At 66.9% G+C, this 230,686-nt stretch carries 194 protein-coding genes, 2 tRNA genes and 2 pseudogenes (2 of these 198 only partly in view); 104 read left to right on the top strand and 94 right to left on the bottom strand.

Features of this window, described 5'->3' with window-relative positions:
• Positions 1-155, top strand: partial view of a TIGR03862 family flavoprotein gene (locus ACFOPO_RS04295; RefSeq protein ID WP_386701183.1) — the end only. It extends 1,087 nt beyond the left edge of the window; only the last 155 of its 1,242 coding nucleotides appear in the window; the start codon falls outside the window, past its left edge; it ends in the stop codon at positions 153-155.
• A 5-nt stretch (positions 156-160) separates the two neighbouring features.
• Here the strand turns inward: ACFOPO_RS04295 and ACFOPO_RS04290 are convergent, their stop codons facing one another.
• From ACFOPO_RS04290 to soxR, 7 genes are all read right to left on the bottom strand, one after another.
• The gene (locus tag ACFOPO_RS04290) at positions 161-754 is read right to left on the bottom strand and encodes a hypothetical protein (protein ID WP_386701180.1); all 594 of its coding nucleotides are present in this window, start codon (positions 752-754) and stop codon (positions 161-163) included.
• 112 nt (positions 755-866) lie between these two features.
• A complete protein-coding gene (locus tag ACFOPO_RS04285) occupies positions 867-1,619 on the bottom strand; it encodes a sulfurtransferase (RefSeq protein ID WP_386701285.1) in 753 nt (250 codons plus the stop codon).
• Positions 1,620-1,675: 56 nt separating this feature from the next.
• Positions 1,676-2,332, bottom strand: coding sequence for a DUF998 domain-containing protein (locus ACFOPO_RS04280; protein WP_386701178.1), 657 nt, complete (start codon positions 2,330-2,332; stop codon positions 1,676-1,678).
• A gap of 35 nt (positions 2,333-2,367) precedes the next feature.
• Entirely contained in the window at positions 2,368-2,877 is a 510-nt protein-coding gene (locus tag ACFOPO_RS04275) for a DUF1993 family protein (protein ID WP_386701176.1), read from the bottom strand.
• A gap of 89 nt (positions 2,878-2,966) precedes the next feature.
• Positions 2,967-6,911 carry a YadA-like family protein gene (locus ACFOPO_RS04270; protein WP_386701174.1) on the bottom strand — a complete coding sequence of 1,315 codons (3,945 nt, stop codon included), beginning with the start codon at positions 6,909-6,911 and terminating at the stop codon, positions 2,967-2,969.
• A 195-nt stretch (positions 6,912-7,106) separates the two neighbouring features.
• Positions 7,107-8,297 (bottom strand): glycosyltransferase, encoded by a 1,191-nt coding sequence (locus ACFOPO_RS04265; protein WP_386701172.1) that lies wholly within the window; start codon positions 8,295-8,297, stop codon positions 7,107-7,109.
• A gap of 98 nt (positions 8,298-8,395) precedes the next feature.
• Entirely contained in the window at positions 8,396-8,848 is a 453-nt protein-coding gene (soxR, locus tag ACFOPO_RS04260; RefSeq protein WP_386701170.1) for a redox-sensitive transcriptional activator SoxR, read from the bottom strand.
• A 75-nt stretch (positions 8,849-8,923) separates the two neighbouring features.
• On the opposite strand from soxR, the gene ACFOPO_RS04255 reads away from it, so the two are divergent.
• Complete coding sequence (locus ACFOPO_RS04255) at positions 8,924-9,922, top strand: NADP-dependent oxidoreductase (RefSeq protein WP_386701167.1); 999 nt, start codon at positions 8,924-8,926, stop codon at positions 9,920-9,922.
• Positions 9,919-11,307: an MFS transporter gene (locus tag ACFOPO_RS04250; protein ID WP_386701165.1), complete on the top strand. Its 1,389-nt coding sequence runs from the start codon at positions 9,919-9,921 to the stop codon at positions 11,305-11,307. Before ACFOPO_RS04255 ends, ACFOPO_RS04250 begins: the two co-directional genes overlap by 4 nt.
• On the opposite strand, the gene ACFOPO_RS04245 is transcribed toward ACFOPO_RS04250, so the two are convergent.
• The 12 genes from ACFOPO_RS04245 to ACFOPO_RS04190 all read right to left on the bottom strand — a co-directional run bounded on the left by ACFOPO_RS04245 (position 11,291) and on the right by ACFOPO_RS04190 (position 20,892).
• On the bottom strand, positions 11,291-11,902 hold the full coding sequence (locus ACFOPO_RS04245) for a hypothetical protein (RefSeq protein WP_386701163.1): 612 nt from the start codon (positions 11,900-11,902) through the stop codon (positions 11,291-11,293). The genes ACFOPO_RS04250 and ACFOPO_RS04245 overlap by 17 nt on opposite strands.
• 48 nt (positions 11,903-11,950) lie before the next feature.
• A complete protein-coding gene (locus ACFOPO_RS04240; RefSeq protein ID WP_386701161.1) occupies positions 11,951-12,499 on the bottom strand; it encodes an NADPH-dependent FMN reductase in 549 nt (182 codons plus the stop codon).
• A gap of 89 nt (positions 12,500-12,588) precedes the next feature.
• A complete protein-coding gene (locus ACFOPO_RS04235) occupies positions 12,589-12,930 on the bottom strand; it encodes a zinc ribbon domain-containing protein YjdM (protein ID WP_386701159.1) in 342 nt (113 codons plus the stop codon).
• A gap of 26 nt (positions 12,931-12,956) precedes the next feature.
• Complete coding sequence (locus ACFOPO_RS04230) at positions 12,957-13,325, bottom strand: DUF1622 domain-containing protein (RefSeq protein ID WP_386701156.1); 369 nt, start codon at positions 13,323-13,325, stop codon at positions 12,957-12,959.
• A gap of 27 nt (positions 13,326-13,352) precedes the next feature.
• A complete protein-coding gene (locus tag ACFOPO_RS04225; protein ID WP_386701154.1) occupies positions 13,353-14,342 on the bottom strand; it encodes a formylglycine-generating enzyme family protein in 990 nt (329 codons plus the stop codon).
• Positions 14,339-15,256: an HAD family hydrolase gene (locus ACFOPO_RS04220; protein WP_386701152.1), complete on the bottom strand. Its 918-nt coding sequence runs from the start codon at positions 15,254-15,256 to the stop codon at positions 14,339-14,341. Before ACFOPO_RS04220 ends, ACFOPO_RS04225 begins: the two co-directional genes overlap by 4 nt.
• A gap of 76 nt (positions 15,257-15,332) precedes the next feature.
• Positions 15,333-16,934, bottom strand: a complete 1,602-nt coding sequence (locus ACFOPO_RS04215; RefSeq protein ID WP_386701150.1) for an arylsulfatase — start codon at positions 16,932-16,934, stop codon at positions 15,333-15,335.
• 97 nt (positions 16,935-17,031) lie between these two features.
• Entirely contained in the window at positions 17,032-17,544 is a 513-nt protein-coding gene (locus ACFOPO_RS04210) for a YidH family protein (protein ID WP_386701148.1), read from the bottom strand.
• A 2-nt stretch (positions 17,545-17,546) separates the two neighbouring features.
• Positions 17,547-17,957 (bottom strand): hypothetical protein, encoded by a 411-nt coding sequence (locus ACFOPO_RS04205; RefSeq protein WP_386701146.1) that lies wholly within the window; start codon positions 17,955-17,957, stop codon positions 17,547-17,549.
• Between the two features lie 294 nt (positions 17,958-18,251).
• A complete protein-coding gene (locus ACFOPO_RS04200; RefSeq protein ID WP_386701144.1) occupies positions 18,252-19,658 on the bottom strand; it encodes a M20/M25/M40 family metallo-hydrolase in 1,407 nt (468 codons plus the stop codon).
• Between the two features lie 81 nt (positions 19,659-19,739).
• Positions 19,740-20,513 (bottom strand): DNA alkylation repair protein, encoded by a 774-nt coding sequence (locus tag ACFOPO_RS04195; protein ID WP_386701142.1) that lies wholly within the window; start codon positions 20,511-20,513, stop codon positions 19,740-19,742.
• Positions 20,514-20,523: 10 nt separating this feature from the next.
• Entirely contained in the window at positions 20,524-20,892 is a 369-nt protein-coding gene (locus tag ACFOPO_RS04190) for a VOC family protein (RefSeq protein ID WP_386701140.1), read from the bottom strand.
• Positions 20,893-21,078: 186 nt separating this feature from the next.
• Between ACFOPO_RS04190 and ACFOPO_RS04185 the strand changes: the two genes are divergently transcribed.
• Positions 21,079-21,579, top strand: a complete 501-nt coding sequence (locus ACFOPO_RS04185) for a VOC family protein (protein WP_386701138.1) — start codon at positions 21,079-21,081, stop codon at positions 21,577-21,579.
• On the opposite strand, the gene ACFOPO_RS04180 is transcribed toward ACFOPO_RS04185, so the two are convergent.
• The gene (locus tag ACFOPO_RS04180; protein ID WP_386701136.1) at positions 21,576-22,685 is read right to left on the bottom strand and encodes a serine hydrolase domain-containing protein; all 1,110 of its coding nucleotides are present in this window, start codon (positions 22,683-22,685) and stop codon (positions 21,576-21,578) included. The two genes, ACFOPO_RS04185 and ACFOPO_RS04180, sit on opposite strands and share 4 nt — an antisense overlap.
• A gap of 176 nt (positions 22,686-22,861) precedes the next feature.
• A complete protein-coding gene (locus tag ACFOPO_RS04175; protein ID WP_386701134.1) occupies positions 22,862-23,341 on the bottom strand; it encodes a hypothetical protein in 480 nt (159 codons plus the stop codon).
• 180 nt (positions 23,342-23,521) lie between these two features.
• On the opposite strand from ACFOPO_RS04175, the gene ACFOPO_RS04170 reads away from it, so the two are divergent.
• The 5 genes from ACFOPO_RS04170 (at position 23,522) to ACFOPO_RS04150 (ending at position 28,660) form a co-directional block, all read left to right on the top strand.
• Positions 23,522-23,911, top strand: a complete 390-nt coding sequence (locus tag ACFOPO_RS04170) for a BlaI/MecI/CopY family transcriptional regulator (RefSeq protein ID WP_386701132.1) — start codon at positions 23,522-23,524, stop codon at positions 23,909-23,911.
• Positions 23,904-25,784: a M56 family metallopeptidase gene (locus tag ACFOPO_RS04165; RefSeq protein WP_386701130.1), complete on the top strand. Its 1,881-nt coding sequence runs from the start codon at positions 23,904-23,906 to the stop codon at positions 25,782-25,784. Before ACFOPO_RS04170 ends, ACFOPO_RS04165 begins: the two co-directional genes overlap by 8 nt.
• 197 nt (positions 25,785-25,981) lie before the next feature.
• On the top strand, positions 25,982-27,652 hold the full coding sequence (locus ACFOPO_RS04160) for a GMC family oxidoreductase (RefSeq protein WP_386701128.1): 1,671 nt from the start codon (positions 25,982-25,984) through the stop codon (positions 27,650-27,652).
• A gap of 54 nt (positions 27,653-27,706) precedes the next feature.
• A complete protein-coding gene (locus ACFOPO_RS04155; protein ID WP_386701125.1) occupies positions 27,707-28,186 on the top strand; it encodes a GNAT family N-acetyltransferase in 480 nt (159 codons plus the stop codon).
• A gap of 105 nt (positions 28,187-28,291) precedes the next feature.
• The gene (locus ACFOPO_RS04150; protein WP_386701123.1) at positions 28,292-28,660 is read left to right on the top strand and encodes a VOC family protein; all 369 of its coding nucleotides are present in this window, start codon (positions 28,292-28,294) and stop codon (positions 28,658-28,660) included.
• A 7-nt stretch (positions 28,661-28,667) separates the two neighbouring features.
• On the opposite strand, the gene ACFOPO_RS04145 is transcribed toward ACFOPO_RS04150, so the two are convergent.
• Positions 28,668-28,934, bottom strand: a complete 267-nt coding sequence (locus tag ACFOPO_RS04145; protein ID WP_200605624.1) for a DksA/TraR family C4-type zinc finger protein — start codon at positions 28,932-28,934, stop codon at positions 28,668-28,670.
• Between the two features lie 85 nt (positions 28,935-29,019).
• Here ACFOPO_RS04145 and ACFOPO_RS04140 point away from each other — a divergent pair, with 85 nt between their 5' ends.
• The 5 genes from ACFOPO_RS04140 (at position 29,020) to ACFOPO_RS04120 (ending at position 33,222) form a co-directional block, all read left to right on the top strand.
• Entirely contained in the window at positions 29,020-29,454 is a 435-nt protein-coding gene (locus ACFOPO_RS04140) for an SET domain-containing protein-lysine N-methyltransferase (RefSeq protein ID WP_386701121.1), read from the top strand.
• Between the two features lie 121 nt (positions 29,455-29,575).
• The gene (locus ACFOPO_RS04135) at positions 29,576-30,646 is read left to right on the top strand and encodes a tetratricopeptide repeat protein (RefSeq protein ID WP_386701119.1); all 1,071 of its coding nucleotides are present in this window, start codon (positions 29,576-29,578) and stop codon (positions 30,644-30,646) included.
• A 110-nt stretch (positions 30,647-30,756) separates the two neighbouring features.
• A complete protein-coding gene (locus ACFOPO_RS04130) occupies positions 30,757-31,566 on the top strand; it encodes a TIGR04325 family methyltransferase (RefSeq protein ID WP_386701117.1) in 810 nt (269 codons plus the stop codon).
• Between the two features lie 99 nt (positions 31,567-31,665).
• Positions 31,666-32,325, top strand: a complete 660-nt coding sequence (locus tag ACFOPO_RS04125; protein WP_386701115.1) for a glutathione S-transferase family protein — start codon at positions 31,666-31,668, stop codon at positions 32,323-32,325.
• 6 nt (positions 32,326-32,331) lie between these two features.
• The gene (locus tag ACFOPO_RS04120; protein ID WP_386701113.1) at positions 32,332-33,222 is read left to right on the top strand and encodes a hypothetical protein; all 891 of its coding nucleotides are present in this window, start codon (positions 32,332-32,334) and stop codon (positions 33,220-33,222) included.
• Between the two features lie 3 nt (positions 33,223-33,225).
• Here the strand turns inward: ACFOPO_RS04120 and ACFOPO_RS04115 are convergent, their stop codons facing one another.
• Positions 33,226-33,531, bottom strand: coding sequence for a hypothetical protein (locus tag ACFOPO_RS04115; RefSeq protein ID WP_386701111.1), 306 nt, complete (start codon positions 33,529-33,531; stop codon positions 33,226-33,228).
• 135 nt (positions 33,532-33,666) lie between these two features.
• On the opposite strand from ACFOPO_RS04115, the gene ACFOPO_RS04110 reads away from it, so the two are divergent.
• On the top strand, positions 33,667-34,392 hold the full coding sequence (locus tag ACFOPO_RS04110) for an rRNA pseudouridine synthase (protein WP_386701109.1): 726 nt from the start codon (positions 33,667-33,669) through the stop codon (positions 34,390-34,392).
• Positions 34,393-34,646: 254 nt separating this feature from the next.
• Here ACFOPO_RS04110 and ACFOPO_RS04105 read toward each other — a convergent pair whose 3' ends face one another.
• From ACFOPO_RS04105 to ACFOPO_RS04085, 5 genes are all read right to left on the bottom strand, one after another.
• Positions 34,647-35,117 (bottom strand): DUF1456 family protein, encoded by a 471-nt coding sequence (locus ACFOPO_RS04105; RefSeq protein WP_386701106.1) that lies wholly within the window; start codon positions 35,115-35,117, stop codon positions 34,647-34,649.
• 10 nt (positions 35,118-35,127) lie between these two features.
• Positions 35,128-35,985: a PA4780 family RIO1-like protein kinase gene (locus tag ACFOPO_RS04100; RefSeq protein ID WP_386701104.1), complete on the bottom strand. Its 858-nt coding sequence runs from the start codon at positions 35,983-35,985 to the stop codon at positions 35,128-35,130.
• Between the two features lie 120 nt (positions 35,986-36,105).
• Complete coding sequence (locus tag ACFOPO_RS04095; protein ID WP_386701101.1) at positions 36,106-36,534, bottom strand: GFA family protein; 429 nt, start codon at positions 36,532-36,534, stop codon at positions 36,106-36,108.
• 68 nt (positions 36,535-36,602) lie between these two features.
• Positions 36,603-39,140 carry an alpha/beta hydrolase family protein gene (locus tag ACFOPO_RS04090; protein ID WP_386701099.1) on the bottom strand — a complete coding sequence of 846 codons (2,538 nt, stop codon included), beginning with the start codon at positions 39,138-39,140 and terminating at the stop codon, positions 36,603-36,605.
• A gap of 84 nt (positions 39,141-39,224) precedes the next feature.
• Positions 39,225-40,151 carry a M14 family metallocarboxypeptidase gene (locus ACFOPO_RS04085; RefSeq protein ID WP_386701097.1) on the bottom strand — a complete coding sequence of 309 codons (927 nt, stop codon included), beginning with the start codon at positions 40,149-40,151 and terminating at the stop codon, positions 39,225-39,227.
• A 265-nt stretch (positions 40,152-40,416) separates the two neighbouring features.
• On the opposite strand from ACFOPO_RS04085, the gene ACFOPO_RS04080 reads away from it, so the two are divergent.
• Positions 40,417-41,211 (top strand): OmpA family protein, encoded by a 795-nt coding sequence (locus ACFOPO_RS04080; protein ID WP_386701095.1) that lies wholly within the window; start codon positions 40,417-40,419, stop codon positions 41,209-41,211.
• A 236-nt stretch (positions 41,212-41,447) separates the two neighbouring features.
• The gene (locus tag ACFOPO_RS04075; protein WP_386701093.1) at positions 41,448-41,921 is read left to right on the top strand and encodes a VOC family protein; all 474 of its coding nucleotides are present in this window, start codon (positions 41,448-41,450) and stop codon (positions 41,919-41,921) included.
• Between the two features lie 76 nt (positions 41,922-41,997).
• On the opposite strand, the gene ACFOPO_RS04070 is transcribed toward ACFOPO_RS04075, so the two are convergent.
• The 5 genes from ACFOPO_RS04070 to ACFOPO_RS04050 all read right to left on the bottom strand — a co-directional run bounded on the left by ACFOPO_RS04070 (position 41,998) and on the right by ACFOPO_RS04050 (position 48,292).
• Positions 41,998-42,600, bottom strand: coding sequence for a hypothetical protein (locus ACFOPO_RS04070; RefSeq protein ID WP_386701091.1), 603 nt, complete (start codon positions 42,598-42,600; stop codon positions 41,998-42,000).
• A gap of 59 nt (positions 42,601-42,659) precedes the next feature.
• Positions 42,660-43,364 (bottom strand): hypothetical protein, encoded by a 705-nt coding sequence (locus ACFOPO_RS04065; RefSeq protein ID WP_386701089.1) that lies wholly within the window; start codon positions 43,362-43,364, stop codon positions 42,660-42,662.
• Complete coding sequence (locus ACFOPO_RS04060) at positions 43,357-43,845, bottom strand: hypothetical protein (RefSeq protein ID WP_386701087.1); 489 nt, start codon at positions 43,843-43,845, stop codon at positions 43,357-43,359. The genes ACFOPO_RS04065 and ACFOPO_RS04060 overlap by 8 nt, the downstream gene beginning before the upstream one ends.
• A complete protein-coding gene (locus ACFOPO_RS04055) occupies positions 43,842-44,714 on the bottom strand; it encodes a ParA family protein (RefSeq protein WP_386701085.1) in 873 nt (290 codons plus the stop codon). Before ACFOPO_RS04055 ends, ACFOPO_RS04060 begins: the two co-directional genes overlap by 4 nt.
• Before the next feature lie 89 nt (positions 44,715-44,803).
• A complete protein-coding gene (locus tag ACFOPO_RS04050) occupies positions 44,804-48,292 on the bottom strand; it encodes a methylmalonyl-CoA mutase family protein (RefSeq protein ID WP_386701083.1) in 3,489 nt (1,162 codons plus the stop codon).
• Between the two features lie 139 nt (positions 48,293-48,431).
• Between ACFOPO_RS04050 and ACFOPO_RS04045 the strand changes: the two genes are divergently transcribed.
• The 3 genes from ACFOPO_RS04045 (at position 48,432) to ACFOPO_RS04035 (ending at position 52,302) form a co-directional block, all read left to right on the top strand.
• On the top strand, positions 48,432-49,697 hold the full coding sequence (locus ACFOPO_RS04045; protein ID WP_386701081.1) for a 2OG-Fe(II) oxygenase: 1,266 nt from the start codon (positions 48,432-48,434) through the stop codon (positions 49,695-49,697).
• 212 nt (positions 49,698-49,909) lie between these two features.
• Positions 49,910-51,013, top strand: a complete 1,104-nt coding sequence (locus ACFOPO_RS04040) for a Glu/Leu/Phe/Val dehydrogenase dimerization domain-containing protein (RefSeq protein WP_386701079.1) — start codon at positions 49,910-49,912, stop codon at positions 51,011-51,013.
• 131 nt (positions 51,014-51,144) lie between these two features.
• Positions 51,145-52,302, top strand: coding sequence for an isovaleryl-CoA dehydrogenase (locus ACFOPO_RS04035; protein ID WP_386701077.1), 1,158 nt, complete (start codon positions 51,145-51,147; stop codon positions 52,300-52,302).
• Between the two features lie 34 nt (positions 52,303-52,336).
• On the opposite strand, the gene ACFOPO_RS04030 is transcribed toward ACFOPO_RS04035, so the two are convergent.
• Positions 52,337-55,156 (bottom strand): S8 family serine peptidase, encoded by a 2,820-nt coding sequence (locus ACFOPO_RS04030; RefSeq protein WP_386701075.1) that lies wholly within the window; start codon positions 55,154-55,156, stop codon positions 52,337-52,339.
• A 207-nt stretch (positions 55,157-55,363) separates the two neighbouring features.
• On the opposite strand from ACFOPO_RS04030, the gene ACFOPO_RS04025 reads away from it, so the two are divergent.
• The 6 genes from ACFOPO_RS04025 (at position 55,364) to ACFOPO_RS04000 (ending at position 60,529) form a co-directional block, all read left to right on the top strand.
• Positions 55,364-56,539, top strand: coding sequence for a thiolase family protein (locus tag ACFOPO_RS04025; protein ID WP_386701073.1), 1,176 nt, complete (start codon positions 55,364-55,366; stop codon positions 56,537-56,539).
• Between the two features lie 122 nt (positions 56,540-56,661).
• Positions 56,662-57,030, top strand: a complete 369-nt coding sequence (locus ACFOPO_RS04020) for a hypothetical protein (RefSeq protein WP_158731427.1) — start codon at positions 56,662-56,664, stop codon at positions 57,028-57,030.
• Positions 57,031-57,293: 263 nt separating this feature from the next.
• Positions 57,294-57,650, top strand: a complete 357-nt coding sequence (locus ACFOPO_RS04015) for a hypothetical protein (RefSeq protein WP_386701071.1) — start codon at positions 57,294-57,296, stop codon at positions 57,648-57,650.
• Positions 57,651-57,779: 129 nt separating this feature from the next.
• The gene (locus ACFOPO_RS04010) at positions 57,780-59,390 is read left to right on the top strand and encodes a carboxyl transferase domain-containing protein (RefSeq protein WP_386701069.1); all 1,611 of its coding nucleotides are present in this window, start codon (positions 57,780-57,782) and stop codon (positions 59,388-59,390) included.
• Positions 59,391-59,582: 192 nt separating this feature from the next.
• On the top strand, positions 59,583-60,161 hold the full coding sequence (locus tag ACFOPO_RS04005) for a polymer-forming cytoskeletal protein (protein ID WP_386701067.1): 579 nt from the start codon (positions 59,583-59,585) through the stop codon (positions 60,159-60,161).
• The gene (locus ACFOPO_RS04000) at positions 60,158-60,529 is read left to right on the top strand and encodes a zinc-ribbon domain-containing protein (RefSeq protein ID WP_200605677.1); all 372 of its coding nucleotides are present in this window, start codon (positions 60,158-60,160) and stop codon (positions 60,527-60,529) included. Before ACFOPO_RS04005 ends, ACFOPO_RS04000 begins: the two co-directional genes overlap by 4 nt.
• A 165-nt stretch (positions 60,530-60,694) precedes the next feature.
• Here the strand turns inward: ACFOPO_RS04000 and ACFOPO_RS03995 are convergent, their stop codons facing one another.
• The 3 genes from ACFOPO_RS03995 to ACFOPO_RS03985 are packed head-to-tail and all read right to left on the bottom strand — an operon-like array spanning position 60,695 to position 63,116.
• The gene (locus ACFOPO_RS03995) at positions 60,695-60,952 is read right to left on the bottom strand and encodes a DUF6587 family protein (protein WP_386701064.1); all 258 of its coding nucleotides are present in this window, start codon (positions 60,950-60,952) and stop codon (positions 60,695-60,697) included.
• A gap of 2 nt (positions 60,953-60,954) precedes the next feature.
• On the bottom strand, positions 60,955-62,826 hold the full coding sequence (gene feoB / locus ACFOPO_RS03990) for a ferrous iron transport protein B (protein ID WP_386701062.1): 1,872 nt from the start codon (positions 62,824-62,826) through the stop codon (positions 60,955-60,957).
• Positions 62,823-63,116, bottom strand: a complete 294-nt coding sequence (locus tag ACFOPO_RS03985) for a ferrous iron transport protein A (protein ID WP_386701060.1) — start codon at positions 63,114-63,116, stop codon at positions 62,823-62,825. Before ACFOPO_RS03985 ends, feoB begins: the two co-directional genes overlap by 4 nt.
• A 143-nt stretch (positions 63,117-63,259) precedes the next feature.
• On the opposite strand from ACFOPO_RS03985, the gene ACFOPO_RS03980 reads away from it, so the two are divergent.
• From ACFOPO_RS03980 to yeiP, 6 genes are all read left to right on the top strand, one after another.
• On the top strand, positions 63,260-64,048 hold the full coding sequence (locus ACFOPO_RS03980) for an enoyl-CoA hydratase-related protein (protein ID WP_386701058.1): 789 nt from the start codon (positions 63,260-63,262) through the stop codon (positions 64,046-64,048).
• Between the two features lie 102 nt (positions 64,049-64,150).
• Entirely contained in the window at positions 64,151-66,199 is a 2,049-nt protein-coding gene (locus tag ACFOPO_RS03975; protein WP_386701056.1) for an acetyl-CoA carboxylase biotin carboxylase subunit, read from the top strand.
• A complete protein-coding gene (locus tag ACFOPO_RS03970; RefSeq protein WP_386701054.1) occupies positions 66,196-67,089 on the top strand; it encodes a hydroxymethylglutaryl-CoA lyase in 894 nt (297 codons plus the stop codon). The genes ACFOPO_RS03975 and ACFOPO_RS03970 overlap by 4 nt, the downstream gene beginning before the upstream one ends.
• Positions 67,086-69,665, top strand: a complete 2,580-nt coding sequence (locus tag ACFOPO_RS03965) for an EAL domain-containing protein (RefSeq protein WP_386701052.1) — start codon at positions 67,086-67,088, stop codon at positions 69,663-69,665. Before ACFOPO_RS03970 ends, ACFOPO_RS03965 begins: the two co-directional genes overlap by 4 nt.
• 100 nt (positions 69,666-69,765) lie before the next feature.
• Positions 69,766-70,536, top strand: coding sequence for an SDR family NAD(P)-dependent oxidoreductase (locus ACFOPO_RS03960; RefSeq protein ID WP_386701050.1), 771 nt, complete (start codon positions 69,766-69,768; stop codon positions 70,534-70,536).
• A gap of 18 nt (positions 70,537-70,554) precedes the next feature.
• The gene (gene yeiP, locus ACFOPO_RS03955) at positions 70,555-71,121 is read left to right on the top strand and encodes an elongation factor P-like protein YeiP (protein WP_386701048.1); all 567 of its coding nucleotides are present in this window, start codon (positions 70,555-70,557) and stop codon (positions 71,119-71,121) included.
• A 194-nt stretch (positions 71,122-71,315) separates the two neighbouring features.
• Here the strand turns inward: yeiP and ACFOPO_RS03950 are convergent, their stop codons facing one another.
• The 3 genes from ACFOPO_RS03950 to ACFOPO_RS03940 form a co-directional block, all read right to left on the bottom strand.
• Positions 71,316-73,112, bottom strand: coding sequence for a DUF4105 domain-containing protein (locus tag ACFOPO_RS03950; protein WP_386701046.1), 1,797 nt, complete (start codon positions 73,110-73,112; stop codon positions 71,316-71,318).
• 50 nt (positions 73,113-73,162) lie between these two features.
• Positions 73,163-73,465, bottom strand: coding sequence for a DUF2388 domain-containing protein (locus tag ACFOPO_RS03945; protein ID WP_386701044.1), 303 nt, complete (start codon positions 73,463-73,465; stop codon positions 73,163-73,165).
• Positions 73,466-73,598: 133 nt separating this feature from the next.
• Positions 73,599-74,984 (bottom strand): FAD-binding oxidoreductase, encoded by a 1,386-nt coding sequence (locus ACFOPO_RS03940; RefSeq protein ID WP_386701042.1) that lies wholly within the window; start codon positions 74,982-74,984, stop codon positions 73,599-73,601.
• A gap of 129 nt (positions 74,985-75,113) precedes the next feature.
• Between ACFOPO_RS03940 and serA the strand changes: the two genes are divergently transcribed.
• Positions 75,114-76,352 carry a phosphoglycerate dehydrogenase gene (serA, locus tag ACFOPO_RS03935; protein ID WP_386701040.1) on the top strand — a complete coding sequence of 413 codons (1,239 nt, stop codon included), beginning with the start codon at positions 75,114-75,116 and terminating at the stop codon, positions 76,350-76,352.
• Between the two features lie 17 nt (positions 76,353-76,369).
• On the opposite strand, the gene ACFOPO_RS03930 is transcribed toward serA, so the two are convergent.
• Positions 76,370-76,909, bottom strand: coding sequence for an NUDIX hydrolase (locus ACFOPO_RS03930; RefSeq protein WP_386701283.1), 540 nt, complete (start codon positions 76,907-76,909; stop codon positions 76,370-76,372).
• Positions 76,910-77,093: 184 nt separating this feature from the next.
• Here ACFOPO_RS03930 and ACFOPO_RS03925 point away from each other — a divergent pair, with 184 nt between their 5' ends.
• From ACFOPO_RS03925 to ACFOPO_RS03915, 3 genes are all read left to right on the top strand, one after another.
• Positions 77,094-78,083 carry a hypothetical protein gene (locus ACFOPO_RS03925; RefSeq protein ID WP_386701037.1) on the top strand — a complete coding sequence of 330 codons (990 nt, stop codon included), beginning with the start codon at positions 77,094-77,096 and terminating at the stop codon, positions 78,081-78,083.
• 186 nt (positions 78,084-78,269) lie between these two features.
• Positions 78,270-79,742: an amino acid permease gene (locus ACFOPO_RS03920; RefSeq protein WP_386701035.1), complete on the top strand. Its 1,473-nt coding sequence runs from the start codon at positions 78,270-78,272 to the stop codon at positions 79,740-79,742.
• A 101-nt stretch (positions 79,743-79,843) separates the two neighbouring features.
• Entirely contained in the window at positions 79,844-81,271 is a 1,428-nt protein-coding gene (locus tag ACFOPO_RS03915) for an amino acid permease (RefSeq protein WP_386701033.1), read from the top strand.
• 56 nt (positions 81,272-81,327) lie between these two features.
• Here the strand turns inward: ACFOPO_RS03915 and ACFOPO_RS03910 are convergent, their stop codons facing one another.
• Positions 81,328-81,714, bottom strand: coding sequence for an RNA-binding S4 domain-containing protein (locus ACFOPO_RS03910; protein ID WP_386701281.1), 387 nt, complete (start codon positions 81,712-81,714; stop codon positions 81,328-81,330).
• A gap of 160 nt (positions 81,715-81,874) precedes the next feature.
• On the opposite strand from ACFOPO_RS03910, the gene ACFOPO_RS03905 reads away from it, so the two are divergent.
• Positions 81,875-83,374: an MATE family efflux transporter gene (locus ACFOPO_RS03905; RefSeq protein ID WP_386701031.1), complete on the top strand. Its 1,500-nt coding sequence runs from the start codon at positions 81,875-81,877 to the stop codon at positions 83,372-83,374.
• Between the two features lie 78 nt (positions 83,375-83,452).
• On the opposite strand, the gene ACFOPO_RS03900 is transcribed toward ACFOPO_RS03905, so the two are convergent.
• The 6 genes from ACFOPO_RS03900 to ffh all read right to left on the bottom strand — a co-directional run bounded on the left by ACFOPO_RS03900 (position 83,453) and on the right by ffh (position 87,930).
• Positions 83,453-84,205 carry a Mut7-C RNAse domain-containing protein gene (locus ACFOPO_RS03900; RefSeq protein ID WP_386701029.1) on the bottom strand — a complete coding sequence of 251 codons (753 nt, stop codon included), beginning with the start codon at positions 84,203-84,205 and terminating at the stop codon, positions 83,453-83,455.
• A 141-nt stretch (positions 84,206-84,346) separates the two neighbouring features.
• On the bottom strand, positions 84,347-84,727 hold the full coding sequence (gene rplS, locus ACFOPO_RS03895) for a 50S ribosomal protein L19 (RefSeq protein WP_386701027.1): 381 nt from the start codon (positions 84,725-84,727) through the stop codon (positions 84,347-84,349).
• 133 nt (positions 84,728-84,860) lie between these two features.
• On the bottom strand, positions 84,861-85,607 hold the full coding sequence (gene trmD, locus ACFOPO_RS03890) for a tRNA (guanosine(37)-N1)-methyltransferase TrmD (protein WP_386701025.1): 747 nt from the start codon (positions 85,605-85,607) through the stop codon (positions 84,861-84,863).
• A 3-nt stretch (positions 85,608-85,610) separates the two neighbouring features.
• On the bottom strand, positions 85,611-86,141 hold the full coding sequence (gene rimM, locus ACFOPO_RS03885) for a ribosome maturation factor RimM (protein WP_386701023.1): 531 nt from the start codon (positions 86,139-86,141) through the stop codon (positions 85,611-85,613).
• A gap of 46 nt (positions 86,142-86,187) precedes the next feature.
• The gene (gene rpsP, locus ACFOPO_RS03880) at positions 86,188-86,445 is read right to left on the bottom strand and encodes a 30S ribosomal protein S16 (RefSeq protein WP_158731452.1); all 258 of its coding nucleotides are present in this window, start codon (positions 86,443-86,445) and stop codon (positions 86,188-86,190) included.
• Between the two features lie 117 nt (positions 86,446-86,562).
• Positions 86,563-87,930, bottom strand: coding sequence for a signal recognition particle protein (gene ffh / locus ACFOPO_RS03875; protein ID WP_386701020.1), 1,368 nt, complete (start codon positions 87,928-87,930; stop codon positions 86,563-86,565).
• Positions 87,931-88,052: 122 nt separating this feature from the next.
• Here ffh and ACFOPO_RS03870 point away from each other — a divergent pair, with 122 nt between their 5' ends.
• From ACFOPO_RS03870 to purU, 6 genes are all read left to right on the top strand, one after another.
• A complete protein-coding gene (locus ACFOPO_RS03870; protein WP_386701018.1) occupies positions 88,053-88,844 on the top strand; it encodes an inner membrane protein YpjD in 792 nt (263 codons plus the stop codon).
• An 89-nt stretch (positions 88,845-88,933) separates the two neighbouring features.
• Positions 88,934-89,389 carry a MarR family winged helix-turn-helix transcriptional regulator gene (locus tag ACFOPO_RS03865; RefSeq protein WP_386701016.1) on the top strand — a complete coding sequence of 152 codons (456 nt, stop codon included), beginning with the start codon at positions 88,934-88,936 and terminating at the stop codon, positions 89,387-89,389.
• 2 nt (positions 89,390-89,391) lie between these two features.
• Complete coding sequence (locus ACFOPO_RS03860) at positions 89,392-90,912, top strand: efflux transporter outer membrane subunit (protein ID WP_386701014.1); 1,521 nt, start codon at positions 89,392-89,394, stop codon at positions 90,910-90,912.
• Positions 90,909-92,102 carry an efflux RND transporter periplasmic adaptor subunit gene (locus ACFOPO_RS03855; protein ID WP_386701012.1) on the top strand — a complete coding sequence of 398 codons (1,194 nt, stop codon included), beginning with the start codon at positions 90,909-90,911 and terminating at the stop codon, positions 92,100-92,102. The genes ACFOPO_RS03860 and ACFOPO_RS03855 overlap by 4 nt, the downstream gene beginning before the upstream one ends.
• Positions 92,103-92,118: 16 nt before the next feature.
• The gene (locus ACFOPO_RS03850) at positions 92,119-93,717 is read left to right on the top strand and encodes a DHA2 family efflux MFS transporter permease subunit (RefSeq protein WP_386701010.1); all 1,599 of its coding nucleotides are present in this window, start codon (positions 92,119-92,121) and stop codon (positions 93,715-93,717) included.
• 76 nt (positions 93,718-93,793) lie between these two features.
• Positions 93,794-94,648, top strand: a complete 855-nt coding sequence (purU, locus tag ACFOPO_RS03845) for a formyltetrahydrofolate deformylase (protein WP_386701008.1) — start codon at positions 93,794-93,796, stop codon at positions 94,646-94,648.
• A gap of 92 nt (positions 94,649-94,740) precedes the next feature.
• On the opposite strand, the gene radA is transcribed toward purU, so the two are convergent.
• From radA to murJ, 14 genes are all read right to left on the bottom strand, one after another.
• Positions 94,741-96,147, bottom strand: coding sequence for a DNA repair protein RadA (gene radA, locus ACFOPO_RS03840; protein ID WP_386701006.1), 1,407 nt, complete (start codon positions 96,145-96,147; stop codon positions 94,741-94,743).
• 109 nt (positions 96,148-96,256) lie between these two features.
• Positions 96,257-96,544: a hypothetical protein gene (locus ACFOPO_RS03835; protein WP_386701005.1), complete on the bottom strand. Its 288-nt coding sequence runs from the start codon at positions 96,542-96,544 to the stop codon at positions 96,257-96,259.
• 101 nt (positions 96,545-96,645) lie between these two features.
• Entirely contained in the window at positions 96,646-98,508 is a 1,863-nt protein-coding gene (locus ACFOPO_RS03830; RefSeq protein WP_386701003.1) for a DUF885 domain-containing protein, read from the bottom strand.
• 11 nt (positions 98,509-98,519) lie between these two features.
• Complete coding sequence (locus ACFOPO_RS03825) at positions 98,520-99,179, bottom strand: glutathione S-transferase family protein (RefSeq protein ID WP_386701000.1); 660 nt, start codon at positions 99,177-99,179, stop codon at positions 98,520-98,522.
• 130 nt (positions 99,180-99,309) lie between these two features.
• Entirely contained in the window at positions 99,310-101,418 is a 2,109-nt protein-coding gene (locus tag ACFOPO_RS03820) for a gluconolaconase (protein WP_386700998.1), read from the bottom strand.
• 108 nt (positions 101,419-101,526) lie between these two features.
• The gene (gene paoC / locus ACFOPO_RS03815; RefSeq protein WP_386700995.1) at positions 101,527-103,725 is read right to left on the bottom strand and encodes an aldehyde oxidoreductase molybdenum-binding subunit PaoC; all 2,199 of its coding nucleotides are present in this window, start codon (positions 103,723-103,725) and stop codon (positions 101,527-101,529) included.
• Between the two features lie 4 nt (positions 103,726-103,729).
• The gene (locus tag ACFOPO_RS03810) at positions 103,730-104,680 is read right to left on the bottom strand and encodes an FAD binding domain-containing protein (RefSeq protein WP_386700993.1); all 951 of its coding nucleotides are present in this window, start codon (positions 104,678-104,680) and stop codon (positions 103,730-103,732) included.
• Positions 104,677-105,309 (bottom strand): aldehyde dehydrogenase iron-sulfur subunit PaoA, encoded by a 633-nt coding sequence (gene paoA, locus ACFOPO_RS03805; RefSeq protein WP_386701279.1) that lies wholly within the window; start codon positions 105,307-105,309, stop codon positions 104,677-104,679. Before paoA ends, ACFOPO_RS03810 begins: the two co-directional genes overlap by 4 nt.
• A 206-nt stretch (positions 105,310-105,515) precedes the next feature.
• Positions 105,516-105,591: transfer RNA gene (locus tag ACFOPO_RS03800), tRNA-Thr, on the bottom strand.
• 104 nt (positions 105,592-105,695) lie between these two features.
• On the bottom strand, positions 105,696-106,646 hold the full coding sequence (gene ispH, locus ACFOPO_RS03795; RefSeq protein ID WP_386700991.1) for a 4-hydroxy-3-methylbut-2-enyl diphosphate reductase: 951 nt from the start codon (positions 106,644-106,646) through the stop codon (positions 105,696-105,698).
• A gap of 28 nt (positions 106,647-106,674) precedes the next feature.
• Entirely contained in the window at positions 106,675-107,178 is a 504-nt protein-coding gene (lspA, locus tag ACFOPO_RS03790) for a signal peptidase II (protein ID WP_386700989.1), read from the bottom strand.
• On the bottom strand, positions 107,178-109,991 hold the full coding sequence (gene ileS / locus ACFOPO_RS03785; protein ID WP_386701277.1) for an isoleucine--tRNA ligase: 2,814 nt from the start codon (positions 109,989-109,991) through the stop codon (positions 107,178-107,180). Before ileS ends, lspA begins: the two co-directional genes overlap by 1 nt.
• A 72-nt stretch (positions 109,992-110,063) precedes the next feature.
• Positions 110,064-111,005 (bottom strand): bifunctional riboflavin kinase/FAD synthetase, encoded by a 942-nt coding sequence (locus ACFOPO_RS03780; protein WP_386700987.1) that lies wholly within the window; start codon positions 111,003-111,005, stop codon positions 110,064-110,066.
• Positions 111,006-111,058: 53 nt separating this feature from the next.
• Complete coding sequence (gene murJ / locus ACFOPO_RS03775; RefSeq protein WP_386701275.1) at positions 111,059-112,648, bottom strand: murein biosynthesis integral membrane protein MurJ; 1,590 nt, start codon at positions 112,646-112,648, stop codon at positions 111,059-111,061.
• A gap of 152 nt (positions 112,649-112,800) precedes the next feature.
• Between murJ and rpsT the strand changes: the two genes are divergently transcribed.
• The gene (gene rpsT, locus ACFOPO_RS03770) at positions 112,801-113,070 is read left to right on the top strand and encodes a 30S ribosomal protein S20 (RefSeq protein WP_137833401.1); all 270 of its coding nucleotides are present in this window, start codon (positions 112,801-112,803) and stop codon (positions 113,068-113,070) included.
• Positions 113,071-113,200: 130 nt separating this feature from the next.
• Here the strand turns inward: rpsT and obgE are convergent, their stop codons facing one another.
• The 3 genes from obgE to rplU form a co-directional block, all read right to left on the bottom strand.
• Complete coding sequence (gene obgE / locus ACFOPO_RS03765; RefSeq protein ID WP_386700984.1) at positions 113,201-114,280, bottom strand: GTPase ObgE; 1,080 nt, start codon at positions 114,278-114,280, stop codon at positions 113,201-113,203.
• A gap of 107 nt (positions 114,281-114,387) precedes the next feature.
• Positions 114,388-114,645, bottom strand: coding sequence for a 50S ribosomal protein L27 (rpmA, locus tag ACFOPO_RS03760; protein WP_200605762.1), 258 nt, complete (start codon positions 114,643-114,645; stop codon positions 114,388-114,390).
• A gap of 15 nt (positions 114,646-114,660) precedes the next feature.
• Positions 114,661-114,969, bottom strand: a complete 309-nt coding sequence (gene rplU, locus ACFOPO_RS03755; RefSeq protein ID WP_158731474.1) for a 50S ribosomal protein L21 — start codon at positions 114,967-114,969, stop codon at positions 114,661-114,663.
• A gap of 233 nt (positions 114,970-115,202) precedes the next feature.
• Here rplU and ACFOPO_RS03750 point away from each other — a divergent pair, with 233 nt between their 5' ends.
• From ACFOPO_RS03750 to ACFOPO_RS03730, 5 genes and pseudogenes are all read left to right on the top strand, one after another.
• Positions 115,203-116,282, top strand: a complete 1,080-nt coding sequence (locus ACFOPO_RS03750) for an OmpA family protein (protein WP_386700981.1) — start codon at positions 115,203-115,205, stop codon at positions 116,280-116,282.
• A gap of 507 nt (positions 116,283-116,789) precedes the next feature.
• Positions 116,790-118,868: a S8 family peptidase gene (locus tag ACFOPO_RS03745; RefSeq protein ID WP_386700978.1), complete on the top strand. Its 2,079-nt coding sequence runs from the start codon at positions 116,790-116,792 to the stop codon at positions 118,866-118,868.
• An 89-nt stretch (positions 118,869-118,957) separates the two neighbouring features.
• Positions 118,958-119,830 carry an OmpA family protein gene (locus tag ACFOPO_RS03740; protein ID WP_386700975.1) on the top strand — a complete coding sequence of 291 codons (873 nt, stop codon included), beginning with the start codon at positions 118,958-118,960 and terminating at the stop codon, positions 119,828-119,830.
• Positions 119,831-120,288: 458 nt separating this feature from the next.
• Positions 120,289-123,127, top strand: a pseudogene (gene uvrA / locus ACFOPO_RS03735) (excinuclease ABC subunit UvrA); the annotation flags it as partial.
• 238 nt (positions 123,128-123,365) lie between these two features.
• Positions 123,366-123,743, top strand: coding sequence for an acyl-CoA thioesterase (locus ACFOPO_RS03730; RefSeq protein ID WP_386701273.1), 378 nt, complete (start codon positions 123,366-123,368; stop codon positions 123,741-123,743).
• A 46-nt stretch (positions 123,744-123,789) separates the two neighbouring features.
• On the opposite strand, the gene ACFOPO_RS03725 is transcribed toward ACFOPO_RS03730, so the two are convergent.
• Both ACFOPO_RS03725 and speC read right to left on the bottom strand, forming a co-directional pair.
• Entirely contained in the window at positions 123,790-126,138 is a 2,349-nt protein-coding gene (locus ACFOPO_RS03725; RefSeq protein WP_386700973.1) for an Orn/Lys/Arg decarboxylase N-terminal domain-containing protein, read from the bottom strand.
• 42 nt (positions 126,139-126,180) lie between these two features.
• A complete protein-coding gene (gene speC / locus ACFOPO_RS03720; protein ID WP_386700971.1) occupies positions 126,181-128,430 on the bottom strand; it encodes an ornithine decarboxylase in 2,250 nt (749 codons plus the stop codon).
• 391 nt (positions 128,431-128,821) lie between these two features.
• Between speC and potE the strand changes: the two genes are divergently transcribed.
• On the top strand, positions 128,822-130,180 hold the full coding sequence (potE, locus tag ACFOPO_RS03715) for a putrescine-ornithine antiporter (protein WP_386700969.1): 1,359 nt from the start codon (positions 128,822-128,824) through the stop codon (positions 130,178-130,180).
• 295 nt (positions 130,181-130,475) lie between these two features.
• On the opposite strand, the gene ACFOPO_RS03710 is transcribed toward potE, so the two are convergent.
• The 5 genes from ACFOPO_RS03710 to ACFOPO_RS03690 form a co-directional block, all read right to left on the bottom strand.
• Positions 130,476-131,798 (bottom strand): amino acid permease, encoded by a 1,323-nt coding sequence (locus ACFOPO_RS03710; protein WP_386700967.1) that lies wholly within the window; start codon positions 131,796-131,798, stop codon positions 130,476-130,478.
• 10 nt (positions 131,799-131,808) lie between these two features.
• Positions 131,809-134,115, bottom strand: coding sequence for an Orn/Lys/Arg decarboxylase N-terminal domain-containing protein (locus ACFOPO_RS03705; protein ID WP_386700965.1), 2,307 nt, complete (start codon positions 134,113-134,115; stop codon positions 131,809-131,811).
• 101 nt (positions 134,116-134,216) lie between these two features.
• Entirely contained in the window at positions 134,217-135,551 is a 1,335-nt protein-coding gene (locus ACFOPO_RS03700; RefSeq protein WP_386700963.1) for a DcaP family trimeric outer membrane transporter, read from the bottom strand.
• 247 nt (positions 135,552-135,798) lie between these two features.
• Positions 135,799-136,701 (bottom strand): cation diffusion facilitator family transporter, encoded by a 903-nt coding sequence (locus ACFOPO_RS03695; protein WP_386700960.1) that lies wholly within the window; start codon positions 136,699-136,701, stop codon positions 135,799-135,801.
• A 109-nt stretch (positions 136,702-136,810) separates the two neighbouring features.
• Entirely contained in the window at positions 136,811-137,254 is a 444-nt protein-coding gene (locus ACFOPO_RS03690; RefSeq protein ID WP_386700958.1) for a copper chaperone PCu(A)C, read from the bottom strand.
• A gap of 38 nt (positions 137,255-137,292) precedes the next feature.
• Here ACFOPO_RS03690 and ACFOPO_RS03685 point away from each other — a divergent pair, with 38 nt between their 5' ends.
• On the top strand, positions 137,293-138,858 hold the full coding sequence (locus ACFOPO_RS03685; RefSeq protein WP_386700956.1) for a DUF4139 domain-containing protein: 1,566 nt from the start codon (positions 137,293-137,295) through the stop codon (positions 138,856-138,858).
• A 46-nt stretch (positions 138,859-138,904) separates the two neighbouring features.
• Positions 138,905-139,672, top strand: a complete 768-nt coding sequence (locus ACFOPO_RS03680) for an enoyl-CoA hydratase/isomerase family protein (RefSeq protein ID WP_386701271.1) — start codon at positions 138,905-138,907, stop codon at positions 139,670-139,672.
• Positions 139,673-139,680: 8 nt separating this feature from the next.
• Here ACFOPO_RS03680 and ACFOPO_RS03675 read toward each other — a convergent pair whose 3' ends face one another.
• The 4 genes and pseudogenes from ACFOPO_RS03675 to ACFOPO_RS03660 all read right to left on the bottom strand — a co-directional run bounded on the left by ACFOPO_RS03675 (position 139,681) and on the right by ACFOPO_RS03660 (position 143,686).
• Positions 139,681-140,970 (bottom strand): substrate-binding domain-containing protein, encoded by a 1,290-nt coding sequence (locus ACFOPO_RS03675; protein ID WP_386700954.1) that lies wholly within the window; start codon positions 140,968-140,970, stop codon positions 139,681-139,683.
• Between the two features lie 141 nt (positions 140,971-141,111).
• The gene (locus tag ACFOPO_RS03670) at positions 141,112-141,978 is read right to left on the bottom strand and encodes a sulfurtransferase (RefSeq protein WP_386700952.1); all 867 of its coding nucleotides are present in this window, start codon (positions 141,976-141,978) and stop codon (positions 141,112-141,114) included.
• Positions 141,975-142,792 (bottom strand): annotated as a pseudogene (locus tag ACFOPO_RS03665) (DUF1289 domain-containing protein). The gene ACFOPO_RS03670 and the pseudogene ACFOPO_RS03665 overlap by 4 nt, the downstream one beginning before the upstream one ends.
• A 207-nt stretch (positions 142,793-142,999) precedes the next feature.
• Positions 143,000-143,686, bottom strand: coding sequence for an FKBP-type peptidyl-prolyl cis-trans isomerase N-terminal domain-containing protein (locus ACFOPO_RS03660; protein WP_386700950.1), 687 nt, complete (start codon positions 143,684-143,686; stop codon positions 143,000-143,002).
• Positions 143,687-143,921: 235 nt separating this feature from the next.
• Between ACFOPO_RS03660 and ACFOPO_RS03655 the strand changes: the two genes are divergently transcribed.
• From ACFOPO_RS03655 to rnt, 16 genes are all read left to right on the top strand, one after another.
• Positions 143,922-144,704, top strand: a complete 783-nt coding sequence (locus ACFOPO_RS03655) for an enoyl-CoA hydratase/isomerase family protein (RefSeq protein ID WP_386700948.1) — start codon at positions 143,922-143,924, stop codon at positions 144,702-144,704.
• Complete coding sequence (locus ACFOPO_RS03650) at positions 144,704-145,126, top strand: hypothetical protein (protein WP_386700946.1); 423 nt, start codon at positions 144,704-144,706, stop codon at positions 145,124-145,126. The genes ACFOPO_RS03655 and ACFOPO_RS03650 overlap by 1 nt, the downstream gene beginning before the upstream one ends.
• An 8-nt stretch (positions 145,127-145,134) precedes the next feature.
• The gene (gene nth / locus ACFOPO_RS03645) at positions 145,135-145,896 is read left to right on the top strand and encodes an endonuclease III (protein ID WP_386700943.1); all 762 of its coding nucleotides are present in this window, start codon (positions 145,135-145,137) and stop codon (positions 145,894-145,896) included.
• Between the two features lie 156 nt (positions 145,897-146,052).
• Positions 146,053-147,336 carry an OprO/OprP family phosphate-selective porin gene (locus ACFOPO_RS03640; RefSeq protein ID WP_386700941.1) on the top strand — a complete coding sequence of 428 codons (1,284 nt, stop codon included), beginning with the start codon at positions 146,053-146,055 and terminating at the stop codon, positions 147,334-147,336.
• A 306-nt stretch (positions 147,337-147,642) separates the two neighbouring features.
• Positions 147,643-148,662 carry a phosphate ABC transporter substrate-binding protein PstS gene (gene pstS, locus ACFOPO_RS03635; protein ID WP_386700939.1) on the top strand — a complete coding sequence of 340 codons (1,020 nt, stop codon included), beginning with the start codon at positions 147,643-147,645 and terminating at the stop codon, positions 148,660-148,662.
• A 311-nt stretch (positions 148,663-148,973) separates the two neighbouring features.
• Complete coding sequence (pstS, locus tag ACFOPO_RS03630) at positions 148,974-150,062, top strand: phosphate ABC transporter substrate-binding protein PstS (protein WP_386700936.1); 1,089 nt, start codon at positions 148,974-148,976, stop codon at positions 150,060-150,062.
• An 11-nt stretch (positions 150,063-150,073) separates the two neighbouring features.
• Positions 150,074-151,042, top strand: coding sequence for a phosphate ABC transporter permease subunit PstC (gene pstC, locus ACFOPO_RS03625; protein WP_386700934.1), 969 nt, complete (start codon positions 150,074-150,076; stop codon positions 151,040-151,042).
• Positions 151,043-151,948: a phosphate ABC transporter permease PstA gene (pstA, locus tag ACFOPO_RS03620; RefSeq protein ID WP_386700932.1), complete on the top strand. Its 906-nt coding sequence runs from the start codon at positions 151,043-151,045 to the stop codon at positions 151,946-151,948.
• A gap of 34 nt (positions 151,949-151,982) precedes the next feature.
• Positions 151,983-152,792 carry a phosphate ABC transporter ATP-binding protein PstB gene (gene pstB, locus ACFOPO_RS03615; protein ID WP_386700930.1) on the top strand — a complete coding sequence of 270 codons (810 nt, stop codon included), beginning with the start codon at positions 151,983-151,985 and terminating at the stop codon, positions 152,790-152,792.
• A 22-nt stretch (positions 152,793-152,814) separates the two neighbouring features.
• Entirely contained in the window at positions 152,815-153,525 is a 711-nt protein-coding gene (gene phoU / locus ACFOPO_RS03610) for a phosphate signaling complex protein PhoU (protein WP_386700928.1), read from the top strand.
• 284 nt (positions 153,526-153,809) lie between these two features.
• Entirely contained in the window at positions 153,810-154,325 is a 516-nt protein-coding gene (locus tag ACFOPO_RS03605) for an RNA polymerase sigma factor (RefSeq protein WP_386700926.1), read from the top strand.
• A 113-nt stretch (positions 154,326-154,438) separates the two neighbouring features.
• Positions 154,439-154,828 (top strand): hypothetical protein, encoded by a 390-nt coding sequence (locus ACFOPO_RS03600; protein WP_386700924.1) that lies wholly within the window; start codon positions 154,439-154,441, stop codon positions 154,826-154,828.
• 3 nt (positions 154,829-154,831) lie between these two features.
• Positions 154,832-155,710 (top strand): DUF692 domain-containing protein, encoded by an 879-nt coding sequence (locus tag ACFOPO_RS03595; protein ID WP_386700922.1) that lies wholly within the window; start codon positions 154,832-154,834, stop codon positions 155,708-155,710.
• On the top strand, positions 155,703-156,485 hold the full coding sequence (locus ACFOPO_RS03590) for a DUF2063 domain-containing protein (RefSeq protein ID WP_386700920.1): 783 nt from the start codon (positions 155,703-155,705) through the stop codon (positions 156,483-156,485). Before ACFOPO_RS03595 ends, ACFOPO_RS03590 begins: the two co-directional genes overlap by 8 nt.
• Before the next feature lie 58 nt (positions 156,486-156,543).
• Complete coding sequence (locus tag ACFOPO_RS03585) at positions 156,544-157,191, top strand: DoxX family protein (protein ID WP_386700918.1); 648 nt, start codon at positions 156,544-156,546, stop codon at positions 157,189-157,191.
• Between the two features lie 42 nt (positions 157,192-157,233).
• Positions 157,234-157,914 (top strand): ribonuclease T, encoded by a 681-nt coding sequence (gene rnt / locus ACFOPO_RS03580; protein ID WP_386700916.1) that lies wholly within the window; start codon positions 157,234-157,236, stop codon positions 157,912-157,914.
• A 3-nt stretch (positions 157,915-157,917) separates the two neighbouring features.
• Here the strand turns inward: rnt and sugE are convergent, their stop codons facing one another.
• From sugE to rnr, 3 genes are all read right to left on the bottom strand, one after another.
• Entirely contained in the window at positions 157,918-158,235 is a 318-nt protein-coding gene (gene sugE / locus ACFOPO_RS03575; RefSeq protein WP_386700914.1) for a quaternary ammonium compound efflux SMR transporter SugE, read from the bottom strand.
• A 142-nt stretch (positions 158,236-158,377) separates the two neighbouring features.
• On the bottom strand, positions 158,378-159,139 hold the full coding sequence (rlmB, locus tag ACFOPO_RS03570; protein WP_158731509.1) for a 23S rRNA (guanosine(2251)-2'-O)-methyltransferase RlmB: 762 nt from the start codon (positions 159,137-159,139) through the stop codon (positions 158,378-158,380).
• 48 nt (positions 159,140-159,187) lie between these two features.
• Positions 159,188-161,608, bottom strand: coding sequence for a ribonuclease R (rnr, locus tag ACFOPO_RS03565; RefSeq protein WP_386700912.1), 2,421 nt, complete (start codon positions 161,606-161,608; stop codon positions 159,188-159,190).
• Positions 161,609-161,777: 169 nt separating this feature from the next.
• On the opposite strand from rnr, the gene ACFOPO_RS03560 reads away from it, so the two are divergent.
• A complete protein-coding gene (locus ACFOPO_RS03560; RefSeq protein ID WP_386700910.1) occupies positions 161,778-163,073 on the top strand; it encodes a hypothetical protein in 1,296 nt (431 codons plus the stop codon).
• 96 nt (positions 163,074-163,169) lie between these two features.
• Here the strand turns inward: ACFOPO_RS03560 and ACFOPO_RS03555 are convergent.
• Positions 163,170-163,254, bottom strand: a tRNA-Leu gene (locus tag ACFOPO_RS03555).
• A gap of 283 nt (positions 163,255-163,537) precedes the next feature.
• Between ACFOPO_RS03555 and rnk the strand changes: the two genes are divergently transcribed.
• The 15 genes from rnk (at position 163,538) to ACFOPO_RS03480 (ending at position 179,782) form a co-directional block, all read left to right on the top strand.
• Positions 163,538-163,954 (top strand): nucleoside diphosphate kinase regulator, encoded by a 417-nt coding sequence (gene rnk / locus ACFOPO_RS03550; RefSeq protein ID WP_386700908.1) that lies wholly within the window; start codon positions 163,538-163,540, stop codon positions 163,952-163,954.
• A gap of 61 nt (positions 163,955-164,015) precedes the next feature.
• Positions 164,016-166,259, top strand: coding sequence for a DNA topoisomerase IV subunit A (gene parC, locus ACFOPO_RS03545; RefSeq protein ID WP_386700906.1), 2,244 nt, complete (start codon positions 164,016-164,018; stop codon positions 166,257-166,259).
• On the top strand, positions 166,259-166,921 hold the full coding sequence (locus ACFOPO_RS03540; RefSeq protein WP_386700904.1) for a thiopurine S-methyltransferase: 663 nt from the start codon (positions 166,259-166,261) through the stop codon (positions 166,919-166,921). Before parC ends, ACFOPO_RS03540 begins: the two co-directional genes overlap by 1 nt.
• 44 nt (positions 166,922-166,965) lie before the next feature.
• Positions 166,966-168,381, top strand: coding sequence for an oxygen-independent coproporphyrinogen III oxidase (gene hemN / locus ACFOPO_RS03535; protein WP_386700902.1), 1,416 nt, complete (start codon positions 166,966-166,968; stop codon positions 168,379-168,381).
• A 19-nt stretch (positions 168,382-168,400) separates the two neighbouring features.
• Positions 168,401-169,156, top strand: coding sequence for a helix-turn-helix domain-containing protein (locus ACFOPO_RS03530; protein ID WP_386700900.1), 756 nt, complete (start codon positions 168,401-168,403; stop codon positions 169,154-169,156).
• A gap of 139 nt (positions 169,157-169,295) precedes the next feature.
• Positions 169,296-171,569: a nitric-oxide reductase large subunit gene (locus ACFOPO_RS03525; RefSeq protein ID WP_386700897.1), complete on the top strand. Its 2,274-nt coding sequence runs from the start codon at positions 169,296-169,298 to the stop codon at positions 171,567-171,569.
• A gap of 72 nt (positions 171,570-171,641) precedes the next feature.
• A complete protein-coding gene (locus ACFOPO_RS03520) occupies positions 171,642-172,922 on the top strand; it encodes an NnrS family protein (RefSeq protein ID WP_386700895.1) in 1,281 nt (426 codons plus the stop codon).
• A gap of 20 nt (positions 172,923-172,942) precedes the next feature.
• Positions 172,943-173,344, top strand: a complete 402-nt coding sequence (locus tag ACFOPO_RS03515; RefSeq protein WP_386700893.1) for a SirB2 family protein — start codon at positions 172,943-172,945, stop codon at positions 173,342-173,344.
• Between the two features lie 271 nt (positions 173,345-173,615).
• Positions 173,616-174,131, top strand: coding sequence for a 3-hydroxyacyl-[acyl-carrier-protein] dehydratase FabA (gene fabA, locus ACFOPO_RS03510; RefSeq protein WP_386700891.1), 516 nt, complete (start codon positions 173,616-173,618; stop codon positions 174,129-174,131).
• The gene (gene fabB, locus ACFOPO_RS03505) at positions 174,132-175,355 is read left to right on the top strand and encodes a beta-ketoacyl-ACP synthase I (protein WP_386700889.1); all 1,224 of its coding nucleotides are present in this window, start codon (positions 174,132-174,134) and stop codon (positions 175,353-175,355) included.
• A 304-nt stretch (positions 175,356-175,659) separates the two neighbouring features.
• Complete coding sequence (nirK, locus tag ACFOPO_RS03500; protein ID WP_386700886.1) at positions 175,660-176,736, top strand: copper-containing nitrite reductase; 1,077 nt, start codon at positions 175,660-175,662, stop codon at positions 176,734-176,736.
• A gap of 20 nt (positions 176,737-176,756) precedes the next feature.
• Positions 176,757-177,518, top strand: coding sequence for a formylglycine-generating enzyme family protein (locus tag ACFOPO_RS03495; RefSeq protein WP_386700884.1), 762 nt, complete (start codon positions 176,757-176,759; stop codon positions 177,516-177,518).
• On the top strand, positions 177,515-178,102 hold the full coding sequence (locus ACFOPO_RS03490) for an SCO family protein (protein WP_386700882.1): 588 nt from the start codon (positions 177,515-177,517) through the stop codon (positions 178,100-178,102). Before ACFOPO_RS03495 ends, ACFOPO_RS03490 begins: the two co-directional genes overlap by 4 nt.
• A 42-nt stretch (positions 178,103-178,144) precedes the next feature.
• Positions 178,145-178,603, top strand: a complete 459-nt coding sequence (azu, locus tag ACFOPO_RS03485; RefSeq protein WP_386700880.1) for an azurin — start codon at positions 178,145-178,147, stop codon at positions 178,601-178,603.
• Between the two features lie 69 nt (positions 178,604-178,672).
• On the top strand, positions 178,673-179,782 hold the full coding sequence (locus ACFOPO_RS03480) for a PLP-dependent cysteine synthase family protein (protein ID WP_386700878.1): 1,110 nt from the start codon (positions 178,673-178,675) through the stop codon (positions 179,780-179,782).
• Positions 179,783-179,786: 4 nt separating this feature from the next.
• On the opposite strand, the gene asnB is transcribed toward ACFOPO_RS03480, so the two are convergent.
• Positions 179,787-181,487, bottom strand: coding sequence for an asparagine synthase B (gene asnB / locus ACFOPO_RS03475; protein WP_386700876.1), 1,701 nt, complete (start codon positions 181,485-181,487; stop codon positions 179,787-179,789).
• A 348-nt stretch (positions 181,488-181,835) separates the two neighbouring features.
• Here asnB and ACFOPO_RS03470 point away from each other — a divergent pair, with 348 nt between their 5' ends.
• Entirely contained in the window at positions 181,836-184,178 is a 2,343-nt protein-coding gene (locus ACFOPO_RS03470; RefSeq protein ID WP_386700874.1) for a penicillin acylase family protein, read from the top strand.
• A gap of 105 nt (positions 184,179-184,283) precedes the next feature.
• Here the strand turns inward: ACFOPO_RS03470 and dapE are convergent, their stop codons facing one another.
• From dapE to map, 5 genes are all read right to left on the bottom strand, one after another.
• Positions 184,284-185,414 carry a succinyl-diaminopimelate desuccinylase gene (dapE, locus tag ACFOPO_RS03465; RefSeq protein WP_386700872.1) on the bottom strand — a complete coding sequence of 377 codons (1,131 nt, stop codon included), beginning with the start codon at positions 185,412-185,414 and terminating at the stop codon, positions 184,284-184,286.
• A gap of 16 nt (positions 185,415-185,430) precedes the next feature.
• Entirely contained in the window at positions 185,431-185,796 is a 366-nt protein-coding gene (locus ACFOPO_RS03460) for a Spx/MgsR family RNA polymerase-binding regulatory protein (RefSeq protein ID WP_386700870.1), read from the bottom strand.
• 103 nt (positions 185,797-185,899) lie between these two features.
• Positions 185,900-186,808, bottom strand: coding sequence for a 2,3,4,5-tetrahydropyridine-2,6-dicarboxylate N-succinyltransferase (gene dapD, locus ACFOPO_RS03455; protein WP_386700868.1), 909 nt, complete (start codon positions 186,806-186,808; stop codon positions 185,900-185,902).
• A complete protein-coding gene (gene glnD / locus ACFOPO_RS03450) occupies positions 186,808-189,456 on the bottom strand; it encodes a [protein-PII] uridylyltransferase (RefSeq protein ID WP_386700866.1) in 2,649 nt (882 codons plus the stop codon). Before glnD ends, dapD begins: the two co-directional genes overlap by 1 nt.
• Positions 189,453-190,229 (bottom strand): type I methionyl aminopeptidase, encoded by a 777-nt coding sequence (gene map / locus ACFOPO_RS03445; RefSeq protein WP_386700864.1) that lies wholly within the window; start codon positions 190,227-190,229, stop codon positions 189,453-189,455. The genes glnD and map overlap by 4 nt, the downstream gene beginning before the upstream one ends.
• Before the next feature lie 338 nt (positions 190,230-190,567).
• On the opposite strand from map, the gene rpsB reads away from it, so the two are divergent.
• The gene (gene rpsB / locus ACFOPO_RS03440; RefSeq protein WP_158731534.1) at positions 190,568-191,392 is read left to right on the top strand and encodes a 30S ribosomal protein S2; all 825 of its coding nucleotides are present in this window, start codon (positions 190,568-190,570) and stop codon (positions 191,390-191,392) included.
• 165 nt (positions 191,393-191,557) lie between these two features.
• Positions 191,558-192,439 carry a translation elongation factor Ts gene (gene tsf / locus ACFOPO_RS03435; RefSeq protein ID WP_386700861.1) on the top strand — a complete coding sequence of 294 codons (882 nt, stop codon included), beginning with the start codon at positions 191,558-191,560 and terminating at the stop codon, positions 192,437-192,439.
• A gap of 86 nt (positions 192,440-192,525) precedes the next feature.
• Here the strand turns inward: tsf and ACFOPO_RS03430 are convergent, their stop codons facing one another.
• From ACFOPO_RS03430 to ACFOPO_RS03410, 5 genes are all read right to left on the bottom strand, one after another.
• Positions 192,526-195,669: an autotransporter domain-containing protein gene (locus ACFOPO_RS03430; RefSeq protein WP_386700859.1), complete on the bottom strand. Its 3,144-nt coding sequence runs from the start codon at positions 195,667-195,669 to the stop codon at positions 192,526-192,528.
• A 994-nt stretch (positions 195,670-196,663) separates the two neighbouring features.
• Positions 196,664-199,516 carry a TonB-dependent receptor domain-containing protein gene (locus tag ACFOPO_RS03425; RefSeq protein WP_386700857.1) on the bottom strand — a complete coding sequence of 951 codons (2,853 nt, stop codon included), beginning with the start codon at positions 199,514-199,516 and terminating at the stop codon, positions 196,664-196,666.
• 87 nt (positions 199,517-199,603) lie between these two features.
• A complete protein-coding gene (locus tag ACFOPO_RS03420) occupies positions 199,604-200,632 on the bottom strand; it encodes a FecR family protein (RefSeq protein ID WP_386700855.1) in 1,029 nt (342 codons plus the stop codon).
• The gene (locus ACFOPO_RS03415) at positions 200,629-201,216 is read right to left on the bottom strand and encodes an RNA polymerase sigma factor (RefSeq protein ID WP_386700853.1); all 588 of its coding nucleotides are present in this window, start codon (positions 201,214-201,216) and stop codon (positions 200,629-200,631) included. Before ACFOPO_RS03415 ends, ACFOPO_RS03420 begins: the two co-directional genes overlap by 4 nt.
• Before the next feature lie 403 nt (positions 201,217-201,619).
• Positions 201,620-204,622 carry a TonB-dependent receptor domain-containing protein gene (locus ACFOPO_RS03410; protein WP_386700851.1) on the bottom strand — a complete coding sequence of 1,001 codons (3,003 nt, stop codon included), beginning with the start codon at positions 204,620-204,622 and terminating at the stop codon, positions 201,620-201,622.
• Positions 204,623-205,287: 665 nt separating this feature from the next.
• On the opposite strand from ACFOPO_RS03410, the gene pyrH reads away from it, so the two are divergent.
• The 13 genes from pyrH to ACFOPO_RS03345 all read left to right on the top strand — a co-directional run bounded on the left by pyrH (position 205,288) and on the right by ACFOPO_RS03345 (position 218,967).
• Positions 205,288-206,013: a UMP kinase gene (pyrH, locus tag ACFOPO_RS03405; protein ID WP_386700849.1), complete on the top strand. Its 726-nt coding sequence runs from the start codon at positions 205,288-205,290 to the stop codon at positions 206,011-206,013.
• 65 nt (positions 206,014-206,078) lie between these two features.
• A complete protein-coding gene (locus ACFOPO_RS03400) occupies positions 206,079-207,044 on the top strand; it encodes a cation diffusion facilitator family transporter (protein WP_386700847.1) in 966 nt (321 codons plus the stop codon).
• Positions 207,045-207,156: 112 nt separating this feature from the next.
• Positions 207,157-207,714: a ribosome recycling factor gene (gene frr / locus ACFOPO_RS03395; RefSeq protein ID WP_200605948.1), complete on the top strand. Its 558-nt coding sequence runs from the start codon at positions 207,157-207,159 to the stop codon at positions 207,712-207,714.
• A gap of 19 nt (positions 207,715-207,733) precedes the next feature.
• A complete protein-coding gene (gene uppS, locus ACFOPO_RS03390; RefSeq protein ID WP_386700845.1) occupies positions 207,734-208,516 on the top strand; it encodes a polyprenyl diphosphate synthase in 783 nt (260 codons plus the stop codon).
• Complete coding sequence (locus tag ACFOPO_RS03385; RefSeq protein WP_386700843.1) at positions 208,513-209,364, top strand: phosphatidate cytidylyltransferase; 852 nt, start codon at positions 208,513-208,515, stop codon at positions 209,362-209,364. Before uppS ends, ACFOPO_RS03385 begins: the two co-directional genes overlap by 4 nt.
• Complete coding sequence (locus ACFOPO_RS03380; RefSeq protein ID WP_386701269.1) at positions 209,364-210,560, top strand: 1-deoxy-D-xylulose-5-phosphate reductoisomerase; 1,197 nt, start codon at positions 209,364-209,366, stop codon at positions 210,558-210,560. The genes ACFOPO_RS03385 and ACFOPO_RS03380 overlap by 1 nt, the downstream gene beginning before the upstream one ends.
• Before the next feature lie 51 nt (positions 210,561-210,611).
• Positions 210,612-211,976, top strand: coding sequence for an RIP metalloprotease RseP (gene rseP / locus ACFOPO_RS03375; RefSeq protein WP_386700841.1), 1,365 nt, complete (start codon positions 210,612-210,614; stop codon positions 211,974-211,976).
• Between the two features lie 74 nt (positions 211,977-212,050).
• Positions 212,051-214,525, top strand: coding sequence for an outer membrane protein assembly factor BamA (bamA, locus tag ACFOPO_RS03370; protein WP_386700839.1), 2,475 nt, complete (start codon positions 212,051-212,053; stop codon positions 214,523-214,525).
• 21 nt (positions 214,526-214,546) lie between these two features.
• Positions 214,547-215,563 (top strand): UDP-3-O-(3-hydroxymyristoyl)glucosamine N-acyltransferase, encoded by a 1,017-nt coding sequence (gene lpxD / locus ACFOPO_RS03365; RefSeq protein ID WP_386700837.1) that lies wholly within the window; start codon positions 214,547-214,549, stop codon positions 215,561-215,563.
• A 138-nt stretch (positions 215,564-215,701) separates the two neighbouring features.
• Positions 215,702-216,157 carry a 3-hydroxyacyl-ACP dehydratase FabZ gene (fabZ, locus tag ACFOPO_RS03360; protein WP_241918891.1) on the top strand — a complete coding sequence of 152 codons (456 nt, stop codon included), beginning with the start codon at positions 215,702-215,704 and terminating at the stop codon, positions 216,155-216,157.
• Positions 216,158-216,160: 3 nt separating this feature from the next.
• Positions 216,161-216,964 carry an acyl-ACP--UDP-N-acetylglucosamine O-acyltransferase gene (gene lpxA / locus ACFOPO_RS03355; RefSeq protein ID WP_386700834.1) on the top strand — a complete coding sequence of 268 codons (804 nt, stop codon included), beginning with the start codon at positions 216,161-216,163 and terminating at the stop codon, positions 216,962-216,964.
• Positions 216,965-217,034: 70 nt separating this feature from the next.
• Positions 217,035-218,312: a lipid-A-disaccharide synthase gene (gene lpxB, locus ACFOPO_RS03350; protein WP_386700832.1), complete on the top strand. Its 1,278-nt coding sequence runs from the start codon at positions 217,035-217,037 to the stop codon at positions 218,310-218,312.
• A gap of 40 nt (positions 218,313-218,352) precedes the next feature.
• Positions 218,353-218,967, top strand: a complete 615-nt coding sequence (locus ACFOPO_RS03345; RefSeq protein WP_386701267.1) for a ribonuclease HII — start codon at positions 218,353-218,355, stop codon at positions 218,965-218,967.
• A gap of 49 nt (positions 218,968-219,016) precedes the next feature.
• Here ACFOPO_RS03345 and ACFOPO_RS03340 read toward each other — a convergent pair whose 3' ends face one another.
• Both ACFOPO_RS03340 and ACFOPO_RS03335 read right to left on the bottom strand, forming a co-directional pair.
• A complete protein-coding gene (locus ACFOPO_RS03340) occupies positions 219,017-219,442 on the bottom strand; it encodes a hypothetical protein (RefSeq protein ID WP_386700830.1) in 426 nt (141 codons plus the stop codon).
• Between the two features lie 60 nt (positions 219,443-219,502).
• The gene (locus ACFOPO_RS03335; protein ID WP_386700827.1) at positions 219,503-221,827 is read right to left on the bottom strand and encodes a tetratricopeptide repeat protein; all 2,325 of its coding nucleotides are present in this window, start codon (positions 221,825-221,827) and stop codon (positions 219,503-219,505) included.
• 141 nt (positions 221,828-221,968) lie between these two features.
• Between ACFOPO_RS03335 and ACFOPO_RS03330 the strand changes: the two genes are divergently transcribed.
• The 3 genes from ACFOPO_RS03330 (at position 221,969) to dnaE (ending at position 227,083) form a co-directional block, all read left to right on the top strand.
• On the top strand, positions 221,969-222,625 hold the full coding sequence (locus tag ACFOPO_RS03330; RefSeq protein WP_386700825.1) for a hypothetical protein: 657 nt from the start codon (positions 221,969-221,971) through the stop codon (positions 222,623-222,625).
• Between the two features lie 125 nt (positions 222,626-222,750).
• Positions 222,751-223,383 (top strand): hypothetical protein, encoded by a 633-nt coding sequence (locus ACFOPO_RS03325; RefSeq protein WP_386700823.1) that lies wholly within the window; start codon positions 222,751-222,753, stop codon positions 223,381-223,383.
• Between the two features lie 172 nt (positions 223,384-223,555).
• Entirely contained in the window at positions 223,556-227,083 is a 3,528-nt protein-coding gene (dnaE, locus tag ACFOPO_RS03320; protein WP_386700821.1) for a DNA polymerase III subunit alpha, read from the top strand.
• Positions 227,084-227,215: 132 nt separating this feature from the next.
• Here the strand turns inward: dnaE and ACFOPO_RS03315 are convergent, their stop codons facing one another.
• Positions 227,216-229,675 (bottom strand): TIM-barrel domain-containing protein, encoded by a 2,460-nt coding sequence (locus ACFOPO_RS03315; RefSeq protein WP_386700819.1) that lies wholly within the window; start codon positions 229,673-229,675, stop codon positions 227,216-227,218.
• Between the two features lie 225 nt (positions 229,676-229,900).
• Here ACFOPO_RS03315 and ACFOPO_RS03310 point away from each other — a divergent pair, with 225 nt between their 5' ends.
• Positions 229,901-230,686 carry the 5' portion of an acetyl-CoA carboxylase carboxyltransferase subunit alpha gene (locus ACFOPO_RS03310; RefSeq protein ID WP_386700817.1) on the top strand. The gene runs 174 nt beyond the window's last position, so 786 of the gene's 960 nt are visible here — the first part of the coding sequence; the start codon lies at positions 229,901-229,903; the stop codon falls past the right edge of the window.

Below are 230,686 nucleotides of genomic sequence, written 5' to 3'. Positions count from 1 at the left end.
TGGATGATGCGCTGATGATCCGCGCGTTGCCCGGCGTGTTCTGCGCCGGCGAGATGCTCGATTGGGAAGCGCCGACGGGCGGTTACCTGCTGACCGCGTGCTTCGCCAGCGGCCTGCGCGCCGGGCGCGGCGCGGTCGACTGGCTGACGCGCTAAGCGGATCAGCCCTTAGCCGGCGCAGTCACCGGAAGGTACATCGTGCTCGCGCACAGTTCGATGCCCTTGGCGCTCGCCGCCGGCATGTCGCTGCCTTTCAGGCCGATGACCTTGACCATGTCGCCGCCGGCCTCCGTCACCTTGGCCAGGGCGATGAAGCCGGTCTGGCTGCCGCCGCACATGGCGTTCGCCGGCATCTGCGTCGGCGGCGTCTGCTCGAGCACGCGACGCAGTTCGATTTCCTGGTCGGCCGCCACCATCATCGCCTGGGCATAGGTGTTGCCGGGCGAGTACTGGTCGGCGCCGTTGACGATTGCAACGCGCTCGGTGGTGAAGCTGGCGCCGTTGTCGCCGCGCATCGAGTTGTCGTCGATGGTGAGCTTGCCCGTGACCGCCGTCGCCACCGGATTGCCCGGCTCGAACTCGCCCATCGCCACGGCCTTCACCATCGGCGGCGCCGCGCGCTCGACCGGCTCGGCGTTGACGTCCGGCTGCGGATTGGCGGCCGGTGCTGGAGCCGTGATCTCTTCCGGCGGGGCGCTGTTGACCGGCGCCTGCTTGTCACACGCTGCAAGCAGCAACGTGGCTGCGGCCACCATGGACAGGGCCCTGCTCGTACCCATCGCTCGTGCTGATGCCATCAGTGTCCTCGCTAGTCTTGATCCGCGGCGCTGGCATCCCGGCAAACGTGCTGCACCGCGTTCGCTGCCCTCAGGCAGCGTCGTCGATCGCCGGGTCGACCAGGGGTTGCAGTTCGGGGTCGAGCGCCACGCGCTCGTCGAACACGAAGCAGCGACCGTCGTAATGGCGTCCGCCAACGCGTTCAAAGTAACCCAGAATGCCGCCATCGAGCTGCAATACGTTGCTCATGCCCTCGGCCTGCATCCACAACGCCGCCTTCTCGCAACGGATGCCACCGGTGCAGAAGCTCACCACCGTGGCGTCACCGAGCGCATCGCGATGCGGCTCCAGTGCCTGCGGCAGGTCGGTGAAATTGTCGATCGGCAGCGTCAACGCGTCGTTGAACGTGCCGTAGCCGAACTCCTCGCGGTTGCGCGTATCGAGCATCACCACGCGCTTGCCGTCGTCGTCGTGGCCCTGGTCGAGCCAGCGCGCCAGCGTTTCGGGCATCACGGCCGGTGCACGTCCCACCAGCGGCGAGGCGTTGTCACGGCGGAAGCTGATGATCTCCGGCTTGACCTTCACCTTCAGCCGCGCGAACGGCTGGCGCCGGCTGCGGCTGAACTTCACGATCAGGTCGGCAAAGCTCGCCTGCGCGCGCAGCGCGTCGAGGAAGCTTTGGATGCCCGCTTCGGTGCCGGCCAGGAACAGGTTGATGCCCTCGCCCGCCACCAGCATGGAGCCGCGCAGGCCCAGCTCCTCGGCGCGCGATCGCAATTGCGCGGCAAGGTCCTCGGGATTCTGGATGGGGGTGAAGTGGTAGGCGGCGATATTGAGCAGCATGGTGCGCATTGTAAGCGCCACCGGGCGAGCCTTAGCCCTGGCACCCAAGTCATTGATTAATCTGGATTCATCAGCGACTGCTGGCGGAGCCATCCGGCGGCCAGGGAGAGCCAGGCCAGGATCGCCAGCACCACCAGCTTCTGGCTCAGTCCCCGCGGCAGCTCACGCCACAGCGCGAGCACCCATAGCGCCGCAAAGCAGAACAGGGCGAGGCAGAAAGCGACGGCGAAGCAGCTGCGCCAGTGCGGGTCGGTGCGGAAGCGCCACGACTGCCAGAGCATGCCCAGGGCCGTGAACAGGAACGCCAGCGGCGCGGAGATGGCGTGGACGACCGCACCGGTGGTCAACGCGCGGCCGCCGCCGAGGTCGGTCTCGGCCTGGGCAGTGATCGCCAGCGCCATCGAGCCGAGCATGAACAGCACCAGCACCGCCTGCCTTCCCGGCCCTGCGACCGTGACGCGGTAGTAGCCGATCGCCATCACCGCGATGGCAGTGGCCAGGGACACGTAGGCGAACTGCAGCCACGGCCCGTAGGGGCCGATCAGGTAGAAGCTGAGCGGCACCCGGATCCAGTCGAGGTCTTCGCGCAACACCTGCACGGCGACCGCGGTAGCGAGGAACCAGGCGATGGCCACCAGCGCGACGGTGCCCAGGGTGCGGGCCAGCGCCCGCTCCCTGTGGTTGATGCCAACGGAGACATCGACTCCCGACATCGCCTCGACCTCGATGGATTCGCTTTAGTTGGTGATCAGCGCACGCCCATGAAATCCAGCTTGCCGACCGCGACGCCGTTGTGGCGCAGCAGCGCATATGCGGTTGTAACGTGGAAGTAGAACTGCGGCAGGCCATAGTGCAGCAGGTAGGCCGTACCGGTGAAGCGGCGCTCCTTCGGCGTCCCCGGGCGCAGCACGATCTCGCGCTCGTGGCTGCCTTCGAACAGCAGCGGGTCGAGGCCGTCGATGAAGGCCAGCGTGCGCGAAATGCGCGCATGCAGCTCGGCGAAATCCTGCTCGGTGTCGTCGTAGGCCGGGACCTCGACATCGGCCAGGCGCGCCGGGACGCTCTTGGCGAAATCGCAGGCGATCTGCACCTGGCGCACCAGCGGGAACATGTCCGGGAACAGGCGCGACTGCAGCAGCACGCTGCCATCGATCTTCTTCTCGACGGCGTAGGCCTCGGCCTTCTCCAGCAGGCCGGCCATGGCGCCGAGCATCTGCCTGAACACCGGAACGGATGCGTCGTACATCGAAATGGTCATGCCTTGCCTCGCGTGGGTTGACGTAGCCGGGCATGGTACATGGCGCCGGCGTCCGCCTTGTCGCTGCATTGCGCAACATAGCGTCCCGATCACCAGCCGATGCCGATACCGACGCCTGCCGACTGCTCGCTGCCACTGAACGCCGCACCCACCGACAGCGAGACATTGCGCTTGACCAGCCGCTGGTAGCCGACTGCCAGTGCTTCCTCACCTTCCGCGTAGCCGGCGCCGACCGAGACGCGGTTGAGGGTCTGGATGTTGGCCGCGCTGCTGGCCATGTGCACCATCGCCGCGGTCATCGCGCCCTGGCGGTTGATGCGCTGGTCGGTGGCGCGGAACTCGTCGTTGACCTCGCCGCGCAGGTCCTCGATCGCCTGCATCGGCAGGGCCACGATCTGGCTGACCTGCTGGTCGGTGTAGGCGTTGGCCTGGTTCAGGGTCGCCACCGACTGGTTCGACAGCTGCTGCACGTTGACCGCATCGGTCGCCGCGGTTCCCTCGGCGACATTGACCACCTGGCGCGCATTGCCGGCGGAGCCGACCGAAACGGTGTTGTCGCGGTCGGCCACCGAGTTCGCGCCGACGGCGACGCTGTTGGCTGCAGTCGCGCTGGCACCGCCACCGGCGGCCACGCTGTTGCTGCCGATGGCGGACGCAGTGGCCGCGCCGCCGTTGGCGGTGAAGCGCAGGTCGCGACCGGCGCCCACTCCGCCACCGCCGCCATTGGCCTCGATGCTGGTGACCCGACCGTCGAGGTTGGCCAGCGCATTACCGACATCGTTGAACACGTTGCCACCGATCGTGTAGCTGGGCGGGGTGATCACGCCACCCGGGCCGACCGCCGCACCGCCACCGAACATGGCAACCACTTGCTGGCTCATCGTCGCCAGCTGACCGACATTGACCGCATCGGTGACGGCACTGCCGGCGGCGACGTGGGTCACCTGGCGCTCCGCCCCGGCACTGCCCACCGAGACCTCGCCGAACGAGTTCTGCGGGGCAGTCAGCGCAAACGCGGTGTAACCGGTCTGCGCGCCGACCGCCGTCTGCGATGCCGAACCCAGCGCCACGCTCAGGGCGTGGTTCGCGGTCGCGCCCGCACCCAGCGCCACGCCCTGCCCGGCGTTGACCTGGGCCTGGCTGCCCATCGCGATGCCGGAAGCGAGCAGCACCTGCGCGTCGCGACCAATCGCAATCGCCCCGGGAGCGGTTGAGCCCACCACGGCACCATTGCCAATGCCAATGCCGTTGTCGCCGTTGACCACGGTGGTTGGACCGACCGCGATCGAGTCAGTCCCGACCGCGAGCGAATCGGCGAGCACGGAGTTGGCGTGGAAGTAGGCCGTGCTGGTCGTCGTGACGGCGTTCAACGCACCCTGCAACTGCCGCAGCGTCACCGCGTCCTGTGCTTCAGTACCGTCGGCGACATGGATGATCTGGCGATAGGACGTGCCCGAGCCGACCGAGACCGCGCCCAGCAGCACGGCATCGGTGGTGTCGATGGGAATCGCGGTCGAACCGGCGGGGATCGAACCCGTTGTCGGTGCGAGCGCGCGGTCGGAGACCGACGCGGACCCCAGCGCGACCGCGCCACTGACGGACGCCACAGTTCCGAAGCCCAGTGCCGTGCCCTGCGCTGCCGTCACGCTGCTGGTTGCGCCCAGTGCGGAGGCCTGCGTCGCGCCGGTGGCGATGATTGCCCCAGCGCCAACCGCCGTGCCCTGGTCGGCCTCGACCCGGGCGTTGTTGCCGAGCGTTGTGTCTTCGGGTCCGGCCGCGAAACTGGTGCGGCCAATGGCGATGCTGCCCACGCCACCGGCGATGCTCGCCTGTCCGACCGCGATCGCGCTGTCGGCCTGCGCCCACGCGTCCGCGCCGACCGCCACCGAGTTGATGCCGTCAGCTTCGCTGAACTGCCCCAGCGCCGACGACGCCGTGCCGACGGCGCGGGCCGAGCGTCCCAGTGCCGTGGCGAACGCGGCAGTCGCCTGTGCTCCGCTGCCGACCGCGGTGGTGTTCTGCTGATTGGCGACGGCGCCAGCGCCAGCCGCAACCGATGCCGCGCCGGTCGCCTGCGCATCATCGCTGCCGTCGTTGAGTCCATCGGCCTTGAAGTAGCGCAGGCCGCCAATGGCCGTGCTGAGCTGGCTGACATTGACCGCATCCGTCGGCGCCATGCCGGCGGCGACGTTGACGATCTTGCGTTCGCCACCGACGGTGCCGACGGACACCGTGTTGGCCTGGTCGGCGACCGAGGCGTTGCCGATCGCGACCGCATTCACTGCGGTCACGCGGCTGCCGAATCCGAGCGCGGTACCCTGGGAAACGGTGACATTGCTGGTGGCACCAAAGGCCGACGACTGCAGCGCGCCGACGGCGATGACGCTGTCGGCGCCCACCGCCGTGCTCTGGTCAGCCAGTACCTGCGCGCCGCTGCCGATGGCGGTGTCGTCAGGTCCGGCGGCCCGGCTGGCCGAACCGAGCGCGGTACTGCCAGCACCCACTGCGGCACTGCCACGACCGCCGGAGAAGGCATCGACCGCCGAAGCGATCGAGTCCGCACCCAGTGCCAGTGCACCGGTCTGCGAGGCATTGGCAGAACGCCCCAGCGACGTCGCGTTGGACGCAGTCGCCTGCGCGTTGTTGCCGACCGCCAGCGCTTCGCTTGCCGTGGCATCAGCGGACTGCCCGAGCGAAACGCTGAGCGAACCAGTCGCGGTGGCGTTCTGGCCCAGCGCGGTGCTGACGTTGCCCTGCGCCAGCGCCGAGGTACCCAGTGCCACGGAATTGCTGCCGATCGCACGCGCCCCTTGGCCGATGGCGCTGGCCTGCGGCCCCTGCGCATTCGACGCCGTGCCGAAGGCGACGCTGTTCTGGCCATTGGCAATCGCATTGGCGCCCACCGCGGTGGCGTCGGAGTTGTTGGCGCGGCTGTTGTTGCCGATCGCGATGCCGCGGCTGACCGGCGTCCCGCTCGGGTCGTTCGCTGCCACTATCGCGTTGGTGCCCAGCGCGAGGCCATCGACCGAATTGACCTGGCTGGTGTTGCCGATCGCGATGCCGTTGGCGCCGATCGCGCTGGACTGGAAGCCGATGCCGATGGTGTTGCCGCCGCTGGCCACCGCCAGCGTACCGATGGCCGCGCTCTGGATGCCCGTCGCCGCGGCGCCGGCGCCCAACGCCAGGCTCGCGGTCGTGGTCGCACGTGACTGGTAGCCCAGCGCGGCACTGCCCAGGCCCGAAGCCTCCGCATCGGTGCCGATCGCGGTACTGGCGTCGATCAATGCACGACTGCTGGAACCGACGGCGATCGAACCAAACCCGTTCGATTGCGCCGCACTGCCCACGGCAACGCTGCCTGCACCTGTCGCTTGAGTGACCTCTCCGGCCTCCACCAATCCGTTGCCGTTGACGTCGTTCCAGCTGCCGATGGCGATGCCGAGCGTGCTGGTGGCCACGCTCCGGTAACCGATCGCCATCGAGCTGAGGCCACTGGCCAGCGAATTGGCACCGCTGGCGATCGAACGCGATCCCGTCGCCTGCGCATCGTCGCTGCCATCGCCCAGGCCCTCGGCCTGGAAGTAGCGGATGCCCTCGGTGGCCTGGACCACGGCGTCGAGCTGGCTCATGTTGACGCCATCGGTCGGCGCGGTGCCGGCAGCGAGATTGACGATCCTGCGCTGCGCCGCGGCCGTGCCGACGGACACGGTATCGGCCTGGTCGGCGACGGAACCCGTACCCAGCGCGACGGAGTTGGTGGCGGACGCTGTCGAGGAGAACCCCACCGCGGTCGCATCCGCCGCGCTGGCGATGGCCTCGGTTCCCAGTGCGGTCGCATTGCCGCCGGTAGCGCTGGCGTTGCTGCCGCATGCGAAAGAACCTGCGCCGGTCACCGTCTGGGCGAACGCGCCGGTGCACGATGCCTGCGCCAACGCCAGCGGCGATGCACCGGCAAGCACCAGCGCCACTGCAATGCGCAGCACCTGTGACGGGCGACGACGGTTGTTCCCAGACACGCCATGGATGGTGTTCACGATGACTCCTCATGCGAGCAGCGAGTGTGTGTAGCAATCACATGCTTGCCGGAGGCTCACGCCTTGGACGTGGAGTTGCCGTGAAAGAATTCACACATGCCGGGCGAGGTGCGCGGCATGGTTCTTGCTCGCGATCGGGTCGCAATGGCGATGCATTGCATGTTGCGAGGCCGCACAACGCGTGCCTTGCAGCGGTCAGGTCGCCGGTACCAGCGCGTGACCCTCCGCCAGGCGCGCATACAACGCCTCGAGCCTGCGACCCATGCCTTCCGAGCCCCAGGCACGGGCATCGTCGGGACCGGCGGCCGCCAGTTGCGCGCGCAATTCAGGCGAACGCAGCAAGCGCGCGACATGGCGTGCGAAATCCTCGACATCCGGCTCAGCCACCAGCGCGCTGCGCGCATCACGCAATACGGTCGCCGTGCCCATGACCGCGGTGGACACGATCGGCACGCCCAGCGCCATCGCTTCTATCAGCACCAGGCCCTGTGTTTCGGTGGGCGAAGCGAACACGAACGCATCGCCCGCGCGGTAGGCATCGAGCAGCGTGGTGCGACGGTCGAGGTTGCCGAAGAAGCGCACGTGACCCTGCAGGCCCAGCTCCTGCACCAGTCGGCGCAGGCGTGGTTCGTCGGGGCCTTCGCCGGCGATCAGGAACAGCAGGTCCGGGAACGCCGCGACCAGCTTGCGCACGACCTGCAACAGGAAGCCGATGTTCTTTTCCAGCGAGAGGCGACTGACCGTCACCAGCGTCGGCCGCTCCGGCGAGATGCCATGCGCGGCGCGGAAGCGGGCGCCATCGCCGTTGCGGAACTGATCGAGGTCGATGCCGGTGGGGATCACCGTCGACGGCGTGGTCACGCCGTAGCGGTCCAGTACGTCCACCATCTGCTGGCTCGGCACGATCAGTTCGTCCACGCCGTGGCACAGGTGGCGCGAAGCGCGCCGTGCCAGCAGGCGGGTCAACGCACTCGGCAGCCATGGCAGGTAATGGCCGACGTACTCCTCGAAATAGGTGTGGTAGGTCTCCACCGTCGGCCAGGCGCCATGGCGCGCCAGCCGCACGCCGAGCGAATGCGCGCGGAACGGGGTGTGGATGTGGATCACGTCCCACTCGCGCTCGCGAAGTGCCGCCTCGGCACGGGCAAGGTCGCGGGCCTTGATCAGGCGGTCTTCGGGATCGAAGAAGATCTCGCGCGACGGCAGCCGCTGGATCTCGAATCCTTCGTTGCCGTCATCCACGGCCTGCTGGTCGGTGCCGTAGTCGGGGGCGACCAGGGTGACCGCGTGCCCCATCCGGGTCAGTCCCTGGGCGAAGGTGCGGATCGAGGTGGAGACGCCATTGATGCGCGGGAAGTACACGTCGGACAACATCAGGATGTTCATGCCGGTCTCGCCTGGGCCCGTGCCCGCGCAACGACGATTCCACAGGCTGAACGTTACCGTTTTGTCACAAAGACGCGGTTCGATGCCGTTCCGGCCGATCAGGGCTCCTGGACGTCCGTCCAGCGCTGCGGTCCGGCCCCGTGTTCGCCCAGCACGTCGCCCGGATTGGCCAGGCGGCAGCGCTCCAGTGACAGGCAACCGCAGCCAATGCAGTCGTCCAGCGTGTCGCGCATCTGGATCAGCTGCTGGATGCGGGCATCGAGTTCCTCGCGCCACATCGCCGACAACCGGGACCAGTCGCGACGCGTCGGCGTTCGCGCCTCCGGCAGGCTGGCCAGTGCGTCGCGGATGCTGGCCAGCGGCATGCCCACGCGCTGGGCGGCGCGGATGATGGCGATCCGACGCAGCATGTCCCGCGAATAGCGGCGCTGGTTACCTGCCGTGCGCTGGCTGTGGATCAGGCCCTTGGCTTCGTAGAAGTGGAGTGCGGACACCGTCGTCCCGCTGCGTTGCGCCACTTCGCCGACGGTGAGCTCGTCGTGGGATGCCATTGCCCTTGACCTCAACTTAACTTGATGTTCTATCCTGCTCGCCGTGTTCAATTCCGGTCAAGTCCTGCTCACTTCATGGATACCCGCAACGCGCGCGACGGTTACGACACCCGATCCGTTCCGGCCGCAGCCACCATGCAGGCCGTCGTCTTCGACCGCTACGGGCCTGCCGACGTGCTGCGCCTGGCGCAGCTGCCCCTGCCGCACCCTGCCCGCGGCGAGGTCCGCGTGCGCGTGCGCGCCGCCGGCGTGCAGCCTGCCGACTGCTCGACGCGCAGCGGCTGGTTCGCGCAACGCGGCATCGGCCAGGCGCCGTTCCCGCGCCAGCTCGGCAATGAGTTCGCCGGAGTGGTCGAGCAGGTGGGCGCCGACGTCGACGGCCTTGTTGCCGGCGACGAAGTGCTGGGCTGGACGACGGCCAATGCTTACGCCGAGGCGGTCGTGGTGCCCGCGGACCAGCTCGTCGCCAAGCCGGCGATGATGACCTGGGCCGTGGCGGGATCGCTGTCCGCCTCCGGGCAAACCGCGCACACGGCCGTGCAGGCGCTGGCCATCGCTACAGGCGACACCGTGCTGGTGCACGGCGCGGCCGGCGGCGTCGGCACCATTGCCGTGCAACTGGCACGGCTGCGCGGTGCGCGCGTCATAGGCACTGCCAGCCGCGAGAACCACGACTACCTGCGCCACCTCGGCGCAGAGCCGGTGCTGTACGGACCGGGCCTGGCCGCGCGCGTGCGCGAACTTGCGCCGGAGGGCGTGCAGGCCGCGCTCGACGGCGCCGGGCGCGGGGCGCTGGACGCGTCGATCGCGCTCGGCATCGAACCTTCGCGCATCGCCACGCTGGTTGCCTTCGAAGACGTGCAACGCCTGGGCGTGCGCGGTGTGCGCAGCGACCGCAACCGGGCGCGCCTGCAGGAGCTGGTCGACCTGCATGACGGCGGACGGCTGCGCGTGCACGTGCGCGACATCCATCCGTTGTCGCATGCCGCGGTGGCCCATCGCGATGTCGAGAACGGGCACGGGCGCGGCAAGGTCGTGCTGATGGTCTACAGCACCTTCGGGCATGCGCTGTGAATGGTGATACCGCGGCACCGGCTTCGTACGACAACGAGGACGGCGGCCTGCTCGACCGCCGCTATCGCGGTGTCACGCTCGGCGCGGTGGCGCTGGTCGCGTTGTACGCCTTCGAGGCGCTCGCCGTCGCCACCGCGATGCCGACGGTGGCCCAGGCGCTCGACGGCCTGCCGCTGTACGCCCTCGCCTTCGGCGGCACCCTCGCCGCCTCGGTCGTCGGCATGGTCGTGGCCGGGCGCTGGGGCGACCGGCGCGGGCCGGCACCGCCGCTGCGACAGGGCATCGCATGGTTCAGCGTCGGCCTGCTGATCGCCGGCCTGGCGCCGTCGATGTGGGTGCTGATCCTCGGACGCATCGTCCAAGGCTACGGCGGTGGCTTGATGTCGGTGGCGTTGTACATCGCGGTCGGGCGCGTGTATCCGCCCCAGTTGCATCCGCGCATCTTCGCTTCGTTTGCTGCGGCCTGGGTGTTGCCGGCGGTGATCGGCCCGGCGATCAGCGGCCTGCTGGTCGAGCACCTGGGTTGGCGCTGGGTCTTCCTGTCGGTGCCGCTGATCGCGCTGGTCGCGGCATGGTTCGTGCTGCCGGCGCTGCGCGGGCTTGGCGCGCCGGAAGGCGGTGGTCATGACGCGGCCGCCGAACAGCCGCATCGCATTGCCTGGGCGGTCGGCGCCGCCGCCAGCGCGCTGGTGTTGCACTACGCCGGCCAGCAGCACCATGCCGGCGCCTTGCCGCTGCTCGCGGTGGCGGTGGCAGGCGTGGTCATCTGCGCCTGGCAGTTGCTGCCGCGCGGCACGCTGCGCATGGCGCGTGGCCTGCCGACGGTGATCGCGATGCGCGGCATCGCCTCGTCCGCGTTCTTCGGCACCGAGGTCTTCGTGCCCTTGCTGTTGTCGCGCGAACGCGGACTGTCGCCGACCGCGGCCGGCGCCGTGCTCACCGCAGGGGCGATCGGCTGGTCGCTGGGCTCGTGGTGCCGCAGCCGCCCGTCGCAGCCGTTCACGCCACCGCAGCTGTTGCGCATCGGCATGGGCTTGATCCTGGTCGGCGTCAGCGGCGTGGCGATGTCGATCGCGCCGTCGGTGCCGGTTGCCGTCGGCGCAGTCGACTGGATTGCCGCCGGCTTCGGCATGGGCGCGCTGTTCCCCACCCTGTCGGTGCTGACGCTGCAACTGTCGCCGCCGACGCAGCAGGGATTGAATGCGTCGGCGCTGCAGCTGTGCGATTCGCTGTTCACCGCCACCGTGCTGGCGGTGGGTGGTTCGATCTTCGCCGCCCTGCTGGTGCGCGCGCCTTCCCTGGCCTATCTGTCCGGGTTCGCGTTGTCGGCGCTGCTGGCCCTGCTTGGCGCGGCGCTGGCGCCACGCATCAGCGCTTCTCGGTGACCGCGCGGCGCAGGTTGCGTCGCGCCTGCGTGTCGAAACGCTGGTGGAAGTAGTCGCTTAGATAGATACGCGGGCGTGCCAGCAGCGCCTTGAGGAAGCGTCGCCGGTTGAGCTTGAACAGCCACGCCGGCACATGGCCACGGTATTCAGCGGTGATGCCACGGTCGTAGGCATCGAACAGCGCCGGCTCCGCACCGAGGATGGCCATGTCGCAATCGAGGAACAGCGCAGCCTCGTCGTCGACGTCGGCCGGCTGCAGGCTGCCATGGCGCGCGGTCAGTTCGATCAGGTCCATCACGCGCCTGGCATCGATGCCGGCCGTCGGCCACCAGCGTGCGATGTGGGCCACCGCCATTTCGGCCGAGCGGGTTTCGTTGTCGCGTCGCCCGGCCTCATAGATCGCATCGTGGTACAGCACCGCCAGCCCGACCTCCGCCGGTTGCCGCCAGCCCGGGCCCGCTGCGACCTCGTGGTAGTGCCGCAACACTTCCTGCACGTGCTGGAAGTTGTGGTACGAGCGCGGTGGCGAGGCATAGGCTGCCTCGAGCGCGTCGAGCTGTTCGGGCGGCAGGTCCAGTGGAAGCGCGACGGTCATCGGCACGGGTCTTGGTTCGCTATGGCCCGGACATTGTGACCCAGACCGCTACGAGTGCGACTTCACCCATTCGACGTAACGGTCCATCCAGGCCTGCAGGAACTTGCGGCTGCCCTCGCCGATCTGGCCGTCGTCATCGAACAGCCCTTCCTTGGCGTGGATGAACACCTCCGGCTGGCCCATCGTCGGCATGTCGAGGTAGGCCAACGTGTTGCGCAGGTGCTGCTGCGCCATGGCGCTGCCGATCGAACCGATCGAGGCACCGATCACGCCGGCCGGCTTGCCGGCGAAGGCGCTTTGCCCATAGGGCCGCGAGGCATGGTCAATCGCGTTCTTCAGCACGCCCGGCACGGAGCGGTTGTACTCCGGGGTGACGAACATCACGCCCTTCGCGCCGGATATCTCCTGCTTGAGCCGCTTCACCGGCGCCGCCTGGTGGCTATCGTCGTCCTGGTTGTACAGCGGCAGGTCGTCGATGCGGCACTCATGGAACTCGAAGTCCGGCGGTCCCAGCTTGAACAGGCCGTGGGCAAGCTGGCGGTTGATCGACTCACGACGAAGGCTGCCGATCAACACGGCAATGCGGTAATGGCTCATCACGGGCTCCACGGTGCGTTGTCCGACCCGTACTTTTGGAGCGGCGACGTGACCAGCCCGTGACGGCGCCGTTTCGGCAGACCTTGCGATCAGGCCTTGCGCAGGAAGATGGTCTTCAGCACCAGCCCCTTGATCTTGTCCGAGTTGCCTTCGATGTGCTCGGCGTCGTCTTCGACCAGGCGGATGTTCTTGATCACCGTGCCCTGCTTGAGCGGGATCGAGGACCCTTTCACCTTCAGGTCCTTGATCACCACCACCGTGTCGCCATTGGCGAGGGCGTTGCCGTTGCTGTCGCGCACGACCGTGCCGGAGTCGGCACCGCTGTCGCCGGAAGCGGACCATTCGAAGCCGCAATCGGCACAGACGAAGTTGCCGCCGTCGACGTAGGTGTTCTCAAGCGTGCATTGCGGACAGGCGGGAGTGTTGGGCATCGGAGTGGGTTCTGGCAGGGGGCCGGCTATTTTACGCCAGCCCGCTCGCGGGCCTCCTGCTCGCGCTTGCGCATCTCCTCGACATCGCGCTCGAGGAAGTAGTTGAGGAAGGTGCGGATCACCGCCACTGCCGCCAATCGCCCGATCCCGTCCCAGTCGGGTGTGATCGATGACTCCAGGATGTCCGCCGCCAACTGGAAGGTCAGCCCGGCAACCAGCCAGCGCGAAAAGTCCATCCAGATCTGGCGACGCGCATGATTGTCATGGTCGTGGCGCCAGAGCATCCGGATCACGCCGACCAGAGCCTGCAGCGTGCCGACGAGCACCACCAGCAGCGCGATGATGTCGATCATCACCACCACCGGTTCGGTGATCGAAACCAGCCACTCCTTCATGGCGCCCTCCTGGTTACGGTGACCGGGTTACTCGCGCACGACGCAGCGGAAACCCAGATGGCAGGTCGAGGTGTCGATCGGCTGCGCCATCCGCGCCGCCGGACGATAGCGCCGGCAGTAGTTCGGCGCGCACAGGTGCGAGCCGCCCTTCATCACCCGGCGCGGGATCTTCACTTGTGGCTGGCGCGGATCGAAGCTGGCATCGCGCTCGCCCCCGCGCGGATTCTCCAGCGTGCAGCACGAATGCTGCTGGATGCGGTTGTGCTCCTGGTACCAGTCGGTGGTCCATTCCCAGACGTTGCCGGCCATGTCGTGCAGGCCGTAACCGTTGGCCGCGTACGAACCTACCGGCGCGGTCCACAGGTGACCGTCCTGCTGCAGGTTCTGCCAGGGGAACTCGCCTTGCCAGGTGTTGGCCATGTACTTGCCGTCGGGCGTGAACTCCTCGCCCCAGGTGAATTCTGCGGCCTCGAGACCGCCGCGTGCGGCGAACTCCCACTCCGCTTCGGTCGGCAGCGACTTGCCCGCCCAGTCGGCATAGGCCTGCGCGTCCTCGAAGGCGACGTGCACGACCGGATGGTCACCCAGCTCCGCGATCGAAGACTCCGGCCCGCGCGGGTGCCGCCAGTTCGCGCCGGCGATGTAGGCCCACCAGTTGTAGTGGTTGCGCAGGTCCACCGGCCCCTGCGCCGGAATGAACACCACCGACGAGGGCACCAGCAGCGCCGGGTCGGCCCCCGGGTAGTCGGCAGGATCGGCCGGTCGCTCGGCGAGCGTGACGTAGCCGGTCGCCTCGACGAAGCGCGCGAACTGAGTGTTGGTGACCGCCGTGCGATCGATCCGGAATGCCGGCACCGACACCTTGTGCGCCGGCGCTTCCTCGGGGTAGTGGTGATCTGACCCCATCAGGAAGGTTCCACCGGGGATGTGCACCATGTCGTCGAATGTGCTGCCGTCCGAACCCATCGATCCCTCGTCTGCCGCGAATGCTGGCCCCAGCTTAGCGTGAATGTTCATGTTGCAAAGACCTGGTTCCAGTCGTTCTTCATGCTGACCAGGCCGATGCCGTACTCCTCGGCGTGGTCGAGCCCGTCCTTGAGCGCACTGAGTTTGAAGTCGCGGTCGTAGGCGAATTCGCGCTCGGCGTCGTCGTGGTGCAGGTACCAGGCCATGCGCGGACCGTCGCCGGCCAGCGTGTAGCGGATCATCGCCAGGTCACCGTCGGAGTTGCCGAACGCGAACATCGGCCGCCGCCCGAGATGCAGGCCGATGTTCACCACCTTCTCCTCACGGTCGTCGAAGCTTCCCAGCTCCGGCAGCTTGCGCAGCACCGGTGCTCCTTCGACGGTTTCGACCTTCATCCGCATGCTCGAACCGATGATCTGCTCCGGCGGAATCCCGTACAACTTCTCGGCCACCACGCGCACGAACTCGATGCCGCCGCCGGTGACGATGTAGGTCTTGAAACCATTTGCCCGCAGGTAGTCCAGCAGTTCACGTTGCGGCACGTAGGCACCCTGGGTGAACAGCTGCATCAGCGTCGGGTGCTTTGCCTCGGCCAGCCATTCGGAGGCATTGGCGCGGAACTCGTCGACGGTCATGCCGGCGTGCGTGGCGAAGGCCGGTTCGAAGGCCTCCTTCTTCGGCAGTGCCGCCAACGCGTGCAGGTCGCAGTCCAGCATCGCCCTGAACGCGGGCTTCTCCAGCAGCTTCGGGTCCTGCCTTGCGAGCAGCTTCACCTGCGCCAGGGCGAAGAACACCTGCACCTGCAGGGGATACTCGCACCACAGCGTGCCGTCGTTGTCGAACACGGCGATGCGGTCGCTGACGGGAACGAAGTCAGGGCCACCTTGCGTGGTCACGCGCTCCACGAAGGACTTGATCGCGGCCTTGTTGGCGCCTTCGTTCCAGGAGGGCAATGGGTCGTTCATGGGATTCCTCAGCTCTGTGGCCCTCACCCCAACCCCTCTCCCGCTCGCGGGAGAGGGGCTCAGTACCTGTTGCGCGTCAGCTGGCGCCGGACGGAACTTCGGCCATCTTCGACAGGGCGTCATCGATGGTGAAGCTGCCCGGCTTCTGCGCCGGCGGGAAATCCTTGAACGTGGCGGCGAACTGCGCGGCCGCCGCCTGTGCCGCGTACAGGAAGTACATGTTGTTCAGACACCAGTCGTAGTAGGTATTCGACGTGACGTCTGCCCGTTCGTACGGATCCATTCGAAGGTTGAAGAGCTTGGGCAATCGCAGCTTGGTGAACGGCTCCGCCCATATCTGCAGCGTGCCCTTGCAGCGCTGCTCGATGAAAACGAGCTTCCAGTGGTCGTATCGCACCGCCAGCACGTCGCCGTCATCGCTGAAGTAGAAGAAGAACTTGCGGGGTCCTTCCTTGGCCTCGCCCTTCAGGTACGGCAGGAAGCTGTAGCCGTCGATGTGGTTCTTGAACTTCTTGCCGTTGACGGTCGTGCCCTTCTTCAGGCGATCGGCCGCACCGGTATCACCGGCCGCTTCCAGGAACGTCGGCAGCCAGTCGTGGTGCTGGACGATCTCATTGGAGACCGAACCGGCCTTGATGTGGCCCGGCCAGCGCACCAGCAGCGGCACGCGGAAGGCGCCTTCCCAGTTGGTGTTCTTCTCGCTGCGGAACGGCGTCATGCCTCCATCCGGCCACGTGTTCATGTGCGGACCGTTGTCGGACGAATACATCACGATCGTGTCGTCGGCGATGCCGAGTTCGTCGAGCAGGTCGAGCATCTGGCCGACGTTCCGGTCGTGGTCGATCATCGTGTCGTGGTATGGCGACTGCCAGCGGCCGGCCTGCCCCAGGCTTTCCTTCTTGGTATGCGTGAACAGGTGCATGTGGGTGGTGTTGAGCCACACGAAGAACGGCTTGTCGGCCTTGTGCTGGCGCTTGATGAAGTCGGTGGCGGCCTCGACGAACTCGTCGTCGCAGGTTTCCATGCGCTTCTTGGTGAGCGGGCCGGTGTCCTTGATCTTCTGCTTGCCGACCTTGCCCCAGCGCTCCTGCACCGTGGTGTCGTCCTTGTCGGTGGCCCAGCAATGCAGCACGCCGCGCGGTCCGAAGTGCTCGCGGAAGCGCGGGTCCTTCGGGTAGTTGGCCATCTCCGGCTCTTCCTCGGCATTGAGGTGGTAAAGGTTGCCGAAGAACTCGTCGAAACCATGCACCGTGGGCAGGAACTTGTTGAGGTCGCCCAGGTGGTTCTTGCCGAACTGGCCGGTGGCATAGCCGCGGTCCTTGAGCAGGTCGGCGGTGGTCACCGTCTCCGGCTGCAGCCCTTGCGGCGCAGCGGGAATGCCGACCTTGGACAGGCCGGTACGGTACACGCTCTGGCCGGTGATGAACGACGAGCGGCCTGCGGTGCAGGACTGCTCGCCATAGGAATCGGTGAAGAGCATGCCTTCGCTGGCGATGCGATCGATGTTCGGCGTCTGGTAGCCCATCAGGCCGCGCGTGTAGCAGCTCAGGTTGGCAATGCCGATGTCATCGCCCCAGATCACGAGGATGTTCGGCGGCTTCTTGCCGCTGGCCTTGGCCGTGGACGTCGCTGCCGGTTTTGCCGCAGCCTTGCTCGCGGCCTTCTTTGCTGTTGCCATTGCTACACCTCCAGTAACCCGTGGGGACATCGCGTCGCAGCAACACGCCACCTGCAGTCGACGTCAAGCTGGATTCTTGATCGCCGGGCGAGCCAGCTCAGCCCAGCAATGGAACGTTGAAGGCCATGCTGGCCGCCGCCAGCAGTCCGAGCAGCCACAGCAGGCCGGCGGTGATCAGGGTCAGCGACACCGGGTACTTGCTCTCGCCGTGGACCAGGCCCTGCTGGATCATGCGCACACGCTCGGCACGCAGTTCACGCATGTAGTTGATGTGGTAGACGATGCCGAGCGTCAGCATCACCATGCCCAGCACGACCAGGGCGATGCCGAAGTTGCGGGGCTCGCGCCCGCTGCCCTCGAGGATCTTCGACTCCTGCATCTTCTGGAACACCTGGAAGATGGTGAAGCCGAAGCTGATCAGTGACAGCGCCGTACGGATGATCGACATCAGCGTGCGGTCGGCACTCATCCGCGTGCGCTGGAAGGACATCCCGGTGCGGCGCGAGGACAGCTCGACGGATTTCTCGTCGGTCGTGTCGTACGGCGGCTTTGGCAGGTTGGCCGACAGCGGCAGTTCGGGGTTGCCTTCTTCGGGAAGGATGGGGGTCATGGTCAGAGGGCTCCGGCCTTGCGCTTCAACCACCAGTGCGCGATCCGGTCCGCCGGGCCGCGCATCAGGAAATAGGGAATGAAGCCGAGGATCAGCGCGACGTTCAGCGCCTCGAGCACGTGGAAGGTGCCGAACACCTTGTACTGGTAGATCGTGTCCATCACCAGGCCGAGGATCAGGATCCGCGCGGTCGCCCTGAAGCCCTCATGGAGCGACGCTTCGCGTCGCACCGGGTCATGCATGATGGTCCAGAAATACGGATGGCGACCGATCCTGGCGTCCTTGAATCCGTCGCGGAACGCCAGCAGCAGCGCCATGCCGGGCTGCAGGAACAACCGGAACGTCATCGGCCCCTGCGTGCGTCCGATCAGGTCGGTGTAGAAGCGCACCACGTCGTTCAAGAACCCGTCCATCCCGCTCCCTGTGTAGCAACAGAGGGCTGCTCGCGCTCGCTGCGCGCAACAGGCAAACCGGGACGCCGCCGAACCTCCGGCGCAACGTTGAATGGGGACGCGTCCACGGAAACAACGCGGTCGATGTTCGTGTCAGCGAAGTGAATGACCCGTGATGGCTGGCGGGCATTCGCGTGACTTGACGCGATCTGGCGCTTCGTCGCGGCAGTGCAGCAGGTCGATCTCGTACTGCTGGAATGCGCGTGCCCAGCGCGTCAGTCGCGTCTGGGCACGTGTTTGGTCAGACGATGCGGATCAGCGGCCGAGCTCGGTCAGCAGCGTGTGCCAATGATCGAGATCGCCGTCGAGCGCCGACACCGGCACGCGCTCGTTGAGGCCATGCGCGAAGTCATCGGTCGGCCGCATGTAGAGGCCCGACACGCCGTAGGACGGGATGCCCTCGGCGCGGAAGTGCAGGCTGTCGGTCGCACCCGGCGACATCTGCGGCACGATCTGCAGGCCCGGCTGGCGACGGTCGACCGCCTTGCGCACCGCTGCCATCACATCGTCGCGCAGCGGCGAGGCCGGGCTCTGCGTCGGCTCGCCGATGATCTCCACCTTCGCCGGATACTTGGCCGCCGGATCGATCACCACGTCCGCGATCTGCCGACGCACGTCCTCGACCGCGACGCCCGGGAAGATGCGGCAGTTGACCGTCGCCGTCGCCCGCTGCGGCAGCGCGTTCTCGGCATGTCCACCCGACAGCATCGTCGCCACGCAGGTGGTGCGGATCATGCCGACGTATTCGGGATCGGCCGCAATGACCTTGATCGCCTCGGCATCCTTCGGGTCCTCGGCAAAGCGCAGCATCGCCTGGCCAAGCGCACCGGACGCCTGCTTGCCGGTGGCGCGGAAGAACGCACGCGTCAGCTCATCGGACTGGGCCGGAAACTGGAACGCCGCCAGCTTGTCCAGCGCCTTGGCCAGGTCGTAGATGGCGTTCTCGGCGTGCGGACGGCTGCTGTGGCCACCGGGATTGGTCACCTCGATGGTGACCGTGCCGTAGGTCTTTTCAGCGGCCTGCAGGTTGTAGGCCACCGGCTTGTCGTTCGCCGACAGCGTGCCGCCGCCGGCGTCGCCGTTGAGCAGCAGCTCGGCATCCGGGAACTGCTTGCTCAGCGCGCGCGTGGTCACCATCGCGGTTTCCTCGTCGCCGGACAGCGCCAGGACGATGTCGCGCGACGGCTTGAAGCCTTCGGCCTTCAGCCGCAGCAGCGTGGCGACGATCACCGAGACATCGAACTTGTTGTCGAGCACGCCGCGGCCGTAGAAGTAGCCGCCTTCGGTCACCAGCTTGAACGGATCGCGGGTCCAGTCGGCCGGCTTGGCCTCCACCACGTCCATGTGCGCCGACAGCAGCATCGGCTTCTTGCCGCCGGTGCCGCGATAGCGCGCGACCAGCGCCGCGGTCTCGCCGTAGCTCTGCACCTGCACGTCGTCGGCAGCGAAGCCACCGGCCTTGAGCTGATCGGCAAGGTACTGCGCGTAGGCCGGCACCTGGCCCTGCCCCATCACCGTGCGGAAGCCGACACCCTTGCCGAGCAGTTCGACGGCCTTGTCGTGTGTCTTCGCATCGACTTTGGGCGTCGCCGCGTCGGCGGGCATGGCATGGCCGTAGAGGCCGGACAGCACGATCAGGGTAGCTGCAGCGCGAAGCTTCATCAGGCGGGTCCCGGCGGTAGGTTCGGCCGAGTGTAGTCGGGCCGCAGGCGCGCCAGCAAAGGCCGGGAGGCACGGTTCCGGCTATTTCTTCCGGCCAGGCTTGGCCAGCTTCTGCACCACGGCCGGTTTGAGCAGATCACGCAAAGTGTCCTTGCCCAGCCAGCGTTCGCTGGCCACCTCCGATGCCGCCAGACGCCTGGCCAGTGTGATTGCTTTCGCGTGCAGGCCGGCATTGCGCCGGCCGATCGAACGCAGCGCCCAGCTTGCGCCCTTGATCACGAAATTGCGGTCGTCGCTGGCTGCGCGTTCGATCAGGCCCAGGCCTTCCACGGCGTCCACATCGTCCAGCCTGCCGTGCAGGGCGAGGCTCGCCAGCAATGCGAATGCCGCGCGCCTGCCGAGTTCGTCGCGGCGGCCGGACCACTGCACGACCTTGCCCCAGGCATGCGGCGAGCGGTCGAACAGCACGAAGCAGACGGTGTCGACGATGGCCCAGTTGTCGAAGTCACGGCACCAGCGGTCCATCTGCGCCGCCGTCACTCGTGCCGGATCGTCGACATAGGCCGCCAGCGTGCGCGCCTCGTAGACGCCGGTGCCCCACAACGCCAGGGCCAGTTCGCGGTCGTGGCCAAGCGCCTTGGCCACGGCCTGGATGTCCTTCATCGCCACGCCGATGGCGTGGTCGGAAGGAATGGCGTAGCGGGCCATGCCCTCGAGCGTGGCTTTCGTCGCGCGCCGGCGCAGTTGCTGCATCGCCTCGTCCAGGCGCGACTCCAGCGTTGCGGGTGGCGCGGCCGCCGCCACTGTCGCCTTGCGCGGCCGCGTGCGTGCAGGTGTGTCTACCGTCTGTCGCATCGCCGTGCGCTCAGGCAGCCTTGAGCTGGTGCAACAGGATCGAGTTGCCTTCGCTGTCCAGGCACACGGCCATGCGACACACCGGGCTGTGGATCATGTCGCCGCGAAAGGTCACGCCGCGTCCCTTGAGGTCGGCGACCAGCTTGTCGAGGTCCTCGACTTCGAAGGCGATCGTGCCGCCGGCCGATTCGCTGGGCGCGTCGGCGATGAAATTGGTCAGGGCGAAGCAGCCACCGCCCGGCAGGTCGTACTCGACCCAGTACTTGTCACCCTGGTTGCCCACGGAGCCGGCCTTGAGACCGAGTGCGTTCTCGTAGAACTCCCGCGCACGCGCCACGTCGGCGACGGGATACATGGTGTAGGCGACCTTCTTGAGCATGACCGGCTCTCCCTGTCTGGGGGTGGGACTGCACACGAACGCCCGGTGATACGCCCCGCCCTGCCCCGAGTCAATGCCCTGAACCGGCATGAATCCGTGATGTCGATTTCACGGTCACCCAATCGTCGACTCAGGAGACTGGCGATCACGTCGCCCGTCCGTCCACTGCCCCGACAGGAGCCGATCATGACCAAGCGTTTCCAGCGAATCACCCCGTTCCTCTGGTTCGACTCTCAGGCCGAAGAGGCCGCCAACTACTACGCGTCGATCTTCCCCGATTCATCGGTCGGCAAGATCCTGCGCTACGACGAAGCGTCCTCGCAGGGCTCCGGCCGGCCGGTCGGCTCGGTGCTGACCGTCGATTTCAAACTCGATGGCTGCGACATGGTGGCCCTCAACGGCGGTCCGCACTTCAAGTTCAACGAAGCCGTATCGCTGATGGTCAACTGCGAGTCGCAGGACGAGGTCGAGCATTACTGGAAGCACCTCACCGCAGGCGGCGACCCGGCCGCGCAGCAGTGCGGCTGGCTGAAGGACAAGTACGGCGTGTCCTGGCAGGTGGTGCCGGTGGAGATGCTCGACCTGATCTCCGACCCGGACCCGGTTCGCGCCGGCAAGGCAATGAAAGCGATGATGCAGATGAAGAAGCTGGACGTGAACGAGATGCGCAGGGCGATGGATGCCTAGCGCCGCGCCGCCGGAACCGCGACGTAGCGCTTGCCGATCGCAGCAACAAACTCGTCGAGATCGGTGGTGCCCGTGTTGCTGAGGATCACCACCGTCAGGTCGGCATCGAGGAAGCGGTACAGCTGCGCCTGCGCGCCCATGATCTGCCCGGGCCGCTTGACCACGCGGTACGGCTTGCCGTCCACCTTGGTCGTATACGACCACACGCCGTAGCCGTAATCGTCCAGCCCCGGGGCGAACATCTTGGCGAGTGTCGCCTGCTTGAGCAGGCGACCGGCGAACAGCGCGTCGGAGAACCTGAGCACGTCGTCGACGGTGGAATACATCCCGCCGGCGGCGTACCAGTTCTCCGGATACACCGGCAGGTCGTTGGCCAGGCGCTTGAGGTCGTCGCGCATGAAATAGGTGCTGGCCAGGCCCTTGACGATGTCGGACTGGCGCAGCATCCCGCTGTCGGCCATGCCCAGCGGCTTGAGGATGCGCTCGTCGAGCACCTCGTCGAAGGGCTTGCCGCGCAACCGCTCGACGATCTTGCCGAGGATGACGTAATCGCCATTGTTGTAGTCGAACACCTTGCCCGGCTCATGCACCAGCGGCCCGCTGGAGAAGCGCGACAGGAGCTGGTCGCTGGTCCACGGATGCTGGTACGCCGGAATGCCCTCGGTGATGGCCTGCTCGGCGCTGGTCACCTTGTCCATGTTGTCGATGCCGGAGGTGTGGTTGAGCAGCTGGTGCACCGTCACCCGCTGCGCCGCCGGCCCGGCGTAGTCCGGCAGATAGGTGGCGATGGTGCGGCCGGGATCCAGCTTCTCTTCTTCGTACAGCTGCATCACCAGCGTGGCGGTGAAGAGCTTGGTGATGGACGCGATGCGGTAGCGGGTCTGCCGCGTATTGGGCACCCCGAGCGCGATGTTGGCCTCGCCGAAGCTGTGTGAATAGACCACTTCACCGCGCCGCTTCACCAACACGGTGCCGTTGAAATCGTGCTTTGCCGCGTAGTCGGCAACGAAGGCTTCCGGATCCAGCGTGCTGACCGGTGCCTGCGCTATGGCTACAGGCGACAGGAACAGCACGGAGAGCAGCAACACACGCAGGGACATCTTCATCTCGCACTCCCGTGGCGGCGGCGAGCAGCCGCCCATCGGCTTACAGGGAGACATCCAGGCGGACGATGGTTGCAGAGCAACGTCCATGGATTCCCGCCTTCGCGGGAATGACGGGTTGCCCAGGCCGAAGACCCGGCGACGAACTGCCGGAGGGGCGTCCGCCGCAGACGAAAACCTTAGCCCCGCGCCAAAGCCCGCCTGGCAAACAGCACACAAACCACGCCAAACACCATGTGCGCGACCAGGCTGGCAGTGATCGTGTCCAGATGCTCGAACGAAGGCGAGCGCCCCACCCTCGAAAGCGGCATCACCACGAAATTCATCACCACATACAACACCACGCCATACGCCGCACCGAGCGCGAGCGGATGGCGCAGCAAAGCAGGCGCCCGCCGCGCCACCAACGTATAGATCACCACGAACGACGTCGCCATCAGCACATGCAACCCCGCCCCCAACAGCGCCGACTGCAACCCGCCGTCATAGCTCGCCTTCCCCAGAACCCCCACCGCGATCGTCTGGAAAACCTTTTCGATCCCGGCTGCATCCCACGAGAACCAGACCGTGATCGCGAAGCAGATATCGCCGATGGCGATGATCAACCCACCCAACACCACCTGCAGCCAATCAACCGGGCGTTGCATATGCAAGGACATCGCAGAACTCCCCATGCGTGAAGGTTCAAAGCCCGCCAGATCGTAGGCCCAAACCGGCACCCCCGGGCCCCACCCCGACGACCGGCACCATGACTTATGACCTAGACAAAACTGTCTAGACAAACCGGTCTAGTTGGAATAACGTCCCTCCCAGCCGAACCCAGACGACCCCGCGAACCCATGACGCGCAAGCCCGCCAAGCCGCCCAAACCCACCGCCGCCGAACTCGACCTGCTGCGGTCGGTCTGGCGCCTGGGCCCGTCGACCGTGAAGGACATCCACCAGGAGCGCCTGGCCGAACGCCCCGACCTCACCTATGCCACCGTCCTGCGCCTGATGCAGATCATGCACGGCAAAGGCCTGCTGACCCGCGACGAAAGCCAGCGCTCGCACGTCTACGCCGCCGCGCATGCACGCGACGCGCTGCAGACCAACCTGCTCAAGGACCTCATCCAGAAGGCCTTCGCCGGCTCCGGCAAGGACCTCGTGCTGGCCGCACTCAGCGACCACGTCAGCGACAAGGAGCGCGAGGAGATCAAGCGCTTCCTCAAGGAGAACCCCGATGGCTGATCCCACCCTCCTCGTGCCGCTGCTCGGACGCGCACTGCTGCACTTCATCTGGCAGGGCGCCCTGATCGGCCTGGCTGCAGCGCTGGCGCTGCAACTGATGCACGCCGCGCGCCCGCAAGCGCGATATGCGGTGGCCTGCCTGGCCCTGCTCGCCTGCGTGCTGGTGCCGGCCATCCACCTGGCGATGATGCTGGCCGCAGTCGATGCCAGCGCGCCGCTGGCCGCCATCGGCGCATCGGTGTACCTGGCTGCCGTCGACGTTTCCACCACCACACTGATGTCTTGGCCGCAGCGGATCGAAGCGGCGATGCCCTGGATCGTGCTGGTCTGGTCGGCCGGTGCCTGCACCTTGTCGCTGCGCATGGCCACGGGCCTGCTGTGGATCCAGCGCCTGCGCAGCCTGCCGCAAAGCGGCGCACAGGCTGCATGGCAGGCACGACTCGACGCCCTCGCCGCGCGATTCGGCCTGCGCACACCGGTGGCATTGCGCCTGGTCGATTCGCTCGACTCACCCGCCTCGGCCGGCTGGCTGCGCCCGGTCGTGCTGCTGCCATCGGCCCTGCTGACGCGCATGCCCGTCGACCTGGTCGAAGCATTGCTGGCGCACGAACTGGCGCACATCCGCCGCCACGACTACCTGGTCAACCTGCTGCAGGGCGTGATCGAAGCGCTGCTGTTCTACCACCCGGTGACCTGGTGGCTGTCACGTCGCATCCGCATCGAGCGCGAGCACATCGCCGACCAGCTCGCCGCCGACGTCACCGGCGCGCCACGCCGCCTCGCCCTCGCCCTGTCCGAGCTGTCCGACCTCTCCCGACTCGACCGTGCGCACTGCGCACACCCGCACCTTGCCCAAGCCGCCCATGGAGGCCAGCTGATGTCCCGCATCGAACAACTCGTCCGTCCCGGCCGTCGCGCCGCCAGCGGCCGCGTCGCCTTCCCCCTGATCGGCCTGGCCGCTGCGTGCCTGGCGTTCTATGCGCACGCCCAGATCAAGAGTGAAGCCCCGGCCAAGCCCGCGGCATCGCAGCGCGCCGCTGCGCCTGCACCTGCATCGGCACCGGCACTTGCATCCAAGCCTGCGCCGACACTCTCCGGCGGCGGCCACACCCTGCAGCTGCACACCGGCAAGACCCGCGATGCCTATGCGCTGATCAGCAAGGACCGCGACGGCGTGACCATGTCCGGCTCGACCGACGACCTGCCGCGGATCGAAGCAGCCAGGCACAGCCTGCAGGGCGATTTCGTCTGGTTCCGTCGCAGCGGCAAGGCCTACGTGATCGTCGATGCGGCCACGGTGGCCAGGGCGAACGAGGCATGGCGCGACAGCGCCAAGCTGGGCGCACAGATGGAAGCCCTGGGCGACCAGATGGAAGTGCACGGCAACAAGATGGAGGCCATCGGCGCGCAGATGGAGAAGCTGAGCGAGCGCAACACGCCGAGCCCGGCGATGGATGCGGCGACGCGGAAAATGGAAGCCCTTGCCGAGCAGCAGTCCAACCTCGGTGACCGCCAGTCCAGTCTCGCCGACGACATGCACGGTGCCAGCGATGCCGAAATGGACAGGCTCTCGGCCAAGATGGACGCCCTATCGCAACAGCAGGATGCATTGGCGCGACAGATGGAAGAACAATCCAAGGTCGTGGACGCCGAGGCACGCCGCTTGGACGCCAACCAGGGACCGATGGAAGCCCTGAGCCGCCAGATGGAAGAGGCCGGCAAGCCGATGGAAGCGCTGGGTGCGCAGATGGACGTGCTCGGCAAGCAGCACGAAAAGCTCGTCGCCAAGGCCGAAGCCGAGACGCAGAAGCTGATCAGCGAAGCCATCAGCAAGGGCCTGGCCCTGCCGGCACCTGCTTACAGCGCGCAGTAACCAATGCCCAAGGGGCGGGCGACACTGCCCGCCCCTGACCGGCTTGCCGCGACACATAACGCTTTGGCATGAGCGACGCGGCCGCCAGCCCGCCGCAAACTGTCCCCTCCCCGCCCCGCGCTGCGTTGTTCATCTACAGCAGGCCGGGGGCAAGCGAGTCGTCTTGTGCCGGCATCAATCCGCACAAGGGGCTCCAGTTGATCTTCGATTACAGGAAAGCTTCGTCGCCCGCCGACGTTGAGGCCGACATCTGCATAGTCGGCGCCGGCGCGGCCGGCCTCGCCATCGCCTGGGCGTTCCTGGGCACGCGCGTGAATGTCTGCATCGTCGAAGGCGGTGGTCTCGATGCCGACGAGCGCAACCAGGCGCTGTTCGAAGGCTCCTCCGTGGGCGTGCCTGAGTTCGATCCGGGCGCGTCGCGACTTCGCGCCTTTGGCGGCACCTGCAATCTCTGGGGCCGCGGCTGCATACCGCTGGCCAACCTGGAAGCGCGCGACTGGGTGCCCGACAGCGGCTGGCCGATCGGATTCGCCGACCTGGAACCGCACTACCTCAAGGCCCGCACCTTCTGCGGCCTGGAGTCGCATGAACTCGGCGAAGACACCTTCCTCACCCCGTCGTCGCGAAAGACGCTTGCCTTCGATACCGATTCGCTGGTGCACAAGACCTTCGCCAGCAGCCCGATGATCTTCGGCGAGGCCTATCGCAGCGAGTTCGAGCGCGCCCGCAACATCACCGTGCTGCTGCACGCCAACCTGCTCGAGCTGGAGGCGCTGCCCTCCGCCGCGGCGGTCCGGCAGGCGCGCATCGGCACGCTCGACGGCCATCGCGGCGTCGTCCGCGCCCGTCACTTCGTGCTGGCCTGCGGCGGCATCGAGAACGCGCGCCTGCTGCTGTCGTCCAACTCGGTCCGGCCCGAAGGGCTGGGCAACGACCACGATCTGGTCGGCCGCTATTTCATGGACCACCCCAGCGGCAAGCTCGGCGCGCTGTACACGCGCGACCCGGAAGCGGTGATCCGTCCTTACGACCGCAACGTGCCCAAGGGCAAACCGCAGGCACATCCGGAAATCTGCCTGTCGGACGAAGCGCAGCGCCAGCACCGCATCCTCAGCGGACGCGTGCGGCCGTTCGCGTTCGAAGAACCCGTGCCCGAAGGCCTGCAGGCACTGCGTGACCTGCGCGCGATCATGCGCGCGCGCAGGCGCCACGAGAACTGGGAGATCAAGGCGCGCGTGTGCGGCCGCAAGAATGGCGAGCCCGATTACATCGCCAAGTCGCGCCCCTCCGACGACGACATCGCGTCCCTGACGCTGCGCGCCGGCCTCGGTGCCGCCGATATCGCCATGGCCTTCGGCCGCAAGCTCACCCGCAAACCCACGGTGAAGACCGAACGCGTCGACCTGGTCGGCTACTTCGAGCAGGTTCCCAACCGCGACAGCCGGATCACCCTGGGCGAAGAGCGCGACGCGCTCGGGCTGCGCAAGGTCAGCGTCGACTGGCGCCTGACCGAACTGGACCGCCACACCTATCGCACCGCCGCCAGGTTGTTCGGCACCGAAATGGCGCGCGTGAGCAACGGCGAGTTCCGGCCGGAACCGTGGCTGGACGAAGAGAACGGCGTGCCACAGGTGTTCGGCACGTCGCATCACATGGGCACCACGCGCATGGCCGATGCACCCGAGCTGGGCGTGGTCGATCGCAACTGCCAGGTGCACGGCATCGGCAACCTGCACATCGCCGGAAGCTCGGTGTTCCCGACCGGCAGCTGGGCGTTCCCGACTTTCACCATCATCGCCCTGAGCCTGCGCCTGGCCGAACAGCTGCGACAACGCCTGGAACAGGCCGCGCCGCTACTGGGGGGCTGAAACCCGATCCACTGTTCTTGTCCGGCTCGCGGCGCCGGTGTTAGCGTCGGCCCAATGGAAGGACTGACGCTCACTCAGGTGCGTGGCCCCGAACTGGTGGCGACCGCACGCGAGCTGTTCCGCGAGTACGCCGAAGCCATCGGGACCGACCTGGAGTACCAGGGATTCTCGTCCGAGCTGGCGGCGCTGCCTGCACCCTATGCGCCACCTGGCGGCGCGCTGCTGGTCGCGCGCATCGGCGATGACGTCGCCGGCTGCGTCGCATTGCGACCGCTGGATGCGACAACGGGCGAGATGAAGCGGCTCTACGTGCGTCCGGCCTTCCAGGGCATCGGGCTTGGCAGGCGCCTGGTCGAAGCCGTGATCGACGCAGCGCGCGAGGCCGGTTATCGCGAACTCCGGCTCGACACACTGGCCAGCATGGAATCGGCCCAGGCCCTGTATCGCCAACTCGGCTTCGTCGAGATCGCGCCGTACAACACCACGCACATTGCCGGCACGCGCTTTTTTTCGCTCGCGCTCGACGCTGCCTGATATGCCACCGAGACGTCCATGGCCGTGATCCCGTGCTGGCGCTGGGTTCACACCAGCCTACGAAACGCCGCCCCAGAATCCCCGCACCACGGCGGAGACAACACCATGAGCAATCCGGTTGGCTGGTTCGAGATCTATGTGCAGGACATGCCCCGCGCCCGCGCGTTCTACGAGACGGTGCTGGGGCGAAAACTGGAGCGACTGGAAAGCCCCGGCATCGAAATGTGGGCCTTCACGATGGCGCCCGACCAGCCGGGCGCCGCTGGCTCGCTGGTGCACATGGACGGCTTTCCATCCGGCGGCAACAGCACGCTGGTGTATTTCATCAGCGACGACTGCGCGGTCGAAGGCGCGCGCGTGGCTGCTGCCGGCGGCAAGGTGTTCAAGGAGAAGTTCTCGATCGGCCAGTACGGCTCCATCGTCCTGGCCCTCGACACCGAGGGCAACATGTTCGGACTTCATTCGATGAAGTGAGGCGCGCTCAACGCAGCTGGCTGTCCTTGCTGCCGCGACGGTTGTAACCGCTGTGGGCGGACTGGTCTTCGTCGTGCGCCTGCTGGCAGTCGACGCACAGGCGAACACCCGGCACCGCCTTGCGCCGCGCCTCGGGGATCTTCTTTCCGCACTCTTCGCAGTGCACCAGGCCGGGGCCCTGCGGAAGCTGGCTGCGGGCGCGCTCGATGGCGTCCTTGATGGTCGCGTCGATCTGGTCCTGAACGGCGCCGTCGCCTGCCCAACCAGTGGCCATGGGATCGTCTCCTGTGGATCGAGGGGGCGAGCATATCCCCCTCGACCTGAATTCCCGGAAACAACCCACCTGCTGCGGAGGAGCCATGGCCATCGACGAAATCGACCTGCTGGCGACACGCCTGCTCGGCGGTGCGCCCTGCCTGCCGACCGTGGCGGACGCGGTCGTCGGCGCCAGCGCCGTCCACGGCCGCGGCCTGTTCTCCACCCGTGCGCGGGACATCGGCGAAGTGCTGTGCGTGCTCGATGGCCAGGTCGTCGACGTGGCGGCATTCCCCGGCGTGATCGATGCACTGGAATGGAACGCGCTGGATCCGACCCGGCTGCTCGTGCGTGGCATCCGCACCAGCTATGGCTACATCAACCACAGTGCCGCGCCCAACGTTGCCATCGACGACGACGGGCGGACGATGCGCACCTGCGCGGCGGTCGCCGCCGGGGAAGAGTTCACGATGGACTACCTGGCCCAACCGGTCCCGGCCGGGTACCGCGACAGCGGTGAGGGGCGCCGGCTGCGCTGAGGGGCGCCCACAAGCGGAATGTGCCGATCCGAGCATGACGTTGTGCACTCACGCCAACCTGCCCCGGCAGGACTAAACTCACCCCAGCCCATCTGGCGCCTCCGGCGCGAAGGGTCTGGCCATGTTCACCTGGGTCATCGCCGCGACGCTGGCACTCGCCGCACCGGCACCCACAGTCGCCGACGCAACGCCGCCGGCACAGATCATGGCGCTGCCCGCGGAACTCAAGTCGCGCTACCAGGCGGAAGTCCTCGACGGCCACCGCACGCAGCAGGCACGGCTGGATCGCACCGTCGAATTCCTCTTCGGTGAGCAGGGCCTGGGCATGACCTACCGCGAGAGCGCGACCACGACCGTCGCCGAGGCTTATGCCACGCGGGAAGCGAACTGCCTGACCTTCACCCTGCTGTTCCTCGCGCTGGCCCACGAAGCCGGCCTCGATGCGGCGCCGCAGGAGATGGTGCAGACACTGGCCTGGCGCCAGGCGGAAGGCACGCTCTACCGAAGCAACCACGTCAACGCCGTCGTGCGGATTTCCGGACGCCAGTACAGCGTCGACGTGGCCCGCGATGCCGTGATGGGTTTCCCGCCCCAGCCGATCAGCCAGGCGCGCCTGTATGGGCACTTCTACAACAACCTCGGCATCGCCGCGATGGAACGGATGGACCTGGTCGCCGCCAAACGCGACATCGACCAGGCCATCGCGCTGGACCCCGGCTACGCCAACCACTGGAGCAACGCGGGCGTGATCGCAGTGCGCAACGGTGACACCGAAGCGGCCGACGGCTATTACGTGAAGGCGCTGTCGCTCGACCCCCACAACACCAATGCGCTGTTCAACATGGCAGGGCTGGCGCACCGCCGCGGCGACGCCAAGGGGGAAGCCGACTATCGCCGCCGGCTCGCCCGCATCCAGGAGAAGGACCCGTTCCACCACTTCCTGCTGGCGATGAACCACGAGCGTGCCGGCGAGTTCGACCTGGCCATCCGCCATTACCGCAAGGCGATCCGGCTGTTCGGCGAAGAACCCCGCTTCTACTCGGCATTGGCGCGCGCCTACGTGGGCGCTGGCGATACCCGGCGTGCCGCCAAGGCCCTGGCCCGCGCCCAGTCCCTGCGGGACGGCGACACCCGTGCCGCCAACCGGGCCAAGCTCGACAACCTGAGGCAGCTCGACAGCCTGCGGCAATAATCGCGCCGGCCCATATCCCCAACACGCGTCCCCTTCCCCACGCCCTTTGCGTTTGCCTTGTCTAACGGGGACTCAGTGTGGGGAAGACAATGGCGCATGAACTGGCATGGATGAAGAACAAGCTTCGCAGGATCGCCAACGAGAGCGCGGAGCTGCCCGGTCTGCGTGCCCTGGCCAAGCCCCTCTACCGGCGGATGTTCAGCCGCCCCTACCGTGACGGCAACGCCTACTTCGGCGTGTTCGACTCGCGCGCAGATGCGCTCGCCGCCGCTCCCTCGCTGCCAACCACCTACGACCAGCCCGGCGCCGGCGATATGTACCTCGATCGCCACAGCACCATCCGTGTCAGCGACTACCCGGTGGTGCACTGGCTGTCGCGATTGTTTGCCGACGGTCGGCACCGCATCTTCGACCTGGGCGGCCACATCGGCGTGAGCTACTACGGCTTCCGCCGCTACCTGAGCTATCCGCAGACACTGCAGTGGTGCGTCCACGACGTGCCGGCCGTGGTCGACGCCGGCCGCGCCTGGGCGGAACAGTACGACCCGGAAGGCCAGCTCCAGTTTGCCGACGCGCCCGACGCCGCCAGCGGCCACGACGTGCTGATCAGCAGCGGCGCGCTGCAGTACCTGGACTACACGCTGCCCGAGCTGCTCGCGCGACTGGAGAGCCCGCCGCCGCATGTGCTGGTCAACCTGACCCCGCTGCACCCCAATCAGGGTTACATCACCTTGCAGAACATCGGCAAGGCAGTGCTGCCGTACCGGGTGATGGCCAAGCCCGAGCTGATCGAGTCGATGGCGAAGCTGGGCTATGTCGTCGCTGACCAGTGGCAGTCGCGGGAGCGCTTCCTGAAGGTGCCGTTCGAACCCGCCTGCACGATCGATCACTACAGCGGGTTCTATTTCAAGCGGGCGTGATTTGAAGGGGCGTGATCTGAGGTGGGTGTGCGATCGTGTGTCGAATCGGGCCCCGCCCGTTCGTCGCACCATCAACACCCTGCCCCAGGAACCCGCCAGATGGCCCTGCAGCTTTACGCCCACCCGTTCTCGTCGTACTGCCAGAAGGCCCTGACCGCGCTCTACGAGAACGGCACGCCGTTCGAGTTCCGCCTGCTCGACGATCCCGAAGGCCCGGCGATGCGCGAGCTCACGCGGCTATGGCCGATGCGCCGTTTCCCCGTGCTGGTCGACGGCGACCGCTCGGTCATCGAAGCCAGTTGCATCATCGAGCACCTGGCGCTGTACCACCCCGGCCCGGTGCAGCTGGTTCCCGACGATCCCCGCGAGGCGCTGGAAGTGCGCCTGATGGACCGCTTCTTCGACAACTACGTCTCCACGCCGCAGCAGAAGATCGTCTTCGACGCGATCCGCCAGCCGCAGGATCGCGACCCCTACGGCGTTGCCGAAGCCCGCGCGATGCTCGAAACCTCCTACGCGTGGCTTGAAGACCGGATGCAGGGCCGGCAATGGGCTGCTGGCGAGCACTTCAGCCTGGCCGATTGCGGCGCGGCGCCGTTCCTGTTCTACGCCGACTGGACGCATGCGATCAGCGATGCATTTCCCACCGTTCACGCCTACCGCCGACGCCTGCTGGCACGGCCGTCGTTCGCGCGCGCAGTCGACGAGGCCCGGCCCTATCGGTCGTTCTTCCCGCTCGGTGCGCCGGATCGCGACTAAGACCCCATGTCAGTCATCGTCGTCGCAGTCGCACTCGTCCTGCTGGTCGGCCCCCTGGTGCTTGCATCGATGGGCCTGTTGCGATCACCACGCGGGGAACCTTCAACGGTTCCCGCCTGGGACCGGTCGCTGACCATCCACTCGACACTGCTCTACACCCTCGCCTTCAACCTCACCTTCTTCATCCAGGAGCTGCTCCTGGTGCTCCCGAAGGCGCTGACACCCGGACTGCAGCCGACGCTGTTCCACAACAACCACAAGTGGGTTGGCGACAACCCGCTGGCCAGCCTGTTCCAGGGCACCGGCGCACTGGCGACGGTGCTGGCAGCGTTGGTTTGCATGGGGCTGCTGCGGCATGCGCGCGGCACGACGCTGCGCCTGTTCCTGGTGTGGATGGCGTACTGCGGACTGTTCATGGCGTTGCCGCAGGTCGTCATCGGCGCGCTCAGTGGCGGCAGCGATGTCGGCATGGCGATGGACTACCTGCAGCTGGCGCCGTGGGTGAAGACGGTATCGGCGCTGGCTGCACTGCTCGCGATGCCGCTGGCGGCCATGTGGCTCGCGCGTCCGTTGCTCGGCCTTGCCGACCCACCGTCGCGCATCGCCACGCCGCGATCGCGCACCCGCTTCATGTTCCAGGTGGCGACGCTGCCGGCGATCCTGGGCACGGTGCTGGTGATCCCGTTCCGGGTACCACGCGAAGCGCTCGAGGTCGTGCTGCTGCCGGTGCTGGTTGCGTGGATTGGCGTGGCCTGGATGCAGGCCGGCGCGTGGCGCCTGGACGCCATCGAGACTCGCGGCATGGGCACGGGATCGACGCGCTGGCTGCTGTTGGCCGTCGTCGGGTTGCTGCTCGTGTTCCAGCTGCTGCTGCGGCCCGGCATTGCGTTCTACTGACCCTCAGACGGGCGGCACCGTGCGCTCTTCCCGCACGACGACGGTGCCATCGGGGCGCACATCGCGGTACACCACCCTGTCCACCGTTTCCGACGGCCGTGGCAGACGCGACTGCGCGAGCAGGTCGATGTTCTGCTGTTCGATCACCTCCAGGCTGCGCGCGATGCGGCGCAACAAACCCTTGATGCCGAACACCGCGAACGGCACCAGGATCCACAGGACGGACAGGATCAGGGCGAATATGAACACGCACGCCCACAAAAACGTGCTGCCGGTGTAGGCGGCATTGGTAACGGCACTGGGCTCCATGGCGCGACTCCAATCGGTACTGGATGAACGCGCAGTCTTGGAAGGTCGGCGTGATCCCGGCGTGGATGTATGAACGCTCGCCCCCGGCCGGCGTCATAGTCCCTACACTACGCACCCGTCCCGCCTGGCCCTCCCGTGTCCGAACCCGTCCGCCTCTCCCGCCGCGTCGCCGAACTGGCTGGCTGCTCGCGCGCCGATGCCGAGAGCTACATCGAAGGCGGCTGGGTGCTGGTCAACGGCGTGGTGATCGAGGCCCCGCAGCACATGGTGTCGGATGAGACCGTGGAGCTCGACCCCGAGGCGGTGCTCGAGCCCCCGCAACCGGCCACGATCCTGTTCCACAAACCCGTCGGCGTGGATGCGATCAGCGGTCGCACGGAAGCCGCGGGAATGGTGACGCCGGCCACGCGCTGGGCCGACGACCCGACCGGCGTGCGCCTGCTGCAACGGCACTTCATCCGGCTGACGCCGCTGGTGCCGCTCGACCGAGACGCCAGTGGCCTGATGGTGCTCACCCAGGACGGCCGCGTGTGGCGACGGCTCACCGAGGACGCCGACCAGATCGAGCACGAGTACGTCGTCGAGGTATCCGGCGAGATCGCGCCCTATGGACTGCACCGCCTCAACAACGGCGGACTGCGTTTCCAGGGCCGCGAACTGGCGCCGTGCAAGGTCAGCTGGCAGAACGAGATCCGCCTGCGTTTCGCGATCAAGGCCGCGCGCCCCGGGCAGTTGCAGGACATGTGCGCGCAGGTCGGGCTGGATGTCGTGGCGATCCGCCGCATCCGCATCGGCAAGATCCCGCTGGCGAAGATGCCGGTGGGCGCATGGCGCTACTTGCCGGTCGGCGAGAAGTTCTAGCCCTCACCGTCATCCCCGCAGCACCGTCATCCCCCCAGCACCGTCATCCCCCCAGCACCGTCATCCCCCCAGCACCGTCATCCCCCCAGCGCCGTCATCCCCCCAGCGCCGTCATCCCGGCGAACGCCGGGATCCAGGCCCGTACCCTTTCCAGCCAAAAGCAACGTCCCTGGATTCCCGCCTTCGCGGGAATGACGTCATGAAACTGACACCTTGTCGGCCTGGATCCCGGCATTCGCCGGGATGACGGCATGTCAGCCGCCGCGCACGCGCAGCGTCAGTCCCTTGAGGAAATTGCGCAGCATCTGGTCGCCGCACAGGCGGAAGTTCTTGTGCGTGCTCTGCCGGAACAGCGCCGTCAGTTCCGGCTTCGACACCGGGAATCCTGCCGCCGCAAACGTCTCGTGCATGTCGGTGTCCTTCATCTCGAAGGCCACGCGCAGCTTCTTGAGCACCACGTTGTTGTTCACCCGCTTTTCGACCGGGCGCGGCGGAAGGCTCTCGTCGCGGCCGCGCTGGTAGATCACCAGGCCGTCGAGGAAATGCGCGAGCACCTTGCCGCTGCACTCCACGTACTCCGGATCATCCTCGCGCCGCAGGAACGCCAGCACGTCGGCCTTCTCGATCGGGAACTCCGGATCGGCCAGTTTGGTGATCTCCACGACCTTGATGTCGCTCAGGTCGAGCATGTAACGGATGCTGCGCAGTACGTCGTTGTTGATCATGGTCGGGCCCTCAGTCGGCCATCTCAGCGGCTTCGCGGCCCTGCTGGCGGATCAGCGCCTCGTCGCGGGCCTCGTTGATCGCGTCGCGGACGCTGTCGAGGTCGACGCGGCGCTCGTCATACGTGAACTTGCCGGTCAGTGCGGAGTCGGTATGCAGGTCACCGGCCTCGAACAGCGCCCACATTTCCTCGCCATACCAGGTGTCGAACAACTCCGGCGCCCAGCGCCCCAGGTAGGCGGTGAGGTTGTTGACGTCGCGCAACAGCATCTGCCGGGCGGCGTTGTTGCCGGCGGCGCTGACCACCTGCGGGAAGTCGATCACCACCGGGCCTTCCGGACCGACCAGGACGTTGTACGGCGACAGGTCGCCGTGGATGAGGCCGCAGCACAGCATCAGCACCACCTGGCGCACCAGCACCGCGTGGAACTCGCGTGCCTGTTCCGGGCTCAGCTCGACCTCGCCCAGGCGCGGTGCCGAAAACCCTTCCGCATCGGTGACCAGTTCCATCACCAGCACGCCATGGAAATAGCCATGCGGCTCGGGCACGCGCACGCCCGCCTCGCGCAGCTGGTACAGCGCGTCCACCTCGGTGTTCTTCCAGGCGGTTTCCTGCTGCTTGCGGCCGTACTTGCTGGCCTTGCCAATCGCACGCGCCTCGCGGCTGCCGCGCACCTTGCGGCCTTCCTGGTACTGCACGCGCTGCTGGAAGCTACGCTGCGCCATGTCCTTGTAGACCTTCGCGCAGCGCACGTCGTCGCCGCTGCGGACCACGAACACCGCCGCTTCCTTGCCGCTCTTGAGCGGACGCAGAACCTCGTCGATCACGCCGTCGTCAATCAGCGCCTGCAGCGCGGTAGGGGTCTTCATGGAATCCGGGGAGTTGCCGCAGGTGGGGGTAGGCGCGGTGGGCCGGCATTCTCGCACGCGCGGCCCCCTCGGGCGCCCCGGGGCTGCCCGCTGGCCCTGCCCCGTTCATCCGGCAAGGTCCTATTCCGGTAACATTTCCCCGGAACCCCCCAGCTCGGACGGGAAATCCTTCAGTTTCGGTAGCCCGTCCTTCATCGGCAGCACGGTCTCGCCGTAGTTCACGTGCACCGCCGGCACGAAGGCCAGGGTGGGGATGGTCGCGGCGTAGACGTCGGTCAGGTCGAACGGCGGGTGGTGGGTCATCAGGTGGCCGCCGCAGCGGCTGCAGAACTGGCGATCGCTGGTCGGTGTCTTGGCGTAGTGGCCGATCAGTTCGGCGCCGCGGGTGACTTTGACGTTGCCCGGCTTCCACAGGGTGAAGGCGTTGACCGGCCCGGCCGACCAGCTGCGGCAGGACGAGCAGTGGCAATACCCCATCGCCTCCGGCGCCCCGCTCACCTCGATGCCGACCGCACCGCAGAAGCAGGTGCCGCTGTATGTGTCGCTCATGGCGCCTCCGGCCCGTACCCGCACACCCTCGCCAACGCGGTGCACGGGCCGGCACGGACAGGCCGTGGTTACTTGCCGCCGCCCTGCCCCGACGCCGTGGCCGCAGGCGCTACCACCACCGGCGCCGCCTTGGCCTTCGCCTCGGCTTCGGCAATGGCCGGCGTGCTGCCCAGGTTCTGCTGCAGGAAGCCGGCGATGCCGGTCCAGGCGATGTCGATGGCGACGCGATCGGAGAATCCGTGGCCCATGTCCGGGAACGCCAGCAGCACCGGCGGATGCTGCTCGAGGTTGAACATTCGCACCAGGCGACGGGTGTGCTCGAAGTCCACGCGCACATCCTCGCGGCCGTGCAGCAGCATCACCGGCAGGGTCAGTTCGTGGAAGTGGTACAGCGGCGAGGTGGCCTGCATCTCGGCCATGTCGGTGCGCGGATCGCCCATGATGCGTTCCAGCATCGGCCGCGCCTGCGCCGATCGCGCGCCGTCGCTGGCGGTGAAGAACAAGGCGCGGTCGCTCAGGCCCGACAGCGAGATCGCGCAGCGAAAGCGGCCCGGCCAGCGCACCGCCGACACCATCGCCGAGTAGCCACCGTAGCTGGCGCCCAGCGTGCACATGCGTGATTCGTCCAGCGGATACGCCGCCACTGCGGCACGGATCGCCGCGTCGATGTCGTCCTCGATCAGGCGACCGTAGTTGCGGTGCCCCGCCTCGCGGAACGCCTTGCCGTAACCGTCGGAACCGCGGTAATTGATCTGCAGGACGGCATAGCCCTGCGCCGCGACGAACTGCACCTCGCGATTGAAGGTGAGGCGGTCGCTCACGCCGATCGGACCGCCGTGCGGGAACACCACCAGCGGGCGCTTGCCGCTGCCCGGCGGCAGCGTCAGGAACGCCTCGATCGGCAGGCCATCGCTGCTCTTCACGTTGAGCAGGTGCGCCGGCGCGAAGGCCAGGTCGGTCAGCTGCGGCGCCACGTCTTCCAGCAGCGAAGCGCGCTTCTGCGCCATGTCCAGGTGATAGAGCTGCGGCGGGTGGTCGGTCGCACTCACCCACAGGATCAGCTGCTTGTTGTCGCGGTTTCGATCCAGCACGGCAACCGTGCGCCCGGGGAACGCCGCCTGCAGCGTCTGGTTGAGCTTGCGGTTGGCTTCGTCGAAGTACTCGGTGACCAGGCGACCGGCCTGGTAGTAGCGCGCCGCCACCGGCTCGCGCTGCTCGTTGAAGATCGCGCTGCGGATGTCGATGCCCGGCTTGCTGAAGACCGTGCGCGATACCTTGCGCGTGGCAGGATCGAACGCCACCAGGTCACGCTGGGCGCGCTCGTCATCGGTGAAGCCGTAGATGGTGTTGCCATCGAACGACAGGCCCGCGGGCGTGAAGCCGCCCTCGGCCTGGGAGCGCAACACTTCCTGGTACACGCCGTCGCGGCCGTGCACCAGCGTGACGGTTTCGTCGCGGATGACCACCGCCGCGCGCAGCTGGCCGTTGCCGTCGGCATACCAGCCGATGTCCTTGCTGACGCCGACGTTGAGGCGATCACGGCTCTTGGCGGTGCGGAAGCCGGAGATCTCCTTGTCACCCACCAGTTCGACCCGGTGCACGACCAGCTCGCCGCGGCTGTCGAAACCCTCCATCAGGATGAAGTTGGCCTCGCCCGGCAGCAGGTCGACGATGTTGCCGGTGCCGCCGATCGGCAGGCGCTTGAAGCTGCGCTTGCCGTTGTCGCTGCCACCCACGCGGTACACGGTGTAACTCGTTCCGTCGTCGTCGGCGGTGATCAGCGTGCGGCTGTCCTTCCACATCAGTTCGTCGACTGCGGCGGTCGATGTCACCAGTCGCTGCACCTGGCCTTCGACCAGGTCGATCAGGTTGATCCCCCACTTGCCGTCTTCATCGCGGACGGTCTCGGCGAGCAGGTCACCGGCAGGATTGAGGGACACCTCCGCCACGCGGTCAGGCTTCCACATCACCTCGGCCGCAATCGGCACGGCAATGGGCTTGGGCGGCTCGCGCCCGTCATTGAGCTTGTCCGACGGCGTGCTGTTGCCGGCGCGCGCGGCGCGATAGAACTCCGGGAAGGGATCCGGGTACAGGCCGGAGTACTCGAACTTCATGCGCGCATACAGCGCGGCGTGATCCTTCTCCAGCCAGTCGAGGATCGGCAGCGAGCGGTTGGCGATGTGGAAATCCGTCGACGACCAGCTCGTCGGGCGGAGGATCAGGTCGCCCGGGTAGACGATCTTGCCTGCGGTGACTTTGAACCGGTACTCGTCGGACGTGAGGGTGTAGCGCATCCGCTGCCCGGTCCAGCTGACCAGGTCCATCTCGGCCCAGCGGTAGTTGCCGGCCTTGGCGGCATACAGGGTGACGTTGCGACCTGGGCGCTGGTTGTTGAGAACCGCGGCAACGCCGTCGTCATCGCGCACCCGCACGGCCGCAATCGTGGCGCTGGCATCGACCGACAGCACCAGCAGGCCTTCATCGGCAGCCAGCTTCGGGTCCTCGCCCGGATCGATCTTGCGCATCGCGGCGCAGTCCAGCGCCAGCAGCAACAGTGCCAGGGCGAGCAGCGCCCGCCATTTCCCGCTCAGTCCAGTACGTGCCATGTGTTCCCCCTGCCGGTAACGCTATAGCAACCGGCGGGGGAAGTCAGCGGGGATGGGATTTTGTCTCAGTTTCGAGGCGACGCTTTACGCCGCCGGGTGCGCCAGCGCGTAATCGATCGCCGCGCAAACCGCGGCCGCCTGCGCGGCGTTGCACTGCCCGGGCGTGGCGCGCGGGCTGTCCGGGTAGACCTCGGTGGTGGTCTTGTAGCGCGCGTCCGTGATGCCCGCGCACAGGCCGAGCTTGCGCAGCGGGTATTCGATGACGCCGTGCGCGACCACGGTCGAACCGATGATCTCGCCCTTGTCGTCGGCCGGCGCGATGTGGGTGACCTTCTCCACCGCCGCAATCACCGCCTGCTGGAAGCCCGGCTGCGGTGCCTCGCTGTCGTCGACCAGGTAGAAGCCATCGGGGATCTCGCCCGGCTCGTACGGCTTGCCATCGCGCGCCGCCAGGGCCGGACGGAACTCGGACTCGTCGCTGTCGGTGGTTTCGTGCAGGTCGATGTGCACAAGCACGCTGTCGCGCACCGGCGCCACCAGCTGCATCAACGCCGCGGATTCATGGGCCGGGCTGTCCTCGCGGAACGAGCGATTGGGATCGATCGCATTGGCGTTCCAGCGATGGATACGCTCATAGGCCCAGGGGCTGATGCATGGCGCGACCAGCAGGTTGACCTTGCCCGCGTAGCCCGCGGCATGCAGGTCGACGAACTCAAGTGCGCCGTGCACGCCGCTGGTTTCGTAACCGTGCACGCCACCGGTGACCAGCACGGTGGGCAGCTGCTCGTTCCAGTCACGGCTCTTGATGGCCAGCAGCGGATAGCTGTCTGCGCCGTAGTTCAGCTCGCCGTACGGCACCACGTCGAAGCGCGACCCCAGGCCTTCGATCTTGCCGCGCACTTCAGCATCGAAGCTGCGATGGCGAACCTGCCGCGACAGCCATTCGGCCCGCTCCGCCTCGCCCCAGGGTTGCCCGGGAATGCCGATGGGATAGAAGGCCTGGACAGTCATGCGCAGCTCGCTGGGGGATCACGAAGGGGGCCGCAACTTTAACACTGCTCCTACATCCGCCCTCCCGCTTCACTCCCCTCTCTCCGCACCTCACGCCCCCTTTACCCCGCAAGGGAGCTAATGACGCGCCGCCCCCGATTGCGGCCCTTCCGGGCCCGACAACCGGCCGATCGGGCTCCCGACGCGGGCCCTGCGGAACCGGCGGCATTCAAGGCAAGGACGGTGGTTTGGCGTCAGGCGTACATCCAACCCAAAGGGAATGACCATGAAGACCAGCAAGCCGCAAAAACACCTGATGCTCGCCACCGCCCTGGTGACCATCCTTGCCGCCACCTCGGCGTTCGCAGCCGACGGCGACAAGAGCAAGATCAAGGGCCTGATCACCGCCGTCAACGGCAACACCCTCACCGTCAAGGACGGCAATAACGCCGAGCAGACCATCACCGTCTCGCCCGACACCAAGCTGAAGAAGACCAAGGGCCTGACCGGCGTGATCCATTCCAAGGTCGAGCCCGGCGCACTGATCCCCGGCCTGCCGATCAGCGCCGACGTCACTGCCGCCGGCACCGGCTTCAACGCCACCGAGATCTCGTTCAAGTCCGAAGACTTCAAGACCGCGCAGCAGGTGCAGGCCGGCGTAGCCCCGACCAGCGCCCTGGCCAACGCCAACGCACAGCGCATCGACGACTTCGGCACATACGAAGCCCTCGCCACCGCCGAGGTTCTGTTCGCCTCCGGCAGCACGAAGATCTCGCCGAAAGGCAAGGCAGATCTCGATGCCCTCGCCGCCAAGGCCAAGGAGACCAAGAACTACCAGATCGTGATGCAGGGCTTCACTGACTCGACCGGCAACCCGGAAGCGAACCAGCGCCTGAGCACCGCGCGCGGCGCCGCAGTCGCCAACTACCTGCGCCAGCAGGGCGGCCTGCAGCCCGGCCGCGTCCGCGCACCGGCCGGCATGGGCGTTGCGACGGACGCAGGCTCCGGCAGCAACGCCAACGCCCGCAAGGTCGACGTAAAGCTGGTGGTAGACAAAGGCGTCCAAGGCGGCACCAAGTAACCGCCCCCACCGTAGCCCGGGTAAGCAAAGCGCACCCGGGACCACGCCCCCAAACCGCCCGCCGAAAAGCGGGCGGTTTTTTTTACGACGCATCACCCCCGCAGTCATCAACAGCACAACCGCCCCAACCCGCCGTTTAGATTTCTGCAACCGAACTTATGCGCCGGATTTACGGCCATCGCGGCTTAATGGTGTGCGATGCATGTCGAGCATCGTCATTCCCAGGAGCACGAGAGATGGCAACCACCAACCCCACTCCCCGCGGCTACCACAGCATCACCCCTTCGGTAGTGGTGAACGACGCCGCCAAGGCGCTCGAGTTCTACCACAACGCCTTCGACGCCAAAGAAACCTATCGCCTGCCGATGAACGGCAAGATCGGCCACGCCGAACTGCAGATCGGCGACTCCCGCCTGATGCTCTCGGACGAATGGCCCGAATGGGACGCCCTCGGCCCGAAGACGCGCGGCGGCGCGACCGGCAGCTTCATGATCTATGTGCCCGATGCCGATGCCGCGGTGGAGAAAGCAGTGAAGGCCGGCGCCAAAGTGATCCAGCCGGTCGAGAATCAATTCTGGGGCGACCGTGTCGGCACGGTCGAAGATCCGTTCGGCCACAAGTGGATGCTGGGCACCCACGTCGAAGACATCAGCGACGATGAGATGAAGCGTCGAGGGGAGGAATGGGTGAAGGAGCACGCGAAGCAGTAGTTCTCAACAAGCAAGAGCCCTCTCCTCATTGCTGGAGAGGGCTTGGATCAACTCCGCTATCTGAAGCTGGAAAAGACTACTGCAGTCCAAGCCAACGGGGTACCGCCTTCCCTGCACTTTCCAACTGGTCCGAGCGCATGACGCAAAAGGCGGCACCGCAAAGGGACAGGAATGCGTACGCCCAGCAATTAAACCTAACCAGCGCGCCGAACTGCCCAGCAGAGCCCAGCCAGATGCATACAAGCGCCGAACCTGCCAGCGCGGCGTATGAGAGGTTCAGAACTCTGACCTCATTCCTGCGCCTTCGCGCCGAACTGTGGCGCTCCAACTTCCAATGAAGCTGCTTGGTTTCATCGTCCATATCGAGCAGAGGCCATGCAGCTGACACTTCGCACAAAGCACGACCCGCCTGAGATGATGTAAGAAGTGACCGAATCAACGAAGCTGGCAGATACTCTCCGAACAAGTGCCGAACGGCAACTTCGATCCACGCATCATCTCTTTCGGCCGCCCGACTCCACAGCTCGAGGAAGTCCTTTCGATCGGCGCTCACGGACCTACGCATACTGAAGACCGCCCTGATCAACGCAACGCCCGCGGCGATCAATACGAGGGGAACGATGAAACGCCCTTCTGCCACATCAAACAGCTTCTCGATCACAGCTCTTCCCTCATCCATGATTCTGCTTCATCAAGTTCGCTTCCCAAAGGAGCCCGCCCACTCCACAGAACTCTCTCTTAGGCCGAGTCGAGCTTCAGGCTCTCTTTCACCCCCCCTGGCATACCTTTCAGGATGAATGCCTTCGAGGTCGACTCAAAGAATCGCCAGTACTCGAAAGCAACGCAACACAGAAACGAGTCTTGCGCCAAGCTCACTGCATCACTGAAGTGCGAAACAACTTCACGAGCAGCTCGCGGATCAAAAGAGATCGAGGTGATGCCTCCGGGGCTCGACCAGACGCCAGGAATTTGCCCATGAACGATCGCAGACGTTCGCGAGTACCAGCTATTGAGACGCGAAACAAAGCCGAGGCAACCTTGGCGAACAGAAAACTCCGGGGTGTGCAGCTTATGAAAATCCAGAATCTCTGCCTTGGTAACGTAAAAAGCACTATCTCTAACCTGGGTCGCTAGCTCCATTGGGTGCGACTTGAAGTAGGTGTAATAGAGCGCACACTCAACCATGGACCTCATTGAAGCTGCAGCCGGCTTATACAGTCCCAAGCCTATTAGGCAAGCTGCATTGTGCCCAGCATGCTGCATCTCCCTTATGAACACCGTAGCCGCAGACTTGGAGTCCATTTGCTCGAGCTGACCAGCCCATACCGCCAGGCGATAGCTACCCTGTTCTATCTCGGACACGAGATCAACTTCAGCTGACAACGAATGAATGTTCTTGGACCAATCAACTGCATTCAGCGCAGCAATAAGCTGACTACTCATATCCCCCACCTGTCTTGCGATCAATTCCACCAAGATAGGGGTCTTGAGTAATTTCCACGCCTAGTAGCGAGAGCATGGCAACGGCCTCCTCTGGAGATGCCCTGCCCAGAAAACTCTCTACTAGCTGCCTCACGGTTTGCTTAGACGGATCAAGGCCTTTCGAAGCACGACGAGAAACCGCGCTAAGAATCCCGAAGAGATTACTCTTAGAAATTCGGTCCGATTGCACCTTGTTGACCGCCATCTCGATAAGCGCCGAACCGCTAACTACTTCAGGGGAATCGAAATCCAGCCTCGCCTGCTTCTGGAACGAATAGTCCAGCGAGTCCGCAAACTCCCAGAGCCCCTTCTGTAACAAATGCACAAAGTCGGAATTCGAGGACAGGAGCTCAACAAACTTTCGAAGGTCCCTCGAAGACAACCTTGAACCCACGATTGCTGCATATATCGCCCTGTAGAGCCGCTCGTTAGAACTGTTCATACCCCAATCCTTTGTGCAAATTCCGCTGCGACAGCAGCAAGGTTACGCGAAGCTTCGGTGCTGTAAGGCTTTGAGCTATACCAAACAAAGCCCTTTCCCTCCTCAGGGTCAGCGAAAGCCGAATACTTCTTCAAAGTATTGTCCATACAAAGATCGGCATATCTTGGATTCGTCCTTATTGCAACCTCCTCACTCAAGTGCCCTATTCGGGGAACTCGATTGAACAAGATGTGCGCGGTAGGCCCAACGGCCCCATGCTTCTTTGATTTAATGAAATCCAGCATTAGCCCAATGCCGCGAACCGCGTAGCGCTCCGGCGCCACAGGAATCAGCACGTGATCCGAATTGGACAATGCTGTCTTTGTCATAAGGGATCCAGCCGGATGACAATCGATAAGTACAACATCGTAGTCACGCCTCGCTTCGGCAATGAACTTGGCAAACCGCTCTTCAATCACATCGACCTGACTATCCGTTCTGCCCAATGCCACGTACATCAGGTCCAGAGTTGAGGGAACGATGTCGAGTTGACTGCCCGATCGATACTTGCCAACGTTATGAACCAGGGAGCTCAAAGGCGGGGGCATGGCCGACCCAGGCAGCTGGAGCTTGTATGGATCCAGCACCACTCCACTATCCTGCAGGACAGCGATTACGGTCTTCCGTTGCGCTTCCAACCCAAAGTAGTTCTTCGCGGGAATGTAGCACTGGGACAGATTGAACTGGGGGTCATAGTCGATCAGTAGAACCTTCCGAGGCCTAGGGACGCTCCCGAACCGGTACACAGCTAGGGCGCCACCGATGTGTGCCGATACTGTCGTCTTACCTACCCCGCCCTTCATATTCATTACGGTTACTACGCGTGACATCTAACTCTCCCCTGAGTAAGCGTGCAGTTGACCAATGATGTTGCGGGCTAGCGCCCCCCGGTAGCACCCCTTCTGGAGCCACTGCCTGCCTACATATTCCGTCGGTACTCCCCACCAACGTCATACAACGCATGACTAATCTGCCCCAGGCTATGCGTCTTAACCGCCTCCATCAGGCTGGCAAACACATTCCTGCGCTCCCGCGCCGTCGCCTGTAGCGACTTCAACCCATCCGCCGCATACCCATTCCGGTTGCCCTGATACCCGGCCACGTTCTCGATCTGCTGCCCCTTCTCCCCTTCCGTACTGCGGATCAGCTCGATCTCGGTGACGATGTCGCCGCCATGGTCCTTCGGCAGGAAGGTGTTCACGCCGATCAGCGGCAGCGAGCCGTCGTGCTTCTTGTGCTCGTAGTACAGGCTCTCTTCCTGGATCTTGCCGCGCTGGTACATGGTGTCCATCGCGCCGAGCACGCCGCCGCGCTCGCTGATCGCCTCGAATTCCTTGTAGACGGCTTCCTCGACGATGTCGGTGAGCTTGTCGACGATGAAGCTGCCCTGCCAGGGGTTCTCGTTGAAGTTGAGGCCCAGTTCCTTGTTGATGATCATCTGGATCGCCACGGCTCGGCGCACGCTTTCCTCGGTCGGCGTGGTGATCGCTTCGTCGTAGGCGTTGGTGTGCAGGCTGTTGCAGTTGTCGAACAGCGCGTACAGCGCCTGCAGCGTGGTGCGGATGTCGTTGAACTGGATCTCCTGCGCGTGCAGGGAGCGGCCGCTGGTCTGGATGTGGTACTTCATCATCTGGCTGCGGGCGCTGGCGCCGTAGCGCTCGCGCATCGCGCGCGCCCAGATGCGGCGGGCGACGCGGCCGATGACGGTGTACTCCGGGTCCATGCCGTTGGAGAAGAAGAACGACAGGTTCGGCGCGAAGTCGTCGATCTTCATGCCGCGCGCAAGGTAGTACTCGACGATCGTGAAGCCGTTGCTCAGGGTGAAGGCGAGCTGGCTGATCGGGTTCGCGCCGGCCTCGGCGATGTGGTACCCGGAGATCGACACCGAGTAGAAGTTGCGCACGCTGCGGTCGACGAAGTACTGCTGGATGTCGCCCATCATGCGCAGGGCGAACTCGGTGCTGAAGATGCAGGTGTTCTGCGCCTGGTCTTCCTTGAGGATGTCGGCCTGCACGGTGCCGCGCACGGTCGCCAGCGTGTGCGCCTTGATCTTCTCGTAGGTCTCGGCGTCGACGACCTGGTCGCCGGTCACGCCCAGCAGGCCCAGGCCGAGGCCGTCGTTGGTTTCCGGCAGCATGCCGCTGTAGGTCGGGCGCTGACGGCCGGCGAACATCGCCTCGATCTTGTCGTGCGCCTCGTCCCAGCGCGACTGGTCGGCGCGCAGGTACTTCTCTACCTGCTGGTCGATGGCGGTGTTCATGAACATCGCCAGGATGATCGGCGCCGGGCCGTTGATCGTCATCGACACCGACGTGCTCGGCGCGCACAGGTCGAAGCCGGAGTACAGCTTCTTCATGTCGTCCAGCGTGGCGATGTTGACGCCGGAGTTGCCGATCTTGCCGTAGATGTCCGGGCGCACGGCCGGGTCCTCGCCGTACAGCGTGACGCTGTCGAAGGCGGTGGACAGGCGCGCGGCCGGCTGGCCGACCGACAGGTAATGGAAGCGGCGGTTGGTGCGCTCGGGCGTGCCCTCGCCCGCGAACATGCGGATCGGGTCCTCGCCGGTGCGGCGGTACGGGTAGACGCCGCCGGTGTACGGGTAGTAGCCCGGCAGGTTTTCCTGCTGCAGGAAGACCAGCAGCTCGCCCCAGCTCTTGTACGTGGGCGCGGCGATCTTCGGGATCTTCTGGTGGCTGAGCGACTCGCGGTAGTTCTCGACGCGGATGGTCTTGTCGCGGACCTGATATTCGTTGACCTCGTCGGTGATCGACTTCAGGCGCGCCGGCCAGCCGCGCAGCAGCTTGAGGGCGTCGGAGCTGAGCGACTGGATGGCGTCGTTGTAGCGCTGGCGCAGCGTGAGCAGCGTGCGGTCTACGGCCTGCCCTTCGACTTCGCCCTGCGGGCTACGCTCAGGGTGAACGGTGCCCAGGAGGTCATTGGAGTCGTAGAGGTCCAACTGCTTCGGCAGCTTGTCGTCGCCGAGGTCATGCAGCGACTGCCAGTAGCTCTGCGCACGATCCGCCACTTCCGCCTGCGTCTCGATCTGCGCGTTGATGCCGCGGCCCTGCTCGGCGATCTCGGCCAGGTAGCGCACGCGCGCACCCGGGATCAGCACGGTCGCGCGCGGCTCCTTCAGCGAGGTGTCGATTTCCGGCGTCCACTTCTCTGCCGGCAGCGACAGCTTCTCGCGCAGCAGGCGGCACAGGTTGGCGAACATCCAGCTGATGCCGGGGTCGTTGAACTGGCTGGCGATGGTCGGGTAGACCGGGACGTCCTCGTCCTTGGTCTGGAAGGCGACGCGATTGCGCTTCCACTGTTTGCGCACGTCGCGCAGCGCATCCTCGGCGCCGCGCTTGTCGAACTTGTTGAGCACGACGAGTTCGGCGAAGTCGAGCATGTCGATCTTCTCCAGCTGGCTCGGCGCACCGAAGTCGCTGGTCATCACGTACATCGGGAAGTCGACCAGGTCGACGATCTCCGAGTCCGACTGGCCGATGCCGGCGGTCTCGACGATCACCAGGTCGTAGCCCAGACCCTTGAGGAAGCCGATGCAGTCCTTGAGCACGGTGTTGGTGGCCGCGTGCTGGCGGCGCGTGGCCATCGAACGCATGTACACGCGCTTGGAGCGCAGCGAGTTCATGCGGATGCGGTCGCCCAGCAGCGCGCCGCCGGTGCGGCGGCGGGTCGGGTCGACCGAGATCACGGCGATGCGCATCTGCGGGAAGCTGGCGAGGAAGCGGTTGAGCAGTTCGTCGGTCACCGACGACTTGCCGGCGCCGCCGGTGCCGGTGATGCCGATCACCGGCGTCTTGCCGCCGGCCAGGTGCCACTGCTTGCGCAGGTGCGCCAGCTGCGATTCGTCGAGCAGGCCTTCCTCGATCGCCGAGAGCATGTGGCCGATGCTGATTTCATCGTCCTTGTCGGGCGCGTGCTCGGGCGTCTTGGCGCCCTTTCGGGCGTCGTTGGCGCGACGGATCACGTCCTCGATCATCGCGACCAGGCCCATGTGCATGCCGTCGTTGGGGTGGTAGATGCGCTCGACGCCGTAACCCTGCAGTTCGCGGATTTCTTCCGGCGTGATCGTGCCGCCACCGCCACCGAACACGCGGATGTGCGAGGCGCCACGCTCGGCGAGCATGTCGACCATGTACTTGAAGTACTCGACGTGGCCGCCCTGGTAGGACGACAGGGCGATGCCGTCGGCGTCTTCCTGCAGCGCGGCGCGGACCACGTCCTCGACCGAGCGGTTATGGCCGAGGTGGATGACCTCGGCGCCCTGCCCCTGGATCAGCCTGCGCATGATGTTGATGGCGGCGTCGTGGCCGTCGAACAGGCTGGCGGCGGTGACGAAGCGCAGCGGGCTGCTCTCGACGGCGGTTTCGGGGAGGGGGCTGGCAGGGGTGCTCATGACGCGCTCAATACGGAAACGATCGAATCCGCATTGTAACGCGTCGGGCGTTAGTCGCTGGCCGAGCCATCCTGTTTCCCCCGTCATCCCCCAGACACACCCTGCGCAGCCCCACGGGTTCTGGCTACACTCAAACCCAATGTCAGACGACACCGCCCTGCTCGAACTTCGCCGCCAGGCCCACCACGGTTCGCCGCAAGCGCTGTACCAGCTCGCCACGGCGCTGGTCGTGCGGCATGAGCTGGAAGAGGCATTCGCCCTGCACCGCCGCGCCGCCGAGGCGGGTCTGGCCAATGCGCAGATCGAATGCGCGCGCATGCTGCTTTATGGCGTGGGCTGCGAGGCCGATGCCCAGATGGCCAGCGCCTGGCTGCTGCGCGCCGAACACGCGGGCAGCCCCATCGCCAGTTACTTCCTCGCGCTGGTGGCGCTGGGCGGCTTCGCCCTGCCGCGCGATGGACGCATCAACGAACGACTGTTGCGGGCCGTCCGCGCCAACTATCCGCCGGCATTGCGCGCCGCGGCCATCCACTTTGGCCGCAAGCCCGGCGATGCCGACCAGACCCGCTGCATCCAGATGCTGGAACTGGCCGCCGGCCATGGCGACGCGGTCGCCGCGCGCCTGCTCGCCGAACGCCTGGCGCGCGGCGAAGGCTGCGCGCGACAGCCCTTTGCGGCGCGCGACATCTGGGCGCAGCTGTCGGCGATAGGCATCGGCGCGATGCCCGCGGTCACGGTGCCCGAGTACCGCGCCGAAGGCACTACGCCCGGCTCCCTGGCTTTGGAAGAAGTGATGTCCCCGGTCGTGTTGAAGCGGCAATCGCTGCGACCACGGGTGATGACCCTCGACGGCCTGCTCAGCGCCGACGAATGCCGGTTGCTGGTGGCCACGGCCGAAGCGCGCTTGCAGCGCTCGCAGACGGTCGATCCCGAAACCGGCCTTCCCGCCCCCGTGCAGATCCGCACCAGCAGCGATGCCGCCCTCGATCCGATCCTGGAAGACGTGGCGCTGCGCTGCGTGCAACTGCGCATGGCCAGTGCCGCCGGCGTGCCGCTGTCGCACGCCGAACACCTGACCGTACTGCGCTACGAGCCGGGCCAGGAATACCGCCCGCACCGCGACTACCGTCCACCCGGATCGATCGAACGCGACTGCCCGCAGGCCGGCAATCGCCTGCGCACCATCTGCGTCTATCTCAATGAGGTCGAGGCCGGCGGCGAAACGCACTTCCCTGTGTCGGGCCTCAAGGTCGCCCCGCGCCCCGGCCGCGCGGTGGTCTTCGACAACCTCAATCCCGACGGCTCGCCGGACGTCGATTCGCTGCATGCCGGCCTGCCGGTCGAGCGCGGCGTGAAGTGGCTGGCCACCCTCTGGCTGCGGCAGGCGCCCTACCGCAATTTCTGAACAGGCGTCACCGGGGACAACCCGAGCACAGCCCCGATTTGCCGGTCATGGCGCGTACGTATGCGTATCCGTCGATTGGATTAGACTGTCGCGCCTGTGGCGAGGGGTTGCCCCCTGCCATGGAGGCGAATCCTTTTCGATTCAACTACTTACACATCACAGTTGGCGTATAGCGCGACGCGCGAATCCTGACGCCAGCAGCGGAGCACCCGATGATTTTCGAAACTCTGGACACTTTCGGCCACGAGCAGGTCGTGTTTTGCCACAACAAGGACGCGGGCCTGAAGGCCATCATCGCGATCCACAACACCGTGCTCGGTCCGGCCCTGGGTGGCACCCGCATGTGGCCGTACAAGACCGAGCAGGACGCGCTCAATGACGTGCTGCGCCTGTCGCGCGGCATGACCTACAAGAATGCGGTCGCCGGCCTCAACATCGGCGGCGGCAAGGCCGTGATCATCGGCGACCCGGCTGCCGACAAGTCCGAAGCGCTGTTCCGCGCGTTCGGCCAGTTCGTCGAAGCGCTGGGCGGCCGTTACATCACCGCCGAGGACGTCGGCATCGACGTCAACGACATGGAATACGTCTACCGCGAGACCGAGTACGTCACCGGCGTGCACCAGGTCCACGGCGGTTCGGGCGACCCGTCGCCGTTCACCGCCTACGGCACCCTGCAGGGCCTGATGGCGACGCTCAACAAGCGCTACGGCGATGAGGAAGTGGGCAAGTACTCCTACGCCGTGCAGGGCCTTGGCCACGTCGGCATGGAGTTCGTGAAGCTGCTCAAGGAGCGCGGCGCGAAGATCTTCGTCACCGACATCAACAAGGGCCTGGTCGACAAGGCCGTGTCCGAGTACGGCGCCGAAGCCGTGGGCCTGGACGAGATCTACGACGTGCCGGCCGACGTGTACTCGCCGTGCGCCCTGGGTGGCACCGTCAACGAGAACACGCTGCCGCGCCTGAAGATGAAGGTCATCTGCGGCGCCGCCAACAACCAGCTGGCCAACAACGCCATCGGCGACGAAGTGTCCAAGCGCGGCATCCTGTACGCACCGGACTACGCGGTGAACGCTGGCGGCGTGATGAACGTGGCGCTGGAACTCGACGGCTACAACCGCGAGCGCGCCATGCGCATGATGCGCACCATCTACCACAACCTCGCGCGCATCTTCGAGATCGCCGAGCGTGATGCGATCCCGACCTACCGCGCCGCCGACCGCCTGGCCGAAGAGCGCATCAGCGCGATCGGCAAGCTGAAGCTGCCGCTGGGCCGCAGCGCTCCGCGCTTCCAGGGCCGTATCCGCGGCGGGCATTGATCGCCCTGCCGTAGCAGCACCCCGAAAACGCCCGGCCCTGCCGGGCGTTTTTATTGCACCGCACGACAACGAAATCGCCGCGCGCGACTAGAATCGGCGAATCCGATCACATTTTCCCTTGAAGGCCCCGCATGCGCAGTTTTTCACTTGGTGACGATATCGATGCACTGCGCGACGCGGTCCGCCGCTTCGCCGACTCCGAGATCGCACCGCGGGCCGCGAGCATCGACGAAGAGAACTGGTTCCCGCAGGACCTGTGGCCCAAGCTCGGTGAACTGGGCCTGCTCGGCATCACCGTCCCGGGCCAGTACGGCGGCAGCGACATGGGCTACCTCGCCCACCTGGTGGCGATGGAGGAAATCTCCCGCGCGTCCGGTTCGGTCGGCCTGAGCTACGGCGCGCATTCCAACCTGTGCGTGAGCAACCTCTACGCCAACGGCAACGAGGAGCAGCGCAACAAGTACCTGCCCAAGCTGTGCAGCGGCGAGTGGAAGGGCGCGCTGGCGATGAGCGAGCCCGGCGCCGGCTCCGACGTGGTCGGTTCGATGATCTGCCGCGCCGAGCGCAAGGGCGACGTCTGGGTCGCCAACGGCAACAAGATGTGGATCACCAACGGCCCGGAAGCCGACGTGCTGATCGTCTACATGCGCACCGCCGGCAAGGAAGCGGGCAGCCAGTGCATGACCGCCTTCATCGTCGAAAAAGGCATGAAGGGTTTCTCGACCGCGCAGAAGCTCGACAAGCTCGGCATGCGCGGCTCCAACACCTGCGAGCTGGTGTTCGAGGATTGCGAGATCCCGGCCGAGAACGTGCTGGATGAAGTGCACAAGGGCGTCAAGGTGCTCATGCGCGGCCTCAACACCGAGCGCCTGGTGCTCACCGGCGGCCCGATCGGCCTGATGCAGGCCTCCCTCGACATCGCCCTGCCGTACGTGCGCGAGCGCAAGCAGTTCAGCGCCGCCATCGGCACGTTCGGCCTGATGCAGGGCAAGATCGCCGACATGTACACGTCGCTGCAGTCGAGCCGTGCGTTCGCCTACCAGGTGGCGCGCGATTTCGACAGCGGCCACAGCAGCCGCGTCGATGCGGCCTCATGCCTGCTGCATGCGTCCGAAGCGGCGGTGCAGGTGGCGCTGGAAGGCATCCAGGCGCTGGGCGGCAACGGCTACATCAACGAGTTCGCCACCGGGCGGATCCTGCGCGATGCCAAGCTCTATGCGATCGGCGCCGGCACCAACGAGATCCGCCGGATGCTGATCGGGCGCGAGCTGTTCAACGACAAGGGCTGAAACTGAGCCCTCCCCTTCAAGGGGAGGGCTTTCGCTACCATCCCATCGACCACGTTGCCATCGTCCGCGTCCAGGTCTGGCCGTCGACATGCTGCGCGTCGACATCGAAGGCGATGCGACCGGCGCGGCGCAACTTCGCGCCAAGGCTGAAACCCAGCACGCCGACATCACTGTCGAGCGCGCTGCCGGCAATCGGCGACCAGACATCCAGCGCGGTGAATCGCGCATCGATGTCGCCACCGGACTGCGACAGCAGGTGCTGCCATTCGGCACGGCCCTGCAGGCTCCACAGCGCCGAGCCCACCGACCAGTCGTACGCAAATCGCGCACCGAGCAGGCCCTGGCTCAGGGTCATCGTCGATGCCGTGGTGGTCAGTCCGAACCCGGCCGCGCCCAGCTCGCTGAAGCCGTCGCGATCGAGCTGCAACGACTGGACGCCGGCATACGGCGTGATGCGGCCGCGACCGACGGCCACCGGCAGCCCCGCCTGGAGGCCGACGGTCGCGTAGCGATGCGCGTAGTCGGCATCGACGCGGAACGCATCGGCACCCAGCAGGATGTCGCGTTGCGTCCAGCGCTGCATGCGACCCAGCGCCGCACTGCCAAGCAGGTAGCCACGGCCGAGGTCGTAGGCGGCGTACAACTGCCCCTCGGCCTGGCGGTTGTGCTCACGGTCGGAGCGCAGGTCGTGGTGGGAGTAACCCTCGGTTTCCGACAACGCCATGCCAACGGTCAGGCGATCACCGAAACGGCGGTCCTGGCCCAGCAACCAGCCATCGGCGTCGATGTCGAATCGCGACATCGCCCGCTGCGACTTCATCTCGTCGGTCCACGTGCCGGCCACTGGCGCGGCCTGCAAGGCATCCACGCGCGATTCCAGCGCGCGGCGATTGCCTTCGATCGCCATCAGCGCGAACGCGGTATCGGCCCCGTGCAGTTCGCCGGACAGGCTCGACAGCGTGCGCTCGGCCGCGGCCGCGCTGGCGCTTCGCTGGATGGTGCCGGCCGCGCCGAGGAACTCGCCATCGATCGCAGCACCGGTGCCGCTGGCCTGGCCCTGGTCGATCTGGTCGAACGCACCTTCGACCCGCTCGGCGCCGGACACGGACGCCGGACTCAGGCCCATGCTCTGTGCGGTGGCGGTGACATCCAGCCGGGTGATGTCGAGCATCACCAGCAGCGGCTCGTAGCGCAGCGTCGCCTGCAGGAACACCCCCGGCGCCGCGGTCAATGCATCGAACCTGCCGGTGTATCCGGCCATGGCGAACAGCACGCGTTCCTGCGCCTGCCAGGTGTAGCCCGACTTCACGCCGAGCACGTGCACGTCGCCACCGTCGATCGTCGTGGCGCCGATGATCGTCACCGGCGAACCGACGCGATACGCGAACTCGGCGCCGGCGGTCTGGTGGTAAGTGCCCTGGACGGTGATGTTGTCGCCATCGAAGACCAGGCGCCCCTGGTTCTCGAAGGAACCGCTGCTGGCGCCGATGCGCGCCTCGCCTTGCGCACCGATGGTGGTCAGGCCGGACAGCTGGTTGCTGATCACCACGCCGCCATTGACCACCGTGCCGCCGCCGTTGAACCCGCTCTGGGACAACCGCAGCGTGCCGTTGCCTTCCTTGATCAGCCGTCCCGGACCGGTCAACTGGTTGCCGAAGACGACGGTCCGGTTGTCGAAGCGGACCGTGAAGTCGCCGAAGTCCAGCCGCTGCGGCCCGCGGATCGCACTGGCGATGTTGAGCATGCCGTTGCCGAAGACCGGATCGATGCCAGTGGCGCCGAGGTCCGTCCCCGTACCCAGCAACGTCTGCCGCACGTTGTCGTTGCTGAAGAACGGAAACGCCTGCCACACCAGGGCCGCGGCGCCAGAAATCTGCGGCGCGGCCAGCGAGGTGCCGCGGTAGCGCCAGTAGCTGGGCGACGTCGGTGAATCGTCCTTGCCGGTGACCACCACCTCACCCAGCGCGCCGAGGCAATAGCGCATCGCCTGGCCGCAGGCGTTGGCATAGCTGGCAAGCGCGTTGCTTCCATCCAGCGCGGTCGCCGCGATCCAGCCACGTTCCAGGTCCGCCGCGGGCAGACTGCCGCCGAGTCCCGGCTGGCTGGGCAGCGCGGCCATGCTCGACGGGTTGGGCTTGGACTCGTTGCCGGTGGCGAACACCACCAGCCCGTCGTTGCCGATGATGAAGGGACGGTACTCGTCGGCGATGGCTGCAGTCGCCGCCGGGTTGGTCCAGTACAGGCCGCCCCAGGAGTTGTTCATGATCCGCACGCCGCGGTTGATCAGGTCCTGGTGGATGCCCTTGAGCCCGAGCGCGCCGTTGACTTCGTTGCCCGAACCGGAGCCGTCGTCCTTGGGTTCCTCGTCGCTGATGATGCGCGCCGAGACGATCTGCGCGCCGGGTGCGATGCCGCCGGGCCAAGCACCGAATGGCGTGCCGGCCATGATCTGCGACACCGCGGTGCCATGGCCGACGACGTCGTCGATGGCCAGGTTGTTGGGGGGCGACGAGATGTAGGTGAGGTTGTCCACCACGCGCGGAGACAACGCCGGGTGGTTCTTCATCACGCCGCTGTCGACCACGCCGATGCGCACGCCCGCGCCGGTGATGCCGGCCTGGTGCGCGACGGCGGCACCGGTCGACGTCAGGTGATCACCGAAGCGTGGATCCGGCGTGGTCACCACCGGCGGCGTCGGCGGCGGAGGCGCCGGCGGGTTGACCGTCGCGGGAGGTGGATCGGCGCGGACGTTGCCGCCACCACCGCCACCCCCACAGGCCGCCAATCCACACACCGCCGACAGCAGCAGAGCGCTGCGCAGCGCGGTCACCAATCCTCGTTCGCGAAATTGCATGTCGTCCTCGACCACGGCGCGTTCGCTCCCCAGCGAATCCTGCGCGCGTCCTGCGTTTGTTTTAATCCAACCCGCCGCCCACCACAATCGGAACAGGTCGCGCCTGAACAGGCGGGCCGTCCTGGTGGTTTGCGGCGGTGCAGCATACAGCCGCATAATCCGGGGGTTCCGGCCTCGCGCTGGCCTGATTTTGTCCTGGAGTTGTCCATGAGTGACGTCGTCATCGTCGGTGCCAAGCGCACCGCCATCGGTTCCTTCCTCGGTCAGTTCACCGGCGTGCCGACGCCCGTGCTGGGCACGGCCGCCATCACCGGCGCGCTCGAGCACGCCAACGTCGCTGCCGACCAGGTCGACGAAGTGATCATGGGCTGCGTGCTGCCGGCCGGCCTGGGCCAGGCACCGGCGCGCCAGGCCGCGCTCGCTGCCGGCCTGCCGACCTCGGCCGGTGCCACCACGATCAACAAGGTCTGCGGCTCGGGCATGAAGGCGATCATGCTGGCCACCGACCTGATCAAGGCCGGCTCGGCCAATGTCGTCGTCGCCGGCGGCATGGAGTCGATGACCAACGCGCCGCACCTGCTCAACAACTCGCGCACCGGCATCCGCTACGGCAGCGCCGAGTTCCTCGACCACATGGCGTTCGACGGCCTCACCAGCCCGTACGACGGCAAGGCCATGGGCGTGTTCGGTGACATGGCGTGCGAGAAGTACGGCTTCGACCGCGAAGCGCTCGATGCCTTCTCGACCGAGAGCGCGCGCCGTGCGCAGGCCGCCGTCAGTGGCGGTGCGTTCAAGGACGAAATCGTTCCGGTCACGGTCAAGGGCCGCAAGGGCGATGTCGTCATCGATGGCGACGAAGAGCCGGGCAAGATCGACCTGGCCAAGATCCCGACCCTGCGCGCCGCGTTCGGCAAGGAAGGCGTGCTGACGGCCGCATCGTCGTCGAAGATTTCCGACGGCGCCGCCGCTGCCGTCCTGATGAGCGCCGACGAAGCCGCCAAGCGCGGGATCAAGCCGCTGGCCCGGATCGTCGCCCACGCCGGCCATGCCCAGGCACCGGAATGGTTCACCACCGCTCCGGTGAAAGCGATTTCAAACGTGCTCGAAAAGGCCGGCTGGCAGGTCGGTGATGTCGACCTGTTCGAGGTCAACGAGGCCTTTGCCTGCGTGGCCATGGCGCCGATGAAGGACCTGGGAATCCCCCACGAAAAGCTGAACGTCAACGGTGGTGCGGTCGCCCTCGGCCACCCGATCGGAGCCAGCGGCGCCCGCCTGGTCGTGACCCTGGTGCATGCCCTGCGTTCACGCGGCGTCAAGCGCGGCGTCGCTTCCCTGTGCATTGGCGGTGGCGAAGCCACGGCGATTGCTGTAGAAGTGCTATAAGACGTTAAAAACGTATTACTTAAAAAAAACCGGACAAGCCGCTTGACACGCGTCACCGGCTTGTCATCATGTTATAGACGCGCAACTGCGCGTTGCCTAACTAAACGACGAGGATATAAACCATGACTTTCAACAAGGCGCTGCTCGCCCTGGCTATGGGCCTGGCCCTGGCTGCTTGCTCGAACCAGAAGCAGGCTGACGAAGCCGCTACGGACGCCGCCGCTGCTTCGACCGAAGCCGCTGCTGCTGCCGACACCGCTGCTGCCACCGGCGACGCCGCTGCTGCTGACGCTGCCCAGGCTGCTGCCGACACCGCTGCTCAGGCTGCTGACGCTGCCGCTGCTTCGGCTGACGCCACCGCCGCTGCCACCGCTCCGGCCGCTGCTGACGCAGCTGCTGACGCCGCTGGCCAGGCTGCTGACGCCGCCACCCAGGCTGCCGACGCTGCCACCCAGGCTGCTGACGCTGCCAAGGAAGAAGTGAAGAAGTAATCACTTCGGGCAGGCAACTGCCCGGGTGTTGCTCTCACAGGAAAGGCCGCCGGGATTCCCGGCGGCTTTTTCCGTAGAGGGGCCACGAAGCGACTGGGCCCCTGGCAACATGATCCACATCACGCGGTTCGCAGTAAGCTCCACCCCGGTCATTGGATGATCGGACTGGCCCGGCCGGATCGCAGTGAGCGCCGGCGTTGCCTGATCTTGTTGATGGTGATTTTTTTACCTGGCACTTCTCGGACAACCCAACGGAGAGACTCATGAACACCAAGCTCTATGTAGCCCTGGCCGCCGCCGTGCTTGCGCTGTCGGCCTGCCAGAAGACCGAAACCACGCAGACCGAAGCCGCCGAAGCTGCCAATGCCGCTTCGAACGCCGCTGACGCTGCCGCCACCGCCGCCAACGAAAGCGCCGAAGCCGCTGCCGCCGCCACTGACGCCGCTGCCGCCCAGGCCGGTGCCGCCGTGGACCAGGCTGCCGACAAGACCGCTGCCGCTGCATCCGACGCCGCTGCCGGCGCCGCCGCTGCCACCGCCGATGCCGCCCAGGCCACGGCCGACGCTGCGGAGAAGGTTGCCGACAAGGCCGACAAGGCCGCGGAAGACGTGAAGAAGTAAGCGCAGTACGTTTGCTGCATCGATTTCGAAAGGCCCGCGCAAGCGGGCCTTTCTTTTTCCTGGCGTGCGCGGGATGACGGTCTGGCGCCTTTGTGGTCTCATGCCGAATCTTCCGCACCCCTTGCATCGATGCCCGCCCTGACTTCCAACATCGATCCGCGTTCCCAGGATTTCCAGGACAACGTCGCCTACCACCGCGCCCTGGTCGATGAACTCGATGCCCGCCTCGCCCGTGCCGCCGAGGGCGGTGGCGACAAGGCGCGTGCCCGCCATACCGAACGCGGCAAGCTGCTCGCGCGTGATCGCATCACCGCCCTGCTCGACCCGGGTTCGCCGTTCCTGGAGATCGCGCCGCTCGCGGCCGAAGGCATGTACGACGACGCCGCGCCGGCCGCCGGCATGGTCTGCGGCATCGGCCGGGTGATGGGACAGGAAGTGGTGATCGTCGCCAACGACGCCACCGTCAAGGGCGGCACCTACTTCCCGATGACGGTGAAGAAGCACCTGCGCGCACAGGAAATCGCGCGCGAGAACCACCTGCCCTGCGTCTACCTGGTCGACTCCGGCGGCGCGTTCCTGCCGCTGCAGGACGAGGTATTCCCGGACAAGGAACACTTCGGCCGCATCTTCTACAACCAGGCACGACTGAGCGCGGAGAACATCGCGCAGGTCGCCGTGGTCATGGGCTCGTGCACTGCCGGCGGTGCCTATGTGCCGGCGATGTGCGACGAGTCGATCATCGTGCGCGAACAGGGCACGATCTTCCTCGGCGGCCCGCCGCTGGTGAAGGCCGCCACGGGCGAAGTGGTCGATGCCGAAACGCTCGGCGGTGCCGACGTGCACACCAGCGTCTCCGGCGTGGCCGACCATTTCGCCGAGGACGACCGCCACGCGCTGCAGATCGCGCGCGACATCGTCGCCACGTTCAACCGCCGCAAGACGCTGCCGGTCGCGGTGCAGGCGGCGCGCGAGCCGCTGTATCCGTCCAGCGAGCTGTACGGCATCGTGCCCAAGGACACGCGTCGTCCGTTCGACATCCGCGAGGTCATCGCCCGCGTCGTCGACGGCAGCGACTTCCAGGAGTTCAAGGCGCGCTACGGCAAGACCCTGGTCACCGGCTTCGCGCACCTGCACGGTTACCCGGTCGGCATCGTCGCCAACAACGGCATCCTGTTCGCGGAGAGCGCGCTCAAGGGCGCGCACTTCATCGAGCTGTGCAACCAGCGCGGCATCCCGCTGGTGTTCCTGCAGAACATCACCGGCTTCATGGTCGGCCGCAAGTACGAGAACGCCGGCATCGCCAAGGACGGCGCGAAGATGGTGACGGCGGTGGCGTGCTCGCACGTGCCCAAGTTCACCGTCGTCATCGGCGGCAGCTTCGGCGCGGGCAACTACGCCATGTGCGGCCGCTCTTACGGCGCACGCTTCCTGTGGATGTGGCCTAACGCGCGCATCTCGGTGATGGGTGGCGAGCAGGCCGCGAGCGTGCTGGCCACGGTCAAGCGCGACGGCATCGAAGCCGCCGGCAAAGTCTGGACCGCCGAAGAGGAAGAGGCGTTCAAGTCGCCGATCCGCGACCAGTACGAAAGCCAGGGCAACCCCTACTACGCCACCGCCCGACTCTGGGACGACGGCATCATCGATCCGGCAGATACTCGCCGCGTGCTCGGCCTGGGTCTGTCGGCCAGCCTCAATGCGCCGATCGAGGACCGCACGCGATTTGGCGTGTTCCGCATGTAATACAGGCGGATGTCCTGATTATTCGCGCGATGGCGGCATAGGCCAATTCAGGCAGGTGATCGTCAGATAAACGGTTGGGCCAGCGTGATGATTGGGTGAGGCGCGTCACACCGATGATGGCGTACGGCCAGTAGCCTCGACTGGTTACACTCCATCACTGCGCAGTGTTCTGCCCAACATCAGGAAGTCCCCATGGCGATCTTCAATTCCCCCCCGTCGTCCACCCCCAAGAACGTGCCGCCGACCCAGCCGCTGCAACCCGAGTCCGCGTTGGGCAAGGAGCCGGACGTGCGCAATGAAATTTCGTTCGGCTCCAGCGCTGCGCCCAAGCCCGCTGCCGCGCCGGCACCGCGCCCGGTCGAGCGCGAGGGCAAGGAGTCGCTGATCGCGGCTGACCTGTCCATCGAAGGCAAGATCCAGGGCGCGGGCCACATCCGCATCGCCGGTCGCTTCAAGGGCGACGTGCAGGTCGAAGGCGACCTGACGGTCGAAGTCGGCGCCAAGGTCACCGGCGGCGTGCGTGCGCGCAAGGTCGTCATCGCCGGCGAGCTCGAAGGCAATATCGAATCGGCTTCGCGCGTCGAACTGCTCGAAGGCGGCGTGGTCGTCGGCGACGTCAAGGCCGGCACGGTCACGGTTGCGGCCGGTGCGCGCATGCGCGGCCAGGTCGAGTTCGGCTGGGACGAGAAGGAAGCGGCCAAGGCCAATGGCAAGGCCGACAAGGCTGACAAGGCCGACTTCAGCAAGGCGGAGGCGAGCACCGCCGCATGAGTGCCGTTCGCCCCGGTACACCCGGTGCGACGCGCATCTGCCCGCACTGCAAGACGAAGATCCTCGACAGCGCCACTGTCTGTCCGTCTTGCCGGCACCACCTGCGCTTCGACCCCGATGCCGTGGAGTCCGCCAAGCAGCGGTCGGTGCCGCTGCGCGTGGAAGGAACGATCAAGCCACCGCCGGGCGACAACGCCCTGGAGTATTCGGTGGTGCTGACCATCCGCAATGACGAGGGCGTCGAGATCGATCGCCAGGTCATGGGGGTCGGGGCGCTCTTCGCTGGCGAAGAGCGCTCCTTCACCCTCGAAGTCGAAGCGGTGGAAGTGAAAGGCTATCGAGCCGGACGTGGCCGCGGCCGCCACTGACGTCGTCCCGGCGAACGCCGGGACCCAGGCCCGCCCCCTCTCACCACACTCACGTCGTCCCGGCGAACGCCGGGACCCATTTGCTGTTGCCCGTCGACCAGAAGCCAACGTCCATGGATCCCCGCCTTCGCGGGGATGACGATGACGGTCAACTGGGGATGACGGTCAATGATGCTTGCGCGGTGGCGCCGGCCCACAGTTGTCGCAACCGCCACAGCTGGCGTCGGCCAGGCTCGTCGGCGGCGCGATGCGACGACCCAGCGCGCGCAACCAGGCAGGCTTGCCGTCGCGCACCATCGGCACCGCCAGCGCGATGCGCAACCGCCGCACTGCATTCGGAAACTGCCGACGCGCCACGAAGCCCGCACTGATCACCACCGCCACGGCGATGACCAGGTACTGCGCGAGCAGGCCGGCGTCCATGCTCACCCTGCTCCCAGCGCCACGGCGATCTGGTAGGTCAGCATCGAGGCCAGGTAGGCCAGCGCGAACAGGTAGCCGGCGCTGATGCCCACCTGCTTCCACGAATTGGTCTCGCGCTTGATCGTGGCCAGGGTCGAGATGCACTGCGGCGCATAGATGAACCATACCAGCAGCGACAGCGCCGTGGCCAGCGACCAGCCGTCGCTGATCAGCGGCGTCAGTGCCTGCGTGGCGGCGTCGTCATTGGCGGCTGACAGCGCATAGACCGTGGCCAGCGACGACACCACGACTTCGCGCGCGGCCATGCCCGGGATCAGCGCGATGCAGATCTGCCAGTTGAAGCCCAGCGGCGCGAACACCGTCGTCATCGCGTGCCCAATGCGGCCGGCGAAGCTGTAGTCGATGGCCGGGCCGGTGGCGCCGGCAGGCGCGCCCGGGAACGACAGCAGGAACCACAACAGGATGGTCAGCGCCAGGATGATGCCGCCGACGCGACGCAGGAAGATCCAGGCGCGTTCCCACAGGCCGATCAGCAGGTCGCGCGGGTGCGGAATGCGGTACGACGGCAGCTCCAGCAGCAGCGCGTGCTCGCTCTTGTCGCGGCGCCACTTCTTCATCACCCACGAAACGGCCAGTGCACTCAGGATGCCGGCCGCATACAGGCCGAACAGCACCAGGCCCTGCTGGTTGAGGATGCCGAACACCTGCTTCTGCGGAATGAAGGCACCGATCAGCAGCGCATACACCGGCAGTCGCGCCGAGCAGGTCATCAGCGGCGACACCAGGATGGTCGCAAGACGGTCGCGCGGGTCCTGGATCGAACGCGTGGCCATGATGCCCGGCACCGCGCAGGCGAAGCTCGACAGCAGCGGAATGAACGAACGGCCGGAAAGGCCCGCCGACGCCATCATCCGGTCGAGCAGGAACGCCGCGCGCGGCAAGTAGCCCGACTCTTCCAGCGCGAGGATGAAGGCGAACAGGATCAGGATCTGCGGCAGGAACACGATCACGCTGCCCAGGCCGGCGATGATGCCGTCGACCAGCAGGCTGCGCAGCGGACCTTCGGGCAGCATCGCCCCGACGAAATCGCCGAAGGCGGCGGTGCCGACTTCTATCAGGTCCATCAGCGGCGTCGCCCAGGCATACACCGCCTGGAAGATCAGGAACATCACCACGGCCAGCGACACGAGTCCCAGTACGGGGTGCAACAGCCAGCGGTCGAGCGCGTCGTCGATCTCCGCAGTACGTCGCGGCATCGTCACGGCCAGCTCGAGCAGGCGCCGGGTTTCGGCGTGCAGCGCGTCGGCATCGTCCGCGAGGTTGGCGGGCATGTGCACGCGCGGCTCGTGCAGCTTGTCGGTAACGTTGTCGAGCATCGCCACCAGTTCGCGCGCGCCGCCGCTGCGCACGGCGACGGTGGGCACCACCGGCACGCCGAGCTCGCGCTCGAGCACGGCCAGGTCGATGTCGATGCCGCGGCGCTTGGCCGCATCCATCATGTTGACCGCGACCACCATCGGCCGGCCCAGTTCGCGAACCTCGAGGGCAAAGCGAAGGTGCAGGCGCAGGTTGGTCGCATCGACCACGCACACCAGCACGTCCGGTGCGGGCTCGCCCGGATAGAAACCGCGGCACAGGTCGCGCGTCACCGCCTCGTCGAGGCTGGCGGCGTGCAGGCTGTAGGCACCGGGCAGGTCGAGCACGGCGTAGTGGCGGCCGGAGGGCGCATGGAAGCGACCTTCCTTGCGCTCGACCGTGACGCCGGCGTAGTTGGCGACCTTCTGCCGGCTACCGGTGAGCTGGTTGAACAGCGCGGTCTTGCCGCAGTTCGGATTGCCGACCAGGGCGACGCGTATGGCCTCGGCGGCGCTCATGCCTGGCCTCCTTCCGTGCCATCCGCGTCAAAGCCGTTGACGTGCTTGCCGCTGCCGTTGGCCTGCACGCGCACGCGCGCGGCCTCGCTTCGGCGCAGAGCGAAACGGGTGAAGCCGATCTGCACCAGCAGCGGCTCGGCCGAGACCGGACCGGCGGCCATGACCTCGACACGCTCGCCGTTGACGAAGCCCAGCTCGCGCAGGCGACGCGCGATCGAATCGTTCGGCGCGTGATCGTCGACGCTTTCAACAGTGGCGGCGGTGCGATGGGGCAATTCGGACAGCTTCAAGTTTCACCTGCAAGCCGGCCCGGGGCAGAAACGGGCCAAGGCGCCAAATGGGAATTGTTCTCAATTCTACACCACCGCCCGCGGACGCACGGGTCCAGCGGGCCACCGGCTATGATTCGCCACAGTCCAACAAGCCAAGGCCGATGACCCATCCCCTGCTGAACGTGCGCGAAGGGGCCGTCGCCCGCCTGCGCCTGAACCGACCCGACCTGCACAACGCGTTCGACGCGGTGGTGATCGCCGCGCTGACCGGGGCACTGGAAGCGGTGGCCGCCGACGACAGCGTACGGGTGGTCGTGCTGGAGGGTGAAGGCGCCTCTTTCTCGGCCGGGGCCGACCTCAACTGGATGCGCGGCATGGCCGCCGCCAGCGAGGACGCCAACCGCGAGGACTCACTCGCCCTCGCCCGCCTGATGCGCACCCTCGACGAGTTGCCCAAGCCGACCATCGCCCGCGTGCACGGCGCGGCGTTCGGCGGCGGCGTGGGCCTGGTGGCCTGCTGCGACATCGCCATTGCCGCGCCCGAGGCCAAATTCGGCCTGACCGAGAGCAAGCTGGGTCTGCTGCCGGCGGTGATCTCGCCCTACGTGATCGAGGCCATCGGCCCGCGCCAGGCCCGGCGCTGGTTCGCCACCGCCGAGATTTTTGCCGCCGACGTCGCGCTGCAGATCGGCCTGGTCCACCAGGTCGTCCCCGCAGGCGAGCTCGACCACGCCGTGCAGCGCCAGATCGACCTGCTGCTGAAGGCCGGCCCCGTCGCCTCGGCCACCGCCAAGGCCCTGGTCCGCCGCGTCACCGGCGAACGCGACCGCGACCGCGACCTCCTCGACGCGGACAATGCCGCCCTCATCGCCGGTCTGCGAGTATCGCCCGAAGGCCAGGAAGGCCTGGGCGCCTTCCTCGAAAAGCGCAAACCGCGCTGGGCGGAATAAGCAGGCGAACGAAGAACCATTCGAGAAATTCGAGGGATGGGTCAGCGACCCGTCCTGACGCCCCTCTCCGACGGAGCGGGCATTTTCAAGGAGTACTTGAAGTTGTTCGACAAGATCCTGATTGCCAACCGCGGCGAGATTGCCTGCCGCGTGATCCGCACCTGTCGTCGCCTCGGCATCGCCACCGTCGCGGTGTACTCGCAGGCTGATGCCGACGCGCAGCATGTGCGCCTGGCCGATGAGGCCTGGCCGATCGGTGGCCCGCGCCCGGCCGAGAGCTACCTGCGTGGCGATGCGATCCTCGAAGTCGCGCTGAAGTCGGGCGCGCAGGCGATCCATCCCGGTTACGGCTTCCTCAGCGAGAACGCCGACTTCGCCGATGCGGTCGAAGCGGCGGGGCTGGCCTTCATCGGGCCGCGCGCGGCGTCGATGCGCAAGATGGGCAGCAAGGCCGGCGCCAAGGAACTGATGCAGGCCGCCGGCGTACCGGTCGTGCCCGGCTATACCGGCGAGGACCAGTCGCCCGACGTGCTGCAGCGCGAAGCCGATGCGATCGGTTACCCGCTGATGATCAAGGCCGCGCATGGCGGCGGCGGCAAGGGCATGCGCATCGTCCGCAACAGCGCGGAGTTTGGCGCCAACCTCGAAAGCTGCCAGCGCGAAGCGCGCAATGCCTTCGGCCGCGATCGCGTGCTGCTGGAGCGTTACGTCGAGCGCCCGCGCCATATCGAGATCCAGGTGTTCGGCGACAGCCATGGCCACGCCATCCACCTCAACGAGCGCGAGTGCTCGGCGCAGCGCCGCTACCAGAAGGTGCTCGAGGAATCGCCCTCGCCATTCCTCACGGCGCAGCTGCGCGACGCCATGGGCGCGGCCGCGGTGATGGCTGCACGCGCGATCGACTACATCAACGCCGGCACCGTCGAGTTCATCGTCGGACAGGACGGCGATTTCTATTTCATGGAGATCAACACCCGCCTGCAGGTCGAGCACCCGGTCACCGAGTTCGTCACCGGACTCGACCTGGTCGAATGGCAGCTGCGCGTCGCCGCCGGCGAAGCACTGCCGCTGGCGCAGGACCAGATCGCCCAGCAGGGCCACGCGATCGAAGTGCGGTTGTATGCCGAAGATCCCGACGCCGGTTTCCTGCCCGGCTCCGGGCGCCTGGAACGGCTGCGCTTGCCGGCAACCGACGCGCACGTTCGCATCGATTCGGGCGTGATCGAGGGTGACACCGTCACGATCTTCTACGACCCGATGATCGCCAAGCTCATCGTCCACGACAGCGATCGACCCGCCGCCCTCGCCCGCCTGCGTGCGGCCCTGGCGCAATGCGACATCGCCGGGCCGAAGTCCAACATCGAGTTCCTCGAGCGGCTGGTGCGCCACCCGGCGGTGGTCGAGGGCCGCATCGACACCGGCTACCTCGACCGTCACCTGGACGAGTTCGTGCAGCCCGGCAGCGACGCCGGCAACGACGACACCGGGCAGGACCTGCTGCTGGCCGCCGCCACGGCGCAGCTGCTGGCCCAGGAGCGCAGCAGCCTGGAGCGCGCAGGCGTCTCCGCCGACCCGTCGTCGCCGTGGGCGATCGCCGACGGCTGGCGCCTGGGCCACGGCAGCCGCCGCAGCCTGGCCTTCCTGCAGGGCGAGCGCCGCCTGGAGCTGCATGCCCAGGGCAGCAACGGCAGCTACCGGATCGAACACGCGGACCGGATCCATACCGTGGAAGGCGCACGCAGCGAGGCCGGCGACGCCCTCAGCCTGCGCATTGACGGTCGTGGCCGCCGCTTTACGTTGGCTATGGATGCGGCCTCCGCGGACATGCCGCGGGACGGCGGCGGGCAGCGGATCGTCGTCCATGACGGCGGACGTCGACTCCGTCTTCAGGCGGTGCCGATGTATCGTCCGGAACGGAGCAGCGCGGTCGGCACCGGCAACCGGTTGCTCGCGCCGATGCCCGGGCGGGTGGTGCTGGTGAAGGCCGCCCCGGGTGACGAAGTCGAAGCAGGACAGGAGCTGATGGTGATCGAGGCGATGAAGATGGAGCTGAGCCTGAAGGCACCGCGCGCCGGCACGGTCGCCGAGGTGCGTGCGGCCATCGGCGACTTCGTCGAGGCCGACGCCGTACTGGTGGCGCTGGCGTCATGAAGTCCTCGGTCCGCATCGTTGAAGTCGGGCCGCGCGACGGCCTGCAGAACGAGAAGACGAATGTCGCCACCGCCGACAAGATCGAACTGATCGACCGGCTCTCGGCCACCGGCCTGCGCAGCATCGAGGCCACCAGCTTCGTCAGCCCCAAGTGGGTGCCGCAGCTGGCCGACGCGGCCGAGGTGCTGGCCGGCATTCATCGCCGTCCTGGCGTGCGCTATCCGGTGCTGGTGCCGAACGAACAGGGCTACGCCCGCGCGCGCGCCGCCGGCGTCGACGAGATCGCGGTGTTCACGGCCGCCTCCGAGGAATTCAATCGCCGCAACATCAACGCCGGCATCGATGAATCGCTGCAGCGCTTCGCGCCGGTGATGGAGCGAGCGCGCGTCGATGGCGTTGCCGTGCGCGGTTACGTCTCCACCGTGCTCGGGTGTCCGTACCAGGGCGAGGTCCCGCTGGCCGACGTGGTGCGCGTGGCGCGTGCGCTGCATGACATGGGCTGCTACGAAGTCTCGCTCGGCGACACGATCGGCATCGGCACGCCCGGCAAGGCGCGGGCGATGTTGCTGGCGGTGGCGCAGGAAGTGCCGATCGGCGCGCTTGCGGTGCACTTCCATGACACCTACGGCCAGGCATTGGCCAACATCCTCGCCTGTCTTGAAGAAGGCGTGGCGGTGGTGGATTCGGCCGTGTCCGGCACCGGCGGTTGCCCGTATGCGAAGGGCGCCAGCGGCAACGTCGCCTCCGAGGATGTCGTCTACATGCTGCACGGCCTCGGCATCGACACCGGCGTCGACCTGCCGGCACTGGCCGAAACCGGCCGCTGGCTCGCCGCCCTGCTGGGACGCGAGACCGGCAGCAGAGTCGGCAAGGCGCTAGCGGCCTCATGACGCCGAAGTCGCCAGCGTTCTCGCCCCCGACATCGCCGGCAACGGCCGATGCGGCGGCCACGCTGGCGGCCATCGACGACGCGCTCAAGCGCGACCGCGCCCTGCCCGAAGCCACCAGGGAACTGCTGCTGCAGGCGCGCCAGGCGCTCCAGGATGCCTGCGCCGAAGCCGACAGCGAACGGCATCGCTATCGCGCCTTGTTCGACGCCCTGCCCGACCCGGTCAGCATCATCGCGTATGACGGCACCGTGCTGGACCTCAACCGCGCCGGCCTCGAATCGTATCGCCGGCCACGCGAGGAACTGGTCGGCCAGCCGATCGAAACGATCAACCCCGACCTGCCGAAAGACCACATGGCGCCGGTGCTGGAGACGCTCAACCGCGGCGGCAGCTACATGGTCGAAGTCACCAACATGCGCAGCGACGGCACGCGCTTTCCGGTCGAGGTCCACACCGGGCCGCTGGAATACGACGGCCGCAGGGCGATGGTGGCGGTGGCGCGCGACCTCAGCAGCCGGCTCAGCGGGCAACTGCGCTATCGCGAGCTGATGGAAGCGATGGACCGCGGCATCCTGATCCAGGACGCCGACCTGCAGATCGTCTTCACCAACGTGGCGGCGATGAAGATCCTCGGCGTCGGCGAGGACGAATCGGTCAACGATGCATTGCGCGAAGACAACTGGATGGTGGTCGACGAGCGCGGCCGCCAGCTGCCACCGGAGCAGTATCCCTCGCACCGGGCACTGAGGACCGGGCGCATCAGCGAGAGCACGGTGCTCGGCCTGTTCCATCGCGCCCGGCAGCAGCTGATGTGGCTGACGGTCACCGCGGTGCCGCAGTTCCCGCCCGGTGGCAACAAGCCGCACCAGGTGCTGTCGCTGTTCTCCGATGTCACCACGCTCAAGCGCGACAGCACCCTGTTCGACCGCGCCCAGGCGATGGCGCACATCGGCGGGTGGGAGTGGGAAGTCGGCCCGGACCGCCTCTATCTCACCGACGAAGCGCAACGGATCCTGGGCCATCGGCCCGCGCCCGTCACGATCGAAGGCATGCTCAACTGCCTGCGCCCGCACGACCGCGAACGCGTGCGTGCGGCGCTGGGCCAGGCGATCTCGTTCGGTCGCAAACTCGAGTTGGAAGTCCAGGGCAATCGCGCCGACGGGCGCGGCTTCTGGCTGCGCGTGATCGGCGAAGCCGATGCCGCTGACCCGCTCAACTCGCGCCTGACAGGCACGCTGCAGGACATCACCGAGCGCAAGCACGATGAGGAAACGCTGCGCGTGCAGGCACGCAGCGATCCGCTCACCGGCCTGCTCAACCGCGACGCAGTGCTGGCCGAACTGGAAGCGCGTCTCGACGATCCGCTGCGCGACACGCTGGCCGTGCTCTATGTCGACCTGGACCGTTTCAAGGTCGTCAACGACGTGCTCGGCCATGCCGCCGGCGATCGCCTGCTTGCTTCCGCCGGCCGCCGCATCCAGCGCGCGATCGGCAACGAAGGCTTGATCGCGCGCTTCGGCGGCGACGAGTTCCTGGTCATCTGCGACACCGGCAGCGACCCCACGCGTCCCGAACGCCTGGCCGATGCCATCCTGGAAATATTCGGCGACAGCTTCCGCCTCGATGGCGAGGAGTTCAGCATCACCGCCAGCATCGGCATCGCCCAGGCGCCGCTCGACGGCGTGCGCTCGCAGCAGCTGATCCAGAGCGCAGACGTGGCGATGTACGACAGCAAGCGCCGTGGCCGCAATGGCTGGCAGGCTTTCACGCCGGAACTGGCCGAGCAGCAGTTGCATCGGCTGCAGCTGGAGACCCACCTGCGGCGTGCGGTCAACAACGATGAGTTCCACCTCGTCTACCAGCCGCAGGTCGACCTCACCACCGGCGCGATGGTCGCGGCGGAGGCGCTGATCCGCTGGCGCAATCATTCGCTCGGCGAGATCCGCCCGGACCGCTTCATCGACCACGCCGAAACCACCGGCGACATCGTCGGCATCGGCGACTGGGTCCTGCAGGAGGCGTGCCGGCAACTTCGCGAATGGCAGGAAGGCGGACTGGCCGTGCCGCGCGTGGCGGTGAACGTGTCGTACCGGCAGTTCCTCGGCGAAGACCTGGCCAGCAGCGTCAGCGCCGCCCTGTCGGAGTACGGCCTGCCCGGCGACGCGCTGGAACTGGAATTCACCGAACGCGTGCTGATCGAGGACGCCCCGGATACGTTGCGCACGTTCGCGGCGCTGCGCGAGATGGGCGTGATCCTCACGATCGACGACTTCGGCGAAGGCTACAGCGCCCTCAACTACCTGCGTCGCCTGCCCATTCATGGCCTCAAGCTGAGTCAGCTGTTCGTCCAGGGCGTGCCGGACAACCAGTCCGACGTCGCGGTCTGCCAGGCCGTGGCCGGCATTGCCCGCAGCCTCGGCCTGGCCTTGGTCGCCGAGGGCGTGGAGACCGAGGAACACCGACGCTTCCTGCTCCAGCTGGGGGTCAGGATCGGCCAGGGCTTCCTGTTCGCGCCGGGACTGATGCCGGACGAGCTGAGGCTGGTCTATCGCACCGCGGCGATGGGAAAGGGTTAAGGCCGCTCTCCCCTTGTGGGAGAGGGGCAGACCGCGCATGCGGCCAGGGAGAGGGGCAGTCCGGTAAAATCCCGTCTTTCCGCGTCCCTGGACCCTTCCCATGCAACTCGATACTGTCCGCGCCATCGTCACCGGCGGCGTTTCCGGCCTCGGCCTTGCCGTCGCCCAGCACCTGGTCGCCCATGGCGCCAAGGTCGCGCTGTTCGATGTCAATGACGACAAGGGCGCTGTTGCCGTGTCCGCGCTCGGCGCCGACAAGGCCCGCTACTTCAAGACCGACGTCACCAGCGAAGCCGACGTCGCCGCCAATGTCGCCGCCGCCAGCGAATTCCTGGGCGGCCTCAACGCCACCATCAACTGCGCCGGCATCCTCGGCGCCGGTCGCGTGCTGGGCAAGGAAGGCGCGATGCCGCTGGCGCAGTTCCAGGGCACGGTGATGGTCAACCTGGTCGGCAGCTTCAACGTCGCCAAAGCCGCGGCCGCACTGATGCAGCACAACGAAGCCGGCATCGACGGCGAGCGTGGCGTGATCGTCAACACCGCGTCGGTCGCCGCCTATGAAGGCCAGATCGGCCAGGCCGCGTACTCGGCCTCGAAGGGCGGCGTGGTCGGCATGACCCTGCCGATGGCGCGCGAACTGTCGCGTTTCGGCATCCGCGTGATGACGATTGCGCCCGGCATCTTCTGGACGCCGATGGTCGACGGCATGCCCGACTCGGTGCAGCAGTCGCTGGCCGCGTCCATCCCGTTCCCGTCGCGCCTGGGCAAGCCGGAGGAGTTCGCCGACCTGGTCGCCTACATCCTCGGCAACACCTACCTCAACGGCGAGACCATCCGTCTCGACGGCGCCACGCGCCTGGCGCCGAAGTAAACCAATCAAAGGTCACGCATGAAAGCCTACGACGTAAAGAAGGGTAACGTTGTCGAGTACAACAACACCGTCTACCAGATCCGCGACATCGAACGCAGCTCGCCGCAGGGCCGCGGCGGCAACGTCAAGTTCCGCTTCACCATGTACAGCGTGCCGGGCGGCACCAAGCTCGACGTCAGCATGGGCGGCGACGACGAAGTGAAGGAAGTCGAGCTCAGCCGCCGCCAGGCGACGTTCTCGTACAAGGACGGCGACGCGTTCGTGTTCCTCGATGACGAGGACTACACCCCGTACACGCTCGACGCCGACGTCGTCGGCGACCTCGCCGGCTACATCGTGGCCGACCTGGCCGGCTGCTACGTGCAGATCATCGATGACGCACCGGTGGCGCTGCAGCTGCCGCAGAGCGTGGCGATCGAGGTGATCGAGACGCCGCCGGAACTCAAGGGCGGCACCGCGACCAAGCGCCCGAAGCCGGCGAAGTTGTCGACCGGTATCGAGATCATGGTTCCGGAATACATCGGCAACGGCGAGCGCGTGCTGGTGAACACCACGACGGGTGAGTTTGCCGGTCGCGCGGATTGACGGGTGGGGTGACGTGTCCCGGGTGCGGCCATTGGCCTTACCCGGGCTACGGGTGGGGTGATGGGCCCCGGGTGCGGCCATTGGCCTTACCCGGGCTACGGGTGGGGTGATGGGTCCCGGGTGCGGCCTTTGGCCTTACCCGGGCTACGGGTGGTAGCCCGGGTAAGCGCAGCGCACCCGGGGAGCGACGCGCATCAAGGCAACCGCACGCCACCCTCTTGCGCATGCAACTCGCGCAAACGCTGCCCCAGCAGATCGCGATTGGCCGCAATGCCATCGAGCAACGCCTGCTGCGTCGGCGTCATCAGCTCGCGAGCGCCAGCTTCCACGTCCGCGTGCAACTGCTTGAGCCGACCGCGACGCTGTTCGCCCTCGATGGCAAGCTGCTCACGCTCCCGTGCTTGCGGCAACCCGTAACCGGTTCCCTCGAGTAGCTGCGCCGGTCGGCCAAGATACGCGCCCTGCTGCAACAAGCTCTCCAGCACGGCGACCTCCGCCGGATGCTCGTCCGAGCCAAGGTACTTTCGCTTCAGCGCCTCCTGCACCTGCAACCGCTGCCGGCGCTGCGCCGCCTGCTCGAGCAGCAGCAATGCCGCACCGCTGCGAAGATCGGCGCGCGAGATCCACGGCCGGCGTTGCGCGGGATCCAGCGCCATCCAGTCCTCGACGCGCGCCTGCGGTAACCGCAATTGCAACCGCGCCACGTCGAACAGCTGCTGGAAATGCGGGCGCAACGACTCGAAGTGGTAGCCCAGGCGCAGTGCCTCGGCCGGATCATCGAACACGCTGTTGTCGGCAACGCCCGCGCGCTCCAGCCGGTGCAGCACGCCGGTGGGCGTGATGCTGCCGAGGTCGGCGGCGGCCAGGCGCGGCACGCCGTCGTGCAACAGCTTGTAGGTTTCCACCGCGCAGTTGTTGCTGAGGAAGTAATAGCGGCCGTCGTAGCTCCAGTGCAGCTGCGCCGACCGTTCCAGCAGGCCGGCGATTTCGTCAGGCGTGAGGCGCAACGGCGTCGAGCGCAAACCGCGCAGCTCGACCTTGGTGTACTCGTCGACGACCTGCGTCAGCGGCAGCACGAACAGGCGCGACGGATAGCGGCCGGTCAGGCCGCGCCAGCTCGACAGCTGCACGTCGCCGACGAACGCGCGGAACGACAGCACCAGGTGATGCGAGAGATCGAGGCGGCAATCCGGCCCGGGCACCCGCCCGGGCGCACAAACGACCAGCCGCAGCATGCTGTGGCCCCAGCGGCTCATCACCTGGTCGTTGCTGTCGGCCAGCAGGTAGTCGACCGCGTAGACGCGCCGCGGATCCAGCGCCGCCAGCGCCTGCGCGTCGCCGTCTCCGGCGTCGGCATAGACGAAGTCACGTGCACATGGGGCGCCCTCGCCCGCTGCCGCCGGTGGCGCGCCCAGTCGCTGCGCGAAGTATCGATGCAGTGCCGGGCGACGACAGGCATAGCTGCCGTCCAACAGGAAGTACTCGAGGTTGACCGCGACGAACTCCGCCGGCTTGCTCAGTTCGTAGCGATCCGGGCTGCGGTCGACGAAGCGGTTCTCGCGCCGGCCGGCCAGCTGCGTGCCGATGCGCGTTGCACGGACCTGCCAGCCGGCCAGGTCGAGCAGGCGCGGATCGCGCGACATCGGCCCGCCGGGCGCGACGCGATCGTAAAGATGCGCCAGCTCGTGCAGCACGGTCGACAGCGTGCGCTGCCGTGCGGCGGCATCGCCGGCGGCGATCGCTGTCAGCAACTCGCGATCAAGCAGGATTTCGTTGCGACCCGCATGCCCTGCCACGCCGGCGTCGAGGGCGTCGCTCCATCGCAACCGTATCGGCCGATCGAGCGCAGCCTGCATCGCGTCGGGCAAGTGCGTGCGCGCCTGCTCGAACAGTCGCCGGGTGGCGACGATCTCGGGCGTGGCGAGGCCCGCTTCGTCGAGCTGCACCTGCAGCGCGGCCCGGGCCTGTCCGGCCCAGAGCCCCAGGATCAACAGTGGCCAGGCCGCGAACCGGACCCACCGGTCGCGGCCGCAGCCAGTGTTCACAGCGCCAGGATGGCCTTTGCCAGTTCGATGTCGCTGGCCTGGCGTGCCTGCGGCACGTGCTCGCGCAGATGGCGCAGCGCGGCTTCGAGCTGGGCGCCACGGATGGCGCCATCGCTGGCGACGAAGCTGGCGGCGTCATCGCGCGCGGCCAGCACCACCTTGTCGTTGCCGGACGAAGAGTCCGAACTGGCGCTGGAAGCGGAGCTGCCGCCGGCGGAGGTGCCCGCGAAGCTGGAGGCAAACGCGGCCGGCGCCGCACCCAGCAGCGCAATGGAAAGCAGGATGGCAGGGGTTTTCATCGACGGCTCCAGGAGTTCAGCGAATCAGGGGACCGGCAAAGATTACCGGCTGTGACTGCGTTTGAAGCGCACCGCGTTCACACCGCGATAACGGATATTCACGATCGGCCGTCAACCAACGCGACGCCTGCCGCTACGGGTCGAACAGCTTGCCCGGATTGAGAACGCCGTTCGGGTCCAGCACTCGGCGAATGCCGCGCATGATCTCCACCTCGGCCTCGCTGCGCGTGCCCAGCAGGTAGAGTTTCTTGACCAGGCCGATGCCGTGCTCGGCGGAGATGCTGCCCCCGTGCCGCTCCAGCGACTGCGCCAGCAGCTTGGTGACCTGTTCGCAATGGCCGACGAACTCCGCGTCTTCCATGCCCTCGGGCTTGAGCACGTTGATGTGCAGGTTGCCGTCGCCGATGTGGCCGAACCAGACCACGTCGAACTGCGGGTACTCGCGCGCCAGCAGCGCCTGCGTCTGGGCGAGGAACTCGGGCATCGCCGAGATCCGCACCGAGACATCGTTCTTGTAGGGCCGCCAGCGCGCCAGGCTTTCGGTGATGCCCTCGCGCAGGCGCCACAGCTGCGCGGCCTGGGCATCGCTCTGGCTGATCACGCCATCGCTGACCAGCCCCTGCTCCAGGCAGAACTCGAAGGCGGCCATTGCTGCCGCCTCGCGCTGCTCGTCGCCGACCGCGAACTCGGTGACCACGTAGAACGGGTGAACCTCTTCGAACGGTTTCTGCGCGCCGTGAGCCAGCACGTGGTGCAGCGCGCGATCGGTGAAGAACTCGAACGCCTCCAGCGCCAGCCGTTCGCGGAAGGCGGCGAACACCTTCATCAGCACTTCGAACGACGGCAGCGCCAGCAGCATCACGTTGGTCGGCGGCGGCGGATCGGTCAGGCGCAAGGTGGCCTCGACGAAGATGCCGAGCGTGCCTTCCGAGCCGATCATCAGCTGGCGCAGGTCGTAGCCGCTCGAATTCTTGATCAGCGCGCGATTGAGCTCGAGCAGGTCGCCCTTGCCGGTCACCACGGCCAGCCCGGCGATCCACTCGCGGGTGTTGCCGTAGCGGATCACGCGGATGCCGCCGGCATTGGTGGCGATGTTGCCGCCGATCGAACACGAGCCGCGCGCACCGAAGTCCACCGGGTAGGCCAGGCCGTGTTCGCGGGCGGCGTTGTGCACGGCTTCCAGCGGGATGCCGGCCTGCACGGTCAGGGTGCGGTCGACGGCATTGAAGTCGAGCACGCGGTTCATCCGCTCCAGGCTCAGCACCAGCTCGCCATTGGCCGCGACCGCGCCACCCGAAAGCCCGGTGCGACCGCCCGACGGCACCACCGCAATGCCCTCTTCGTTGGCCCAGCGCAGGATCATCTGCACTTCCTCGACCGACGATGGCAATGCCACCGCCAGCGGCGCCGGCGTCCAGCGCCGGGTCCAGTCGCGGCCGTAGTGCTCCATGTCGCCCGGGTCGGTGCTCAGGCGCAGGCCGGGGGCTCGGGCAGCGAGGCGCTTCAGTGGATCGGTCATGGAGGAGTCGGTCACAAAGGCGTCAGCCGGTAGCGTGCCAGCAGTGGCACCCCGGCGCCAGTGATGCAGCGCAGCAAACCGGTCCGATTTCTGACATATTCAAACCCCATCCCCACCACCCGACACGTCGTGAGCCTGCAGACCTCGTACCCGAAGTCCGACATCCGTGTGCTGCTGCTCGAGGGCGTCGCCCCGACCGCGGTGGAGAGTTTCCGCAACGCCGGTTACTCGCAGATCCAGACCTACGACAAATCACTGCCGGCGGAACTGCTGCGCCAGGAAATCGCCGCCGCACACATCATCGGCATCCGTTCGCGCACGCAGCTGGACGCCGACGTGCTGTCGCACGCGCGCCGCCTGATCGCGATCGGCTGCTTCTGCATCGGCACCAACCAGGTCGACCTCGACACTGCCGAACTGGCGGGCATCCCGGTCTTCAACGCGCCCTACTCCAATACCCGCAGCGTTGCCGAGCTGGTGGTCGCCGAGGCGATCATGCTGATGCGCGGCATTCCGCAGAAGAATGCGCAGTGCCATCGCGGCGGCTGGTCGAAGTCGGCCGCTGGCAGCCACGAGGTGCGCGGCAAGACGCTGGGCATCGTCGGTTACGGCCACATCGGCACCCAGGTCGGCGTGATCGCCGAAGCACTGGGCATGCAGGTGATCTTCCACGACATCGAAACCAAGCTGTCGCTGGGCAACGCGCGCGCCGCCGCCGGCCTCGACGACCTGCTGTCGCGCAGCGACATCGTCACCCTGCACGTGCCGGAGACGGCCGCGACGCAGGGCATGTTCGGCGCCGCGCAGGTGGCGCGGATGAAGCCGGGTGCGCACCTGATCAACGCCTCGCGCGGCACCGTGGTCGACATCGATGCGCTGGCATCGGGCCTGGCCTCGGGCCAGGTCGGCGGCGCCGCGGTCGATGTGTTCCCGGTCGAGCCGCAGGGCAACGCCGACGCGTTCGTCTCGCCGCTGGTCGGCCTCGACAACGTCATCCTCACCCCGCACATCGGCGGCAGCACGCTCGAGGCCCAGGACAACATCGGCCTGGAAGTGGCGGCAAAGCTGATCCGCTACAGCGACAACGGCTCAACCCTGTCGGCGGTCAATTTCCCGGAAGTGACCCTGCCCGAGCACACCGGCAGCCTGCGCCTGCTGCACATCCACCGCAACGTGCCGGGCGTGCTGTCGCAGGTCAACGACGTGTTCTCGCGCCTGGGCGTCAACATCGACGGCCAGTTCCTGCGCACGCATCCCAAGGTCGGCTACGTCGTGATCGATGTCACCGCGACGCAGGCCCAGGCGGCGCTGGTTCGCGACGAACTGGCGCGCATCCCGGGGACGCTGCGGGTGCGCATCCTTTACTGATGCCCAGCAGTGCCTGGTCAGGGCGCCCTGGCCAGCCACTTGCGCGCCATGCGCTGCATCGACTCATCGCTGCCCGGGTCGGCGAGGATCTCGTCGATCCGGCGCCATGCCAGGTCGTGCGACTCGTCGCTGACGACGTAGTCTTCGCCCTGGCGGGCATGCACGACATAACGCACGTCGTAGTGCCAGTGACCGGGCACGTCGCCGCGCTCGGGAATCCAGTGGCGGTCGAGGTCGAACATCTCCGGCTCCACCTGCAAGCCGGTCAAGCCTGATTCCTCCTCCGCTTCACGCAATGCCACGCGCGCCAGGTCGCGGTCGCCATCGGCATGGCCACCCAGCTGCAGCCAGCGCTCAAGCTTGCGGTGATGCGTGAGCAGCACGCGCGTTCCGCTGCGGTCGACCAGCCACGACGAGGCGGTGAAGTGACCGATCAGGTGGATCCGTTCGAACACGGTGTCCGCCGATGCCAGGAATCCGGCGAAGTCGCGTGCGCTTTCAGCTTCCTGCGGCCATTGCGCTGCATATGCGGCCAGTGCCGCGCGCAGCGAGTCCATGGAGCTGTCGTGGTCGCTGGCGGTGTGGTCAATGTTCAACGGATCTGCCCGGCTGGAGATGCCGCCATTTTAGTTGGCGCGCCGCGCGGTTGGAGAACTTTTCCACCCGTGAACTAAGACGATTCGTATTCCGTGGCCGCGTGGCGGTGCGACAGGCTCCGCATGCACACACACGGGAACACTCATGGAAGAGTCGACGTCGCAGCCCCTGCGCAAGCGCGCAGTCCGGACTTTCCTGGCCACGGTGCTGCCCCTGGTGGCCCTGGCCACCACGGCGGCACAGGCGCAGACACCGGCCGACAGCGAGCCGGTCCGCTTCACCGGCCCGCTGGTGAGTTCCTCGCCGCCGCTGGGCAAGGGCGAGCTCAACATCGAGCCCTACCTGATCAATACGCAGACGGTGGGCTACTACGACAGTGAGGGTCATCGCCGCGACGTCGATGGGTCCGCGGACGACTGGCAGCTCTCCGTTCCGATCCAGTACGGCGCCACCGACCGGCTGTCGCTGGGCATCACGCTCAACGCCGCCTATGCGCGAGGCGTGAACTCGCAGCGGCACCTCACGGCCGGCGACACCCGACTCTCGGCGTCGTGGCTGCTCGCGCAGGGCAGCGGCAAGCACCGGTCGAAGCTGACGATCTCGGCTCGCCAGAACGTCACCACCGGACAGCATGACCGCCTCGAACTGCGACGCGTGCCCGGAACCACCGGCAGCGGCACCGATTCCACGACGCTCGCGCTGGACGGCCAGGCGTACTTCCTCCCGCGCAGCAACCTGCGTGGTCGCGCCGGCATTGCCTGGCGGCTGCCCGGCGCCGATGCCGGCCTGCACGGCCAGAGCGGTTACAGCACGCGGGCCGGTTTCGAGGGCAATGCAGAACTGGGCGACGGGGTGGCGGCCAATGTCGGCGTCGAGTACAGCATCAACCGCCACTGGGCGCTGGCAAGCGACCTTGTCTATGAGTACGAAGACACCACGCGCGTCCGCGGCCACGACGGGCTGGGCGCGGTCGACCTCACCCTGCCCTCGTCCTGGCGCGTGTCGATCGCTCCGGCCGCGGAGTACCACTGGTCCGACAACGCCGGTGTGATCCTCGGTGCACTGGTCTCGCTCGATGGCCGCAACAGCGCGGCGATCGTGTCGCCCCAGGTGGCAGTGAACCTGGTGTTCTGAGGCAACCCGGCGGTGGCCCGGCCGTGGCAACCCATGCCCCGGGCGCTGTCCGCGTATACCGCAGGGACGTGACGTTACACGCTTGCCGCTTCTTTCCCGCGTGGGTTAAGGTGGCCCGCCCCCCCACGGCCCATACGTTTCACTCGCCGCCTGAATGGGTGGCAGATCACATTTCAGGGGAATCAGATGTTCAAAAACCTCTTCATCACCAAGCCGGTGGCGCCCGCCGGGCACGTCGATGCCGGTGAGCCCGTCGAAGGCAGCCTGGAAGGCGAGGCGGTCCTCAAGCGATCGTTGACCGCCACCCAACTGGTGATGCTGGGTATCGGTGCCGTCATCGGCGCCGGCATCTTCGTGTTGTCCGGCCACGCAGCGGCCGAGCACGCCGGCCCCGCCATCGTCCTGAGCTTCATCATCGCCGGCTTCGCCTGTGCCCTCGCCGGCCTGTGCTACGCCGAGTTCGCAGCGATGATGCCGGTCTCCGGCAGCGCCTACTCCTACTCCTACGCCACGCTGGGCGAGTTCGTCGCCTGGTTCATCGGCTGGAACCTGGTGCTCGAGTACATGTTCGCCGCGTCGACCGTCGCGGTCGGCTGGTCGGGCTACCTCAACAGCTTCCTCGAATACTTCCACATGGCATTGCCGGTCTCGCTGGCAGCCGCGCCGCTCAACGTCGTCGACGGTTCCATCGTCTACACCGGCGGCCTGATCAACCTGCCGGCGGTGTTCATCGTCGCCGCGCTCAGCGGCCTGTGCTACGTCGGCATCACCCAGTCGGCGGCAGTGAACTCGGTGATCGTGGCCATCAAGGTCGTCGTCATCGTGATGTTCGTGGCCTTCGCGGCCAGCTACATCAACCCGGACAACTGGGTGCCGTTCATCCCGGAAAATGAAGGCCCGGGCAAATACGGCGTCTCCGGCATCATCCGCGGTGCGGCCGTGGTGTTCTTCGCGTACATCGGTTTCGATGCGGTCTCGACCGCGGCCGGTGAAGCCAAGAACCCGCAGCGCGACATGCCAATCGGCATCCTCGGTTCGCTGGTCATCTGCACCATCATCTACATCATCGTCGCCCTGGTGCTGACCGGCCTGCTGCCGTACCACATGCTGAGCACACCGAAGCCGGTCGCGACCGCGCTGGAAGCCTACCCGGCCCTGGGCTGGCTCAAGCTGATCGTCGAGATCGGCGCCATCGCCGGCCTGAGCTCGGTGATCCTGGTGATGCTGATGGGCCAGCCGCGCATCTTCTACTCGATGGCGAAGGACGGCCTGATGCCGCCGATCTTTGCCAAGGTGCACCCGAAGTTCCAGACGCCGTACATGGGCACGATCATCGTTGGCGTGTTCGCCTGCCTGCTGGCCGGCTTCCTGCCGATCGGCCTGCTCGGCGAGCTGGTCTCGATGGGCACCCTGCTCGCCTTCGCCACCGTCTCCATCGGCGTGCTGGTGCTGCGCAAGAGCCGCCCGGACCTGCCGCGTCCGTTCCGCGTGCCGGCAGCAGCGATCATCTGCCCGCTCGGCGCGGCCGCCTGCCTTTACCTGTTCTGGCAGCCGTTCTCCGAGCATTGGCACCTGATGACCGGCTGGACCGCGATCGGCATGGCGATCTACTTCTTCTACGGTTATCGCAACAGTAAGGTACGCAAGGCTCAGCGCTGATCCGCTGAACCACTCAAGGCCGGCGGAGACCCCGTCGGCCTTGTTCATTGAGGTTTCGCCACTTTTCAATTCCGGCCACCGGCCGGTTCGGGAATCGCCTGATGTTCGGACAACTCTGGGCCACCAAACACCCCCATGCCAGCCATGCCGATGCGCAGGGCCTGGAACTGCACCGCACCCTCGGTCCGTGGGGTCTGACGGCGCTGGGCATCGGCGCGGTGATCGGCGGCGGCATCTTCGTCATCACCGGCCAGGCCGCGGCGGACCATGCCGGCCCGGCGATCATGCTGTCGTTCGTGCTGGCGGCGATCTGCTGCACGTTCTGCGCGCTGGCCTATGCCGAGTTCGCGGCGATGGTGCCGGTCTCGGGCAGCGCCTATACCTATACCTACGCGACGCTGGGCGAACTGGCGGCGTGGTTCATCGGCTGGATGCTGGTACTTGAATACGGTGTGTCGGCGTCGGCGGTGGCGGTCAGCTGGACCGGCTACTTCCTCAGCCTGCTCGACCATTTCGGCATACACCTGCCACAGGCGTTGGTCAGTGCGCCGCTGGATGCGCAGCTCAAGCCGACCGGCGCGATCGCCAACCTGCCCGCGGCCGGCATCGTGCTGCTGCTGACGTGGCTGTGCTACGTCGGCATCCGCAAGTCGTCAGCGATGAACATGGCGATGGTGGTGCTCAAGACCGGCCTGATCCTGCTGGTGATCTTCGCCGGCTGGAAGTACATCGACCCGGCCAACTGGCATCCCTTCATCCCCGCCAACGAGGGCCCCGGCAAGTACGGCTTCGAAGGCGTGCTGCGCGGTGCGGCGCTGGTGTTCTTCGCCTACATCGGCTTCGAGGCGGTGTCGGTGGCGGCGCAGGAGTCGCACAAGCCGCAGCGCGACCTGCCGATCGGCATGCTGCTGTCGCTGGCGATCTGCACGGTGCTCTACATCGCCATGGCCGCAGTCATGACGGGACTGGTGCCGTTCGCGCAGCTGGGCACCGATGAGCCGGTGGTGACTGCCGTCGCGGCGCATCCGGAGCTGGGCTGGCTGCGCGTGGTGGTCGAGATCGGTGCGTTGATCGGCCTGTCGTCGGTGGTGCTGGTGATGATCATCGGGCAGCCGCGCATCTTCATGATCATGGCGCGCGACGGCCTGCTGCCGCCGCTGTTCACGAAGATCCATCCGGAGTACCGCACGCCGCACATCAACACGGTGATCACGGGCATCGGCATCGCGATCCTGGCGGCGCTGTTCCCGCTCGATGTGCTCGGTGAGCTGACCTCGATGGGCACGCTGATCGCGTTCGCGGCGGTCTGCGGTGGCGTGCTGATCCTGCGCCGCACGCAGCCGGACCTGCCGCGTCCGTTCCGCATTCCGTTCGCGTGGGGCGTGTGCATCGCCGGCATCCTCAGCTGCCTGGCGCTGCTGTCGACGATGACGGCGCACAACTGGTTCCTGATGGTGGTCTGGACGGCGGTCGGGTTCCTGATCTACTTCCTCTACGGCTACAAGCACAGCAAGCTCAAAAAGGGCTGATGTGCAAATAAAAGGGCGCCAATCGGCGCCCTTTTCATTTGGCTGTGCGTCGCGACCTACAGCGCGTCGATATCGCCCAGGGCGCGGATCAATTTGCGCGCACGCTTGTCCGGCTTCGTCTCCGGGGCGCGGTAGCCGTTGCGCTCAGCGATGCGCTGGGCGCGCAGCTGCTCGCGCGCGAGGCGTGAGGCTTCGCTCTCGGCGTACAGGGTCTGTGCGGTGCTGGCGGGGCCGCGGGTGTCGCTGAGCGCGAGCACGCTGATCTCGAAAGTTTCCTCGCCGCGCGCCACGCGCAACGCGTCGCCCACGCGCACCACCCGCGAGGCCTTCGCACGTTGGCCGCCGACATCGACCTTGCCGGTCTCCACGGCCTGCTTGGCCAGGCTGCGGGTCTTGTAGAAGCGCGCGGCCCACAGCCACACGTCCAGTCGCACTGCCTGCATCGGTACCGGTTGTTCGGTCACTGCGTTGTCCAGCCTCGCGGCCATTGCATCGGCCACTGCATTATCGCCGAACCGGGGCCCGGGCGCGCCTGCGCAAAGGCATACAGCCACGTCGCGCCACGGGTGCTACCTTGCCGCCCTCACCTGCGCAGGACTCGCGATGCCGCCCAGACAGCACAACCTCACCGAGGGCCCGATCGGCCGCAACCTGCTGGCGTTCGCGCTGCCGATCCTCGCCGGCAACGTCGCGCAGTCCCTCAATGGCTCGGTGAACGCGGTCTGGGTCGGGCGCTTCCTCGGCGAGGAGGCGCTGACCGCCACGGCCAACGCCAACAACATCATGTTCTTCCTGATCGGGTCGGTGTTCGGCTTCGGCATGGCGGCGACCATCCTGATCGCCCAGGCGATCGGTGCGCGCGACATCACCCAGGCGCGGCGCGTGATGGGCACCAGCGCGACCTTCTTCGTCGGCCTGTCGGTGGTGATCGCGGCGCTGGGCTTCTGGCTGTCGCGCTACCTGCTGGCGGCCATGGGCACGCCGATGGCATCGCTGCAGTTCGCCGAGGATTACCTGCAGGTGATCTTCCTGGCGATGCCGATCCTGTACACGTTCGCCTTCATCTCCGCGGCCCTGCGCGGTGCCGGCGATTCGCGCACGCCGTTCCGGTTCCTGCTGGTGTCGGTGCTGCTCGACATCGCCTTCAACCCGCTGCTGATCTTCGGCCTGGGCCCGTTCCCGAAGCTCGGCATCGCCGGCTCGGCCTGGTCGACGCTGTTGGCGCAGGGGCTCACCCTGGTCGCCCTGCTGCTGTACCTGCGCCACCGCAAGCATCCGCTGTGGCTGGGCCGGCACGACGCGCACATGTTCAAGATCGACCTGACCATCCTGCGCGCGCTCGTGGTCAAGGGCGTGCCGATGGGGCTGCAGATGGTGCTGATCTCGCTGGCCATGATCGCGATGATCACCATGGTCAACCACTACGGCACCGACACCACGGCCGCCTACGGCGCGGCGCTGCAGCTGTGGACGTACGTGCAGATGCCGGCGATGGCGATTGGTGCGGCGTGCTCGTCGATGGCCGCGCAGAACGTCGGTGCGAACCGCTGGGATCGCGTCTCGGCCACCGCCAAGGCCGGCGTGCTGTTCAACTTCCTGCTGACCGGGGCGATCATCGCGCCGCTGATCCTGCTCGACCGCTGGACGCTGGCGCTGTTCCTGCCCGAAGGCAGCGGCGCACTGGAGATCGCGCGCCACCTCAACCATATCTCGGTGTGGTCGTTCCTGTTCTTCGGCGTCACGTTCGTCGTGTCTGGCGTGGTCCGCTCGACCGGCGCGGTCATTCCGCCGCTGCTGATCCTGGCGCTGGCGCTGTGGGGCATCCGCGTGCCATTCGCGAACCTGCTGCAGCCGACGATGGGCGAGGATGCGATCTGGTGGAGCTTCCCGGTCAGTGCGTTCTGCTCGATGCTGATGGCGCTGTCGTATTACCGCTGGGGCAACTGGCGCAAGGCACGGATGCTGGCGCCTGATCCGCACGAGGTCGCAGTGCCCGCGGAAGTGCCGGCCACGCCGCCGTCGCCGGTGGCGGACCCGAGTGCCGAGACCGACGAAGACGTCGCCACCGGCCTGGTGTTGGCCGAGGACGCCAAAAAGTCCTGACCAGCCGTAGCCCGGGTAAGCGCAGCGCACCCGGGACCCCCGTGCGCGTGGAACCCGGGTGCGCTGCGCTTACCCGGGCTACGGGGTGACGCCTACTTCGGCGAGGCGCTGGCGCAGGCGGTCGAGGTGGCTGCCGGGCCAGTAGACCTGGTTGCATGCGCTGCACTGGCTCATCGAGTCGTGGCGGCATCCGGTCTGCTCGCGCAACCGGTCTGCGGCATCGTCGTGCAGCAGTTCCACTCGTCCATTGCAGCGCGCGCAGCGCGTGAACGGCGCGATGCGCGCGTCCAGCTGGAAGCGGTCGCAGACCTCACGCAGCTGCCGGCGCGGATCGGTCGCGTGCAGGAAGGCGCCGTGCGTCAGTGCGGAGCGCTTGAGCAATCCCTTGTCGCGACTGAGCAGTGTGCGCCGCTGTGCGCGCGAGATCGCCAGCAGCTCATCGTCGTCGTAGTCGTTGCGGTAGAGCGTGTCGAAGCCGAGCAGCCGCAGGTAGGCCGCCAGCCGCCCCAGGTGGACGTCGAGCACGAAGCGCGGTTCGCGCAGGGGTTTCGGGCGCAGCCGGCAGGCATCGCCGAGTTCGAACCGCTCGAACATCGGATACACCGCTACGCGCTCGCCGCCATGCAGGCGATGGGCGAAGCCGACCGGTGCGCCATCGACCAGGATCAGGTCGACTTCGGTGTGCGGCACACCGAGCGATTCGATGCGGTCCTTCACCGTGGGCGTGCCATCGAAGGCATGCACGAAGCTGCGCTTCCTGCGCTCGGGTGCGAGGAAGTCGCACAGCTCCTCGTAGAAGCGGAATTCGCATTGGCGAAGCAGGCTCGCCAAGGTGTGCTCCCAGGGCACGGCCGCAGCGGTCGCGACTGCGAGCGTACGCCCATTTGCGAGGGCACCAATGCAAACGGCCGCCCTGGGGCGGCCGTTGCAGTTCGCGGCAGACTGGAAGCCTGCGCGGATTCTCGAGCCCGATTACTCGGACTTGGCGTACGCCGCGAGATCTTCCTTGATGCGGGCCTTCTTGCCCTTGAGACCGCGCAGGTAGTACAGCTTGCCGGCGCGGACCTTGCCGCGGCGCTTCACGTCGACCGAAGCGATCGTGGCGCTGTGGGTCTGGAAGACGCGCTCGACGCCGAAGCCGTGCGAGATCTTGCGGACGGTGAACGACGAGTTCAGGCCGGCGTTCTTGATCGCGATGACCACGCCTTCATAGGCCTGGACGCGCTCGCGGTTGCCTTCCTTGACCTTGACGTTGACGACGATGGTGTCGCCCTGGCTGAAGTCGGGCAGCTGACGCTGGATCTGCTCGGCTTCGAAATTCTGGAGAAGCGTATGGATCGACGGATTGTTCATGGCTTTGGCCTGTTTGATTCGTTATAGCGCGAGTGCACGTGGACCCGCGTCTGGCAGGGCGGAACTAGGGGTGGAACTAAGGGGGTGACGCTAATGCAAGCCGCGAATTATAACGGCTTTTTTCCTTGTGTGGCTAGGACTTGGCGTCCAGCCCGGCCTTGTAGGCCGCCAGCAGCTTGCGGTCGGCCTTGGACAGGCTGGCCTCGTCCAGCAGGTCCGGACGCCGCTCCCAGGTCCGTCCCAGCGCCTGCATCCGCCGCCAGGCGGCGATGTGGGCGTGGTTGCCCGACAGCAGCACCTCCGGGACCGACCCCAGCTCGTGCTCGATCGGCCGGCTGTAGTGCGGGCAGTCCAGCAGACCGTCCTCGAAACTGTCCTGGACCGCCGATTCGGCGTCCCCCAGCACGCCCTCGCGCAGCCTGGCCACGGCATCGACGACCACCGCCGCGGCCAGCTCGCCGCCGGACAGTACGTAATCGCCGATCGAAATCTCCTCGTCGACCTCGGCCTGGATCAGGCGCTCGTCGATGCCCTCGTAACGCCCGCACAGCAGGATCAGGCGGTCGCGGCCGGCCAGCTCACGGACCTTGGCCTGGGTGAGGGGCACGCCCTGGGGGCTCAGGTAGACGACCTTGGCCGGCGCCGGATCGGCCGCGCGCGCAGCCTGCAGGCTCGCCCGCAACGGGTCGATCAGCATGACCATGCCGGGGCCGCCGCCACAGGGGCGGTCGTCGACCCGGCGATAGTTGCCTTCAGCGTAGTCACGCGGGTTCCAGCCATGCAGCGACAGCAGGCCACGCTCGCCCGCACGCCCGACCACGCCAAACGCGGCGCACTGGGCGACGAACTCGGGGAACAGGCTGATGACGTCGATGCGCACGAACTAGAACTCGGGGTCCCAGTCGACGGTGACCACGTTGTTGGCGAAATCCACGGACGTGACGTACTGCGGAACCACGAACGGAATCATCCGCTCGCGCTCGTCGTCACGCGCGACCAGGACGTCGTTGGCGCCGGTGGCGAAGATGTGCGAGACCACGCCCAGCGACACGCCGTCGACAGTGACCACGCGCAGGCCTTCCAGGTCGACCCAGTAGTACTCGCCTTCGCTCGGCGGCGGCAATGCCGAACGCGGCACGTAGATCTCGGTGCCGCGCATCGCCTCGATGGCGTCGCGGTCGGTGACGTCGGGGAAATGGGCAACGGTGTACTTGCCCTGCTGCTTCCCGCGCACGCCACGCAGCTCGCGCTCGTTGCCCTGCGCGTCGCGCAGGATCCACGGCTGGTAGTTGAAGATCGCGGCGCGCGGCTCGGTCCAGGACTCGAGTTTCGCTTCGCCACGAATGCCAAAGGCGCCGGACACCCTGCCTAGCAGGATGCGGCGCCCTGGGCGCTCCCCGGAGGAGCCAGTCATGCAGGTGCTCTAAGCATCGGCCGCGCGGTCAGGCGCGGCCGGCAGATCAGGCTGCGGTCGCGGCCTTGGCCGCTTCCTTGTACAGCACGGCGACCTTGTCGGTCAGCTGCGCGCCGTTGCCAACCCAGTGAGCGATGCGCTCGACGTTGAGCTCGACGCGCTTCTCGGCGCCCTGGGCGACCGGGTTGTAGAAGCCGACGCGCTCGATGTTGCGGCCGTCACGGGCGTTGCGGCTGTCGGTGACGATGACGTGGTAGAACGGACGCTTCTTGGCGCCGCCGCGTGCGAGACGAATCTTGACCATGGTTCGGTAGTTCCTGTGTTGCCCAGTCGCCGGAATGGCGAGGTAAGCCAAAAAGTATAAGCCATTGATCCGGGTCAGGAAAGCCCCTGGGCGTGCCTGACCACGTGCCTGAATGACTTACCTGAACGGCATGCCGCCGCGGGCGCCCATCATGCCCTTCATGCCCCGCATCAGGCCCTTCATGCCGCCTCCGGACAGCTTGCTCATCATCTTTTCCATCTGCTGATACTGCTTCATCAGCTTGTTGACGTCGGCCGGGGTCAGGCCGGCACCCTTGGCGATGCGGGCGCGACGCGAGCCGTTCAGCAACGCCGGATTGCGGCGCTCCTTCTTGGTCATCGAATTGATGATGGCCACCATGCGCGGCACTTCCTTGCCGGTGACCTGGCTCTTCACCGAGTCCGGGATCTGGCCCATGCCCGGCAGCTTGTCCATGAGGCCGTGGATGCCGCCCATGTTCTGCATCTGCTCGAGCTGGTCCTTCATGTCGTTGAGGTCGAACTTCTTGCCCTTGGCGACCTTCTCGGCGAGCTTCTGCGCCTTGTCCTTGTCGACCTGCTGCTCGACCTGCTCGACCAGCGACAGCACGTCGCCCATGTCGAGGATGCGGCTGGCGATGCGGTCCGGGTGGAACACGTCGAGGCCGTCGGGCTTCTCGCCGGTGCCGATGAACTTGATCGGGCGCTGGGTGATGTAGCGCACCGACAGCGCCGCGCCGCCACGGGCGTCACCGTCGGTCTTGGTCAGCACCACGCCGGTCAGCGGCAGCGCTTCACCGAAATGCTTGGCCGTGACCGCGGCGTCCTGGCCGGTCATCGAGTCGACCACGAACAGCGTTTCCACCGGCTTGACCGCGGCGTGCAGCGCCTTGATCTCGGCCATCATCGCTTCGTCGATGCTGGTGCGGCCGGCGGTGTCGACCAGCAGCACGTCGACGTAGGACTTGCGCGCGTCGTCGATGGCGGCCTTGACGATCGCTTCGGGCTTCTGGTCGGCGCTGGACGGGAAGAACAGCACGTCGACCTGCTGCGCCAGCGTCTTGAGCTGTTCGATCGCGGCCGGACGGTAGACGTCGGCCGACACCACCATCACCTTCTTCTTGCGCTTTTCCTTCAGGTGCTTGGCGAGCTTGGCCACCGTGGTGGTCTTGCCCGCGCCCTGCAGGCCGGCCATCAGGATCACGGCCGGCGCCGGCACGTTGAGGTTGAGGTCGGACGCGGCCGAGCCCATCACTGCCGACATTTCGTCGCGGACGATCTTGATCAGCGCCTGGCCCGGGGTCAGCGACTTGAGCACTTCCTGGCCGACCGCGCGCACCTTGATGCGCTCGACCAGGGCCTGCACGACCGGCAGGGCCACGTCGGCCTCGAGCAGGGCGATGCGGACTTCGCGCAGCGACTCGCGGATGTTCTCCTCGGTCAGCCGGCCGCGGCCGCGAAGGCGCTCGATGGTGCCGGAGAGACGTTGGGTCAGGGATTCGAACATGCGGGGATACCTGGACTCGCGCGGACGCGGAATGGATCAAAGCGGGGCGCGAAGTATAGCCCCCATCAAAGACCCGGCGCCGGTCACTGCGGTTCGTCTCGCGGCTATGCGACACTGCGGCGATGACAATCGTTCTCATCGCCATTGCACTGTATCTGCTGGCCACCGCCATGCTCGTCGGCGGGGTGCGCCAGCAACCGCCGCGGACGTCGCGGTTGTGGCTGCTGCCCGCCTGGGTCGCCGTGCTGCTGCACGGCCTCGCCCATCTGCTGGCGTGGCACCAGGCCGGCGGCGCCGACCTGCACTTCTACGCGGCGTTGTCGCTGGTGGGACTGGGCATGGCGACGTTGACCGCACTGGTCGGCGGCGGCGGGCGCATGGCGGCGCTGGGCGTGATCGTCTTTCCGCTGGCGGCGCTGACGCTGTTTGGCTACCAGCACCACGGCCACATCATTGCCGAGCGCCTCGACTGGCGCCTGCAGCTGCATGCCTGGTTCGCCCTCCTCGCCTACGCCACCCTGGCGATCGCCGCGCTGCTGGCGGTGATGCTGTGGCTGCAGGAACGGGCCCTGCGCCGGCGCGAGTTCCATCAGTGGCTGCGCGCCCTGCCGCCGCTGGTGGAGCTGGAGACGCTGCTGTTCCGCACGATCGCAGTCGGCTTCGCCCTGCTCACCGCGACCCTGCTGACCGGGGTGCTGTTCGTCGAGAGCCTGTTCGCCCAGCACCTGGTCCACAAGACCGTCCTGAGCGTGCTGTCGTGGCTCGTCTTCGGCGGCCTGCTGCTGGGCCGCTGGCGCTACGGCTGGCGCGGCGGCACCGCCGTGCGCTGGACCCTGGTGGCCATGGCCCTGCTGGTCCTGGCCTTCTTCGGCAGCAAGTTCGTCCTAGAGCTGGTCCTCGGCCGCCCTGCCTGAACCCTGTTCAGCTGGCGGAACCCGGCATCCCATTGCTGCAACAATATTTGCATTGACAACAATTGCCCGGGCGAAGAAAATTTCGCCCCATGAAAACGCTACCCCTCGCCGCCTGCAGCGGGTCCACGCTCGGACTGCTATTCAGGCAAGTCCGCGACGCCATGTGGGGGCGGATGGAGCATGAGCTGTCCAAGGCCGGCCACGAGCTGACGTTCAGCCAGTACATCACCCTCAAGCTGCTGTCCTTTGGTCCCGCCGGCGTCACCGACCTCGCCCGTCATGCCGAGCTCAATCCCGGCGCGATGACGCGCCTGCTCGACAAGCTCGAGGCGCGCGGCATCGTCGCGCGCGTGGCCGACCCGGCGGACCGGCGTGGCATCAACATCCACCTGACCGACGCTGGCCAGGCCATGTGGCTCGACGTCAACCAGTGCGGCCAGCGCGTGCGTGAGCGCGCAATGGAAGGCATGGACGACGCCCAGCGCGAACTGCTGATGCGGATGCTCGAACAGGTCCGCGACAACCTTTCCCTTTCCGACACCTGACAATGACCTCTTACGCACTCCGCCCGCATCGCGGGCTGAAGCCCGTGCTCGCCGCATTGGCCGTTGCCGTCCTCGTCGCCGGCTGCGCAAGTTCGCGCGGTCTCGCCCCCGAGGGAGCGCCGCTGGATGCCGACAGCCTGCAGGCCCAGCGCAGCCTGTCCGGCGCAGCCGCCTCCGATGCAGCATTTCCCGCACAGGACTGGTGGACGTCGCTCGGCGACGCCCAGCTCAATGCCCTGATCGCCGAAGCGCTCGCCGGCACGCCGAGCCTCGACGCCGCCGATGCGCGCGTGCGCCAGGCCGTCGCCCAGGCGGGCCTTGCCGATGCCGCGCGCAAGCCGACCGTCGGCGCCGCCGCGCAGTATTCGGGCGTGCAGTTGCCCGAGACGCTCGCGCCGCCGCCGATTGGTGGCAGCTACCAGGGTGTCGAGGTGCTCAACCTCAGCTTCAGCTACACCTTCGACCTGTGGGGCGGTGAGCGTGCGCGCTGGCAAGCGGCCGTCGGCCAGGCCCGTGCCGCCGAAGTCGATGCGCAGGCCGCACGGTTGACCCTGTCGTCGAGCATCGCGCGCACGTACGTTGCGCTCGCGCAGGCATTCGCCGCGCACGATGTCGCTACGGAAGATCACGCGCGTGCTTCGCAGCTGCTCGACCTGGGTCGCCAGCGTGTCGCCGCCGGCCTCGACAACCAGTTGCAGATCCGCCAGGCCGAAAGCGCCGTGGCCAGTGCGCAGCAGCAGATCCAGGCCAGCGAGCACGAGATCGAAATTACCCGCAACGCGCTGGCTGCGCTGCTCGGCAAGGGCCCGGACCGTGGTCGCGACATCGCCCAGCCAGGCTTGCTCACCGCGGCCTCGCCGAACGTGCCGTCGGTGGTGCCGAGCGAACTGCTCGGCCATCGTCCCGACGTCGTCGCCGCGCGCTGGCGCGTGGAAGCGTCGCAGCAGGGCATCAAGGCCAGCAAGGCGGCGTTCTACCCGACCGTCAACCTGGTTGCGATCGCCGGCGTGGCCGCCGGCAATCTTGGCGACCTGTTTTCCAGCGATGCGTTGATCTATGGCGGCGGCCCTGCGCTGACGCTGCCGATCTTCGACGGCGGTCGCCTGCGCAACCAGCTCGCGCGCAGCGATGCCGATTACGACCTCGCCGTGGCCAGCTACAACCAGACCCTGGTCGGTGCGCTGCGCGAAGTCGCCGATGCGCTGCACGCCGCGCGTTCGCTCGACGGCCAGATCGTCTCGGCCACGCAGGCGCGAGATGCCGCGCAGGACGCATGGCAGATCGCGACTTCGCGCTATCGCGCCGGGCTCGGCACGCAGCTGGACGTACTGGCCGCGCAGCGTCCGCTGCTCGAAGCCGACCGCATCCTGACCGTGCTGCGCGCGCAGCGCCTGGCCGCATCGATCGACCTGGACCGCGCCCTCGGCGGCGGTCTCGCCTTGACTGCCCCCGGTTCTGAAACCGGCACTGCCCTTAACAACGCTGCCCCTAATAACGATTCCGCGAAGGCCCCCTCGCCATGACCACCGAACCCAATCCCAACGCACCCAAGGGCGCAGTGGCGCCGTCCAACGGCAAGCGCAAGCGCGCACTGCTGATCCTCCTCGCCGTCGTCGCCGTGGCCGGTGTGTCGTGGTCGCTGTATTACCTGCTCGTCGCACGCTGGCACGAAGACACCGACGATGCGTACGCGCAGGGCAATGTCGTCAGCATCGTGCCGCAGACCATGGGCACGGTGGTCGGCATAGACGCCGACGACGGCATGAAGGTGGTCGCCGGCCAGGCGCTGGTGCACCTGGATCCAAACGACGCGCGCGTCGCCTTCGACCAGTCTGTCGCCAACCTCGCCAACACCGTGCGCCAGGTGCGCGGCCTGTACAGCGCGGTCGATGCCGGTGCTGCTGACCTGGCCGCGCGCCAGGCTTCGGTCGACCGTGCACGCGCCGACCTCAAGCGTCGCGAAGGCCTGGTCGGCAACGGTGCGGTGTCGGCCGAAGAACTCGCCCACGCCCGCAACGAACTGGCCGTGCTCGAAGCCGGCCTGCGCTCGATCAACGGCAACCTGTCGCGCAACCGCGCCCTGGTCGACTCGACCACGGTCAGCAGCCAGCCGCAGGTCGAAGCGGCGGCCTCGCAGCTGCGCCAGGCGTACCTCAATCTGCAGCGCACCGCGATTGTCGCGCCGGTGTCGGGCTATGTCGCCAAGCGCCAGGTCCAGCTCGGCCAGCGCGTGCAGCCGGGTACTACGCTGATGACGATCGTGCCGCTGGAGCAGATCTGGGTCGAAGCCAACTTCAAGGAAACCCAGCTCTCGCGCATGCGCATCGGCCAGCCGGTCAAGGTGCACGCGGATCTGTACGGCAGCGGCGTCGAGTACGACGGCAAGGTCGCCAGCCTCGGCATGGGCACCGGCAGTGCGTTCTCGCTGCTGCCGGCGCAGAACGCCAGCGGCAACTGGATCAAGATCGTGCAGCGCGTTCCGGTGCGCATCGAGATCGAACCGCGCCAGCTCGCCGAGCACCCGCTGCGCCTGGGCCTGAGCATGCATGTCGACGTCACCGTCCGCGACCAGGACGGCGCCGTCCTGGCCGATGCACGCAAGGGCGACAAGACGCTGTTCACCACGGCCGCCTACGAGCAGCAGCTCAACGACGCCAACGCGCTGATCGGCAAGGTCATCCAGCAGAACCTGCCGACCGCGGCCCACAACTGAGCGGCCTGAGCTCGCCATGTCCACTATTGCGCAACAGGAAGAAAACGCCGGCTTGCCGGTGACGCCGCCGTCCGCCCCCGCGGCGGCGGCCTTCCGCCCACCCAACATGGCGTTGACGACCATTGGCCTCGCCCTGGCGTCGTTCATGCAGGTGCTCGACACCACGATCGCCAACGTCTCGCTGCCGACCATCTCCGGCAACCTCGGCGCCAGCGCCAACCAGGCGACGTGGGTCATCACCTCGTTCGCGGTCAGCAACGCCATCGCGCTGCCGCTGACGGGCTTCATGACCCGCCGCTTCGGCGAGCGCACGCTGTTCACCTGGGCGACGCTGGCGTTCGTGATCGCGTCGCTGCTGTGCGGCCTGGCCAACAGCATGGGCCTGCTGGTCGCGGCGCGTGCGCTGCAGGGCTTCGTCGCCGGCCCGATGTACCCGGTGACGCAGGCACTGCTGATCTCGATCTATCCACCGCACAAACGCGGCCAGGCCATCGCGCTGCTGGCGATGGTGACCGTGGTTGCGCCGATTGCAGGCCCGATCCTCGGCGGCTGGATCACCGACAACTACAGCTGGGAATGGATCTTCTTCATCAACATTCCCATCGGCATCTTCTCCAGCATCGTCGTTGGCCGCCAGCTCAAGGGCCGGCCGGAGCGCCACGAGAAGCCGAAGATGGACTACATGGGCCTGGCGATGCTGGTGCTCGGCGTCGGCGCGCTGCAGATCATGCTCGACCTGGGCAACGACGAAGACTGGTTCAACTCGACCAAGATCGTGTGGCTGGCGATTGTCGCGGCGGTCGCGCTGGTCGTGTTCGTGATCTGGGAGCTGACCGAGAAGGACCCCATCGTCAACCTGCGCCTGTTCCGCCACCGCAACTTCGCCAGCGGCACGCTGGCGATGGTGATGGCCTACTCGGCGTTCTTCAGCGTCGGCCTGCTGGTGCCGCTGTGGTTGCAACGCAACCTGGGCTACACGCCGATCTGGGCCGGTTATGCCAGTGCGCCGATCGGCATCCTGCCGGTGTTGTTGACGCCACTGGTGGGCAAGTACGCGCCGAAGTTCGACCTGCGCATCCTGGCCACGTTCGCCTTCATCGTGATGGCCGGCACCAGCTTCATACGCGCCGGTTTCAACCTCGATGTGAACTTCGAGCGGGTGGCCGAGGTGCAGCTGTGGCAGGGCCTGGGCGTGGCGCTGTTCTTCATGCCGGTGCTGACGATCCTGCTGTCGGACCTGGAGCCGCACGAGATCGCGGCCGGCTCCGGCCTGGCCACCTTCGTGCGCACGCTGGGCGGCAGTTTCGCCGCCTCGCTGACCACCTGGGCCTGGAACCAGCGCAGCACGGTGCACCACGCGCGCCTGACCGAAAGCATCAGTGCCTATGACCCGGCGATGCAGCAGACGGTGACAGCACTGGGCCAGGGCGATCCACAAAAGGGCGCGATGGCACTGAACCAGATGATCTCGCAGCAGGCGGTGCAGATCGGCTTCAACGAGATCTTCCACCTGCTGGGCATCCTGTTCCTCGTCGTGATCATATTCGTCTGGTTCGCCAAGCCGCCGTTCGCGGCGAAGATGGGCGGCGGCGCGGCAGCGGCGGGCGGGCACTGACGGGCACTGGGGCGAGGTTGCCCGCAATGCAGCGCGAATCGCGTTGTATCGCGTAGACCTCCCTCGCGGCCCGCAGATGCCCTCCCACTACGTCCTCACCCTCTCCTGCCCCGACCGCCCCGGCATCGTCAACGCCGTGACCGGGCACCTGCTGCGCTTCGAGGGCAACATCCTCGATGCTCAGCAGTACAACGACCTGGAAACCGATCGCTTCTTCATGCGCACGGTTTTCGCGCTGGAGGCCGGCGCGATAGATGCGCTGAGCGACACCTTCGCGACCCTGGCCGAGGGCTTCGGCATGCGCTGGTCGCTGCGCGACCGCGACGTGCCCCGGCGCGTGATGCTGCTGGCCTCGAAGTTCGACCACTGCCTGGCCGACGTGCTGTACCGCTGGCGCATCGGCGAGCTGCCGATGGAGATCACCGGCGTGGTCTCCAACCACCCGCGCGAGACCTACCCGCACCTCGACCTGGACGGGATTCCGTTCCACTACCTGCCGGTCAGCAAGGGCCGCAAGGAAGAGCAGGAAGCGCAGCTGCTGGCCTTGATCGAGCGCAGCGGCACCGAACTGGTCGTGCTCGCACGCTACATGCAGGTGCTGTCGGAATCACTGGCGACACGCCTGGCCGGACGCTGCATCAACATCCACCACTCGTTCCTGCCCGGCTTCAAGGGCGCGCGTCCGTACCATGCGGCGCATGCGCGCGGGGTCAAGCTGATCGGCGCGACCGCGCACTTCATCACCGCCGACCTCGACGAAGGCCCGATCATCGAGCAGGACACGCAGCGGGTCAGCCACCACGACACGCCGCAGGACCTGATCCGCATCGGCCGCGACATCGAGCGCCGCGTACTGGCCCAGGCCCTGCGCTACTGGCTGGACGATCGCATCCTGCTCAATGGGCATCGCACCGTGGTGTTCGCGGTTTAGTGCGAGCCCGTCATTCCCGCGAAGGCGGGAACCCATGGACGTTGGAGTCAAGATCAAAATGGGTCCCGGCTTTCGCCGGGATGACGGCTGGATCAGGCCTGTTCGAGCGCGTCCGCCAGGCGTTCCACCGCGATCACTTCCATCTCGCCAACACGCCCGCTCTTGGGTGCGTTCGACTTCGGCACGATCGCACGCTTGAAGCCGTGCGTGGCGGCTTCCTTGAGGCGCTCCTCGCCATTGGGCACCGGCCGGATCTCGCCTGACAGGCCAACCTCACCGAAGGCCACGGTCTGCTCGGCCAGCGGCCGGTCGCGCAGCGACGACAGCACGGCCAACAGCACCGGCAAGTCGGCCGCGGTCTCCTGCACCCGGATGCCGCCGACGACATTGACGAACACGTCCTGGTCGCCGACGCCGACGCCGCCGTGGCGGTGCAGCACCGCCAGCAGCATCGCCAGGCGATTGCCCTCCATGCCTACCGCGACACGGCGCGGGTTGGACAGCGGCGAGGCATCCACCAGCGCCTGCACTTCCACCAGCAGCGGACGTGTTCCTTCGCGCGTGACCATCACGCAGCTGCCCGGCTGCGGGCTGTGGCTGCCGGACAGGAAGATCGCCGACGGGTTGGGCACTTCGCGCAAGCCCTTGTCGCCCATCACGAACACGCCCAGCTCGTTGACCGCGCCGAAGCGGTTCTTGAAGGCGCGCAGCACGCGGAAGCGGCTGCCGCTCTCGCCTTCGAAATACAGCACCGCGTCGACCATATGTTCGAGCACGCGCGGGCCGGCGATGCCGCCCTCCTTGGTGACGTGGCCGACCAGGAATACTGCAGTGCCGGTCTCCTTGGCATAACGCACCAGTCGCGCGGCGCTCTCGCGCACCTGGCTGACCGAGCCGGGCGCCGCGCTGAGCTCCTCGGTCCACAGGGTCTGTATCGAGTCGGCGATGATCAGGCCCGGGCGCATCTTCGCCGCATGCTCAAGCACGCGTTCGACCCCGGTCTCGGCCAGCGCGTGCACGCCTTCGACCGGCACGCCCAGGCGCGCGGCGCGGCCGGCGATCTGCGCCAGCGATTCCTCACCGGTGACATAGAGCCCCGGCAGGCTGCCCGCCATCTTGCTGATGGCCTGCAACAGCAGCGTCGATTTTCCGATGCCCGGGTCGCCACCGACCAGCACCACCGAACCGTGCACGAGGCCGCCACCCAGCACGCGGTCGAACTCGCCGATGCCGGTGCTGACGCGATCTTCCTCGCTGTGGCGGACCTCGCTGAGCGCGGTCACCGCCGGCGCGTCGGCGCGCCCGGCCCAGCTGCTGCGACGGCTGGCGGCGACGCTGGCGCCGGCCTTGGCGGCCGGTTCGACGACGAACTCGCTCAGCGTGTTCCAGCCACCGCATTCACCGCACTGCCCCTGCCACTTGGTGAAGTCAGCACCGCATTCGGAGCAGACGTAGGCGGTGCGGGACTTGGAGGCAGGTTTTGCAGCGGGCTTGGGCATGGCGGCGACGCGAAGGAGTTATGCCGCCACTGTACGGGGCAGCGTCGCGTCAGGCGAGACTGCCCTCACCCCAACCCCTCTCCCGCCAAGCGGGAGAGGGGCTTTCAAGTCAGGCCGCAAAGCGAAGGTGGTACTCCGGGTATAGCGCGCTCAGCTCCTGCTGTGGCGCGCCCAACAGGCCAACCACGTCGCCCTGCGGCACGATGCTGTAGCCGCGCGCGTCGATGTCCTTGGCGATGCCCTGCCAGTCCAGGCGCGGCGCGGCCATCTCGCTGTCGAGGGTCCAGCCGAAGCTGACCTCGCCCAGCACGGCCATCTCATCGTCGGGCAACGGCGCGCCGCTGGGCGCCACTACATAGCCGTCGTCCTTCCCCACCACGAAAACATCCATCCGCATGGTCAACACCTTGTCGACGCCTCTTCCGGAAAAACAGGCGGCATGGTGGCGAGCGCAGTAGTAACAATTCGTGAAATCGAGATTTCCGATTGATGAAACGTTCATTCCGACGCGGTGTTCACAGGCGGGTCAGCTGCCGCAACGGTAGCCACCCACTCGTCCACCGCCTTCTCGAGCACCGCCAGCGGCAGCGCGCCGTTGCCCAGCACCAGGTCGTGGAAGGCGCGGATGTCGAAGCGCTTGCCAAGCCGCTGCTGCGCGCGCTGGCGCAGCTCGACCATCTTCAGGTGCCCCATCTTGTAGGAGCTGGCCTGCCCCGGCTGGACCAGGTAGCGGTACACCTCGATGCGCACCTCGGCCTCGGTCATGCCGGTTTTCGACCGCATGTAGTCGATGGCCTGCTCGGGCGTCCAGCGCTTGCGGTGCAGTCCGGTGTCCACGACCAGCCGCACCGAACGGAACATCTCCGCGCGCAGGCGACCCAGGTCGCCCCACGGATCATCCTTGTACAGGCCCATCTCCGCGGCCAGCTGCTCGGCGTACAGGGCCCAGCCTTCGCTGAAGGCGCTGGGGTTGAGGCTGCGGCGCAGCAGCGGCAGGCCGGTCAGCGTCTGGCCGAGCGAGAGCTGGAAGTGATGACCGGGCGAGCCTTCGTGGTAAGTCAGCGTCGGCAGGCTGAAGCGCGTGTTGACGGCCATGTCGCCGAGGTTGATGAAGAACACGCCCGGGCGTGAGCCATCCATCGCCGGCGGCACGTAATAACCGCCCGGTGCGGTCGCCTGCGCCTGCACCGGAACGGTGCGCACTTCCAGCGGCTGCGTCGGCACGCGGCCGAAGTACTGCGGTATCTGCGGTTGCAGTTTGTCGAGCGAACGACGGATGTCCGCGACCAGTTCTGCGCGCCCGGCGTCGGAGTCGGCATAGAGGAAGCGCGGGTCCTTGTTGAGCGCCTGCATGCGCTCGCCCACGGTTCCATTCTTCAGCCCCTGCCGGACGAGCAAGGCATCCATCTCCTTGTCGATCCGTGCCACTTCCGCCAGGCCGATCCGGTGGATCGCGTCCGCGTCCAGGTCGGTGCTGGTGTTCCAGCGCAGTGCCGCGTCGTAGAAGGCCTTGCCGTCGGGGAGTGCCCAGACGCCGCGATTGCCAGGATGGGTCGCGATCACTTCGTCCAGGCGTGCCAGCAGGCGGGCGTAGGCCGGGTTGGTCTGGTCGGCGACCGCACTGGCGGCCTGCGCAAGCAGCGCGTCGCGCTGTTGCGGCGAGATCGAAGCGACCTTGCCGAGCTTGCGGCGCAGCGATTGCACGAACACGCTCTCGGCCGGCGCCGGCTTCAGCAGTGCGCGGATCTGCGTCGCCGCGCCTTCCAGCGCGATCTGCGGCGGCACCACGCCGTGCCGTGCCTGCATGTCGAAGTTCGCACGCACCTGGTCGAGCTTGGTCGCCGCCGCGCCCAGGCGGGCGATGTAATTGCGGGCGCTGGCCTCGTCAGTGACCGCGTGGTTGTTGTCGAGGAACTGCGGCAGGGTCACCGGCACGCTGAAGAGCTGGTCGACGGCGTAGGTGGTCGCGCCCACGGGCAGCCATGCAGGCGCCCAGTCGAAGCGCATCAGGTCGATCTGGGTGGTGTAGAACCACGTGGCCAGGTCGTAGTTCCACCTCTCCTGCCCGGCGAGCTTGCTGCGGTCCCAAGCGCGGATCGCATCCAGGTTGGCCTGCATCTGCGCGCGGCGTTCCTCGCGCCTTGGCAGGGAGACATCGGTCAGCTGTGCCGACAGGTCGATGCCGTCACCGGAAATGCCAAGCAGGCTGCGCAGCTCGGGATCGTGGACGACCGCGCTCTGTGTCTGCGCATCGAGGAGTGCATGCAGCGTGGCTGGACGTTCTGCCTCTGCGGCTTCGGGGCGGCCGTGCGCGGCCAGACCGGCCACCACCAGGATGGCCATCAACAGGTTTCGATGCATCGATGCTCCAGTCACGGAAGGTAGTCGTCCAACACGACCACCGGCAAATTGCGGGCGTCGTCCATCCATTCGGCCACCGCCGGTCGTGCCATCAGGCGCAGGCACCATTCCTGCGCGAGAGGAAACCCGCCGAAATCCGGCCGATGCGAGATGATGCGCTGGATTACGGGAACGAAGGCGAGGTCCGCCAGCGACAGCGCGCCGAACAGCCACGGTCCGCCGCTGTCGGTCAACGTCTGCTCCCACACCTGGAGAAGACGATCGGATTGTTCGACTTCGTCGGCGGTCATCGCCCGCCGCTTTGGATAGAACGAACTCTCGAACGACAGGCGCGCGCAGATGCCGGACAGGCCGCTGTGGACCCAGGCCAGCAGGGATCGCGCCCTGGCACGCTGGTGGATGTCGGCAGGCAGCAGTGGCGTGGCGCCCAGTTCGCTGGCGTATTCCATGATCGCCAGCGAATCGAAGATCACATGTGCGCCGTCGACCAGCACCGGCACCGCCGCCGGTGGCGAGAACTGCGCGATGCGAGCGAGGTTGTCATGCCGCTGCGGCCGGCGGATGTCGACGATCCGCTCCTCGAACGCTATGCCCTGCTCACGCAACGCGAGCCAGGCGCGCAATGCCCAGCTCGAGGCGTTTCGGGTTCCCGTGTACAGCACAAGACTCATTTCGACGTCCCCGAATGCTGCGCCTGCGCGCAAGCGCGAATTCCAGCGGGCGAGAATAGTGCAATCGACGCCGGTGGTTTGCGGTTCGTGCCGCAGTTTGCTTCGGCGGAGCTGCGATTCAACGACGCACCTACTGCACGCGCACCGCCAGGTCGCGCCCGGCGCTGGCCGCGTTGCCCGTGTAGTCCTTGGCCGTGATCCTCAGGATGTAGTCGCCGGCGGCAAAGTCCGACGGGTCCCATTGGCCGGTGGCCAGCACGCCATCGCGAACGGTGTTGGTCACCACGTACTGGAAGCGTGTGATCGCGCTGCCGTGGACGGTGATGCCGCTGCCTGGCGCATAGGCGATCTTGACCGCATCGTTATCGGCCGGCATGCGATCGAAGGCGATGTTCATGCGTGGCGCCTCGTAGCCGGGCAATGGCCGGCCAGCTGCATCGAGCCACTGGTAGCCCAGGGCATGCAGTCCCAGCCGGCGGCGAGGCAGGTTGCGATCGACCTGGTCCCAGGCATCGACCACGATCTGCACGCCAGGCAGGGAACGCGACAGCAGCACGCGGCCGTCCTGCTTCTCCAGCAATGGCTGCTGGGCGGCGGCGTCGAACAGCTCGATCCGGTCGATGCGCGGCGGGTAGCTGTCGGCGTAACCACGGAACCCCAGGGCAATCGCGTTGCGCTCGTAACCCTGTGCGCCCACGCTCAGGTGAACATGCGCCATGCCATTGATGGTGCCGAGCACATCACCGGCCTTGAATCTCGTGCCGCGCATGACGCGCATGCGTTCGGGCTTTCCGGTTTCGTCGAACAGCACATGGAAACGTTCCGGATCGATCGGCTTGCCCTGCGCGGTACGCCCGACGCGCATGTGGATGTAACCGATGCCGTCCAGCTCCAGTCCTTCGCCGAGCTGGCCCATGGCCCAGCTCGCGGTCGGGCTGGACACCTTGCCGTCGGCGATGGCGAGCACTTCCTGGCCGACGTCACCGCGGATGTCGAGGCCGCCATGCAGGTGATCGCGGCTCTCATGCTGGTAGTTGCCGCGCACCTCACCCAGCGTGCCGACCACTTCGTGCCAGCCGTCCTGCGGACGCAGCGGCCAGCGTCCCTGCGTGTCCGGCAGGGGCGCATCGGCGGCCGGTCCAACGGTCAGCACGGGCGGCGTGGTCGCTTCGGTGGAGATGGGCAAGATGCGATGCACGCGATGGCTGGCGGCATCGGCGACATACAGCGCACCGTCGCCATCGATCGCCAGGCCGGCCGGGCGCGACAGGCGCTGGTCCTGGCTGGCGCCGGTGATCACTGCCCAGCGTCCGTCGCGCGTGTATTGCAGGACCGTGCCACGACTGTTCTCGGCGACATAGACCGCGCCGTCGTGCGCGATGGCCAGGCTCAGCGGGCGGTGCACGACGGGATTGGCATCCTCCGGCGCGCCGCGCAGCACGGTATCGACATCGCCGCGCGGGCTGACGCGACGCACCGCGTTGTTGCGCGTATCGGCAACCCAGAGTCTTCCGAATGCATCGATCGCCAGGCCGGTCGGCGTGTCGAAACGCGCCTGTTCGCCCAACCCGTCCAGGTAGCCCGGGCGATCACCACCGGCCAGCGTTCTGACCATGCCATCGGGCGCAATCACGCGGATGCGGTCGTTGTACGTGTCGGCGACATAGACGCGACCGTCCTTTGCGACTGCGACGCCAATGGGTCCGTTGAACTGCGCTTGTGCCGCCGGACCATCGCGGAAGCCGGCGCTGCCGTTGCCTGCGATGGTTGTCACGATGCCTTGCGGCGACACCTTGCGGATGGCGTGGTTGCCGGTGTCGGCGACGTAGAGGTTGCCCACCGCGTCGATCGCCAGTCCGGACGGGGTGTTGAATGCGGCAGCGCCGCCCGCGCCATCGGCAAACCCCTCGACCGATCCGGCCACGGTCGTGACCGAGCCGTCGAGTGCGATCCTGCGGATGCGATTATTGTCGCCTGCGTCGGCGACGTAGACCGAGCCATTAGCGGCGTGGGCGATGCCGTAGGGATCGGCGAAGCGTGCCTGCATCGCGGCTCCCTCGCGCAGGCCCGATACACCGTCGCCGGCGAGCAGTTCGAGCCTGGCCTTCCACGCGAACGGGGTCGGTGCCGGTCCGGTCGGCAAGATCGCGACTTCGCGGGTCGGTGCGAAGATGAAGGTGGCGGCCAGCGCCGCCGTGGTCAGGCCAATGGCCAGCCACAGCCAGGTGCTTCGGGTCATGCAGTTCCCGGGATTCGTCGCGGCGCGCGCACGTTGCGCGTCGCTGGCGATCGATTCTAGGCCGATCGCGGGGGGCCGCGTCCATCCGTCGCACCACTCGCTTCGCGATTACGCCAACACGGGCAACTTCGCCAGCAGCTTGTCGAGCGTGATCGGGTACTCGCGAACGCGGATACCGGTGGCGTTGTGGATGGCGTTGGCAATTGCCGCGCTGACGCCGCAGATTCCGAGCTCGCCCACACCCTTGGCCTTCATCGGCGAAGACATCGGGTCGGCCTCGTCGAGGAAGACCACTTCCTGGTGCGGCACGTCCGCATGCACCGGCACTTCGTAACCGGCCAGGTCGTGGTTGACGAAGAAGCCCAGGCGCTTGTCGACGACCAGTTCCTCCGACAACGCAGCACCAATGCCCATCGTCATCGCGCCGATCACCTGGCTGCGCGCCGACTTCGGGTTGAGGATGCGGCCGGCCGCGCACACGGCCAGCATGCGTCGCACCCGCGACTCGCCGGTGGCGATATCGACGCCGACTTCAGCGAAGTGCGCGGCGAATGTGGACTGCTGGTATTTCTTGCCGAGGTCGCCGAACTCCATCACATCCTCGGCCACCACATCCCCACCCTCGCCCGCCTGCGCCAGCGGAATGTCGCGCCCGCCGACCTTGATGCGGCCATCGGCGAACGTCGCCTCGTCGGCGTTGAAGCCCAGCTTCGTCGCGATGGTTTCGCGCAGCTTCTGGCAGGCAGCGTAGACGCCGGCCGTCGAGCTATTGGCGCCCCACTGGCCGCCGGACCCGGCCGAAACCGGGAACGACGAATCGCCCAGACGCACCACCACGCGATCAATCGGCACACCCATCATCTCCGCGGCGGTCTGCGCGATGATCGTGTAGGTGCCGGTGCCGATGTCGGTCATGTCGGTCTCGACCGTGACCAGGCCAGTGCGGTCCAGGCGCACGCGCGCGGCGGACTTCATCGTCAGGTTGTTGCGGAACCCGGCCGCCACGCCGATACCGACCAGCCAGCGGCCGTCGCGCTTCTCACCCGGAGCCTTGGCGCGCTCGCTCCAGCCGAAGCGCTGCGCGCCCTGGCGCAGGCACTCGTTGAGCTGGCGCTGCGAGAACGGACGCTGGGGGTTTTCCGGATCGACCTGGGTGTCGTTGAGGATGCGGAACTCGATCGGATCCAGGCCGAGCTTCTCGGCCATTTCGTCCATCGCGATCTCGAGCGCCATCAATCCCGGCGCCTCGCCGGGCGCGCGCATGGCGTTGCCTTCGGGCAGGTCGAGCACGGCCAGGCGCGTGCGCGTCATCCGGTTCGCACCGGCGTAGAGCAGACGCGTCTGCTGGATCGCCGTCTCCGGCCCGCCGCCGGGCAGATCGCCCGACCAGCTCTCGTGCCCGATCGCGGTGATCTTGCCATCGCGCGTCGCACCGATGCGGATGCGCTGGATCGTGGCCGGGCGATGGGTGGTGTTGTTGGCCATCAGCGGCCGCGGCAGCGCGATCTTCACCGGCCGGCCGCAGGCGCGCGCGCCCAGCGCGGCGAGTACGGCATCGCAGCGCACGAACAGCTTGCCGCCGAAACCGCCGCCGATGTAGGGCGAGATCAGGCGCACGTTTTCGCGCGGGATGCCGAGGGTCTTGGCGACGTCGCCGCGGCCCCAGTTGATCATCTGGTTGGCGGTCCACACGGTCAGCTTGTCGCCTTCCCACGCCGCGATCGACGCGTGCGGTTCCATCATCGCGTGCGACTGGTCGGGCGTGGTGTACGTCTCGTCCAGCGTCACCGGCGCCTTGGCGAAGGCACCGTCGAAGTCACCTACGGCGCTGTCGGGTTTGGGCTCTTTCGGCACCTGGGCGCCGGCCTTGGCCTTGTGCAGGTCGTAGGCGCCGCTTCCGCGGTTGTACTGCACGCGTACCAGCTGCGCGGCCGCGCGCGCCTGCTCGAAGGTCTCGGCGACGACGACGGCCACGGCCTGGTGGTAGTGCTGGATGTCCGGACCGCCGAGCAGCCTGGCGGTGTTGAAATCGCCCTTGGCCAGCGGGCCCGCGTTGGCGGCAGTGACTATCGCCAACACGCCGGGCGCATGCTCGGCGGCGGTGAGGTCCATTGAAGCGATCCGGCCCTTGCCGATACCGGCGCCAACCACGTAGCCGTATGCCGGCGTGGGGAACGCGTCATGCCATTCGTGCGCGTAGGTGGCGGTGCCCGTGGTCTTGCGCGGCCCGTCGATGCGATCGAGCGGCTGGCCGACGACCTTGAGCTGGTCGATGGGATTGGTGCCGGCGGGGGTATCGAATTTCATGGTCTCATCCCTTCGCCTCGACCAGCACCGCACTCAACGTGCGCTGGGCAAGCAGCGTCTTGAACTCGTTCTGCGTGGTGGTGCGTGCACCGCCGAACAGGCGATCGGTCACGGCTTTGGCACCGCGCGGCAACTCCGCTTCCGCAGCCTCGACGCGCCACGGCCGCGGCGCCACGCCGCCCATGGCGACGCGACCGGTGCCATCGCGCTGCACGATCGCCGCGACCGATACCAGGGCAAATGCATAGGACGCGCGATCACGGACCTTGCGGTAGATCTGCGTACCGCCGACGGGTTCTGGCAGTGTCACCGCGGTGATCAGCTCGCCCGCGGCCAGCGTGGTTTCCAGGTGCGGCGTGGTGCCCGGTGCCCGATACAGTTCATCGAGAGGCATGCTGCGCGTCGAACCGTCGGCGCGAACGGTCTCCACCGTTGCATCGAGCGCGCGCATCGCCACGGCCATGTCGCTGGGATGGGTGGCGATGCAGGACTCGCTGGCGCCGATGACCGCGTGCTGGCGGCTGAACCCTTCCAGCGCCGCGCAGCCGCTTCCCGGCAGGCGTTTGTTGCAGGGCTGGTTAGTGTCGTAGAAGTACGGGCACCGCGTGCGCTGCAGCAGGTTGCCGGCGGTGGTCGCCTTGTTGCGCAGCTGGCCGGACGCACCCGCCAACAGCGCGCGCGAGAGCACGCCGTAGTCGCGGCGTACGCGGGCGTCGGCGGCGAGGTCGGTATTGCGGACCAGCGCACCGATGCGCAGGCCGCCGTCGCGGGCCTTCTCGATCTTGTCCAGCGCCAGGCCGTTGACGTCGATCAGATGGCTCGGCGTTTCGACCTCGAGCTTCATCAGGTCGAGCAGATTCGTGCCACCGGCGATGAACTTCGCGCCGGGCGTGCGCGCGACAGCGGCTGCGGCCTCGGCGGGCGACTTCGCGCGCTCGTATCCGAAGGCCTTCATGCCGACCTCCCCGCCACCTCTGTGATGGCATCGACGATATTGGAGTACGCACCGCAGCGACAGATGTTGCCGCTCATGCGCTCGCGGATCTCCTCGGTGCCCAGGCGCGGTCGCGCGGTCAGGTCCGCGCTGACCAGGCTGGGAATGCCGTCCTTGATCTCGTCGAGCATCGCCACGGCGGAACAGATCTGCCCGGGCGTGCAGTAGCCGCACTGGTAACCATCGTGTTTGACGAAGGCCGCCTGCATCGGATGCAGCTTGTCGGGCGTGCCGAGGCCTTCGATGGTGGTGATGCGGTCGCCGTCGTGCATCACCGCCAGCGTCAGGCAGGCATTTATGCGGCGGCCGTCGACGATCACGGTGCAGGCACCGCACTGGCCGTGGTCGCAGCCCTTCTTGGTGCCGGTGAGGTGCAGGTGCTCGCGCAGCGCGTCGAGCAAGGTGGTGCGCGTATCGAGCTCGAGCTCGTGCGCCTTGCCGTTCACGCTGAGCTTGACCTTGTGCACCACCGGCGGCGCCGCTGGCGCCACCGCGCTGGCCTCAGCTGCGAACGTGGGAAGTGCCATGGCCGAAGCCGAAGTCACGCCCGCCTTGAGCAGGTCGCGCCGGGTGATGGGTAGGTTGCGGATACGGTCCACAGTCTTGCCTTTCGATGCGTGCGTCCACGACTGATCACTAGAAGCGACCTCCGGTGAAGGCTGAGTGGATAGAGCGCGAGGATGTCGTATCCCGGTGGCCGACGCGTGTCAGCAGTCACGCGCGCGAATCCCGCCATGCCGGAAGCGCCAAAAAAGAAAAGGGCCCACAGGGAAACCCTGCAAGCCCTTGTTTTTTATGGTGCCGGAAATAGGAATCGAACCTACGACCTACGCATTACGAATGCGCCGCTCTACCAACTGAGCTATTCCGGCGGGTCTATCGGCCGGGCCCCTCTGTCTAGGCGGGCCGGCTGCGGAAATTTCCGCGAGGCGCGAATTCTAGGCGCTGGGCCCGCTTTTGGTCAATCAATCCTTGGTCAATCGACCAGCTGCAACCTCAGCTCCTTCGGCAGGGCGAACACCATGTCCTCGGGCTCGCCGTCGAGCTCGCTGACATGCAGGGCGCCCAGTTCACGCAAGCGCTCGATCACGCCCCGCACCAGCACCTCGGGCGCCGAGGCGCCGGCGGTCACGCCGATGCGCTTGCGGCCCTCGACCCAGGACGGGTTGATCTCGATCGCGCCGTCGATCAGGTAGGCGGCAACGCCTTCGCGCTCGGCCAGTTCGCGCAGGCGGTTGGAGTTGGAGCTGTTGATCGAGCCGACCACCAGCACCAGGTCGCACTTGGCGGCCAGTTCGCGCACGGCGTCCTGGCGGTTCTGGGTGGCGTAGCAGATGTCGTCGTTCTTCGGGCCCTGCATGGCCGGGTACTTGGTGCGCAGGGCCTCGATCACGCTGCGGGTGTCGTCCACCGACAGCGTGGTCTGGGTGGTGTAGGCGACGTTCTGCGGCTGGTCGATCTCCAGCGCGGCGACGTCGTCGCTGTCCTCGACCAGGTAGATCTTTCCCGAGCCGGCCTCGCGCTTCCACTGCCCCATCGTGCCTTCGACCTCGGGGTGGCCTTCGTGGCCGATCAGCACCACGTCGCGGCCGGCGCGGCAGTGACGGGCCACCTCGAGGTGGACCTTGGTCACCAGCGGGCAGGTCGCGTCGAACACCTTCAGGTCGCGCCGCTGCGCTTCCTCGCGCACGGCCTTGGACACGCCGTGGGCGCTGAAGATCACGGTGGCGCCGTCGGGCACCTCGTCGAGTTCCTCGACGAAGATCGCGCCCCGGTGCTTGAGGTCGTCGACCACGAAGCGGTTGTGCACCACTTCATGCCGCACGTAGATGGGCGCGCCGAGCGTCTCGATCGCACGCTTGACGATCTCGATGGCGCGGTCGACACCGGCGCAGAAACCACGGGGATTGGCTAGCAGGACATCCATGGCGCCATTGTACTCCGCTGCAGCAGGGCTACTTGGTCGCAGCCGGCTGCGGTTTGGGTGCCAGCAGGCCAAAGAGGGCGATACCGACCGCGCCGACGACGATTGCCGAATCGGCAACGTTGAACGCCGGCCAGTAGTGCTCCTGCCAGTGCCACTGGATGAAGTCGACGACGTGGCCGTGCAGCAGCCGGTCGATGACGTTGCCCAGGGCACCGCCGATCACCAGGGAGTACGGCAGCGCGCTCTTCCAGTCGCTACGACGGGTCTGCCTCAGCCACAAGCCGAGCAGGCCGCTGATCGCCACCGCCAGCACCACGAACACGTACTTCTGCCAGCCGCCGGCATCACTGAGGAAGCTGAACGCCGCGCCTGTGTTGTAGGTGCGGTACCAGTTCCAGACGCCTTCGATCACCGGGATCGCGGTGTACTCAGGCAGCGAGGTCAGCACCCACCACTTGGTGAGCTGGTCGAGCACGATGACGGCCACCGACAGCAGCAGCCACGGCAACGCGTTGGGACGAACCGGCGCCATCAGAACCACTCCCGGTTTTCGCCAGCGCCGCTGATGTTGACCACGCAGCGGCCGCACAGCTCCGGATGGGCGGCATCGCTGCCGATGTCGGCGCGGTACTGCCAGCAGCGCACGCACTTGGCCTTGGTCGTCGGCGTGGCGAGCACGGCGATGTCCTTGATGCCGTCGTCGGCGACGACTTCGACGTCACCGCTGATGAACAGGAAGCGCAATTCGTCGCTGAACTGCGCCAGCCAGTTCTGGTCGGCAACGCCGGCCTTCAGCGCAATCTCGGCCTCGAGCGCGGCGCCAATGTCACCGGCAGCGCGCATCGGCTCGAGCGTCTTGCTGACTTCCTCGCGCAGGGCCAGCAGGCGGTCGAAGTCCTGCGGCGACAGCACCGAATCGTCGCCGAGCACGGCCAGGCCGTCGTACCAGGTGGTGAACAGCACGTTGTCCTCGCGCGGCCCCTGATCGGTCACCTTCGGCAGGTGCTGCCACATCTCGTCGGCGGTGAAGGCCAGGATCGGCGCGATCCAGCGCACGAAACCCTCGGCGATGCGGTACATCGCGCTCTGCGCCGAACGGCGGCCGCGCGAGTCTTCCGGCATCGTGTAGAGGCGATCCTTGGTGACGTCGAGGTAGAGCGAACCCAGGTCGACGCTGCAGAAGTTCGACAGCGCCTGCACGATCTCGGCGAAGTCGTAGCGCTCGTAGGCGCTGGCGATGCGGTCCTGCAGCTCGGCCGCGCGGTGCACGATCCAGCGGTCGAGCGCGACCATGTCGTTGAGCGGACGCAGGTGCACCGCCGGGTCGAACCCGCTGAGGTTGGCCAGCAGGAAGCGCGCGGTATTGCGGATGCGGCGGTAGACGTCGGCGTTGCGCTTGAGGATGTCGTCGGACACCGACATCTCGTTGCGGTAGTCGGTCGAGGCGATCCACAGGCGCAGCACGTCCGCGCCCATCTGGTCGATGACCTTCTGCGGCGCCAGCGTGTTCTGCAGCGACTTGGACATCTTCTTGCCCTGCGCATCGACGGTGAAGCCGTGCGTGAGCACCTGCCGGTACGGGGCGACGCCGTCCATCGCCACGCCGGTCAGCAGCGAGCTGTGGAACCAGCCGCGGTGCTGGTCGGAGCCTTCCAGGTAGAGGTCGGCCGGCTTGTGCAGGCCGTCCTGCGGACGCTGTGCGAGCACGCACTCGTGGCTGACGCCGGAGTCGAACCAGACGTCGAGGATGTCGGTGACCTTCTCGTAGTCCGCGGCTTCGTTGCCGAGCAGCTCTTCGGCGGTCATCGCGTACCAGGCATCGGCGCCTTCGAGCTCGACGCGCTCGGCAACCTTCCGCATCAGTTCAGGCGAACGCGGATGCGGCTCGCCGGTCTCGCGATGGAAGAACAGCGCGATCGGCACGCCCCAGTAGCGCTGGCGCGAGATCGTCCAGTCCGGACGGCCTTCGATCATGTTGTAGATGCGCGCCTCGCCCCACTCCGGCACCCAGCCGACCTTGCCGATCTCGGCCAGGCTGTCGCGGCGCAGGCCGGCCTGCTCCATCGAGATGAACCACTGCGGCGTTGCGCGGAACACCACCGGCGTCTTGTGGCGCCAGCAGTGCGGGTAGCTGTGGGTGATGCGATGCGCGAACAGCAGGTGGCCGCTGGCACCGATCACATCGAGGATCGGCTGCTCGGCCTTCCAGATGTGCAGGCCGGCCAGCGTGGTGCCGTCGGCCGGCGGCGTCGACGGCAGGTACAGGCCGCGGCCGTCGACCGGGTTCATCTGGCCGGCGCTGTAGCGATCCTGCAGGCCGTACTTGAGGCCGACCACATAGTCTTCCTGGCCGTGGCCCGGCGCGGTGTGGACGATGCCGGTGCCGTCCTCGGCCGAGACATGGTCACCGACCAGCATCGGGATCTCGCGATCGGAATAGAACGGATGCTGCAGCAGCTGGCTGTCGAGGTCGTTGCCGAGGACGCGGCCGAGCACCTTCACGTCTTCGATGCCGTAGCGCGACAGCGCCTTGCCGGCCAGCGCTTCGGCCAGCACCAGCAGGCGGCGGCTGCCGTCAGCCAGGCGCGGGCCTTCGACCAGCACGTATTCGAGGTCCGGGCCGACGCTCACTGCCAGGCTCGCCGGCAGCGTCCACGGCGTGGTGGTCCAGATCGGCATCGCCACGCGCACGCCGTCCTCGACGGTGGCGCCGAACAACGCCGCCAGTGCCTGCGGGTCACGCGCGTCGTAGGCGACGTCGATGGCCCAGGACTGCTTGTCGGCGTATTCGATTTCGGCCTCGGCCAGGGCCGAGCCACAGTCGAAGCACCAGTGCACCGGCTTGGCACCGCGCACCAGGTGGCCGCGTTCGACGATCTTCGCCAGCGAACGGATGATGTCGGCCTCGTAGCGGAAGTCCATCGTCCGGTACGGGTTCTCCCAGTCGCCGAGCACGCCCAGGCGCTTGAAGTCGGTGCGCTGCAGGTCGATCTGCTCGGCCGCGTATTCGCGGCACTTCTGCCGGAACTCGCTGGCGTCGATCTTGTCGCCGACCTTGCCGAACTTCTTCTCGACCTGGTGCTCGATCGGCAGGCCGTGGCAATCCCAGCCCGGCACGTACGGCGCGTCGAAGCCGGCCAGCAGCTTGGACTTCACCACCACGTCCTTGAGTACCTTGTTGACTGCGTGGCCCAGGTGGATCGCGCCGTTGGCATACGGCGGACCGTCGTGCAGCACGAAGCTGCGCTCGCGCTTGCCGACCTTCTCGCGGATTCGCTGGTACAGGCCCTCGCCTTCCCAGCGCGCCAGGGTCACCGGCTCGCGCTTGGGCAGGTCGCCGCGCATCGGGAAATCCGTCGCCGGCAGATGCAGGGTGGCTTTGTACTGGTTGGTTTCGTTATTGGTCACAGCGTGCGCTCAGGCGAAAACTTCTTGCGAAAGGATGGCGCGCGCCTGCTCGGCGTCGCGGTGCATCTGCGCGGTCAATGCCGGCAGATCGGAGAATTTCAGTTCATCACGCAGCTTGGCGACGAATTCGACTTCGATGCGCTGGCCGTACAGGTCGCCGTTGAAGTCGAACAGGTGTGCTTCGAGCAAAGGCTCCACGCCGGCCACGGTCGGTCGCGTGCCCAGGCTCGACACCGATGCGCGCGGCGTGTCGCCGACGCCGTGCACCCAGGTCGCATAGATGCCCGACAGCGCCGGGGTCTTGCCGGCGAAGCGCAGGTTGGCGGTCGGGAAACCGAGCGTGCGGCCCAGGCGCTTGCCGGGCACGACGTGGCCGTCGATCGCATAGGGCCGGCCGAGCAGTTCGGCGGCCGAATCGAAATCGCCGGCGAGCAGGGCTTCGCGGATCTTCGTGCTCGACACGCGCTCGCCATTGAGCAGGAACGGTTCGATCTCGCCGGCACTGAAGCCATGCTCGGCGCCCATCCGCTGCAGCAGCGCGATGTCGCCGGCGCGGCCCTTGCCGAAACGGAACTCCGGCCCGACCCAGACTTCGCGCGCCGACAACCGCCCCATCAGCACGGTGCGCACGAAGTCTTCGGCCGACATGCTGCAGAAGCGACGGTCGAAGCGCAGCAGGCCCGCCTGGTCGGCGCCGAGCGCGAACAGGCGCTCGGCCTTGGCGTGGGTCAGCAGCAGGCGCGGCGGCGGCGACGCGGGAGCGAAGAACTCGCGCGGCAGCGGCTCGAAGCTCAGGACCACCGCTTCCACGCCCAGCGCGCGCGCACGGGCGACCGTGTGGCGCACCAGCGCCTGATGCCCGAGATGCAGGCCGTCGAATGCGCCGATGCAGACCACACTGCCGTGCGGGCACCGGGACCCGCCCTCGACGTCACGAAAAAGCCTGCTCATTGCCATTAAGTATAGCCGCGGCAAGGGATTTCCATTCCCCTTGCCGCATTTGCTCAGTGCCGCAGGTCGCGCGGGCGCAGGCCCAGCGCGATCAGCACGGCAACGTAGGTCAGGCCACCGGCACCGACCAGCACGGCCAGGTAGCCGAACCGCGCCCACTGCCCCATCGTCGTGAACGCCGGCACCCAGTGCAGGCCCAGGATCAGCACCAGCGCCATTGCCGCGCAGGCCAGCACGAGGCGAACCACGTACCGCGTCCAGCCGGGCTGGTGCTGGTAGACGCCGGACTTGCGCAGCCAGTGCCACAGCAGTGCCAGGTTGATGTAGCTGGCGGCGGCACTGGCGAAGCCCAGGGCCAGGTGCAGGCCCGGCGTCTGCTGCAATGCGGCCAGCACGCCCTGCGCCCGCACCTCCGGCTTGACCCACATCAGGTACAGGACCCAGAGGAAGAGGCCGTTCAACACCATGTTCGCGACCAGCGACGCGATGCCGGCACGCACCGGCGTTCGCGTGTCCTGCCGCGCGTAGAACGCCGGCAGCACGATCTTGACGAGGGCGAACGCCGGCAGGCCGAAGCTCAGGCCGAACACCGACATCGCCGCCATCTGCGTATCGAAGGCGGTGAACTTGCCGCGCTGGAATAGCGTGGCCACCAGCGGCTCGGCCAGGAACATCAGTCCCAGCATGGCCGGCAACGCGATCAGCAAGGTCGTGCGCAGACCCCAGTCCAGCGCCTTGGAAAACCCTTCCTGGTCGGTCTTGACGTGGTGGCGCGACAGCGCCGGCAGGATCACGGTACCCAGTGCGACACCGAACACACCCAGCGGCAGTTCAAGGAACCGGTCGGCCTGCGACAGCCACGACTGCGAGCCAACGAACAGCAGCGAAGCGATCACCGTGTCGAGCAGCAGGTTGATCTGCGCGACCGAGGAGCCGAACAGCGTCGGCACCATCAGCTTGACTACCTTGCGCACATCGGGATGTTTCCAGCCCCACTTCGGCAGCGTCAGCAGGTCCAGCTTGCGCAGCGCCGGCAACTGGAAGATCAGCTGCAGGATGCCGCCCAGCAGGACCGCCCAGCCCAGTGCCAGGATCGGCACTTCCAGCAGCGGCGCCAGCCACAGCGCGGCGGCGATCATGCACAGGTTGAGGATGACCGGGGTGAACGCCGGCAAGCCGAACCGGTGGAAGCTGTTGAGCGCCCCGCCGGACAACGCGGTCAGCGAGACGAACAGGATGAAGGGGAAGGTCATCCGCAGCAGGTCGACGGTCAGGCCGAACTTGCCCGGGTCGTCGAGCGCGCCGGGGCTGAACAACGCCGCCACCTGCGGGGTGAAGATCAGCCCCAGGGCCGTCAGGACCAGCAGGAACCCGCCCAGGGTGCCGGACACACGGGAGACCAGTTCCTTGAGGTCGGCATGCGGCCGGGTCTCCTTGACCTCGGTGAACACCGGCACGAAGGCGGTGGAGAACGAACCCTCGGCGAACAGCCGGCGCATGAAGTTCGGGATGCGGAACGCCACCCAGAACGCATCGGTCCCGGCGTTGGCGCCGAACGTCTGGCTGATCGCCACGTCCCGGACCAGGCCGAGGACGCGCGAAACCATGGTCATGCTGCTGAACGAAAGCAGCCCGCGAACCATCTTCGGTGCCGTCACGCCCGCTCCCCCTGCCCGATCAGACCGCCCTGCCCGCCCCGCCCTTCGAGGTTGACGCAACTCATTGTATCGTCCATACTTTCCGGTCTGATTTTCCGCAATCCCATATTTCTCTTACCAGTTTCCAGGAATTTGCCGTGGCAAACATCAAGTCCGCCAAAAAGCGCGCCAAGCAGACCGTCGTCCGCAATGCCCGCAACGCCAGCCAGCGTTCGATGCTGCGTACCGCTGTGAAGAAGGTGCTCAAGGCCCTGGGCGAGAACGACGCCGCCGGCGCCGAGACCGCCTTCGCAGTCGCACAGCCGATCCTCGATCGCTTCAGCTCGCGTGGTCTCATCCACAAGAACAAGGCTGCCCGTCACAAGGCTCGCCTGAACGCCCGCATCAAGGCGCTCAAGGCTGCGTGATCCTGCCGACGCGCCGGCAACGCCGGCGCTGAAGCGGTAGTCAAGTTCGTCGCCCTGCCCGGCCTCACCGCCGGCAGCGCAAAACAAAAACCCGGCCGATGCCGGGTTTTTTGTTGCCTGTGCGACGGGCTCAAGGCGCATGCGGGCCTTCTGCCTGTGCGGCCTCCAGCGCATCGGCGCGCTGGCGGTCGAAGAAGGCCATCACGTCCTGCATGATCGGGAACGTACCTTCGCGGCCGATCGCCGAGACCATGTACCAGCGATCCTTCCAGCCGAGCTCGTCGATGATCGCCTTGGCTGCGGCCTGCTGCTCTTCTTCCAGCAGCAGGTCGGCCTTGTTGAGCACCAGCCAGCGCGGCTTGTCGAGCAGCTCAGGGTCGTGCCTGGCCAGCTCGCGCTCGATCGCGCGCACCTGCTGGGCCGGGCTCAGCTGCTCGCTGCCCTCTTCCTCGCCGAACGACATCGGTGCCATGTCCACCAGGTGCAGCAGCAGACGCGTGCGCTGCAGGTGGCGCAGGAACTGCGCGCCCAGGCCGGCACCGTCGGCGGCGCCTTCGATCAGGCCCGGGATGTCGGCGATGACGAAGCTGCGATGCGCTTCGACGCTGACGACGCCAAGGTTGGGATACAGCGTGGTGAAGGGATAGTCGGCGACCTTGGGAGTTGCCGCCGACACCGCACGGATCAGCGTGCTCTTGCCGGCATTGGGGAAGCCGAGCAGGCCGACGTCGGCCAGCAGCTTGAGCTCGAGCTTGAGCTCGCGCTCCTCGCCCGGCAGGCCCGGCAGCGCCTTGCGCGGCGAGCGGTTGACCGAGCTCTTGAAATGCATGTTGCCCAGGCCGCCACTGCCGCCCTTGGCCACCAGCAGGCGATCGCCGTGGGCGACCAGGTCGCCGATGACTTCATCGGTGCCGACGTTGGTGATGACGGTGCCGACCGGCACGGTGATGATCAGGTCTTCGCCGGCCTTGCCGTACATCTGCCGGCCCATGCCGTTCTCGCCGCGCTTGGCGCGGAACTGGCGCTGGTGGCGGAAGTCGACCAGGGTGTTGAGGTTTTCGTCTGCAACCAGCCAGACGCTGCCGCCGGCGCCGCCGTCACCACCGTCGGGACCGCCAAGCGGGATGAATTTTTCACGGCGGAAGCCAACGCAGCCATTGCCGCCGTTGCCTGCGCTGACCTGGATTTCGGCTTCGTCGACGAGTTTCATGGGAGCGTTGAATACTTCAGTAGTGGAGCTGTTGAACGGATGCGAGCTTATCGCAGAAACGAAAAGCCCCGCCGAAGCGGGGCCCCTCGCTGCAGCTTCGAATCCGATTACTCGGAGACGACGCTGACGGTGCGACGCTTCTTCGGGCCCTTGGTCGCGAACTCGACCTTGCCGTCGACCAGCGCGAACAGGGTGTGATCGCGGCCGAGGCCGACGCCGGAACCCGGGTGGAACTGGGTGCCGCGCTGACGAACGATGATGTTGCCGGCCTCGATGGCCTGGCCGCCGTACATCTTCACGCCGAGGTACTTCGGGTTGGAGTCGCGGCCGTTACGGGTGGAACCTACGCCCTTTTTGTGTGCCATGGCTGCTTCTCCTTATTAGCCGGCGATGCCGGTGATTTCGATTTCGGTGTAGTGCTGACGGTGACCCATCTGCTTGCGGTGGTGCTTGCGGCGACGGAACTTCACGATGCGCACCTTGTCGGCGCGGCCGTGGCCGACGACCTTGGCGGAGACGGTGGCACCCTTCAGGGCGTCGCCGATCTTCACGCCATCGCTTCCGCCCAGCATCAGGACGTTGTCGAGCTTGATCTCGCTGCCGACTTCGGCATCGAGCAGTTCAACGCGCAGGGTTTCGCCCTGCATCACGCGGTACTGCTTACCGCCGGTGACTACTACTGCGTACATGACCAGATTCCTCTGTAGTTATTTTGGTCGCTGCCGCACCCAGAATCGGGCGGACAGGAGCGGAATTTTAGGGGTTTCAGCGGGTTACGGCAAGTACTGGGCCACTTTCGGAGCCGCGGGGGGCCGGCGCTGGCCTGCCACCCCCTTAACGCGGCCCATGCTGTACTGGCCGGGCGTCCCGGTACTGGATGCCCGTAGCCCCCGCCAGGGGCGCCTGAGCGGGAGGAAGGACCATGTTCAGCCAGATTCTAGAGCAGGTGAGCCACCGCTTCGGCCTGGATCCGGACCAGGCCAAGCGCCTGATGGGGCTGCTGGTGGCGCAGGTCTTCAATCCCCGGCACGGCGGAGCCGCCGGCTTCATCCAGTCGTTCAGGGACCAGGGGCTGGGTGGGTTGATGGACTCCTGGCTCGGGCCAGGGCCCAACCAGCCGATCACCCCCGCCCAGCTAGAAGGCATCCTCGGCAGCGACACCCTCTCCAGCTTCGGCACCCGCCTGGGCCTGCCTGCTGCGACGGTGGGCAGCGCGGCGGCGGCGATGCTGCCCGATGCGATCGACGAACTCAGCGAGCACGGCGACCTGCCGGTGCAGCCCAGCCCGCTGTCGCAGAAGCTCGAACACTGGTTTGGCGGAATCGGCATGGGCCTGGACGAATTCGGGCAGTGGATGCCGGGGCCGACCGGTGTCGCCGCCGTTGCGGCTGCAGCCGCGGCGACGGGTGCCGCACCTGCCGCACCCGTGCACGCCGAAGCGCCCGTGCACGCGCCCGCCCACCACCGCTCAGGCGCCCATCGCTGGCTGCCGTGGCTGTTGATCGGTGCAGTGATCCTCGTAGCAGTGCTGCTGCCGCGCGGTTGCCACGGCGAGCGCACTGCGATCACCGGCACGCCACCGGCAGCGAACAATGCTGACGCAGCCACGCAGGCGCTCGACCTGCTGATCTCGCGCAAGTTCACCGCCGACGACCTGGTGCACGCTCTGAACCTGATGGTCGTGCACTTCGACAGTGACAGTGCGCGCATCTCCGCGCAGAGCGACGCGATCCTCGCCAAGGCCGCTGCCGCGATCAAGGCGGCGCCGGCAGGCACGCGCATCGAAATCGGCGGCCACACCGACAACAGCGGAGATCCGGCCGCCAACATGAAGCTTTCGCAGGACCGCGCCGATGCCGTGAAACAACGATTGGTCGAGCACGGTGTCGATGCGGCGAGCGTGGCAAGCGTCGGCCATGGGCAGGATCAACCGATCGCCGACAACGCCAGCGAAGAAGGCCGCGCGCGCAATCGCCGCATCGAGTTCAGCGTTGTGAAATAAGCGGCGCTTTCACGCGAAGCAGACACGTCGCCTCTGCTGCGATGCGCATTCATCATTGATCGCACTGATCGCGCAAGCGTTGCTTGCATTCGCGCGCATGCTTTTCCGCCGCGAATGCTTGCACTTCTCCGATGGTTTGGAATACGTTCACGTTGTGAGCGGCTACAGGGGGCCGATCACCATCGAGGTCCCGCGCGGCTGCGTGCTTGTAACGCGGCAAAGGGGATTGACCGCGATACGAAACGGGGGCCCCCGGCATGTCACTGGAAGGATCCGGCAACGTCCGCGTTGTGCACTCGAGTAACACGTCTGCCCAGACGTCCGCGGCGCCTCGCCGCAACTTCATCCATCGAATCCCGCGTGCCCGCGCACGGCTGCATGGCAGCGCCTGCGCCTTGGGCACATCCCCCGTCTGGCGACACGGATCTGCTCCGATGTAGCCGACACGAACCCCGTAGCCAGGGGGAGGCGACGGGAAATCCTGAGCAGCCAACAAAGGATGTTGTCATGACTCGCAAGACTCGTTCCCTGAAGTGGACCGCGCTGGCCATCGCTACCGCCTTCATCGTCGCACCTGCCGCCAACTCCGGCGGAAAGCTGCCGAACGTCAACACGTCCAAGATCTCCACCGTGTCCAAGCAAGCGGCGAAGGCGGCCAAGAAGCAGCCGGTGCAGTACGACCGCTTCATCATCACCTACAGATCGGACGCAAAGAGGGTCAGCGCCGCCGCCGATGGCGCGCAACTGGCCACGGCCGCGAAGGCGCTGGGCCTTGGCATCGCGCCGATGCGCACGCTGGCGACCGGCAGTTCGCTGATCCGCACTGATCGCAAGCTCGACCTGGTCGCGACCAAGAAGCTGATGATCGAGCTGATGAAGGACCCGGCCGTGCTCGCGGTCGAACCCGATCGCCTGCGCAAGCCGCTGATGGTGCCCAACGACCCGCTGTATGCACAGCAGTGGCACTACAAGAATGGTCCGGGTGGCATCAACGTCGAACCGGCATGGGACATCAGCACCGGTTCCGGCGTGGTCGTCGCCGTGCTCGATACCGGCATCACGCCGCATTCGGAGTTGAACACCCAGACCGTCGCCGGCTACGACTTCATCATCGACCCGGAAGTCAGCGTCGATGGCGATGGCCGCGACGCCGACCCGAACGATCCGGGCGACTGGCACGACGGCGAGTGCAACATCTTCGGCATCCCCGAGGACAGCAGCTGGCACGGCACGCATGTGTCCGGCACGGTCGCGGCTGCAACCAACAACGGCGCAGGCGTGGCCGGCGTGGCGTTCGGCGCGAAAGTGCAGCCGGTACGCGTGCTCGGCAAGTGCGGCGGTTACGAGTCCGACATCATCGATGCGGTGACGTGGGCGTCCGGTGGCACCGTGGCCGGTGTCCCGGCCAACGCCACACCGGCGGAAGTGATCAACCTGAGCCTCGGTGGCGGTGGCGCCTGCTCGGTCGCCGAACAGGCTGCTTACACCGCGGCAGTCGGTCGCGGCACGACGGTGGTCGTATCCGCGGGCAACTCGTCCGACGATGCCGCCAACTACTCGCCGGCAAGCTGCAACGACGTGATCACCGTCGCCTCGGTCGGCCCGACCGGCACGATCTCGGACTTCTCCAACTACGGCACCGTCGTCGACGTCGCCGCACCGGGTGGATCGGGCTTCGCTCCGGCCGCGGACAACATCCTGTCCACGCTCAACCTGGGCCTGCAGGGCCAGGGAGCCGAAGGCTATGCCTGGTATGCGGGCACCTCGATGTCGGCACCGCACGTGTCCGGCACGATCGCCCTGATGCAGGCCGCCGCGCCGACGCCGAAGACCCCGGCACAGATCAAGAAGATCCTCGAGAACACCGCCTATGCCTCCGGCGGATTCGCGGGCGGTTGCAGCTACGACAACTACTGCGGTGCGGGCATCATCGACGCACGCTACGCAGTGGCCGTCGCAGCCGGCACGGAACCCTTGCCGCCGGATGTCCCGCCGCCGCCGCCGCCGCCGCCGGCCATCCCGCTGAGCAACGGCGTCACCGTCACCGGCATTACCGTCGCCGCCAACGGCACGATCCGCTACGAGCTGCTGGTTCCCAACGGCGCGTCGAATCTGCTGTTCGCCATGTACGGCGGCACCGGCGATGCCGACATGTACGTCCGCCGCGGCGCCGAGCCTACGCTGACCGCGTATGACTGCCGTCCGTTCACATCGGGCAACAACGAGAACTGCTTCTTCCCGGCACCGCAGGGCGGCAAGTGGTACGTGACGATCCGTGGCTTCACCGCCGCCGCCGGCGTGTCGCTGTATCCCAGCTTCACCGACGCCAACTGGCCGCGTGCGGTCGAGGCCGAGGCCACCGCGCTCAGCAACCATCGCACGCGCGTCGACCTCACCTGGACCTTCGGCAAGAAGAACATCGACATCTACCGCAACGGCGCCATCCTCAAGACCGTGAAGAACAAGGGTGCAGCCACCGATACGTTCCGCATCATCGGCAGCGGCACCATGAGCTACAAGCTGTGCAACAACGGTACGCAGGAGTGCGCGGACCCGGTCGAGATCGAGTACGTCTCGCACAAGTAAGCACTGAGATGACACTGACGAGGGCCCGGTTCGCCGGGCCCTCCCTTTCGTGACGACATGCTCCCGGAGCGCCCATGAAGCCAGTCCGCATGACTGCAGTACCCCTCCTTCCCGCGCCGTCGCGCACGGCACTCGCCGCCGCGGTGACGCTTGCCGCCGCGATCGCCATCGCCGGCTGCAACCGCGATGCCACACCGGCACCTTCGACCCAGGCCACGGCAGCGACCCCCGCCGCGCCCCCGGCCGCGCAGTTCGAGGCGCGACTCAATCTGGTCAACAACAACGGCACCGTGCGCTATGACGGCACCGTCGGCAGCGACGAGAGCCGCAAGGCCATCGAAGCCATGCTCCGCCAGGCCTACGGGACCGGAGTCACCGGCACGCTCGCGGTGGACGCAGCCGCAAGGCCGGCACCGTGGCAGGCGAACCTGCCGCAGTTCCTGAGCGCATTCACGATGCACGGCGCCGCCGTTGGCTTCGACGGACAACGCATCGAACTGAGCGGCCACGCATCGGACAGCGACCGCACCGCCCTGCTCGCCCGCGCCGAACAACTGTTCCCGGGCTACACCCTCACCGGCCTGTTCCGCGGCGTGGGCAGCAGCAGCCCTGACGCCTCCGCTCAGGCGCTGGCGGCGCTCAAGACCGGCGCATCGGCCGGCGACGTGGTCAAAGCCCTGAACCAGACCCCGATCCAGTTCATCGACGGCAGCGCCCAGGTGAGCCCGGACAGCCTGGCCGTGCTCAGCCAGGCCGCCAAGGCCATCCAGGGCAGCGCCGGCGAGCGGCGGATCGAGATCACCGGGCCAGCCGGCGCCGGCGAGGACCTGGCGCTGTCGCAGCAGCGCGCCGAGGCGATCAAGGTGCAGTTGATCGTCAATGGCGTCAGCCCGGCCTCGATCGAGACGAAGGGGCATCCCGCGGGAAGCACGGACAGCGGGGCGAGCTTCCGGTTGCTGTGACGCAACGTCCATGGATTCCCGCCTTCGCGGGAATGACGGGCTGAGGGCAACGACACTGGGTCCCCGCCTTCGCGGGGATGACGGGTAGAGGCAACGTCCATGGGTTCCCGCCTTCGCGGGAACGACGGGCAAACGCCGAAGACCGGGCAATGAAGCGCGGGAGCGTTGGCCGACGGGCCGGGGATTGATCCGCAGTGGGCCATGGATGGCCCACGCCCCGCATTCGGACAGGATGTCCGAACTAAGGGGCGGAGCAATCCCCGGCCCGGCGGACGACGCCACCCCGAAGCCCACCGCCCCGAGCACGCCGAGCCGGCCAGCCAGGCCTGAATACCCCCCAGCAGCCCCGCCCTGCGGCCCTTCCGAAACTACTAATTGCCCCCATCTTCGCCAGTCGATACGCTCCTCTGTTCGCCGACGCATCGCGCGGCGGCGACCTCCTCCCAGACAGGCAACCGATGGCGCTGGACTACATCCGCATCCGCGGCGCGCGGACGCACAATCTCAAGAACATCGATCTCGACCTGCCCCGCGACAAACTGATCGTGATTACCGGCTTGTCGGGCTCGGGCAAGTCCTCGCTCGCGTTCGACACCATCTACGCCGAAGGCCAGCGCCGCTACGTCGAATCCCTCTCGGCGTACGCCCGCCAGTTCCTGTCGGTGATGGAAAAGCCCGACGTCGACCACATCGAAGGCCTCTCACCGGCCATCTCGATCGAACAGAAATCGACCTCGCACAACCCCCGGTCGACCGTCGGCACGATCACCGAAATCTACGACTACCTGCGCCTGCTCTACGCCCGCGTAGGCACCCCGCGCTGCCCCGACCACGGCTACCCGCTGGAAGCCCAGACCGTCAGCCAGATGGTCGACCAGGTCCTCGCCCTGGGCGACACCGAAGAAGGCCGCGAACAGCGCTACATGCTGCTCGCCCCGGTCATCCGCGAACGCAAGGGCGAGCACGCCCAGGTCTTCGAACAACTGCGCGCACAGGGCTACGTCCGCGTCCGCGTCGACGGCGAACTGTACGAAATCGATGCTGTTCCGCCGCTGGCACTGCGCGTCAAGCACACCATCGAAGCCGTCATCGACCGCTTCAAGCCGCGCGAAGACATCAAGCAGCGCCTGGCCGAATCGTTCGAGACCGCCCTCAAGCTCGGCGACGGCATGGCCCAGGTGATGTCGCTCGACAACGCCGACGCCGCACCGCTGCTGTTCTCGTCCAAGTACAGCTGCCCGGTCTGCGACTACTCGCTGCCCGAACTCGAGCCGCGCCTGTTCTCGTTCAACTCGCCGGTCGGCGCCTGCCCGACCTGCGACGGCCTGGGCGTGGCGCAGTTCTTCGACCCCACGCGCGTCGTCGTGCACCCGGAGCTGTCGCTCTCGGCCGGCGCCGTGCGCGGCTGGGATCGTCGCAACGCCTACTACTTCCAGCTGATCCAGTCGCTGGCAAAGCACTACAAGTTCGACGTCGATGCGGTCTGGCAGACGCTGCCCGAGAAGGTGCGCGAAGCCGTGCTGTTCGGCAGTGGCGAGGATCTGGTGACCTTCACCTACCTCACCGAAAGCGGCGGCCGCAGCCAGCGCAAACATCGCTTCGAAGGCATCGTCCCGAACCTGGAACGCCGCTACCGCGAAACCGAATCGGCCGCCGTGCGCGAGGAGCTGGCCAAGTACATCAGCGAGCGCGCCTGCACCGACTGCGGCGGCGCCCGCCTCAACCGCGCCGCCCGCAACGTCTTCGTCGCCGACCACCCGATGCCGCACATCGTCGTGCTGCCGGTCGATGAGGCCCTGTCGTTCTTCAAGAGCCTCAACCTGCCCGGCTGGCGCGGCGAGATCGCGACCAAGATCGTCAAGGAGATCACCGATCGCCTGCGCTTCCTGGTCGACGTCGGCCTCGACTACCTGACCCTCGAGCGCAAGGCCGACTCGCTGTCGGGCGGCGAAGCCCAGCGAATTCGTCTTGCCTCGCAGATCGGCGCCGGCCTGGTCGGCGTGATGTACGTGCTCGACGAACCGTCGATCGGCCTGCACCAGCGCGACAACGAGCGCCTGCTCGGCACGCTGACGCGCCTGCGCGACCTCGGCAACACGGTCATCGTGGTCGAACACGACGAGGACGCGATCCGCCTCGCCGACTACGTCGTCGACATCGGCCCCGGCGCCGGCGTCCACGGCGGCGAAGTGATCGCCCATGGCCAGCTCGCCGACCTGCTCAAGGCACCGCGCTCACTGACCGGCCAATACCTCAGCGGCAAGAAGCGCATCGAGATCCCGGCCAAGCGCCACAAGCCCGATCCCAAGACCACGTTCCACCTGCGTGGCGCCACCGGCAACAACCTCAAGGACGTCGACCTGGCCGTGCCGAGCGGGTTGTTCACCGCCGTCACCGGCGTATCGGGTTCCGGCAAGTCGACGCTGATCAACGACACCCTGTTCGCGATTGCCGCCAACGAACTCAACGGCGCCTCGCACACGCCGGCGCCGCACCGCGAGTACGAGAACATCGAGTTGTGGGACAAGGTGGTCGACATCGACCAGTCGCCGATCGGCCGCACCCCTCGCAGTAACCCGGCGACCTACACCGGCCTGTTCACGCCGCTGCGCGAACTGTTCGCGCAGGTGCCCGAAGCGCGTGCGCGCGGCTACTCGCCGGGTCGCTTCAGCTTCAACGTCCGCGGTGGCCGCTGCGAGGCCTGCCAGGGGGATGGCCTGATCAAGGTCGAGATGCACTTCCTGCCCGACGTGTACGTCCCGTGCGACGTCTGCGGTGGCAAGCGCTACAACCGCGAGACGCTGGAAGTCCTCTACAAGGGCTACAACATCAACGACGTGCTGGAGATGACGGTCGAGGATGCGCTGGGCCTGTTCGAGGCGATCCCGGCGATCTCGCGCAAGCTCGAAACGCTGATGGACGTGGGCCTGAGCTACATCAAGCTCGGCCAGAGCGCGACCACGCTGTCCGGTGGCGAGGCGCAGCGCGTCAAGCTGTCGAAGGAGCTGTCGCGTCGCGACACCGGCCGCACGCTCTACATCCTCGACGAGCCCACCACTGGCCTGCACTTCCACGACATCGAGCACCTGCTGGCCGTGCTGCATCGCCTGCGCGACGACGGCAACACCGTGGTCGTGATCGAGCACAACCTCGACGTGATCAAGACCGCCGACTGGGTCATCGACCTGGGCCCGGAAGGCGGCCACCGTGGCGGCACCATCCTCGCCACCGGCACGCCGGAACACATCGCCAGCCTGCCCCACTCCCACACCGGCCGCTTCCTCGCCCCGCTGCTCGGCGCGAAACAGGAAGCCGCCGGCAAGAAGACGAACAAGAAGAAAACCGCCGCATGAGCGACACCCCCGCTGCAAATGGCGACCCGTCGAAGACGGGTCGAAGCACCGCGCGCAAGCGCAAGCCCGCCGCAAAGAAGTCGGTCAAGGCAACCAGTGAGAAGGCGCAGCCGGCAAGCGCGCCTGCAACCCAACCGGAAGTGTCGACGCCGCCCGCACCCGTCGCGCTGATCCGCGTGCCGATGTCGGTGCGCTGGCGCGACCTGGACGCGTTCAACCACGTCAACAATTCCAAGTACCTGAGCTACCTCGAGGAAGCCCGCCTGCACTGGATGCTGTCGGTGCCGGGCCAGGGCCTGGACGAGCACGTCGCCCCGGTCGTCGCCGCAGCCAACCTCAACTACCGTCGCCCGATCGAATGGCCGGCGCAGGTCGCCATCGAGCTGTTCGTCGACCGCCTTGGCAACAGCAGCGTCAGCATCGGCCATCGCATCATCGACGCCTCCGATGACAGCGTGCTGTACTGCGACGGCAACGTGGTGATGGTATGGATCGATCGCGGCAACGGTCGCGCCGCGCCGTTGCCCGAGGCCGTGCGCGAGGCCTGCTCGTCGCATTGACCGCCCCGTGCGCCGCTCCCGCATGGAGAGCGGCGCATGCACCCGGCTAGTGCTTCGCCGTCTTCTTGCCGGCCTTGGCCGCCTTCGCGGGCTTGCCCGACGCCCCTTCAAGCGTGACCTTGGCCCACAGGTCGCCATTGTCGTCGGGGTGCACGTTCTGCACTTCGCGGCCGAAGCCGGGGAAGCGCTTGCCGAAGGCCTCGACGGCGATCAGGTACTTCACGATCGTCCCGCCCTTGGGGTCGACCCGTTCGCCCGGCATCAGCACCGGAATGCCCGGCGGATACGGCACGATCATCAACGCCGCCACGCGGCCCGGCAGGTCGGCGATCCGGACTTCCTCGGTGGTGCCGTGGATCAGCTGCTGATACGCCTCGGACGGCGTAAGCACCTGTTCCGACAACACCTCGCCCGCGGCATTGGCCATGGCCTGCAGATCGAGCTCGGTCATGACCTGGTGCATCTCGTCGCACAGCTGCGGCAAGGTCATGCCGCCATAGCGTTGCGGATAGGCGTGGACCAGTTCCGGCAGCGCCTCCTCGAGCGAAGCGTTGCGATCGTACAGGCGCTTGAACGCCATCAGCGTTTCCAGCAGCGTGCCCCACTTGCCCTGGGTCGTACCGACCGAGAACAGCACCAGCACCGTGTAATCGCCGGTGCGGGCGATCTCCTGGCGACGCGCGTCGAGGAACTTCGACAGGATCGTGCCGGGAACGCCACGCTTGGCGATCTTGCCCCTGGAGTCCGTGCCCGGACACAGGATGGTGACCTTGGTCGGGTCGAGCATGCAGAAATCGCCGGCCACCACTTCGTCGGGAATGCCGTGCCAGCTCTCGCCAGGCCGCAGCGTCCAGCACGCGGGGTCATTGCACAGTACGTCGCTCGCCGCATCGGCCAGGTCGACCTTCTTCTTTCCGACTGGCACCTGGTCAGGCTGGAACAGCGAGAAGAACCACTCTCCTTCTTCCTTGAAACGCTTGTTGACCGAGGCCACCGCCTTCCGGAACTCCACCGCGTAGCTGACCGTCTCGCGCAGCAGCGCACTGCCGGACGGCTCGTCCATCATCGCGCTGGCGATGTCCAGCGAGGCGATCAGCGGATAGAACGGCGAGGTCGTGCCATGCATCATGAAGGCTTCCTTGAGGGGAGCCCATTCGATCTTGCCGCGATCGCTGTTGCTGACGTGGATGTAGGACGCCATCGAGAACGCCGGCAGCATCTTGTGCGTGGACTGCACCGCAAAGACGGTCGGCCGGTTCTTCATGTCGCGCGGCACGCCCATCGCGAAGCGGTGCTTGAACAGCGGATGGAACTTGCCGTACGCGTACCACGCCTCGTCGAAATGCACGCGCGGAACGCTCTCGCCGAGCATCTCGGCGACCTTGTCGACGTTGTAGAGCATGCCGTCGTAGGTGGGATTGGTCACCACGGCATGCACCGGCGCACTCGACTTCGCACCTGCGGCCAGCGGTGAATCGGCAACGAGTTTGGCGATGTGCGCCTTGGTGAACCGCTTGGGTGGGATCAGGCCGATCATGCCGTAGCCATTACGGCTGGGCTGGAAGTACACCGGCCGCGAACCGGCCAGCGTCATCGCGTGGTTGAGCGACTTGTGGCAGTTGCGGTCGACCACCACCATCTCGTCGTTTCCGACCGCAGCCTGCACGACGATGCGGTTGGAGGCCGACGAGCCGGCCAGCACGTAGAAGGTCCAGTCGGCGCCGAACACGCGCGCGGCCATCCGCTGCGATTCCGCCGGCGGCCCTTCGATGTCCAGCCAGGATCCCAGCTCGACATTGGAGATGCCGATGTCGGCACGCATGATGTTCTCGCCGAAGAAGCGGTGGAACTCGGCGCCGGCCGGGTGCTTGAGGTACGCCGCGCCGCCCATGTGGCCGGGCGCGTCCCATTGATACGTGCCCTCTTCGGTCAGCTTCTTCAGCGCCTTGAAGTACGGCGGCAGCATGCCATTGTGGTAATCGTCGATGGCGAAGCGCACGCGCTTGGCGAAGAACTCCGGCGTCTCGCCGATCAGGTTCACGTACTCGCGGACTTCGCGGACCACGCTCATCGGCAGGTTGCCGGTGGTGACGCCGCGACTGAGCAGGAAGATCGGGATGCGCAGCGATTTCTGACGCACCGCACGAATGATCTCCAGCACCGCCTTCTCGTTCATCTTGGCGGTCTCACCCAGGTCCCAGTCGATCGCCACGCACGAGTAGGACGCCGAGCCCTGGGCGATGATCAGGCCGTCTTCGCAACTGTGCGCGCGCAGCACTTCGATGCCCTGGTCCTGCACTGCCTGGCCCAGCCGGGACAGCGCCAGCGCGTACGCCGAGCCCTGGTCAGGGAGATCGGTGGTCACATACAACACCCAGGGGTTGGTCATGGACATGGCGATTCCTCTAGTGATGAAACCTGCGGGCCTGTACCGGGCTCATTCCTGCACGACGTAGGTGTAGAAGCGGATGCGGCCTTCTTCGTGCACCTGGTAGACGCCCTGGACCTCGTACGAGAATCCCGGGAAGCGGTTGCAGTTCTCCTCGAAGGCGAGGAAGTAATCGATCATCGGCTGGGCCTTCGCGTCGTAGCGCTCGCCGGGGATGATGATGCCGATGCCCGGTGGGTAGATCAGCGCCAGCGTCGCCGCGATCCGGCCGGACACCTCGCTCATCGGCACGAAATCGACCTCGCCGCCGACCAGCGCCTCGTTGGCCTCGCGGGCGGACATTGCCTGCTCCGGGAACGACTCGTAGCGGAAGCTGAGGCGCTGCAGCTCCTTGATGTTCTTGGCGACGAAGTAGTCGTGCATCTCCTGCGCGACCTGGCGCAGCGTGTAATCGCGGTAGCGCGCTTCGTTGCGCTGGTACAGGCCGGGCACGACTTCGGCCAGCGGGCTGTCGGCCTCGTAGTGGTCGCGGAAGCGCTCGAGCGTCGCCAGCAACATCGCCATCTTGCCCTCGCCCACCGCCGGGGTCATGAGGAAGAGGATGCTGTAGAGATCGTTCTTCTCCGGGATGACGTTGTTCTCGCGCAGGAAGTTGGCGAGGATCGTGGCCGGGATGCCGGTCTTGGCGTAGTTGCCGGTGGCGGCATCTATCCCGGCCGTGGTCAGCATCAGCTTGGTCGGGTCGACCATCGCCGCGTCCTCGCCGAGGTTGCGGAAGCCGTGCCAGGTCGCGCCGGGCGCCAGCTGCCAGTAGGCCTGCTCGCGCGCCAGTACGGACGTCGGGACGTCCTCCCAGGGCACAGTGCGACCTTCATACTCGACCTGGTCCGGGACGAACGGATTGAGGAAGCCCGCGAACCGCTTGCGGACCGCCTTGCGGCCCTCGATGCCAAGTTTGACCATGTCGTCCCACAGCACTCGGCCGGCTTTGTCGGCATGCATCTGCGCGTTGACGTCGAGGCTGGAGAACAGCGGGTAGAACGGCGACGTCGATGCCTGCAGCATGAACATCTCGTTGAAGCGCTTGTGGTTCACCCGGAACGGCTTGTCGCGGATGTGGGCATCGCGCACATGGATCTGCGAGGCCTGCGAGAACCCGGCCAGCTGCTTGTGCGTCGACTGGGTGGCGATCACGCCCGGGGAATCCTCATCGAGCTTGAGCCCCATGCTGAAGTGATCCTTCATCAGGGGATGGAACGCGCCGAACCCCGCCCAGGCCTCGTCGAAGTGGATGTACTCGCACAGGTGGCCGATCTTCTCCAGTACCTTGCGGGCGTTGTAGACGGTGCCGTCATAGGTGCACTGCTCGATGATCGCCACGCGGATCGGACGCTCGCGCTTCCAGGCGTCGGTTCCGGCCAGGCGCGGGTGATGCTTGAGCTTGTCGCGGATCGACGCCTCGTCGAACGCCGACCAGTCGATCGGCCCGACCATGCCGAAACCGTTGCGGTCGGTCTCCAGATAGATCGGAATCGCGCCGGCCATCAACAGCGCGCCATGGTGGTTGGATTTGTGGTTGTTGCGGTCGAACAGCACGATGTCCTTGCTGCGCAGCAGCGAGGTATTGACTACCTTGTTCGACGACGACGTGCCGTTGAGGACGAAATAGGTGCGATCGGACTGGAAGACCTTCGACGCGCCACGCTGCGCCGCCAGCGCCGGTCCTTCGTGGATAAGCAGGTCGCCCAGCCCCACCATCGCGTTGCAGATGTCGTCGCGGAACACGTTCTCGCCCATGTGCTCGTAGAACACCCGGCCCACCGGATGGCGCATGAACATCTGCCCGCCCAGGTGCCCCGGGCAAGCCCAGGTGCGGTTGGCGGCATAGTCGTACTTCATCAGCTCGCCGAAGAACGGCGTGCGCAGGCTCTGCGCGTAGCGCTCTATCGAAGCGACCAGCCGCTTCTCGTAGAACTCACGCGTTTCCAGGTCGGCGATCAGCACGCCGTCCAACGCTTTCAGGAACGGCTCATCCAGCGCTTCGTCGTCGCGGCCGCTGATCATGAAGATCGGCATGCGCAAGCCGCGCTCGTCGCGTGCATCCACCACGGCCTGGGCACCATCACGGGAGACGATTATCGCGCCCAGATCGGCACCGCCACGGACTGCTTGCGGGATCTGCTCCACATCGATCGAAGTCACTGCAAAGTGCAGCTCCTCCTCGATCACCTGTGCCACTACACCGGTAGGTTCGCCCACCACCAGGATGCGAAAGAAGCGTTCGAGGGGAATGCTCATGGGGAGTCCTCTTCCTGGCGGTCACGGCCTTGCCTGAGGCCCGCAGATGCTGGCAGCGAACCATGTCACTTGCGACCGTTTCGACTGCGTGAAGGCATCCGTCCGCCGGCCCCGCGTGGCGGGGGGTCGTGGTTTCACGCGGACATTACAAGCGCTATGAAAATCTCGCGGCGATCTCCAGATGAACCGGGGGAAGCATTGCCGATGGACAGGCACTGCCGGGTTCGAATCATCGCCTCCGATTCGCGCGCATCCGACTGTGCGCGCAACCGCTTTCCTGGCCGCCAGCGCGGCCCGGCACCAGCACGTCACTTACCAGCACGTCACGTACAACCACGTTCCAGCACGACTTGCAGCGCCTGAAGTTCCGACCCACCCAACGGAGCCTGTCATGAGCGAGTCCCAGTCCCATCAGAAAATGAATGTGTTCCAGCTGACCGTGATCACGCTGGTCAACATGATGGGCTCGGGCATCATCCTGCTGCCCAGCAAGCTGGCCGAGATCGGCACCATCACGATCTTCTCCTGGCTCTTCACTGCCGGCGGCTCGCTTGCCCTTGCCTACGTCTTCGCCCGCTGCGGCATGCTCAGCAAGAAACCCGGCGGCATGGGTGGCTATGCGGAGTACGCCTTCGGCAAGGGCGGCAATTACATGGCGAACTACACCTACGGTTTGTCGCTGGTGATCGGCAACGTCGCCATCGGCGTCACCGCAGTGGGTTACGCCACAGTGCTGTTCGGCGCGACCCTGAGCCCGATGCAGACCTGCTTCTGGACCATCGTGCTGCTGTGGATCACGACGTTCGCCAACTTCGGCGGCGCCAGCATCACCGGCAAGATCGGTTCGGTCACGGTGTGGGGCGTCATCCTGCCGGTGGTGCTGATCTGCCTGATCGGCTGGTTCTGGTTCAGCCCGAGCACTTGGTCGGCCGCCTGGAACCCGCATGAGATGGGCTTCTGGTCCGCTGTCGGCAGTTCGATCTCGGTCACCCTGTGGGCGTTCCTCGGGCTTGAGTCGGCCTGCGCGAATGCCGACGCCGTCGAGAATCCCGAGAAGAACGTGCCCATCGCGGTGCTGGTCGCGACCATCGGCGCCGCCGCTGTCTACATCATCTCGACCAACGTCATCGCCGGCATGATCCCCAACGCCGAACTGGCCAAGTCCAGCGCGCCGTTCGGGCTCGCGTACGAGCACATGTTCAGCCCGATCGTCGGCCAGACTGTCACCGCGTTGATGGTCATCGCCTGCATCGGTTCGCTGCTGGGCTGGCAGTTCACCGTCGCCCAGGTCTTCAAGAGCTCGGCCGACGTCGGCTACTTCGTCTCGGTCTTCAGCAAGGTCACCAAGATCGGCACGCCGATCACCGGCATGCTGATCCTGCTGGCGGTGCAGACGGGCCTTGCACTGATGACGGCGAGTCCGGAACTGAGCGAGACGTTCGGCAAGGTGGTCAACCTGGCAGTGGTGACCAACCTGGTTCCCTACGTGATGTCGATGGCCGCCATCGTCACCATCCAGAACGTGGCGGGCATTCCCAAGGTCAAGGCAAGGATGACCAACGTCATCGCCCTGATCGCGACGATCTACAGCTTCTATGCCCTCTACAGCTCCGGCACCGAAGCAATCGTGCTGGGCGGCATCTGCATCTTCCTCGGCTGGACCCTGTTCGGATTCTTCGCCGCCAACCGCTTCTATCGCATGGAGCAGGAAGCGCACATCCCGAACCCGGGAAAGTCGTTCCAGACCTGATCCAAAGGGAATCGTTCAAACCGATCCCCGGTCCTGCAAAGGGCCGGGGATTTTCTATGCGCGATCAGCGCAGAGCAACGTCCATGGGTTCCCGCCTTCGCGGGAACGACGGCTTGAGACGAAGACCGGGCAACAACTCGCCGGAGCGTCGTTCGACGGGTCGGGGATTGATCCGCAGCGGGACATGGAAGTCCCGCGCCCCGCATCGGACAGGACGTCCGACTAAGGGGCGGAGCAATCCCCGGCACGGCGGACGGCGCCGTACCGCAGACGAAAGCCCCAGACCAGGACCGCCTCAGGACAGCTTCGCCCCCACCTTCACCGCCCTGCGTCCAACCAGCGCATAGAACGGAATGCTCAGCACCAGCACGACGAACGCATTGCGATCCAGCTCGGCCGACTGCCCCAGGATCACCCCGCCGCAGTACACACAGGCCAGCAACCCCACCACCCCCAACAACCAGCGACGCGACGCAGTCAGGTCCAGCGTCATGTTGAGGCGCCACATCGCCACGACCGAATAGACATACGGAATCACCATCAACACCACCGTCGCACTGGTGATGCGCGTGAACTGGTCCGCCACCGTCGGCGACACCGTCAGCACCAGCAACCCCGTCATCAGCACCCCGGTGATGATCAGGTTGCGCGCCGGCATCCCCCGCGCATTCTTCTCGGCGAACACCCGCGCGAACATCCCGTCCTCGGCCGCCGCCTGCGCCGACTGCGCCACGATCAGGATCCAGCCCGTCAGTGCGCCCGTCGCCTTCGCGATCGCCGCCAGCGAAATGATGATCGCCCCCCACGGCCCCAGCATCACCCGCGCCGCATCCGCGAACGGCGCGTGCGAGGCCTTCAGCTCGGCGTTGCTCAGCAACCCCATGATCACCGTGCAGCACACCACATAGATCACCGTCGACACCACCAGCCCGATGATCGTCGCCAGCGGCACGTTGCGCTTCGGGTTCTCGATGACGCCCGCCGACACCGCCGCGCTCTCCACGCCCAGGAAGGCCCACAGCGCGATCGACGCGCTGTGCATGATCGCCGTCGATTCGGGGACCGAGCCGGGGTTCCAGCCCGCCATGAACACCTCGGGGCGAAACCAGAACCACCCCAGCAGGCCGATCACCGCGATCGGCAGGATGCCGGCGATCGTGGTGATTGCAGCAAAGTGGCCGACCGCGTTGGCGCCGCGCAGGTTGAGCCAGATGAACACCCAGATCACCACCGCCGTGCAGACACAGGAAAGCCACGGGTTCGCCAGCACCGGGAAGAACACGCCCAGGTAACCGGTCACCGACACCGCGATGGCGATGTTGCCGATGACATTCGCAACCCAGTAAAGGAAGTTGGTCTGGAACGCCGCGAACGGCCCCAGATGGTCGCGTGCATACGCGTACGGCCCGCCCGCCTTGGGATCGACCATGCCCAGGTGCGCGAACACCAGGCCCAGCGCGGACGCCCCTATCGCGGCCGCGATCCAGCCGAAGATCGAGATGCTGCCGATCGAGGCCAGGCTGGCCGGCAACAGGAATATCCCGGTGCCGACCATGTTCGCCACCACCAGCGAGGAGGCGCCGAGCAACCCCATCTTGCCGTTGCCGCCACCATGCATGATCGTCGCCTCAGCCTGTCGTCAGGCACTGCACGTAGTACTCGCCGTCCTCTACCTCGACGCCGTGCGTGTCGTGCCCGAAGCCCGGGAACGCCGCGTCCCAGCCCTGCAGCGACTTGAGGTAGCCGATATACGGCCCGTTGGCCGCACCCGCGGACTCGCCGGGCATGAGCATCGGGATGCCGGGCGGATACGGCACGATGCTGGTCGCCACGGTGCGCCCGGCCAGCTTGGGCAGGGGCACGCGTTCGACCTTGCCCAGGATCAGGTCCTGGTAGGCATCGGCCGGCGAGAGCTTGATGTCCGGCATGTTGGAATAGGCCTTCTGCAGGTGCGCGGTCTGCCCGCCCTTGCGCAGCTCGGCGAACATCTGGTCGCCCATGTCGCGCAGGCCCATGCCTTCGTAGCGCTCCGGGTAATCCTTCACCAGGTTCGGCATCACGCGGCTCAGCGACTGGTTGATGTCGTAGTCGCGCTTGAAGTCGAGCATCGCCGCCAGCAGCGTGCTCCACTTGGCCTTGGTGATGCCGATGGAGAACAGGAACAGCACGGCGAAGTCGCTGGTCTTCTCCACTTCGATGCCGCGCGAGTCGAGGTAGGCCGTCAGCAGCGAGGCCGGGAAGCCGTCCTTCTGCAGCACGCCATCGTCGCCCATGCCCGGCGTCAGCACCGACACCTTGATCGGGTCGAGCATGCAGTAGTCGTCTTCGAGCTTGTCGAAGCCGTGCCAGCCGTCGCCCGGGTGCAGCACCCAGCACGACGAATCGGTGGCCAGCACTTCCGGAGGTGCATCCTCGAAGTTCACGCGCTTGCCGCCGATCTTGACCTTGTCCGGGTTCCACGTGCGGAAGAACCATTCCTTCTTCTTGGCGAAGCCGGCGTTGATGCGGCCGACGGTCTGGCGGAAGCTGATCGCCTCGTCGATGCTCTCGCGCGTCAGCGCCAGGCCACCGGCGCCGTCCATCATCGAGGCGGCGATCTCGTTGGAGGCGATGATCGGATAGAACGGCGACGTCGAGCCGTGCATCATGAACGACTCGTTGAAGCGCGCATGCGGAATCGGGTCGCGGCCGTCGCGCATGTGGATGTACGAGGCCTGCGAGAACGCAGCAAGCAGCTTGTGGGTCGAGTGCGTCGTGAAGACCGTCGGCCCCTTGCGATCGTGGTCGGCCGCGTTGCCGTGCATGCCCAGGCGCCCGGCATACAGCGGATTGAAACGCGCGTAGCCAAACCACGCCTCGTCGAAATGAACGCGATCGACCCACGTGCCCAACTGCTCGAGCACGCGCTTGACGTTGTAGCAAAGGCCGTCATAGGTCGAATTGGTGACCACGGCGAACACCGGCTGCTTGTCCTTGAGCCCCTTGCTGATGGGCGTGGCCGCGATGGACTTGGTCAGGTAGGCCTTGGCCAGCCGCTCCGGATAGATCGGCCCGATCAGGCCGTAGCGGTTGCGCGACGGCACCAGGTATTGCGGCACGCCACCGGTCATGGTCAGGCCGTGTTCGATCGACTTGTGGCAGTTGCGATCGCACAGCACCACCTTGTCGCGCGGCACGCAGGCCATGAAGATGATGCGGTTCGACGTCGAGGAACCATTGGTGACCGTGTAGCTGCGGTCCGACCCGAACACGGTGGAAATGTACTTCTCGCTGGCGCCGATCGGCCCGGTGTGGTCGAGCAGCGAACCCAGCTCGCCGACGCTGATCGACAGGTCGGTCTGGAATACGTGCGAACCGTAGAAGTCATGGAACGCACGCCCGGCCGGGTGCTTGAGGAACGCGGTGCCGCCGGTGTGGCCCGGCGTGTGCCACGAGTACTCATGAACCTGGTTGAAGTTGTAGAGCGCGCTGACCAGCGGCCCGAACAGCCCACCGACGTACTTGCCTACCGCCGCCATCACGCGGCCGCAGACGAACGTGGATGCATCCTCCAGCAGCCAGACCAGCTCGTCGATCGCCTGCACCAGCTCGATCGTCAGCGACCTGGCCTTCTCGCGCTCGGTCAGCAGGAAGATCGGCACGAACTCGTTGCGTGCGCGGATGGTGGTGATCAGGTCGATCGCCGCGGCATTGCCGCGCTCCTTGCCTTCCTCGTCCGGCAGCGACCAGTCGATCAGCATCGCCTGGATCGAGGCGTCGGAGATGATCGTGGCGCGCGCGTCCTCGACGTGCGTGGCGGTCACCGTCTCGACGTTGCGGTCGTGGAACTCGTCGACCAGCATCTTGCAGGCCCGTCCACCGGCGGTGTCGGTGCCGATCTTCGGGTGGACGATGAGGACGCGGAACTTCTGACGCTGGGCGCGACGCTGAAGCATGGCAATGCACTCCTGGCTCACGGATAGGACGCGACCTGCCCGCGTCCGGCGAATGTCGGTGATCCTTGTCGCGCCGTCGGGTCAGGTGTGCGCGCCCCTCATCAGGGGTTGAGGTCGTAGCGGAGCGTTACCTGCAAGCGTTGTGCTTCGCCATCGTTGTCGTTGAGGTCGGTGTTCTTGCCCCACAGGTATTCGGCGCCGAGCATGGCCCGTTCGGAGAACTGCCACGCCAGGTTGAGCGATGCGAAGCGGGTGCTCTTGGGCAGCGTCGGGTCGATCAGCATGTCCTCGTCCGGATCGATGCGCAGATAACCGTAGGAGGCGCTCGAACTGACGTTGTCGGTCCAGCCATGGGTGTAGCCCAGGCCCCAGCCACCGGCATCGATGGCCTTGAGGTCGGCATTGGCGTTGAACGCGGCATCCAGCCCGAACCCGGAGATGTCCTGCAGGAAGTTGGCGTAGCCGGAGCCGTAGCTGGCCCAGGCCTGGACGCTGTCGTTGTCGAACAGGCCGGCGGCAAAGCTGAGCTGGGTGGCATAGGCATCGGTGTTGCGTTGCACGTCGCCGATCGCGCTCTGCACGCCCAGGTCGCGGAACAGGTTGGCCCACTGGATGTGCCAGTCCGGGGTTTCCCAGCGCAGGCCGAGCGTCAGGTCGGGAATGCGCGAATAGGTTTCGAAATCACCGATCTGGGCGATGTCGGCGTTCGGCTTCTCAATTGACATCGGGATGGTCAACTTGCCCTCGCCCGCCCGGTACACGATCGGCGAGTAGCGCACCTGCGGCGTGTACTTGAAGGTGAAGGAGTTCGGACCCTCGTAGTCGAGGGTGTTGGGGAAGGCGTCGATGTCGGTGAACGCAGACAGGTAGTAGCCGGCGATCAGCGAGTAGTCCTTCGCTTCCAGCTCGCCGTACAGGTACTGCATGTTGTACGGCATGTCGCCGCTGCCGCTGCCGAAGAAGTTGTTCTTGTAGACCACCTTCAGCAGGCCATAGTCGGTCTGGCGACGGAAGTCGAGGCGGAACACGCTCTGCTTGGCGCTGAGGTTGCTGCGCGAGTCCGAGTCGTGGAACGGCTGGCCCTGCACCGGGATGGACGACGGCACGAACAGGTCCTTGGCGCCCATGAACTTGTTGTCGAACATCATGTCGAACTGCGCGACCACGTCGATCTTGATCAGGTTGCCGGTGTCGCCGAGCTGGACATAGCCTTCGGGCAACGGCTCTGCCGTCGCCGGCAATGCCGAGGGCGGTCGGTGGATGCGCGATTCTTCGGGCGCCGGCCCGGTCGCCGAGGCAATCACCGGCGTAGGCGCTGCGGTTGGTGCAGTCGGTGGTGGCGCGGCCTTGGCCTGCGCCTCCCTGGACTCCAGTTCGTCCAGGCGCTGCTGCATCTTCTGCATCATCTGCTGCTGCTGTTGCAGCTGCTGGCGCATTTGCGAGAGTTCGGCCTTCAACTGCTCGGCCGACGCCGCAGACTGGGCTTGTACGGGCAACGCGGCAAATGCAGTGCAAGCTGCAATTGCAACGGCCAGCGAGGAAGCTGCGAAATCATGTCGCATGATCCATTCCCTCCCACTGTCGACCGCATGGCATGCGGCGCGAGGCCCCAACGTTAATGCCGGCTAACGTGAAGCGACCGTGATGCTTCGGCTGGCGGCCTGTGTACCTCGAATTAACATTTCACATCCAGGACCGATCGCCCGTGAACTCGATCGTCAGCCAGAACTGGGGCCTGTCGGCGCCAAGGCGCGCGGCGATGTCCCTGCGGATCGCGTCGACACGTGAAATCGGCCCGATCTGGTGATCGGCGGGCACCAGGATGAGTATCTCGACGAACCGGCCCCGCCCCACTTTCGCCACGTGGCTGGAGTACTCGAGGAAGCCGTGCTCGGCGACGACTTCGTCCATGACCTGCTTGACCTCCCGATCGAGATCGCCGGGCGCGACCTGCAGGACTTCGCGGATCGCCCGCCAGGTCGAACGCATCGGCACCGCCAGCATCGCCAGTGCGATGCAAAGCAGGATCGCCGGATCGATGAAAGGCACCCACGCATCGTGGCCCGCGCCCTTCATTGAGACAGCAACCGCGAAGCCCAGCAGCAGCGCCAGGCTGAGCGATCCGCTGACCAGCCAAGCACGCGCATCGAGCGCCAGCAGGTTCGACCCGAGCCGTCGCGCGTGGCCACGCATGTAGGCCGACATGCCCATGCCGACGACGCAGAGGATGCCCGCCCAGAGCGCGCCCAGCCCGTACGACACCTCGTTGCCGCCGGAGGTCAAGCCGATGATCGCGGTGAACGCCGCATACAGGCACGACAACGCCAGCGTGGCACCGCCGAACGCCTCGACCATCGGCTCCAGGTGCCAGTAACCGAACTGGAAGCGGCGGCTGCCTTCGTACGCCACCAGCCTCGACACGCTGAGCGATGCCACCGTCAGCACCACGTCGACCAGGCTGTACATGCCGTCGAAGATGATCGCGTCGGAATTGACCAGCAGGCCGCTGGCGATGCCGACGACGCCGACCACGATCGTTATGCCGATGGAAAGCTTGAGGAGGCGCTGCTCGGGGCGGGTGTCCATCGAATCTCCGTGGTCGTGCGGAGTCGGATCGCGGGAAGTGCCCGGATTGTGTTGCACCCGGCCGTGACGCCAGTGTAGCTGCCGGCGGTGCCCTGCCCGCCCTTGGTGGCTATTCGCCCGCGGCGCGGACGACGAACTCGCCCAGGAACTTGCCGCCATCCTTCGTCACGAATTCGATGGCGACCTTGCTTCCGGGCTTCAGCGCCGCGCCCGGCTGCATCAGCATCAGATGCATTCCGCCCGGCTTGAGCACGGCCGAATCTCCGGCGCCGATGCGCAGCTCCGGCAGCGCGCGCATGCGGCTGACACCGTCGACCACGCGGGTCTCGTGCAGCGACACGTCACCGAACGCAGCACTGCTGGCAGTGAGCACCGTCAGCGGCTTCTTGCACGGGTTCTCGATGCGGCCGAAGCCGGCCATCATCGGCATCGCCATCGGCGGCATCCGCAACCAGCCGTCGCGCACGACGAGCGTGCACTCACCGGCGAATGCGGACGTGGACAATGCGGCGAGCAGGGCCAGTAACCCCAGGCGGAGGCGTGATGCGTTCATGGGCCTATGATACTTCCCACATGCTGAAGGAGTCGCCGATGAAGCATTCGCTCTCGCTGCTTGCCCTGGCCTGCTCGGTCGCGGCCTGCTCTCTCGCTGCCTGTTCCGGGTCCAGGGCACCACCGGCCGAAGGTGCTTCCGCCCCGGCACCGGCAAACGCCGGGAAAGGCGCGGAGCGCGACGAGGCCACCGCGACCCGACTGTCCGTCTACAGCGGCGGCTACGACCAGCTGGCCAACAGCGGCGTCCCACAGGCTGGAATGCCGGGCTACGCCCTGGTCGATCGCAAGCTCCAGCGCACGCTCAAGCAAGGCGAGAATGCGATCACGGCCGATGATGTTCCGCCGTCGATGGACGTGGAGGCCGCGTCCTTGCGCCCGCTGACGGACGGCATCGGCATCGTCGGCCAGCGTTACGTCGCTGCGCTGTCGGGCACCGGCGACGTGCTCGCACAGGCCACAGGCAGCAAGGTCACCGTGGAGCACACCGCCGGCGGCGCCAAGCAGACCGACACCGGCACGCTGCTGTCGGCTGGCGATGGCGTGACGCTTGCGCTGGACGATGGCCGCATCAAGTTGATCCGCAACTACGACAGTTTCAGCCTCGTCGATACGCAATCGCGCCTGCCCCGCCACGCCGCGCTGCAGTGGACGGTGACCGCGCCGCGCGCCGGCGATGCGCAGTTCCAGCTCACCTACCCCATGGGCGGCCTGGCCTGGCGCGCCGAGTACCTGGCGACGCTGGCCAAGGGCGACGGCTGCCAGCTCGCGCTCGATGGCGCGGCGTTGATCGCCAATCGTTCCGGCGTGACATTCGATGACGCCGTGGTCAGCCTGGTCGCCGGCGAACCGAACGTCGACCGGATCCAGGCCACCGGCAGCCGGATGATGGTGACGAGGGACCGCATGGAAATGGCCGCGCCGGCACCGCCGCCGGCACCCACCGTGCGCGACTCCGGCGAATATCACGCCTACGACCTGCCCGGCCGCGTGCGCCTGGCCCACGGCAGCAACGAGCGCGTGCCGCTGTTCGCGCCGAGGCCGTCGATCGCGTGCGAGCGCGCCTACGTGGTCGAGGCCGACGGCGGCGACTGGGTACCGCCGCAACCGGTGATCGAACCCTCCTACCGTGGCGCAACCGGCGTGCTGCCTGTGACCACGACGGTCACGATCAGGAACTCGAAGGAAGCCGGGCTCGGCCAACCGCTGCCTGCCGGCCGCGTGCGCGCGTTTGTCGACGGCGACTTCCTCGGCGAATCCATGCTGCCGCACACCGCCACCGGCGAGGAAATCCGCTTGCAGGTCGGCAAGGCGTTCGATCTGCGCGCAAAACGTGAGGCGAAAGACTTCCGCCTCGACCGCGCCGGCCGCACGATCACCGAGACGTTCGAACTGACCTTGACCAACGGCAAGAAAACGGCGGCTACCATACGCGTGATCGAGCCGCTGCCGCGCTGGAGCGACTGGCAGCTGGTGGCCAGCAGCGTGCCGGGCAAGAAGAAGGACGCCCAGCACGCGCAGTTCGATGTACCGGTGCCGGCCGAGGGCGAATCCACGCTCACCTACACCGTGCGTTATCGCTGGAACAAGGACGTCACCCCGTGAGTATTCCCGTCATCCCCTTCAAGAGTCCCATTCGATGAGCGCCAGCATGATCCAGACCCACGCCGCCGACGGCATCGTCGAACTCCAGCTGGCGCGTGCGCCGGTCAACGCGCTCAATCCCGAGCTGTGCAACCAGCTGACCGCGGCGATCAACCAGGCCGTCGCCGACGGCGCGCAGGGTCTCATCCTCAGCGGCAGCCCCAAGGTGTTCTCGGCCGGCCTCGACGTGCCCTACCTGGTCTCGCTCGGCAATGACCGCGATGCGCTGATGAAGGCCTGGGAGTCCTTCTTCTTCGCCGCGCGCACGCTGGCCGAATGCCCGGTGCCGGTGGTGGCCGCGATCGGCGGTCACGCGCCGGCCGGCGGCTGCGTGCTGGCCCTGTGCTGCGACTACCGCGTGATGGCGCGCAGCGAAGACCCGGCCAAGCCGTATCGCATCGGACTCAATGAAACCCAGGTCGGACTGGTCGTGCCGGTCGGCATCCTGCGCCTGATGCAGCGCGTGGTCGGCGTCTACCAGGCCGAACGCCTGGTCGTGGCCGGCGAGATGGTCGCCGCCGATCGCGCCGAGCGCCTGGGCCTGGTCGACGAACTGGTCGATGGCGGCCAGGAAGTCGCGCGCGCACGCCAATGGCTGGGTTCACTCCTGGCATTGCCGCAACCGGTGATGCGCCAGACCCGCGCCATCGCCCGCGCCGACGTGGTCGACGCGCTGCAGCCGGAACAGATCCAGCTGCCGCGCTTCATCGATGCCTGGGGCGACCCGGCCACGCAGGCGGCACTGCAGGCGCTGGTCGCGCGCCTGGGCAAGTAACGCGTCGCCTACAGCAACCAGATCTCCACGCGCTCGTTGCGGAAGCGGGCGCCTGCATCCGCCGGTGCCTTCAACGGCACCTGCGCGCCCATGCCGCGCGCGTGCAGCACCGGCAGGCCCAGCGCCATCAGTTCGTGCGCCACCAGGTCGGCGCGGTCGTTGCTCATCATCATGGTGGCCGCCACCGAGGTGCTGGTGCCGACGTCGGCGAAACCGACGACGAGCAGCTGGCGTCCCTGGTTCACCGGCAGCTTCATGAAAGCGGCAAGACGCTCGATGTCGCGCACCGAGCGGCTGTCGTAGACGCTGCTGGCCACGCCGCTGTCGTTGTTGCCGGTGAAGTTGAAGCGCAGGCTCAGCGGCAGCCGCATGGCGTTGCCGATCAGCGCCTTGTATTCGGCCGGACCGAACAGCGACGGCAGCTTGTAGCCCGGCCGCAACGTCACGCCAAGGTGGCCTGCCGAAGCGACGGCGTCCTGGCCGTGCTGGCCCATCGCGTACAGCGCGAAGCTGCGGCTCAACGCGCCCATCATCTGGCTGCCGTACAGGTACAGGCGACGTGTCAGCGGATAGTCCTCGCTGAGCACGTTCAAGCGTGTCGGCGCGACCGCACGGCCGCCTTCGGCGATGGCCAGCGGCTTGACGCCAGCACCCCAGCGCTGGCGCAGCGTGATGAAGCCGATCGCCTGCGGATCGGCCTCCACCGCGCGCAACAGCGCGGGACCGTCCGCATGCTGCCGGCTCATGCCGTAGGCGCTGCCTGCCATGACGCGTTCGTCGACGAGGTCGCGCGCCGAGTTCGCGCCGGCCACCATCTGCAGTCGCACCGGACCCGGACGCCCACCCACTTCGCGCCAGTCGTGGACCTGCCCGGAGAACAACCGGCGCATCTGCCCGATGTCCAGGCGCGTGACCGGATTGTCGCGATGGACCACGACCGCCACGCCGTCCAGCGCCAGCACGAACTCCTGGTCGTGCGACGCCAGGTCGCCCAGCTGCCAGCCCTCGTCCAGCTCGGCGGCAGTCGGCCGACGCGTCATCATCGCGATCTGCGCTTCACCCGCGACAAGATCGGCGAAGCCCTTCGTCGTGCTGCTGCCGGCGATCTCGACGATCAGCGGCTGGCCATCGCGCACCGCGTGGATCTCGGTCGTCGCCGGTGACGCCTGCACGCGACGGATGTCCTGGTAGCCGATGTCGCGCAACCAGGCCTCGGCCACCGTCGGCACCAGCCGCGCACCCAGCGTCTGCGAACCGTGGATGCGCACCCGCTCGGCATCCACTTGCGCATGCGCCATAGCGCACGTCCCGAGAATCAGCAAACCCCACACAAACCGTGCGATACGTGACATTGCGCACGCCCCCCATGCGAAAACCCGCAAGCATCGGGAGGTTTGATTACGTTCTTGTTACCGCGTGCGAATTGTTGTTACAGCTGGCTAGTCGCCTTTCGCAACTGGGCGGTTGGGATCAGCGATCCATCCGCTCCAAGATCCTTTGAACAATCGCGCGCCCTTCAGTCCGGCGTGCTCCATCGCGAGCAGCAGATGACAGGCCGTGACGCCCGAACCGCACATCACCACCGCGTCGCTGGCGGGATGACCGTCGAGCTGGGCGGTGAGCTCGGCGGCCAGGTCCGTCGCCGGACGGAAGCGACCGTCGCGCATGCTCGATGCATAGGGCCGGTTGCGCGCGCCCGGCACGTGGCCGGCAACGCGATCGATCGGTTCGATGTCGCCGCGGAAGCGCTCAGCTGCGCGTGCATCGAACAGCAGGCCGCCGCTGTCCAGGTGCGCCTGCACCTGAGCCGCGTCGAGCAGGCGCGATTCGTCGAACGATCCCGTGTATCGCGTTTGCATCGGTTCGGGCACTTCGGTATCGACCGGCAGGCCCTGCGCTTGCCATTGCTCCCAGCCGCCGTCGAGGACGGCGACGCGCTCGTGGCCGAGCATGCGCAGCAGGAACCACAGACGCGCGGCGGCCAACGCACCGTCGCCGGCGTCGTAGGCGACGACCTGGGTCTGCGGCGTGATGCCCCAGCGACCCAGCACCGCGAGGAAGTCGTCGAGCTGCGGCCACGGATGGCGACCGGCATCGATCTGCATCGCAGGCGCAGTGCCCTCGGGTGCGGACAGGTCGCGCTCAAGATGTGCGTAACGGGCGCCGGGAATGTGTGCCTGCCGGTACGCGGCTTCGGCCGTGGCGGGATCGCCAAGCTTCGAACGTGCGTCGACGACAACCACATCGTCGCGGCCAAGCGCCGATGCGAGTTCTTCCGCCGAGATCAGCGTTGTCCAGGATGTCATGCGATGGCCTCCAGCCGTTGCCGCAGGTTCAACAGCATCGACGCGGTCGCGCCCCAGATGCGTTGCGCGGGATAGCGGTACTCCAGCACTTCGCGCGGACGTCCGCGGAAGTCGAGCGTATGCGTGGCCAGGTTGGCCGGATCCAGCAGGAACGACAGCGGCACCTCGAACACGTCGGCGACTTCGTTCGGGTCTGGTCGTGCGACGTAGTCGTCGGCGAGCAGGGCCACGACGGGCTGCACGCGGTAACCGGTGATCGTGGCGAGCGGATCGAGGAATCCCAGCGGCGCGATCTGCGCGGGGGCCAGGCCGATTTCCTCGCAGGTTTCACGCAGCGCGGTGGCGACAGCGTCGGCGTCGTCGAGTTCGACGCGGCCGCCGGGGAAGCTGACCTGTCCGGCATGCTGGCGCAGCGCGTCGGTACGACGGGTGAGCAGCACCTGCGTGCCACTGCCGCGTGGCACCAGGCCGACCAGTACCGCCGCGGCCACCGATACCGTTCCGTCGGGCACCAGGTCGTGCAGTTCTGCGAGGTTCCAGCCAGGACCTTGCGGTGGCAATGCCAATGGATGCAGCGCGGCCACCAGGCCGGGGCAATCAGGCAGTACCGGACCGGCTGGCAATGGCTTCACCCTCGTCGCTGCTCCCGTTCGGGCAAGGTGGTTTCCATCATGCGCAAGCGCTCGTCGTCGTTCATCTGGGGCCAGCGCGCGATCTCGGCACTGGTGCGATGGCAGCCGTTGCACAGGCCGTCGTCGTCGAGTGCACAGACGCCGATGCAGGGACTCAGCACGGCGCGGAAAAGAGTATTCATCAACTGCCAACCGTAAGACGGGAGTGCACGGGTTTCAACCGTGAATTGCGGTTGCTGTGACCCGTAAAGACATTGAGCCGGCACGAGGCCGGCTCAATGCGTGTTGCTTTCGTCGTTTGCGCGGTGACTGCGCGAACTGGATCCCGGCTTTCGCCGGGATGACGAATTGGCAAAGCCGTGGCCGCTATGCGGCCGCGGGCCCATTCGTCACTTCACGCTGACCAGCTTCACTTCGAACTGGACGGCGACGTTCGGCGGGAACGGGGTGCGCGGGTCGGCGCCGTACGCCTTCTCCGGCGGCAGGGTCACTTCCCACTTCGAACCGGCCGGCATCTGCAGCAGCGCTTCGCGCATCGCCGCCATCTCGATCTCGCTGACCTTGATCGCCGGGATCGCCTGCGCCGGACGCGGCTGCTGCGGACGCTCGCCCCAGGCGTAGGGACCTGCGACTTCCAGCTGCACGGTGTTGGCCTGGGTCGGCTTGGCACCGGTGCCGGTCTCGATCACGCGGTACTGCACGCCGCTCGGAAGCACCTTGACGCCAGCCTTGGCCTTGTTGGCCGCAATGAAGCTGTCGCTCTTGGTCTTGTTGGTCGAGGCCGCCTTGTCCCACTCGGCCTTGGCCTTGGTCTGCTGGCGCTGCTGCATGTTCTGCACGGCGGTGCGCAGCTGGTCCACGGGCACTGCCGGCTGCTTCTTGCCGTAGCCGTCCTGCAGACCCTTGATGATGGTGTTCACATCGACCTGCTCGCCGCTTTCGACAGCGTTGCGACCGAGGTCATAGCCGAGGGCGTAGCTGAGCTTGCCTTTCTCGGTAGAAGTGTCCTGCGCGACGGCGTTGCCGGCGGTCAGTGCCAGGGCCGCAACGGCGGCAGCAATCAAACGCAACTTCATTCGGTGGAATCTCCGTGATGGATCGAGGTGCGGGTTGGCCGCGCCGTTGGGTATACCAGTCTAGTCAGGCCCGCACCGGTCGAATCGGCCCGGATGGACGCGCTAGGATAACGGCGCCAAGGCTTAATCGCCACTGAGGCCGCCCTGCTCTGACAGCGCTCCCGGCCGGGAGTTCCGCGACCGTGGCAGGTCTTGTCCAAACCTCTCCAAAACCCGCCGAGCGACCCCTCCTATCATGTCCGAAACGCCCGTCCTGATTGCCGATCACGGCGCCGTGCGCCTGATCACCGTCAACCGCCCCGACAAGCTGAATGCGCTTAATGCGGAAACCCTGGATGCCCTGCTGGTCGCCTTCGAGGCCGCCGAGGCCGCGCCGGAGGTCCGCTGCGTCGTCCTGACCGGGGCCGGAACGAAGGCCTTCGTGGCCGGTGCCGATATCTCCCAGATGAACACCCTGACCCCGGTCCAGGGCCGGGACTTCTCCCTGCGCGGGCAAAAACTGATGCGCCGGATCGAGAAGATGCCCAAGCCGGTGATCGCCATGGTCAACGGATTCGCCCTGGGCGGCGGGCTCGAGCTGGCCATGGCCTGCCACCTGCGCATCGCCGTCGACACGGCCAAGGTCGGCCAGCCCGAGGTCAACCTGGGCCTGATCCCCGGCTTCGGCGGCACCCAGCGCCTGCTGCGCCTGGCCGGGCGCGCCGCGACCCTGGAGCTGTGCCTCGGCGGAGCACCGATCGATGCAGCGCGTGCGCGCGAACTGGGCATCGTCAACCGCGTGGTCGCCGCCGCCGACCTGGAAGCCGAAACGATGAAGCTCGCCGGGCAACTGGCCGCGTCGGCACCGCTGGCGCTGCGCGGCGTGCTCGACTGCGTCAACGTCGGTGGCGAATGCGGGATCGAAGAAGGCCTGGAGTACGAGACCGCGCAGTTCGGCCTGATGTTCTCCACCGACGACATGCGCGAAGGCACCACTGCATTCCTGGAGCGGCGCAAGCCGGGCTTCAGCGGCAAGTGATGGCGCAGGCTGTCAGCGCCGCGTGTGTTTGCGGTTGCCGCGATGCCGGCGGCGCGGTCGCGCATGCGATCGCGGCCGCGCTGGCCGATGACGACATCGACCGCGCGATTGTTCTTGGCCTCGTCGCGGACGACGCCGTTGCCTGCCAGCACTGCAGCGATGCCTGCCGCTCACGCCTGCGGGTGGCGCGCGACGAACGACTGCAGGCGCTGGCTGCACGCGAGCGTTATCGCGCGCGCAACACACGCCTGGAACGACGCGCCCGCGAGCGTGCCGAGCACCGCGCCGCGCAGGTGACGCCCGCGCCGGATGCGGCCACGCCGACGACGACCGCACCGACACCGCCCCCCGCCCTGCCCTCGGCCGCCGCCGCCGCGCTCGCCCGCGCGCGCGCCAAGGCCGCAGCCCGCCACAAGCCGTGAACCGCCGCATGCCTGCAGCAAGAGCGAAGAAGTCTCCGTCGAGATCTGCACCGAAGGCCGAACCTAAGGCCGCATCCAAGGCCACGTCGAAGCCCGCGCGTCGCAGCGCCCGCCTGAGCCCGGGCGAGGTCGAAACGATGTTCGCGCGACTGAAGGCGCTGAACCCCAGGCCCACCACCGAGCTTGAGTTCAGCACGCCCTACGAACTGCTGGTCGCCGTCACGCTGTCGGCGCAAGCCACCGACGTTGGCGTCAACAAGGCCACGCGCAAGCTCTTCCCGGTGGCGAACACGCCCCAGGCCATCGCCGCCCTCGGCGTCGACGCGCTCAAGCCCTACATCGCGACGATCGGCCTGTTCAACACCAAGGCCGCCAATGTGGTGGCGATGGCGCAGCAGCTGCTCGAACACCACGGCGGCGAAGTCCCCAACGACCGCGCCGCCCTGGAAGCCCTGCCGGGCGTCGGTCGCAAGACCGCCAACGTGGTGATGAACACCGCCTTCGGCGAACCGACGATGGCCGTGGACACCCATATCTTCCGCGTCGCCAACCGGACCGGCCTGGCACCCGGCAAGACCGTGCGGGCGGTCGAGGACGGCCTGCTCAAGGTCGTACCCCCGCAGTACCTGCACGACGCCCACCATTGGCTGATCCTCCACGGTCGCTACGTCTGCAAGGCGCGCAAGCCCGATTGCCCCCATTGCGTGCTGCGCGATCTGTGTCGTTTCAAAGAAAAGACACCCGGCGAACCCGACCGTCTGTCGGAATAACCGCGAATTCCGCTTGGCCCGATCGGGCTGGGCTTTAACCGGTTGGCGGCGGTCATGCAGACGTCATCCCGGAGAAATAAGTCAGCACTGTCATATTTACGCAACTTTCACACCCTAGCCTGCGCAGCGTCTTCCAACGCCCCAAGGGCTACGTCCATGAAACTGTCTCGCAGCACCCTTTCCGTCGCGCTGCTCGCCGTCCTCGCTGCACCTGCCGCCCACGCCGAAATCGCTTTCGACGTCATCGGTGGCTCCGAGATTTCGTTCGAGGGCCTGGTCCAGGCCGACTACAACTACTTCGACAACGATTTCGCCAACCTCAACGGCGACGCCCCGGACGGCAAGGACAGCGACAACGAACTGCGTCGCGCCGAGCTGGTGCTGAAGGGCAAGGGCCCGGGCAACATCGACTGGGTCGTCGGTTACGACGCCAAGGCCGACAAGTGGCTCGACGTCAACGCCAAGTACAAGATGGGCGGCGATGCCAACCACTACTTCCAGCTGGGCCAGTTCAAGCAGCCCAACAGCCTGGAAGAGCTGTCGTCGACCAAGAACAACGACTTCATCTCCAAGTCGGTCGTGACCAACACCTACGGCATCGCCCGCCGCCTCGGCGCCGCCTACCACTACGGCACCAACGACTGGGGCCTGACCGCCAGCTACTTCACCCGCGAGCTGACCGAGCATCCGGCCCCGACGCCGCACGGCCCGGGCTTCGGCTTCCGCGGCAACTGGGCGCCGATCAACGACAAGGGCAGCATCCTGCACTTCGGCCTGTCGTTCGTTGACTACGACACCTTCACCGACACCACCCGCATCCGTGCCCGCCCGAACGCCGACCTGGCCGGCCAGCGCATCGTCGACTCCGGCAACATGACCAACGCCGACCGCCAGCAGACCATCGGCGGCGAAGCAATGTGGGTCACCGGTCCGTTCAAGGCGCAGGCCGAGTACATGCAGTCGACGGTGGAGCGCTACAACAACGGCAACGTGCGCCAGTCGCACGACTTCGACAGCAGCGCCTGGTACATCAGCGGCCTGTGGAACATCACCGGCGAGACCTGGGGTTACAAGGACGGCGTGCCGACCACCCCGCTGCCGGACAACCCCGGTTCGGGCATGTGGCAGGCCGGCCTGCGCTTCGACTCGATCGACCTGGACGACGGCACCGTGATCCCGGGCGCCACGCCGACCGCAGCCTCGGTGGTCGACGGCGTGCTTGGTGGCCAGATGGATACCTGGACGGTTGGCGTCAACTGGTACTGGCGTTCGAACTTCAAGTTCATGCTGAACTACGTGATGGTCGACAGCTCGCGCTACTTCGTGCGCACCCCGGCCGCTCCGTACGCCGACAACCCGGCCAACAACAACGTGCTGGTCAACGGCAAGGTCGACGACAACCCGAACATCATCGAAGCCCGCGTCCAGCTGTACTGGTAAGCCTCCACGGGGCCCGGCGTTGCCGGGCCCCGATTTCATGCATCTCTTTCCTCCCCCTCGGGCGCGGCTCAGCCGTGCCCATTTTTTTGACCCGACAAACCGTAGCCCGGGTAAGCGAAGCGCACCCGGGGACCCGGCGCGCACCCGCGCGCGCACCCGGGTGCGCTTCGCTTACCCGGGCTACGAGACAGCTGTAACGCGTGTGTCACATAGCCGTCCCGGCACTGTCATCGAACCGTTATCAAATGCGCCGCGTACGGGTCAGCTCCAACGTCAACCCGCTCGTCGTCACTCCAGGAGACCACTGTGTTCAAATCCATCCAGTTCCGCCTCGTCGCTCTTGCGCTGGCGACGGCGTTCGTAGCCAACGCTCAGGCCGCCGACGTCACCGGCGCCGGCGCGTCGTTCGTGTATCCCGTGATGTCGAAGTGGTCGGCCGACTACAACAAGGCCGCCGGCAAGAAGGTCAACTACCAGTCGATCGGTTCCGGCGGCGGTATCGCCCAGATCAAGGCCGCGACCGTCGACTTCGGTTCATCCGATGCCCCGCTCAAGCCCGAAGAACTGGCCCAGAACGGCCTGGCGCAGTTCCCGTCGGTGATCGGCGGCGTGGTGCCGGTGGTCAACGTGCCGGGCGTGGCCTCGGGCGCGCTCAAGCTCGACGGTGACACCTTGGCCAACATCTTCCTGGGCAAGGTCAAGATGTGGAACGACCCGGCGATCGTCGCCCTCAACGGCGGCGTGCAGCTGCCGGCGAAGAAGATCACCGTCGTCCACCGCTCGGACGGTTCGGGCACCACCTTCAACTTCGTCAACTTCCTGTCCAAGGTCAGCCCGGAGTGGAAGAGCGGCGTGGGTGAAGGCACCGCGGTCAAGTGGCCGGTCGGCATCGGTGGCAAGGGCAACGAGGGCGTGGCTGCGTACGTCAAGCAGATCGTCGGCGGCATCGGCTACGTCGAGCTGTCCTACGCGCTGCAGAACAAGATGGCCTACACCCGCATGAAGAACGCCGCCGGCAACTTCGTGCTGCCGTCGGACGAAACCTTCCAGGCCGCCGCCGCCAGCGCCGACTGGGCCAACGCCAAGGACTTCTACCTGGTCATGACCAATGCCCCGGGTGCCAATTCCTGGCCGATCACCGCGACCAATTTCATCCTGATGTACAAGCAGCCCAAGAACGCCGCCGGCGCCAAGAACGCCAAGGACTTCTTCCGCTGGGTCTACGCCAACGGCGACACCCAGGCCAAGGCCCTCGACTACGTGCCGCTGCCGGACGCGCTGGTGCAGCAGATCGAGAAGTACTGGTCGGCGAACATGAACTACTGAGCCTTGATGCTCTTGCAGGACTGAAAGCGGGCCTTCGGGCCCGTTTTCTTTTGCGGGCGGCTCCCCGGGTGCGGCCTTCGGCCTTACCCGGGCTACGCCGTCCCGGGTGCGCTGCGCTTACCCGGGCTACTGCGGCTACGTAGCCCGGGTAAGGCCGAAGGCCGCACCCGGGGAGCCGACCGCTGGCTTGGCTACAAAAATGTGACCGTTCCATGTCATCGGGGTGTAACAAAAAGATCATCAAATGGCGCAGCCCGGGGCAAGAGCCTTGGATTCCCGATTCATATCTCCCTCCCCACACGGAGTTGCGCATGAACACGACGACGGCCCGCGTTGCCGCCCTCGCCTTCGCCATTGCCCTGGCCACGACCGCCTGCAAGCCGTCCGGCGAGGCACAGGCGCCTGCTGGCGACGCCAGCACGCAGGCCGCAGCTTCCGCTGGCGACAAAGTCGCCGTGCAGATCACCGGCGCCGGCGCGACCTTCATCTACCCGCTGATCTCGAAGTGGTCGGACGACTACCACCAGGCCACCGGCGCCAAGGTCAATTACCAGTCGATCGGCTCCGGCGGCGGTATCGCCCAGATCAAGGCCGGCACGGTCGACTTCGGTTCCTCCGACAAGCCGCTGAGCACCGAAGACCTCGCCGCGGCCGGTCTGGGCCAGTTCCCCTCCGCCATCGGCGGCGTGGTCCCGGTGGTCAACATCGAGGGCATGGAGCCGGGCAAGCTGCGCCTGACCGGCACGCTGCTGGCCGACATCTTCCAGGGCAAGGTCACCACCTGGAACGACCCGGCGGTCGCCGCGGTCAACCCGGGCGTCACCCTGCCCTCGACCAAGATCAACATCGTCCACCGCTCCGACGGTTCGGGCACCACCTTCAACTTCACCAACTACCTGTCGAAGGTCAGCCCGACCTGGAAGAGCGGGATTGGCGAGGGCACCACGGTGAAGTGGCCCGGTGGCGTCGGTGGCAAGGGCAACGAAGGCGTCGCCTCGTACGTGCAGCAGATCAAGGGTTCGGTAGGTTATGTCGAGCTGGCCTACGCCGTGCAGAACCGGATGACCTACACCTCGCTGCAGAACGCCGCCGGCAACTGGGTGCAGCCCAACGCCGCCAGCTTCCAGGCCGCCGCCGAAGGCGCCGACTGGGCCAACGCCAAGGACTTCAACCTGGTCATCACCAACGCCAGCGGCGCACAGGCCTGGCCGATCACCGCGACCAACTTCATCCTGATGTACAAGCAGCCCAAGGACGCCAAGCGCAGCGCCGACACGCTCGCCTTCTTCAAGTGGGCCTTCGAGAACGGCCATGCGCAGGCGCAATCACTGGACTACGTGCCGCTGCCGCCGGCACTGGTGCAGCAGGTCGAAGCGTACTGGGCCGCTGAGTTCAAGTGACGGATTGACCCATGTCCGCCACGACCATTCCCGCGGCAGTACCCGGATCGCGCGATCACCACGACGCGCGCAACGACAAGCTGTTCCGCTACATCCTGACCGGCACGGTGATGTTCGTGCTGGTCGCCCTGGCCGGCGCTGCGCTGTCGATGCTCTGGGGCGGTCGCCACGTGCTGGCCGCATCGGGGCTGGATTTCTTCATCACCTCCGAATGGAATCCGGTCGAAGACAAGTACGGTGCGCTGGTGCCGATCTACGGCACCATCGTCACCGCGATCATTGCCATGCTGATCGCGGTACCGGTCAGCTTCGGCATCGCCTTCTTCCTGACCGAAGTCGCACCGCGCTGGGCGCGCGGCCCCATCGGCACCGCGATTGAACTGCTCGCCGGAATCCCGTCGATCATCTACGGCATGTGGGGCCTGTTCGTGCTGGTGCCGGTGATGACCGAGTACGTGACGCCGTGGCTCAACGACAACCTCGGCACCTGGCCGCTGATCGGCCAGTTCTTCCAGGGCCCGCCGCTGGGCATCGGCATGCTCACCGCCGGCATCGTGCTGGCGATCATGGTGATTCCGTTCATTTCCTCGGTGATGCGCGAGGTCTTCCTGACCGTGCCGACGCGACTGAAGGAATCGGCTTACGCGCTGGGCTCGACCAAGTGGGAAGTGAGCTGGGACATCGTCCTGCCGTACACCCGCTCGGCGGTTATCGGTGGTGTCTTCCTCGGCCTGGGCCGCGCGCTCGGCGAGACCATGGCCGTCGCCTTCGTGATCGGCAACAGCGTCAACTTCTCGACCTCGCTGCTTGAGCCGGGCACCACCATCGCCGCGCTCATCGCCAACGACTTCGGCGAAGCCACCGAAACCTATCGCTCCGCGTTGCTGCTGCTCGGCTTCGTGCTCTTCATCGTCACCTTCGTGGTGCTGGCCATCGCCCGCCTGATGCTGATGCAGCTGTCACGCAAGGAGGGCAACTAAATGGCTACGACCGCCACCGCTGCCAAGACCCTCAAGGCCACCGACCATCGCGTCGCCGATGGCCTGTATCGCAAGCGCCGCATCATCAACGTCGTCTCCATCGTGCTGGCCTGTGCGGCCGCCGTGTTCGGCCTGTTCTTCCTCGGCTGGATCCTGTGGACGCTGATCGCCAAGGGCATCGGCGGCGTCAACGTGGCGTTGTTCACCCAGAACACGCCGCCGCCGATGCAGGAAGGCGGCCTGCTGAACGCCTTCTTCGGCAGTGCAGTGATGTGCGGCATCGCGATCCTGATCGGTACGCCGCTCGGCATCGCCGCCGGCACCTGGCTGGCCGAATATGGCAACGCCCGCAAGATCGGCACCGTGGTCCGCTTCGTCAACGACATCCTGCTGTCGGCGCCCTCGATTGTCCTGGGCCTGTTCGTCTACACCCTGGTGGTGATGCAGTCCGGCGGTAACTTCTCGGCGCTCGCCGGCGCGATCTCGCTGGCCTTCATCGTGTTGCCGGTGGTGGTGCGCACCACCGACGAGATGCTGCGTCTGGTGCCGGCGCAAATGCGCGAAGCCGCCCTGTCGCTGGGCGTGCCGCAGTGGAAGGTGATCGTGCAGGTGCTGTATCGCAGCGCGTCGGCCGGCATCGTCACCGGCGTGCTGCTGGCGCTGGCGCGCATCTCCGGCGAGACCGCACCGCTGCTGTTCACCGCCTTCGGCAACCAGTACTGGAGCACCAACGTGCTCCAGCCGATGGCGAGCGTGCCGGTGGTGATGAACCAGTTCGCCGGCAGTCCCTATGAGTCGTGGCAGGTGCTGGCGTGGGCCGGTGCGCTGGTCCTCACGGTGTTCGTCCTCCTCATCAGCCTGGTGGCCCGCGCCATCGTGCTTCGAAACAAGATCAGCCATGACTGACCTCACGCCCTCCCGAATTGCCCGGACTCCGGCCATGAACGACTCCCGCCTGACGGTCGCCACGCCCGAGCGCGCCACCGCCGCAGTGGCACCGGTGAAGCTCGCCGCGCGCGGACTGAACTTCTACTACGACAAGTTCCATGCGCTGAAGGACATCCACCTGGAGATCCCGGAGAAGCGCGTCACCGCGCTGATCGGCCCTTCCGGCTGCGGCAAGTCGACCCTGCTGCGCATCTTCAACCGCATCTACGCGCTGTACCCCAAGCTGGAGGCCAGGGGTGAGGTGCTGCTCGATGGCGACAACATCCTCGACCCGCGCTATCCGATGAACCGGCTGCGCAGCAAGGTCGGCATGGTGTTCCAGAAGCCGGTGCCGTTCCCGATGACGATCTTCGAGAACGTCGCCTACGGCATCCGCCACCACGAGAAGCTGTCCAAGGCCGACATGAACGACCGCGTCGAGCATGCCCTGCGCCAGGGCGCGCTGTGGGACGAGGTCAAGGACAAGCTCGGCCAGAGCGCGCTGGGCCTGTCCGGTGGCCAGCAGCAGCGCCTGTGCATCGCCCGCGCCGTGGCCCTGCGCCCGGACGTGCTGCTCCTGGACGAGCCGACCTCGGCGCTGGACCCGATCTCCACCAGCCGCATCGAGCAGCTGGTCGAGGAGCTCAAGAAGGACTACACGATCGCGATCGTGACCCACAACATGCAACAGGCCGCGCGCGTGTCGGATTTCACCGCCTTCATGTACCTGGGCGACCTGATCGAACACGGCAACACCGAAACGATCTTCTCCAACCCGAGCAAGCAGCAGACCGAGGATTACATCACCGGTCGCTTCGGTTGATGCATTCGATCAGGACACCACCATGAGCACCCAAATGCACGACCACATCGTCAAGAGCTACGACGAAGAGCAGCGCCGCCTGCTCAACGAAACCCTGCGCATGGGCGAGATGGCCGCCTCGCAACTCGAGGCCGCCCTCGACGTCGTACAGCGTCGCGACGACAAGGCCGCCGAGCGCATCATCGCCAACGATGAGGCCATCGATGCGCTGGAGCAGGAGATCAGCCACGACGTGATGAAGCTCGCGCTTCGCGGCCCGATGGCACGCGACCTGCGCGAGATCCTGTCGGCGATCCGCATCGCGGCGGACATCGAACGCATCGGCGACTACGCCGCCAACGTCGCCAAGCGCTCCACCGCGCTGAACCTGTCGCCGCCGTTGCCGCACATCAGTGGCCTGCATGCGATCGGCACGCTGGCGGTGCAGCAGCTGCGCGACGTGCTGGCCGCGTACCGCGACAACAACATCGAACTGGCCCAGCGCGTGCGCGCCCGCGATGCCGAGATCGACATCGCCTACACCGCGCTGTTCCGCGAACTGCTGACCTACATGATGGAGGACGCGCGCAGCATCACCGGCTGCACGCACCTGCTGTTCATGGCCAAGAACATCGAGCGCATCGGTGACCACGCCACCAACATCGCCGAGAACGTCTGGTTCCTGGTCAGGGGCGAGGAAGTATTGCCGCCGCGCGAGAAGCGCGACGACAGCAGCACCACCGGCGCGGTCTGACCGCGCCAGGCTCGTTCCGCCCGGCCGAACCGCTTTTGCAAAGCTCCGGTGCAACGGCCGTGACTTCCCCGGCCGTCGGCCTTTGTGGAACCCGTCTTTGCGCGGATAGCAGGTGGCCAGGGCAGTGGCTACGATGTGCCGTCCCCTGAGGCGGCAGAACTGAACGAACTCTAAATGCAGGCGCTGATTAGCGCCTGCACCGAATCATTCCGCCCTCTCCCCAACTCATGGCTTATGCGCCGGCCCCAAGCCGGCCCCAAGCTCTGCCAGGAGAACCCCGCGGCATGAAACAACTTATGGCCAATGGCGATCTGCAAGCGGCACATCTGGGTGATGGCCTCGCACTGGAGCGCGTGCTGTGCCAGTCGCGCCAGGACCTGCGCCGCTACGCCGAGTTCCACTGTGTCGTCAACGACGTCGAAGATGCCGTCCAGGAAAGCCTGATAACGGTTTCACGCAAGCTCGGCGACCTGCGCACGCTCGAATGCTTCACCTCGTGGGCGTTCCGCATCGTCAAGCGCGAATGCAACCGGCTCAAGCGCGGCCGGCGCTGGGTTACCGGCGACGCCATCACCGACGAGATCATGCCGGTCGTCACTCCGGAACCGACGGAATGGCGCCACGATGTCGCCGCAGCGCTGGAATCGTTGCCCGCCCACTACCGGGAAGTGGTACTACTGCGCGACCTCGAGGGACTAACGATCGCCGAAATAGCCGACCACCTCACGCTAACAAGCGAAGCGGTCAAATCGCGACTGCATCGCGCGCGGGCACTGGCACGCGATTACCTCAGCCAGTGAATCGTTTTGCCTTACCGGTGCCTCTGTATCGGCAACGGAAAGGACTGCACAGAGTTCGACCCGGACCGTTTTTCCAAGGCGGATCCCCCGCCACCACCCGCAGGAGAGAACAAATGTCGAAGCAGACCAACAAACCCATCGCCCTCGCCCTTGGTGCCATCGTTGGCGGCCTGGCCCTTTCGGGCTCGGCGTTCGCGATGAGCGACCTGGCCTCGGGCTACATGCTCGGCGCAGGCGCGGCCGCGTCCGACAACAAGGCCGCCGAAGGCAGCTGTGGCGTCGACAAGATGGACACCGACAAGGACGGCAAGGTCTCCAAGGCCGAGTTCGGCGCCGCCCACAAGGGCGACACCAGCAAGTTCGCCGCGCACGACGCCAACAAGGACGGCTTCATCACCGCCGACGAAGTCAAGGCAACCGAAGGCAAGTGCGGCGCCGACAAGGACAAGAAGAAGGCCGGTGAAGGCAAGTGCGGCGAAGGCAAGTGCGGTGGCTCGGCCTGAGTCATGACCGCGGACGGCATCGGCCAGCTTGAATCTGGTGCCGCCGGCCTCGGCTTGCGGCGGGCCCTGCTGGGCCCGCTGCAGTCGTCGCCGCCTGGCGACTTCGACTTCCTCGAATGCGCGCCGGAAAACTGGATAGGTGTCGGCGGCAAATTCGGAGCTGCACTCGAAGACCTGACGTCGCGCCATCCGCTCGTCTGCCACGGCCTGTCGCTGTCGCTCGGCGGCGTGGCACCGCTCGACGAGACCTTCCTGCATCGTGTCCGCCGCTTCCTCGACCTGCATCGGGTGCCGCTCTACAGCGAACACCTGAGCTACTGCAGCGACGACGGCCACCTCTATGACCTGCTGCCGATTCCTTTCACCGAGGAAGCGGTGCACCACGTCGCCGCGCGCATCCGCCAGACCCAGGACATCGTCGGCCGCCGCATCGCGGTCGAGAACGTGTCCTACTACGCCCCCGCCCCGGCCGATCGCGACCAGCCGGCGCTGCGCGAGATCGATTTCATCAAAGCCGTGCTGGCGGAGGCCGATTGCGACCTCCTCCTGGACGTCAACAACATCTACGTCAACGCGATCAACCACCGCTACGACGCCAGTGCATTCCTGGCCGCGCTGCCCAGCGAGCGCATCGCCTACATCCATGTCGCCGGCCACTACGACGAAGCGGACGACCTCAAGGTCGACACCCACGGCGCGCCGGTCAAGGACGCGGTGTGGTCGCTGCTCGGTGAGGCGTACCGCGTGCACGGCCTGCGTCCGACGCTGCTCGAGCGCGATTTCAACTTCCCGCCCTATGCCGAACTGGTCGGCGAGCTGGCGACCATCCGCAAGGTGATGGACGACGTGTCGCCGCGGAGCGCCAGGCGTGCACATGGCTGAGGCACCCGATCGCCTGCGCGCGCAGCAGTCCGCGCTGACCCGGCACCTGCGCGACCCGCAGGCCAGCCCGGCGCCGGACGGCTTCGAGGATCGCCGGCTGCAGATCTACCGCGAGCTGCTGTTCAACAACATCGAAGGCCTGCTGTCGGGCAACTTCCCGGTCATCGGCAAGCTGCTCGGCGCGGAGACCTGGAAGGCGCTGGTCCGCGATTTCTACCGGGACTACCGCTGCCACACGCCGCTGTTTCCCGAGATCGCGCGCGAGTTCCTGCGCTACCTGGAAGTTCGCGGCGAATCCGGCCGTGCAGGCGACCCGCCGTTCCTGCAGGAACTGGCGCATTACGAGTGGGTCGAACTGGCCTTGCAGATCGCCGAAATCGATGACGAGACCGGTGCCGATGCCAGCGGCAACCTGCTCGACGGCGCGCCCGCACTGTCACCCTTGGCCTGGCCGCTGGCCTACGCCTGGCCGGTGCACCGGATCGGCCCGGACTTCCAGCCCGCCGAGCCGCCGGCCACGCCGACGCTTCTGCTGCTGCGTCGCGACCCTGACGGTACGGTGCACTTTTCCGAACTCAGCCCGCTGGCCTTCCGCCTGATCCAGCGGCTTGGCGAATCGCCGCAGCTCACGGGTCGCGACCAGCTGAAAGCGTTGGCGGCCGAAGCCGGTAGCAGTGACGTCGCCGGCTTCATCGAGCAGGGCGCCGCGCTGCTGGAGCAGATGCGCGGCAGCGGCGTCGTACTGGGTTCCCGTCGCGCGAATCTTTCTGCCTGATCGGTGCCTCTTGTAGGGAGTGACGCCATGCCGGCGTCGTCCAATACGGAGCACCCCGATGTTCGACCGCAAGTACGGCCTGACCACCCTGCGCAACCGCCTGCAAGGCATTGGCGCCTGGGTGGCCCCCTTGGGACTGCGCCTGGTCCTGGCCTGGGAATTCTTTGAAGCCGGGCGCGAGAAGCTTCGCGGCGAGAACTGGTTCGGCCAGATCATGGAGGCGTTTCCGTTCCCGTTCGACCGGATCCCGGCTGACCTGAGCTGGGCGATGGCGACCTGGTTTGAACTGATCGGCGGCATCGCGCTGCTGATCGGTCTGTGCACGCGGTTCTTCGCCGCCTCGCTGTTCGTGCTGACGGTGGTGGCGATTGCCGCGGTGCATTGGCCCACCGACTGGATGGGGCTGGCGCAACTGGCCCAGGGCTATGCGATCAGCGACGACGGTGCCGGCAATTACAAGCTGCCGCTGATCTTCCTGGTGATGCTGCTGCCACTGATCTTCAATGGCGCCGGCCGGCTGAGCGTCGATGCACTGTTCGCGCGACTTGCGGCGATGCCGTCACCGCGCCCACAGGGTGACGTCCTCGGCTGGGGCATGGTCCTGCTGGTGAGCGGGCCGGTGGTGGCGATGCTGCTGCCGTTGCCAGGGGCGCTGATATCGGCCGCTGGCGCGATGACGCTGCTGGCCCGGCGCTGGCTAGCCTGATATGCGGGGCCGCTGATATGCGCGTCTGCTAGGCTTTTGCCCATGACCGATGCTGGCTCCTCCCCCAAGACTCCCGCTGCCCCCGCCCATCCGACGCTCGCGAGCCGCTTCCGCGGATTCCTGCCGGTCGTGGTGGACGTCGAAACCGGCGGCTTCGACTGGAACCGGCATGCGCTGCTCGAGATCGCGGTGGCACCCATCGACCTGGATGAAAATGGCCTGCTGGTGGTCGGCGAGATCACCAGCAGCCACGTCGTGCCGGCGGCCGGGACCGAGATCGATCCGAAGTCGCTGGAGATCACCGGCATCGACATCGACCATCCGTTCCGCGCCGCCCTGCCCGAGCGCGCCGCGCTCGAAGCCGTGTTCGCGCCGGTGCGCGCGGCGGCGAAGAAGCACGGCTGCCAGCGCGCGATCCTGGTCGGGCACAACGCCCACTTCGACCTCAACTTCCTCAACGCGGCGGTCGCGCGCAGCGGGCACAAGCGCAACCCGTTCCATCCCTTCAGCGTGTTCGACACGGTGACGCTGGCCGGCGTCGCCTACGGCCAGACCGTGCTCGCCCGGGCCGTGCAGGCGGCGGGCTTCGACTGGAACGGCGAAGAGGCGCACTCGGCGGTGTACGACACCGAGCGCACCGCGCAGCTGTTCTGCAAGATCGTCAATGCGTGGCCGAAGCCGATGCCGGTGGTGGTGCCACCACCGGCACCCGCATCCAGCTGAGACTCAGGGCGAGGCCAGCTTCAAGCCGACCAGGCCGGCGACGATCAGGCCGACGCTGACCAGTCGCAGCGCGTTCACCGGTTCGTTGAACAACACGATGCCCAGTATCACGGTGCCGACCGCACCCACGCCGACCCAGATCGCGTAAGCGGTGCCTACCGGCAGCGACTTCATCGCGATCCCGAGCAGGCCCAGGCTGATCGCCATCGCTGCAATGGTGCCGATCGTGGGCAACGTTTTGGTGAAGCCTTCGGTGTATTTCAGACCGATCGCCCAGCCCACTTCGAACAGGCCGGCGAGTACGAGGATGATCCAGGGCATGACAACGTCTCCAATCGTAGTGGGGTCGTCCCCTTGCGATGATGGAGAGGCGGGGTCGTCCCCGCTTCCTTGAGTGGGCGAAACGGTAGCACAGCGTCGCGCTACCTGATCCCGGCTATCGCCGGGACGGAGTGTTGCGCGATTACTTCGCCACGCCGCGCTGGCGCACGACTTCGAACAGCGTCACGCCTGCGGCCACTGATACGTTGAGGCTCTCGACGCCAAGGCTGCCCGCGCCCGGCATCGGAATCTTCACCAGCTGGTCGCAGTTCTCGCGCGTGAGGCGGCGCAGGCCGTCAGCTTCGCCACCCAGCACCAGGCCGACGTTGCCGCGCAGGTCGAGCGAGTACAGCGACGTGTCCGCTTCACCGGCCAGGCCGTACAGCCACACGCCGAGCTTCTGCAGGTCGCGCATGGTGCGGGCCAGATTGGTCACCGGAATCACCGCGACGCTGTCGGCGGCACCCGCGGAGGTCTTGCGCACGGTCGCGTTGACCTGCACCGACTTGTCCTTGGGGATGATCACCGCGGTGACACCGGCCGCGGCAGCGCTGCGCAGGCAGGCGCCGAGGTTGTGCGGGTCCTGCACGCCGTCGAGGATCAGCAGCAGCGCGCGACCTTCGGCAGCCTCGACCAGCGCCTCGAGTTCGTTCTCGTTCCAGGTCTTGGCGGCGGCATAGCGCGCGACCACGCCCTGGTGGCGCAGGTTGCCGACGACGCCATCGAGCGCCTGCGTGGCGACGCGGCGCACGTCGATATCCATGCGGCGCGCGTTGGCTTCGATCTCGACGATGCGCGGGTTCTTGGCGCCGGCTTCGATCAGCACTTCACGGACGTGCTCGGCATCGTGCTCGAGCGCGGCCGCGACCGCGTTGATACCGGCAATCCACTGCTTCTGACTCATTGCTTTCTCTCATGGCCCTGCGGGCCGATGCCACGCAGGGGGTGACTTTCAGTAGGGTTTCTTTGAACGCTTGGCCGGCTGCCCACGCGGCGGCAACGGCTTGGCGCCGCGCTCCTCGACCAGGCGGAAGTCGATCTTGCGGTCCTCGACGCTGGCCTTCATCACCACGATGCTGACGCGGTCGCCGAGGCGGAACTCGCGACCGGTGCGCTCGCCCGCGAGGGTCTTGCGGATCGGATCGAAATGATAATAGTCGTGCGGCAGCTGGGTCACGTGGATCAGGCCATTGACCTTGGAGTTGTCGAGCTCGACGAACAGGCCGAAGCTGGTGACGCCGCTGATCACGCCATCGAACTCGCCGCCGACGTGCTGCTCCATCCACGCGGCACGGTAGCGCTCGTCGACCTCGCGCTCGGCCTCGTCGGCACGGCGCTCGCGCTCGGAGCACTGCAGGGTCAGGGCCGCCATCTCGCTGGGCGAGTAGCGGTATTTTTCCGGGCGACCGCCGGTCAGCGCGTACTTGATCGCGCGGTGCACCAGCAGGTCGGGGTAGCGGCGGATCGGCGAGGTGAAGTGTGCGTACGCCTCCAGCGCCAGGCCGAAGTGGCCGACGTTGTCGGGTGAGTACACGGCCAGCGACTGGCTGCGCAGCAGCACCGACTCGATGAGCGCGGCATCGGCGCGCTCACGCACCTTCTTCAGCAGGATGGTGAAGTCGCGCGGTTCGACCTTCGCCCACGGCGGCATGCGCAGCTTGAATTCCTTCAGGAACTCCTGCAGGTCGGCGTACTTCTGCTCCGGCGGGCGCTCGTGGATGCGGTAAGGAGCAGGCACGTGGTGCTCGAGCAGGTACCTGGCCGCCTGCACGTTCGCGGCGATCATGCATTCCTCGATCAGCTTGTGCGCGTCGTTACGCTGCAGCATGCCGGCCTGGACGACCTCGCCCTTGGCGCCGAGAACGAAACGCACTTCGCTGGACTCGAATTCGATCGCGCCGCGGCGCTCGCGCGCCTTCGACAGGATGCGGTAGAGCTGGTGCAGGCGCTGGATGTTGGGCAGCAGCGAGCCGATCTGGCCGAGCGCTTCCTCGCGCGCATCGTCGGCGATGCCCTCGCCCACCGCATTCCAGACCTGGGTGTAGGTCAGGCGTGCGTGCGAGTTCATCACTGCTTCGTAGAACTTCGACTCGGTGACCTCACCATTCCGGTCGACCTGCATGTCGCAGACGAAGCACAGGCGGTCGACCTTCGGGTTGAGGGAGCAGATGCCGTTGGACAGCGTCTCCGGCAGCATCGGAACCACGAAGCCGGGGAAGTAGACCGAGGTCGCGCGCTTCTGCGCTTCGTCGTCGAGCGGCGTGCCGGGGCGCACATAGCTGGAGACGTCGGCGATGGCCACGATCAGGCGGAAGCCGTCGCGGTTGGGTTCGCAATAGACCGCGTCGTCGAAGTCCTTGGCGTCCTCGCCGTCGATGGTGACCAGCTGCAGCGCGCGCAGGTCGACGCGTTGCGCCGCGGTGGCGGCGTCGACGGTGAGCGGTACGGCCGCGGCTTCGTCGAGCACTTCCTGCGGGAACTCGTGCGGAATCTCGTGGCCGTGGATGGCTGCCTGCACTGCCAGCGAGGCGGTGAGGCGGTCGCCGAGTACTGCCAGGATGCGGCCGATCGGCGGGCGTTGCGGATCGGGTGCCTGCAGCAGCTCGCAGACCACCAGCTGGCCGTTCTGCGCGCCCAGGCGCTCGTCCGGCGGGATCTGCACGTTGCGCTGGATGCGGCGGTCGTCCGGGACGACATAGCTGATGCCGGCCTCGAGCACGAAGCGGCCGATCAGGCGATTGATGCGACGCTCCAGCACGCGCGTGATCGCACCTTCGCGACGGCCGCGGCGGTCGACGCCGGTGACGCTGGCGAGCACGCGGTCGCCGTGCATGGCCTTGCGCATCTCCATCGGCGGCAGGAACAGATCGTCGCCGCCGCCTTCCAGGCGCAGGAAACCGAAGCCGTCGGGGTTGGCAATCACCACGCCCGGCACCAGCGCGAGTTGCTGCGCCGGCAGGAATTCGCCCATGCGATTGCGCAGCAGCTGGCCGTCGCGAACCATCGCGCCCAAGCGCTTGCCGAGCGCGTCGAATCGCTCCGGCGCGGTCAGGCCCAGGCGCTCGGCCAGTTCCTCGGCGGGCATCGGGCCATCGCCATCGGCCAGCATCTGCAGGATCACTTCGCGGCTGGCGATCGGCTCGGCGTAGCGGGCGGCCTCGCGTTCGGCGTAGGGGTCCTGGAAGCCACGCGGACCACCGCCGCCGGCGCCACTGCGGGCGGGCAAATGCGGCGGGGGTTCGGGCATCCAGCCCGGGCGCTTGGCGGGCTTTTTTGCCCCGCCGGGTTTGCCGGACCTGGCGGGAGCGCCAGACGTCTTGCGCGAGGGGGACTTGGTGCCGGACTTGCCGCGACTCGGGGGTTTCTTGCTCATTCAGCCATGGTCGCACATCGGGATGAACGCGGTGTCGCCTCGCGGCAAATCCCTGCCGGATTCATGGCGTTTTCCGATGGTCCCTTAGGCACCGCGAGCGCCTAACTCCATGGGGCAAACCCACCGCAAACCGGCGGCTGGCCCTCCGAGCCCATGAAGAAGGAAAATCATGCACGAGACCACTGCGCGAACACGCCACCTACGATCGCTGGACAGCCCGGATTCGATGCACTCCGCAACCCGCTGGGTTCTGCTGGCACTGCTGTTTCTGAGCGCCACCGTGGGGGCCCAGACAACACCGGCAGCGGGCGGCTGGAGCTTGAATCGACCCGTCTACCTGTTTCGATCCGACGGCCGCCATTACGACGAGATATTCCGGGACGGTTTCCGGTCCCGGGGTACCTCCGACACCAACCTGGAAGCGTTCATCGTCTCCGCAAGCAACTCCGCCATCCCGTTCCGCTTCATATCGCTGACCGATGACGAGAACCTGCGCTTCTTCCAGAACCCCATGCTCGACTACTACAACAATGGAGGAGCAAGCCAGGGCCCCTTTGTCGGTTACCAGTATCGGATCGAAGCGGGCAACTTCGAGTACTCGGCGATTTCCTCGCTGGAACACGCCGCCGCCGCGTATCCCGGTTTCGCGGCGCAGTTGACGGCCACCCTGCGGCAGTATGAGCACCAGCGGGAATGGGTGGCACTGGATCGCGTCGAGAACCACCGGATCATCGACGTGCAAGTGCTTGAGCACATTCCCCGCTCATCCCCCGCGCAGTTTCGCGTCCTGCAGACGATCCCGAATCCGAATTACCGGCCGGGCACCCGGGCTGGCGGCAACCCCGGCCCTTACATTTTCCAGCCCGGCCGAATCACCGAGCCACGCCTCCTGGCAAATGCGCCAGGCGCGCGACGATTCTCGCCATCCTTTGGGCAGTGTTTTGGCTCCAGCCGCCCAAAACGATCCAGTGAAGGCAGCTGCGAACGCGATTTCGCCCAGTCCGACGCGCAACTCAACGATTACTTCAACACGGAGACGGGCAAGGGCGAGAACGGACTGACGCCCTGGAAATCAAACGCCCACACGCGACTGTATTCCGTGATCGAGGGCGTCGATTTCTGCACCATCGACATCCAGCGCGGTTCGTACCAGATCGTCATCCGGTGCCCGACCACGAACCGCCACCTTTACACGCCCAGGAAGTTCGACGTGCTGCTGTCTGCCGGAGGCAGGGTCCGAACCTACGTGGACACGAGAATCCCCTACGACCGGCTCAGGCGGACGAACGAGACCAACGCCGTGTCCTACAGCATCCGTGCAGAGGACATCCCGACGGTGTATTCGGGCTTCAATTTCGACTTCTACACGTCGAAACGGACGCCGCTCGGCACGATCTTCTCGGGAAGTACGGGCAACTGGTGGACAGGGGTCCGGCTGCGTCCGCACTACCCCGTTCAGCCGTAACCGCCGCGACGCCCCACAGGCGCAGGGCCCCGCCGGCCCAAACGCAAAAACCCCGCCGAAGCGGGGTTATTGTGAGGGTGGTAAACCCTGAATAAATGGTGCCCAGGAGAGGACTCGAACCTCCACGGTTTTACCCGCTAGTACCTGAAACTAGTGCGTCTACCAATTCCGCCACCTGGGCTCTCTGCAACGGTTTGCGCCGTGCGAGGCCGCGTATGTTGCGTTGCGGCGGCCACCTTGTCAACGGCTTGTGAGCAATTTTTTTTGGTGACGGCGGAAGCAACAGCAAAATGGGTCCCGGAGTTCGCCGGGATGACGGGGTTACGTTGCTGCTGGACCTTGAATGAATCCGCCGGGAGGCGCCTGTTGCCGCCTTCCGGATTCGGGGCTATGGTCGCCGTACATCACTAATTGGCGGGCGACGCACCCGGTGCGTCGCCCGCGCTGCTATTGGAGACCCATCGATGAACCACCCCATTCCCCCGCCCCTGCTGATGTCACGCCTGGACGTGGAGCGCATCGAAGCCCTGCTCGAGTTGCCGATCGCCGAAGGCATCGACACGTCGGCGCTGGAGGCGGAGCTGGAACGGGCCGAAATAGTGGAGCCGGGACAGATGCCCACGGACGTGATCACCATGAACACGACCGCCCGCTTCCTCGACGAGACCAACGGCGAAGAGCACGAGCTGACCCTGGTGTACCCGCGCGATGCCGATGGCAGCCCGGACAAGGTCTCGATCCTGGCGCCGGTCGGCAGCGCCCTGCTCGGCCTGCACGTGGGCGATTCGATCGAATGGCCGCTGCCCGGCGGCCGCACCATCCGCCTGAAGGTGCTGTCGATCCGCTACCAGCCCGAAGCCAACGGCGAAGCCCATCGCTGATTGGCTTCACTGCCACCGCTAGAATTCGCCCCAACGACTTTCCGCAGGTCCGCATCGCTACATGAACGAAACCGTCCGTCCGGCCTTCCACGGCTTCGAGCAGATCCCCCTGCGCGAGTACGCCGAGCGCGCCTACCTCGATTACTCGATGTATGTCGTCCTCGACCGCGCCCTGCCCTTCCTCGGCGACGGCCTCAAGCCGGTGCAGCGCCGCATCATCTATTCGATGAGCGAGCTCGGCCTCAATGCCGGCGCCAAGCCGAAGAAGTCCGCGCGCACCGTCGGCGACGTCATCGGTAAATACCATCCGCACGGCGACAGCGCCTGCTACGAGGCGATGGTGCTGATGGCGCAGCCGTTCTCGTACCGCTATCCGCTGGTCGAGGGCCAGGGCAACTTCGGTTCGACCGACGATCCCAAGTCGTTCGCGGCGATGCGCTACACCGAGTCCAAGCTCACGCCCATCGCCGAAGTGCTGCTGGGCGAACTCGGCCAGGGCACGGTCGACTGGACGCCGAACTTCGACGGCACCCTGGAAGAGCCGACCTGGATGCCGGCGCGCCTGCCGCACCTGCTGCTCAACGGCACCACCGGCATTGCCGTGGGCATGGCCACCGACGTACCGCCGCACAACCTCAACGAGGTCGTCAGCGCCTGCCTGCGGCTGCTCGACGACCCCGACGCGACCACGCGCGACCTGTGCGAGCACGTGCTCGGTCCGGACTACCCGACCGCGGCCGAGATCATCACCCCTCGCGCCGACCTGCTGAACATGTACGAGACCGGCCTGGGCAGCGTCCGCGCCCGCGCCGTGTACGTGAAGGACGGCGGCAACCTGGTCATCACCGCGTTGCCGTACCAGGCCTCGCCCGGCAAGGTGATCGAGCAGATCGCCACGCAGATGCGCGCCAAGAAGCTGCCGTGGCTGGAGGACATCCGCGACGAGTCCGACCACGCCAACCCGACCCGCATCGTGCTGGTGCCGCGCAGCAACCGCATCGACGCCGAACAGTTGATGGGCCACCTGTTCGCGACCACCGACCTCGAGAAGAGCTTCCGGGTCAATTTCAACGTGATCGGCCTCGACGGCCGTCCGCAGGTGAAGGGCCTCAAGGCGTTCCTGAGCGAGTGGCTGTCGTTCCGCACCGACACGGTCACGCGTCGCCTCAAGCACCGCCTCGAAAAGGTCGAGCGCCGACTGCACCTGTTGGAAGGCCTGTTGATCGCCTTCCTCAACCTCGACGAAGTGATCCGCATCATCCGCAGCGAGGACGAACCGCGCCCGGTGCTGATGGCGCGCTTCAAGCTCAGCGAAGAGCAGACCGACTACATCCTGGAAACCAAGCTGCGCCAGCTGGCACGCCTGGAAGAGATGAAGATCCGCGGCGAAGAGGCCGAGCTCGAAGCCGAGCGAGATCGCATCATCGCCACGCTCGACAGCAAGGCCAAGCTGAAGAAGCTGGTCAAGGATGAACTCATAGCCGATGCGAAGAAGTTCGGCGACGAGCGTCGTTCGCCGCTGGTCGCGCGCGGTGCCGCGCAGGCACTGTCGGAAACCGAACTGGTGGCCAGCGAGCCGATGACCGTCGTGCTCAGCGAGAAGGGCTGGGTGCGCGCGGCCAAGGGCCACGACATCGACGCGGCCGGCCTGAGCTACCGCGAAGGCGACGAGCTGCTGGCCGCGACGAAGAGCCGCAGCACGCAGCAGGTGGCGTTCCTCGATTCGACCGGTCGTGCCTATTCGACCGTGGTGCATTCGCTGCCCTCGGCGCGTGGCAATGGCGAACCGCTGACCGGCCGCTTCTCACCGGCACCGGGCGCGTCGTTCCAGGCGCTGGCCAGCGGCGACAACGACCAGCGTTTCGTCCTCGCGTCCAGCCACGGCTACGGCTTCGTCACCCGCTTCGAGAACCTCACCGGCCGCAACAAGGCCGGCAAGGCGATGCTGTCGCTGACGCCGGGTGCCAAGGTGGTCCAGCCAGCGCTGGTCGGCGACGTCGACCAGGGCCGGATCGCGGTGGTGACCAACGTCGGCCATCTGTTGACCTTCCCGGTCGGCGAACTGCCAGAGCTCGACAAGGGCAAGGGCAACAAGCTGATCGACATCCCCAAGGCCAAGCTCGGTACCGAGCGCGTGGTTGCGGTCGCGGTCGTGGCGCCGGGTTCGACGCTGGTGGTGACCTCCGGTGCGCGGACGATGTCGCTGTCGTTCAAGGACCTCGACGCCTACGTAGGTGCGCGGGCAACCCGCGGCGGCCTGCTGCCGCGTGGCTGGCAGAAGGTGGAAGGGTTGGCGGTCGAGTAATGCAGCCCGACTTCTGGCACCAGCGCTGGGCGGAAAAGCAGATCGGCTTCCATCAGGACAAGCCGACGCCATTGCTGCTCAAGCATTGGCCTTCGTTGCAGGTTGCAGCCGGCAGTCGCGTGTTCGTGCCACTGGCCGGCAAGAGCCTGGACATGGCCTGGTTCGCGTCGCAGGGATTGCGCGTGCTCGGCGTCGAGCTGTCGCGGATCGCCGTCGAGGCGTTCTTCGCCGAGAACGGCCTCGAGCCCGACATCACCCAATCGCAGTACGGCAGCCACTACCGTGCCGAAGGCATCGAGCTGATCTGCGGCGATGCGTTTGCACTCGATGCGGCCGTGCTTGCCGACTGCACGGCCGTGTACGACCGGGCCGCCCTGATCGCCCTGCCCGCGCCGCTGCGCCAGCGCTATGTGCACGAACTCCATCCGCGCCTGCCGCAGCGCTGCCGCGGCCTGCTGATCACGCTGGAGTACCCGCAGCACGAGAAGGACGGCCCGCCGTTCGACGTGCGCGAGGGCGAGGTGCGCGAGCTGTACGGGCGCGACTGGGACGTGGCCACGCTGGAGCGTCGCGATATCCTGGCGCAGCAGCCGAAATTCATCGAAGAAGGCGTCACGGCGCTGGATACCGTGGTCTATCGGATCGACCGCCGCCGGTTTTGACCTGGATCAAGGCGGTCATCGCGCTCCCGGCCTAGCCTTCTGCCATGGCCACGCCGTCTCCCGCCTTCGACCCCGATCTGCTGCGCCGCTATGACCGGCCCGGGCCGCGCTATACCTCCTATCCGACCGCTCCCCAGTTCTCCACGGACTTCCAGTCCGGCGAACTGCGCGAGATGGCGGCCATCAGCAATGGCGACCCGATTCCGCGCCCGCTGTCGATCTACGTGCATGTGCCGTTCTGCGCGAGCCCCTGCTTCTATTGCGGCTGCAATCGCGTCATCACCCGCGACAAGGCCCGCGGCGACGCCTACCTGACCCGTCTGTACCGCGAGATCGGGATGATGTCGACGCTGTTCGACCGCGATCGCGAAGTCGCGCAGCTGCACCTGGGCGGCGGCACGCCCAACTTCCTCGCACCGGACCAGATCGCCGAAGTCGTCGACGTGATCCGGCGCCACTTCTCGCTTTCCAACAGCCCGTTCTCCCGTGACGGCGAGCTTGAGTGCTCGATCGAACTCGATCCGCGCTTCGTTTCCCCCGACGACATCCGCATCCTCGCCGAAGCCGGCTTCAACCGCGCCAGCCTCGGCGTCCAGGACTTCGACCCGGTGGTGCAACAGGCGGTCAACCGGATCCAGAGCGTGGAGGAAACGCTGGCGATCATCGAGGCGTGCCGCAAGCACGGCCTGCGGTCGGTCAACGTGGACCTGATCTATGGCTTGCCGCTGCAGTCGCCGGACGGTTTCGAACGCACCCTCGACATCACCCTGGCCGCGCGCCCGGATCGCCTGGCGATCTACAGCTATGCGCACCTGCCTTCCCTGTTTCGCCCGCAGCAGCGTATCCGCAGCGAAGATCTGCCCTCCCCGGCGGTCAAGCTCGGATTGCTGCAGCGGGCGATCGAGCGCCTTGGCGAAGCGGGCTATGTCTATATCGGCATGGACCATTTCGCCCTGCCCGAGGATGACCTCGCCGTGGCCCAGGCGCGCGGTGGCCTGCATCGCAACTTCATGGGCTATACCACGTGCGCCGACAGTGACCTGATCGGGCTCGGGGTCAGCGCGATCAGTCACATCGGCGCCAGCTTCAGCCAGAACCCGCGTGACCTTCCCAGTTGGGAACACGCCATCGACGAAGGCCGCCTGCCGGTCTGGCGCGGCATGCGCCTGGACGACGACGACCTGGTCCGGGCCGACGTCATCCAGCAGCTGATGTGCCACGGCGAGATCGACATCGGCGTGGTCGAGCGCCGCCACCTCATCGACTTCGCCAACTACTTCGGGCAGGCACTGCAGCGCCTGCAACCGCTGCAGCACGACGGACTGGTCGACGTGTCCGCCACCCACATCCGGGCCACCTCCCGGGGCCGGTTGCTATTGCGTATCCTTGCCTCGTGTTTCGACCGATACCTCCCCAGCCAGCCCGACGCTGCTCCTGCGCAGTTCTCGCGGACCGTGTGAACCGGGACGGAGCCTGCGCATGAGTTCGGGCGTCATGTTTCCGCATACCGACGCCAGCATCCTGGCTGACGACGGCGATCCGGTCACGTTCTGCTCCACCTGCGCCTTCTCCCAGGCCTGCCTGTCGTCGGGCATGGACAAGAGCGCGCTGGCGGAGCTGCACGTGCTGGTCGAGCATGTCGGTCCGCTGCACGCCGGCGACCATGTGTTCCGCGAAGGCGATCCCTTCGGCGCGATCGCCGCCGTGCGCGCCGGCACCGTCAAGACCTACATGACCGATGCCGACGGGCGCGAGCAGGTGCTGGGCTTCCACCTGCCCGGCGAGGTGATCGGCCTCAACGCCATCCACGACGATCGCTACCCCTGCAACGCCGTCGCCCTGGACACGGTGATGCTGTGCCGTTTCTCGTTCCCGCGCATCGCGCTGCTGGCCACGCGACTGCCCAATCTGCAACAGCACCTGTTCAAGCTGATGAGCCGCGACATCGGCGTGGCCTCGCTGTTCGCCGGCGACCATTCCGCGGACGAACGCATGGCCGCCTTCCTCATCGGCCTGTCGCGACGCCTGGCCCTGCGCGGGTTCTCGCCGCGTCGCTTCCAGCTGACGATGTCGCGCACTGACATCGCCAACTACCTGCGCCAGGCGCCGGAGACGGTCAGTCGCGTGCTGCGCCGTTTCGAGCGCGATGGCCTGCTGGCCATCAAACAGCGCGACGTCGAGATCCTCGACATGCCGCGGCTGGAAGCGCTCGCGCTGACCATACTGCGCCACTGATCGCGACCGAGCCGCGGCCGGGCCGCAGTTGCCTCGCGCTCCATCCGGGACGATCCACTCCGCCTTGATCTGCGTCATGGAGCCGGCAGGCCGTGCAGGCAGAACATGCCGGCGTCCGTTCCATCACTGGAGTGCCGCAATGAATTCCACCCGCAAGCTTTGGGCAGGATTGGCGATCCTGCTCATCGCTTCGTTTGCCGTCCTGATCTGGGTCGGCAGCGAAATCCACCGCCAACAACCCCCGATGCCCGAACAGGTGGTCGGCGCCAACGGCGAAACGATCTTCACCCGCGCCGACATCGAGACCGGCCGCCAGGTCTGGCAATCGATCGGCGGCCAGCAGCTGGGCTCGATCTGGGGGCACGGCGGCTACGTCGCGCCGGACTGGAGCGCCGACTGGCTGCACCGCGAAGCCGAAGCCGTCATGGACGGCTGGGCACGCAAGGAATCCGGCGTCGACAGCTACAAGCAACTCGACGCCACCCTCCAGGCCGGTTACCGCGCCCGCCTGCAGAAGATGATGCGGACCAACACCTACGACGCATCGACCGGAACCATCCGCCTGGATGACGACCGCGTCGCCGCGATCGCCAAGGTCGCGGCGCACTACCAGAGCCTGTTCGGCACCGACCCGGCCACCGCGGGACTGCGTGAGGCGTACGCGATGCGCGACGGCACCGTCGCCGATGCAGCGCACCGCCGCATGCTGACCGCGTTCTACTGGTGGACCGCGTGGGCAGCGGTCAGCGAGCGGCCCGGTTCGGACATCACCTACACCTCCAACTGGCCGGCCGACGACCTGGTTGGCAACAAGCCACCGTCCAGCGCCTTCGTCTGGACGGTGTTCAGCGTGCTGTTCCTGATCGCCGGCATCGGCCTGCTGGGTTGGCATTACGCCGTCAACCACGGCGACGAGTTCGCGCCGGCGCTGCCCAAGAGCGATCCATTGGCGGCGATCAAGGTCACCGCATCGATGAAGGCCACGGCCAAGTACTTCTGGGTCGTGATGGCGCTGTTCCTGACCCAGATCCTGCTTGGCGCGATCACCGCGCATTACCAGGTCGAAGGCCAGCAGGCTTACGGCTTCGCCCTGGCCGATGTGCTGCCCTATTCGCTGACGCGCACCTGGCACACGCAGCTTGCGGTGCTGTGGATCGCCACGGCCTGGCTCGGCATGGGGCTCTACATCGGTCCGGCGATTTCCGGGCACGAGCCGCATTTCCAGCGCCTGGGCGTGAACGTGCTGTGGGTCTGCCTGCTGGTGATCGTGGTCGGTGCCTTCGCCGGGCAATGGCTCGCCGTCATGCAGAAGCTGGGCCTGGAGAAGAACTTCTGGTTTGGCCACCAGGGTTGGGAATACGTCGACCTGGGTCGCTTCTGGCAGTGGTTCCTGTTCATCGGCCTTGGCCTGTGGCTGACCCTGGTCGGCCGCTCGCTGTGGCCAGCGTTGCGCAACGGCGGCGATTCGCGCTCGATCGTGATGCTGCTGTTCCTGTCGACCGTCGCCATCGGACTGTTCTACGGCGCCGGCCTGATGTGGGGCGAGCACACCTCGCTGTCGATGGTCGAGTACTGGCGCTGGTGGGTGGTGCACCTGTGGGTCGAGGGCTTCTTCGAGGTCTTCGCCGTGGCCGTGATGTCGTTCCTGTTCACGCGCCTGGGCCTGCTGCAGGTGCGCACTGCGACGGTGGCGGTGTTGTTCGCCACGATCGTGTTCATGGCCGGTGGCGTGCTGGGCACCTTGCACCATCTGTACTTCACCGGCACGCCCACCGCGGTGATCGCCCTGGGTGCCAGCTTCTCGGCACTGGAAGTGGTGCCGCTGGTCTACGTCGGTTTCGAGGCCTACCACAGCTACAGGATGAGCAAGTCGACACCGTGGATGCAGCGTTACCGCTGGCCGATCATGTTCTTCATCGCGGTGTCGTTCTGGAACCTCGTGGGCGCTGGCCTGTTCGGCTTCCTGATCAATCCGCCGCTGTCGCTGTACTACATGCAGGGCCTGAACCTCACGGCCACGCATGGCCACACGGCACTGTTCGGTGTCTACGGCATGCTCGGCATCGGCCTGATGCTGTTCTGCCTGCGCGGCCTGAAACCGGACGTGGTCTGGAACGAACGCCTGCTGCGGACCAGTTTCTGGGCGCTCAACCTCGGCCTGGCCGGCATGGCACTGTTCACGCTGCTGCCGCTCGGCATCCTGCAGCTGCTCGCAGCGCTCGATCACGGCTACTGGTACGCACGTTCGGCAGAGTTCATGCAGCAGCCGATCGTCGAGATGCTGGTGTGGATGCGCGTTCCTGGCGACACGATCTTCAGCGTCGGCGCGGTTTCGCTGGCCTGGTTCGTGCTGCAGCTGTGGATAGCACCGCGGCGTGAAGCGGCATTGGACGCGCTGCCGGCGCATCGCTGAACCGATCGCGCGTGGGGAGAGGGCCGCTTTTGCGGCCCTTTTTCTTTTGCAGATCGCGGAAGCGCTCTCCGGGTGATCCAGGTCAAGGCACTCCAGGCCCTGCGCTTCCACACTCACGCCATGCACCAGTCCACGCCCCTTCCCGCTTCCGGCCTGTCGACCCGTCACCTCGTCCAGGCCCCCCATCGGCTGATGTTCTTCATTGGCGCCGGCAATCTCCTGCTGGCGATGCTGTGGTGGGCCTTGTGGATGGCATCGGCACGCTGGAGCGGCTGGACGATGCCGCAATCGCCGATCTACGCCGGATGGCTGCACGCATTCATCATGCAGTACCTGGTGCTCCCCAGTTTCATCTTCGGTTTCCTGCTGACGGTGTTCCCGCGCTGGATGGGGCTGTCGCCGCCGCAGCGCTGGCACTACGTGCCGGTCGGCGCAGGCCTGATGGGCGGGCAGCTCGCGACCCTGCTGGGCGCCTGCGGCTGGGAAGTGGGCTTTACGGTCGGTCTGTGGATGGCCCTGGCCGGCTGGATCGCGGGCGTTGCCATCCTCGGCCGCCAGGTGCTGCTGGAAAAAGGCCGCACCTGGCACGCCTGGTCGTGCCTGGCCGGACTGACGCTGGGCCTCGTCGGCGTCGCCGCCTTCATCGCGTTCGCACTCGGCGCTTCCCCATTCTGGGTGATGTTCAGCGTCAAGGTCGGCAGCATCGGATTGCTGCTGCCGGTGTACATCACTGTCGCCCATCGGATGTTCCCGTTCTTCGCCGGCAACGTCGTGCCCGGCTATCAGCCATGGCGACCGATGGCGTGGCTGGCGACGATGTGGGCACTGCTGCTGGTGCACCTGGCGATGGAGCTGAGCCACGCATACGCCTGGCTGTGGCTGGCGGATGTACCGCTGCTGGTGGCCAGCGTCATCGCCCTGTGGCACTGGTGGCCCCGCGGACGCATGCCCGGCTTGCTGGCAGTGCTCTTCATCGGCACGGCATGGCTGCCGCTGACCTTCGGGCTGTATGTCACGCAAAGCCTCACGTACCTGATCACCGGTGAATTCGTGCTGGGCCGTGCGCCGATGCATGCACTGTTCATCGGATTCTTCGGCAGCCTGCTGGTGGCCATGGTGACGCGCGTGACGCAAGGCCATTCCGGACGGCCACTGGTGATGCCGCCGGTGGCGTGGTTCGCCTTCATCGCGATCCAGGTGGTCGCTGCCATGCGCGTGGCCGCCGAACTCATGCCCGATGTGCTGGCCTGGCAGGTGCTGGCCGCCGCGGGTTGGCTGCTCGCCTTCCTGCCCTGGGTCACGCGCATCGGCGTCATCTACCTCAGCCCGCGCGCTGATGGTCAACCAGGCTGAGCGGAATACGAGTCGAATCCATGATCGAGTTCTATCCGCAGATCAAGCTGGTGCACATCGCCGCGATCACCTGCAGCGGCGCACTGTTCGCCATGCGCGGCAGTGCCGCCGTGGCCGGCATGCGCTGGCCGATGGCAGCGCCGGTGCGCTACGTAAGCTACGGCATCGACACGGTGTTGCTGACCGCGGCGATGATGCTGCTGACGATCCTGCCGGGCGGTCTGTTCGCCAATGGTTGGCTGACGGTCAAGGTCGCACTGGTGGTGACTTACATCGTGCTCGGCGTGATGGCGATGCGTGACGGCCGCAGCCGCCGCGCGCGCGCCGGTTTCCTGGTCGCCGCACTTGTGGTGTTCGCGCAGATCTATTTCATTGCACGCGCGCACCATCCGCTCGGCGTGTTTTACCTCTGGCTGGGCTGATCCGGCGGCCGCACCGCCTGTGAACCTTGCCTCGGTCCGGGATGGGCCACCGACTGTGGTGGCCGCAGCTCGCTTCCGGGCGCGGCCCCTGCCTGAATGGCCCACGGCGCTGGAGCGCACTGGCAGGAGGTCAAGCACGCCCTCAGCGCCTCTGCGGCAATACGCTGGCTTGCATACGCGTCGGTACGGTTTTTCAGGCTTGATCGCAGTCATTGCAGCGACCAATGCAGACGACGACACTTGTCGGATTACCAAGTCGCAGCAGAGCCAGATGACCCGTCCCTCCTCATTCGATCGCGAGCAGTTGCTCGCATGCGCCAACGGCACCATGTTTGGTCCGGGCAATGCCCGCCTGCCGGCACCGCCGATGCTGATGTTCGATCGCATCACCGAGATTTCGACCGAGGGCGGTCGTTACGGCAAGGGCGTGATCCGCGCGGAACTCGATATCAACCCCGATCTGTGGTTCTTCGCCTGCCATTTCGAAGGTGACCCGGTGATGCCCGGTTGCCTGGGCCTGGATGCGATGTGGCAGCTGTGCGGCTTCTTCCTGCCGTGGCTGGGCGAACCCGGTCGCGGCCGCGCCCTCGGCGTGGGCGAGGTGAAGTTCACCGGCCAGGTACTGCCCAATGCCAAGCTGGTCCAGTACGAGATCGACATCCGCCGCGTGATGCGCGGCAAGCTGGCGCTGGTCATCGGCGAAGGCCGGATGTCGGTCGATGGCCGCGAGATCTACAGCGCGGACAACCTGCGCGTCGGTCTGTTCACTTCGACGGAGGGTTTCTGAGTGCGCAGGGTAGTCATCACCGGCCTGGGTATCGTTTCCTGCATCGGCAATGATCGCGCTTCGGTTTCCGCATCGTTGCGCGAAGGACGTCCCGGAATCAGTTTCGTCCCCGAGTACGAACAATTGGGGCTGCGCAGCCAGGTCGCGGGCGTTCCGCACATCGACCTGGATGCGCGGATCGACCGCAAGCTCAAGCGCTTCATGGGCGATGCGGCGGCCTACAGCTATGTGGCCATGCAGGACGCGATCGCAGACGCAGGTCTCGACGAGGAACAGGTGCGTAATGTCCGCACCGGCGTGATCGCCGGCTCGGGCGGCGGTTCGCCGCAATGGCAGATCGAAACCGCCGACCTGTTGCGCAACAAGGGCGTTCGTCGAGTCGGCCCGTACATGGTGCCGCGCACGATGTGCTCGACGGTATCGGCCTCGCTGGCCACCGCGTTCGGCATCCGCGGCCACAGCTATTCGGTGTCCGCGGCCTGCGCGACCTCGGCGCATTGCATCGGCATGGCCGCCGACCTCATCCGCCTTGGCGTGCAGGACGTGGTCTTCGCCGGTGGCGGCGAAGAAGTGCATTGGGGCATGACTTCGCAGTTCGATGCCATGGGCGCGCTGTCGACCCATCGCAACGACAACCCGCTTGCGGCATCGCGCCCCTATGACGCCGACCGCGACGGATTCGTCATCGCCGGCGGCGGCGGCATGCTGGTGCTGGAGGATTACGACCACGCCAAGGCTCGCGGCGCGCGCATCATCGCCGAGCTCGTGGGCTACGGCGTGACCTCCGATGGCGCCGACATGGTCGCGCCCTCGGGCGAAGGCGCGGTCAGGTGCATGCAGATGGCCCTGGCCGGGCTGGATGGCCAGGGCGTCGGTCCGGTCGACTACCTCAACACCCACGGAACCTCGACGCCCTTGGGCGACGTGGTCGAGCTGGAAGCGGTTCGCGCGGCATTCGGCGACGCGATCCCGCCGCTGTCGTCGACCAAGGCGCTCAGCGGCCACTCGCTCGGAGCGGCCAGCGTGCACGAGGCGGTCTACTGCCTGCTGATGATGGAGGACGGCTTCATTGCCGGCTCGGCCAACATCGACACGCTCGATCCGCGCGCAGAGGGATTCCCAATCGTGCGCGAGAGCCGTGAGCAGCACTGCACGACGGTGATGTCGAACAGCTTTGGTTTCGGTGGCACCAACGCCACGCTGGTGTTCAAGCGCGTGCAGTAAGCGTCGACGCTGCCCGACGCGTCGGGCGGCGGCGCTTGCATCGATGGCATCCGATCGGCGTCACCGGTTTCGGTGACGCCGGCGCATGCGGATCTTCTACCCGCAGCCAACGCGCATCGGCTTTGACCAGGATCAAGCCCGAGCCCTTGGCGCGCAGCTTGCAGACCCGCCAGCGCACGCTACTTGCCCCAACGGCTCGTTCGCGCGTTCGCGCCGATTCGTTTGACATACATCAATGCGGGATGGGGTACCCGGGCCTACCTTGCCGCCATCGGCCATCCGGCCATTGGCAAGGCAGTCACACATGAGTCGCGTATCTCATCATCTGCTGTTCTATGCACTCGCAGGCGCCCTGGGCATCGGCGCACCGGTTGCGATCGCCGCAACCAGCCACGACGCGGCCACCGACAAGGCCGCCGTGCTGGGCGAGCCCATCAAGGCGGTGCTCACCGCTCCTCCCCTGGTGCCACCACCGACCAATCGCACCGCTCCGGCCAAGGTGGTCGTCGAGCTGGAAGTGGTCGAGAAGGAAATGCCGATCTCCACCGGCGTCACCTACAACTTCTGGACGTTCGGCGGGACCGTCCCCGGCAGCTTCATCCGTGTGCGCCAGGGCGATACGGTCGAGTTCAACCTGAAGAACGCCCACGACTCGCACATGCCCCACAACATCGACCTGCATGCCGTCACGGGCACCGGTGGTGGTGCGGAAGCGACGTTCACCCTGCCCGGCCACCAGACGACGTTCACCTTCAAGGCAATGAACCCGGGTTTGTACGTCTACCACTGCGCGATGCCGCCGGTCGGCATGCACATCGCCAACGGCATGTACGGCCTGATCCTGGTCGAGCCGCCGCAGGGCCTGCCCAAGGTGGACAAGGAGTACTACGTCATGCAGGGCGACTTCTACACCGAAGGCAAGTACGGCGAACCCGGGCTGCAGCCCTTCAGCCTGGAGAAGGCCATCGACGAACATCCCACCTATGTGCTCTTCAACGGCGCCGAGGGTTCGTTGACGGGCGACAAGGCGCTGTCCGCCCATGCGGGCGAGACCGTGCGCCTGTTCGTCGGCAACGGCGGCCCCAACCTGGTGTCGAGCTTCCACGTGATCGGCGAGATCTTCGACAAGGTCTACACCGAGGGCGGCAGCAAGTATCAGGAGAACGTGCAGACCACGCTGGTTCCGGCGGGCGGTTCGGCCATGATCGAGTTCAAGACGGATGTTCCGGGAAACTACATCCTCGTCGATCACAGCATCTTCCGTACGTTCCACAAGGGCACGCTGGGAATCCTCAAGGTCGACGGCGAGAAGGACGCGTCCGTCTACACCGGACAGCAGTCGAGCATGGAGCTCCCGCCAGCGGGCAAGTCCGGCCACTGACGGCGACGCGAAGCGCTACCGTGTCCACCTCGACCATGCTTTGGCTGGTGTTGCTGGCGACCTCGCCGCCGGCACCAGCCGCGGCCACGTACGTGGAGATTTCGGGCGGTGCGTTCCGCTCGACGATCCGCTACGAGGGAAATGACGGGAACAGCGCGGTCGCGAACTTCGCGCTCATGCAGCACGCAGTCAGCAACCGCGAGTTCCAGGCGTTCGTCATGCAGCACCCACAGTGGCGTCGCGATCGCGTGCCGGCGCTGTTCGCCGACTCGGGATACCTCTCGCACTGGCAGGCGGCCGACGCGCCAGATCCACTCGACGCGGATGCGCCGGCGATACACGTCAGCTGGTTTGCCGCCGATGCCTATTGCAAGGCGCAGCAGGCGCGACTGCCGGACTGGGCGGAATGGGAATATGTCGCTGCCGCGGACCCCCAGCGGCGTGATGCCCGCGATGACCCGACCCGGCGAAGCCGCCTGTTTGCCGACGGTACGCCCCACGCCGTCGATGCAGGCAGGGACGCACCTGGCAACGCTTACGGCATTCACGGCCTCCACGGCGCCTCATGGGAATGGGTCGGCGATTTTTCCACGCTGCTTGGCGACAGCGACAAGCGTGGCGGGGACGACGGCGACCGCCTGCAGTTCTGCGGCGCCACCGGCCTGTCTTTCAACAATCGCGACGACTATGCCGTGCTCAAGCGCGTGGCCCTGTTGTCTGCCATGCAACCGCGCAGCACGTTGGGCAACCTCGGCTTTCGCTGCGCAAGGAGTCGACCATGAGACCTTTCCTTGCCGCACCCGTCACGAGTGTCGTGATGGGACTGCTGTTCTCGCTGCCTTCGCTGGCCTTCGCCGACGAGCTGCCTGGCGATTCGGTCTACCAGGTGGCTGCTTCGCTGACCGCCCAGGACGGCCGCAGCCTGTCCTGGCAGGACCTGCGCGGCCGCCCGATGGTGGTGTCGATGTTCTACAGCAACTGCCACCTGATGTGCCCGCTCATCATCGCCAGTGGCAAGGAGCTGCAGCAGCAGCTTTCGACCGGCGACCGTGACGCGCTTGAGCTGGCGGTGCTCAGCATCGATCCGGTGCGCGACACACCGGCCGCACTGCAGGAAGTGGCCGATGCGCACCGTCTGGACCCGCACTGGCACCTGTTACGCCCTCGCGACAGCGATGTGCGTACGCTGGCGGCGGTCCTCGACATCCGCTACCGCGCCCAGCCCGATGGAACCTTCAACCACACCAGCGCGTTGATCCTGCTTGACCGCGACGGCCGCGTACTCGCCCGCAGCGAGGTCACCGGCCTGAAGCCCGATCCGGGATTCGTCGCTCAGGTGAAGCGATACCTCGCTGCTTCGCCCTGACAACCGCTCACCCCATTTCCCCTTCTTCCCACGGAGTAGCCCATGAAGATCCTTTCCACGTCATTGCTCTGCCTCGGACTCCTTGCCGCGTCCGGATTCGCCCACGCCGCAAGCAACTGCACCCTCTCGCTCAAGGGCGACGATGCAATGCAGTTCGATTTGAAGACGGCCACGGTGTCGGCCGCGTGCCCCACCATCACCGTCGAGCTGTTACACACCGGCAAGCTGCCGGCCGCAGCCATGGGCCACAACGTGGTCATCAGCGCGAGCAAGGACGTGGACGCCATCGCGCGGGACGGCATCAAGGCCGGCGTGGCGAACAACTACATCACCAAGGGCGACACCCGCGTCATCGCCGCGACGACACTGGTCGGCGGCGGCCAGAAGACCAAGGTCACCTTCCCCGGCAAGAAGCTCACAGCCGGTGGCGACTACACGTTCTTCTGCAGCTTCCCCGGGCACTCGATGCTGATGAAGGGCAAGTTGACGGTCACCAAGTAAGGTCACGAGCTGCGCGCACCCGCTCCGGCGGGTGCGCCGCCTGCCCATTCCTGAGAGGCGGAGGCAACGATGGCAGGCAACCACCGCGATTGGGTCGCCAAGGCCATCGCCAGGATCGAGGCCGACTTCAATCGCTCATCCGACACGCATCTGATTCCGATCGAGCTGCCAGGCTATCCCGGCATCGACGTCTACCTGAAGGACGAGTCCAGCCACCCCACCGGCAGTCTCAAGCACCGGCTGGCGCGCTCGCTGTTTCTCTATGCACTGGCCAATGGCTGGCTGCATGAGGCCAGCACCGTGGTGGAAGCCTCCAGCGGTTCGACCGCGGTGTCGGAAGCCTACTTCGCGCGGCTTCTCGGCCTGCCCTTTGTCGCGGTCATGCCCCACGGGACGTCGCCGGAGAAGATCCGCGCCATCGAGTTCTACGGTGGCCAGTGCCACCTGGTCGACAGTGCCTGCGGGCTGGACGAAGCGTCGCGGCGGCTGGCGCGCCAGAGCGGCGGCCATTTCATGGATCAGTTCACCTACGCCGAACGCGCCACTGACTGGCGTGCCAACAACAACATCGCCGAGTCGATCTTCAGGCAAATGGCGCTGGAGCCGCATCCGGTGCCGGCATGGATCGTGTGCAGCGCCGGCACCGGCGGCACCTCGGCGACGCTCGGCCGATACGTCCGGTATCGTCGCCACGACACCCGCATCCTCTGCGCCGACCCGGAATCGTCGGTGTTCTTCGACTACTACGCCGGCGCAATGCGCGGACACGTCGACGCCAGCCTGTCGCTGCCGCACGGCTCGCGCATCGAAGGCATCGGCCGGCCGCGGGTGGAGCCCAGTTTCATACCGGGCTGCATCGACACGATGGTCAAAGTGCCTGATTCGCTGAGCCTGGCGGCGATGCGTCACGTCAGCGCCCGCCTGGGCCGTCGCGTCGGCGGATCGACCGGAACCAATTTCGTCGGCGTGCTGTACGCAGCGCAATGCATGCGATCTGCAGGCCAGACCGGGTCGATCGTCGCCATCCTGTGCGATGGCGGCGAACGCTATGCGCACAGCTACTACGCCGCCGTCTGGTACGACCGCAACGGCATCGACGTTGTCGACGCCGACGCCGCCGTGGTTGCCGCGCTGGAAGGCACAGACCTGGAGCTTGCAATCGCTGCAGCGCCGACCTGATCCGTCACGCCTGCCCCAGCGCGGCCTGGTGCACCCCCGCGACCGCACGGCCCGACGGATCGGCCATGGTCGCGAAGGCCGCGTCCCAGGCGATCGCCGCCGGTGACGAGCAGGCGATCGACTTGCCGCCCGGCACCGTCTCGGCGCAGGCGGCACTGGGGAAGAACTGCTCGAAGATGTGCCGGTACAAATAGGCCTCCTTTGACTGCGGCGGGTTGACCGGGAAACGGCTGGCGGCCGCGGCGAAGACGCGGTCGCTGACCTGTGCCTGCGCATGCGCCTTGAGCCCGTCGATCCAGCCGTAACCGACGCCGTCGCTGAACTGTTCCTTCTGCCGCCACAGGATCGATTCGGGCAGGTAACCGTCGAAGGCTTCGCGCAGGATCGACTTCTCGATACGACGCGTGCCGTCCGGCCGGGCCCCGGCCATCTTGTACTGCGCGTCCATGCGCATCGCCACGTCGAGGAACTCGACATCGAGGAACGGCACGCGCGGCTCCACGCCCCAGGCCATCATCGACTTGTTGGCGCGCAGGCAGTCGTAGTTGTACAGCGCGTCGATCTTGCGCACGGTCTCTTCATGGAACTCGCGCGCGTTGGGCGCCTTGTGGAAGTACAGGTAGCCGCCGAAGATCTCGTCGCTGCCCTCGCCCGACAGCACCATCTTCACGCCCATCGCCTTGATTCGCCGCGCCAGCAGGAACATCGGCGTGGAGGCGCGGATGGTGGTGACGTCGTAGGTCTCGATGTGGCGGATCACTTCCGGCAGCGCATCCAAGCCCTCCTCGAAGGTGTAGGTGAAGCCGTGATGCACCGTCCCCAGCGCGTCCGCGGCGATCTCGGCCGCGGCCAGGTCGGGCGATCCTTCCAGGCCGATCGCGAACGAGTGCAGGCGCGGCCACCAGGCTTCGCTGGCATCGTTGTCCTCGATGCGCTTGCGCGCGTAGCGTGCGGCCACCGCGGCGACCAGCGACGAGTCCAGTCCGCCTGACAACAACACGCCATACGGCACGTCGCTCATCATCTGCCGGTGCACGGCGCGCTCGAAGGCCTCGCGTAACTCCTGCTTCCCCACTTCCACGCCCTGCGTGGCGTCGTAGTCGCGCCACGGCTTGACGTAGTAGCGCACCAGCTCGCCCTTGGCACTGTCGTAATAGTGCCCCGGCGGGAACTGTGCGACATCGGCGCAGACATCGGCCAGCGCCTTCATCTCCGAGGCCACGCACAGGCGGCCGTCATGGTCGTGCCCCCAGTACAGCGGACAGACGCCGATCGGGTCGCGCGCAATCAGGTAGCGCTTGCTGCCTGCATCCCACAGCGCGAACGCGAAGATACCGTTGAGTTCGTTGAGCCAGGCACCGATGTCGTCACGCTCGCGGTAGAGCGCGCTGATCACCTCGCAATCCGAACCGGTCTGGAAGGCGTACGGCTCGCGCAAGCGCTGCTCGAGCTCGCGGTGGTTGTAGATCTCGCCATTGACGGCCAGCGCCAGTTCGCCGTCGGCCGAGTGCAGCGGCTGCGAACCGCCGGCCGGATCGACGATGGCCAGGCGCTCGTGGACGAGGATCACGCTGTCGTCCAGGTGCACGCCGCTCCAGTCGGGGCCACGGTGGCGCTGGCGTTGCGAAAGTTCGAGGGCGCGCCGGCGCAGCGCTTGCACGTCGTCGCCGGGTTGCAGGCCGAATATGCCGAGGATGGAACACATGGGAGGACTCCTGGGTGGGCTTCTTTCGTGGACGGGAGGGCAGAAACGAAGAAGCCCGCGCTTTTGGCGCGGGCTTCGTGAGCGAGTTAGCGTGTCTTGCGCGCGCTAATCGCCGGCCCGCGGATGGCTGGCGTTATTGCGGTTGTTATTGTTCAGGCCGGCCACGGGCGCACCGCCGCGAAGGGCGGCGTTGGTGGCGTGGGCGAGGGCCTGGACGGAAGACATGGGCCGATCCTGCGTCAGGTCGTGGCCACTTGCAAGCCCCCTCCACCCCGGCAGCAGCGGGCCCTGCTCCGATGCCCGCCAATGCGAGACACTAGGACGGGGAATCAATCCACGATGGGGACCATGAAGAAACTGATCAAACGCAGCCTGGTCGCGCTGCTGCTGTTGCTGGTGGCAGGCGCTTTCGCGATCTGGTGGCTGATGCGCGGCAGCCTGCCGAGCCTGGATGGCGAACTCGCCCTGCCCGGCCTGTCGGCACCGGTCTCGATCCAGCGCGATGCGCTCGGCGTGGTCACCGTCGATGCTGCCAACGAAGCCGATGCGATGCGCGCTCTGGGTTACGTCCACGCGCAGGAACGCTACTTCGAGATGGACCTGCTGCGCCGCGCGTCGTCCGGCGAGCTGTCGGCCCTGTTTGGTCCGGCCGCGATCGACACCGACAAGCAGCGCCGCGTCCACCGCATGCGCGCCCGCGTGGCGGCGCACCTCGATGCGATCCTCGGCGACAAGCGGCCGATGGCGCAGGCCTACGTCGATGGCGTCAACGCCGGCGTGGCCGCACTGAAGGTGCGCCCCTGGCCTTACCTGCTGCTGCGCACGCAGCCCGAACCGTGGCGCCTGGAGGACTCGGCGCTGGCCGGCTACGCGATGTACTTCGACCTGCAGGATGCGAGCAACGCGCGCGAACTGGCGATGTGGAAGCTCAAGCCGCACGTGCCGGCTGCGCTGTATGCCCTGCTCGACCACGACGGCAGCAGCTGGGACGCGCCGCTGGCCGGCCGGCCGCGCGGTGACGCCGCCCTGCCCGATGCGGCCACGCTCGACCTGCGCACGCTGCCGATGCCCGATCCCGCCGACCGCCCGGCCAACGTGCCCGAGCGCTCGGACGTGGGCAGCAACAACTTCGCCGTCTCCGGCCAGCTCACCGCCGACGGCCGCGCGATCGTCGCCGACGACATGCACCTGGGCCTGCGCGCGCCGAACATCTGGTTCCGCGCCCGCCTTCGCTATCCCGACCCGCGCGCCGTCGGCGGGCATGTCGACGCCACCGGCTTCACCCTGCCCGGCCTGCCGGCGCTGGTGGTCGGCAGCAACGGCCAGGTCGCCTGGGGCTTCACCAACAGCTACGGCGACTGGCTCGACTGGCAGCGCCAGCCGGCCTGTGCCGAGCCGTGTACGGGCGTGACGCGCCATGTGGAACGCATCCGCGTGGCCGGCCAGGCCGATGTCGAGTTCCCGGTCGACGAATCGGCGTGGGGACCGATCCTGTTCCGCCAGCCCGACGGCAGTGGACTGGCCCTGCGCTGGGTCGCCCACCAGCCCGGTTCGATGAACCTGGGCCTGGCGAACTTCCTGCACGCGCACTCGCTAGACGACGCCCTGCAGATGGCCGACCACACCGCGATCCCCGGGCAGAACCTCGCCATCGGCGGTCGCGACGGCCGCATCACCTGGCGCCTGCTCGGCCCGGCGCCCGTGCGCCAGGCCAGCTGCGCCGCGACCACCGTCAGCGAGGCCGCAACGTGCCCGCCGTGGCCGATCACGACCGCCCCGGGCATCGCCCTGCCGCCCGGCACGGTGCAGCGGATGTGGAGCGCCAACACGCGCGTCGTGGACGGCGCGCTGCTTGCCCGCATCGGCGACGGCGGCTATGCCAATGGTGCGCGTGCGAAGCAGATCCGCGACGACCTGTTCGCCAGGGAGCGTTTCAGCGAGCGCGACCTGCTGGCGATCCAGCTCGACGATCGCGCGTTGTTCCTGACCCGCTGGTGGCAGTTGCTGCGTGACCTGGGCGCGTCGGACAAGTCACCGTCACTGCACGAACTTGCCGCCGCATCGCCGACCTGGCAGGGCCATGCGAGCACTGATTCGGTCAGCTACCGCGTAGTGCGCGCCTGGCGCCTGGCCGTGCACGACCGCCTGCTCGACGGCCTGACCGCACCGGCACAGGCCGCGCTGGGCAAGGACTTCGAGATGCCCAACCTGTCGCACTTCGAAGGCGTGGCCTGGCCGCTGGTGACACAGCGCCCGGCGAACCTGCTGCCGCGTCGCTTCGCCTCGTGGGATGCGCTGTTCGAGGACGCCGCGATCCATGTGCGCGACGAGTTGCAGAAGAAGGGCCCGATCGCGCAACGCAGCTGGGGTGAGCGCAACACCGCGAAGATCTGCCATCCGCTCAGCCGCGCCCTGCCCGACTTCGCCAAGCCGGCGCTGTGCATGGCCGCCGATGAACTGCCCGGCGACAGCGGCATGCCGCGCGTGCAGGGGCCGAACTTCGGCGCCTCCGAACGCATGGTCGTTTCGCCGGGCCATGAAGCCGACGGCATCATCCACATGCCGGGCGGACAGAGCGGTCACCTGATGTCGCCGTTCTGGGGCGCAGGCCACGACGACTGGGTGCACGGCCGGCCGACGCCGTTCCTGCCGGGCAAGACGCAGCACACGCTCAAGCTGGCGCCGCAGTAAGCCCTCACCCCAACCCCTCTCCCGCAAACGGGAGAGGGGCTCAGAGGGAGAGGATGGTTTGGCCCCCTCTCCCGCCTGCGGGAGAGGGATGGGGTGAGGGCGCTCTCAGCGCAGCAGCATCCGTTCGATCAGCGCCAGGTACAGATCCGGCAGCGCCTCGAGATCGGCCACCGACACATGCTCGTCGACCTTGTGGATGCTGGCATTCACCGGACCGATTTCGATGCACTGCGCCCCGAGCGGCGCGATGAAGCGCGCATCCGAAGTACCGCCGCCGGTGCTTTCCTCCGGCGCCGCACCGCAGTACTGGCCCAGCACTTCGCGCGCGGCAGCGCGCAGCGGGCCTTCCGGCGTGTAGAACGGCTCGCCGCCGCGATGCCAGCGCACATCAAACTCCAGCCCGTGCCGCCGCAGCACCGCTTCGCATTCCTGCTCAAGCCGCTCTGCGGTCCAGCTGGGATTGAAGCGCAGGTTGAACAGCACTTCGAGCTCGCCGGGAATGACGTTGTTCGCGCCGGTGCCGGCATGGATGTTGCTGATCTGCAGGCTGGTCGGCGGGAACGTCTCGTAGCCGTCGTCCCAGCGCCGTGCAGCCAACTCGGCGAGCGCGGGCATGGCCTGGTGGATCGGGTTGCGGGCCTTGTCGGGATACGCGACATGGCCCTGCACGCCGCGCACCGTCAGCGTTGCCGACAACGTGCCGCGACGGCCGACGCGCAGCAGGTCGCCCAGCTTCGCCATCGAGGACGGCTCACCGGTGATGCACCAGTCGAGGCGTTCGCCACGCTCGCGGAACGTCTCGGCAACGCGGCGCACGCCATGGATGGCATCGCCCTCTTCGTCGGAGGTCAGCAGCAGCGCGACGCGACCGGGATGGTCGGGATGCGCGGCGACGAAGCGCTCGATCGCGATGACGAAGGCGGCCACGCTGCCCTTCATGTCCGCGGCGCCGCGCCCGTACAGCACGCCGTCGCGGATCTCGGGCAGGAACGGATCGCTGGCCCACGCGTCGCGCGGCCCCGGCGGAACCACGTCGGTGTGGCCGAGCAGCACCAGGGTCGGGCCGTCGCTGCCGTGCACCGCCCACAGATTGTCGACGTCGCCGTAGTGCATGTGCTCGCAGCGGAAGCCCGCGGCGAGCAGGCGCTGGCCGAGCATTGCCTGGCAGTCACCGTCGTCTGGCGTGACCGACGCGCGTGCGATCAGGTCGCGGGTGAGGTCAAGAACTTCGCTCATGCGTCAGTCCAGCCCGTCAACCCAGCGCGCCGACGCCGAAGCGCTGCTTGAAGCCGTTGTCGCTGAAGCCCTGGCTGACCTTGCCGTCGTCGGTCATCACCAGCGGGCGGCGGATCAGCTGCGGGTATTCCTTCAGCAGCAGCTTCCATTCGGCGTCTGACCCGGGCGTCTTGCGATTCTCGGGCAGGCTGCGCCAGGTGGTGGACGACTTGTTGATCATCGCGTCCCAGCCGCCGAGCTGGTCTTTCCACTCCACCAGCTGTTCGGGCGACTGGCGGTCGTCGCGGTAATCGACGAAGGCATAGCCCAGGCCGAACCGGTCGAGCCACTTGCGGGCCTTCTTGCAGGTGTCGCAGTTGTTGAGTCCGTAGAGGGTGGTCATCGTTCCAGTACCGTCGTTCCGGCGAAAGCCGGAATCCATTGTGCCGTTGCTCGCGCAACGTCCAGGTCAAGATGGGTCCCGGCTTTCGCCGGGAAGACGAACGTCAGTCGGCCAGTCCGCGCAGCAGTTCGTTGATGCTGGTCTTCGACAGCGTCTTGGCGTCCACCTGCTTGACGATCACCGCGCAGTACAGCGAATGCGATCCGTCCTTGGCCGGCAGCTGGCCGGACACGACCACGCTGTACGGCGGCACGTAGCCATACGTGATCTCGCCGGTGGCGCGGTTGTACACGCGCGTGCTCTGGCCGAGGAACACGCCCATGCCGATCACGCTGTGGTGGCCGACGACGAAACCTTCGACCACTTCCGAGCGCGCACCGATGAAGCAATGGTCCTCGATGATCGTCGGCGAAGCCTGCAGCGGCTCCAGCACGCCACCGATGCCGGCCCCGCCGGACAGATGGCAATGCTTGCCGACCTGCGCGCACGAACCCACCGTGGCCCAGGTATCGACCATCGTGCCTTCGCCGACGTGCGCGCCGATGTTGACGAAGCTCGGCATCAGCACCACGTCCTTGCCGATGTAGGAACCGCGGCGGGCGATCGCACCGGGCACGACGCGGGCGCCGAGCTTGCGGAAGTCCGCTTCGCCGTAGCCTTCGAAGCGTCCCGGGACCTTGTCCCAGAACGGCGCCGGAAAGCCTTCGACCAGCTGCATGTCGTTGACGCGGAAGTACAGCAGCACGGCCTTCTTCAGCCATTCGTTGACGGTCCAGCCGCCCTTGCCGTCCGGCTCGGCGACGCGGAACTCGCCGCTCTCCAGGCCCGAGATCACGCGCTCGACGGTCGGTCGCGTCGAACCTTCGAGTTCGTCCGGGGTCAGCATCGCCCGGCGCTCGAAGGCGCTGTCGATCATGAACTTCAGTTCATCGACGCCCGGACCCTTCGGCGCGACCTTCTTGCGGACGGCCTTGCGGGTGGTCTTGCGGGCGGGCTTCTTCTCGGAACTCATCAACGATCTCCTTCAAGGCAGGCCAGCAGTGCTTCGCGCAGGGCCTCCTGTTGCGTTTGATCGAGCGCGCCATCGCGCCCGTCGGGTTGGGTACTGGTGAGCTGGAACACGTCTTCGGCGCGCTCGCCAAAGGTGGCGATGCGGGCGTCGTGCACGCGCAGGCGCTGGTTGCGGATCGCCTGGGTGACATCGGCCAGCAGGCCCGGCCGGTCGGTGCAGACCAGGCTGAGCATGGTGCGGCCGTCATCCAGCGTATCGAAGCCGACCTGCGCGGCAATGCGGAAATGCCGCAGGTGGCGCGGCTGCTGACGACGCGTCGGCCTGATGCGGTCGAGCGGACCGTCGAGCACCGCGGCCAGACGATGCTCGACCTCGTCGATGCCCGGCGGGCAGCGCGGGTCGATCGGCACGACTTCGAAGCTGTCGAAGATCATCGCGTTCGGTCCGTCCAGCACGCGCGCCTGCTGGATCGCCAGGCCGAGCCGGTCGAGCGTGGCCACGATCGCGGCGAACAGACCGTCGCGGTCACCGCAGTGCACGAACACTTCGAGCGCGCCGGCGTGCTCGCCGACCGGACGCGCGCGAACACGCGTTTCGCCGACGGCGACACCACGCAGCGAGGCCGCCTGCCAGGCGATCTGGTCGGGGCGGCTGCGCTGGAAGCCGATCTCGGGCATGCGCTCGAAAAGCTCGTCGACTTCCTCGTCGCCAAAGCCGAGCGTGGCCAGCATCGCGCGCGCGGCATCGCGCGTCTCGGTGGCGCGCTCGACGCCGGCGACCGGATGCTCCAGGCCGCGCCGAAGGGCCAGGCGCGTGGCCGTGTAGAGATCGGCCAGCAGGCGATCCTTCCACGCGTTCCACAACTTGGGCGAAGTGCCGGCGATGTCGGCGCAGGTCAGCAGGTAGAGGTGGTCCAGGTGCTCGCGGTCGGCAACCTTCCCGGCGAAGCGATGGATCACTTCCGGGTCGGCAATGTCCTGCTTCTGCGCGGTGACCGACATCAGCAGGTGCTGGCGCACCAGCCATTCCACCATCGAGGTGTCGGCACGCGACATGCCCATCGTGCTGCAGAAGATCCGCGCGTCGTCGGCACCGAGTTCGGAGTGGTCGCCACCGCGGCCCTTGGCGATGTCGTGGAAGAGACCGGCGAGCAGCAGCAGTTCCGGCTTGCGCAGGCGCGGCCAGACTTCGTGGGCGATGCTGAAGCGCTCGTCCACGATCCCCGAGGCAAAGCGTGCCAGGTTGCGCAGCACCGCCAGCGTGTGCTGGTCGACCGTGAAGACATGGAACAGGTCGAACTGCATGCGCCCGGAGACTTTCGCGAACGCCGGGATCCAGCGCCCCAGCACGCCCAGGCGCGCCATGCGCTCGAGCGCATGCACCGGGTGCGGGCCGCGCAGCAAGGCGATGAAACGTTCGCGCAGGGTCGGTTCGGCCTGCTGGAACGCGGGCACGCGCGACAGCGATTCGGCCAAGGCGCGGGCCGTCTGCGAATGCAGGCCGCGGATGGCATCGTGCGCGGCCCAGACCGCGAACAATGCGAACACGTCATAGGCATCGCGCGGCCACTGCGGATCGCGCGCGGCCAGGTAATCGCGGCGCAGTTCGAAGGCGTGATCGATGGCGACTGGTGCGGTCTCGCCCTCGATCTGCTCCTCGAAGCGCTGCAGCAGCCGCTCGCCGATGCGCAGCACCAGCGCGGCGCTGCGATAGAAGCCCTGCATCATCTGCTCGACGGCGAGCGTGTCGGCGTTGTCGACGTGCCCCAGGCGCTCGGCGAGCAGCTTCTGGTAATCGAAGCGCAGCCGCTCCTCGCGCTTGCCGGCGACCAGGTGCAGGCCGAAGCGCAGGCGCGAGAGCGCCTTGCGTTCGCGTTCGAGCGTGGCCAGCTCATCGGCGCCGAACTGGCCGATCGCGACCAGCGACTCCAGGTCGCCGGTGCCGACGATGCGCAGCGCCATCCAGCGCAGCGTCTGCACGTCGCGCAGGCCACCCGGACCTTCTTTCAGGTTCGGCTCGAGATTGTCGGCGGTGTCGTCGTAGCGGGCGTGGCGCAGGCGCAGTTCCTCGCGCTTGGCGCCGAAGAACTCGCGTGCCGGCCACACCTGGTTCGGCGCCGTCGCGACCTGCAGGGCATGCATGTCCTCGACGGTGGCGATCAATGGACGCGCTTCCAGCATCGCCGTGAGCACGGTGATGTCGGCGGCGGCCTGGGTGCATTGCGCCGCCGAGCGCACGGCATGGCCTACTGGCAGGCCTGCATCCCACAGCAATGCGACGAATGCGGCCAACGCCTCGCCGTGGGCGAGCTGGGCGTCGGGTTCTGCCAATACCAGCAGGTCGATGTCGGACTGCGGGAACAGCTCGCCGCGGCCGTAACCGCCGACAGCGAACAGCGCCAGCGGTGCATCGGCCGGGAGGCAGCTGGCCCAGGCGGCACGCACCTGGGTGTCGACCGCACCGGTGCGCGCCTGCAGCAGGCGATCAATGTCGGCGTCGGGGTCGCTGTCGAAACGTTGCGCCAGGCCGGCACTCACCGCGGCCAGTGCGCTGCGGATGGCGAGTGCCTGCTCGCCCGGCTCATGCGCCGCCGGTCGCGCCGCCGAGCCTGCGGAGGATGCTCCGGCGTCGGCGACCGGAGCCGTCATAGGTCGTTGTCGTCCCCGGGCACGCGGGTGAGGATCTCGACACCGTCATCGGTGACCACGACCGTGTGCTCCCATTGCGCCGAGAGCTTGCGGTCCTTGGTGACCACGGTCCAGCCGTCGGGCAGCAGCTTGGTGTGGCGCGCGCCCTCGTTGATCATCGGCTCGATGGTGAAGGTCATGCCCGGCTTGAGCACCAACCCTTCACCGGCGCGGCCGTAATGCAGCACCTGCGGGTCTTCGTGGTAGATCCGGCCGATGCCGTGGCCGCAGTACTCGCGGACCACGCTGAAACGTTCGCTTTCGGCGTACTGCTGGATCGCCGCCCCGATGTCGCCCAGGGTGGCGCCCGGGCGCACGGTCCGGATGCCGCGGAACATCGCCTCGCGGGTCACGTCGACCAGGCGCCTGGCCATGACCGACGGCTCGCCGACCACGTACATGCGGCTGGTGTCGCCGTGCCAGCCGTCCTTGATGACGGTGACATCGATATTGATGATGTCGCCGTCCTTGAGGACCTTGCCGGGGCTCGGGATGCCGTGGCAGATGACGTTGTTGACCGAGGTGCACACGGTCTTGGGGAATCCCTTGTAGCCGACGTTGGCCGGGATCGCTTTCTGCACGTTGACGATATGATCGTGGCAGATGCGGTCCAGTTCCTCGGTGGTCACGCCCGCCTTCACGTGCGGGGCGACGACCTGGAGGACCTCGGCGGCCAGGCGGCCGGCGACGCGCATCTTCTCGATCTCTTCGGGGGTCTTGATGGTGATGGCCATGGCGCCATTATCGCCTATCTGCGGCCCGTTCAGGGTCCTGGCGACCCCCAGCTTGCCCGTAACTGTCCGTTGCAGCTACAATCCCGCGGCTTGGTCGGACCCTTATGTCCTTCCAGCCGCCCACGCCGGGCGCAGCAACCGGGCCAGCAGGCCCCGAGCAGGCGAATACACACCCGCTGCAACCCTTCGTGCCGGGGTGCCTGCGGTCCTTCGGGACCAACAGGTTCGGTCACGGACGCAGCGGGGAGGCCCAACCCCGGAACCATCGCCCCCGGCCCTGCCGCGGGCAGCCGCCATACCCTGACCGGCGGCCGGTTCCACTGCCTTGGAGTTTTGCAATGCCCCAGATCACCATGCGCCAGATGCTCGAAGCAGGCGTCCACTTCGGCCACCAGACCCGTTACTGGAACCCGAAGATGGGCCCGTACATCTTCGGCGCCCGCGGCAAGATCCACATCATCAACCTCGAGAAGACCGTTCCGCTCTTCAATGACGCGATGAACTTCATCTCGGGCATCGCGCAGAAGCGCGGCATGATCCTGTTCCTCGGCACCAAGCGCAGCGCGCGCGAAGCCATCAAGGAAGAAGCCGAGCGTTGCAACATGCCGTACATGACCCAGCGCTGGCTGGGCGGCACGCTGACCAACTTCCGCACCGTCAAGCAGTCGGTGCAGCGCCTGAAGGACCTGGAAGCCGCCGAGACCGACGGCACCTTCCAGAAGCTGGTCAAGCACGAAGTGCTGGGCCTGCGCCGTGAGCGCGACAAGCTGGAAGCCTCGCTGGGCGGCATCAAGGAAATGAACCGCCTGCCCGACGCGCTGTTCGTGATCGACATCGGCCACGAAGACATCGCGATCAAGGAAGCCAAGAAGCTCGGCATCCCGGTCATCGCCGTCGTCGACACCAACTACGATCCGGCCCTGGTCGACTACGCCATCCCGGGTAACGACGACGCCATCCGCGCCGTGCAGCTGTACGCCCGTGCCGCCGCCGACGCCGTGCTGGAAGGCAAGGCCGCTGCGCCGACGCCGGCTGGCGTGCGCGAGGAAGACTTCGCCGAAGCCGCCGCCGAAGGCGAAGAGAACGGTGCAGAGCGCAAGGCCCCGCGTGGCCGCGCCCCGGCCAAGAAGGCACCGGCCAAGAAGGCCGACGCCGCCGAGTAAGACCCGCGTCATGCGGTCGCGCGATCATGCGCGGCCGCATCGCTCTGGTCGTACTGCATCAGGTTTCATCGCATCGATTCAGCGGACGCGCCACGCACCGGCCAGCCATGGCCCGAGCGACTTTTGGCGCCATCCGCACATCCAACGAATTCCGAGGTAATCCCCATGGCTGAAATCACCGCTTCCCTCGTCAAGGAACTGCGCGAGCGCACCGGCGCCGGCATGATGGAGTGCAAGAAGGCACTCGTCGAAAACAATGGCGACATCGACGCTGCCGGCGAGTGGCTGCGCAAGTCGGGCCTGGCCAAGGCCGACAAGAAGGCCGACCGCGTCGCCGCCGAAGGCCGCATCGCGGTCGCCCAGGACGGCGGCAAGGCCGTGCTGGTCGAGATCAACTCCGAGACCGACTTCGTCGCCAAGGATGACAACTTCCTGGGCTTCACCGAAGCCGTCGCCAAGGCCGCCCTGGCCTCCGGCGCCGCCGACGCCGAAGCACTGAAGTCGGCCAAGGTCGACGGCGGCCAGACCGTCGAGGAAACCCGCGCCGCCGTCATCTCCAAGGTCGGCGAAAACGTGCAGGTCCGTCGCCTCGCCCGCGTCGACAGCGCCAACAACGTTGCCGCGTACGTCCACGGCGGCCGCATCGGCGTGCTGGTCGAGGTCAAGGGTGGCGACATCGAGCTGGCCCGTGGCATCGCCATGCACGTTGCCGCGATGAACCCGCCGCACATCAAGGCTTCCGACGTCCCGGCCGAGTTCGTGGCCAAGGAAAAGGAAATCGAGCTGGCCAAGATGTCCGAGAAGGACAAGGCCAAGCCGGCCGAGATCCTCGAGAAGATCATCAGCGGCAAGATCGCCAAGATCGTCAACGAGGTCACGCTGTACGGCCAGCCGTACGTGCTCAACACCGACCAGACCGTCGAGCAGGTGCTCAAGGCCGCTGGCGCCGACGTCGTCACCATGCAGCGCCTTGCTGTTGGCGAAGGCATCGAGAAGGTCGTCGAGGACTACGCTGCCGAAGTGATGAAGCAGGCCGGCCTGGCGTAACGGGCTGGCAAGAGCCGCCGGCGCTCACGCGCAGGCAACAACGAGAAGGCCGCGAGCAATCGCGGCCTTCTTGTTTTTGCGGCCCCTCAGAAGCTGAGGGTGTAACGCGCGTTGATGCCGTGGTCGCGGGATTCGTCGGCGAACTGGCCGCTGTAGTTCAACTCGACCAGACCATTGCGACTGACCCGCGCACCCAGGCCGACCTCGGCCAGGTCCGCGTTCTCGGCCAACGGCGCACCGAAGACGTCGAATGTCCCGCCGCCCTGCCAGGCCAGTGATGCCGTCGACGACAGATCGCCACTGGCATGGCGGCGACCGATGCCACCGCGCAGGCTGAGCCAGCTGTCCTTCTGCCCTGCAGCCTGCAGGTTGAAGTTGAAGCGCAGGCCCAGCGTCGACAGATTGACCCGGCTGTCCGCGACCTGCCCCGCCAGCGCCGCAACGCCACCGTTTTCGGCGATGCCATCCGAGCTCGTGCGAACCTGGGCGAACTGGCCGTACGGCTCCCATTCCCAGGCACCGGCCGACCAGCGATAGCCACCTTCGATGTACGCCTGGCGAGTGTCGGCGTCATAGTCGGCACGGGTCCGATCCTGCACGCCGGGGAACGCGATCGTCCGTTCGACATCGACGTCATGCGTGGCATGGCCATAGCCCGCGCGCAGGCCGAAGCCGCCCCAGGACTGGCCCGCGTACAAGCCGACGTGACGGGTGTTGATGTCACCGCGCGAGCTCCGGCTCGGCAACGTCACGTCATCGCGGCCAAGACCGCCGAGCACGCCCACGCGAAAACCGTTGTCGAAGCGGAAGTCGTAACCGAGCAGCGTGGTGCTGCCGTTGTAGTCGATCTCACCGGCGTTGCCATCCGCGTGCAGCGTGCCGCCGCTCCCGAGCACCTGGATCCATGCAGCAGAAGGGGCATCGCCATTCGCCGGCGCGAACCCGCCTGCCCCGGCACGGGCCCGGACCAGCGCGGCATCACGCACATGGCGGCTGCCTTCGACGAGGACCGAGTGGACGCCGGGATACAACTCGCCACTGAGCGAGTCCAGCGCGTCGAGGGCCTGCTGCGGGAACAACTGCGTCAGCGTCTGCGCCAGACGCGCATCGAACGGCAGGACATCCGCGGCCGTCGCCACCGAGCGCTGGTTGCGCGTGCGCGCGGCGTCGGCGAGCGCCAGGCCACGCGCGACATCGACGTCGACCTGGTTCGCGCCGTAGTTGAAGTCGAACTTGAGGAACGGCGAAATGGCCGACGCATCGATCCGGGCGAACTGGCCGGAGATGCCATCGGTGGCGGTAAGGAAGTTGAAGCGCTGTCCCAGCAGGTACCTGCCGGGCGCATTGAACACCCGCAAGGTGCCGCCAAGCAGGATGGCGGCCCCTTGGACATCGATGCGATCGGACGCCGACGGCGCGGCGATCTCGGCCTCGTAGACCGAGCCCGGCGCCTGGGTGTACGTGCCTTCGACACGTAACGTGCCAATCGAGTTGCCTGGCGCGATCGTGCCTTCGACCACCGTGTCGCCGAGCGTGCCGTTGCCATGCAGGCTGCCTCCCGCCGCAACCCTCGTGACGCCCCCGCTGACCTGGCCCTGGACGCTGGCGACACCGCTGTTGACGAGCAGATCGGTACTGGCGAGCTTTCCGTTGAGCACGAGCAGGCCGCCATTGACGTCGACCTTGCCCAGTCGATTGTCGGCGTCGAGTTCGAGCACGCCCTGCCTGACGTCGAGGCCACCGAAGGTGTTGTTGCCGCTCAGGCGCAACCAGCCCACGCCCGACTTCGACAGCCGACCGGAACCACCGATGTCGTTGCGCCAATCGTCCCAGGCCTCGCCTTCCCAGACCTTGATGCCGCCGGCGCGCTGGTTCATCACCACGTTGGTATCGACACGGATCTGTCCGGGGCCGTCGATGGCCTTCTCCAGGTTGGCCAGTCCCCAACCGTAGATCTCGTCGATCCCGGGTGCACCCAGGTCGGTCGTCGTGGTCAGCAGCACATCGCGCACCTGCGCGTTGTCGAGATAGGGGAAGCGCTCGATCAGCAGCGCCAGTGCACCGGTGATATGCGGCGCCGCCATCGACGTGCCGCTGTACTCGGTGTATTCGTAGGCCGGTACCCGGCTGCGCACCTCCAGGCTGATGCTGCCGTCCGGATGCGCCGTCACCTCGCCCTGGGTCCGCTCGTCGCCGCCGTACACCGTCGACCGGATGTCGGACCCCGGCGCGGCAAGACACCAGTTCATGCTCAGGCCGCACTTGTTCGAGCGGTTGCTCAGGACGAGGTCGCGGTCGACATTGACCACACTGAGCCAGTACGGCTCGATGTCTGAAAACGCGCGCGGCAAGGTGGCGTGCGCACCCGCGAATGGGCTGGCTTCCGGACTTTCAGTCGCCGCATCGGTGTTGCCTGCAGCCCATACCTGGATCAGTCCGCGCGCGCGGGTACCGTCGGCGATGGCTTGCCAGTAACTCGCCAGCTCCGGATCCGACAGGTAGGCGTCCAGCAGCTCGACCGTATCGGGCTCGAATGCGAAGCCCCAACTGTGGTTGATGACCCGCACGCCCTGCGCGTTCATCTGCTGGTACATGTCGACGAATGCCGAAGTATCGGGACCGACACCCGCCAGGCCCACCACCGAATATCCGCCTCCCGGGTTCCGCTGCCATTGCCGCGCGGTGTTGAAGAACAGGCGCGCCGTGGTCAGGTCGGCACCAAAGGCCACGCCGTGCGTGCCCTGCCCGTCGCGATTCGCAACGATCGTTCCGCCGACATGCGTGCCGTGGCTGTTGTAGGTAAAGCCCGGCTGGACGTAGTTGCCATTGCGGATGATCTCGCGGATCCGCTCCGGCACGCTGTCGTCGAACCGCACGTAGTCGACGGCAACTTCGTCGCCACGCGATGAGAAGCAGGCGCCCGGTCCCGAAAGGAATGTCGTATTGGTGCAGCGGGTTCCGTCGGCAAGGGTGTCGCCAATCTGCAGGCTGCGGTGGTCCTTGCCCGCGAACTCCGGATGATCCAGGCCGGTTCCGCTGTCGAAGATGCCGGTGCGAACGCCGCGACCGCTCAGGCCGCGGGCGTAGGCGTATTCCGCACGGATGGCGGCGAGGCCCCAATCGGCACCGAACTCCTGCGTGCGCCAGCTTGCCGCGTCGCCGGTGCGAGCGGTTTTGCCTGCTGTCCCTTGAGCGCTGGCAGTTGCGAGCCCACCGAGGAGGAAGACCACAGCGATTGCCGTGGATAGAACCGACCGTGCGTGCGTCCGGCTTGCTGCTTGTGCGATCGCATTCCCTGCGTTTTGGCGCATGTTTCTGACGCTCCTTTGTGGACATGGATGAACCTGGCCACGTAGATGACCAGTTCGAACCACACCAGAGAATCAGAATCTCCCCCATCGAGTCGTCCGGGAACGTGCGATTTTCTCGGGACTTCTTGCGCGCGCAGACAATCGCCGACCTGCCATCAGCCGGCAAGGAATCGGGATTCGTGTGTCAGGGACAGATCAAGAGTCTGGAGAAGCCGTTCCGTCGACTTCCCCAGACATGCCGGACGCAGGGGGGGAGCCCCCGGCACTTACCGGAGTGGGTCCGTGGTAACCCATCCGGCTACGCACCCTCCTGGCGCGCAACTTTCTTTCAAGCAACCTGCATGCAAAGCCCTACAGTCGTGCCACTCACTACTCGCACGAAATACTTTGAGAAGCAGAGCAGGTTGCTGACGCTGTGGCGTAGTCCGCAGTGACGGAACGTTCGCGGACGCCCCATCTGACCATTACGATCGATGTGCGTATATGAGAATCGTCCGAAATCACCAGTTGAATCCGCATGGACAAGGTCCGATAGCGGAAACATCCCAGCGGACACGATCGCCCAGCAGCGGGTCGCGCTGGGATGTGGTGGTGGCAGGGAGCAGAAAACCGTGAGGGCAATTGGCGCCATCCTTGGCGCCCCATGCTTCATCCGGAAGACTGCATGCGCGGCCGTCGCGACGGGGGGAGGAGGTCGCGGAGTCCGGCCGCAGCAAGTTTGAAATGCGCCGTCCCTGGCGCGAGATGCTTCATCCGGAAGCCTTTACTACCCTTACAGCCCGCGGGGCAGCGCGAACGTTGTCGATGCGACGAATAGGTGCGCCATCCATGGCGCGTGAGCCTTCCTCGCGGAAGGTCATGGCCAGTAACGCAGGGGGTGCCCAACCCCCCTACCCCCCGGATGGAAAATTTTCTAGAACTGCCAGGCGGCGCTGAGCAGGTAGTAGCGACCACGCGGTTCGTCGTAGGCGATGTCGTAGCCGAGCTTGTCGGGGTCGTAGTTGACCGGCTGGTGATCGGCCAGGTTGTTGATGTTGAGCGAGAACCGCCAGCCGGGCAGACCGGCATAGGCCAGGTACAGGTCGGCCGTCGTCCAGGCCGGGGTGCGGCACTTGCGCACGGTCGCGTTGAGCCGCGGACACGCTTCGCCCGCGAGTGCCACGTCCGACGGCCCCATCTCGTGCAGGTTCAGGGCCGTGACCCAGTCGCCGAGGGTCCATTCGACACCGGCCAGCACCGAACGCTGCGGTGCGCCGTGGCCGGCGTAATCCAGTTCCGGGCTGGCCGCGTTGGCCTGCCGGAAGAGATGGTCCAGGTAGCTGGCCGCCAGGCGCAGGACGAAGCGTCCGTGCCTGTCGGTATCGATCCGGTACTCGGACTGCAGCTCCCAGCCTTCGACTTCGGTGCGGCCCACATTGGTGAAGTAGTCGTTGATGGCGTACAGCCCGCCCGACTCGTCGCGCACCAGCGCATCCGGGAATGCCTCGGGATGGGCCAGCGCATTGGTGCTGAGGATCTCGTTGCGACGCAGGATGCGGAAGCGGTCCAGGCTCAGCTCGAAGTCCGTCGTCGGCGCCCATACCGCGCCGAGGATGTAGCTGCGCGATGTCTCGGGCTGCAGGTCCGGATTCTCCCTCGCACCGAGGGTGAGCAGGCAGTAGGTGATTCCATCGTCGGCCATGAGCGGCAGCTGGCAGGGCGCCAGCGCGTCGGTCAGCTCGACGATGTCGATGGAGTCGGAAACGGTCGGGCGACGCAGCTCGAACAAGGTCGGTGCGCGATACCCGGTCGCGGCGGTACCGCGCAACGTCAGCGTCGGCGACAGCTTCCACTTCACGCCCAGCATCGGCGACGACTTGCTGTCATAGCCCTGGCGATGGTCGATCCGCCAGGCCAGGTCGGCGTTGAGCCAGGTCGTGATCGGCATGCTCAGCTCGGCATAGAGCGCCGAGCTGTAGCGGTGCTCGTCGATGTCGATCTTCTGTGCGCCCAGTGCGATGTCGCCGGCGATCATCAGCGCATCGGGGCGGTTTTCCAGCGCATCGCGATTCCACTCCACGCCGACCGCGGCCTGCGCGCGCCCGCCCGGCAGGGAAAACCCGGGGCCATTGGCACTGAAGGCGACCTGGTCGAACTGGGCATCGCCCTGCACGCTTACGCGCGGCGAGAGTTCAGTGAGCAGCGCGGGCGGATTGCCGGTGCTGTTGAAGCGGTAGCTCACGTCCTCGATCGCGCGGTCCAGCACGCTGTTGCTGACCAGCCCGTCGATCGAGTTGTCGACATCATTGCGGTGGTGGGCGAGATCGACGCGCCATTGCCAGGCGCCGTCGCCGTCACCGCTATACCCGTCCAGGCCCAACGTGAGGTCGCCGCTGCGCGCGGTGCTGCGGCTGCGCACCGGGCCGATGTCGAAGAAGGCGTAGTTCAGGACGGTGGCGTTGCCCTGGAAAAAGTCGTCGGGATGGCCGAACGGCAGGAACACCGCCGCATGGAACGGTGCTCCCTGCAGTCGTTGCTGCACCTGGCTCAGGCGCAGCGAGGCGCTCAGCTCCACCGTGTCGGTCAGTGGCTGCCGCATCTGCCCGTAAACCGCGGTGCTTTCCAGTTCCGGCTGCAGGGTGACGTAGCGTGGTTTGTCGAGGTAGCACTCGCCCGCTTCGTCGCGGACCGAATCCGGACAGGCCCACTGCTCCAGTCCCTGGCTGCTGAAATAGGCCAGCTGGACGCGCTGGTCGCGCAGGCCCCACCGCCGCAGGTCGGCGCTGCGCCAACTCCGCTCCGAGCCGAGCAAGGCTTCGCGGTGCAGGTAGTCGGCGCTGATCGACCAGCTGCCGCCGTCATCGGCGACCTGGCCGTAGTTGAAGGAAAACCGTCGCTGCTCGGCATCGCCGCGCTCGGACAACCCGTAGCGTGCGACCGCTTCACCGCCCACCTGCCCCTTGCGCAGGATGATGTTGACCACGCCCGCCATCGCATCGGCGCCGTAGATGGCCGACGCGCCACCGCGGATGATCTCGATGCGCTCGACCATGCTCAGCGGAATGCCGTTGAGGTCGGTCAGGCCGCCGAGGTCGGCCGAGGCCAGGCCGTAGTTGGCCATGCGCCGGCCGTCGAGCAGGAACAAGGTCGCGCGCGGTCCCAGTCCGTACAGGCTGGTGGTGGCCGCGGCGGCGAACGGCTGCTGCGACTGGAAGCCGCCGTCGGTCGCGACGTCGACGGGATGGTGACTGACCATGCCGGGCTGGTAACTGAGCAGCTCGAACAGGGTCTGGTAGCCGCTGGCCTCGATCTGGGCGCGGCTGATCCGGGTCAGCGGAACGGCGGTGACCGCCTCGATGCTGGATCGTGGGATGTGCGTGCCGGTGACCTGCACGGTGGCCAGTTCAGTCGGCGAATCAGCGCGCGCCTGCTGCGGCCCGGAGGCGACGGCCGTCGACCCGCCCTCGGCTTCGATCAGGAACGTGTTGGCATTGACCTGCACCGCACGCAGCCCCGAACCTTGCAGCAGCAGCGCCAATGCCTGTTCCGCCGGCATGCGGGCCTGCAGGCCGGGGGCCTTGCGCCCTTCGACCAGCCCGGGGGCATAGAGGATCTGGGTGTGGCTTTGCGTCGCCAGCGCCTGCAGGGCGCGGTCCAGCTTGCCGGCCGGGACGACCAGGCGCACCGCCGCGGCGGGCTCGCCTTCGGCCGCATGGCTGGCAGCCGTCAGGCAGCCCCATGACAGTGCGCCGACGATGGCAAGGGTGAAGCAGTACGACCTGGCCATTCGTCCGGTGAACGGGCTGCCCTGTGGCGCACATTACGGGAGCCCGACTGGGGTGGCAATGCGCCCTCCCGCGACACCTCCGGACGACTACTGTGTCGTCCGCGACAGGACGATCTCTTCCGCGCCCTTGTGCCGTGCCTGCAGCGACCAGCCGCGCTCCAGTGCCGCCGCCAGGGCTTCCTGGTCGCCGGCATGGAACACGCCGCTGACCTGCAACGAGCCCAGGGCCGGGTCTTCCAGCCGCAACTGCACCGACGAATAGCGGTTCATTTCAACCAGCAGCTCGTCCAGGCGTCGTTGCCGGAACACCAGATCGCCCTGCGGCCATGCGTGCGCCGCGGCGAGATCGAGCGGTTGCTTCGTACCGATGGCACCGTTGCCATCGATGGTGATCTGTTCGCCGGGTGCCAGCTCGCTGCGGCGGAGCTGGTCTCCGGACCCGACCGAAATATCGACGCGACCCTCGAGCAGCCCGACATTGACCTCGCCGTCGATGCGGCTGACCTGGAAGGTAGTGCCGATGTCGCGAACGGTGCCGGGGCCGGCCTTGACCAGGAACGGGCGGTCCGGGTCGGCCGCGACCACGAACTGGGCGCGGCCGCGCTCCAGTTCGACCAGTCGCTGGTCGCCGTCGAAGCGCGTGGTGATTTCCGAGCCCGTGTCCAGGCGCAGAACGGTGCCGTCGAACAGGGTGATCTCGCGCTGCTCGCCCTGCGCGGTGATGAACTGCTGGCCGATCGCCGTCTGCCCGGCCGGTCGCGGCCAGAAGCTTGCAGTCGCCACCGCGATGACGAGCACCGCCGCCGTGGCGGCCGGCAGCCAGGTCCGCCAGCCAGGCTGCGCCATGGCCGGTTTGCGTCGCGCCGCATGGGCAGCGGCGCGCACCAGCTCGTCCGAGCCCAGGCCCGCCGCCAGGGCATGAATGCGCTCGGCTTCGAGGTAGGCGGCGATGTTGTCGGGGGACCGGGCCAGCCAGTCCTCGAAGGCGGCGCGCTCGTGCGGCTCGCATTCGGGCGACATGAGCCGCGCCAGCCAGGCTTCGGCCTGGTTGGCACCGGTGTCACGCGGGCCGGTGTCATCCGGCACTGAGCCGTGCTCGAACATCCCTGTACTCATGATGGGTCCTCGCGGCTGATGCCGCTTTGCTTCAGCTTCAACCGCAGCAACCCCAGCGCCTTGCCGATGTGCTTCTCCACGGCTTTCACCGAAATCCCGCAGTGGCTTGCGATCTGGCTGTAGCTCATGCCTTCGATCCGGTTGAGCAGGTAGACCTGGCGACAACGCTCGGGCAGTTGCAGGATCGTCGCGCGCACCAGCGCAAGTTCCTGCTCGTGGGCGATGCGCTGGTCGTGGCTGGGTTCGGTCGAGGCCAGGCCGAGGAAATCCTGGTCGAGGCTGACGTGGGCCGAGGCCAGCCGCGTCGAATCGCGACGGCCGCGGTCGTTGAGCACGTTCAGTGCGATCCGGTACATCAGCGGCCGCAGCTGCTCGGCCGGCTGGGCGCGATAGCGCATCAGGCGGACCATCGCCTCCTGGGCGATGTCCTTGGCGTCCTCGTCCCCGGCGCGTCGCGCCAGGAACCCGATCAAGGCCGCCTGGTGTTCGCGCAGGAACTGGTCGAAGCCATCGCCGTTCGCGACCGGCGCCGCGGTGACAGGCTCTTCGTCTCGCGGAGTGGACGGTGCCATCGCCTCGACCATTGCGTCATTCACTCCGTCACGCAGCGTTCGCACGCGGAACGGCAAAGGCTCCGGCGTGAGGCGGACGGAAGGCGAATACTCGGACGCATGGCAGGACTGGATGGCTCCGGTGCGGAAAAGGCGGCCGCGGTCGCGCAATTTGTAGCACGGGCGCAATGCGTGGCAAGGGTCCGGCACTGCGGGTACGGCCGCCCTCCCGGCGGTTGCGCCCGTCCCTGCTGTGGTTGGCGTCGGCAGTGGCATTCCCATGCCCTCCACAACGCAGCGCCCAAGGCCATACCCCACCTGGCGGGAATGGCGATGGTTCAGTTCCCGACCGGGGTCACGGATTGCCCGTTCGCGGGCCACAAAAAAAGAGCGGCCGCCCGGAGGCGGCCGCCCCTCAACCGTCAGCAGCGGTTGCTTACCAGTTGTACTGCACCATGAAGCGCACTGCGCGCGGCGCCTGGTAGACCGTCGGGGTCAGGTAGGTGATGCCCACCAGCGGGTTGCCCGTGGTGTCTTCGCCCGACTCGTCCACCGCCAGCGCCTTCTGGCGGTTGAACACGTTGAACACGTCCATCTTCAGGGCCAGGCGACCCTCGGCGAACGACGGACGGTAGGACACGTTCAGATCGAGGTTGAAGATGTCGTCGGTGCGACCCGCCGAACCGCGACGCACGATCGTGGTGCCGTTGCTGCCCGTGTCCGGATCGACCGGGCCGGCATCGCACGAGAAGTAGCTGTTGAGGTAACCAACCGGATCATCCCCGTACACACCGAAGCAGTTGATCGGGCGACCGCTCTGGTAGAGGAAGTTGGCACCGGTCGACCACTGGTCGTTGAACTCGTAGTTGCCGAACAGCTTCAACGTGTGGCGACGATCGTTGGGCAGGTAGCCATCGGCGCCGACCATCAGTTCCGGATAGTCGAAGTCCTGGGTGACGCCGGTGTCGTCCTGGCCGATGTCCGACTTCACGCCGCCTTCGGCATTGCCCTTGTTCTTCGACCAGGTGTAGGAACCCTGCAGGAAGAACTTGTCGGTGATCTGGCCTTCGGCGAAGAACTCCACTGCCGTGTAGGTGCGCTTGGACTTGGGACCGAGCTTGTCGGCCGGGATCACCACATGCTCCAGCGTGCCGTCGGCATCGATGTCGATGTCGACATCCAGGTCGCGGCCCGGGTTGTAGATGTGGCAGTAGGCGAAGGCCGGGTTGTACGAGTCGATCGCGTAGCCGTTGTCGTCGGCCCACTGCTCGAACACGCGGTAGTCGCACTGGTCGTCGATCGAACGCTTCAGGTCGCGATAGATCGCACGGACACCGCCGGAGAAGTTGTCGGTGATCGCCTTCTGGAAGCCGAGGATGTACTCGTCCTGGTACTGCGGATCGAGGTTCTTCGAAGCGATCGTGCGCGGATCCTTGCCGATGCCGAACTCGTTGTTGAGGTAGCTAAGGGCGCTGGACTCGGTCAGGCCGGTAGGCACACCGGTGACCGGGTCGACGCCGGTGTAGTCGAAGTACTGCTGGCTGTACAGCGACGGGCTGGAACCGCGCACGGCCACGTTCGCCGCGATCGGCAGCGCGTAGCGGCCGGCGTTACCGAAGATCTTCAGCGTCGAATCGCCGTTGACGTCCCACGAGAAGCCCAGGCGCGGGCCGAACTGGTTGTCCTGCTTGACGTAGGTCTGCCCTTCGCCGTTCTTGTTCTCGAAGCTGTCCCAGCGCAGGCCGATGTAAGCGTTGAAGCCGTCGGTGATGCTCCAGGTGTCTTCGATGTAGAACGCCTCGGAATCGACCTCGACATCCGCGCCGGTCTGGAACACACGGCGACGGACCTGGTCGCGACCCTGGCGGACCACGTAACGCCATGCCACGCCGCCTTCGCTGGCCTCGCCGTCGCGCGACTTGAACGTGTCGCTGTCGTAACCGGCGCGCAGCAGGTGCGAACCGAGCTGCCATTCGGCGTCGATGCGGAACTGGTCGCGCTCGTCCTTTGCGTCGGTCAGGCCGAGGTTCTGGCCGAGGAAGCTGCAGGAACTGGTGATGGCCGGGATGAGGCCGGCGACCGCGTCGGGACGACCGTCGCTGACCACCGGGCAACCGGTGGCACCAATGATCCCGGCGGCGTTGTCCGGGCTGACGACGCCGTCATAGACCAGGCGTTCGCCGGCGGCGTTGATGCCGTAGTTGCTGCGCTTGTATTCCCCGGTACCGTACAGGGCGCTGAGCGTGAAGCTGTCGGTCAGGTAGCCGGTGTACTTCATGACGTAGTTGTTGCCGCCGGTCTCGTCATGGACCGTGCCCAGGTAGTTCTGGCGCTGGCTGATGCCCTGCGGGTTGGAGAACACGTCGCGCTCGGTTTCGCGCTTGTCCGAGAAGCCGGTGAACTCGAGCAGGTTGGCGTCGTTGATGTTCCAGTCGAGCTTGACCAGCCAGTTCGGGTTCTTGGCGGTCTCGCTGTCGTTGAGCACGCTGAGGTTGTCGCCGTAGCTGCGCGAGCCGCTCTCGCGGCCGTACTGCAACAGGGCGTAGCCGAACAGCGTGTCCTTGACCAGCGCGCCGCTGGCCCACACCGAGGCGATGGTCTCGGTCGGATCCTTGTCCTTGGAGTTGTCGGAGATCAGCTGGCCATCGGGCGAGTAGATGTCGCGCTCGGTGGCACGCAGGCTGCTGGCGGTATAGAAGATGTTGCCGCCGGCGTGGAAGTCGTTGGTACCGCGCTTGGTCACCAGGTTGACCACGCCGCCGAGGGCGCGACCGAACTCGGCGCCGTAGCCGCCGGTCTTGATCTGCTGTTCGCCGATCGCCTCGAACGGGATGTTGGCGAAGTTCAGGCCCTTGAACGAATTGGTGATGTTGAAGCCGTTGACGAAGTAGGCGTTCTCGGCCACCGAGGCGCCGCCGAACGAGGCCAGGTTTCCGAACGCGGCATCGCCCTTGACCGTGCCCGGCGCGAGCAGCGCCACGCTGGTCACGTCACGCGGCACCGGGATCTTGGCGATCTGCTCGGCGGTGAGGATGGTGGTCGATTCCACCGACGAGACGTCGATCGGGTTGACCAGTGCGGCGGTGACCTGGATCGCTTCGAGGTCGGTGGCGCCGCCCGCCGGTGCTGCGCCGAAGTTGACCGAGGTACCGGTACCGACGTTGACGGTCACGTTCTCGCGGACCGAGCTGGTGCCGTCGGCGCGCTGCAGGGTGATGCGGTAGTTGCCGGTCGGCAGTGCCGATGCGCGGTACTGGCCGTCGTTGCCGACGGTGATGGTGCGCTTGAAGCCGGTGGCCGGGTTCTCGACCAGCACGGTGTCGCCTGCGGCGGCCTGGCCGAACACGGCACCTGCGGTGTTGGACTGCGCCTGGACGGTCGATGCGAAGCACAGGCCAAGCGCCACCGTCAGCGCGCTGCGTCGCAGCGCACGATTCATTGTTGTTCTCGACACTTCTTCCTCTCCCAAAGTCAGTGAGTGCCCTTCTCCCGAGGGCGTCCCGACTATGACTTTCGTCATGCGCGGCATTCAATGTGTCAAGTGCCGTTTTATGAACATTTGCCTACTACCGCCGGATCACGAAATAGCCGCGAACAGATTCGGCAAACACGTGGCCATTGCTTGGGTCGTTCAACGCGTGATGGCCGCGTGATTTCCGCGAACAGGCTTCCGTCTGCGGTTTGGCGCCGTCCGCCAGGCCGGGGATTCGTTGCGTGGTTTTCGTTGCCCCCTCTCCCCAACCCCTCTCCCACGAGGGGAGAGGGGCTCAAACAGCACGGGGGTTTTGAACTACCACTTCCTTTCGCGGGCGTCCGGGACCGAGCTCACCGAGCGGACGCGCGAATGAGTCGAGGGCACGGACACCGCCCTGTATGCATGCAGCACGAGTCCCGCCCCTTCAGCCTCAAGGCGCGGTCACTGCATGAGCACCGACACGCCAGGTCAATGAAGCGACCACAACTTCGGGCTCCCACACCATGCGCGCAAGTTGCGCCGCCCGGACCCCCTCGCTGAACCCCTCCAGCCGACCCTCCCGCCCTCGCGCAGGGTCTCCCCGCCGATCCCGTACAATTCCGCTGTTTGCCCACCCCAACGAGGTCGCCATGTCCCAGCTCGCCTATCGCCGTGTCCTGCTCAAACTGTCCGGCGAGGCGCTGATGGGGGACGAGGACTACGGCATCGACCCGAAGATGATCAGCCGCCTGGCCCGCGAGGTGATCGAGGCCCAGCAGGCCGGGGCCGAAGTGGCGCTGGTCATCGGCGGCGGCAACATCTTCCGCGGCGCCGGCCTGGCCGCCGGCGGCATGGACCGGGTCACCGGCGACCAGATGGGCATGCTCGCCACCGTCATCAACGCCCTGGCCATGCAGGACGCGCTGGAGAAGCTCGGCGCCAAGTGCCGGGTGATGAGCGCGATCAAGATCAACGACGTGTGCGAGGACTACATCCGCCGCCGCGCCATCCGCCACATGGAAAAGGGACGCCTGGCGATCTTCGCCGCCGGCACCGGCAACCCGTTTTTCACCACCGATTCCGGCGCTGCCCTGCGCGCGATCGAGATCGGCGCCGACCTGCTGCTGAAGGCGACCAAGGTCGACGGCGTCTACGACAAGGACCCGAAGAAGCACGCCGACGCGGTCCGCTACGACAAGCTGACCTACGACGAAGTGATCGCCCGCAACCTGCAGGTGATGGACACCGCCGCCTTCGCCCTGTGCCGCGACAGCGACCTGCCGCTGCGCATCTTCGACATGGGCCAGCCGGGCACGCTGCTCAAGATCCTGCACGGCGAGCACATCGGCACGCTGGTGCAGGGGCGCAAGGGCTGATCGATTCGGGACCGGCGGCCGACTTGTAATAGAGTCCGCCGCCTTCGCCATGCCACCATGCCGGCATGGGCCACGGACACCACCACCACGCCGCCAACGCGACGCGCGCCTTTGCCGCCGTCACGCTGATCAACCTTGCCTACACGGTGCTCGAGGCCGGGTACGGCTTCGCCACCAATTCGCTGGCGCTGCTGTCGGATGCGCTGCACAACCTCGGTGACGTGCTCGGCCTGGGCCTGGCCTGGGGCGCTGCGGTGCTGGCCAAGCGCGCGCCGACCGACCGCCACACCTATGGCTGGCGCCGCGCCACCCTGCTCTCGCCGCTGGCCAATGCCTTGCTGCTGGTGGCCTTCTCCGGTGCCCTGGCGTGGGAAGCGCTGCGTCGCTTCAACGCCCCGCCGGAGATTCCCGCCCTGCCGGTGATGCTGGTCGCCGCGCTCGGCATCGCGGTCAACCTCGGCGCGGCCTGGCTGGTGCGCGACGGGCACGACCAGGACCTCAACCGCCGCGGCGCCTTCCTCCATCTGATTGCCGACGCCGCGGTGTCGCTGGCCGCGGTGCTGGCCGGCGCCGGCATGTGGTGGCTGGGCTGGGAGTGGCTCGACCCGGCGATCGCGGTGCTGATCGGCGCGGTGGTGGCCATCGGCGCCTTCGGCCTGCTGCGCGATGCCTTCAATGCCGCCATGGACGCGGTGCCGTCGAGCATCGACCGCAGCCAGGTGCAGGACTTCCTGGCCGCGCAGGCGGGTGTGCTGGCGGTCCACCACCTGCATATCTGGTCGCTGGGCGCAGGCGAGATCGCCATGACCGCGCATCTGGTCCGGCCCGACCAGGGCGATCACGACGAGTTCATCGACCGGCTGAACCAAGAGCTGGACGAGCGCTTCGGCATCAACCACCCGACCCTCCAAGTCGAACTGGGCCGCGCCTGCGAGCACGACCGCCACGATCGGGCGCCACACGGCAGCGCGCCCGGCCACGCGCATGACCATGCCCATGAGCACGGGCACGACCACGAGCACGACCACTAGGACGGGAACCCTCCCAGCAGCTCCTGCCGCCTCGATACGGGCGCTCCGGGTCGCTGGGGCCGCCCTGGCTGGCTATAATCCCGCGATTACCGCTAATGGAACGGAGCCGGCGATGCTCAACGAGATCAAGAAAGATGCCCAGACCCGCATGGCCAAGAGCGTCGAAGCATTTCGCCACACCCTGATCAAGATCCGCACCGGCCGCGCCTCGACCGCGCTGGTGGACCACTTGAAGGTCAATTACTACGGTTCCGACATGCCGTTGTCGCAGGTCGCCTCCGTGCAGGTTTCCGACGCGCGCTCGCTGATCATCACGCCGTGGGAGAAGCAGATGGTCGGTCCCGTCGAGAAGGCGATCCTCGCCTCCGACCTGGGCCTGACCCCGAACACCGCCGGCACCGTGATCCGCCTCAACCTGCCCGCCCTCACCGAGGAGCGCCGCAAGGAACTGTCCAAGCTGGTGCACTCGGAGAGCGAGGACGCCAAGGTCGCCATCCGCAACATCCGTCGCGATGCCAACCACCAGGTCAAGGAACTGCTGAAGGAAAAGCAGATCACCGAAGACGAAGTCAGCCGCTCCGAGATCGAGATCCAGAAGATCACCGACGCCGCCATCAAGGACGTCGATGAGGTGGTCAAGGCCAAAGAGCAAGAACTTATGGCGGTTTGACGGGTCTACCCGTCCCGCCATGTCTTCAGAACCTGCCATCGCTGCCGCGCGCGTCCCGCGCCACCTTGCCGTCATCATGGACGGCAATGGTCGCTGGGCCGAGCGCCGCCGCCGTCCGCGCGTCATCGGCCATCGCGCCGGCGCGCGAGCAGTCAATGTCTGCATCGACTTCTGCCTGGACCAGGGCATCGAGGCGCTGACCCTGTTCGCCTTCTCCAGCGAGAACTGGGGCCGGCCGGAAGAGGAAGTCGGCGCTCTGATGAAGCTGTTCCTGGGCGCGCTGGAACGCGAGGTCGACGAACTCGACCGCCGCGGCGTGCGCGTGCGCTTCATCGGCGAGCGCGAGCGCTTCGCCGACGCCATCCGCAAGCAGATGGCCTCGGCCGAAGACCGCACCCGCGCCAACACCCGCCTGCACCTGACCATCGCCGCCAGTTACGGCGGCCGCTGGGACATCGCCCAGGCCGCCCGCTCGCTGGCCCAGGATGTCGCCGCCGGACGCCTGGCGGCGGACGACATCGACGAATACGCGATCGGCGCCCGCACCTGCCTGGCCGAGCTGCCCGCCCCGGATCTGTTCATCCGTACCGGCGGTGAGACGCGCATCAGCAATTTCCTGCTGTGGCAGCTGGCCTATACCGAATTGTGGTTCACCGACCTGTTGTGGCCTGAATTGGATGCGGCGACACTGCAGCGCGCCATGGACGACTACGCCGGCCGCCAGCGCCGATTCGGCCTGACCGGCGCCCAGGTCGCGCCGGCGCCGAGCCGGTTGCCCGCCACCAAAGAGACTTCCGAATGACCCGAACCCGCCTGCTCGCCGCCCTGGTGATGGCGCCGCTCGCGATTGCCGCGATCCTGCTGCTGCCGACGCCGTGGATGGTGGCCCTGGCCGCGGTGCTGTTCCTGGCCGGCCTGTGGGAATGGTTCGACCTGGCGCAGATAGAAGACACGCTGGCCCGCACCGTGCTGCTGGTGGCCAACCTGGCGGTGATGGTGGCGCTGGTGTGGGCATCGCGCTCGAGCGGCGGCTACACCATGGCGCTGTTCCAGGTGGTCAGCATGATCGGCGTGATCTGGTGGCTGCTGGCGCTGTTGTGGTTGGGCCGCTACGACTTCGCCAGCGACCACGACACCAACGCGCGCGTCTTCAAGCTCGCCGCCGGCGCGCTGAGCATGATCCCGGCCTGGTGCGCGCTGGCGTGGATCCATTCGACCCCGCCCAACGGCCACCGCTGGCTGCTGACCGCGCTGGCGATCGTCTGGGCCGCCGATTCCGGTGCCTACTTCGCCGGGCGCACCTTCGGCGGACGCCTGTTCGGCGGCCGCAAGCTGGCGCCGCGGATCAGCCCCAACAAGACCTACGAAGGCCTGCTCGGCGGCGTGATTGCCGGCGTCATCGTCGGCGTCGTGTTTGCCCTCTTCGCCGGCGCGGCGACGGCGCAACTGCCGGCGGTGGCCCTGGTCGCGCTGGTGGCGGTGCTGTTCTCGGTGGTCGGCGACCTGTTCGAAAGCCTGCTCAAGCGCCATGTCGGGGTGAAGGATTCGGGCAACCTGATCCCGGGCCACGGCGGCATCCTCGACCGGGTCGACGGCGTGCTGGCCGCGCTGCCGGTGTTTGCCCTCGGCAAGGCCGTGCTGGGCTTCTGATCATGTCGGTCAGTGCACGCAACGTCGCGGTCCTTGGCGCCACCGGTTCGATCGGCACGTCCGCGCTGGACGTGATCGCGCGCCACCCGCAACGGTTGCGCGCGACCGTGCTGGCGGCCGGCAGCAATGTCGCCGCGCTCGTCGAGCTGTGCCGGCGCCATCGCCCCGACCATGCCGTGATCGCCGACAGCAACGGCCTGCAGGCGCTTGCCGACGGCCTGCGCGACGCCGGCTTGCGCACCCAGCCCCATGGCGGCGATGACGCACTCGATGCGCTGGTGTCGAGCGACGCCTGCGACACCGTGGTCGCGGCGATTGTCGGCGCCGCCGGCCTGCCTTCCACGCTGGCCGCCGCCAAGGCCGGCAAGCGCATCCTGCTGGCCAACAAGGAATCGCTGGTCCTCGCCGGCGAACTGCTGATGCAGGCCGCCCAGGCCGGTGGCGCCACCATCGTGCCGATCGACAGCGAACACAACGCGATCTTCCAGTGCATGCCCGACGCGTATTCGCGCGAAGGCCTGCGCCGGATCCTGCTGACCGCCTCGGGTGGCCCGTTCCGCGGGCGCGCACGCGACCAGCTGACCGAAGTGACTCCGGAGCAGGCCGTCGCCCATCCGAAGTGGTCGATGGGGCCGAAGATCTCGGTCGATTCGGCGACGCTGATGAACAAGGGCCTGGAAGTGATCGAGGCCCATCACCTGTTCGGCGTCGATGGCGACCGCATCCAGGTGCTGGTGCATCCGCAGAGCCTGGTGCATTCGCTGGTGGAATTCGTCGACGGGTCGACGCTGGCCCAGCTCGGGCTGCCGGACATGCGCACCGCGCTGGCGGTGGGATTCGGCTGGCCGGAACGGCTGGAATCGGGTGTCGGCGGGCTCGACCTGCTGGCCCAGGGCCGGCTCGACTTCGAACCGCCGGACCTGCAGGCGTTCCCGTGCCTGCGCCTGGCCTTCGAGGCGCTGGCCGCCGGCGGTACCGCCCCGGCCGTCCTCAACGCCGCCAACGAAGTGGCTGTTTCAGCATTTCTTCAGCGCCGGATCGGTTTCCTAGCAATACCGGCGCTCGTCGAGGACACCCTCGCCGCGCTCCCTTCCACCCCGGCGACGTCGCTGGCGGCCCTGCGCGAGGCTGATGCCCAGGCACGGCATCAAGCCGCGCGGGCCATCGGCGCCAACGCCGTCGGGGCCCGCGCATGACCATGTCGCAGAGCGTGCCCATGCAGAACGTGTCATGCAGAGCATCCCATCATGAGTGAGGCCATCGGCTCGATCTGGTGGTTGCTCGTCAGCCTCGGCGTGCTCGTCACGTTCCACGAGTTCGGGCACTACTGGGTCGCGCGCCGCTGCGGCGTCAAGGTGCTGCGCTTCTCGATCGGCTTCGGCAAGGCGCTGTGGTCGCGCCGCGGCAAGGACGGCACCGAGTATGTGATTGCCGCGATTCCGCTCGGCGGCTACGTCAAGATGCTCGACGAGCGCGAAGGCGACGTCGAGGCCAGCGAAGTCGGCCAGGCCTTCAATCGCCAGTCGGTGTTCAAGCGCATCGCGATAGTGATTGCCGGCCCGGTCGCCAACCTGCTGCTGTGCGTCGGCCTGTTCTGGGCGATGTTCGTGATCGGTCGCCCGGACTATGCGCCCGTGGTCGGCCAGGTGCAGGGCATTGCCGCAAGCGCCGGGCTGCACAGCGGCGACACGCTGCTCGCCGTTGGCGACCGCGAAACGCCGACCTGGAGCGAAGTGCAGCTGGCGCTGATTCCCGCCGCACTCGACCATGCCGACACCCGCCTGCGCGTGCGCACCGAAAGCGGCGACGAAGTCACGCGGCAGTTGTCGCTGTCGCGCCTGCCCGCCTCGTTCGACGAGCGTCGCGCCGTGGAAGCCATCGGCCTGATCCCGCGCCATGGCCTCGTGCCGGCGGTGATCGGTTATGTGCAGCCGGACAAGCCGGCCTTCGGCGTGCTCAACGAAGGCGACCGCATCACCGCCATCGACGGCGAGCCCGTGCGCTCCTGGGACGACATCGGCCCGCTGGTGCAGAAGCTCGGCGACCGCGGCGGCATCGCCATGATCGAGGTTGAGCGCAAGGGCGAGCGCCTGGCGCTGGAAATCACGCCGGTGCGACTGACCCATCCGCAGACCGGTAAAGAGTACTGGGGGCTGGGCATGCAGTCGGCCCGCACGCAGGAACCGGCCAAGGACGCCCTGCTGCGCTACGGCCCGGTCGACGCCATCCCCGCCGCATTCCGCGAGAGCGTGCACCAGGCCAACGAGCTGTTCGCCATGATCGGCCGCGCTTTCAGCGGTCGCGTCTCGGTGCAGAACACCGTCGCCGGGCCCATCACCATCGCCCGCGCGGCCAACGCCTATGCCCACCATGGCGCCGCCTGGTACCTGTCGATGCTGGCGATGCTCTCGCTCAGCCTGGGCATCCTGAACCTGCTGCCGATCCCGATCTTGGACGGCGGTCACCTGCTGTATTACCTTATCGAGCTGGTCAAGGGCAGCCCGGTCAGCGAACGCACCATGGCGGCCGGACAATACGTCGGCCTGGCTTTGATCGCCGGGCTGATGGGCCTGGCGTTCTTCAACGACATCGTGAACAACCTGGTGCATTGATGCCGGCGACGCTCCCTGCCTTCTCGACCCGACGCCCGGCTCCGGGCCTCCAAGACCCTCTTCCGGACGTACTAATGACGCGAACCCCTAACCGCCGCCTGCTTGCCCTCGCCCTCGTCGCGGCGCTGAATTCCACAGCCCTGCCCGCGCTGGCGCAGTCGGTGGATCCGTTCGCACTGTCGGGCGCACCGGACACCGCCGGCACGCAGGCCCCGCCGATCGGTTCGTTCACCGTCAGCGACATCCGCATCGATGGCCTGCAGCGCATTTCCGCCGGTACGGTCTTCACCTACCTGCCGGTCGAGCGTGGCGACACGATGGATTCCTCGCGCGCCGGCGACGCGATCCGCGCGCTGTACAAGACCGGCTTCTTCGAAGACGTCAGCGTCGGCCGCCAGGGCACGATCCTGGTCGTCACCGTCACCGAGCGTCCGGCCATCAACAAGCTGACGCTGACCGGCAACAAGGACATCAAGTCCGAGGACCTGCTCAAGGGCCTGAAGGAAGCCGGCCTGGCCGAAGGCGACACCTTCGACCGCCTCGCCCTGGACCGCGTCACCCAGGAACTGACCCGCCAGTACAACAACCGCGGCAAGTACAACGTCGAGATCAATCCGACCGTCTCGCGCCTGGACCGCAATCGCGTCGATGTCACCATCAACGTCAAGGAAGGCAAGGCGGCCAAGATCCGCCACGTCAACCTGATCGGCAACGAGAAGTTCGAGGACAAGGACATCCTCGAGCAGTGGGAATCCCGCGAGCACAACTGGCTCAGCTGGTACAAGCGCGACGACCAGTACTCGCGCGAGAAGCTGTCGGGCGACCTGGAGAAGCTCAACTCCTGGTACCTCGACCGCGGCTACGTCGACTTCTCGGTCGACTCGACCCAGGTCTCGATCAGCCCCGACCGCCAGGACATGTTCCTCACCGCCGGCGTGACCGAGGGTGAGCAGTACAAGGTGGCCAGCGTGGAAGTCACCGGCGACACGATCCTGCCGAAGGAGCAGATCGAGCGCCTGGTGCTGGTCAAGCCGGACCAGATCTTCTCCCGTCGCCTGCTCGAGATCAGCTCCGACTCGATCATCGCCACGCTCAGCAACGTCGGCTACGCCTTCGCCCAGGTCAATCCGATCCCGGACGTCCATCGCGACAACAAGACCGTCGGCATCAACATGCAGGTGGTGCCGGGCCCGCGCGTCAACGTGCGCCGCATCGCCTTCAAGGGCAACAGCCGCACCAGCGACGAAGTGATCCGTCGCGAAATGCGCCAGTTCGAAGGCTCCTGGTACTCGCAGGCGGCGATCGACCGCTCCAAGATCCGCCTGCAGCAGCTGGGCTACTTCGAGACCGTCGACGTCGAGACCGTGCCGGTCGCCGGCAGCAACGACGAAGTCGACGTGGTCTACAACCTCAAGGAAACCACCTCGGGCAGCTTCGTCTTCGGCCTGGGCTTCTCGCAGTTGTCGGGCCTGACCGCGCAGGTGCAGCTGTCGCAGACCAACTTCCTGGGCAGCGGCAACCAGGTGTCGGTGCAGGCGCAGCGCAACGACTACATGCAGCGCTACGACTTCTCGTTCCGCAACCCGTACTTCACCGACGATGGCCTGTCGCTGGGCTACAACCTGTGGTGGCGCGAACTCGACTACACCGACTTCAACACCGCCCAGTACTCGACCAACTCCGGTGCCGCGCAGGCAGTGTTCGGCCTGCCGATCACCGAGACCGACACGGTCACGGCGATGCTGGGCGTCGACACCAACGAGATCCTGCTGTCGCTGGGCACGCCGCCGAGCATCGTCGACTACATCAACGCGCTCGACCGCAGCACGTTCCATGCGTGGCGCGCCGAGGTGGGCTGGGGCCGCAACTCGCTCGACAGCTTCCTGACCCCGACCCGCGGCATGCAGCAGCGCGTGTGGCTGGAAACGACCCTGCCCGGGTCGACCGTCGAGTACTACAAGCTCAACTACAACATCTCCAAGTTCTGGCCGCTCAACCGCCACCTGGTGCTCAACACGCGCGCCGAACTCGGCTACGGCGACAGCTACGGCGATGCGACCTCGCGCGACCTGTGCCGCACGCCGGGCAACTACAACTGCGCGCCGGGCACGCCCGATTACCTGCGCACGATCACGGCCGACGGCCTGCCGTTCTTCGAGAACTTCTACGCCGGTGGCGTGCGTTCGGTGCGCGGCTTCACCGACAACACGCTGGGTCCGCGCGAGCTGAACCAGCCGCTCGGTGGCGCCTTCAAGACGGTCGGCTCGCTGGAAATGTACTTCCCGACCCTGCTCGACACCCCGGCGGCGCGCGTCTCGGCGTTCGTCGACTTCGGTAACGTCTACAAGGACTACGACAGCTTCGACGCCGGCGAGCTGCGTGCTTCGACCGGTATCGCGCTGATGTGGCGCTCGCCGATGGGCCCGATCTCGATCAGCTACGCATACCCGCTCAAGAGCCAGGACGACGTCCGCGATGCCAACGGCACGTTGATCCAGCAGGGGGACGAACTGGAGCGCCTGCAGTTCACCTTCGGCGGCACGTTCTAACCAGCGGCAACGGGTTCGAACATGCACAGCCCGTCCTTCAGCGCAGCCGAACTGGCGCAGCGCTTCGCCCTGCAGTTGCAGGGCGACGGCGCGGCCCGCGTCGAAGGCGTGGGCACGCTGGCCAAGGCCGGACCGCAACAGCTGGCCTTCCTGGCCAATCCGAAATACCGCAGCCAGCTCGCCGCCAGTGGCGCTGGCGTCGTGGTCATGCGCGAGGGCGACGCCGAAGGCTTCGCCGGCACGGCGTTGCTGGCGCGTGATCCCTACGCCGCCTTCGCCAAGATGTCGGCCCTGTTCGAACCCAGGCCCGTCCGCGATGCCGGCATCCACGCATCGGCGGCGATCGATGCCACGGCCAGCATCGACCCGACGGCCCACGTCGGGCCGTTCGTCAGCATCGGCGCGCGTAGCCGCGTCGATGCCGGCGCAATCGTGGGACCGGGCTGCGTGATCGGCGACGATTGCGTGGTCGGCGCCGGCACCGAACTGATCGCACGCGTCACCCTGGTCACCCGGGTCCGCATCGGCCAGCGCGCCGTCGTCCATCCGGGCGCGGTGATCGGCGCCGCCGGCTTCGGCCTGGCGATGGAAGCCGGGCGCTGGCTCAACGTGCCGCAGCTGGGCGGCGTGGTCATCGGCGACGACTGCGAGATCGGCGCCAACACCACCATCGACCGCGGCGCCATCGAGGACACCGTGCTCGAAGAAGACGTCCGCCTCGACAACCAGATCCAGATTGGCCACAACGTCTTCATCGGCGCCCATTCGGCCATGGCCGGCTGCTCGGCCGCCGCCGGCAGTGCCCGCATCGGCCGCTATTGCCTCATCGGCGGCGGTGCCGGCGTGCTGGGCCACCTGGAAATCTGCGACAAGGTCGTCATCACCGCGATGAGCCTGGTCACCAGCTCGATCCGCGAACCGGGTGAGTATTCCTCCGGCACGCCCTTGATGGACAATCGCAGCTGGCGCAAGAATGCCGCGCGCTTCAAGCAGCTCGACGCGATGGCGCGAAGGCTGCCGGGCCGGCGCGAGGACTGAGCCGGCGCCCTGCCCGGGCGCCACCGAATGCTGAACTTCGATCCGGGCCCCCTTCACCCGGTTTGCCCCGATTACTGCAATGCTGGCCCCCGTGACGGACACCCATCCGAGGCGATGGACCGGCTGAAAGGACACCTGATGAGCCATACCGTGCAACTACCGATCGACGTCAACACCATCCAGACGCTGCTGCCGCATCGCTACCCGTTCCTGCTGGTCGATCGCGTGGTCGAGTTCGAGGCGCACAAGCGCGTGCTGGCCTATAAGAACGTCACCTGCAACGAGCCGTATTTCCAGGGCCACTTTCCCGGCCACCCGGTGATGCCGGGCGTGCTGGTGGTGGAAGCGCTGGCGCAGGCCGGCGGCATCCTGACCCAGCTGTCGAGCCAGACCACGGCCGACGGCCGCTTGTTCTACCTGGTGAAGATCGACAACGCCAAGTTCTCCAAGATGGTCGTCCCGGGCGACCGCCTCGACCTGGATGTCACGCTCAAGCGCGTGATCCGCAATGTGGCCATCTACACCGGCATCGCCAGCGTCGCCGGCGAGCAGGTCGCGTGCGCAGAGATCGTCTGCGCCGAGGCGAAGGCCTGAGCCATGGCCGAACCGCACATCCATCCGACCGCCACTGTCCACGCCAGCGCCGTGGTCGAACCCGGTGCACGCCTGGCTGCCGGCGTGCAGGTGGGTGCGCTGTGCTACATCGGCGCCGAGGTCGACGTCGGCGAAAACACGGTGTTCGGCCCGCACTGCAGCGTGATCGGTCCGACCCGCATCGGCCGTGACAACCGTTTCATCGGCCATTGCGCGATCGGCGGCGAACCGCAGGACAAGAAGTACCAGGGCGAGCGCGTCGAACTGGAAATCGGTGACCGCAACCTGTTCCGCGAGTTCGTCACCGTCAACCGCGGCACCGGCACCGGCGGCGGCATCACCCGCGTCGGCAACGACAACTGGATGCTGGCCTACACCCACGTCGCCCACGACTGCGTCGTCGGCAACCACTGCGTGTTTTCCAACAACGCCACCCTGGCCGGCCATGTCTACGTCGGCGACCACGTCATCCTCAGCGGCTTCGCCGGCATCCATCAGTTCTGCCGCATCGGCGCGCATGCCTTCATCGGCATGGGCGCGCTGGTCAACGGCGACGTGCCGCCGTTCGTGATGGTGGCGCAGGACGGCTACGGCCGCCCGCGCGGCATCAATAGCGAAGGCCTCAAGCGCCGCGGCTTCGACGCCGGACGCATCAGCGCGATCAAGCGCGCCTACCGGGCGCTGTACATGTCCGGCGGCTCGCTCGAGGAATCGCGCGCCAAGCTCGCCGAGCTGGCCGGCGACAGTGAGGACGTGCGCGCCGTGCTGGAGTTCGTCGACGCCGGCGAGCGACCGCTGCTGCGTTGACCGTCGTCCCGGCGAACGCCGGGACCCATTTTGACGTTGCCGTTGCCGATGGATCCCGCCTTTCGCCGGGATGACGGCAGGTCTTGATTCGCTGGGCTATGATCCATTCGCAATCGCGGTCCTGCCGCCCACAGCCCACGAGCCGGCCTTGACGATTCCCGCCAGCCCCCCTTCCGCATCGCCCCTGCGCATCGCCCTGTGCGCCGGCGAAGCCTCCGGTGACCTGCTCGGTGCCGGCCTCATCGACGCACTGCGCAAGCACTACCCCGACGCCGAGTTCGCCGGCATCGGCGGCGAGCAGATGCGCGGTGCCGGCATGAATGCCTGGCACGATGCCTCGGAGCTGGCGGTGATGGGGCTGTCGGAGGTGCTGCGCCACCTGCCCCGCCTGCTTCGGCTGCGGCGCGTATTCCGCCAGCGGCTGCTCGACTGGCGGCCTGACGTGTTCATCGGCATCGATGCACCCGACTTCAACCTCGGTGTCGAGAAGTGGCTGCGCAAGCGCGGCCTGCGCACCGTGCACTACGTGAGCCCCTCTGTCTGGGCCTGGCGCGAGAAGCGCGCCGAGAAGATCGGACGCAGCGCCGACTGCGTGCTGTGCCTGTTCCCGATGGAGCCTGCGATCTACGCACGCCACGGCGTCGACGCACGTTTCGTCGGCCACCCCCTCGCCGACGAAATGCCGCTGGATCCTGATCGCGATGCGGCCCGTCGCCAGCTCGGGCTCGATCCGTCGCGGCCGTTGCTGGCACTGCTGCCGGGATCGCGCGTGGGCGAAATCGAGCGCCTGGGCACCGACTTCCTGTCCGCGGCCGCACTGCTGCTCAAGCAGGACCCGCAGCTGCAGGTCGTGGTGCCGATGGCCAACGAGCATGCCAGCGCGGCGTTCCAGCGCGTGCTTGCCGCACACCCGGACAGCATCGCGCTGACGTCCGCGCTGCGCGTGATCCGCGGCCAGGCGCGCACGCTGATGATCGCCAGCGACGTGGTGTTGCTGGCGTCGGGCACGGCCACGCTGGAGGCGATGCTGGCCAAGCGTCCGATGGTGGTGGCTTACAAGGTCGCCGCCAGCACCTACGCGCTGGTCAAGGGCCTGGGCATGCTCAAGGTCGACAACTACGCCCTGCCCAACGTGCTCGCCGGCGAGCGCGTGGTGCCCGAACTCATGCAGGCCGACTGCACGCCGGAGAACCTCGCCGCGGCCGTGTCGACGTGGCTGCACGATCCGGCCGCGACCGCAGCGTTGCAACCGCGCTTTCGCGACCTGCACCTGCAACTGCGTCGCGACGCCTCGGCGCGCGCCGCCGATGCCGTCACCGAACTGCTCGAGGCCGGCCGTGGCCAATGACGGCGCGCTCCATGACGGCGTGCACCATGGCAGCGCGCAGATGCCGCTGGACCTGAGCGCGCGCAGCGACCCGGCGCCGCCGCGGATCGCGGGCGTCGACGAAGCCGGACGTGGTCCGCTGGCCGGGCCGGTGGTGGTCGCCGCGGTCGTGTTCGCGCCCGGGCGAACGCCGGTCAACGGCCTGGACGACTCCAAGCAGCTCACCGCGGCACGACGCGAGACGCTGTACGACCGCATCATCGAACGCGCACTGGCCTGGCACATCGAGTTCGTGACGGTCGAAGAGATCGACCGCATCAACATCTACCAGGCGACGATGTCGGGCATGAGCCGCGCACTGTTCGCCGTCAGCCATGTCGCCGACCTGGCGCGCATCGACGGCAATGCGTTGCCGCGCTCGCTCCCGTGCATCGCCGAGGCCTGGATCGGCGGCGACGCCCGCGACCGCACGATCATGGCCGCATCGATCCTGGCCAAGGTGGCGCGCGACCGCCACATGCAGCAGCTACACGCGCAATGGCCGCACTACGGTTTCGACCAGCACAAGGGCTATGGCACGCCCGAGCACCTGGCCGCACTGACGCGACACGGGCCGTGCCCGCAGCATCGCCGCAGCTTCGCGCCGGTGCGTGAGGCCCTGGCGACTTCGCCGTAAAAAAACAGGCCCGCATCCTGCGGGCCTTGTTCTCAACACCACCTCGTCGCTACTGCCGGCGAATGATGATCGCCGGATCGAGCGTCTTGCCGTTGGCGACGATGCCGTACCGGTACTCGCCGTCGCTGGTCGTCGCGGTGGCGATGTTGACCTGGAAGTTGCCCGACACCTGCTGCGCCGGCACCCGCAATGGCTGGTTCGCCCCGCCCGGATTGGCGCGCTTGAAGACCAGCGTGAACGCCACCGTTCCCGGCGTATCTCGCCACGAGATCGCCGTGCCCGCCGTCACCGTGCAGGTATCGGGACTGGCCTTGGGCATGCCGTCGGCGCCGTAGGTGATGTTGATGAACACCGGCGCGGTGCCGCTCTGCGTACCGCACAGCACCGGCTCACCGGCCATGCCACGGTGGCCGCAGCCGGCCAGCATCAGACAGGTGACGGCCGCAGCCGCCACCGAACGGGGTATCGCTTTCATGCTTGCTCTCCTCGGTTTGTGCCCGCGGGGGAACGGGCCTGGATAACGCGACTGCCCCGCTCAGGGGGCGCGCGATGCCGTCATGTCCTGCGCCGCCAGTCGCCGCAATACCGGCGTGGCCGCGATGCGCACTTCGGGAATGCCTTCCTTTCGCGCCGCCGCCAATTGCTTCTGCGCCGCCGCCGCGTCGTCGAGCACGGCCATGGCCTGTGCGCCCCAGAAGGCGACTTCCCCGCGCTCGGTCGCGATCGCCTCGGCCTTGGCCAGCATCGCGCGCGCCTTGGCGCCTTCGCCGAGGTTGGCGAGGTACCAGGACGCCTGCGCGAAACCCTGCGCATCGTCGGACTTCAGCTTCAGGTAGCGATCGGCCATCTGCGCCGCGCGCTGGTAAGGCTCGCGCGCCTGCGCCGCGGTGGCCGCCGACGCCGACAAGGCATCGCCGAGGTTGCCCCACAAGCGGAAGTCGCTGCCATCCAGCTCGGCGGCATGACGGTACAGCGCGGCGGCTTCCTCGAAGGCACCGCTGTCGTACTTCACCGAGCCCAGGTTGCTCAGTGCCGCGTAGTTCGGCTTGATCTCCAGCGAGCGCTCGTACGCGGCGGTGGCCTGCTTCGCGTTGCCGTTGGCCTGGTACAGACCGCCCAGGCTGCTCCACAGGTCCGCGTCGTCTGGCTTCAACGACACCGCGGTGCGATACGACTCGATCGCCGCGGGCACGTCGCCACTGGTGTACTGGTGATAGCCGCGCTCCTGGAACACACCCGCATCGCGCGGACGCAACTTGCGCGCGCGTTCGAAATAGTTGAGGGCGAGATCGCCGCGTCCCTGCGCGCTGGCGACGCCGGCCAGGCCCAGGTAGGCCTCCGCGCGCAGCGCCGGATCGACCAGCGCATGCGTGTACTGCTCGATGGCGGCCTCGGATTCGCCACGGGCGCGATGCAGGTCGCCCATCGCCAGGCTCACTTCGCGCAGCGAGGGGTCCATGTCCGATGCGCGCTTGCAGGCCGACTGCGCGCGCTCGAATGCGGCCGTGTCGCGCGCGAACTCGAAGCGTTCGATCTCGGCGCGGCAGATGCCGGCCTGGGCGCGGGCGAACGTCGGATCGATCGCCAGTGCGCCGCGGAAGTAATTGATCGCGCTGTCGGGGTTGGCCTTGTCGCCGCGGACGCGGATCTCCTGCTGACCCTTGAGGTAGGCGTCGTAGGCGGCGACGTTGCGTGTCGGCGTCAAACGCCGTGCCAACGCCTGCCGCGCCGAATCCAGCCCGCTGCCCGGCAGGACGCCCACCAGCGCCTGCACCACTTCGTTGGCAATGTCGCTTTGCAGGGCGAACACGTCACCGGTCTCGCGATCGTAGCTATGGGCCCACAACGTGAAACCCGTGCGCGTATCGGACAACCGTGCGCTGATCCGCACCCGCGGCCCCTCGCGGCGGACGCTGGCATCGAGCAGTGTCGCCACGCCGAGCTGGGCCCCCAGGGCCTTGATGTCGACCTGTTCCTTGCCGCGTCCGGGCGCGGCGACCACGCGCAGGCCCGGCACGCCGGCCAGCGCGTCGTGCATCTCCACGCCCAGGCCTTCGGCGAAGTAGCCGTCGCGGCTGTCGGCGCTCAGGCTGACGAACGGCAGCACCGCGATCGAGGCCTCCGCCACCGGCGCCGCGGTGCGCTCGTGCTGGCCGAACCAGTAACCGCCGGCGGCGATGACCAGCAACGCGGCCGCCGCCAGCCACCACCTGCGCCGCACCAGCGCGCGGCGCCGGGTGCGGAACGCGGGCACGACTGCGGGTGGGGACACCGGCGCACCTTCGTTCGCAGGTGCCCGTGTGGAGCCTGCCTCGTCGGCCTCGGCCGCAGTTCGGGTAGCACGGTGGTCGTCGTCCTCGTCGAACGCTGCAGGTGCCACGGCCTCGTTGGCCGCCACGTTCATCGACGGCGGCACCGATTGCCTGACTGCGGCAACGCCTTCGAGGGGATCCGCCGCGGGCTCGGCGCGCGCGACCGGCTCGGTGGTCGACGGGGCTTCCGGTTCGCTGGCGACCTTGAGCTGGCCGATGAACCGGTAGCCCAGGGCGTGCTGGGTCTGGATGAACCGGGGTCGCTGCGAGTCGTCGCCGAGGGCATGGCGGAGCTGGGCGATCACCCGGGTCAGCACGCCGGGGGTGACATGGCGATGACCCCAGACCTGGTCCAGAAGTTCGTCGCGACCGACCAGTTCACCGGCCCGGCGCAGCAGCATCAGCAGCACCGCGAAGGCCTTCGGCTCGACCGTCTGGGGGGTTCCCGCACGCGACAAGGTATGCGCGGTCGCGTCGACCACGATGTCGTCGAATCGGTAACTTTCGGTGGTTAGCCCGCCCTGGCCTGCCATCCCGTTCGGATTCATCGGCAAAACCTCATGGCGCCCTCATCAACCAGAGCGGACGATGAGGAAAGGCACGCACGGCCATCATGACTCATGTCTGCCGGTGGAGGAACCTGATCCGGCGCCGCAAGAACGGTGCCATCGCCCCCCACGGAGACCGTCATGAACGCCATCATTTCCAACCCGACCCAGCTGTCCGCCTCCCTCCCGTCGATCCTGGACGTGCCTTTCGAAGGGTCGGGCCGTCGCCACAACATCAACGGCTTCGACCTGCGCAGCGCCGATGTCGACCGTTTCAACGGCCTGCTCGCCCGGCTTGGCCGGACCCAGACCCCGCTGGACACCGACCAGCTGGCCAGCGCCGCCCGCGAATTGTGCGATCGCAGCATCCACGACTTCTCGCCGCCGAGCATCCGCCAGCGCCTGCGCCGGATCGCCGCCGTCGAACAGATGGTCGGCGATGCCCAGTGGGAACCGGCCAATGACGCCGTCGACACCGCCCAGCTGATCGTCGACTACGCCCGCAGCCGTGACGACCTGATCCCGGACTGGCTGCCCAAGGTCGGCCGTCTCGACGACGCCATCGTGGTCGACACCGCGTGGCCGCGCCTGGTCGCCGAGGTCGAGGATTACCTCGATTACGCCCGCCTGCGCAGCATGGAAGCGCAGCGCCGCGGTTGCGCCGTGTCCGCATTCGAGTTCAGCCGCAAGGACTGGGAGCAGATGCGTTACGAGGAAGCGGTGTATGCCGAGCACGAGCGCCAGATCCGCGAAAGCAGCTACCTGCCCGGTTCAGTGTCGATGTTCCGGGTGCATTGACCACACGGGAGGCCGCCGAAAGGCGGCCTCTGTGTTAACACGCACGGGCGCATCATCGGACTCCCGGCTCGCACGCCCGCCGGCCAATGCGAGCCCTGACCACCCGGCCGGAAGCGAGGTGTGTCATGCGCCAGCACCATCCGACACCCACCCCCGAACCCTTGCCGTTCGACCACATGTACAGCGGCATGCAGGCGCGCCATTACGCCGACGAGATCCCGCTGGCCGAAAGCGCGGTCGCACGTTTCGACCAGCTGTTGCACGAGATCCATGCCGACGCGCCGCGCGTGAATGCCGACCGCCTGCAGCAGCTGGCGTCCTGGCTGCTGAAGCTGCCTGCCGGCCACGCCCACGACGTCATCGATTCGCGCCTGCAACGCGTACACGAACTGCGCCTGATGCTCGCCGACGAGGACTGGGACTGCGACGAGGCGACGCGCGCGCGCATCGGGCAGCTGCTGGCCTACATCGATCGCGAGGACGACCTGATCGAGGACCACACGCCGGTGCTCGGCCAGCTCGATGACGTGCTGATGGTCGAACTGGCCTGGCCGGCCTTCGCCGACGACGTCGAGGACTACCGCGACTACTGCGATTACCGCCGCATCGAACACCCGGACGGACCGCCGCCGGCCCGGCGGGCGGCCTGGGTGCGCGACCGACTCGACGAACTGGCGCTGTGGCAGCACATGCTGTGGGTGCGCGAGCAGCACTACGCGCCATGGAACCTGCCGGCCCAGCTGTTCCGCGTCAGCTGAGCGTAGCCCGGGTAAGCGCAGCGCACCCGGGACCCGTGCGCACTTGCCCCGGGTGCGCTGCGCTTACCCGGGCTACGTGGCTGTCAAGGCTTGTACGCGCCGGCCGGACTGATAGGCTGGCCTGTGCCGCGCCGGTCGTGGTTCGACCGAGTCGCCCGACGTCCAGGACAGCATGACAGCACCCCGTTTCGTTCATCTCCACCTGCACAGCGAGTACTCCCTCGCCGACTCGACGATCCGCATCGGCGAGATGGTCAAACGCTGCGTGGCGCTGTCGCAGCCGGCCGTCGCGCTGACCGACCTCGACAACCTGTTTGCCACGGTCAAGTTCTACAAGGCGGCCGAAGGCGCCGGCATCAAGCCGATCATCGGCGCCGACGTCGGCCTGGCCGACGGCAACGAAACCGCCTCGCACATGACCCTGCTGTGCCGGGACCGCAACGGCTACCTGACCCTGTCGCGCCTGCTCAGCCGCGCCTGGATGGAAGGCCACCGCACCGAGGGCGTCGCCCTGCGCCCGGAATGGTTGCGCGAGGACAACGCCGGCCTGTTCGCCCTCGTCGGCCGCCACAGCCTGGCCGGTCGCATGGCCGTGGGCGGCCGCCACGAACTGGCCGAAGCCTGGCTGGCCGACTGGCGCGGTTCGTTCGGCGAACGCCTGCACCTGGAACTCACCCGCACCGGCCGCGACGGCGAGGACGCGTTCAATTCGTTCGCCCTGCACGCCGCCTCCACGCGCGGCATCCCGGTCATTGCCAGCAACGATGTGCGCTTCCTCGACCGCGACGGTTTCGAGGCGCATGAAGCACGCGTGTGCATCGCCTCCGGCCGCGTCCTCGACGACCCCAAGCGGCCCAAGGACTACACCGAAGAGCAGTACCTCAAGTCGTCGCAGGAAATGGCGGCGCTGTTCGCCGACATTCCCGACGCGATCGACAACGCCGTCTCGCTGGCCACGCGCTGCAACGTCGAGATGAAGCTCGGCGAATACGCGCTGCCGGCGTTCCCGGTGCCGAGTGAGCACACCATCGAATCGTGGCTGCGCAACAGCGCGCGCGAGGGCCTGGACAAGCGCCTGGAGAAGGCGCCGCTGGCGCCCGGCAAGACGCGCGAGGAGTACGACGCGCGCCTGGAGATCGAGCTCGACGTCATCATCAAGATGGGGTTCCCGGGCTACTTCCTCATCGTGGCCGACTTCATCAACTGGGCCAAGGACCACGACATCCCGGTCGGCCCCGGCCGCGGTTCCGGTGCCGGCTCGCTGGTGGCGTGGGCGCTGGGCATCACCGATCTTGATCCCCTGCCGTACGACCTGCTGTTCGAGCGGTTCCTCAATCCCGAACGCGTGTCGATGCCCGACTTCGACATCGACTTTTGCATGGACCGTCGCGACGAGGTCATCGACTACGTCGCGCGCAAGTACGGCCGCGACCGCGTCAGCCAGATCATCACCTACGGCACCATGGCGGCCAAGGCCGTGGTGCGCGACAGCGGCCGCGTGCTCGGCCATCCGTACGGCTTCGTCGACGGCATCGCCAAACTCATCCCGAACACGCTCGGCATCTCGCTCGACGATGCACTGGGCGAATCGGAAGCGGCCAAGTCCGACAGCAACCTCGCCTCGCCCGAGCTGATCCAGCGCTACCACGCCGAAGAGGACGTGCGCGACCTGCTCGACCTGGCGCGCAGCCTGGAGGACCTCACCCGCAACGCCGGCAAGCACGCCGGCGGCGTGGTGATCGCGCCGAGTCCGCTGAGCGACTTCTGCCCGCTGTTCGCCGAACACGACGGCGAGGGCCGCGGCAAGAGCCCGGTCACGCAGTTCGACAAGGACGACGTCGAAGCGGTCGGCCTGGTCAAGTTCGACTTCCTCGGCCTGCGCACGCTGACGATCATCGACTGGGCGGTGAAGGCGATCAACAAGCGCCGCGCCGCCGCCGGCGAGCCTGCGCTCGACATCGCCACGCTGCCGCTGGACGACCAGGCCAGTTACGAGCTGTTCGCGCGCGGCGACACGGTCGCGGTGTTCCAGTTCGAATCACGCGGCATGCGCGAGCTGCTCAAGCGCGCGCGTCCCGACACCTTCGAGGACATCATCGCGCTGGCCGCGTTGTTCCGTCCCGGCCCGCTGGGCTCGGGAATGGACCGCGAATGGGTCGACCGCAAGCACGGCAACACCGAAGTCTCCTACCCGCACGAATCGCTGGAACCGGTGCTGTCGCCGACCTACGGCGTCATCGTGTACCAGGAACAGGTGATGCAGATCGCCCAGGTGCTGGCGGGCTACACGCTCGGCGGCGCCGACATGCTGCGTCGCGCGATGGGCAAGAAGAAGCCCGAGGAGATGGCCAAGGAGCGGGCCAAGTTCGAGGCCGGCTGCGCCGAGCGTGGCATCGCCGCGCGCCAGGCCAGCCCGATCTTCGACCTGATGGAGAAGTTCGCCGAGTACGGCTTCAACAAGTCGCACTCGGCCGCCTACGCGCTGGTCGCCTACCAGACCGCCTGGCTGAAGGTGCACTACCCGTCGGAGTTCATGGCCGCAGTGCTGTCGTCGGACATGGACAATACCGACAAGGTCACCTCCTTCCTCGACGAATGCCGGGTGATGGGGCTGACGGTGCTGCGTCCGGACGTCGACGAGTCGGCGTACATGTTCGAGGCCAAGGACGCGACCACGATCCGCTACGGCATCGGCGCGGTGAAGGGCGTTGGCCGCGGCGCCTGCGAGGCGATCGTGGAAGCGCGCCGCGCCGGCCCGTTCGCCGACCTGCTCGACTTCGCCAAGCGCGTCGACAGCGGCAAGCTCAACCGCCGCGCACTGGAAGCGCTGACCCAGGCCGGCGCGCTCGACAAGCTCGGCAAGAACCGCGCGAGCCTGATGCTGCAGCTGCCGGAAGTGCTCAAGGCCACCGACCAGCTGGCGCGCGAGCGCGAGGCCGGACAGGTGTCGCTGTTCGGCGGCTTCGATGCGGCGGCGCCTGCGTTGCACATCGACCTGCCCGAAACCGACGAGTGGCCGCTCACGCAGATCCTCAACGGCGAACGCGACACGCTCGGCCATTACCTCAGCGGCCATCCGTTCGATCCGTACCGCGATGAAGTCCGCGCGTTGATCGGCAACGACCTCGCCGGGCTCGAGAAAATCTGGGAGAACCGCCCCGAACCTGCGCGCGGCAGCTGGCGCCAGGAAGTGGAGACGGTCGTCGCCGGCCAGGTCGTCGGCCTGCGCAAGAAGGGCGACAGCCAGATGTTCGTGCAGATCGAGGACGGCCGCGGCCGCATCGAATGCGCCTTCTTCAACGAGACCTACAGCGAGTTCGCGCAGTTGCTGGTGCGCGACCGTTTGCTGGTGATCCAGGGCAACTTGCGCGAGGACACCTTCAGCGGCGGCTTCGCATTGCGTGCAGTGCGCTGCTGGGATTACGAGCAGGTGTGCACGCGCAATGCGCAGCGGCTATCGCTGCGGCTGGACCTGCGCGAACCGGGCACGTGGCAACGCGTCGACACGGTGCTGGCGGGCAACCGCCCGGGCTCGACGCCCATTCGCCTGGACCTGCTGGTGCGCAAGGGCAGTGCGGGCATGCTCGACCTCAACGGCGCGCAGTCGGTGCGCATCGATGCGGAGCTGGCGTCGAAGCTGCGGGCGACGCCGGGCGTAAGGGCGGTGAAGGTGACGCTGGCGAAGCCTTGGGGCAACTGACAAACCACCGTTCGTCCTGAGCGTAGCGCCGCAGGCGCGAAGTCGAAGGACCTGCCCCCTAGGCGCGACCGCCCGCTTCATCCTTCGACTTCGGCCCTGCGGGCCTACGCTCAGGACGAACGGTGATCTGTCTTAGTACTTCAGCTCGACCTTCCAGTCACGGCGGGCCTGCGGTACGCGGATGACGACCGTTTGCTGCTCCGCTTCGTAGCTCCAGTCGCCGACCGCCTTCCCGTCAACCCGCAGCGAAGACGGCTTCCGCCCCACTCCATACACCGTCACCTCGACATCGCCCCACCACGGCGCAAACCCGTCGTGCACGACATGCGACGTCACCATCGCCCCTCGCCTGCCCACCTCGCACGCATACGCCACGCGCAGCAGCGACCCGCCCTTGTACGCCTGGCTCTCGCCATCGTCCTGGTACAGCGACCCACCGCACTCGCCGCCGGCCTTGGGCAAATACACCTGCAACTGCAGCGGCCCGGCCGGCTTCTCGCCCGTGTGCTGCACCACCGCCTGCATCGGCACGATCGCACCGGCGCGCGCGTACAACGGCACCGCCGTCGGTCGCGGATCGAGCTTGATCGGATCCTTCTGCGCAGCCTGGCGCTGCGAGGTGCCAAACACATACCACTCGCCCGGCGGCAGCACGATCTGGTGCGCATCCAGCCGCTCATCGCTCACCGGCGCCACGAACAAGTCCGGGCCGAACAGGAAATCGCGATCGTTGCCATAGAACGCCTGCGCCTGCGGGTACTGCAGGAACACCGGCCGCATGATCGGCAGGCCATTTCGCGTGTTCTCCTCGGCCACGGTGTAGAGGTACGGCATCAGGCGGTAGCGCAACTCGATGGCTTCCCGACGCAGCGCCTCCTGCTGCGGGCCGTCGACCCAGGCCTCGTGCGGTCGCGTATCGGTGGCGGCATGGTTGCGGAATACCGGATTGAACGCGCCCAGCTGGAACCAGCGCGTCAGCAGGTCCGGCGGCGGCGAGCCGATGAAACCGCCAACGTCGTCGCCGGCGAGCGCCATGCCCGATAGTCCGAGGCTTAGCAGGTTCGGTGTGCTCTGCGCGAGGTGATGCCAGGTGGCGCTGTTGTCGCCCGTCCACGTGGCGGCGTAACGCTGGGTGCCTGCGTAAGCGGCACGCGTCAGCACGAACGGCCGCTGCTGCGGTTGCAGCTTCAGCAGGCCCTCGTAGGTCGCGCGCGCATTGAGCATGCCGTAGACGTTGTGGATCGCGCGATGGTCACGCTGGCTGCCGTCGTCCATGCGATGCACGGCGTCGGGCGACATGGTGTTGCCGGGGACGTTGAACACCGACGGCTCGTTCATGTCGTTCCAGTAACCGGCTGCGCCCATCGCGCTGAACTCGCGGTACAGGCCGCCCCACCAGTCGCGCACGCGCGCCAGGGAGAAGTCCGGGAACACCGCGTCGCCCGGCCACACCGGACCGATGTAGAGCGAACCGTCAGGGTTTCGAATGAACGCATCGGCCGCCATGCCCGAATCGAACGGTGCGTAGCCGGTGCCCGGCGCGTGCTTGATGTGCAGGTCGGTGATCAGCACCGTGCGCAGGCCCTGCGCGCGCAGGTCGGCGATCATCTGCTCGAAGTGCGGGAACTGCTTGCGGTCGACGGTGAACGGCGCGTAGCCCTGCTGGTAGTCGATGTCGAGGTAGATCGCGTCACTGGGAATGCGGTGCTCGCGCAGCTGCGCGGCGATCTCGCGGACCTTGCCCTCGGGGTTGTAGCTGTAGCGCGACTGCTGGAAACCGAGCGCCCACATCGGCGGCAAAGGCGTGCGCCCGGTCAGTGCGGTGTAGCGCTCCAGCACGCGCGCCGGCTCCGGGCCGGCGATGAAGTAGTAGTCCAGTGCGCCGCCTTCGGCGCCGAAGGAGAAGTATTCCTCCGACTCCTTGCCGAAGTCGAAACTGCTGCGCGAGGTGTTGTCGAAGAACAGTCCGTACGCGGTGCCGGCGCGCAGGCCGATGAAGAACGGGATCGACTTGTACAGCGGGTCGCTGGTGCCCTGCCATCCGTAGGCGTCGGAGTTCCACATCGTGAAGGCACGGCCGCGACGGTCGAGCGGGCCGGCCTTGTCGCCCAGGCCGTAGAAGTGCGCATCGGCCGGAAGCGCCTTCCAGCTGCGCACGCGCGGACCGTGCGGGCTGTCGGCCCAGGCCATCGGCATCTGTTCGGAGTCGGCCAGCAAAACCTGGCCACTGCGATCGGCAAATTCCACCCGCAGCGGTTGCTTGCGGATCACTGCGACCACGTCACCGGAGGCCACCCTGACTGCATCGGCCGAATCGGCGACGCCGACCTTCGCCTGCGGTATGCCCGGCGCCATCGCCCATGACGGCGTCTCGTCGAAGCGGCCGTCCGGTGCCAGCGTGACGCGGTATACGCCCTCGCCGACCGCCGTCACCCGCAGCCGTGCCGGTCCCGATGCGACCACCGCGCCGTTGGGCTGGACTTCCACCCCGTCGACCGCGCCGACATGCCGCCAGCCCTGTGCGGCCACCGGCGCGATGCCGGCAAGTGCGCATGCCATCGCCGCCACCGCGGCCCATCCACGTCCCTTCATCACGGCTCCCAAGACTCGCCCCTCCCGCTACAGCGCGGCTACGGCGATTCAAACACGCGCCCGCGCCGGCCCGGCGGCTGCAGGCGATGAATACGACTTCATTGCCGTTGGCCGCCGATCGAAGGGATTGGGCGGCATTCGGGGGCCGATCGGCGCCGGCCACACGTCTCGGTACGGTCGCCCTGCCTCGGCTAGACTGTCGGCTTTCCGGCCAACGGCCCACGCATGAACCCGAACTACCTCGATTTCGAGCAGCCCATCGCCGACCTGGAAGCCAAGATCCAGGAACTGCGCCACGCCAGCAACGCCCCGGCCGTGGACGTGGATGCCGAAGTACATGCGCTGCAGGACAAGCTGCGCGTGCGCACCGCCCAGATCTTCCGCGACCTGACCCCGTGGCAGGTCTCGCAGCTGGCCCGCCATCCGGCGCGCCCGTACACCAACGATTACATCCGCATCATCTGCGACGAGTTCCAGGAACTGGCCGGTGACCGCGCCTACGCCGACGACGCCGCCATTGTTGGTGGCCTGGGCCGCATCAATGGCCGCAGCGTGGTCATCATCGGCCACCAGAAGGGCCGCGACACCAAGAGCAAGATCAAGCGCAACTTCGGCATGCCGCGTCCGGAGGGCTACCGCAAGGCGCTGCGCCTGATGAAGCTGGCCGAACGCTTCCGCCTGCCGATCCTGACCTTCATCGATACTCCGGGCGCCTACCCCGGCGTCGGCGCCGAAGAGCGCGGCCAGTCCGAGGCCATCGCCCGCAACCTGCTGGAGATGAGCGAGCTGAAGGTGCCGGTGATCTGCACCGTGATCGGCGAAGGCGGCTCCGGCGGCGCGCTGGCGATTGGTGTGGGCGACCGCACGCTGATGCTCGAGTACAGCACCTACTCGGTGATCTCGCCGGAGGGCTGCGCCTCGATCCTGTGGAAGTCGGCCGACAAGGCCAAGGACGCCGCCGAACAGCTCGGCCTGACCGCCAAGCGCCTGCTCGACCTGGGCCTGGTCGAC

This window comes from Lysobacter sp. GCM10012299 (genome assembly GCF_042649405.1).
GTDB lineage: Bacteria > Pseudomonadota > Gammaproteobacteria > Xanthomonadales > Xanthomonadaceae > Lysobacter_J.
The sequence above is the reverse complement of the archived record's forward strand: the minus strand, read 5'-3'. Positions and strand labels throughout refer to the sequence as shown.

What these genes read in the sequence shown, in the direction of transcription:
- ACFOPO_RS03915 (WP_386701033.1), top strand. Translation starts at nt 79,844, where the DNA reads ATGTTCGGACAACTCTGGGCCACCAAACACCCCCATGCCAGCCATGCC.
- paoC (WP_386700995.1), bottom strand. Translation starts at nt 103,725, where the DNA reads ATGAAATTCGATACCCCCGCCGGCACCAATCCCATCGACCAGCTCAAG.
- ACFOPO_RS03420 (WP_386700855.1), bottom strand. Translation starts at nt 200,632, where the DNA reads ATGAGTACAGGGATGTTCGAGCACGGCTCAGTGCCGGATGACACCGGC.
- ACFOPO_RS03690 (WP_386700958.1), bottom strand. Translation starts at nt 137,254, where the DNA reads ATGAACGCATCACGCCTCCGCCTGGGGTTACTGGCCCTGCTCGCCGCA.
- lpxB (WP_386700832.1), top strand. Translation starts at nt 217,035, where the DNA reads ATGACGGCAGGTCTTGATTCGCTGGGCTATGATCCATTCGCAATCGCG.
- ACFOPO_RS04150 (WP_386701123.1), top strand. Translation starts at nt 28,292, where the DNA reads ATGAGCAATCCGGTTGGCTGGTTCGAGATCTATGTGCAGGACATGCCC.
- ACFOPO_RS04005 (WP_386701067.1), top strand. Translation starts at nt 59,583, where the DNA reads ATGGCGATCTTCAATTCCCCCCCGTCGTCCACCCCCAAGAACGTGCCG.
- rnr (WP_386700912.1), bottom strand. Translation starts at nt 161,608, where the DNA reads ATGAGCAAGAAACCCCCGAGTCGCGGCAAGTCCGGCACCAAGTCCCCC.
- ACFOPO_RS04245 (WP_386701163.1), bottom strand. Translation starts at nt 11,902, where the DNA reads ATGACCGTCGCGCTTCCACTGGACCTGCCGCCCGAACAGCTCGACGCG.
- ACFOPO_RS04275 (WP_386701176.1), bottom strand. Translation starts at nt 2,877, where the DNA reads ATGACCATTTCGATGTACGACGCATCCGTTCCGGTGTTCAGGCAGATG.
- ACFOPO_RS03825 (WP_386701000.1), bottom strand. Translation starts at nt 99,179, where the DNA reads ATGAGTCTTGTGCTGTACACGGGAACCCGAAACGCCTCGAGCTGGGCA.
- ACFOPO_RS03335 (WP_386700827.1), bottom strand. Translation starts at nt 221,827, where the DNA reads ATGAATCCGAACGGGATGGCAGGCCAGGGCGGGCTAACCACCGAAAGT.
- ACFOPO_RS03680 (WP_386701271.1), top strand. Translation starts at nt 138,905, where the DNA reads ATGATCCAGACCCACGCCGCCGACGGCATCGTCGAACTCCAGCTGGCG.
- ACFOPO_RS03820 (WP_386700998.1), bottom strand. Translation starts at nt 101,418, where the DNA reads ATGACCCGAAGCACCTGGCTGTGGCTGGCCATTGGCCTGACCACGGCG.
- tsf (WP_386700861.1), top strand. Translation starts at nt 191,558, where the DNA reads ATGGCTGAAATCACCGCTTCCCTCGTCAAGGAACTGCGCGAGCGCACC.
- ACFOPO_RS03945 (WP_386701044.1), bottom strand. Translation starts at nt 73,465, where the DNA reads ATGAAAACCCCTGCCATCCTGCTTTCCATTGCGCTGCTGGGTGCGGCG.
- ACFOPO_RS03730 (WP_386701273.1), top strand. Translation starts at nt 123,366, where the DNA reads ATGTCGGTGCGCTGGCGCGACCTGGACGCGTTCAACCACGTCAACAAT.
- ACFOPO_RS03460 (WP_386700870.1), bottom strand. Translation starts at nt 185,796, where the DNA reads ATGACCACCCTCTACGGACTCAACAACTGCGACACCTGCAAGAAGGCC.
- ACFOPO_RS03650 (WP_386700946.1), top strand. Translation starts at nt 144,704, where the DNA reads ATGGCGCAGGCTGTCAGCGCCGCGTGTGTTTGCGGTTGCCGCGATGCC.
- ACFOPO_RS04165 (WP_386701130.1), top strand. Translation starts at nt 23,904, where the DNA reads ATGGCTGATCCCACCCTCCTCGTGCCGCTGCTCGGACGCGCACTGCTG.
- ACFOPO_RS03865 (WP_386701016.1), top strand. Translation starts at nt 88,934, where the DNA reads ATGAAAACGCTACCCCTCGCCGCCTGCAGCGGGTCCACGCTCGGACTG.
- ACFOPO_RS04195 (WP_386701142.1), bottom strand. Translation starts at nt 20,513, where the DNA reads ATGCGACAGACGGTAGACACACCTGCACGCACGCGGCCGCGCAAGGCG.
- ACFOPO_RS03725 (WP_386700973.1), bottom strand. Translation starts at nt 126,138, where the DNA reads ATGTCCATGACCAACCCCTGGGTGTTGTATGTGACCACCGATCTCCCT.
- ACFOPO_RS03590 (WP_386700920.1), top strand. Translation starts at nt 155,703, where the DNA reads ATGGCTGAGGCACCCGATCGCCTGCGCGCGCAGCAGTCCGCGCTGACC.
- ACFOPO_RS03705 (WP_386700965.1), bottom strand. Translation starts at nt 134,115, where the DNA reads ATGCTTCAGCGTCGCGCCCAGCGTCAGAAGTTCCGCGTCCTCATCGTC.
- ACFOPO_RS04280 (WP_386701178.1), bottom strand. Translation starts at nt 2,332, where the DNA reads ATGTCGGGAGTCGATGTCTCCGTTGGCATCAACCACAGGGAGCGGGCG.
- ACFOPO_RS04265 (WP_386701172.1), bottom strand. Translation starts at nt 8,297, where the DNA reads ATGAACATCCTGATGTTGTCCGACGTGTACTTCCCGCGCATCAATGGC.
- ACFOPO_RS04220 (WP_386701152.1), bottom strand. Translation starts at nt 15,256, where the DNA reads ATGAACGACCCATTGCCCTCCTGGAACGAAGGCGCCAACAAGGCCGCG.
- ACFOPO_RS04100 (WP_386701104.1), bottom strand. Translation starts at nt 35,985, where the DNA reads ATGAAGACCCCTACCGCGCTGCAGGCGCTGATTGACGACGGCGTGATC.
- ffh (WP_386701020.1), bottom strand. Translation starts at nt 87,930, where the DNA reads ATGTTCGAATCCCTGACCCAACGTCTCTCCGGCACCATCGAGCGCCTT.
- nth (WP_386700943.1), top strand. Translation starts at nt 145,135, where the DNA reads ATGCCTGCAGCAAGAGCGAAGAAGTCTCCGTCGAGATCTGCACCGAAG.
- ACFOPO_RS03780 (WP_386700987.1), bottom strand. Translation starts at nt 111,005, where the DNA reads ATGAGCAGGCTTTTTCGTGACGTCGAGGGCGGGTCCCGGTGCCCGCAC.
- yeiP (WP_386701048.1), top strand. Translation starts at nt 70,555, where the DNA reads ATGAAAGCCTACGACGTAAAGAAGGGTAACGTTGTCGAGTACAACAAC.
- parC (WP_386700906.1), top strand. Translation starts at nt 164,016, where the DNA reads ATGAACGAAACCGTCCGTCCGGCCTTCCACGGCTTCGAGCAGATCCCC.
- ACFOPO_RS04290 (WP_386701180.1), bottom strand. Translation starts at nt 754, where the DNA reads ATGGTGGCCGCAGCCACGTTGCTGCTTGCAGCGTGTGACAAGCAGGCG.
- ACFOPO_RS03675 (WP_386700954.1), bottom strand. Translation starts at nt 140,970, where the DNA reads ATGGCGCATGCGCAAGTGGATGCCGAGCGGGTGCGCATCCACGGTTCG.
- ACFOPO_RS03745 (WP_386700978.1), top strand. Translation starts at nt 116,790, where the DNA reads ATGACTCGCAAGACTCGTTCCCTGAAGTGGACCGCGCTGGCCATCGCT.
- ACFOPO_RS03585 (WP_386700918.1), top strand. Translation starts at nt 156,544, where the DNA reads ATGTTCGACCGCAAGTACGGCCTGACCACCCTGCGCAACCGCCTGCAA.
- pstS (WP_386700936.1), top strand. Translation starts at nt 148,974, where the DNA reads ATGAACACGACGACGGCCCGCGTTGCCGCCCTCGCCTTCGCCATTGCC.
- fabZ (WP_241918891.1), top strand. Translation starts at nt 215,702, where the DNA reads ATGAGCCATACCGTGCAACTACCGATCGACGTCAACACCATCCAGACG.
- ACFOPO_RS03910 (WP_386701281.1), bottom strand. Translation starts at nt 81,714, where the DNA reads ATGCAGGCAGTGCGACTGGACGTGTGGCTGTGGGCCGCGCGCTTCTAC.
- ACFOPO_RS04045 (WP_386701081.1), top strand. Translation starts at nt 48,432, where the DNA reads ATGTCAGACGACACCGCCCTGCTCGAACTTCGCCGCCAGGCCCACCAC.
- ACFOPO_RS03425 (WP_386700857.1), bottom strand. Translation starts at nt 199,516, where the DNA reads ATGGCCAGGTCGTACTGCTTCACCCTTGCCATCGTCGGCGCACTGTCA.
- ACFOPO_RS03560 (WP_386700910.1), top strand. Translation starts at nt 161,778, where the DNA reads ATGCACGAGACCACTGCGCGAACACGCCACCTACGATCGCTGGACAGC.
- ACFOPO_RS04070 (WP_386701091.1), bottom strand. Translation starts at nt 42,600, where the DNA reads ATGGATGAGGGAAGAGCTGTGATCGAGAAGCTGTTTGATGTGGCAGAA.
- ACFOPO_RS03385 (WP_386700843.1), top strand. Translation starts at nt 208,513, where the DNA reads ATGACCCGAACCCGCCTGCTCGCCGCCCTGGTGATGGCGCCGCTCGCG.
- ACFOPO_RS03640 (WP_386700941.1), top strand. Translation starts at nt 146,053, where the DNA reads ATGAAACTGTCTCGCAGCACCCTTTCCGTCGCGCTGCTCGCCGTCCTC.
- ACFOPO_RS03810 (WP_386700993.1), bottom strand. Translation starts at nt 104,680, where the DNA reads ATGAAGGCCTTCGGATACGAGCGCGCGAAGTCGCCCGCCGAGGCCGCA.
- ACFOPO_RS03415 (WP_386700853.1), bottom strand. Translation starts at nt 201,216, where the DNA reads ATGGTCGAGGCGATGGCACCGTCCACTCCGCGAGACGAAGAGCCTGTC.
- rpmA (WP_200605762.1), bottom strand. Translation starts at nt 114,645, where the DNA reads ATGGCACACAAAAAGGGCGTAGGTTCCACCCGTAACGGCCGCGACTCC.
- ACFOPO_RS03835 (WP_386701005.1), bottom strand. Translation starts at nt 96,544, where the DNA reads ATGCGGATGGATGTTTTCGTGGTGGGGAAGGACGACGGCTATGTAGTG.
- rpsP (WP_158731452.1), bottom strand. Translation starts at nt 86,445, where the DNA reads ATGGTCAAGATTCGTCTCGCACGCGGCGGCGCCAAGAAGCGTCCGTTC.
- ACFOPO_RS04255 (WP_386701167.1), top strand. Translation starts at nt 8,924, where the DNA reads ATGGATACCCGCAACGCGCGCGACGGTTACGACACCCGATCCGTTCCG.
- ACFOPO_RS04035 (WP_386701077.1), top strand. Translation starts at nt 51,145, where the DNA reads ATGCGCAGTTTTTCACTTGGTGACGATATCGATGCACTGCGCGACGCG.
- ACFOPO_RS03940 (WP_386701042.1), bottom strand. Translation starts at nt 74,984, where the DNA reads ATGACCGATCCACTGAAGCGCCTCGCTGCCCGAGCCCCCGGCCTGCGC.
- ACFOPO_RS03660 (WP_386700950.1), bottom strand. Translation starts at nt 143,686, where the DNA reads ATGAAGTTGCGTTTGATTGCTGCCGCCGTTGCGGCCCTGGCACTGACC.
- ACFOPO_RS03995 (WP_386701064.1), bottom strand. Translation starts at nt 60,952, where the DNA reads ATGGACGCCGGCCTGCTCGCGCAGTACCTGGTCATCGCCGTGGCGGTG.
- map (WP_386700864.1), bottom strand. Translation starts at nt 190,229, where the DNA reads ATGGCCATCACCATCAAGACCCCCGAAGAGATCGAGAAGATGCGCGTC.
- rlmB (WP_158731509.1), bottom strand. Translation starts at nt 159,139, where the DNA reads ATGAGTCAGAAGCAGTGGATTGCCGGTATCAACGCGGTCGCGGCCGCG.
- azu (WP_386700880.1), top strand. Translation starts at nt 178,145, where the DNA reads ATGAAGATCCTTTCCACGTCATTGCTCTGCCTCGGACTCCTTGCCGCG.
- ACFOPO_RS04040 (WP_386701079.1), top strand. Translation starts at nt 49,910, where the DNA reads ATGATTTTCGAAACTCTGGACACTTTCGGCCACGAGCAGGTCGTGTTT.
- ACFOPO_RS04235 (WP_386701159.1), bottom strand. Translation starts at nt 12,930, where the DNA reads ATGCCCAACACTCCCGCCTGTCCGCAATGCACGCTTGAGAACACCTAC.
- ACFOPO_RS04050 (WP_386701083.1), bottom strand. Translation starts at nt 48,292, where the DNA reads ATGAGCACCCCTGCCAGCCCCCTCCCCGAAACCGCCGTCGAGAGCAGC.
- ACFOPO_RS04065 (WP_386701089.1), bottom strand. Translation starts at nt 43,364, where the DNA reads ATGAGTAGTCAGCTTATTGCTGCGCTGAATGCAGTTGATTGGTCCAAG.
- ACFOPO_RS04140 (WP_386701121.1), top strand. Translation starts at nt 29,020, where the DNA reads ATGGCCATCGACGAAATCGACCTGCTGGCGACACGCCTGCTCGGCGGT.
- ACFOPO_RS03595 (WP_386700922.1), top strand. Translation starts at nt 154,832, where the DNA reads ATGACCGCGGACGGCATCGGCCAGCTTGAATCTGGTGCCGCCGGCCTC.
- ACFOPO_RS04090 (WP_386701099.1), bottom strand. Translation starts at nt 39,140, where the DNA reads ATGGCACGTACTGGACTGAGCGGGAAATGGCGGGCGCTGCTCGCCCTG.
- ACFOPO_RS03490 (WP_386700882.1), top strand. Translation starts at nt 177,515, where the DNA reads ATGAGACCTTTCCTTGCCGCACCCGTCACGAGTGTCGTGATGGGACTG.
- ACFOPO_RS04170 (WP_386701132.1), top strand. Translation starts at nt 23,522, where the DNA reads ATGACGCGCAAGCCCGCCAAGCCGCCCAAACCCACCGCCGCCGAACTC.
- feoB (WP_386701062.1), bottom strand. Translation starts at nt 62,826, where the DNA reads ATGAGCGCCGCCGAGGCCATACGCGTCGCCCTGGTCGGCAATCCGAAC.
- pyrH (WP_386700849.1), top strand. Translation starts at nt 205,288, where the DNA reads ATGTCCCAGCTCGCCTATCGCCGTGTCCTGCTCAAACTGTCCGGCGAG.
- ACFOPO_RS03670 (WP_386700952.1), bottom strand. Translation starts at nt 141,978, where the DNA reads ATGACATCCTGGACAACGCTGATCTCGGCGGAAGAACTCGCATCGGCG.
- ACFOPO_RS04075 (WP_386701093.1), top strand. Translation starts at nt 41,448, where the DNA reads ATGGCAACCACCAACCCCACTCCCCGCGGCTACCACAGCATCACCCCT.
- ACFOPO_RS03410 (WP_386700851.1), bottom strand. Translation starts at nt 204,622, where the DNA reads ATGAATCGTGCGCTGCGACGCAGCGCGCTGACGGTGGCGCTTGGCCTG.
- ACFOPO_RS04125 (WP_386701115.1), top strand. Translation starts at nt 31,666, where the DNA reads ATGGCCCTGCAGCTTTACGCCCACCCGTTCTCGTCGTACTGCCAGAAG.
- ACFOPO_RS04060 (WP_386701087.1), bottom strand. Translation starts at nt 43,845, where the DNA reads ATGAACAGTTCTAACGAGCGGCTCTACAGGGCGATATATGCAGCAATC.
- potE (WP_386700969.1), top strand. Translation starts at nt 128,822, where the DNA reads ATGAGCGAGTCCCAGTCCCATCAGAAAATGAATGTGTTCCAGCTGACC.
- ACFOPO_RS03400 (WP_386700847.1), top strand. Translation starts at nt 206,079, where the DNA reads ATGGGCCACGGACACCACCACCACGCCGCCAACGCGACGCGCGCCTTT.
- ACFOPO_RS03980 (WP_386701058.1), top strand. Translation starts at nt 63,260, where the DNA reads ATGACCCATCCCCTGCTGAACGTGCGCGAAGGGGCCGTCGCCCGCCTG.
- ACFOPO_RS03530 (WP_386700900.1), top strand. Translation starts at nt 168,401, where the DNA reads ATGAGTTCGGGCGTCATGTTTCCGCATACCGACGCCAGCATCCTGGCT.
- ACFOPO_RS03925 (WP_386701037.1), top strand. Translation starts at nt 77,094, where the DNA reads ATGGAAGAGTCGACGTCGCAGCCCCTGCGCAAGCGCGCAGTCCGGACT.
- rimM (WP_386701023.1), bottom strand. Translation starts at nt 86,141, where the DNA reads ATGACTGGCTCCTCCGGGGAGCGCCCAGGGCGCCGCATCCTGCTAGGC.
- ACFOPO_RS03850 (WP_386701010.1), top strand. Translation starts at nt 92,119, where the DNA reads ATGTCCACTATTGCGCAACAGGAAGAAAACGCCGGCTTGCCGGTGACG.
- ACFOPO_RS04000 (WP_200605677.1), top strand. Translation starts at nt 60,158, where the DNA reads ATGAGTGCCGTTCGCCCCGGTACACCCGGTGCGACGCGCATCTGCCCG.
- ACFOPO_RS04230 (WP_386701156.1), bottom strand. Translation starts at nt 13,325, where the DNA reads ATGAAGGAGTGGCTGGTTTCGATCACCGAACCGGTGGTGGTGATGATC.
- ACFOPO_RS03605 (WP_386700926.1), top strand. Translation starts at nt 153,810, where the DNA reads ATGAAACAACTTATGGCCAATGGCGATCTGCAAGCGGCACATCTGGGT.
- glnD (WP_386700866.1), bottom strand. Translation starts at nt 189,456, where the DNA reads ATGACGGCTCCGGTCGCCGACGCCGGAGCATCCTCCGCAGGCTCGGCG.
- radA (WP_386701006.1), bottom strand. Translation starts at nt 96,147, where the DNA reads ATGCCCAAGCCCGCTGCAAAACCTGCCTCCAAGTCCCGCACCGCCTAC.
- rplU (WP_158731474.1), bottom strand. Translation starts at nt 114,969, where the DNA reads ATGTACGCAGTAGTAGTCACCGGCGGTAAGCAGTACCGCGTGATGCAG.
- rnt (WP_386700916.1), top strand. Translation starts at nt 157,234, where the DNA reads ATGACCGATGCTGGCTCCTCCCCCAAGACTCCCGCTGCCCCCGCCCAT.
- purU (WP_386701008.1), top strand. Translation starts at nt 93,794, where the DNA reads ATGCCCTCCCACTACGTCCTCACCCTCTCCTGCCCCGACCGCCCCGGC.
- ACFOPO_RS03340 (WP_386700830.1), bottom strand. Translation starts at nt 219,442, where the DNA reads ATGAAAGCGATACCCCGTTCGGTGGCGGCTGCGGCCGTCACCTGTCTG.
- bamA (WP_386700839.1), top strand. Translation starts at nt 212,051, where the DNA reads ATGACGCGAACCCCTAACCGCCGCCTGCTTGCCCTCGCCCTCGTCGCG.
- ACFOPO_RS04180 (WP_386701136.1), bottom strand. Translation starts at nt 22,685, where the DNA reads ATGAAGATGTCCCTGCGTGTGTTGCTGCTCTCCGTGCTGTTCCTGTCG.
- ACFOPO_RS03920 (WP_386701035.1), top strand. Translation starts at nt 78,270, where the DNA reads ATGTTCAAAAACCTCTTCATCACCAAGCCGGTGGCGCCCGCCGGGCAC.
- uppS (WP_386700845.1), top strand. Translation starts at nt 207,734, where the DNA reads ATGTCTTCAGAACCTGCCATCGCTGCCGCGCGCGTCCCGCGCCACCTT.
- ACFOPO_RS04115 (WP_386701111.1), bottom strand. Translation starts at nt 33,531, where the DNA reads ATGGAGCCCAGTGCCGTTACCAATGCCGCCTACACCGGCAGCACGTTT.
- ACFOPO_RS04285 (WP_386701285.1), bottom strand. Translation starts at nt 1,619, where the DNA reads ATGCTGCTCAATATCGCCGCCTACCACTTCACCCCCATCCAGAATCCC.
- ACFOPO_RS04025 (WP_386701073.1), top strand. Translation starts at nt 55,364, where the DNA reads ATGAGTGACGTCGTCATCGTCGGTGCCAAGCGCACCGCCATCGGTTCC.
- ACFOPO_RS03700 (WP_386700963.1), bottom strand. Translation starts at nt 135,551, where the DNA reads ATGCGCCAGCAGCTGCAACAGCAGCAGCAGATGATGCAGAAGATGCAG.
- ACFOPO_RS03960 (WP_386701050.1), top strand. Translation starts at nt 69,766, where the DNA reads ATGCAACTCGATACTGTCCGCGCCATCGTCACCGGCGGCGTTTCCGGC.
- lpxA (WP_386700834.1), top strand. Translation starts at nt 216,161, where the DNA reads ATGGCCGAACCGCACATCCATCCGACCGCCACTGTCCACGCCAGCGCC.
- ACFOPO_RS04010 (WP_386701069.1), top strand. Translation starts at nt 57,780, where the DNA reads ATGCCCGCCCTGACTTCCAACATCGATCCGCGTTCCCAGGATTTCCAG.
- nirK (WP_386700886.1), top strand. Translation starts at nt 175,660, where the DNA reads ATGAGTCGCGTATCTCATCATCTGCTGTTCTATGCACTCGCAGGCGCC.
- ACFOPO_RS04095 (WP_386701101.1), bottom strand. Translation starts at nt 36,534, where the DNA reads ATGAGCGACACATACAGCGGCACCTGCTTCTGCGGTGCGGTCGGCATC.
- dapE (WP_386700872.1), bottom strand. Translation starts at nt 185,414, where the DNA reads ATGAGCGAAGTTCTTGACCTCACCCGCGACCTGATCGCACGCGCGTCG.
- ACFOPO_RS03480 (WP_386700878.1), top strand. Translation starts at nt 178,673, where the DNA reads ATGGCAGGCAACCACCGCGATTGGGTCGCCAAGGCCATCGCCAGGATC.
- ACFOPO_RS04205 (WP_386701146.1), bottom strand. Translation starts at nt 17,957, where the DNA reads ATGGACGGGTTCTTGAACGACGTGGTGCGCTTCTACACCGACCTGATC.
- ACFOPO_RS04240 (WP_386701161.1), bottom strand. Translation starts at nt 12,499, where the DNA reads ATGAGCCATTACCGCATTGCCGTGTTGATCGGCAGCCTTCGTCGTGAG.
- ACFOPO_RS04190 (WP_386701140.1), bottom strand. Translation starts at nt 20,892, where the DNA reads ATGCTCAAGAAGGTCGCCTACACCATGTATCCCGTCGCCGACGTGGCG.
- rpsB (WP_158731534.1), top strand. Translation starts at nt 190,568, where the DNA reads ATGCCCCAGATCACCATGCGCCAGATGCTCGAAGCAGGCGTCCACTTC.
- ACFOPO_RS04130 (WP_386701117.1), top strand. Translation starts at nt 30,757, where the DNA reads ATGAAGAACAAGCTTCGCAGGATCGCCAACGAGAGCGCGGAGCTGCCC.
- frr (WP_200605948.1), top strand. Translation starts at nt 207,157, where the DNA reads ATGCTCAACGAGATCAAGAAAGATGCCCAGACCCGCATGGCCAAGAGC.
- ACFOPO_RS04120 (WP_386701113.1), top strand. Translation starts at nt 32,332, where the DNA reads ATGTCAGTCATCGTCGTCGCAGTCGCACTCGTCCTGCTGGTCGGCCCC.
- ACFOPO_RS03855 (WP_386701012.1), top strand. Translation starts at nt 90,909, where the DNA reads ATGACCACCGAACCCAATCCCAACGCACCCAAGGGCGCAGTGGCGCCG.
- ACFOPO_RS03695 (WP_386700960.1), bottom strand. Translation starts at nt 136,701, where the DNA reads ATGGACACCCGCCCCGAGCAGCGCCTCCTCAAGCTTTCCATCGGCATA.
- ileS (WP_386701277.1), bottom strand. Translation starts at nt 109,991, where the DNA reads ATGCGCGGCGACCTGCCCAAGCGCGAGCCGGTGACCCTGGCGCGCTGG.
- ACFOPO_RS04185 (WP_386701138.1), top strand. Translation starts at nt 21,079, where the DNA reads ATGACCAAGCGTTTCCAGCGAATCACCCCGTTCCTCTGGTTCGACTCT.
- fabA (WP_386700891.1), top strand. Translation starts at nt 173,616, where the DNA reads ATGACCCGTCCCTCCTCATTCGATCGCGAGCAGTTGCTCGCATGCGCC.
- ACFOPO_RS03540 (WP_386700904.1), top strand. Translation starts at nt 166,259, where the DNA reads ATGCAGCCCGACTTCTGGCACCAGCGCTGGGCGGAAAAGCAGATCGGC.
- ACFOPO_RS04015 (WP_386701071.1), top strand. Translation starts at nt 57,294, where the DNA reads ATGAACACCAAGCTCTATGTAGCCCTGGCCGCCGCCGTGCTTGCGCTG.
- ACFOPO_RS03740 (WP_386700975.1), top strand. Translation starts at nt 118,958, where the DNA reads ATGACTGCAGTACCCCTCCTTCCCGCGCCGTCGCGCACGGCACTCGCC.
- ACFOPO_RS03600 (WP_386700924.1), top strand. Translation starts at nt 154,439, where the DNA reads ATGTCGAAGCAGACCAACAAACCCATCGCCCTCGCCCTTGGTGCCATC.
- ACFOPO_RS04080 (WP_386701095.1), top strand. Translation starts at nt 40,417, where the DNA reads ATGAAGACCAGCAAGCCGCAAAAACACCTGATGCTCGCCACCGCCCTG.
- phoU (WP_386700928.1), top strand. Translation starts at nt 152,815, where the DNA reads ATGAGCACCCAAATGCACGACCACATCGTCAAGAGCTACGACGAAGAG.
- ACFOPO_RS03930 (WP_386701283.1), bottom strand. Translation starts at nt 76,909, where the DNA reads ATGGACTCGCTGCGCGCGGCACTGGCCGCATATGCAGCGCAATGGCCG.
- pstA (WP_386700932.1), top strand. Translation starts at nt 151,043, where the DNA reads ATGGCTACGACCGCCACCGCTGCCAAGACCCTCAAGGCCACCGACCAT.
- ispH (WP_386700991.1), bottom strand. Translation starts at nt 106,646, where the DNA reads ATGGATGTCCTGCTAGCCAATCCCCGTGGTTTCTGCGCCGGTGTCGAC.
- ACFOPO_RS03470 (WP_386700874.1), top strand. Translation starts at nt 181,836, where the DNA reads ATGAAGAAACTGATCAAACGCAGCCTGGTCGCGCTGCTGCTGTTGCTG.
- ACFOPO_RS03870 (WP_386701018.1), top strand. Translation starts at nt 88,053, where the DNA reads ATGACAATCGTTCTCATCGCCATTGCACTGTATCTGCTGGCCACCGCC.
- ACFOPO_RS04085 (WP_386701097.1), bottom strand. Translation starts at nt 40,151, where the DNA reads ATGACTGTCCAGGCCTTCTATCCCATCGGCATTCCCGGGCAACCCTGG.
- ACFOPO_RS03830 (WP_386701003.1), bottom strand. Translation starts at nt 98,508, where the DNA reads ATGCATCGAAACCTGTTGATGGCCATCCTGGTGGTGGCCGGTCTGGCC.
- ACFOPO_RS04020 (WP_158731427.1), top strand. Translation starts at nt 56,662, where the DNA reads ATGACTTTCAACAAGGCGCTGCTCGCCCTGGCTATGGGCCTGGCCCTG.
- dapD (WP_386700868.1), bottom strand. Translation starts at nt 186,808, where the DNA reads ATGAGTTCCGAGAAGAAGCCCGCCCGCAAGACCACCCGCAAGGCCGTC.
- murJ (WP_386701275.1), bottom strand. Translation starts at nt 112,648, where the DNA reads ATGGTTCGCGGGCTGCTTTCGTTCAGCAGCATGACCATGGTTTCGCGC.
- ACFOPO_RS03970 (WP_386701054.1), top strand. Translation starts at nt 66,196, where the DNA reads ATGAAGTCCTCGGTCCGCATCGTTGAAGTCGGGCCGCGCGACGGCCTG.
- rnk (WP_386700908.1), top strand. Translation starts at nt 163,538, where the DNA reads ATGAACCACCCCATTCCCCCGCCCCTGCTGATGTCACGCCTGGACGTG.
- lpxD (WP_386700837.1), top strand. Translation starts at nt 214,547, where the DNA reads ATGCACAGCCCGTCCTTCAGCGCAGCCGAACTGGCGCAGCGCTTCGCC.
- ACFOPO_RS03325 (WP_386700823.1), top strand. Translation starts at nt 222,751, where the DNA reads ATGCGCCAGCACCATCCGACACCCACCCCCGAACCCTTGCCGTTCGAC.
- ACFOPO_RS04155 (WP_386701125.1), top strand. Translation starts at nt 27,707, where the DNA reads ATGGAAGGACTGACGCTCACTCAGGTGCGTGGCCCCGAACTGGTGGCG.
- asnB (WP_386700876.1), bottom strand. Translation starts at nt 181,487, where the DNA reads ATGTGTTCCATCCTCGGCATATTCGGCCTGCAACCCGGCGACGACGTG.
- ACFOPO_RS03905 (WP_386701031.1), top strand. Translation starts at nt 81,875, where the DNA reads ATGCCGCCCAGACAGCACAACCTCACCGAGGGCCCGATCGGCCGCAAC.
- hemN (WP_386700902.1), top strand. Translation starts at nt 166,966, where the DNA reads ATGGCCACGCCGTCTCCCGCCTTCGACCCCGATCTGCTGCGCCGCTAT.
- ACFOPO_RS04030 (WP_386701075.1), bottom strand. Translation starts at nt 55,156, where the DNA reads ATGCAATTTCGCGAACGAGGATTGGTGACCGCGCTGCGCAGCGCTCTG.
- ACFOPO_RS03750 (WP_386700981.1), top strand. Translation starts at nt 115,203, where the DNA reads ATGTTCAGCCAGATTCTAGAGCAGGTGAGCCACCGCTTCGGCCTGGAT.
- pstC (WP_386700934.1), top strand. Translation starts at nt 150,074, where the DNA reads ATGTCCGCCACGACCATTCCCGCGGCAGTACCCGGATCGCGCGATCAC.
- rplS (WP_386701027.1), bottom strand. Translation starts at nt 84,727, where the DNA reads ATGAACAATCCGTCGATCCATACGCTTCTCCAGAATTTCGAAGCCGAG.
- ACFOPO_RS04175 (WP_386701134.1), bottom strand. Translation starts at nt 23,341, where the DNA reads ATGTCCTTGCATATGCAACGCCCGGTTGATTGGCTGCAGGTGGTGTTG.
- ACFOPO_RS03965 (WP_386701052.1), top strand. Translation starts at nt 67,086, where the DNA reads ATGACGCCGAAGTCGCCAGCGTTCTCGCCCCCGACATCGCCGGCAACG.
- ACFOPO_RS03525 (WP_386700897.1), top strand. Translation starts at nt 169,296, where the DNA reads ATGAATTCCACCCGCAAGCTTTGGGCAGGATTGGCGATCCTGCTCATC.
- ACFOPO_RS04135 (WP_386701119.1), top strand. Translation starts at nt 29,576, where the DNA reads ATGTTCACCTGGGTCATCGCCGCGACGCTGGCACTCGCCGCACCGGCA.
- pstB (WP_386700930.1), top strand. Translation starts at nt 151,983, where the DNA reads ATGAACGACTCCCGCCTGACGGTCGCCACGCCCGAGCGCGCCACCGCC.
- ACFOPO_RS04105 (WP_386701106.1), bottom strand. Translation starts at nt 35,117, where the DNA reads ATGATCAACAACGACGTACTGCGCAGCATCCGTTACATGCTCGACCTG.
- soxR (WP_386701170.1), bottom strand. Translation starts at nt 8,848, where the DNA reads ATGGCATCCCACGACGAGCTCACCGTCGGCGAAGTGGCGCAACGCAGC.
- dnaE (WP_386700821.1), top strand. Translation starts at nt 223,556, where the DNA reads ATGACAGCACCCCGTTTCGTTCATCTCCACCTGCACAGCGAGTACTCC.
- ACFOPO_RS04225 (WP_386701154.1), bottom strand. Translation starts at nt 14,342, where the DNA reads ATGAACATTCACGCTAAGCTGGGGCCAGCATTCGCGGCAGACGAGGGA.
- ACFOPO_RS04210 (WP_386701148.1), bottom strand. Translation starts at nt 17,544, where the DNA reads ATGACCCCCATCCTTCCCGAAGAAGGCAACCCCGAACTGCCGCTGTCG.
- rseP (WP_386700841.1), top strand. Translation starts at nt 210,612, where the DNA reads ATGAGTGAGGCCATCGGCTCGATCTGGTGGTTGCTCGTCAGCCTCGGC.
- sugE (WP_386700914.1), bottom strand. Translation starts at nt 158,235, where the DNA reads ATGCCCTGGATCATCCTCGTACTCGCCGGCCTGTTCGAAGTGGGCTGG.
- ACFOPO_RS03330 (WP_386700825.1), top strand. Translation starts at nt 221,969, where the DNA reads ATGAACGCCATCATTTCCAACCCGACCCAGCTGTCCGCCTCCCTCCCG.
- ACFOPO_RS03685 (WP_386700956.1), top strand. Translation starts at nt 137,293, where the DNA reads ATGAAGCATTCGCTCTCGCTGCTTGCCCTGGCCTGCTCGGTCGCGGCC.
- ACFOPO_RS03515 (WP_386700893.1), top strand. Translation starts at nt 172,943, where the DNA reads ATGATCGAGTTCTATCCGCAGATCAAGCTGGTGCACATCGCCGCGATC.
- ACFOPO_RS03315 (WP_386700819.1), bottom strand. Translation starts at nt 229,675, where the DNA reads ATGAAGGGACGTGGATGGGCCGCGGTGGCGGCGATGGCATGCGCACTT.
- ACFOPO_RS04055 (WP_386701085.1), bottom strand. Translation starts at nt 44,714, where the DNA reads ATGTCACGCGTAGTAACCGTAATGAATATGAAGGGCGGGGTAGGTAAG.
- ACFOPO_RS04145 (WP_200605624.1), bottom strand. Translation starts at nt 28,934, where the DNA reads ATGGCCACTGGTTGGGCAGGCGACGGCGCCGTTCAGGACCAGATCGAC.
- ACFOPO_RS03860 (WP_386701014.1), top strand. Translation starts at nt 89,392, where the DNA reads ATGACCTCTTACGCACTCCGCCCGCATCGCGGGCTGAAGCCCGTGCTC.
- lspA (WP_386700989.1), bottom strand. Translation starts at nt 107,178, where the DNA reads ATGGCGCCGGTTCGTCCCAACGCGTTGCCGTGGCTGCTGCTGTCGGTG.
- speC (WP_386700971.1), bottom strand. Translation starts at nt 128,430, where the DNA reads ATGAGCATTCCCCTCGAACGCTTCTTTCGCATCCTGGTGGTGGGCGAA.
- ACFOPO_RS04215 (WP_386701150.1), bottom strand. Translation starts at nt 16,934, where the DNA reads ATGGCAACAGCAAAGAAGGCCGCGAGCAAGGCTGCGGCAAAACCGGCA.
- ACFOPO_RS03345 (WP_386701267.1), top strand. Translation starts at nt 218,353, where the DNA reads ATGCCGCTGGACCTGAGCGCGCGCAGCGACCCGGCGCCGCCGCGGATC.
- ACFOPO_RS03655 (WP_386700948.1), top strand. Translation starts at nt 143,922, where the DNA reads ATGTCCGAAACGCCCGTCCTGATTGCCGATCACGGCGCCGTGCGCCTG.
- ACFOPO_RS04200 (WP_386701144.1), bottom strand. Translation starts at nt 19,658, where the DNA reads ATGAAGCTTCGCGCTGCAGCTACCCTGATCGTGCTGTCCGGCCTCTAC.
- obgE (WP_386700984.1), bottom strand. Translation starts at nt 114,280, where the DNA reads ATGAAACTCGTCGACGAAGCCGAAATCCAGGTCAGCGCAGGCAACGGC.
- ACFOPO_RS03710 (WP_386700967.1), bottom strand. Translation starts at nt 131,798, where the DNA reads ATGCATGGTGGCGGCAACGGCAAGATGGGGTTGCTCGGCGCCTCCTCG.